This is a genomic window from Streptomyces sp. NPDC051738 (assembly GCF_044453205.1).
Taxonomy (GTDB): Bacteria; Actinomycetota; Actinomycetes; order Streptomycetales; family Streptomycetaceae; genus Streptomyces.
Genome location: NZ_JBITCM010000009.1, coordinates 54508 through 282865 on the forward strand (window position 1 = coordinate 54508; position 228358 = coordinate 282865).

199 protein-coding genes, 1 tRNA gene and 3 pseudogenes (2 of these 203 running past the window's edge) are annotated in these 228358 nt (G+C 70.9%); 89 read left to right on the plus strand and 114 right to left on the minus strand.

Annotated features, from left to right (window positions below; genetic code table 11):
- The 7 genes and pseudogenes from argJ to ACIA8X_RS22080 form a co-directional block, all read right to left on the minus strand.
- Positions 1-1024 carry the 5' portion of a bifunctional glutamate N-acetyltransferase/amino-acid acetyltransferase ArgJ gene (gene argJ / locus ACIA8X_RS22050; protein WP_393461326.1) on the minus strand. It extends 128 nt beyond the left edge of the window, so 1024 of the gene's 1152 nt are visible here — the first part of the coding sequence; the start codon lies at positions 1022-1024; the stop codon falls past the left edge of the window.
- The gene (gene argC, locus ACIA8X_RS22055) at positions 1021-2049 is read right to left on the minus strand and encodes an N-acetyl-gamma-glutamyl-phosphate reductase (RefSeq protein WP_393461324.1); all 1029 of its coding nucleotides are present in this window, start codon (positions 2047-2049) and stop codon (positions 1021-1023) included. The genes argJ and argC overlap by 4 nt, the downstream gene beginning before the upstream one ends.
- 93 nt (positions 2050-2142) lie before the next feature.
- Entirely contained in the window at positions 2143-2841 is a 699-nt protein-coding gene (locus tag ACIA8X_RS22060) for a LuxR C-terminal-related transcriptional regulator (RefSeq protein WP_393461322.1), read from the minus strand.
- A 111-nt stretch (positions 2842-2952) separates the two neighbouring features.
- Positions 2953-3099 (minus strand): annotated as a pseudogene (locus ACIA8X_RS22065) (response regulator transcription factor); the annotation flags it as partial.
- Positions 3054-3878 (minus strand): ABC transporter permease, encoded by an 825-nt coding sequence (locus ACIA8X_RS22070; RefSeq protein WP_393461320.1) that lies wholly within the window; start codon positions 3876-3878, stop codon positions 3054-3056. The gene ACIA8X_RS22070 and the pseudogene ACIA8X_RS22065, both read right to left, overlap by 46 nt.
- Positions 3878-4806, minus strand: a pseudogene (locus ACIA8X_RS22075) (ABC transporter ATP-binding protein). The gene ACIA8X_RS22070 and the pseudogene ACIA8X_RS22075 overlap by 1 nt, the downstream one beginning before the upstream one ends.
- 193 nt (positions 4807-4999) lie before the next feature.
- Positions 5000-7477 (minus strand): alpha-L-arabinofuranosidase C-terminal domain-containing protein, encoded by a 2478-nt coding sequence (locus ACIA8X_RS22080; protein ID WP_399458923.1) that lies wholly within the window; start codon positions 7475-7477, stop codon positions 5000-5002.
- Between the two features lie 137 nt (positions 7478-7614).
- Between ACIA8X_RS22080 and ACIA8X_RS22085 the strand changes: the two genes are divergently transcribed.
- Positions 7615-8058, plus strand: coding sequence for a DUF6314 family protein (locus tag ACIA8X_RS22085; protein ID WP_393461316.1), 444 nt, complete (start codon positions 7615-7617; stop codon positions 8056-8058).
- Here the strand turns inward: ACIA8X_RS22085 and ACIA8X_RS22090 are convergent.
- Positions 8040-8633, minus strand: coding sequence for a histidine phosphatase family protein (locus ACIA8X_RS22090; RefSeq protein ID WP_393461314.1), 594 nt, complete (start codon positions 8631-8633; stop codon positions 8040-8042). The two genes, ACIA8X_RS22085 and ACIA8X_RS22090, sit on opposite strands and share 19 nt — an antisense overlap.
- Positions 8634-8805: 172 nt before the next feature.
- Positions 8806-9240 carry a GNAT family N-acetyltransferase gene (locus ACIA8X_RS22095; RefSeq protein ID WP_393461312.1) on the minus strand — a complete coding sequence of 145 codons (435 nt, stop codon included), beginning with the start codon at positions 9238-9240 and terminating at the stop codon, positions 8806-8808.
- Between the two features lie 90 nt (positions 9241-9330).
- Here ACIA8X_RS22095 and ACIA8X_RS22100 point away from each other — a divergent pair, with 90 nt between their 5' ends.
- A complete protein-coding gene (locus tag ACIA8X_RS22100) occupies positions 9331-9951 on the plus strand; it encodes a DUF6461 domain-containing protein (RefSeq protein WP_399458924.1) in 621 nt (206 codons plus the stop codon).
- On the opposite strand, the gene ACIA8X_RS22105 is transcribed toward ACIA8X_RS22100, so the two are convergent.
- On the minus strand, positions 9948-11390 hold the full coding sequence (locus tag ACIA8X_RS22105; RefSeq protein ID WP_399458925.1) for a PLP-dependent aminotransferase family protein: 1443 nt from the start codon (positions 11388-11390) through the stop codon (positions 9948-9950). The genes ACIA8X_RS22100 and ACIA8X_RS22105 overlap by 4 nt on opposite strands.
- On the opposite strand from ACIA8X_RS22105, the gene ACIA8X_RS22110 reads away from it, so the two are divergent.
- Positions 11389-12360: a DMT family transporter gene (locus ACIA8X_RS22110; protein ID WP_399458926.1), complete on the plus strand. Its 972-nt coding sequence runs from the start codon at positions 11389-11391 to the stop codon at positions 12358-12360. The genes ACIA8X_RS22105 and ACIA8X_RS22110 overlap by 2 nt on opposite strands.
- Positions 12361-12454: 94 nt before the next feature.
- Positions 12455-12649 carry a DUF1918 domain-containing protein gene (locus ACIA8X_RS22115; protein ID WP_393461304.1) on the plus strand — a complete coding sequence of 65 codons (195 nt, stop codon included), beginning with the start codon at positions 12455-12457 and terminating at the stop codon, positions 12647-12649.
- Positions 12650-12662: 13 nt separating this feature from the next.
- On the opposite strand, the gene ACIA8X_RS22120 is transcribed toward ACIA8X_RS22115, so the two are convergent.
- Entirely contained in the window at positions 12663-13925 is a 1263-nt protein-coding gene (locus ACIA8X_RS22120) for a glycoside hydrolase family 10 protein (protein ID WP_393461302.1), read from the minus strand.
- Positions 13926-14120: 195 nt separating this feature from the next.
- Here ACIA8X_RS22120 and ACIA8X_RS22125 point away from each other — a divergent pair, with 195 nt between their 5' ends.
- Together ACIA8X_RS22125 and ACIA8X_RS22130 are read left to right on the plus strand one after the other, a co-directional pair.
- Complete coding sequence (locus ACIA8X_RS22125; protein WP_393461300.1) at positions 14121-14993, plus strand: 3-hydroxybutyryl-CoA dehydrogenase; 873 nt, start codon at positions 14121-14123, stop codon at positions 14991-14993.
- Between the two features lie 193 nt (positions 14994-15186).
- The gene (locus ACIA8X_RS22130; protein ID WP_093909010.1) at positions 15187-15444 is read left to right on the plus strand and encodes a hypothetical protein; all 258 of its coding nucleotides are present in this window, start codon (positions 15187-15189) and stop codon (positions 15442-15444) included.
- Positions 15445-15459: 15 nt separating this feature from the next.
- On the opposite strand, the gene ACIA8X_RS22135 is transcribed toward ACIA8X_RS22130, so the two are convergent.
- The 10 genes and pseudogenes from ACIA8X_RS22135 to infC all read right to left on the minus strand — a co-directional run bounded on the left by ACIA8X_RS22135 (position 15460) and on the right by infC (position 26445).
- Positions 15460-16005 carry an NUDIX hydrolase gene (locus ACIA8X_RS22135; protein ID WP_393461298.1) on the minus strand — a complete coding sequence of 182 codons (546 nt, stop codon included), beginning with the start codon at positions 16003-16005 and terminating at the stop codon, positions 15460-15462.
- An 86-nt stretch (positions 16006-16091) separates the two neighbouring features.
- Entirely contained in the window at positions 16092-17432 is a 1341-nt protein-coding gene (locus tag ACIA8X_RS22140) for a transcriptional regulator (protein WP_393461296.1), read from the minus strand.
- 292 nt (positions 17433-17724) lie between these two features.
- Positions 17725-18798, minus strand: coding sequence for a PP2C family protein-serine/threonine phosphatase (locus ACIA8X_RS22145; protein WP_393461295.1), 1074 nt, complete (start codon positions 18796-18798; stop codon positions 17725-17727).
- 225 nt (positions 18799-19023) lie between these two features.
- Positions 19024-21537 (minus strand): phenylalanine--tRNA ligase subunit beta, encoded by a 2514-nt coding sequence (gene pheT / locus ACIA8X_RS22150; protein WP_393461293.1) that lies wholly within the window; start codon positions 21535-21537, stop codon positions 19024-19026.
- A complete protein-coding gene (gene pheS, locus ACIA8X_RS22155; protein WP_393461291.1) occupies positions 21537-22658 on the minus strand; it encodes a phenylalanine--tRNA ligase subunit alpha in 1122 nt (373 codons plus the stop codon). Before pheS ends, pheT begins: the two co-directional genes overlap by 1 nt.
- A gap of 147 nt (positions 22659-22805) precedes the next feature.
- On the minus strand, positions 22806-23951 hold the full coding sequence (locus tag ACIA8X_RS22160) for an ATP-binding protein (protein WP_393461289.1): 1146 nt from the start codon (positions 23949-23951) through the stop codon (positions 22806-22808).
- 53 nt (positions 23952-24004) lie between these two features.
- Complete coding sequence (locus ACIA8X_RS22165; RefSeq protein WP_399458927.1) at positions 24005-24853, minus strand: TrmH family RNA methyltransferase; 849 nt, start codon at positions 24851-24853, stop codon at positions 24005-24007.
- A gap of 103 nt (positions 24854-24956) precedes the next feature.
- Positions 24957-25340 carry a 50S ribosomal protein L20 gene (rplT, locus tag ACIA8X_RS22170; protein ID WP_020938960.1) on the minus strand — a complete coding sequence of 128 codons (384 nt, stop codon included), beginning with the start codon at positions 25338-25340 and terminating at the stop codon, positions 24957-24959.
- A 100-nt stretch (positions 25341-25440) separates the two neighbouring features.
- Positions 25441-25635, minus strand: a complete 195-nt coding sequence (rpmI, locus tag ACIA8X_RS22175) for a 50S ribosomal protein L35 (protein ID WP_003977225.1) — start codon at positions 25633-25635, stop codon at positions 25441-25443.
- A gap of 110 nt (positions 25636-25745) precedes the next feature.
- Positions 25746-26445, minus strand: a pseudogene (gene infC / locus ACIA8X_RS22180) (translation initiation factor IF-3).
- 338 nt (positions 26446-26783) lie between these two features.
- On the opposite strand from infC, the gene ACIA8X_RS22185 reads away from it, so the two are divergent.
- The gene (locus ACIA8X_RS22185; RefSeq protein WP_393461285.1) at positions 26784-27161 is read left to right on the plus strand and encodes a DUF1844 domain-containing protein; all 378 of its coding nucleotides are present in this window, start codon (positions 26784-26786) and stop codon (positions 27159-27161) included.
- A gap of 39 nt (positions 27162-27200) precedes the next feature.
- Here ACIA8X_RS22185 and ACIA8X_RS22190 read toward each other — a convergent pair whose 3' ends face one another.
- Positions 27201-27932: an SseB family protein gene (locus ACIA8X_RS22190; protein WP_399458928.1), complete on the minus strand. Its 732-nt coding sequence runs from the start codon at positions 27930-27932 to the stop codon at positions 27201-27203.
- A 149-nt stretch (positions 27933-28081) separates the two neighbouring features.
- Between ACIA8X_RS22190 and ACIA8X_RS22195 the strand changes: the two genes are divergently transcribed.
- Positions 28082-29113: a serine hydrolase gene (locus tag ACIA8X_RS22195; protein WP_399458929.1), complete on the plus strand. Its 1032-nt coding sequence runs from the start codon at positions 28082-28084 to the stop codon at positions 29111-29113.
- 26 nt (positions 29114-29139) lie between these two features.
- Here ACIA8X_RS22195 and mycP read toward each other — a convergent pair whose 3' ends face one another.
- Together mycP and ACIA8X_RS22205 are read right to left on the minus strand one after the other, a co-directional pair.
- A complete protein-coding gene (gene mycP, locus ACIA8X_RS22200; RefSeq protein ID WP_393461279.1) occupies positions 29140-30366 on the minus strand; it encodes a type VII secretion-associated serine protease mycosin in 1227 nt (408 codons plus the stop codon).
- On the minus strand, positions 30363-31175 hold the full coding sequence (locus ACIA8X_RS22205; RefSeq protein WP_393461392.1) for a hypothetical protein: 813 nt from the start codon (positions 31173-31175) through the stop codon (positions 30363-30365). Before ACIA8X_RS22205 ends, mycP begins: the two co-directional genes overlap by 4 nt.
- A 1614-nt stretch (positions 31176-32789) precedes the next feature.
- Between ACIA8X_RS22205 and ACIA8X_RS22210 the strand changes: the two genes are divergently transcribed.
- The gene (locus ACIA8X_RS22210; RefSeq protein WP_399458930.1) at positions 32790-33992 is read left to right on the plus strand and encodes an amino acid deaminase/aldolase; all 1203 of its coding nucleotides are present in this window, start codon (positions 32790-32792) and stop codon (positions 33990-33992) included.
- 47 nt (positions 33993-34039) lie between these two features.
- Here ACIA8X_RS22210 and ACIA8X_RS22215 read toward each other — a convergent pair whose 3' ends face one another.
- From ACIA8X_RS22215 to ACIA8X_RS22225, 3 genes are read right to left on the minus strand one after another with little or no spacing between them, the layout of a single operon-like run.
- A complete protein-coding gene (locus ACIA8X_RS22215) occupies positions 34040-34822 on the minus strand; it encodes a 3-oxoacyl-ACP reductase (protein ID WP_393461275.1) in 783 nt (260 codons plus the stop codon).
- Positions 34819-36192: an aldehyde dehydrogenase family protein gene (locus ACIA8X_RS22220; RefSeq protein ID WP_393461274.1), complete on the minus strand. Its 1374-nt coding sequence runs from the start codon at positions 36190-36192 to the stop codon at positions 34819-34821. The genes ACIA8X_RS22215 and ACIA8X_RS22220 overlap by 4 nt, the downstream gene beginning before the upstream one ends.
- 8 nt (positions 36193-36200) lie before the next feature.
- A complete protein-coding gene (locus ACIA8X_RS22225) occupies positions 36201-37571 on the minus strand; it encodes a glutamine synthetase family protein (protein ID WP_393461272.1) in 1371 nt (456 codons plus the stop codon).
- A gap of 87 nt (positions 37572-37658) precedes the next feature.
- Between ACIA8X_RS22225 and ACIA8X_RS22230 the strand changes: the two genes are divergently transcribed.
- The 3 genes from ACIA8X_RS22230 (at position 37659) to ACIA8X_RS22240 (ending at position 40748) form a co-directional block, all read left to right on the plus strand.
- A complete protein-coding gene (locus tag ACIA8X_RS22230; RefSeq protein WP_393461270.1) occupies positions 37659-38408 on the plus strand; it encodes a FadR/GntR family transcriptional regulator in 750 nt (249 codons plus the stop codon).
- A 171-nt stretch (positions 38409-38579) separates the two neighbouring features.
- Complete coding sequence (gene eat, locus ACIA8X_RS22235; RefSeq protein ID WP_399458931.1) at positions 38580-40031, plus strand: ethanolamine permease; 1452 nt, start codon at positions 38580-38582, stop codon at positions 40029-40031.
- A 42-nt stretch (positions 40032-40073) separates the two neighbouring features.
- Positions 40074-40748, plus strand: coding sequence for a gamma-glutamyl-gamma-aminobutyrate hydrolase family protein (locus ACIA8X_RS22240; RefSeq protein WP_399459020.1), 675 nt, complete (start codon positions 40074-40076; stop codon positions 40746-40748).
- A 199-nt stretch (positions 40749-40947) separates the two neighbouring features.
- Here ACIA8X_RS22240 and ACIA8X_RS22245 read toward each other — a convergent pair whose 3' ends face one another.
- Positions 40948-41871, minus strand: coding sequence for a LysR family transcriptional regulator (locus ACIA8X_RS22245; RefSeq protein WP_393461266.1), 924 nt, complete (start codon positions 41869-41871; stop codon positions 40948-40950).
- A 70-nt stretch (positions 41872-41941) separates the two neighbouring features.
- On the opposite strand from ACIA8X_RS22245, the gene ACIA8X_RS22250 reads away from it, so the two are divergent.
- Positions 41942-43066: a TDT family transporter gene (locus ACIA8X_RS22250; RefSeq protein WP_399458932.1), complete on the plus strand. Its 1125-nt coding sequence runs from the start codon at positions 41942-41944 to the stop codon at positions 43064-43066.
- Here ACIA8X_RS22250 and ACIA8X_RS22255 read toward each other — a convergent pair.
- The 5 genes from ACIA8X_RS22255 to ACIA8X_RS22275 form a co-directional block, all read right to left on the minus strand.
- Complete coding sequence (locus ACIA8X_RS22255) at positions 42978-43178, minus strand: helical backbone metal receptor (protein WP_399458933.1); 201 nt, start codon at positions 43176-43178, stop codon at positions 42978-42980. The two genes, ACIA8X_RS22250 and ACIA8X_RS22255, sit on opposite strands and share 89 nt — an antisense overlap.
- 21 nt (positions 43179-43199) lie before the next feature.
- Positions 43200-43919 (minus strand): helical backbone metal receptor, encoded by a 720-nt coding sequence (locus ACIA8X_RS22260; RefSeq protein WP_393461264.1) that lies wholly within the window; start codon positions 43917-43919, stop codon positions 43200-43202.
- Complete coding sequence (locus tag ACIA8X_RS22265; RefSeq protein WP_393461262.1) at positions 43919-44488, minus strand: helix-turn-helix domain-containing protein; 570 nt, start codon at positions 44486-44488, stop codon at positions 43919-43921. Before ACIA8X_RS22265 ends, ACIA8X_RS22260 begins: the two co-directional genes overlap by 1 nt.
- A gap of 727 nt (positions 44489-45215) precedes the next feature.
- The gene (locus ACIA8X_RS22270) at positions 45216-47030 is read right to left on the minus strand and encodes an ABC transporter permease/substrate binding protein (protein ID WP_399458934.1); all 1815 of its coding nucleotides are present in this window, start codon (positions 47028-47030) and stop codon (positions 45216-45218) included.
- Positions 47023-48099, minus strand: coding sequence for a glycine betaine/L-proline ABC transporter ATP-binding protein (locus ACIA8X_RS22275; RefSeq protein ID WP_399458935.1), 1077 nt, complete (start codon positions 48097-48099; stop codon positions 47023-47025). The genes ACIA8X_RS22270 and ACIA8X_RS22275 overlap by 8 nt, the downstream gene beginning before the upstream one ends.
- Before the next feature lie 236 nt (positions 48100-48335).
- On the opposite strand from ACIA8X_RS22275, the gene ACIA8X_RS22280 reads away from it, so the two are divergent.
- From ACIA8X_RS22280 to ACIA8X_RS22295, 4 genes are all read left to right on the plus strand, one after another.
- Positions 48336-49265 carry a 5'-3' exonuclease H3TH domain-containing protein gene (locus tag ACIA8X_RS22280; RefSeq protein ID WP_393461384.1) on the plus strand — a complete coding sequence of 310 codons (930 nt, stop codon included), beginning with the start codon at positions 48336-48338 and terminating at the stop codon, positions 49263-49265.
- 149 nt (positions 49266-49414) lie between these two features.
- On the plus strand, positions 49415-50260 hold the full coding sequence (locus ACIA8X_RS22285; RefSeq protein WP_399458936.1) for a siderophore-interacting protein: 846 nt from the start codon (positions 49415-49417) through the stop codon (positions 50258-50260).
- A 260-nt stretch (positions 50261-50520) separates the two neighbouring features.
- The gene (locus ACIA8X_RS22290) at positions 50521-52083 is read left to right on the plus strand and encodes an amino acid permease (protein ID WP_399458937.1); all 1563 of its coding nucleotides are present in this window, start codon (positions 50521-50523) and stop codon (positions 52081-52083) included.
- Positions 52084-52234: 151 nt separating this feature from the next.
- Complete coding sequence (locus tag ACIA8X_RS22295) at positions 52235-53212, plus strand: RluA family pseudouridine synthase (protein ID WP_399458938.1); 978 nt, start codon at positions 52235-52237, stop codon at positions 53210-53212.
- Between the two features lie 560 nt (positions 53213-53772).
- Here the strand turns inward: ACIA8X_RS22295 and ACIA8X_RS22300 are convergent.
- From ACIA8X_RS22300 to ACIA8X_RS22325, 6 genes are all read right to left on the minus strand, one after another.
- The gene (locus ACIA8X_RS22300) at positions 53773-55263 is read right to left on the minus strand and encodes a cytochrome P450 (protein ID WP_399458939.1); all 1491 of its coding nucleotides are present in this window, start codon (positions 55261-55263) and stop codon (positions 53773-53775) included.
- 102 nt (positions 55264-55365) lie between these two features.
- A complete protein-coding gene (locus tag ACIA8X_RS22305) occupies positions 55366-55986 on the minus strand; it encodes an ATP/GTP-binding protein (protein ID WP_393461250.1) in 621 nt (206 codons plus the stop codon).
- On the minus strand, positions 55967-56365 hold the full coding sequence (locus ACIA8X_RS22310; protein ID WP_393461248.1) for a DUF742 domain-containing protein: 399 nt from the start codon (positions 56363-56365) through the stop codon (positions 55967-55969). The genes ACIA8X_RS22305 and ACIA8X_RS22310 overlap by 20 nt, the downstream gene beginning before the upstream one ends.
- On the minus strand, positions 56362-56769 hold the full coding sequence (locus ACIA8X_RS22315; RefSeq protein WP_031486688.1) for a roadblock/LC7 domain-containing protein: 408 nt from the start codon (positions 56767-56769) through the stop codon (positions 56362-56364). Before ACIA8X_RS22315 ends, ACIA8X_RS22310 begins: the two co-directional genes overlap by 4 nt.
- Entirely contained in the window at positions 56766-58361 is a 1596-nt protein-coding gene (locus ACIA8X_RS22320) for a sensor histidine kinase (RefSeq protein ID WP_393461246.1), read from the minus strand. Before ACIA8X_RS22320 ends, ACIA8X_RS22315 begins: the two co-directional genes overlap by 4 nt.
- 338 nt (positions 58362-58699) lie before the next feature.
- On the minus strand, positions 58700-59335 hold the full coding sequence (locus ACIA8X_RS22325) for a TetR/AcrR family transcriptional regulator (RefSeq protein WP_399458940.1): 636 nt from the start codon (positions 59333-59335) through the stop codon (positions 58700-58702).
- A 282-nt stretch (positions 59336-59617) separates the two neighbouring features.
- On the opposite strand from ACIA8X_RS22325, the gene ACIA8X_RS22330 reads away from it, so the two are divergent.
- The 5 genes from ACIA8X_RS22330 (at position 59618) to helR (ending at position 68774) form a co-directional block, all read left to right on the plus strand.
- Positions 59618-60442: an urea amidolyase associated protein UAAP1 gene (locus tag ACIA8X_RS22330; protein ID WP_399458941.1), complete on the plus strand. Its 825-nt coding sequence runs from the start codon at positions 59618-59620 to the stop codon at positions 60440-60442.
- On the plus strand, positions 60439-61068 hold the full coding sequence (locus ACIA8X_RS22335; RefSeq protein WP_393461240.1) for an urea amidolyase associated protein UAAP2: 630 nt from the start codon (positions 60439-60441) through the stop codon (positions 61066-61068). The genes ACIA8X_RS22330 and ACIA8X_RS22335 overlap by 4 nt, the downstream gene beginning before the upstream one ends.
- Positions 61065-64577 (plus strand): 5-oxoprolinase/urea amidolyase family protein, encoded by a 3513-nt coding sequence (locus ACIA8X_RS22340; protein ID WP_399458942.1) that lies wholly within the window; start codon positions 61065-61067, stop codon positions 64575-64577. The genes ACIA8X_RS22335 and ACIA8X_RS22340 overlap by 4 nt, the downstream gene beginning before the upstream one ends.
- 19 nt (positions 64578-64596) lie before the next feature.
- A complete protein-coding gene (gene atzF, locus ACIA8X_RS22345) occupies positions 64597-66285 on the plus strand; it encodes an allophanate hydrolase (protein WP_399458943.1) in 1689 nt (562 codons plus the stop codon).
- A gap of 296 nt (positions 66286-66581) precedes the next feature.
- On the plus strand, positions 66582-68774 hold the full coding sequence (helR, locus tag ACIA8X_RS22350; protein ID WP_399458944.1) for an RNA polymerase recycling motor ATPase HelR: 2193 nt from the start codon (positions 66582-66584) through the stop codon (positions 68772-68774).
- 107 nt (positions 68775-68881) lie between these two features.
- Here the strand turns inward: helR and ACIA8X_RS22355 are convergent, their stop codons facing one another.
- From ACIA8X_RS22355 to ACIA8X_RS22405, 11 genes are all read right to left on the minus strand, one after another.
- Entirely contained in the window at positions 68882-71734 is a 2853-nt protein-coding gene (locus ACIA8X_RS22355) for a DEAD/DEAH box helicase (protein ID WP_399458945.1), read from the minus strand.
- A gap of 115 nt (positions 71735-71849) precedes the next feature.
- Complete coding sequence (tatC, locus tag ACIA8X_RS22360; protein WP_399458946.1) at positions 71850-72800, minus strand: twin-arginine translocase subunit TatC; 951 nt, start codon at positions 72798-72800, stop codon at positions 71850-71852.
- 47 nt (positions 72801-72847) lie between these two features.
- Entirely contained in the window at positions 72848-73144 is a 297-nt protein-coding gene (tatA, locus tag ACIA8X_RS22365; protein ID WP_393461228.1) for a Sec-independent protein translocase subunit TatA, read from the minus strand.
- A 259-nt stretch (positions 73145-73403) separates the two neighbouring features.
- Positions 73404-73598, minus strand: coding sequence for a hypothetical protein (locus tag ACIA8X_RS22370; protein WP_093909055.1), 195 nt, complete (start codon positions 73596-73598; stop codon positions 73404-73406).
- 20 nt (positions 73599-73618) lie between these two features.
- Positions 73619-73912 (minus strand): hypothetical protein, encoded by a 294-nt coding sequence (locus tag ACIA8X_RS22375; protein ID WP_393461226.1) that lies wholly within the window; start codon positions 73910-73912, stop codon positions 73619-73621.
- Between the two features lie 32 nt (positions 73913-73944).
- Entirely contained in the window at positions 73945-74973 is a 1029-nt protein-coding gene (locus ACIA8X_RS22380; protein ID WP_393461224.1) for a helix-turn-helix transcriptional regulator, read from the minus strand.
- Between the two features lie 19 nt (positions 74974-74992).
- Positions 74993-75946 carry a helix-turn-helix transcriptional regulator gene (locus ACIA8X_RS22385; RefSeq protein WP_393461222.1) on the minus strand — a complete coding sequence of 318 codons (954 nt, stop codon included), beginning with the start codon at positions 75944-75946 and terminating at the stop codon, positions 74993-74995.
- 168 nt (positions 75947-76114) lie between these two features.
- Complete coding sequence (locus ACIA8X_RS22390) at positions 76115-76486, minus strand: FKBP-type peptidyl-prolyl cis-trans isomerase (RefSeq protein WP_393461220.1); 372 nt, start codon at positions 76484-76486, stop codon at positions 76115-76117.
- A gap of 64 nt (positions 76487-76550) precedes the next feature.
- Positions 76551-77549 (minus strand): FKBP-type peptidyl-prolyl cis-trans isomerase, encoded by a 999-nt coding sequence (locus ACIA8X_RS22395; RefSeq protein ID WP_393461218.1) that lies wholly within the window; start codon positions 77547-77549, stop codon positions 76551-76553.
- A 130-nt stretch (positions 77550-77679) separates the two neighbouring features.
- Positions 77680-79041: a Pup--protein ligase gene (gene pafA / locus ACIA8X_RS22400; RefSeq protein WP_217550317.1), complete on the minus strand. Its 1362-nt coding sequence runs from the start codon at positions 79039-79041 to the stop codon at positions 77680-77682.
- Between the two features lie 9 nt (positions 79042-79050).
- Positions 79051-80310: an MFS transporter gene (locus ACIA8X_RS22405; protein WP_399458947.1), complete on the minus strand. Its 1260-nt coding sequence runs from the start codon at positions 80308-80310 to the stop codon at positions 79051-79053.
- Between the two features lie 98 nt (positions 80311-80408).
- Here ACIA8X_RS22405 and ACIA8X_RS22410 point away from each other — a divergent pair, with 98 nt between their 5' ends.
- Complete coding sequence (locus ACIA8X_RS22410; protein WP_399458948.1) at positions 80409-81425, plus strand: LacI family DNA-binding transcriptional regulator; 1017 nt, start codon at positions 80409-80411, stop codon at positions 81423-81425.
- A gap of 110 nt (positions 81426-81535) precedes the next feature.
- Here the strand turns inward: ACIA8X_RS22410 and prcA are convergent, their stop codons facing one another.
- From prcA to arc, 6 genes are all read right to left on the minus strand, one after another.
- The gene (gene prcA, locus ACIA8X_RS22415) at positions 81536-82306 is read right to left on the minus strand and encodes a proteasome subunit alpha (RefSeq protein ID WP_393461211.1); all 771 of its coding nucleotides are present in this window, start codon (positions 82304-82306) and stop codon (positions 81536-81538) included.
- Between the two features lie 60 nt (positions 82307-82366).
- Complete coding sequence (gene prcB / locus ACIA8X_RS22420) at positions 82367-83212, minus strand: proteasome subunit beta (protein ID WP_393461209.1); 846 nt, start codon at positions 83210-83212, stop codon at positions 82367-82369.
- The gene (locus ACIA8X_RS22425; protein WP_393461207.1) at positions 83164-83676 is read right to left on the minus strand and encodes an endonuclease VII domain-containing protein; all 513 of its coding nucleotides are present in this window, start codon (positions 83674-83676) and stop codon (positions 83164-83166) included. The genes prcB and ACIA8X_RS22425 overlap by 49 nt, the downstream gene beginning before the upstream one ends.
- Before the next feature lie 124 nt (positions 83677-83800).
- Positions 83801-84019: a ubiquitin-like protein Pup gene (locus tag ACIA8X_RS22430; RefSeq protein ID WP_019757212.1), complete on the minus strand. Its 219-nt coding sequence runs from the start codon at positions 84017-84019 to the stop codon at positions 83801-83803.
- Between the two features lie 188 nt (positions 84020-84207).
- Positions 84208-85719: a depupylase/deamidase Dop gene (dop, locus tag ACIA8X_RS22435; RefSeq protein ID WP_393461205.1), complete on the minus strand. Its 1512-nt coding sequence runs from the start codon at positions 85717-85719 to the stop codon at positions 84208-84210.
- A 245-nt stretch (positions 85720-85964) separates the two neighbouring features.
- Positions 85965-87731: a proteasome ATPase gene (gene arc / locus ACIA8X_RS22440; RefSeq protein WP_393461203.1), complete on the minus strand. Its 1767-nt coding sequence runs from the start codon at positions 87729-87731 to the stop codon at positions 85965-85967.
- A gap of 247 nt (positions 87732-87978) precedes the next feature.
- Here arc and ACIA8X_RS22445 point away from each other — a divergent pair, with 247 nt between their 5' ends.
- The gene (locus ACIA8X_RS22445; RefSeq protein WP_393461201.1) at positions 87979-88284 is read left to right on the plus strand and encodes a ferredoxin; all 306 of its coding nucleotides are present in this window, start codon (positions 87979-87981) and stop codon (positions 88282-88284) included.
- Between the two features lie 58 nt (positions 88285-88342).
- Here ACIA8X_RS22445 and ACIA8X_RS22450 read toward each other — a convergent pair whose 3' ends face one another.
- The 3 genes from ACIA8X_RS22450 to ACIA8X_RS22460 form a co-directional block, all read right to left on the minus strand.
- On the minus strand, positions 88343-88921 hold the full coding sequence (locus ACIA8X_RS22450; RefSeq protein ID WP_393461199.1) for a hypothetical protein: 579 nt from the start codon (positions 88919-88921) through the stop codon (positions 88343-88345).
- 257 nt (positions 88922-89178) lie between these two features.
- Positions 89179-90081, minus strand: a complete 903-nt coding sequence (locus tag ACIA8X_RS22455; RefSeq protein ID WP_093909072.1) for a tRNA (adenine-N1)-methyltransferase — start codon at positions 90079-90081, stop codon at positions 89179-89181.
- Between the two features lie 59 nt (positions 90082-90140).
- Complete coding sequence (locus tag ACIA8X_RS22460) at positions 90141-91772, minus strand: site-2 protease family protein (protein WP_393457663.1); 1632 nt, start codon at positions 91770-91772, stop codon at positions 90141-90143.
- 174 nt (positions 91773-91946) lie between these two features.
- Between ACIA8X_RS22460 and ACIA8X_RS22465 the strand changes: the two genes are divergently transcribed.
- On the plus strand, positions 91947-92960 hold the full coding sequence (locus ACIA8X_RS22465) for a RecB family exonuclease (protein WP_393457666.1): 1014 nt from the start codon (positions 91947-91949) through the stop codon (positions 92958-92960).
- Positions 92961-92974: 14 nt separating this feature from the next.
- Positions 92975-93646, plus strand: a complete 672-nt coding sequence (locus ACIA8X_RS22470) for a response regulator transcription factor (RefSeq protein WP_093909075.1) — start codon at positions 92975-92977, stop codon at positions 93644-93646.
- Between the two features lie 83 nt (positions 93647-93729).
- Here the strand turns inward: ACIA8X_RS22470 and ACIA8X_RS22475 are convergent, their stop codons facing one another.
- The 4 genes from ACIA8X_RS22475 to metH form a co-directional block, all read right to left on the minus strand.
- Complete coding sequence (locus tag ACIA8X_RS22475) at positions 93730-95310, minus strand: ABC transporter substrate-binding protein (protein WP_393457669.1); 1581 nt, start codon at positions 95308-95310, stop codon at positions 93730-93732.
- 98 nt (positions 95311-95408) lie between these two features.
- Positions 95409-97010, minus strand: coding sequence for an ABC transporter substrate-binding protein (locus ACIA8X_RS22480; protein WP_393457672.1), 1602 nt, complete (start codon positions 97008-97010; stop codon positions 95409-95411).
- A gap of 422 nt (positions 97011-97432) precedes the next feature.
- Entirely contained in the window at positions 97433-98128 is a 696-nt protein-coding gene (locus ACIA8X_RS22485) for an HAD family hydrolase (RefSeq protein WP_393457675.1), read from the minus strand.
- A gap of 216 nt (positions 98129-98344) precedes the next feature.
- Positions 98345-101860 (minus strand): methionine synthase, encoded by a 3516-nt coding sequence (gene metH, locus ACIA8X_RS22490; protein ID WP_393457678.1) that lies wholly within the window; start codon positions 101858-101860, stop codon positions 98345-98347.
- 304 nt (positions 101861-102164) lie between these two features.
- On the opposite strand from metH, the gene ACIA8X_RS22495 reads away from it, so the two are divergent.
- From ACIA8X_RS22495 to ACIA8X_RS22510, 4 genes are all read left to right on the plus strand, one after another.
- Positions 102165-102929, plus strand: coding sequence for an IclR family transcriptional regulator (locus ACIA8X_RS22495; protein ID WP_093911086.1), 765 nt, complete (start codon positions 102165-102167; stop codon positions 102927-102929).
- Positions 102930-103248: 319 nt separating this feature from the next.
- The gene (locus ACIA8X_RS22500; RefSeq protein ID WP_093911085.1) at positions 103249-104043 is read left to right on the plus strand and encodes an MIP/aquaporin family protein; all 795 of its coding nucleotides are present in this window, start codon (positions 103249-103251) and stop codon (positions 104041-104043) included.
- Positions 104044-104139: 96 nt separating this feature from the next.
- Positions 104140-105681, plus strand: coding sequence for a glycerol kinase GlpK (gene glpK, locus ACIA8X_RS22505; protein WP_393457683.1), 1542 nt, complete (start codon positions 104140-104142; stop codon positions 105679-105681).
- Positions 105682-105730: 49 nt separating this feature from the next.
- On the plus strand, positions 105731-107347 hold the full coding sequence (locus ACIA8X_RS22510) for an FAD-dependent oxidoreductase (RefSeq protein WP_393457686.1): 1617 nt from the start codon (positions 105731-105733) through the stop codon (positions 107345-107347).
- A 258-nt stretch (positions 107348-107605) separates the two neighbouring features.
- Here the strand turns inward: ACIA8X_RS22510 and mtnK are convergent, their stop codons facing one another.
- Genes mtnK through ACIA8X_RS22530 form a run of 4 tightly spaced genes read right to left on the minus strand, consistent with a single transcriptional unit; the run spans position 107606 to position 112509 of the window.
- The gene (gene mtnK / locus ACIA8X_RS22515) at positions 107606-108775 is read right to left on the minus strand and encodes an S-methyl-5-thioribose kinase (protein WP_399458949.1); all 1170 of its coding nucleotides are present in this window, start codon (positions 108773-108775) and stop codon (positions 107606-107608) included.
- A gap of 21 nt (positions 108776-108796) precedes the next feature.
- Positions 108797-109843, minus strand: coding sequence for an ABC transporter permease (locus tag ACIA8X_RS22520; protein WP_393457692.1), 1047 nt, complete (start codon positions 109841-109843; stop codon positions 108797-108799).
- A gap of 37 nt (positions 109844-109880) precedes the next feature.
- Positions 109881-111425 (minus strand): sugar ABC transporter ATP-binding protein, encoded by a 1545-nt coding sequence (locus ACIA8X_RS22525; RefSeq protein ID WP_399458950.1) that lies wholly within the window; start codon positions 111423-111425, stop codon positions 109881-109883.
- Positions 111412-112509 carry a substrate-binding domain-containing protein gene (locus ACIA8X_RS22530; protein ID WP_393457698.1) on the minus strand — a complete coding sequence of 366 codons (1098 nt, stop codon included), beginning with the start codon at positions 112507-112509 and terminating at the stop codon, positions 111412-111414. Before ACIA8X_RS22530 ends, ACIA8X_RS22525 begins: the two co-directional genes overlap by 14 nt.
- 566 nt (positions 112510-113075) lie before the next feature.
- On the opposite strand from ACIA8X_RS22530, the gene ACIA8X_RS22535 reads away from it, so the two are divergent.
- Genes ACIA8X_RS22535 through mtnB form a run of 3 tightly spaced genes read left to right on the plus strand, consistent with a single transcriptional unit; the run spans position 113076 to position 115011 of the window.
- A complete protein-coding gene (locus ACIA8X_RS22535) occupies positions 113076-113675 on the plus strand; it encodes an acireductone dioxygenase (protein ID WP_393457701.1) in 600 nt (199 codons plus the stop codon).
- Complete coding sequence (gene mtnC / locus ACIA8X_RS22540; RefSeq protein WP_399458951.1) at positions 113672-114406, plus strand: acireductone synthase; 735 nt, start codon at positions 113672-113674, stop codon at positions 114404-114406. The genes ACIA8X_RS22535 and mtnC overlap by 4 nt, the downstream gene beginning before the upstream one ends.
- Positions 114403-115011 (plus strand): methylthioribulose 1-phosphate dehydratase, encoded by a 609-nt coding sequence (gene mtnB / locus ACIA8X_RS22545; protein ID WP_093911077.1) that lies wholly within the window; start codon positions 114403-114405, stop codon positions 115009-115011. Before mtnC ends, mtnB begins: the two co-directional genes overlap by 4 nt.
- Before the next feature lie 139 nt (positions 115012-115150).
- On the opposite strand, the gene ACIA8X_RS22550 is transcribed toward mtnB, so the two are convergent.
- The 3 genes from ACIA8X_RS22550 to mtnA all read right to left on the minus strand — a co-directional run bounded on the left by ACIA8X_RS22550 (position 115151) and on the right by mtnA (position 117557).
- Positions 115151-116038, minus strand: a complete 888-nt coding sequence (locus ACIA8X_RS22550; protein ID WP_399458952.1) for a TIGR03620 family F420-dependent LLM class oxidoreductase — start codon at positions 116036-116038, stop codon at positions 115151-115153.
- An 84-nt stretch (positions 116039-116122) separates the two neighbouring features.
- The gene (locus tag ACIA8X_RS22555) at positions 116123-116455 is read right to left on the minus strand and encodes an ArsR/SmtB family transcription factor (protein ID WP_393457710.1); all 333 of its coding nucleotides are present in this window, start codon (positions 116453-116455) and stop codon (positions 116123-116125) included.
- A 70-nt stretch (positions 116456-116525) separates the two neighbouring features.
- Positions 116526-117557 (minus strand): S-methyl-5-thioribose-1-phosphate isomerase, encoded by a 1032-nt coding sequence (gene mtnA / locus ACIA8X_RS22560; RefSeq protein WP_393457713.1) that lies wholly within the window; start codon positions 117555-117557, stop codon positions 116526-116528.
- 319 nt (positions 117558-117876) lie between these two features.
- On the opposite strand from mtnA, the gene ACIA8X_RS22565 reads away from it, so the two are divergent.
- The 8 genes from ACIA8X_RS22565 to ACIA8X_RS22600 all read left to right on the plus strand — a co-directional run bounded on the left by ACIA8X_RS22565 (position 117877) and on the right by ACIA8X_RS22600 (position 126259).
- Positions 117877-118929, plus strand: coding sequence for a BMP family ABC transporter substrate-binding protein (locus ACIA8X_RS22565; RefSeq protein ID WP_393457716.1), 1053 nt, complete (start codon positions 117877-117879; stop codon positions 118927-118929).
- Positions 118910-120481, plus strand: coding sequence for an ABC transporter ATP-binding protein (locus ACIA8X_RS22570; RefSeq protein ID WP_393457719.1), 1572 nt, complete (start codon positions 118910-118912; stop codon positions 120479-120481). The genes ACIA8X_RS22565 and ACIA8X_RS22570 overlap by 20 nt, the downstream gene beginning before the upstream one ends.
- Position 120482: 1 nt before the next feature.
- A complete protein-coding gene (locus ACIA8X_RS22575) occupies positions 120483-121526 on the plus strand; it encodes an ABC transporter permease (protein ID WP_399458953.1) in 1044 nt (347 codons plus the stop codon).
- Positions 121526-122395 (plus strand): ABC transporter permease, encoded by an 870-nt coding sequence (locus ACIA8X_RS22580; protein ID WP_393457725.1) that lies wholly within the window; start codon positions 121526-121528, stop codon positions 122393-122395. The genes ACIA8X_RS22575 and ACIA8X_RS22580 overlap by 1 nt, the downstream gene beginning before the upstream one ends.
- Positions 122392-123144, plus strand: coding sequence for a nucleoside phosphorylase (locus ACIA8X_RS22585; protein WP_393457728.1), 753 nt, complete (start codon positions 122392-122394; stop codon positions 123142-123144). Before ACIA8X_RS22580 ends, ACIA8X_RS22585 begins: the two co-directional genes overlap by 4 nt.
- Positions 123141-124436 carry an amidohydrolase gene (locus ACIA8X_RS22590; protein WP_399458955.1) on the plus strand — a complete coding sequence of 432 codons (1296 nt, stop codon included), beginning with the start codon at positions 123141-123143 and terminating at the stop codon, positions 124434-124436. Before ACIA8X_RS22585 ends, ACIA8X_RS22590 begins: the two co-directional genes overlap by 4 nt.
- Before the next feature lie 69 nt (positions 124437-124505).
- Positions 124506-125177: a FadR/GntR family transcriptional regulator gene (locus tag ACIA8X_RS22595; protein ID WP_393457734.1), complete on the plus strand. Its 672-nt coding sequence runs from the start codon at positions 124506-124508 to the stop codon at positions 125175-125177.
- Between the two features lie 155 nt (positions 125178-125332).
- Positions 125333-126259 carry a PAC2 family protein gene (locus ACIA8X_RS22600; RefSeq protein ID WP_393457737.1) on the plus strand — a complete coding sequence of 309 codons (927 nt, stop codon included), beginning with the start codon at positions 125333-125335 and terminating at the stop codon, positions 126257-126259.
- Between the two features lie 75 nt (positions 126260-126334).
- Here ACIA8X_RS22600 and ACIA8X_RS22605 read toward each other — a convergent pair whose 3' ends face one another.
- Entirely contained in the window at positions 126335-127309 is a 975-nt protein-coding gene (locus tag ACIA8X_RS22605) for an SMP-30/gluconolactonase/LRE family protein (protein ID WP_399458956.1), read from the minus strand.
- Positions 127310-127620: 311 nt separating this feature from the next.
- Here ACIA8X_RS22605 and ACIA8X_RS22610 point away from each other — a divergent pair, with 311 nt between their 5' ends.
- Together ACIA8X_RS22610 and ACIA8X_RS22615 are read left to right on the plus strand one after the other, a co-directional pair.
- Positions 127621-129357, plus strand: coding sequence for a S8 family peptidase (locus tag ACIA8X_RS22610; protein WP_393457743.1), 1737 nt, complete (start codon positions 127621-127623; stop codon positions 129355-129357).
- Positions 129358-129392: 35 nt separating this feature from the next.
- Positions 129393-129995 carry a hypothetical protein gene (locus ACIA8X_RS22615; protein ID WP_393457746.1) on the plus strand — a complete coding sequence of 201 codons (603 nt, stop codon included), beginning with the start codon at positions 129393-129395 and terminating at the stop codon, positions 129993-129995.
- 69 nt (positions 129996-130064) lie between these two features.
- On the opposite strand, the gene mshC is transcribed toward ACIA8X_RS22615, so the two are convergent.
- From mshC to ACIA8X_RS22635, 4 genes are all read right to left on the minus strand, one after another.
- A complete protein-coding gene (mshC, locus tag ACIA8X_RS22620) occupies positions 130065-131294 on the minus strand; it encodes a cysteine--1-D-myo-inosityl 2-amino-2-deoxy-alpha-D-glucopyranoside ligase (RefSeq protein ID WP_399458957.1) in 1230 nt (409 codons plus the stop codon).
- 111 nt (positions 131295-131405) lie between these two features.
- A complete protein-coding gene (locus ACIA8X_RS22625; protein WP_393457752.1) occupies positions 131406-132224 on the minus strand; it encodes an SCO1664 family protein in 819 nt (272 codons plus the stop codon).
- Positions 132188-132778 carry a DUF3090 domain-containing protein gene (locus tag ACIA8X_RS22630; protein ID WP_393457755.1) on the minus strand — a complete coding sequence of 197 codons (591 nt, stop codon included), beginning with the start codon at positions 132776-132778 and terminating at the stop codon, positions 132188-132190. Before ACIA8X_RS22630 ends, ACIA8X_RS22625 begins: the two co-directional genes overlap by 37 nt.
- Before the next feature lie 96 nt (positions 132779-132874).
- Positions 132875-133561 (minus strand): histidine phosphatase family protein, encoded by a 687-nt coding sequence (locus ACIA8X_RS22635; protein WP_399458959.1) that lies wholly within the window; start codon positions 133559-133561, stop codon positions 132875-132877.
- A gap of 62 nt (positions 133562-133623) precedes the next feature.
- On the opposite strand from ACIA8X_RS22635, the gene corA reads away from it, so the two are divergent.
- On the plus strand, positions 133624-134622 hold the full coding sequence (corA, locus tag ACIA8X_RS22640; RefSeq protein WP_393457761.1) for a magnesium/cobalt transporter CorA: 999 nt from the start codon (positions 133624-133626) through the stop codon (positions 134620-134622).
- A 31-nt stretch (positions 134623-134653) separates the two neighbouring features.
- Here corA and ACIA8X_RS22645 read toward each other — a convergent pair whose 3' ends face one another.
- Together ACIA8X_RS22645 and ACIA8X_RS22650 are read right to left on the minus strand one after the other, a co-directional pair.
- Entirely contained in the window at positions 134654-135442 is a 789-nt protein-coding gene (locus tag ACIA8X_RS22645; RefSeq protein WP_393457764.1) for a ferritin-like domain-containing protein, read from the minus strand.
- Between the two features lie 258 nt (positions 135443-135700).
- A complete protein-coding gene (locus ACIA8X_RS22650) occupies positions 135701-136756 on the minus strand; it encodes an LLM class F420-dependent oxidoreductase (protein ID WP_399458960.1) in 1056 nt (351 codons plus the stop codon).
- Positions 136757-136942: 186 nt separating this feature from the next.
- On the opposite strand from ACIA8X_RS22650, the gene ACIA8X_RS22655 reads away from it, so the two are divergent.
- Both ACIA8X_RS22655 and ACIA8X_RS22660 read left to right on the plus strand, forming a co-directional pair.
- Positions 136943-137926, plus strand: a complete 984-nt coding sequence (locus tag ACIA8X_RS22655) for an aldo/keto reductase (protein ID WP_393457770.1) — start codon at positions 136943-136945, stop codon at positions 137924-137926.
- Positions 137923-140172 (plus strand): helix-hairpin-helix domain-containing protein, encoded by a 2250-nt coding sequence (locus ACIA8X_RS22660; protein ID WP_393457773.1) that lies wholly within the window; start codon positions 137923-137925, stop codon positions 140170-140172. Before ACIA8X_RS22655 ends, ACIA8X_RS22660 begins: the two co-directional genes overlap by 4 nt.
- Positions 140173-140365: 193 nt before the next feature.
- On the opposite strand, the gene ACIA8X_RS22665 is transcribed toward ACIA8X_RS22660, so the two are convergent.
- Positions 140366-141088: a hypothetical protein gene (locus ACIA8X_RS22665; protein WP_393457776.1), complete on the minus strand. Its 723-nt coding sequence runs from the start codon at positions 141086-141088 to the stop codon at positions 140366-140368.
- A 47-nt stretch (positions 141089-141135) separates the two neighbouring features.
- On the opposite strand from ACIA8X_RS22665, the gene ACIA8X_RS22670 reads away from it, so the two are divergent.
- On the plus strand, positions 141136-141324 hold the full coding sequence (locus ACIA8X_RS22670) for a DUF5703 family protein (RefSeq protein WP_005485166.1): 189 nt from the start codon (positions 141136-141138) through the stop codon (positions 141322-141324).
- A gap of 74 nt (positions 141325-141398) precedes the next feature.
- Here ACIA8X_RS22670 and ACIA8X_RS22675 read toward each other — a convergent pair whose 3' ends face one another.
- From ACIA8X_RS22675 to ACIA8X_RS22685, 3 genes are all read right to left on the minus strand, one after another.
- Complete coding sequence (locus ACIA8X_RS22675) at positions 141399-142214, minus strand: chaplin (RefSeq protein ID WP_399458961.1); 816 nt, start codon at positions 142212-142214, stop codon at positions 141399-141401.
- A 144-nt stretch (positions 142215-142358) separates the two neighbouring features.
- Positions 142359-142592 (minus strand): chaplin ChpH, encoded by a 234-nt coding sequence (gene chpH, locus ACIA8X_RS22680; protein WP_393457782.1) that lies wholly within the window; start codon positions 142590-142592, stop codon positions 142359-142361.
- Positions 142593-142760: 168 nt separating this feature from the next.
- On the minus strand, positions 142761-144086 hold the full coding sequence (locus ACIA8X_RS22685) for a M20/M25/M40 family metallo-hydrolase (protein ID WP_399458962.1): 1326 nt from the start codon (positions 144084-144086) through the stop codon (positions 142761-142763).
- A 188-nt stretch (positions 144087-144274) separates the two neighbouring features.
- Here ACIA8X_RS22685 and ACIA8X_RS22690 point away from each other — a divergent pair.
- The 4 genes from ACIA8X_RS22690 (at position 144275) to ACIA8X_RS22705 (ending at position 150327) form a co-directional block, all read left to right on the plus strand.
- Positions 144275-144359: transfer RNA gene (locus tag ACIA8X_RS22690), tRNA-Leu, on the plus strand.
- Positions 144360-144627: 268 nt separating this feature from the next.
- On the plus strand, positions 144628-148494 hold the full coding sequence (locus tag ACIA8X_RS22695; RefSeq protein WP_399458963.1) for a Pls/PosA family non-ribosomal peptide synthetase: 3867 nt from the start codon (positions 144628-144630) through the stop codon (positions 148492-148494).
- A gap of 77 nt (positions 148495-148571) precedes the next feature.
- Positions 148572-149915, plus strand: a complete 1344-nt coding sequence (locus ACIA8X_RS22700) for a M1 family metallopeptidase (RefSeq protein ID WP_393457791.1) — start codon at positions 148572-148574, stop codon at positions 149913-149915.
- A gap of 31 nt (positions 149916-149946) precedes the next feature.
- Positions 149947-150327, plus strand: coding sequence for a YchJ family protein (locus tag ACIA8X_RS22705; RefSeq protein ID WP_393457794.1), 381 nt, complete (start codon positions 149947-149949; stop codon positions 150325-150327).
- Positions 150328-150347: 20 nt separating this feature from the next.
- Here the strand turns inward: ACIA8X_RS22705 and ACIA8X_RS22710 are convergent, their stop codons facing one another.
- A complete protein-coding gene (locus ACIA8X_RS22710; RefSeq protein WP_393457797.1) occupies positions 150348-151049 on the minus strand; it encodes a FadR/GntR family transcriptional regulator in 702 nt (233 codons plus the stop codon).
- A gap of 146 nt (positions 151050-151195) precedes the next feature.
- Here ACIA8X_RS22710 and ACIA8X_RS22715 point away from each other — a divergent pair, with 146 nt between their 5' ends.
- The 5 genes from ACIA8X_RS22715 to ACIA8X_RS22735 all read left to right on the plus strand — a co-directional run bounded on the left by ACIA8X_RS22715 (position 151196) and on the right by ACIA8X_RS22735 (position 156450).
- Positions 151196-151714 carry a gluconokinase gene (locus ACIA8X_RS22715; protein ID WP_393457799.1) on the plus strand — a complete coding sequence of 173 codons (519 nt, stop codon included), beginning with the start codon at positions 151196-151198 and terminating at the stop codon, positions 151712-151714.
- Positions 151715-151775: 61 nt separating this feature from the next.
- Entirely contained in the window at positions 151776-153173 is a 1398-nt protein-coding gene (locus ACIA8X_RS22720; protein ID WP_393457802.1) for a GntP family permease, read from the plus strand.
- Between the two features lie 26 nt (positions 153174-153199).
- Positions 153200-153976, plus strand: a complete 777-nt coding sequence (locus ACIA8X_RS22725; RefSeq protein ID WP_399458964.1) for an SDR family oxidoreductase — start codon at positions 153200-153202, stop codon at positions 153974-153976.
- 14 nt (positions 153977-153990) lie between these two features.
- Complete coding sequence (locus ACIA8X_RS22730) at positions 153991-155025, plus strand: L-idonate 5-dehydrogenase (RefSeq protein WP_393457808.1); 1035 nt, start codon at positions 153991-153993, stop codon at positions 155023-155025.
- Positions 155026-155196: 171 nt separating this feature from the next.
- Positions 155197-156450 (plus strand): hypothetical protein, encoded by a 1254-nt coding sequence (locus ACIA8X_RS22735; RefSeq protein ID WP_399458965.1) that lies wholly within the window; start codon positions 155197-155199, stop codon positions 156448-156450.
- On the opposite strand, the gene ACIA8X_RS22740 is transcribed toward ACIA8X_RS22735, so the two are convergent.
- The 4 genes from ACIA8X_RS22740 to ACIA8X_RS22755 all read right to left on the minus strand — a co-directional run bounded on the left by ACIA8X_RS22740 (position 156361) and on the right by ACIA8X_RS22755 (position 160617).
- Entirely contained in the window at positions 156361-156984 is a 624-nt protein-coding gene (locus tag ACIA8X_RS22740; RefSeq protein WP_393457814.1) for a cytochrome b/b6 domain-containing protein, read from the minus strand. The genes ACIA8X_RS22735 and ACIA8X_RS22740 overlap by 90 nt on opposite strands.
- Positions 156968-157717 carry a molybdopterin-dependent oxidoreductase gene (locus ACIA8X_RS22745; RefSeq protein ID WP_399458966.1) on the minus strand — a complete coding sequence of 250 codons (750 nt, stop codon included), beginning with the start codon at positions 157715-157717 and terminating at the stop codon, positions 156968-156970. The genes ACIA8X_RS22740 and ACIA8X_RS22745 overlap by 17 nt, the downstream gene beginning before the upstream one ends.
- A gap of 139 nt (positions 157718-157856) precedes the next feature.
- Positions 157857-159404, minus strand: a complete 1548-nt coding sequence (locus ACIA8X_RS22750; RefSeq protein ID WP_393457820.1) for an APC family permease — start codon at positions 159402-159404, stop codon at positions 157857-157859.
- Between the two features lie 262 nt (positions 159405-159666).
- A complete protein-coding gene (locus ACIA8X_RS22755) occupies positions 159667-160617 on the minus strand; it encodes a hypothetical protein (protein ID WP_399458967.1) in 951 nt (316 codons plus the stop codon).
- 306 nt (positions 160618-160923) lie between these two features.
- Here ACIA8X_RS22755 and ACIA8X_RS22760 point away from each other — a divergent pair, with 306 nt between their 5' ends.
- The 4 genes from ACIA8X_RS22760 to ACIA8X_RS22775 all read left to right on the plus strand — a co-directional run bounded on the left by ACIA8X_RS22760 (position 160924) and on the right by ACIA8X_RS22775 (position 163183).
- Entirely contained in the window at positions 160924-161820 is an 897-nt protein-coding gene (locus ACIA8X_RS22760; protein WP_399458968.1) for a DMT family transporter, read from the plus strand.
- A 62-nt stretch (positions 161821-161882) separates the two neighbouring features.
- On the plus strand, positions 161883-162398 hold the full coding sequence (locus ACIA8X_RS22765) for an NUDIX hydrolase (RefSeq protein WP_399458969.1): 516 nt from the start codon (positions 161883-161885) through the stop codon (positions 162396-162398).
- Positions 162399-162464: 66 nt separating this feature from the next.
- Positions 162465-162857, plus strand: a complete 393-nt coding sequence (locus ACIA8X_RS22770) for a YidH family protein (RefSeq protein ID WP_093911039.1) — start codon at positions 162465-162467, stop codon at positions 162855-162857.
- On the plus strand, positions 162854-163183 hold the full coding sequence (locus ACIA8X_RS22775) for a DUF202 domain-containing protein (protein ID WP_393457832.1): 330 nt from the start codon (positions 162854-162856) through the stop codon (positions 163181-163183). Before ACIA8X_RS22770 ends, ACIA8X_RS22775 begins: the two co-directional genes overlap by 4 nt.
- A 74-nt stretch (positions 163184-163257) precedes the next feature.
- On the opposite strand, the gene ACIA8X_RS22780 is transcribed toward ACIA8X_RS22775, so the two are convergent.
- On the minus strand, positions 163258-164238 hold the full coding sequence (locus ACIA8X_RS22780; RefSeq protein ID WP_399458970.1) for an NADP-dependent oxidoreductase: 981 nt from the start codon (positions 164236-164238) through the stop codon (positions 163258-163260).
- A 112-nt stretch (positions 164239-164350) separates the two neighbouring features.
- Here ACIA8X_RS22780 and ACIA8X_RS22785 point away from each other — a divergent pair, with 112 nt between their 5' ends.
- From ACIA8X_RS22785 to ACIA8X_RS22795, 3 genes are all read left to right on the plus strand, one after another.
- Positions 164351-164647: a hypothetical protein gene (locus ACIA8X_RS22785; RefSeq protein ID WP_393457838.1), complete on the plus strand. Its 297-nt coding sequence runs from the start codon at positions 164351-164353 to the stop codon at positions 164645-164647.
- Between the two features lie 209 nt (positions 164648-164856).
- Positions 164857-165891 carry a phosphotransferase family protein gene (locus ACIA8X_RS22790; protein ID WP_399458971.1) on the plus strand — a complete coding sequence of 345 codons (1035 nt, stop codon included), beginning with the start codon at positions 164857-164859 and terminating at the stop codon, positions 165889-165891.
- Between the two features lie 5 nt (positions 165892-165896).
- Positions 165897-167111 (plus strand): acyl-CoA dehydrogenase family protein, encoded by a 1215-nt coding sequence (locus ACIA8X_RS22795; RefSeq protein ID WP_393457844.1) that lies wholly within the window; start codon positions 165897-165899, stop codon positions 167109-167111.
- Between the two features lie 79 nt (positions 167112-167190).
- Here ACIA8X_RS22795 and ACIA8X_RS22800 read toward each other — a convergent pair whose 3' ends face one another.
- The 3 genes from ACIA8X_RS22800 to ACIA8X_RS22810 are packed head-to-tail and all read right to left on the minus strand — an operon-like array spanning position 167191 to position 170262.
- Positions 167191-167784: a TetR/AcrR family transcriptional regulator gene (locus ACIA8X_RS22800; RefSeq protein ID WP_393457847.1), complete on the minus strand. Its 594-nt coding sequence runs from the start codon at positions 167782-167784 to the stop codon at positions 167191-167193.
- A gap of 40 nt (positions 167785-167824) precedes the next feature.
- Positions 167825-169492, minus strand: a complete 1668-nt coding sequence (locus tag ACIA8X_RS22805) for a class I adenylate-forming enzyme family protein (protein ID WP_393457850.1) — start codon at positions 169490-169492, stop codon at positions 167825-167827.
- Positions 169489-170262: an SDR family oxidoreductase gene (locus tag ACIA8X_RS22810; RefSeq protein WP_393457853.1), complete on the minus strand. Its 774-nt coding sequence runs from the start codon at positions 170260-170262 to the stop codon at positions 169489-169491. Before ACIA8X_RS22810 ends, ACIA8X_RS22805 begins: the two co-directional genes overlap by 4 nt.
- A 164-nt stretch (positions 170263-170426) precedes the next feature.
- Here ACIA8X_RS22810 and ACIA8X_RS22815 point away from each other — a divergent pair, with 164 nt between their 5' ends.
- Together ACIA8X_RS22815 and ACIA8X_RS22820 are read left to right on the plus strand one after the other, a co-directional pair.
- Complete coding sequence (locus ACIA8X_RS22815) at positions 170427-171659, plus strand: exo-beta-N-acetylmuramidase NamZ domain-containing protein (protein ID WP_399458972.1); 1233 nt, start codon at positions 170427-170429, stop codon at positions 171657-171659.
- A gap of 96 nt (positions 171660-171755) precedes the next feature.
- Entirely contained in the window at positions 171756-173108 is a 1353-nt protein-coding gene (locus ACIA8X_RS22820; protein ID WP_399458973.1) for a serine-threonine protein kinase, read from the plus strand.
- A gap of 55 nt (positions 173109-173163) precedes the next feature.
- On the opposite strand, the gene ACIA8X_RS22825 is transcribed toward ACIA8X_RS22820, so the two are convergent.
- Entirely contained in the window at positions 173164-175959 is a 2796-nt protein-coding gene (locus tag ACIA8X_RS22825) for a penicillin acylase family protein (RefSeq protein WP_399458974.1), read from the minus strand.
- Between the two features lie 232 nt (positions 175960-176191).
- Here ACIA8X_RS22825 and ACIA8X_RS22830 point away from each other — a divergent pair, with 232 nt between their 5' ends.
- Both ACIA8X_RS22830 and ACIA8X_RS22835 read left to right on the plus strand, forming a co-directional pair.
- On the plus strand, positions 176192-176797 hold the full coding sequence (locus ACIA8X_RS22830) for a hypothetical protein (RefSeq protein ID WP_399458975.1): 606 nt from the start codon (positions 176192-176194) through the stop codon (positions 176795-176797).
- 124 nt (positions 176798-176921) lie between these two features.
- Positions 176922-177659 (plus strand): 3-keto-5-aminohexanoate cleavage protein, encoded by a 738-nt coding sequence (locus tag ACIA8X_RS22835; protein WP_393457868.1) that lies wholly within the window; start codon positions 176922-176924, stop codon positions 177657-177659.
- Here ACIA8X_RS22835 and ACIA8X_RS22840 read toward each other — a convergent pair.
- Complete coding sequence (locus ACIA8X_RS22840; protein WP_399458976.1) at positions 177605-178339, minus strand: hypothetical protein; 735 nt, start codon at positions 178337-178339, stop codon at positions 177605-177607. The two genes, ACIA8X_RS22835 and ACIA8X_RS22840, sit on opposite strands and share 55 nt — an antisense overlap.
- A gap of 151 nt (positions 178340-178490) precedes the next feature.
- On the opposite strand from ACIA8X_RS22840, the gene ACIA8X_RS22845 reads away from it, so the two are divergent.
- On the plus strand, positions 178491-179558 hold the full coding sequence (locus tag ACIA8X_RS22845; RefSeq protein ID WP_393457874.1) for an RNA ligase (ATP): 1068 nt from the start codon (positions 178491-178493) through the stop codon (positions 179556-179558).
- A gap of 358 nt (positions 179559-179916) precedes the next feature.
- Here ACIA8X_RS22845 and soxR read toward each other — a convergent pair whose 3' ends face one another.
- Positions 179917-180414 (minus strand): redox-sensitive transcriptional activator SoxR, encoded by a 498-nt coding sequence (soxR, locus tag ACIA8X_RS22850; RefSeq protein ID WP_399458977.1) that lies wholly within the window; start codon positions 180412-180414, stop codon positions 179917-179919.
- Positions 180415-180522: 108 nt separating this feature from the next.
- Between soxR and ACIA8X_RS22855 the strand changes: the two genes are divergently transcribed.
- Positions 180523-180984, plus strand: coding sequence for a MaoC family dehydratase (locus ACIA8X_RS22855; RefSeq protein ID WP_393457880.1), 462 nt, complete (start codon positions 180523-180525; stop codon positions 180982-180984).
- Positions 180985-180997: 13 nt separating this feature from the next.
- Here ACIA8X_RS22855 and ACIA8X_RS22860 read toward each other — a convergent pair whose 3' ends face one another.
- From ACIA8X_RS22860 to ACIA8X_RS22870, 3 genes are all read right to left on the minus strand, one after another.
- On the minus strand, positions 180998-181621 hold the full coding sequence (locus ACIA8X_RS22860) for a TetR/AcrR family transcriptional regulator (RefSeq protein WP_393457883.1): 624 nt from the start codon (positions 181619-181621) through the stop codon (positions 180998-181000).
- A 60-nt stretch (positions 181622-181681) separates the two neighbouring features.
- Positions 181682-182002 carry a YiaA/YiaB family inner membrane protein gene (locus tag ACIA8X_RS22865; protein WP_393457886.1) on the minus strand — a complete coding sequence of 107 codons (321 nt, stop codon included), beginning with the start codon at positions 182000-182002 and terminating at the stop codon, positions 181682-181684.
- Positions 182003-182091: 89 nt separating this feature from the next.
- Positions 182092-183243: an acyl-CoA dehydrogenase family protein gene (locus ACIA8X_RS22870; protein WP_393457889.1), complete on the minus strand. Its 1152-nt coding sequence runs from the start codon at positions 183241-183243 to the stop codon at positions 182092-182094.
- Between the two features lie 135 nt (positions 183244-183378).
- Here ACIA8X_RS22870 and ACIA8X_RS22875 point away from each other — a divergent pair, with 135 nt between their 5' ends.
- From ACIA8X_RS22875 to ACIA8X_RS22885, 3 genes are all read left to right on the plus strand, one after another.
- On the plus strand, positions 183379-184020 hold the full coding sequence (locus ACIA8X_RS22875; RefSeq protein WP_399458978.1) for a TetR/AcrR family transcriptional regulator: 642 nt from the start codon (positions 183379-183381) through the stop codon (positions 184018-184020).
- An 80-nt stretch (positions 184021-184100) separates the two neighbouring features.
- Complete coding sequence (locus ACIA8X_RS22880; RefSeq protein ID WP_399458979.1) at positions 184101-184811, plus strand: ArsR/SmtB family transcription factor; 711 nt, start codon at positions 184101-184103, stop codon at positions 184809-184811.
- A gap of 184 nt (positions 184812-184995) precedes the next feature.
- Entirely contained in the window at positions 184996-185940 is a 945-nt protein-coding gene (locus ACIA8X_RS22885; RefSeq protein WP_399458980.1) for a DMT family transporter, read from the plus strand.
- A gap of 1 nt (position 185941) precedes the next feature.
- On the opposite strand, the gene ACIA8X_RS22890 is transcribed toward ACIA8X_RS22885, so the two are convergent.
- From ACIA8X_RS22890 to ACIA8X_RS22945, 12 genes are all read right to left on the minus strand, one after another.
- Positions 185942-187264: an MFS transporter gene (locus ACIA8X_RS22890; RefSeq protein WP_399458981.1), complete on the minus strand. Its 1323-nt coding sequence runs from the start codon at positions 187262-187264 to the stop codon at positions 185942-185944.
- Positions 187265-187500: 236 nt separating this feature from the next.
- Positions 187501-188580 carry a Zn-dependent alcohol dehydrogenase gene (locus tag ACIA8X_RS22895; protein ID WP_399458982.1) on the minus strand — a complete coding sequence of 360 codons (1080 nt, stop codon included), beginning with the start codon at positions 188578-188580 and terminating at the stop codon, positions 187501-187503.
- An 11-nt stretch (positions 188581-188591) separates the two neighbouring features.
- Entirely contained in the window at positions 188592-189980 is a 1389-nt protein-coding gene (locus ACIA8X_RS22900; RefSeq protein WP_393457904.1) for an aldehyde dehydrogenase family protein, read from the minus strand.
- A 120-nt stretch (positions 189981-190100) separates the two neighbouring features.
- Positions 190101-190571: a DUF3574 domain-containing protein gene (locus ACIA8X_RS22905; RefSeq protein ID WP_393457907.1), complete on the minus strand. Its 471-nt coding sequence runs from the start codon at positions 190569-190571 to the stop codon at positions 190101-190103.
- Between the two features lie 30 nt (positions 190572-190601).
- Positions 190602-191948 carry an ABC transporter ATP-binding protein gene (locus tag ACIA8X_RS22910; protein ID WP_399458983.1) on the minus strand — a complete coding sequence of 449 codons (1347 nt, stop codon included), beginning with the start codon at positions 191946-191948 and terminating at the stop codon, positions 190602-190604.
- 166 nt (positions 191949-192114) lie between these two features.
- Positions 192115-192768, minus strand: coding sequence for a class F sortase (locus ACIA8X_RS22915; RefSeq protein WP_393457913.1), 654 nt, complete (start codon positions 192766-192768; stop codon positions 192115-192117).
- On the minus strand, positions 192755-193474 hold the full coding sequence (locus ACIA8X_RS22920) for a hypothetical protein (protein WP_393457916.1): 720 nt from the start codon (positions 193472-193474) through the stop codon (positions 192755-192757). Before ACIA8X_RS22920 ends, ACIA8X_RS22915 begins: the two co-directional genes overlap by 14 nt.
- Positions 193475-193573: 99 nt before the next feature.
- Positions 193574-194809 (minus strand): MFS transporter, encoded by a 1236-nt coding sequence (locus ACIA8X_RS22925; RefSeq protein ID WP_393458184.1) that lies wholly within the window; start codon positions 194807-194809, stop codon positions 193574-193576.
- Between the two features lie 31 nt (positions 194810-194840).
- A complete protein-coding gene (locus tag ACIA8X_RS22930) occupies positions 194841-196274 on the minus strand; it encodes a CitMHS family transporter (protein WP_399458984.1) in 1434 nt (477 codons plus the stop codon).
- A 134-nt stretch (positions 196275-196408) separates the two neighbouring features.
- On the minus strand, positions 196409-198661 hold the full coding sequence (locus ACIA8X_RS22935; protein WP_393457922.1) for a molybdopterin oxidoreductase family protein: 2253 nt from the start codon (positions 198659-198661) through the stop codon (positions 196409-196411).
- Positions 198662-198773: 112 nt separating this feature from the next.
- Positions 198774-199388: a TetR family transcriptional regulator gene (locus tag ACIA8X_RS22940; protein WP_393458187.1), complete on the minus strand. Its 615-nt coding sequence runs from the start codon at positions 199386-199388 to the stop codon at positions 198774-198776.
- The gene (locus tag ACIA8X_RS22945) at positions 199385-200077 is read right to left on the minus strand and encodes a hypothetical protein (RefSeq protein ID WP_399458985.1); all 693 of its coding nucleotides are present in this window, start codon (positions 200075-200077) and stop codon (positions 199385-199387) included. Before ACIA8X_RS22945 ends, ACIA8X_RS22940 begins: the two co-directional genes overlap by 4 nt.
- Positions 200078-200238: 161 nt before the next feature.
- On the opposite strand from ACIA8X_RS22945, the gene hmgA reads away from it, so the two are divergent.
- The 3 genes from hmgA to ACIA8X_RS22960 are packed head-to-tail and all read left to right on the plus strand — an operon-like array spanning position 200239 to position 203508.
- A complete protein-coding gene (hmgA, locus tag ACIA8X_RS22950) occupies positions 200239-201555 on the plus strand; it encodes a homogentisate 1,2-dioxygenase (RefSeq protein WP_393457928.1) in 1317 nt (438 codons plus the stop codon).
- A 28-nt stretch (positions 201556-201583) separates the two neighbouring features.
- Complete coding sequence (locus ACIA8X_RS22955) at positions 201584-202333, plus strand: GntR family transcriptional regulator (protein ID WP_393457931.1); 750 nt, start codon at positions 201584-201586, stop codon at positions 202331-202333.
- Between the two features lie 26 nt (positions 202334-202359).
- Positions 202360-203508 carry a type ISP restriction/modification enzyme gene (locus tag ACIA8X_RS22960; protein ID WP_399458986.1) on the plus strand — a complete coding sequence of 383 codons (1149 nt, stop codon included), beginning with the start codon at positions 202360-202362 and terminating at the stop codon, positions 203506-203508.
- An 89-nt stretch (positions 203509-203597) separates the two neighbouring features.
- Here ACIA8X_RS22960 and ACIA8X_RS22965 read toward each other — a convergent pair whose 3' ends face one another.
- Positions 203598-204311 carry a TetR/AcrR family transcriptional regulator gene (locus ACIA8X_RS22965; RefSeq protein WP_393457937.1) on the minus strand — a complete coding sequence of 238 codons (714 nt, stop codon included), beginning with the start codon at positions 204309-204311 and terminating at the stop codon, positions 203598-203600.
- 63 nt (positions 204312-204374) lie between these two features.
- Between ACIA8X_RS22965 and ACIA8X_RS22970 the strand changes: the two genes are divergently transcribed.
- Complete coding sequence (locus tag ACIA8X_RS22970) at positions 204375-205373, plus strand: ATP-binding cassette domain-containing protein (RefSeq protein WP_399458987.1); 999 nt, start codon at positions 204375-204377, stop codon at positions 205371-205373.
- Positions 205370-206152, plus strand: coding sequence for an ABC transporter permease (locus ACIA8X_RS22975; protein ID WP_393457943.1), 783 nt, complete (start codon positions 205370-205372; stop codon positions 206150-206152). The genes ACIA8X_RS22970 and ACIA8X_RS22975 overlap by 4 nt, the downstream gene beginning before the upstream one ends.
- 233 nt (positions 206153-206385) lie before the next feature.
- Here ACIA8X_RS22975 and ACIA8X_RS22980 read toward each other — a convergent pair whose 3' ends face one another.
- The 3 genes from ACIA8X_RS22980 to ACIA8X_RS22990 all read right to left on the minus strand — a co-directional run bounded on the left by ACIA8X_RS22980 (position 206386) and on the right by ACIA8X_RS22990 (position 208163).
- A complete protein-coding gene (locus ACIA8X_RS22980; protein ID WP_393457946.1) occupies positions 206386-206655 on the minus strand; it encodes a hypothetical protein in 270 nt (89 codons plus the stop codon).
- 126 nt (positions 206656-206781) lie between these two features.
- Complete coding sequence (locus ACIA8X_RS22985; protein ID WP_399458988.1) at positions 206782-207624, minus strand: anti-sigma factor domain-containing protein; 843 nt, start codon at positions 207622-207624, stop codon at positions 206782-206784.
- Positions 207621-208163: a sigma-70 family RNA polymerase sigma factor gene (locus ACIA8X_RS22990; RefSeq protein WP_393457952.1), complete on the minus strand. Its 543-nt coding sequence runs from the start codon at positions 208161-208163 to the stop codon at positions 207621-207623. The genes ACIA8X_RS22985 and ACIA8X_RS22990 overlap by 4 nt, the downstream gene beginning before the upstream one ends.
- Before the next feature lie 229 nt (positions 208164-208392).
- Between ACIA8X_RS22990 and ACIA8X_RS22995 the strand changes: the two genes are divergently transcribed.
- From ACIA8X_RS22995 to ACIA8X_RS23010, 4 genes are all read left to right on the plus strand, one after another.
- Positions 208393-209931 carry a DUF4331 domain-containing protein gene (locus ACIA8X_RS22995; protein WP_399458990.1) on the plus strand — a complete coding sequence of 513 codons (1539 nt, stop codon included), beginning with the start codon at positions 208393-208395 and terminating at the stop codon, positions 209929-209931.
- Positions 209932-210129: 198 nt separating this feature from the next.
- The gene (locus ACIA8X_RS23000) at positions 210130-211701 is read left to right on the plus strand and encodes a tetratricopeptide repeat protein (RefSeq protein ID WP_399458991.1); all 1572 of its coding nucleotides are present in this window, start codon (positions 210130-210132) and stop codon (positions 211699-211701) included.
- Complete coding sequence (locus ACIA8X_RS23005; protein ID WP_399458992.1) at positions 211698-213410, plus strand: nickel transporter; 1713 nt, start codon at positions 211698-211700, stop codon at positions 213408-213410. The genes ACIA8X_RS23000 and ACIA8X_RS23005 overlap by 4 nt, the downstream gene beginning before the upstream one ends.
- 63 nt (positions 213411-213473) lie before the next feature.
- On the plus strand, positions 213474-215105 hold the full coding sequence (locus ACIA8X_RS23010) for a serine/threonine-protein kinase (protein ID WP_399458993.1): 1632 nt from the start codon (positions 213474-213476) through the stop codon (positions 215103-215105).
- A 4-nt stretch (positions 215106-215109) separates the two neighbouring features.
- On the opposite strand, the gene ACIA8X_RS23015 is transcribed toward ACIA8X_RS23010, so the two are convergent.
- Positions 215110-215919 carry an SGNH/GDSL hydrolase family protein gene (locus tag ACIA8X_RS23015; RefSeq protein ID WP_399458994.1) on the minus strand — a complete coding sequence of 270 codons (810 nt, stop codon included), beginning with the start codon at positions 215917-215919 and terminating at the stop codon, positions 215110-215112.
- A 318-nt stretch (positions 215920-216237) separates the two neighbouring features.
- On the opposite strand from ACIA8X_RS23015, the gene ACIA8X_RS23020 reads away from it, so the two are divergent.
- From ACIA8X_RS23020 to ACIA8X_RS23050, 7 genes are all read left to right on the plus strand, one after another.
- Complete coding sequence (locus ACIA8X_RS23020) at positions 216238-217446, plus strand: S8 family peptidase (protein WP_399458995.1); 1209 nt, start codon at positions 216238-216240, stop codon at positions 217444-217446.
- A gap of 250 nt (positions 217447-217696) precedes the next feature.
- On the plus strand, positions 217697-218017 hold the full coding sequence (locus ACIA8X_RS23025) for a hypothetical protein (RefSeq protein WP_393457973.1): 321 nt from the start codon (positions 217697-217699) through the stop codon (positions 218015-218017).
- Between the two features lies 1 nt (position 218018).
- Complete coding sequence (locus tag ACIA8X_RS23030) at positions 218019-219116, plus strand: GNAT family N-acetyltransferase (RefSeq protein ID WP_399458996.1); 1098 nt, start codon at positions 218019-218021, stop codon at positions 219114-219116.
- 374 nt (positions 219117-219490) lie between these two features.
- Positions 219491-220354 carry a glycosyltransferase family 2 protein gene (locus ACIA8X_RS23035; protein WP_393457979.1) on the plus strand — a complete coding sequence of 288 codons (864 nt, stop codon included), beginning with the start codon at positions 219491-219493 and terminating at the stop codon, positions 220352-220354.
- The gene (locus ACIA8X_RS23040; protein ID WP_399458998.1) at positions 220351-221385 is read left to right on the plus strand and encodes a glycosyltransferase family 2 protein; all 1035 of its coding nucleotides are present in this window, start codon (positions 220351-220353) and stop codon (positions 221383-221385) included. Before ACIA8X_RS23035 ends, ACIA8X_RS23040 begins: the two co-directional genes overlap by 4 nt.
- The gene (locus ACIA8X_RS23045) at positions 221382-222182 is read left to right on the plus strand and encodes a polysaccharide deacetylase family protein (RefSeq protein WP_393457984.1); all 801 of its coding nucleotides are present in this window, start codon (positions 221382-221384) and stop codon (positions 222180-222182) included. The genes ACIA8X_RS23040 and ACIA8X_RS23045 overlap by 4 nt, the downstream gene beginning before the upstream one ends.
- On the plus strand, positions 222175-226047 hold the full coding sequence (locus tag ACIA8X_RS23050; RefSeq protein ID WP_393457986.1) for a lipopolysaccharide biosynthesis protein: 3873 nt from the start codon (positions 222175-222177) through the stop codon (positions 226045-226047). The genes ACIA8X_RS23045 and ACIA8X_RS23050 overlap by 8 nt, the downstream gene beginning before the upstream one ends.
- Positions 226048-226086: 39 nt before the next feature.
- Here the strand turns inward: ACIA8X_RS23050 and ACIA8X_RS23055 are convergent, their stop codons facing one another.
- Positions 226087-227499, minus strand: a complete 1413-nt coding sequence (locus ACIA8X_RS23055; RefSeq protein WP_399458999.1) for a xylan 1,4-beta-xylosidase — start codon at positions 227497-227499, stop codon at positions 226087-226089.
- A gap of 214 nt (positions 227500-227713) precedes the next feature.
- On the opposite strand from ACIA8X_RS23055, the gene ACIA8X_RS23060 reads away from it, so the two are divergent.
- Positions 227714-228358, plus strand: the 5' portion of a protein-coding gene (locus tag ACIA8X_RS23060; RefSeq protein ID WP_393457992.1) for a DUF5925 domain-containing protein. 450 nt of this gene lie beyond the right edge of the window; 645 of the gene's 1095 nt are visible here — the first part of the coding sequence; the start codon lies at positions 227714-227716; the stop codon falls past the right edge of the window.

Below are 228358 nucleotides of genomic sequence, written 5' to 3' on the forward strand. Positions count from 1 at the left end.
TCTCGCGGTCCTCGCCGACACCGCCGTTCTTGCACACCCAGACGCCGTTGATGGCGACGTTCAGCTGGTCCGGCTCGAAGGCGGCCTTGGTCGTGCCGATCGCGGACAGGACACGGCCCCAGTTGGGGTCCTCGCCGTGGATCGCGCACTTGAGGAGGTTGTTGCGGGCGATGGAGCGGCCCACCTCGACGGCGTCGTCCTCGGTCGCTGCGTTGATCACCTCGACCTTGATGTCCTTGCTGGCGCCCTCGGCGTCGCGGATGAGCTGCTGCCCGAGGTCGTCGCAGACCTGCCGTACGGCTTCGGCGAACTCCGCGTGTTCCGGGGTGACTTCGGACGCGCCCGAGGCGAGCAGCAGAACCGTGTCGTTGGTGGACATGCAGCCGTCCGAGTCCACGCGGTCGAAGGTGGTGCGCGTGGCCGCCCGGAGAGCCTGGTCCAGTACGTCGTCGTCGAGGGCGGCGTCGGTGGTGAGGACGACGAGCATGGTGGCGAGGCCGGGCGCGAGCATGCCGGCGCCCTTCGCCATCCCGCCGACGGTCCAGCCGCCCTTCGTCACCACGGACGTCTTGTGGACGGTGTCGGTGGTCTTGATGGCGATGGCGGCCTTCTCGCCGCCGTGCTCGGAGAGCTGCGCGGCGGCGGTCTCGACGCCGGGGAGCAGCTTGTCCATGGGGAGCAGCAGACCGATCAGACCGGTCGAGCAGACGGCCACCTCGATGGCACCTCGCCCGAGCACCTCGGCGACCTTCTCGGCGGTGGCGTGGGCGTCCTGGAAGCCCTTCGGTCCCGTACAGGCGTTGGCGCCACCGGAGTTGAGGACGACCGCGGAGACCTCGCCGCTCTTCAGGACCTGCTCGGACCACAGGACCGGGGCGGCCTTGACGCGGTTGGAGGTGAAGACGCCCGCGGCGGATCGGCGGGGCCCGTTGTTGACCACGAGGGCCAGGTCCGGGTTGCCGTTCTCCTTGATCCCGGCGGCGATGCCGGCCGCCGTGAATCCCTTGGCTGCCGTGACACTCACGGTGCGACTCCGATCGTGGAAAGCCCGGTGTTCTCGTGGAACCCGAGGGCGATGTTCATGCTCTGGACGGCACCACCGGCCGTGCCCTTGGTCAGGTTGTCGATGGCGCTGATCGCGATGATGCGGTTCGCGGCGGCGTCGAAAGCGACCTGCACCTGAACGGCGTTCGAACCGTAGACGGACGCCGTGGCGGGCCACTGCCCCTCGGGGAGCAGGTGGACGAAGGGCTCGTCGGCGAAGGCCTTCTCGTAGGCGGCGCGCACGGACTCGGCGGTGACACCGTCCTTCGCCTTCGCGCTGCACGTGGCGAGGATGCCGCGGGCCATCGGGGCGAGGGTCGGCGTGAAGGAGACGGAGACCCGCTCCCCCGCCGCCGCACTGAAGTTCTGGATCATCTCGGGGGTGTGCCGGTGGCCGCCGCCGACGCCGTACGGCGACATGGAGCCCATGACCTCGCTGCCCAGCAGATGGGGCTTGGGCGACTTGCCCGCGCCGGAGGTGCCGGAGGCGGCGACGATCACGGCCTCGGGCTCGGCGAGCGAGGCGGCGTAGGCCGGGAAGAGGGCGAGCGAGGCGGCGGTCGGGTAGCAGCCGGGTACCGCGATGCGCCTGGCCCCCTCCAGTGCGGCGCGGCCACCCGGCAGTTCGGGGAGGCCGTACGGCCAGGTGCCGGCGTGCGGGGAGCCGTAGAACGTCTCCCAGTCGCCCGCGTCCTTCAGCCGGAAGTCGGCGCCCATGTCGACGACCAGCACATCGGGGCCGAGCTGTTCGGCGACGGCGGCGGACTGGCCGTGCGGCAGGGCGAGGAACACGACGTCATGCCCGGCCAGCACCTCGGCTGTGGTCTCCTGAAGGACGCGGTCGGCGAGCGGCAGCAGATGCGGTTGCAGCGCACCGAGCCTCTGTCCCGCGTTCGAGTTGCCCGTCAGGGCTCCTATCTCGACCTCGGGGTGCGCCAGGAGCAGACGCAGCAGTTCCCCGCCCGCGTATCCGCTCGCTCCGGCCACTGCCGCACGTACCGCCATGGAATCCTCCTCCTAGACGGCATGACTATACGTTTCAGCGCACGTTTATGCAATCTCCGATCGGCGGCCGGGTGACGTCGACGGATACGACGGTCAGGCCGCCGGCCGGACGAGGCCCGACTCGTAGGCGAAGGTCACCGCCTGCACGCGGGCGCGGGCGCCGATCTTGGTGAGGAGGTTGCTGACGTGGGTCTTGACGGTGGTCGGCGCGATGGACAGCCGCTCGGCGATCTCGGCGTTGGACCAGCCCGAGGCGACGGCGACGAGGACATCGCGTTCGCGGCCGGTGAGGACGTCGAGCCCTGCGTTCCCGTGGAGGGTGCGGGCGGTGCGCTGTCGGCGGACGGCGTCGATGAGCGCGCGGGTCAGCCCGGGGGTGATGACGGCGTCCCCGGCGGCGACGATGCGGACGGCCGCGGTCAGCTCGTCCGGGGCGGCGTCGTTGAGGAGGAAGCCGCCGGCTCCGGCGCGCAGGGCGGCGTAGGCGTATCCCTCCTGGCCGGACGGGGTCAGCACCAGGACACGGGGCGGGCGCGCCAGGGTGTGGGCGGGTTCGGGGGCGCCGGGGACCCGTGCGGGCCGGGCGATGCGGCGGATGGTGTCGAGACTGTCAGGGCGGGACAGATGGGCGTCGATGAGAACGATGTCGGGGCGCAGATCGACAGCCATACGGACCGCGCCCTCCCCGTCGACGGCCTCGCCGACGACCGTCAAGTCGGGCTCGGCGGCCAGGAGCATGCGCAGGGCGAGGCGTTGGAGGGATTGGTCGTTGACGACGAGTACGGAGACCATGCCTGTCTTCTCCCTGCTGGAGCCGGGGCCACCCGTGCTGAACGAAACGGTTTCGTACATCAGATTAGCGCTGCTTTTGTAAAGCCGGAGTCAGCCGGAGTCATGAAAGGTCTAGGACTTCGCGCGGACCAGCCCGGCGTCGTACGCCATGATCACGGCCTGGATGCGGTCGCGTGCCCCGATCTTGGCGAGGACCCGTCCGACGTGCTTCTTCACGGTGGACTCGGTGAGGACGAGCCGTTCGGCGATCTCCTGCCGGCGAAGACCGCGAGCCCTGCCCCGGGTGACAGGGCGTCCGAGGACTCGTGCAGGGCGTAGACGGCCGACCCGGCGTTGCTGGGGAAGTAGGGGGTCAGCGTGTCGTACCAGGAGTCGGGCAGCAGCGAGGCCAGGCCGGGCAGGATCAGCAGGACGCCGACCAGGGCCGCGATGGCCCCGGCGGAGGAGCGGATCAGGACTCCCAGGGCGACGCCGAACACGGCCACCAGGGCGAGGTAGACACCGGCTCCGGCCAGACTGCGCAGGACGCCGTCGTCGCTCAGGGAGAGCGCGATCCGCTCGCCGTCCAGGCCCGGGGTGCCCAACTGGAACGCGGCGAGCGCGCCTATCGTGGCGAGGACCAGGGCGATGGGCCCGATCACGAGGGCCGTGGACCACAGCACCGGCAGCCGGCGCGGTACGGCGGCGAGGGTGGAGCGGATCATGCCGGTGCTGTACTCGCCGGCGGAAGCCAATACCCCGAGGACGCCGATGGCCAGGGACGCGAAGGTCACACCGGTCAGGGCCAGACTGACCGCGTCACTGTCGCCGCCGGAGCCCCCTGGGCCGGGCGGCCCGCCGGTCGCGGCGGCGTCCGGACTGTAGGTGTAGGCCGCCACCGCCCCGAAGAGGACCAGCAGGAACACGGCGACGCCCAGGGTGATCCAACTGGAGCGCAGCGACCAGAACTTGGCCCACTCCGAGCGAAGGACCCGCAGGGCGGTCACCTTGTAGGTCGTCGTGCGAGCGGGGACGGGAGCAAGGCTGGTGACGGTCATCAGGCGGCCTTTCGCTCGGTGCCGGCCGGAGCACTCTGGTACTCGACGACATCGCGGGTGAGTTCCATGAACGCCGCCTCCAGGGAGACGGCCTGCGGAGTGAGTTCGTACAGCGGCACCCCGTGCTGCGCGGCGACCGCCCCGATCTCGCGGGCGTCGCGGCCTGTGACCAGCAGTTCCTCGGCGGAGGAGGAGCTGATCGTGACGTCCGGGCCGGCCAGCAGCGAGCGCAGCCGCATGGCCTCGGTGGTGGCGACCTTCACGCCGCCACCGCCGGCCTCGCGGGTGAAGTCGTCGACCGTGGTGTCGGCCAGCAGACTGCCCCGCCCGATGATCACCAGGTGGTCGGCGATCAGCGCGGTCTCGCTCATCAGGTGCGAGGAGAGCATCACGGCCCGCCCCTCGTCGGCCAGGGAGCGCAGCAGGTTGCGCACCCACAACACGCCCTCGGGGTCGAGGCCGTTGACCGGTTCGTCGAGCATGACGATCGCCGGGTCGCCGAGCAGGGCGGAGGCGATGCCGAGCCGCTGGCCCATGCCGAGCGAGAAGGCGCCGACCCTCTTGCCGGCCACGCTGGTCAGCCCGGCCAGCTCGATGACCTCGTCGACCCGGCGCCGCGAGATGCCGTGGGTGTACGCGAGCGCCATCAGGTGGTTGAACGCGCTGCGCCCCGGATGGACGGACTTGGCCTCCAGCAGCGTGCCGATCTACTGCAAGGGCGCCGCGTGCCTGGCGTACGACTTGCCGCCCACGGTGACCGAGCCCTTGGTGGGCGCGTCCAGGCCGAGGATCATGCGCATGGTCGTGGACTTGCCCGCACCATTGGGGCCGAGAAAGCCGGTGACCTCACCGGGCCGGACGGTGAAGCTCAGGTGGTCGACGACCGTCTTGTCGCCGTACCGCCCGTCAGCTCACGCGCTTCGATCATGGGAGTGGCCTTTCCTGCCTGGGGCTGGACTTCGAATCTATGAGCGCGGCAGGTCGACGCTCTGGGACCGGAGGGGAATCTTCGGCGCCTCGGTGGTACCGCGGTACCACCGCGATCGCCCGGCCCTGAAGACGTGAGAGACGGCTCCGGTACGTCGGTACCGGAGCCGTCTCTCAGTGGAACCCCGCGCGAACTACCGCTGCTTGATCCGCAGGAAGGTGATCGAGTTCGCCGGGAACGTGTACGAGAACGAGTCGTCGACCCCTGAGAAGGTGGACGTCACCGGCGCGACCGGCGTCGCCGTCTCGGAGTTCACCGCGTTCGGGTCGGCCGTCAGCGTCGTCACCCGGGCCTTGGAGGCGACCTTCGCGCCGCCGAGGTCGATGGCCGTACGTGCCGCCGTGGACTGGGCGTTGACGACCTTGACGATCAGGTCACCGGTCTTCTTGTCCTTGGTGACGACCTGGCGGAACGGCTCGGCCGGCTTGTCGTCCTTGAAGCTGCCCCACTCCTGGCCGTCCAGGTAGAGGGTGACCTGCCGGCCCCGCACCTTGACCTGGATGTCGTAGGTACGGCCCGTCTCGATCGACCCGGCCTTGGAGATCAGCGTCCCCTTGCCGCCGTCCACGGCCTGTTCGACGGCGGACTGGGTGTTGTTCCAGCCGCCCAGGTTCCACCAGTAGTAGTTGCCGGTGTCCTTGACGCCGAAGGCGACGAGGAATCCCTCCTTGCCGGACTTCTTGGTGGCCTTCACCTTCAGGTCGTAGTCGTGCCAGGTCGGGTCGCCGGCCGAGACCAGGGTGTTCTCGGCGGCCACGTCGCTCTGCACGTACTGCCCGTCCTGGATGCTCCAGCTGCCGGCGCCCGTGTGCTTCCACTGAGCGGCGTCACCGCTGAAGTCGTCGTTGAGCAGCGTCTTGCCGTCCGCGTCGGTGACCGAGACATCGTCGTACGCCGCCGTGGTCGCCCACGTCGACAGGCCGACCGCGCCGGTGATCGGACCCTGCAGCGACGGAGTTCCGGTGGCCGTCGAGGGCACCACCCGGTCGCCGACGTTGGTCATGAACAGCTTCTGGACCTCGTAGTTGGCGGAGTTCCAGGAGGCGTGGTTGTTGAACCACACCAGGTCCGGGCGCCACTGCACATAGTCCTCGTTGGCGAACAGCGGGGCGTACGAGGCGAGTTTGACGACGTCCGCGTTGCGCTCCAGGCCGGTCATGAACGCGGCTTCGGCGAGGCCGTTCTTGAAGGCGTTGCCCTGGGAGGCGTACTCACCGAGGAAGACCTTCGGGCCGCCGCGGTCGTAGGAGTCGTAGCGGTCGTTGTTCTGGAGGAACCACTGCGGGCTGTTGTAGTAGTGCTCGTCGACCATGGCGACCTTCTCCTGGCGGTTGAGCTGCCAGGCCGTGTCGAAGGTCTGACCGGCGTCGTCCGGGCCGGAGTTGGAGACGACGGTGATGTCCGGGTACTTGGCCTCGATCGCGGCGCGGAACTGCTTGAACCGGGCCATGAACTCGACCGGCAGGTTCTCCTCGTTGCCGACCCCGATGTGCGTGAGGTGGAAGGGCTTGGGGTGGCCCATCTGCGCGCGCTTCTTGCCCCAGGTCGACGTCACCGGTCCGCCTGCGAACTCGATGAGGTCGAGGGCGTCCTGGATGTGCCGCTTGAGCAGGGCGTCGTCGTCGGTGGCCTTGTTCTGGCCGCAGCCGGTCACCAGGGCCGGGACGACGGGCAGCGGCATGGCGCCGATGTCCTCGGCGAAGCGGAAGTACTCGTAGTAGCCGAGGCCGTAGGACTGGTTGTAGCCCCAGAAGTTGGAGTTGGTCGCGCGCTCCTCGACCGGGCCGATGGTGTCCTTCCACTGGTAGGAGCGCTTGCGCTGCCAGTTGGAGGCCTCGCTGTAGTCCTCCATGGAGCCGGTGTTGACCAGGCAGCCGCCGGGGAAGCGCAGGAAGCCGGGGTGCAGGGCCGCGACCTTCTCGGCGAGGTCCTTGCGCAGACCGTTGGCCTGGTGCTTGTAGGTGTCGCGCGGGAAGAGGGACACCATGTCGAGGGCCGCCGCGGCAGCGGAGGCGACGGTGAGGCGGCCGTCGCTGCTGGTGCGGGTCGCGGTGAAGGTGGCGCGGTACTTGGCCCAGCCGCTCTTCTTCACGGCCACCTCGCGGGCGGTGGCGAGGGTGCCGTCGGCGTCCTGGAGAGTGACGGTGAGGGCGGTGCCGCCCTCGGCGCGCGCCCACACCGAGAAGTCGTACTTCTTGCCCGCCTCGACGTGGATGCCGGTGTTGTAGCCGCCGTTCGTGACGGCCGAACCGGCGCCCAGGGACAGGTAGTTGCGGTTGCGCTCGCCCAGCCGGCCGGCGTCGTTCACCACCTGTCCGGTGCCGTCGACCGTCCAGGAGGTGAGGGGCGTGTACGACCGGTTGTCGTCCGTCGAGTACTCGAAGGACCGGTTCTGCACGAGCTCGGCGTACAGACCGCCGTCCGCGGCCCGGTTGATGTCCTCGAAGAAGACGCCGTACATCGTGTCGTCGATCTTCGCGCCCTTGGCGGCGGGGTCGACGGTGATCGCGTAGTCGGCGACGTCCTCGGCGTGGGCGGGGGCGGGGATGAGGCCGGCCGCCACCAGGAAGGCGGTGGCGGCGATGCCGTATCTCCAGCGCGTGCGTGACATGAACACTCCGCGGCTCGATGTTCGAAATATCAGACAATGATCAGCACTTCGAACGGCAAGATAGGGAGGGGGCTTCGAGAGCGTCAACAGGTCGGTCGGTATCGAAAGTGTCGGAAGCGGTCGGAGGTGAGGGACGGATGGGCGAGTTCTGGCCGGTTCCGGATGTGCTGACGTATCTGGCCGGGAGCTGGCGCGTCGAGCGGTCGGTGCGGGATCTCGCGAGCGGGGACGAAGGGGCGTTCTCCGGTACGACGGTTTTCGGCCGCCTCGCTGAAGGCGGACTGCTGCACGAGGAGTCCGGCACTTTCGTCTGGCAGGGCGTCGGACGTCCCGCCGAGCGGACGCTGCGCTTCCTGCCGGGCGCGACACCGGGCACCGCGGACGTGCGCTTCGCCGACGGACGGCCCTTCCACGACCTGGACCTGGCCTCCGGGCGGCACATCGCCGACCACCCCTGCTCGGCCGACCTCTACCGGGGCGAGTTCACCGTCCTGGACGAGGACCGCTGGCGGTCGGTGTGGCGGGTGCGCGGCCCGGCCAAGGACCTCGTCCTCACGACCGACTACGCGCGCGAGGGCTGAGCCGGCGCCCCGTCGAAGCGGAGGTTCCAGCGGCCCGCCCGGCCGGTCACGGTGGTCGTCGACAGGGGGCGTACGTCGAGGTTCCAGTACGTGGCGGGCGGCGCCTTCAGCACGTACACCAGGGCGGCCCGGATCACGGACGGTTCGGCCACGGCGACGATCCGGCCGCCGTCCTCCACGGGCCGGGTGTCCAGCCAGCCGCCGACCCGGGAGATGAACGCCAGCAACGACTCCCCGCCGTGCGGTGTGCCGCGCGGGTCGGCCAGCCAGGCGTCCACCGCCTCCGGCTCCCGGGCCATCGCCTCACCCAGGGTCAGCCCGCGCCAGCGGCCCATGTCACAGTCGCGCAGGGCGAGTTGCACCAGCGGGGCATACCCGAGGGCGTCGCCGGTGGCGCGGCTGCGCGGGGTCGGCGAGCAGTAGCGCAGCTCGGCGGCGGCCAGCGGCAGCAGGTCGCGCGCGACGCCCTGCACCTCGTCCCAGCCGGCCTGGTCCAGCGGCCGGTCGTCCTCGAAGCGCTCGGCGAGCAGCGGTGAGCTGCGCGCGGCGGCGACGAACGTGACCCGAAGTGGCATGCGGCGATGGTGTGACGCGAAAGTGCGCAGGTCAAGAGGTGTTGTGGAGGAGTCACCGAGGGTGGACGAATCCTTACTGCGGGGTCAGGATCAGGCGGACAAGTCGCCAGAAAACAGAGCTGTTGGAAGTTCAAGCAGTGCCGCCGGAAGGATAGTTCCGCCGGCGACTCCGCTAGAAGTACAGCGCCATCCATTGGTCCGGCCGCTCCAGCGGCGCGAACCCGAGCTTCTCGTAGACCCCGTGCGCGTCGTGCGTGGCGAGCAGCATGCGCTTGATGCCGTACGGCCGCAGGTGCTCGCGTACGCCCCCGACGAGCGCCGTCCCGATGCCCTTGCCGCGCACCGACGGGGCGACGTACACATCGCACAGCCACGCGAAGGTAGCCCGGTCGGTGACGACCCGGGCATACGCCACCTGCTCCCCCGAAACCGTCTCGTACACCCCGAAGTTCAGCGACCCCTCGATCGCCCGGTCCTGCTTGTCGCGCGCCCGCCCGATCGCCCAGTACGCGTCGGTGGACAGCCACCTGTGCACACGCTCCGCGTCGACGCGGTCGGGGTCGGTCGAGATCTCGTAGCCCTCGGCGAGGGGCGGGGTGTCGGTCATGCGGCGAGACTCGCAGGACGGCGGCGCCGGCGTCGAGCGGATTTCCCCGGTGGGCGGGGCGTTGTCAGTGGTGGGTGCGATGCTGCGGGCATGACTGGGACGACGACTGCCGCGGACTACGCGTGGCTGGAGGAGCAGTACGAGAACCTGACGCAGGCGTACTGCGTCACGCTGGTCCGCGGACTGACTCCCGAGGAACTGCTCCGCGAACTGGCTGCCGAGCCAGGGCCACGGATCACCGGCGTGGACGGCCTGTGCGAGCCCTCGTACGACGATCGCGGGGCGTACCGCCTGTTCGTCGGGGCGACCCCGGTCGGCGGCTGGTCCCTCATGGTCGAGTTCAACGGCTACCTCGGCGTCACGAACGAAGCCATGATCCCCCTCTCACGCGGCCGCACGGTGGTCTCCCACTTCCTCAACGTCAACGCGGTGGACCACTTCTGCTGGTACGAGGACGGCGAGCTGCGCCTGCACTTCGAGCCGCTCTTCGCCTACTACCGCGACGGCACCCATCCCGACGAACTTCTGGAGGAAATGCGGGAGTCGGGCTTCGACCTGATCGAGCACGACGAGGACGACGAGCGGGACTACGAGGGACTGACCGGCGCCTCCTTCGCCCTCGCCCACCGCATCACCGGCATACGCCTGACCCCGGAGCTGTTCGCGTCGGCCGAGTTCAGCTGCGGTGTCGCCCCGGTACCCCACGGCTAGAGCACCTCGTCACAGGCGGCCCGCAGCCGCCGTACCCCCTCCGTGATCTCCCCCACCCCCGCCACCGCCGCGAAGCTCAACCGCACATGCCCGGCCGGAGGCTCCGCGCTGAAGTACGGGCGGCCCGGGGTGATGGCGACGCCCGCGCGCAGGGCGGCGGCGTTCAGGGCCGATTCGTCGGCGCCGTCGGGAAGGCGGAGCCACAGGTGGTAGCCGCCGGACGGGATGTGCGGGAGGGCGAGTTCGGGGAGGTCGAGGCGCAGGGCGGCTGTCATCGCGTCGCGGCGGGTCTTCAACTCGGCGGAGATCGCCCGCAGATGGCGCGGCCAGGCGGGCGAGCCGACGAGTTCGAGCGCGGCCTCCTGCAAGGGCCGGGGCACGAAGAAGGTGTCGACGACCTGGATGGCGCGCAGCCGCTCCAGCACCGGGCCCCGGGCGGCGAGCGCGCTCACCCGGAAGCTCGGCGAGGTCGCCTTGGTCAGCGAGCAGACGTGGACGACGACGCCGTCGGGGTCGTCGGCGGCCAGCGGACGCGGCAGGGGCCCGGCGTCCTCGTGCACCAGCCGTCGTACGAAGTCGTCCTCGACGACGAAGGCACCGGCCTGCCGCGCGATGCGCAGCACCTCGCCGCGGCGCTCGGGGGCGAGCATCGCGCCGGTCGGGTTCTGGAACAGTGGCTGGCAGACGAACACGCGGGCGCCGGTCGCGCGGAAGGCGTCGGCGAGCAGGGACGGCCGTACACCGTCCGGGTCGACCGGGACCGGGATCGGGCGCAGGCCGGCCGCGCGGGCGATCGCCAGCATGCCGGGATACGTCGGCGACTCGACCAGCACCGGCGCACCCGGCGGTGCGAGCGCCCGCAGTGCGATCGTCAGCGCCGACTGGCCGCCGGCGGTGATCAGCACCTCGGCCGCCGTGACGGCGCCGCCCGGCCCGCCGATGCTGCGCGCGAACCATTCCCGCAGCTCCGGCAGCCCCTCCATGGGCGGCCTCCCCCACGCCCCGGGCCGGCGTCCGGCTCGCGACAGCGCGGCGGCCATCGCCCGCTCCGGCTGCAACGACTGGTGCAGATAGCCGCCGTTGAACTCGATCACGCCGGGCGGCGGGGCGGTGAGCGAGGCCAGCACCCCCGAGGCGTCCACCGAGCGCGGTACGAGCTCCGCGGCGGCGTCCGCGCTGAGCGTGACCTCCTGCCAGGAGGTGTCCCCGACCGGGGCGGCCTGCGGACGGGGTTCGGCGCGGAACGCTCCGGCGCCGGGCCGGGTGACGACCAGCCCCTCGGCGGCCAGTTGCCCGAGGGCACGGGAGACGGTCACCGGGCTCACCCGGAACCGCTCGACGAGGGCCCGACTTGACGGGAGCTTTCCACCTGGAGAGTAGCGGTCCAGTTCCCGTCGTAGCTGATCCGCCAGTTCACCGACACTGCTACGCTCTTGCATGAGAGCAGAGAATAGCGCTACCGCCACGACGTCGATAGCAGTCACCACTCCGGCCGTCTCGGCAGCGCCGGCCACCCCGAGCACGCCGACAGCCCAGGCCGCCCCCGCCAGGACCACCGTCCGCGGCACGCTCCAAGCCGCCCTCGGTGTCGCGGCCTTCTCCCTCACGTTTCCCGCCACCGCCTGGGGCCTGGAGGGATTCGGACCCTGGTCCCTGGTCGGCGTACGCTCCGTACTGGCCGCGCTGATCGCGGGCGGCTGTCTGCTCGCCCTGAGGGTGCCGCTCCCCGCCCGCCGCCACTGGGCGGGCCTCGCGGTGGTCGCCGCCGGAGTGGTCCTCGGCTTCCCGCTCTTCAGCACGCTCGCGCTCCAGACGTCCACCACGGCGCACGCCGCCGTCGTGGTCGGGCTGCTCCCGCTGACCACCGCGCTGTTCTCCGCCCTGCGCGTCGGCACCCGCCCCTCGCGCACCTTCTGGACGGCGGCGCTCGTGGGCGCGGGCGCCGTGGTCGCCTTCACCGTGCAGCAGAGCGGCGGCGCCCTGACCACGGCCGACCTGTACCTGTTCGTGGCGCTGCTGGTGTGCGCGGCCGGCTACACCGAGGGCGGCCGGCTGGCCCGGGTCATGCCGGGCTGGCAGGTGGTCGGCTGGGCCCTGGTGCTGGCCCTGCCGCTCACCGTTCCGGCCGCCGCCGTGGCGCTGTCGTACGAGCCCGTGGACCTGAACTGGCACGGCGTGGCCGGACTGCTGTGGGTCGCGGCGGGATCGCAGTTCCTCGGCCTGGTCGTCTGGTACCGGGGCATGGCCGCCATCGGCATCCCGAAGGCCAGCCAGTTGCAGTTGGCGCAGCCCCTGCTCACACTGGTGTGGTCGGTGCTGCTGCTGGGCGAGCACCTGACAGTGGCCGCCCCGTTGACGGCCGCGGCGGTGCTCGTGTGCATCGCCGTGACCCAGCGGGCGCGTGGCTGAGCGGACCCGTACGACCCACCGCCAACCACCGCTCCACGCCGTAGACTCAAGGCCACGGACCGCTGCTCCCGCTCCTGGTGAGGAGGACCGACAGATGCGTGCAACCGTGGGCGACCAGCTTGTCCAGCACGGCAGGGTGGTCGGGCAACACGACAAGGTCGGCGAGATCGTCGAAATCCTGGGCCAGGAGGGCAACCCTCCGTACCGCGTCCGTTTCCAGGACGGGCACGAGGGCCTGTGCTCCCCCGGCCCCGACACCGAGATCCGTCACAAGGACATGACGAAGTAGCTCGACGAGCAGATCAGCGCGGGGTCCTCGCCGGCTGCCCATAGTGGTCGGCGACTACCCGCGCCATGGCCCCGATCCGGTCCGTGGCCACGTCCTTCGCGGCGAAGAAGACGTGCCCGTGCGCCTCCGGGTGCTCCTTGGCCAGCGTGAGGTGCCGCGACAGCTCGGCCGGGTCCTGCCAGGCCGCGGGCTGCGCCGGATCACCGGCCTTGTACAGCGCCTCGCCGAGGTACAGCCGCGTCCTGCTGCCCCGCGCCACCTCCGCCCACCAGGACACGAGCTTGGCGTAGTCGGCGGCGGCGAAGCCGATGTTCCAGTACAGCTGCGGGCAGATGTAGTCGATCCAGCCCTCGCGGACCCACTTGCGGGTGTCCGCGTACAGGTCGTCGTACGTCTGCACCCCCGCCCGTGAGTCGGAGCCGAGCGGGTCGGTGGCGGCGTTGCGCCACACGCCGAACGGGCTGATGCCGAACTGTGTGGTGGGCCGGATCCGCCGGATGCCGGCCGCCATCTCGACGACCAGCTTGTCGATGTTGTCCCGCCGCCAGGCGGCCCGCGTCGCGAAGCCGCCGCCGTAGCGGTCGTAGGCGTCGGTGTCGTCGAAGGTCTGGCCCGCCACGGGATAGGGGTAGAAGTAGTCGTCGAAGTGAACCCCGTCGACCTGGTACTTCTCCACCGCGTCGAGCATCGCCTGCTGCACGAAGGTGCGGACCTCGGGCAGCCCCGGGTTGTAGTAGAGCTTGCCGCCGTACGTGACCACCCACTCCGGGTTCTGGCGGGCGGGGTGGGACTTGGCGAGCTTGCTCGGATCCGTGTGGTTGGCGATGCGGTACGGGTTGAACCAGGCATGCAGCTGCAGACCACGGTCGTGGGCCTCCGCGACGGCCGTGCGCAGCGGGTCCCAGCCGGGGTCCTTGCCCTGCGTACCGGTGAGGACCTGCGACCACGGCTCGTACGGCGAGGGCCACAGGGCGTCGGCCGTGGGCCGCACCTGGAGGACCACCGTGTTGAGGCCGTTGTCCACCGCCGTGTCCAGGTGGGCGAGCAACTCGTCGCGCTGCTCGTCCGCGGTCAGCCCCGGCTTGGAGGGCCAGTCCCGGTTCGTCACGGTGGCCACCCACACGCCGCGCATCTCCCGGACCGCCCGTCGCCGACCCGGGTCCGACCCGCGCGCCAGGGCGGAACTCGCCGCCACCGCGCCGCCTCCCGCCACGAGTGCAGACAAGGCGGTCACCGTGAACGCCCGTCGTGACAGCCGTGACTTCCGGTGCAGCATCTCTTCGTACCTCCGTGTGCCGTGGTCAAGGGCCCACCCCGCAGCAGATCCGTACGTTCCGGATCGCGCCCGCGCCAGCTTTTCATGAGGCACCCGAACGATCGATCAAACTTCGCCGAAGGTAACGTGCAGGTTTGGAGCAGGCGCCGAACAACGGCGGACCTGTCGCAGTCGTGGATCAGCGAAGGGGACGATGTGACCGGCATCTCCGGAGATATTGCACGCGTCGGTGTGGTGGGCTGTGGCCAGATGGGAGCGGGCATCGCCGAGGTGTGCGCCCGCGCCGGCCTGGACGTGAAGGTCGCCGAGACCACCGGCGAGGCCCTGGAGATCGGCCGCACCCGGCTGTTCAACTCCCTGGCCAAAGCTGCCGAGCGCGGCAAGATCAGCGAGGAGGAGCGGGACGCCACGCTGGCACGGCTGTCGTTCACCACGGACCTCGGCGAACTCGCCGACCGCGATCTGGTGATCGAGGCCGTCGTCGAGAACGAGCAGGTGAAGACCGAGATCTTCCAGGTGCTCGACCAGGTCATGACCCGCCCGGACGCCATCCTCGCCTCCAACACCTCCTCGATCCCGCTGGTGAAGCTGGCGGTCGCCACCTCGCGCCCCGACCAGGTCATCGGCATCCACTTCTTCAACCCGGCCCCGGTGCAGAAGCTCGTCGAGCTGATCCCGGCCCTCACCACCTCCGAGGGCACGATCGCCCGCGCCCAGTCCTTCGCCGAGAAGCTGCTCGGCAAGCACGCGATCCGCGCCCAGGACCGCTCCGGCTTCGTGGTCAACGCACTGCTGATCCCCTACCTCCTCTCCGCGATCCGGATGTTCGAGTCGGGCATCGCCAGCCGCGAGGACATCGACAACGGCATGGAGCTGGGCTGCGCCCACCCGATGGGCCCGCTGAGGCTGTCCGACCTGATCGGCCTGGACACCGTCGCCTCGGTGGCGCAGAGCATGTACGACGAGTTCAAGGAGCCCCTGTACGCCGCTCCCCCGCTGCTGCTGCGCATGGTCGACGCGGGCCGGCTGGGCCGCAAGACCAACTCCGGCTTCTACACCTACGGCTGATTACAGACGGTCAGATTCCGGCCAAGTACACGGGCCCGGCACCGAGAAGGTGCCGGGCCCGCGCCATTCACACACCGTGTGCACTCCGGGCTCGCATATGCCCCTCGCACACTCTCCCCATGCGTCCACCAGGCGAGTTCACTTTCCCTGCGCATGCAAGGGATGACAGATGACTACGGAAAGGAGCGGACACGTGACCGCCGATCCCGAGCATCCAGTCGTATCTGGAGAACTCGCAGAGTTACGACGTCGACTCGACGTCGCCTACGCCCGCGTGGAGGGCGGGCTGGCTCTGCTGTCGCACCGCACCGAGGAGACCGCCAAGGAGATCGACGAGCTGAACACCCGGATCCACACACTGGAACACGCGCGCTGGCCGCTGCCCGCGGTCGCCGCCCTCACCGCCGTGGGTGCTCTCGTCGTGGCGATCTGGCAGGCCGTCGGGCACTAGCGCGGGGACGTCCGCTCAGCGCAGGACGTCCTGCCCCAGCCTGAGATGGTGCAGCATCAGTAAGGCGGCCGCCATGTTGGCGGCCGGGACCTCCCCACGGGCGACCATGTCGGGGACGAGCTTGAGCGGAACCCATTCCCGGCGGTCCGACTCGAAGTCGTCCACGGGATGTCCGACGTACTCGCCCTCGTCGGCCCAGTAGATGTGGTGCCGGGCGTCGGTGAGCCCGTTGGAGGGCTCCACGCTCATGAGGTGGTGCAGGGGTCCCGGCCGCCAGCCGGTCTCCTCCTCCAGCTCCCTGGCGGCCGCGCGGGCGATGTCCTCGCCGTCCTCGACGACGCCCGCCGCGAGTTCCCACCCCCAGCTGTCGGTGATGAAACGGTGGCGCCACAGGAGGAGGACTTCATTGGCCTCGTTGACCACCGTGGCCACGGCGACCGGCCGCATCCGTATGAGGAAGTGGTCCAGGTGCCGGCCGTCGGGCAGCTCCACGTCTGCCAGGTTGACGGTGAACCAGCGGTTTTCATACACAGTTTGTTCGTTCTGTTTCGTCCACTGCACGGTTCTGCCACCTTCCGTCGAGTAAGTGGCAATATCGCAGCAGGGACTATGAGGTGTCGGCGTTCGAGTGCCGGCCTGACACCGGCCTAGAGCGGTACGCGCAGTGCTCCGTCGATGAGTTCGGCGGCCTCTGCCGTGCCCGCGCCGCCGCTGCGCACCAGGTGTTCGCGTACCGCCCGGAGTCTGTCGCGCAGGCGCTGGGACTCCATTCCCCGCGCCTGCTCGGCCATCTGCACCGCCATGGCCACCGCCTTGTCGGCGTTGCCCCGGCGCAGCTCGATGGTGCTGAGCATGCCCAGCCGGTGCACCCGGCCCCGGTCGTGGGCGGGATTGTCTACGGCGGCCGCGGCGTGCTCCCCCGCGGCCGCCAGCTCCCCGAGACTCAGCAGCGCCTCCGCCACCTGGACGTTGACGAGTCCGGGCTGGACATAGCCCGTCTCATCGGGTTCGTACCCGCGGTGGATGCGATCGGCGGCCTGCTCGGCACGCCGGATGCAGGACAGGGCGCTCGTGCCGTCGCCGAGGTGGGCGTACGCCTTCGCCTGCATCGCGTACAGATCGGAGGCGAGCGCCGGGGTGATGTGCTTGCCGGCCGCCCGCAGCGCGGCCTCCGCGAAGGCGACGGCCTGCCGGAACTCCCGCATGAACAGCGCCTGGTTGACCAGCAGCGCGATCACATAGGCTCCCAACCCCCGGTCCCCACTGGCCTTGGCGAGCCGCAGCGCCTGATGGAAGTAGCGCTGGGCGAGCCCGTGCGCGTCGGAGTCGTACGCGCAGATACCCGCGACCGCCACCAACCCCCCGGTGGCACGGTGCAGTTGACGGCCCGTGGCATCGGTGTAGCTGCCGCGCAACAGCGGGGCGGCCTCCGCGTTCAGGAACCCGACGATCCGGGTGCGGGTCGCTATGCCGCCCGCCTTGCGGTACATCTGCTCGTAGTGGGTGCGGGCGGCACGCAGCATCTCGATGTCGCCCGGGGTGACCCGATGCCGCCCCCCGCGCGAGACATCGACATCCTCGGGCGGGTTCTCCCACTCCCACACGGGCATCACGGCGGGCGTGCCGGTGACCGCGGGCGCACCCAGGATGTGGGGCCGCTGCTGCTCGTCGGAGCGCCACAACGCGGTGGCCCGCTCGACGAAGCCGGACAGCGAGGTGGCGTGCGCGGTGGCCGGTTCGCCGGGTACGCCGAGGCCGATGTCGTCGAGCGTGACGGGACGGTGCAGCCGTGCGGCGAGCACCTCGCAGATCAGGTCGGGCACCTGGCCGCGCGGCCGCTGGCCCTTCAACCACCGTGCGACGGCGGTGTGTTCGTATCTCAGCGCGATCCCGCGCGCCCGCCCCGCCTGGTTCACGTGCGCTGCCAGCCCCGCGTGCGAGACCCCGGCCTCGTCCAGGATCGCGTCGAGCAGAGTGTTGGGCTGCATGTATGCCCCCCGGGTGGCCTCGGTGCGGACAGAGTAGTGCGAACCGCTTCACACGGGGTGTGAAGCGAGTGCTCGAATCCGTAGGGTGCGCGCGCTGTTGCGGAGAGTTCCCATCCAGTTGACTGAAATGCCTCGCAAGAGGCCGGCCGGGCCGCCGGCTCCCCCTCGTACAGTGCGGCGGCCCGCCTCCGCGCCGTCCGCCCAGCTGCCTGCCCGACACTCCGTGGCGGGGCGGACGGCGTCGCCGCGCCGACGCTGCGCTGGCAACGCCGGGTGACTAAACGTCGTTGCGCTAACGGTGATTTGTCGGCTGCGGGTTCGTTGTGGCTGGTCGCGCAGTTCCCCGCGCCCCTAGGGCGTCGCACTGGACCCTCGCTCGGTCGTTCCGTAGTACCAGTAGCGCTACGTCGTCTGCCGGTCGTCCTCTTGTGTGGCGGAGGAGGGCCGCGAAGAGTGTGCGCAGTATCGATTGAGGTGTGATGGGTTGGCCGTGTGCGACGCCGACGAGCGCCGCCTGCAGGGAAAAGAACCGGCCTCTCGCGTCCCTCGCGTCCTCGACGCCGTCCGTGTACAGGACCAGCGAGTCGCCTGGCTGAAGGGCCCCGCAGGGCAACGGCGTCAGTTCGGCGGGGAGGGGGAACGGGCCGAGGGGCGGGAGGGGATCGGCGCCGGCGAGAGGGCCTACGCCTCCGTCCGTCAGCAGATAAGGCCAGGGATGACCGCAGTTGAGGGTGGTCATCTCGCCGTCCCCTCCGATCTCCAGCAGCAGGAGGGTCACGAACTCCTCGGCGACCGGGGTGTCGGGCTCCAGGCCGGAGGCGGGGTGCTCGTCCCGTGCCCGCTCGCGCAGGTGCCGGGCCAGGGCCCGCTCCAGTCTGCGCAGCACCTCGCCCAGGTCGGGTTCGTCGTGGACGGCCTCGCGGAAGCTGCCGAGGAGGGCGGCCACCGTGCCGATGGCGGCGATGCCATGGCCGCGTACGTCGCCCATCACCGCCCGTACGCCGTGCTCCGTGGCGACGACCTCGTACAGGTCACCGCCGACACACGCGTCACGGTCCGCGGAGAGCTGCGCGGCGGCGACGTTCAGCCCGTCGATGCGCGCGGGCAACGGCCGCAGCAACGCGTTCTGCGCGGCACCGGCGACCTTGCGGACCTGCCTGAGCTCACGCAGCAGTGCCTGCCGGACATGCAGGATCAGTCCGGTCCCCACGGCGAAGAAGACGGCACTGGTGACGACGCGAGCCTCAAGGCTGTCCTCCTGAGCGAGCGGACAGGCCAACTTGTACGTGATCGCCATCGCACCCCAGGCGGTGGGCAGCCCCATCGCCAACACCTTCCGGGGAACCCGAGCCTTGATGCGGAACATGCCTATGGCCCCCCAATAGGCCCTGACAACGCAGACGGACCGACCCCGAAAGGCCGGTCCGATTCTGTCGAGAGATGGCCCGGAAGTACCAGATCACCAGGAGAAGTCACCCTATTGAGTGAGGTGACTGCAACGCGCCCCTTCAGGGGCGCGGGGAACTGCGCGACCAGCCACGACGAACCCGCAGCCGCCGAACAAACAGCAGTCCCCCGCCCCTTGGGCGCACTAACCCCGCAGAACAGCCCCCGTACGCTCGCCCGCGAGGGCAACCGCCGCGTCCCTCGCAGCCGACGCCTCATCAACCGTCAGCGTCCGGTCCCCCGCGCGGAAGCGCAACGCATACGCCAGCGACTTCTTCCCGTCACCGAGCTGCTCGTCATTGACGTACACGTCGAACAGCCGGATCCCCTCAAGAAGTTCACCCGCCCCCGCACGCAACGCCGCCTCGACCTCCGCCGCCGGCACCGGCTTGTCCACCACGAGGGCGACATCCTGCGTGGCCACCGGGAACGTGGAGATGCTCGGCGCCTGCGGCGTACCGTCCCCGACCTGCTCCAGCGCGTCCAGGTCCAGCTCCATCGCACAGGTACGCGCGGGCAGACCCAGCCTCTTCAGCACACCCGGGTGCAGCTCACCGGCGTACCCGATGACCCGCTCGGCGCCCTCCACGGTGATCGCCAGCGCGGCGCACCGGCCGGGGTGCCACGGGCCGTACTGCCCGCTCCCCACGATCAGTTCGGCCCCGGCCTCACGGGCCACGAGCCGCGCCGCCTCCACCGCGTCGGCCCAGTCGGCCGGACGGCCCTTGCCCCACCAGCCGGCCTGCTCCCGCGCACCGGCGAGGACGACGGCCACATGCCGCGGCTGCTCGGGCAGCACGGCGTTCAGCGCGGCGATCTCCTCGTCGGTCGGACGCCGGTCGACGGACAGGTGCCCGGCGACGCTGAGCTCCTCTCGCGGCTGGAAGACCAGGCCCGTCTCGAACAGGGCCAGATCGTGCGAGCCCCGCCCGTCGTTGCGCCGCAGCGCACCGAGCAGACCCGGCAGCAGCGACGTACGGAGCGCGGGCTCCTCGTCGTTGAGCGGGTTGGTCAGCTTGACGACGCGGCGGGCCGGGTCGTCGGCCGCCAGGCCGAGCTGGTCGAAGACCTGCTCGCTGACGAAGGGGTAGTTCGGCGCCTCGACGAAGCCCGCCCCGGCCAGCGCGCGGCCGACCCGGCGGTGCAGTCGCTGACGGTGGGTCAGGCCACGGCCGGACGGCGGCTTGGGCAGCGTGGAGGGCAGGTTCTCGTAGCCCTCCAGGCGGATGACCTCTTCGGCCAGGTCGTTCGGCTCCAGGAGGTCGGGCCGCCAGGACGGCACGGTGACGATCAGCTCGTCCTGCCCGTACACGTCGCAGCCGATCTGCTGGAGTCGTCGCACGACGGTCTCGCGGCCGTACTCGACGCCCGCGACCTTGTCCGGGTGGTCGGCCGGGCTGGTGATGGTGTGCGGCCCGGACGGCGTGACGACCTCGGTGACGCCCGCCTCGGCGGTACCGCCCGCGAGCAGCACCAGCAGGTCCACCGTGCGCTGGGCGGCCGCGGCGGCCGCGGCCGGGTCCACACCGCGCTCGAAGCGGCGGGACGCCTCCGAGGACAGCTTGTGACGGCGGGCCGTGCGCGCGATGGCGACCTGGTCGAAGTGGGCGGCCTCGATGACGACGTCGGTCGAGGCGTTCTCCACGTCGTCGTGGTCGGCGATCTCCGTGTTGGCGCCGCCCATGACGCCCGCGAGGCCGATGGGCCCGCGCTCATCGGTGATGACCAGGTCCTCGGCGTGCAGCTTGCGCTCGACGCCGTCGAGGGTGACGAGCTTCTCGCCCTCCTCGGCCCGGCGCACACCGATGGTGCCCTGGACCAGGCCCCGGTCGTAGGCGTGCAGCGGCTGGCCGAGCTCCATCATCACGTAGTTGGTGACGTCGACGGCGAGCGAGATCGGGCGCATGCCGACCTTCTGCAGACGGCGCTGGAGCCAGATCGGGGAGCGCGCCTCGGGGCTCAGGCCGGTCACCGTGCGGGCGGTGAAGCGGTCGCAGCCGATCGGGTCCGAGACCCGCACCGGGTAGCCGAAGGCGTTCGGGCCGGGCACGTCGAGCAGGGCCGGGTCGCGCAGCGGGATGCCGTAGCCGATGGCGGTCTCGCGGGCGACGCCGCGGATGGACAGGCAGTCGCCGCGGTTGGCGGTGACGGCGATGTCCAGGACCTCGTCGACCAGTTCGAGCAGCTCGATGGCGTCCTTGCCGACCTCGGTCTCCGGCGGCAGCACGATGATGCCGTGGGTGCCGTCGTCGCCCATGCCCAGCTCGCTGGTGGAGCAGATCATGCCGTGCGAGACACGGCCGTACGTCTTGCGCGCGGCGATCTCGAAGCCGCCGGGCAGCACGGCGCCGGGGAGGACGACGACGACCTTGTCGCCGACCTGGAAGTTGCGGGCGCCGCAGATGAGTTCCTGGGGCTCGCCCGTGCCGTTGGCCTGGCCGACGTCGACGGTGCAGAAGCGGATCGGCTTCTTGAACTCCGTCAGCTCCTCGATGGTCAGCACCTGGCCGACGACGAGCGGGCCCTTGAGGCCGTCGCCGAGCTGCTCGACGGACTCCACCTCGAGACCGGCCGAAATGAGCTTGGCCTGGACGTCACGGCCGGTTTCGGTCGCCGGCAGGTCGACGTACTCCCGCAGCCAAGAAAGCGGGACCCGCATCAGATCTCCATCCCGAACGGCCGGGTGAACCGGACGTCACCCTCGACCATGTCTCGCATGTCTTCGACGTTGTGGCGGAACATCAGCATCCGCTCGATACCGAACCCGAAGGCGAAGCCGCTGTACTTCTCCGGGTCCACGCCGCAGGCGGTCAGCACCTTGGGGTTGACCATCCCGCAGCCGCCCAGCTCGATCCAGCCCTCGGAGGAGCAGGTACGGCAGGGGCGGTCGGGGTTGCCGACGGACTCGCCGCGGCAGACGTAGCACACCATGTCCATCTCGGCGGACGGCTCGGTGAACGGGAAGAAGTTGGGCCGCAGCCGGGTCTTCATGCCCTCGCCGAACAGGGACTGGACCATGTGGTCCAGGGTGCCCTTGAGGTCGGCCATGGTCAGGCCCTCGTCGACGGCGAGCAGCTCGACCTGGTGGAAGACCGGGGTGTGCGTGGCGTCCAGCTCGTCGGTGCGGTACACGCGGCCGGGACAGATCACGTAGACCGGCAGCTCACGGTCGAGCAGCGAGCGGATCTGCACGGGCGAGGTGTGGGTGCGCAGCACGACGCCGGACTCGGTGCCGCCGTCCGGGCCCTCGATGAAGAAGGTGTCGGCCTCGCCGCGGGCCGGGTGGTCCGGGCCGATGTTCAGCGCGTCGAAGTTGAACCACTCGGCCTCGACCTGCGGGCCCTCGGCCACCTCGTAGCCCATGGCCACGAAGATGTCCTCGATGCGCTCGGACAGGGTGGTGAGCGGGTGGCGGGCGCCGGACGGTACGCGGTCGTAGGGCAGCGTGACGTCCACGGCCTCCTCGACCAGCACCCGCTGGTCCCGCTCGGCCTCCAGTTCGGTCTGGCGGGCCGCGAGGCCCTTGTTGACCGCGCCGCGGGCCTGGCCGACGAGCTTTCCGGCGGCGGCCTTGGCATGCGGGGGCAGCGCGCCGATCTCGCGGTTGGCGAGGGCCAGCGGGGAGGTCCCGCCGGTGTGGGCGACCTTGGCCTCCTGGAGCGCGTCGAGGGAGTCCGCGGCGGCGAAGGCGGCGAGCGCCTCGTCCCGCATGCGCTCGATCTCTTCCGGTTTCAAGGCCTCGACCTCTACAGGGTCGTACGACTTATTCGGTGCCGACATCTCTTCCCGTGCTTCCGATTGGCTGGCTGAAGGTCCCCGTACCGACTCGTGGACAGATCGTCACGGTTTTTGGGACACAAAGGTGCCAAAGGCCGAGTCTAACGGGGTTGAGGAATGCGAATGCGCCCGTGGGGCCGAGGCCGGCTCTCAGGTGAGATACGCCGGTGCCGCCACGGGCAACGTAAATCGGAACTGTGCGCCGCCGCCGGGGGCGCGGCCGACCTCGATGGCGCCGCCGTGCACCTCGACGATGCCCTTGACGATGTAGAGCCCGAGGCCCGTGCCGCCGCGCTTGCTGCCCCGCCAGAAGCGGGTGAAGACGCGGTTCATGGACTCCTCCGGGATACCGGGCCCCTCGTCGCTCACCGTGACCGACGTGGCTGTGTTTTCGCCGTCTTCCCCCTCGCGCGGGGACGTCGTGGCCGTGACGTCAATGGTGACTGTTCCGTCTCCGTGCCGCACGGCATTTTCGATGAGGTTGCTGAGCACCTGGTCGATCTTGTCGGGGTCGGCCCACAGGTCGGGCAGCGGCTGCTCGACGCGCAGCAGGAACCGGTCGGCGGGCTGGCCGGCGGCGACGTACGCCTGGATGTGCCGTCCCACGGCCGCGCCCATGTCGACGGGCTGGCGGCGCACCTCCAGCCTCCCGCTGTCGATCCGCGAGATGTCGAGCAGCTCGGCGATGAGCCGGGTGACCCGGTCGGCGTCGGCGTCGACGGTCTCCAGCATGAGCCGCTTCTGGTCGTCGGTGAAGCGTGCCCACTTGGCGAGGAGCGTGGCGGTGAAGCCCTTGACGGAGGTGAGCGGCGAGCGCAGCTCGTGGGCGACGGTGGCGATCAGCTCGGCGTGACTGCGCTCGGTGCGGCGGCGGGCCTCGGTGTCGCGGAGCGAGACGACGACGCGGCGGACGGGGCCGGTCGGCTCGGCACGGACGTACCGCACCGAGACGAGCACCTCACGACCGCCGGGGAGCAGGAGGTTCCGCTCGGGCTGCCGGCGCCGAATGGCGAGCCCGCCGTACGGATCGGTCAGCTGCCACCAGCGGCGCCCCTCCAGGTCCTCTAACGGCAGGGCCTTCTCCAGCCGCTGCCCAAGGGCGTCGGCGGCGGGTACCGCGGTGATGCGCTCGGCGGCGGCGTTGAAGCAGATGACGTGCCCGTGCTCGTCGGCGACGACCAGGCCGTCGGGCAGGTCGTCGGGATCGATGCCGAGCTCGGCGGAATCACCGGATCGGGCCGTGGACGGCCCCCGCACCTCTCGTGCCCCCGGCGCGCTGCTCGTGCCGACACTCATCCCCGTACCCCACCTCTCACAACGGCTGAGGGGCCCCCGAGCTGGTCACCCTACTAGCCTTCGGTTACGGTCCGGCACCCTCCGGAGCCGCGCTGTGCACGGGCCGACGCATAGAGACATACGGCGGCGGCGGTGGCGAGGTTCAGGCTCTCGGCCTTCCCGTGGATCGGGACGCGCACGACGGCGTCGGCCAGCGCGCGGGTCTCCTCCGGGAGCCCCCATGCCTCGTTGCCGAACACCCAGGCGGTCGGCCCGCCCATGGTCCCCTTGTCGAGCTCGTCGTCGAGATCGTCCGTCCCCGCCCCGTCGGCGGCGAGGATGCGCACGCCGGCCTCCTTGAGCCCCGCCACGGCCCGCTCGACGGGCACCCCGACCGCGACGGGAAGGTGGAACAGCGATCCGACCGAGGCCCGTACGGCCTTGGGGTTGTAGAGATCCACGGACGCGTCGGTCAGTACGACGGCCTCGGCACCGGCGGCGTCGGCGCACCGCAGCACGGTCCCGGCGTTCCCGGGGTCCCGCACGTGGGCGAGCACGGCGACGAGTTTCGGCCGGGCGGCGAGGATCTCCTCGAAGGGGGTGTCGATGAACCGGCAGATCCCGACGAGGCCCTGCGGCGTCACGGTGGTCGAGATGTCGGCGATCACCTGCTCGTCGGCGAGGTGCACGCGGGCGCCCGCGTCGCGGGCCTCGCCGACGATGTCGGCGTACCGATCCGCGGCCTCGACGGTCGTGAACAGCTCGACGAGCGTGGACCCGTACGCCGCCGCCTCCCGCACGGCCTGCGGCCCCTCGGCGAGAAACAGCTGCTCCTTGCCCCGGAAGTTCCGCTTGGCGAGCCGACGGGCGGCGGAGACGCGGGGGGAACGGGGGGAGATCAGCTCGGGGCTGACGGGGGGCATGGGGTTCACCTTGGTGTTTCGAAGTTCACGGACACAACAGGACCCGCAAGCCTTCTCGGCCTGCGGGTCCCTTCAGTCACGTCGGCCAGGAGCCGCTGGAGCGTCAGGCCGCCTTCGGGGCGTTGACGTCCGACGGCAGCGCCTTCTGCGCGACCTCGACGAGCGCGGCGAACGCGTTCGCGTCGTTGACGGCCAGCTCGGCCAGGATCTTGCGGTCGACCTCGACGTTCGCGGCCTTCAGACCCTGGATGAAGCGGTTGTACGTGATGCCGTTCGCGCGGGCAGCGGCGTTGATGCGCTGGATCCACAGCTGGCGGAAGTCACCCTTGCGCTTCTTGCGGTCGTTGTAGTTGTAGACCAGCGAGTGGGTGACCTGCTCCTTGGCCTTGCGGTACAGACGCGAACGCTGACCGCGGTAGCCGGAAGCGGCCTCGAGGATCGCCCGGCGCTTCTTGTGGGCGTTGACTGCCCGCTTGACGCGTGCCACTTTTTACTCCTTGTAGCGGGGCCGTGGTTGGACTCACACGGCCCGGAATCGATTGGGTCCCGGTCCAGACGTACGGCGCTCGGTAGGGGCGCCGCTCACGTCACTTGCCGAGAAGCTTCTTGATCTTCGCGGCGTCGCCCGGGGCCATCTCGGCGTTGCCGGTGAGGCGACGCGTCACACGGGACGACTTGTGCTCGAGCAGGTGGCGCTTGCCGGCGCGCTCACGGAGCACCTTGCCGGAGCCGGTGATCTTGAAGCGCTTGCTGGCACCGCTGTGCGACTTGTTCTTCGGCATAGCGCCGTTCTCTCCTCGTCGGTGGCGTTCCGGTGCCCGGTCGTGAAACCGGGCACGGTGGAACGTCGCTGTTGTATCGGTTACGTCCTGGGGACTCGCGTCCCCCGGGATCACGCCTCGGCGGAAGCCTCGGCAGGAGCCTCGGTCTCCACGGCGTCCTCGGACTCCGCGGCACCCTCGGACTCCGCGACGTTCTGCGACTTGCCGGGGTTGGCCTTCGCATCGGCCTTGCGGGCTTCCTGCGCCTGGCGGGCCTCGGCCATCGCCTCGGTCTTCTTCTTGTGCGGACCGAGAACCATGATCATGTTTCGGCCGTCCTGCTTCGGGTTCGACTCCACGAACCCGAGGTCCTCGACGTCCGTCGCGAGACGCTGCAGCAGTCGGTAGCCCAGCTCGGGCCGGGACTGCTCGCGACCACGGAACATGATCGTGATCTTGACCTTGTCGCCCTGCTTGAGGAACCGGACGACGTGACCCTTCTTGGTGTCATAGTCGTGCGGGTCGATCTTCGGCCGGAGCTTCATCTCCTTGATGACCGTGTGCGCCTGGTTCTTGCGCGCCTCACGGGCCTTCATGGCCGACTCGTACTTGAACTTCCCGTAGTCCATGAGCTTGCACACGGGCGGACGGGCGTTCGCCGCGACCTCGACCAGGTCCAGGTCGTACTCCTGCGCAAGCTCCAGTGCCTTAGCGAGCGGGACAATGCCCACCTGCTCGCCACTGGGACCGACAAGTCGCACCTCGGGAACGCGAATCCGGTCGTTGATGCGGGGCTCGGCGCTGATGGATCCTCCTCGGTTAGCACCACACGGCGGTCTGGCGGACAGCCGCGTATGTCTCGTTCGTAAGACCTAACCGCGCCGAAGCACAAAAAATGCCCCGGACGATCACAGGCGGGGCTCCAAAGCACTACCGGAGCACCGCCGCGAATGATCGCGGGGCGCAATTTCGGGCGACTCCATCGTCCGTACGGAACGATGGTGGCCGCCTGACCGGGGTGACCCGCCGTCCCGGGGGACGGTCAGGTGGGAGATCGGAGCCTCCACTTGTGGGCTTGACACATAGGCGTCAGGCCGGTCGTTACACAAGGTTAGCAGCATCCCGGGGGTGGCGCGAACCGGCTTGCACCGGGGCCTATCGTGTGAACCATGAGTGACACCTCCGCCTCGGGCACCCCCGAGACCCCCGGCCCGGCCGACTTCGACGCCATGACCCGCGACATCGCCGAGGTCCCGGCGGTCGAGGTGATCGTGACGGTGGCCGTCAACCTGATGAGCGCCGCCGCCGTGAAGCTCGGTCTGACCGAGGAGGGCGACAAGCACAAGGACCTGGACGAGGCGCGCAAGCTGGTACACGCCCTCGCCGGTCTGCTGGACGCGAGCACGACCGAGATCAGCTCGTTCCACGCGGCACCGCTGCGCGACGGCCTGAAGTCGCTGCAGCTGGCGTTCCGCGAGGCGTCGATCGTGCCGGACGAGCCGGGTCAGGGGCCGGGCGAGAAGTACACCGGCCCGGTCTACGGCTAGTTCACCGTCGTACGGCTGATTCATCGCCGTACGACCGGCTCATCCTCGTACGTAAAGGGGCTCGCCCGGAGGCGTCGTCCCGGCCGGCAGCAGTGCCAGGTCGAGACCGCGCACCAGGCGGGCCCTCAGTGTTGCGTCGGCGGCGAGCCGCTCGGCGACCGCGCGGGCGGCCTGGGCGGGTTCGGCGCCCTCGTCCAGGACGAGGGCGAGGGTGCCGTCGGCCTGTCCGGGGCCGAGGTGGGCGCGGAGCACGGCCGGCTCGGCGGCCACACTGGCGCGCACCGCCTCCCGCACGGCCGGGTCGGCCAGCGGATCCGTCGTCGTACGTCCCTCGGCGAGCGCGAGCAGCGCGCGCCCCGTCAGCTCGTACGGCACCGGACCGGCCATGTCCAGCACGATCGTGTCCGCCTTCTCGTGCACGGCGGCCTGCAGGGCCTGGTGGAGGGGGACGGCGACGGGGCGGGCCGCCGGGTCCCAGCGGGCGAGGGAGTCGCTGGAGGTGAAGGCGGGCAGGGCGGTGCGGTCGCCGGCCTTCAGGGTCGGTACGGCCATGTCGCTGCTCTTCTCGCGGCGCAGCCCGTTCTCGTCCTCCTCGACCTCGCCGAGCACGGCCACGACGGGGACGAGCAGCCGGGCGTCCTTGAGCGCGGCCAGGACGGGTCCCTCGGCGGTGCGGTCCTCGGCCCAGGCGGCGAGCGCGGCGCTCAGCCGGGGGTCGGCGGTGCCGTCGTCGTCGGAGAAGGGAGAGTCGGGAATGTTCTTGTTCGCCACGGTCACCGACCCTATCGGGGGGATGCTGCTGCGCTTGTGCGGCCCCGGAAACCGTGCCGTGACACGCCTTCGCGCAATCTCCGTTTCTCTGACACAGATCTAACCTCCGTCTAACGGCACGCAAAGACGACGCCCCCACGATCGCGGGCATGGAGTCCTCCAGAGCCCGCCGCAGCCGCCGCGCTCACCCCTCCCGGCGCCGTCTGCTGTACGGCGCCCTCGCCGCCGTCACCGTCCTCGGCGCCACCGCCGCGGGAACCGTGTACGTGAAGGCGCAGGCGCACTCCGGGGGGAGCGCCGTATCGTCGGCGGCATCGCCGTCGGCCTCGCCCTCGGCGTCGGCGTCGGCAGCGGGCTCAGTGAGCGGGGAGGCTTCGGTGGAACCTGTGGCGCAGCCGACGGTGGACCACGACGCGTTGCTGGCGACGGCCGTGGAGGCGGTGGACGTCCCGGACGGGGTCGAGGTGTCGGTGGCGGTGCTGGACCTGGAGTCCGGTGAGAGCGCCTCGTACGGGGACGGCGGCTTCGACACGGCGAGCATCGTCAAGGTCGACATCCTGGCGGCGCTGCTGTTGCGGGCGCAGGACGAGGGGCGGGAGCTGACGGCCGCGGAGAAGTCGTACGCGGCCGCGATGATCGAGAGCAGCGACAACGCCTCCGCGTCGGAGCTGTGGCGGACGATCGGGCGGGCGGAGGGGCTCGACGCCGCGAACGAGCGCTTCGGGCTCATCGGGACCGAGGGCGGCGACGGGATGCTGTGGGGGCTGACGCAGACCACGGCCGCCGATCAACTCCGGCTGTTGCGGCAGGTGTTCGGGGAGGACTCGGAGCTGAGCGAGGCCTCGCGGACGTATCTGCGCGGGCTGATGGGGCAGATCGCCGTGGGCCAGCGGTGGGGGGTGTCGGCGGCGGCCGACGGTTCCGGGTGGGCGCTGAAGAACGGCTGGCTGCCGCGTACGGCGACGGGGCTGTGGGACATCAACACCGTCGGGCGGGTGACGGTCGACGGCCACGACTACCTGCTGGCCGTGTTGTCGGACGGCAACGTGACACAGGCGGAGGGGATTTCGCTGGTCGAGGCGGCGGCCGTGGCGGCGGTGGCGGTGTTCGCCGGGGACGGCTCCACCGCGTCCGCGTCCACATCCGCTTCCGCGTCGGTGCCGGCCACAGCGTCGTCGTAGCCGCTCCGGCGTGGTTCTGGCGCGTCTCAGAAGTAGTAGCGTCCGCGGCGGCCCCGCAGCACCGCGACCGCCGCGATCAGCAGGAGGCCGCCGATGCTGCCCGCGAGCGCGGCGGTCCAAGTCGTCGCGTCGTCGTCGGACTTGGCGGCGTCGGGGCCCGGGCCGAAGTACTCCTCGCCGTATGCCGCCGCCTGGAGGCCCTTCGGCTTGAGGGTCTTGGCCTTCTTGATGGCGGCCGCCGGGTCGATGAAGCCGTAGCCGCGGGAGTCGTCGCGGCCGTCGGCGGGGGCGTCGCGGGCCGTGTCCTCCAGGAGCTTCTTGATCTGGGCCGGGGTCAGGCCGGGGTGTGCGGCCTTGATCAGGGCCACCGCTCCGGAGACGAAGGCGGCGGCGGCGCTGGTGCCCCAGCCCTCGTAGTACTTGTGGTCGGGGTCGGCGATGACGACGTCGTCGCCGGGGGCGCTGACCGTGGCGTACCAGCGGCGGGTGGAGAACGAGGCCCGGGTGCCGTAGCGGTCGACGGCGGTGGCGGCGATGACGCCCGGGTAGGCGGCCGGGTAGGAGATGTGGTCGCCCTTCTCGCCGCCGTTGCCCGCGGAGGCGACGACGACGACGCCCTTCTTCAGGGCGTACTGGACGGCCTCGTCCTCGCCGGCCTCCGGGTGGGCGGACTTGGAGTCGTCGCCGAGGGAGAGGTTGATGACGTCGGCGCCGTGGTCGGCGGCCCAGCGGATGCCTTCGGCGAGGGCGTTGCCGCGGGTGCTGCGGGCCTTGGAGCGGGCGGGGTCGCCGTCCTCCAGGATGACGCGCACGGGGAGGATCTTGGCCTCGGGGGCGATGCCCATGACGCCGTCGCCGTTGCCGGCGCCATGTCCGTGACCGGCGATGATGCCGGCCATCGCGGTGCCGTGCCGGGCCCAGGCGCGGTCGCCGCGGCCGGCGCCGAAGCCGACCATGTCCTTGCCTTCGAGGACGTTGCCGGCCAGGTCCTGGTGGTCGGACTCGACGCCGGTGTCGAGGACGGCGACGGTGACGCCCGCGCCCTTGGTCGTCCGCCAGGCCTGCTCGGTGTGCATGGCGTCCAGGGCCCACTGCCGGGCGCGGATCGAGTCCGCGTGCGCGGTGGTGGACGGCAGGAGGGCGAGGCCGGCGGCGAGGAGGACGGCGAGGGGGCCGGTCCGTCGGGTCACGGAGGTCTTCCTGGCGCTGGTTCGGGGCGCTGTGGTCACCCCGCTGCGGGTACCGGTCCTCATGACGACTGCTCCGTGGACGGGCCGACGTTCTTGCGCAGGGCGCGTTCGACGCGGTCGGCGAGGCCCTTCGCCTCGTGGCCGAGGCCGGACTGGGCGACGGACGTGGTGGTGCCGGACTGCATGGCCTCTTCGGCGGGCTCGGGCTCGTCGACGGTGCGGTCGTCGGCCCAGCCGGAGACGGCGTAGACCACGACGGGGGCGTCGGTGAGGACGGAGATGGTCCAGGAGGCGCGCTGCTCGTCGCCGAATCCGGCGGCCAGGGTGCCCTTGACGGCGTAGGCGCGGGGCATGAGGTCGGTGCGGCGGTCCAGGCCCTCCTTGGCGAACCGGCTGTCGAGCGAGCGCATGCCGGTCGCGTCCGCCTTGGTGAAGAGCAGGCCGACGGTGGTGACGTAGCTCTGGGTGGCGTCGATGTAGGTGGCGCGCAGGAGGCGTTCGCAGCCGACGGGGGCGAGGGCCTTGCGCAGCAGCGGGTCGAAGGCGTTCGCGCAGCCGCTGTCCGGGGCGACGGCGATCCGCGTCCAGGTCCGGTCGGCGCCGCCGGGTCCGGCCCCCTTGCCGATCACCGTGCGCGGGAACAGCTGGTCGACGGGGACGCTGTGCCACAGGCTCCCGGCCGCGGCGAAGGTGTCCTGCGCACCGCCGTCGCCGGGCTCCCCGACCAGCCAACTCCCGGTCACAGCACCGCCGATGAGGCCGATCCCGAGCACGACACAGGCGGCGGCCACGGCGACCCTGGGCCGGATCCGCATCCCGAGGGGCCGCGGTCGCGCCTGCTCGTCGTACCCCTCGGGCTCCCCGAACGACACGACGGGACGCCCGGCGCCCGGGGTCGCGCCCGGCGCCATGGGAGCGCTCCAGGAGAGGGACGGGTCCGGGGCGAAGTGGGCGGAGTTGTGGCCGTTCGCGGAGTGCCCCGTGGTGGGGGGCGGCGCGACGGGGGCGGGTCCGGGGGGTGCGGAGGCCCCGTATCCGTTGCCCGCCGCCATGTGCCCGGCCGACGGCGCCTGCTCGGGAGGGAGAGGGACCGAAACGCCGGGCTGCGGGGGTGGAGGTGCGGAGCCGGAGTGGCGCGGAGGGGCTACGGGTGCTGAGCCGGGACGGCGTGTGGGGTCGGCGGGTGCGGAGCCGGGAGGGGTGGCCGGCGGCAGGGGCATGGCGGCGGAGCGCTGCGTGGGTCCGCTGCCCGGCTGGGAAGGCATGCCGGTCGCGCCCTGCGCTGGACCGCCACCCGGTCGAGAAGGCGCACTGGCCGAGCCCTGCGCGGGCGCGGTGCCCGCCTGGGCTGGCATACCGCCCGAACCTTGCGCGGGAGCGCCGCCCGGCCGGGAAGGCATGCCACCCGAACCCTGCGCCGGACCGCCACCCTGCCGGGAAGCCGCACCGGCCGAGCCCTGCATGGGCGCGGTGCCCGACTGAGGAGGAACCCCGGCGGAACCCCGCGCGGGTGCGCCGGGCGCTCGGGAGGTCGGGCCGTTGCCGGATTCGGGCGACGGGGCCGCGGGGATCGGCCGGAGCCGGAAGGTGGTCTCCGCTGCGGTCTCGGCGGGGGCGCTCGTACGGCGCGGCGGCGAGGGGTGCTCGGGCCGGCGGGGCGGTATGCCGCCCGGCGCGGTCTGCCCGCCGCCCTCCTGGCGCAACGATCCGCCGCTCTCCGGATGTCCGGCCGTGGGCGGCGCGTCCGGGAAGCGGGCCGAGGCTCGGGGCGGGGGCGGGGCCATGGAGTCGGCGTCTGCGTCTGCGGGAGTCGCGGCGCGCACGTGGGGGATCTGGGGCGACGTACCTGACATTCCGGACGTACTCGATGGATCGGATGCACTGGAGGTGCCGGACATGGGGTGGGCGGGGCCCGCCGGGGATCCCGGCATCGCGGAGGCTTCGCCACGCACAGGCGCGGGACCGGCCGAGCCCTGCACGCCGGCCGCACCGCCAGGCGCCGTTCCCTCCGTTCGCGGAGCCTCGCCCGGTGCCCGTGTGGGCTGCGCGCCCGGGGCGACCGGGTTGCCGGCCGGCCGCTCGCCCTGTGAGTCGCCCGCCGTCGGCGGGGCCGCGGGTCTCGGCGGTGTCGTCGGGAGGGGCGGGACGGCAGGCGGTGGGGGCGTCGTGGGGCGCGGGGGGACGGGGGCGCGGCGCGCTTCCGTGCTCATGCACCCCCCGTTTCCTCATGTCCGGGCCCGGTCTCGCACATGGGCCGTCATTCCGTGTTCCGCCCTGCCCGGCGCGGACTCGTCCGACCAGGCACGCATACCCGCACGGGCGGACCGTCATCCCGGCACGCCCGAGCAGCCGTGGGCGATCCACACATGCGTGCGCGTCACTCTACGGGTTGATGCAGGGCGAACGGGAACCAGTCCACGACCCCGCGTAAATCTGCCCGGAACGTCCCCCTACCCTGCGGTAATCCAGTCTGGCAGGCTGCGTTCATGACTGCGCGCGCCGCCGACCGGGCCCGTTACGACCGGGCCACCGCCCATCTCGACGCCCCTCTCGCGATCGTGGACCTGGACGCCTTCGACGCCAACGCGGACGATCTGGTCCGCCGCGCCGGCGGGAAACCGATCCGCGTCGCCAGCAAGTCCGTACGCTGCCGGGCCCTGCTGGAGCGGGTGCTCGCCAAGGACGGGTTCGCGGGGATCATGTCCTTCACGCTGGCCGAGTCCCTGTGGCTGGCGCGTTCCGGGTTCGACGACGTCCTGCTCGCCTACCCGTCCGCCGACCGCGCCTCCTTCGCCGAGCTGACCGGCGATCCCAAGCTCGCCTCCGCCGTCACCGTGATGATCGACGATCCGGCACAGCTCCGGTTCATCGACGACGCCCGGGACGGTGGCCGGGAAGTGGTGCGGGTCTGCCTGGAGTTGGACACCTCGCTGAAGCTGCTCGGCGGGCGCGTGCGCGTCGGCGCCCGGCGGTCGCCGCTGCACTCCCCCGCCCAGGTCGCCGACATGGCCCGTACCGTCGCCCGGAAGCCGGGGTTCGAGCTGGTCGGGATCATGGCGTACGAGGGGCACATCGCCGGGGTCGGCGACGCGGTGGCGGGGCGGCCACTGCGGTCGCGTGCCATACGGCTGATGCAGGGCGCCGCGCGCCGGGAGCTCGCCGAGCGGCGGGCCGAGGTGGTGCGGGCCGTGCGGGCGGTCGTGCCGGGGCTGGAGTTCGTCAACGGCGGCGGGACCGGCAGTGTGCAGCACACCGCCGCCGAGGACTGCGTCACCGAGATCGGCGCCGGGTCGGGGCTGTACGTCCCTCGGCTGTTCGACAACTACACGTCCTTCAGCGGGCGTCCGGCCGCGCTGTTCGCCCAGCCCGTCGTGCGCCGGCCGGGGGTCGGGGTGGTGACCGTCCTCGGCGGCGGCTACCCGGCCTCGGGTGCGCCCGGACCGGACCGGCTGCCGGTGCCGTATCTGCCCGAGGGGCTGCGCTACGACCCCCAGGAGGGGCCCGGCGAGGTGCAGACACCGCTGCTCGGCTCCCCCGCCGACGATCTCCTGATCGGCGACAAGGTGTGGTTCCGGCACGCCAAGGCCGGTGAGCTGTGCGAGCGGTTCGATTCGCTGCACCTCGTCGAGGGCGACTCGGTGACGGCGACCGTGCCTACGTATCGCGGGGAGGGCCATACGTTCCTGTAGCTCGGTCGACGCCCCGGGCGCCCTCGACGAGGGCTGGCGCAGGTCGCCTACAGCGGCGTGACGTACGCCCCCGAGATACCGCCGTCGACCAGGAAGTCGGTGGCGTTCACGAAGGAGGAGTCGTCGCTGGCCAGGAAGGCGACGGCGGCGGCGATCTCCTCGGCCTCGGCGAAGCGGCCGACCGGGATGTGGACGAGACGGCGTGCGGCGCGCTCGGGGTCCTTGGCGAACAGTTCCTGGAGGAGCGGGGTGTTGACCGGTCCCGGGCACAGGGCGTTGACCCGGATGCCGTCGCGGGCGAACTGGACGCCCAGTTCGCGGGACATGGCCAGGACGCCGCCCTTGGAGGCCGTGTACGAGATCTGGGACGTGGCGGCGCCCATCCTCGCCACGAAGGACGCCGTGTTGATGATGGAGCCCTTGCCCTGCTGCCGCATGTAGGGGATGGCGGCCTTGCAGCACAGGTAGACGGAGGTGAGGTTGACCTCCTGGACGCGCTTCCATGCCTCCAGACCGGTCTCCAGGATGGAGTCGTCGTCGGGCGGCGAGATACCGGCGTTGTTGAAGGCGATGTCGACGCTGCCGTAGGTGTCGTACGCGGTCTTGAACAGCGCCTCGACCTGCTCTTGGTCGGTCACGTCGACCTTCACGAAGATCCCGCCGACCTCCTCGGCCGCCGCCTTGCCGCGCTGCTCGTCGACGTCGCCGCAGACGATGTGGGCGCCCTCGGAGGCGAGCCGGCGGGCGGTGGCGAGGCCGATGCCGCTGCCGGCGCCGGTGATGACGGCCGTACGGCCGACAAGTCGCCTGCAAATGTTCTCTGCGCTCACTGTGCGGGGCCCTCCGTGCTGATGAAGACGTTCTTGGTTTCGGTGAAGGCGGCCAGGGCGTCCGGGCCCAGCTCGCGGCCGATGCCGGACTGCTTGAAGCCGCCGAAGGGGGTCCAGTAGCGGACGCTGGAGTGGGAGTTGACGGACAGGTTGCCGGCCCGGACCGCCTGGGAAACGCGTAGGGCGCGGCCGACGTCACGGGTCCAGATGGAGCCGGAGAGGCCGTACTCGGTGGCGTTGGCCAGCCGGATCGCCTCCGCCTCGTCCTCGAAGGGGAGGACTACGGCTACCGGGCCGAAGACCTCCTCGACGGCCACGCGCGCGTGCGGGTCGACGCCGGTGAGGACGGTCGGCGGGAACCAGAAGCCGGGGCCCTCGGGGGCCTTGCCGCGGATGCCGTCGGCTCCCTGGTCGACGTACGAACGCACGCGCTCCAGTTGCACCTTGGAGATCAGCGGGCCCATCTGCGTCTGCTCGTCGGACGGGTCGCCGACCGTGACCGCCTCGATGGCGGGGCTCAGCAGCTCCAGGAAGCGGTCGTAGACGGAGCGCTGGACGAGGATGCGGGTGCGGGCGCAGCAGTCCTGGCCGGAGTTGTCGAGGAAGGACATGGGGGTGGCGGCCACGGCGGCTTCGAGGTCGGCGTCGGCGAAGACGATGTTGGGGCTCTTGCCGCCGAGTTCGAGGGTGACGCGCTTGAGGAGCGCCGAGCCCTTGGCCAGGACCTGTTTGCCCACGGCCGTCGACCCGGTGAAGACGATCTTCGCGACGCCCGGGTGCTCGACCAGGGCGTTGCCCGCGACGGGGCCATGGCCGGGCAGGACCTGGAACAGGCCCTCCGGGAGGCCCGCCGCCAGGGCCAGCTCCGCCAGTCGCAGAGCCGTCAGCGGGGTCGTCTCGGCGGGCTTGAGGAGGACCGCGTTGCCCGCCGCGAGCGCCGGGGCCGTGCCCCAGGCCGCGATCGGCATCGGGAAGTTCCAGGGCGCGATGACGCCGACGACGCCGAGCGGTTCGAGGATCGTGACGTCCAGGCCGCCGGGGACCGGGATCTGACGGCCGGTCAGCCGTTCCACTCCCCCGGCCGCGTAGTCGAGCAGATCGCGGACGTTGCCCGCCTCCCAGCGGGCGTTGCCGATGGTGTGCCCGGCCTCGCGGACCTCCAACTGGGCGAGTTCTTCGAGGTGTTCGTCCACGGCGACCGCGAAGCGGCGTAGCAGCCGGGCGCGTTCGCCGGGTGCGAGGGCGGCCCACGCGGACTGCGCCAACGCGCCGCGTACGACGGCGGCGTCCACGTCGGCCGCGGTGGCGGCGGGGACGGTGGCGACGACCTCTTCGGTGGCCGGGTTGAGTACCTGGAGCTGGTCGGACAAGAAGGGCCTCACATACGTTCGAAGGAGCGGCGCAGCTCCCAGTCGGTCACCGCGGCGTCGAAGGCTTCCAGCTCGACGCGCGCCATGTTGCGGTAGTGGGCGACGACCTCGTCACCGAAGGCGGCCTTGGCGATCGGGCTGTTCTCCCAGAGCTCGGCGGCCTCGCGCAGCGTCGTGGGGACGTGCTCGAAGTCGGCGGCGTAGGCGTTGCCGGGGCAGGGCTCGGGCAGCTCCAGCTTCTGCTCGATGCCGTACAGGCCAGCCGCGACCAGTCCGGCGACGGCGAGGTGCGGGTTGACGTCACCGCCGGGGAGCCGGTTCTCGAAGCGCATCGAGCGGCCGTGGCCGACGACGCGCAGGGAACAGGTGCGGTTGTCGTAGCCCCAGGCGACGGCGGTCGGCGCGAAGGAGCCCGGCTGGAACCGCTTGTAGGAGTTGATGTTGGGGGCGTAGAGGAGGGAGAAGTCACGCAGGGCGGCGAGCTGTCCGGCGAGGAAGTGGCGCATGACGTCCGACATGCCGCCGGGGTCTTCCGAGGAGCCCGCCATGACGTTGTTGCCGGCGGCGTCCGCGAGCGAGAGGTGGATGTGGCAGGAGTTGCCCTCGCGCTCGTTGAACTTGGCCATGAAGGTGATCGAGACGCCCTCCTGGGCGGCGATCTCCTTGGCGCCGGTCTTGTAGATCGCGTGCTGGTCGCAGGTGACCACGGCCTCGTCGTACTTGAAGGCGATCTCGTGCTGGCCGGGGTTGCACTCGCCCTTGGCGGACTCGACGGTGAGGCCGGCGCCCGCCATTTCGTTGCGGATGCGGCGCAGCAGCGGCTCGATCCGCCCGGTGCCGAGCACCGAGTAGTCGATGTTGTACTGGTTGGCCGGCGTCAGCCCTCTGTAGTTCGCGTCCCAGGCCTGCTCGTAGGTGTCCTTGAAGACGATGAACTCCAGCTCGGTGCCGACGTTCGCCGTGTACCCGAGCTCGGCGAGCCGCTCCAGCTGGCGGCGCAGGATCTGGCGCGGGGCGGCCACCACCGGGGAGCCGTCGTTCCAGGCGAGGTCGGCGATCAGCATGGCCGTACCGGCGTTCCACGGGACGCGGCGGAGGGTGGCCAGGTCGGGGTGCATGGCGAAGTCGCCGTAGCCGCGGTCCCAGGAGGACATGGCGTAGCCCTCGACGGTGTTCATCTCGGTGTCCACGGCGAGGAGGTAGTTGCAGCCCTCGGTGCCGTGGTGGAGGACCTCGTCGAGGAAGAAGCGGGCGGCGAACCGCTTGCCCTGGAGACGCCCTTGCATATCGGGGAAGGCCAGGACGACAGTGTCGATCTCACCACCGGCCACGAGGGCGTGCAGCTCCTCGACGCTCAGCGGGGGTGTGCGGTCTGCCACGGGAGAGCCTCCATTCGGCTTCTTTCGGTCAGCCGGGAGCCATAAGGTATTGCGCAGGACCATTGATTGGGAAGGGGGTCCGGCCACATGTCGCAGGCGGACACGGAGCACGGGGCGCCCGGGACCGACGACGACCGGCTGACGTCGGTGCTGCGGCCGGTGCGGGCCGGCAACGGCTTCGAGGAGGCCCTGGAGCAGATCCTCCAGGTCGTCCGGCTCGGTCTGGTGCCGGGTGGCGAACGGCTGCCCGCCGAGCGCGAGTTGGCGGACCGGCTGGGGATCAGCCGGGTGACGCTGCGCGAGGTGCTGAAGGTGCTCCAGGACCAGGGCCTGGTCGAGTCGCGGCGCGGGCGCTACGGCGGAACGTTCGTCCTGCCGCGCTCCGTGACGCCCGGCGAGGAGGAGCTGCGCCGCCGCCTGAAGGACGTCGACGTCGAGGACACGCTGCGCTTCCGTGAGGTGCTGGAGGTGGGCGCGGCCGGGCTGTGCGCGGCGCACGGTCTCGAGGAGGAGCAGGCCGACCGGCTGCGCGAGGCCCTGGCCCGCACGCACGACGCCCCGCTCGCCGAGTACCGGCGCCTGGACACCCTGCTGCACCTGACGCTGGCCGAGCTGTCCGGCTCCCCCACGCTCACGGCCCAGTACGCGGCCGTCCGGGCCACCGTCAACGACCTCCTCGACTGCATCCCGCTCCTCGTGCGCAACCTGGAGCACTCCCAGCGCCAGCACGCCGCCCTGGTGGAGGCCGTGATCGAGGGCAACGCCGAGTGCGCGCGGGAGATCATGCGCGAGCACTGCGGGGGTACGGCGGCGCTGTTGCGGGGCTTCCTGGGCTGAGCCGGATCACCTCCGGGTGAGCCAAGGATTTACGGGCGATTAACGCACGGGTATTGCCTTCCCCTGGTGGACACCGCAAAGGTGTGGATCCATTCCATTGAGCCGGAGCTCGGTCGACCCCACCGTGCCCGGAAATTGCCCGGTGTCCACCGCACGTGGGGAGTTGGCCCGATGTCCACGGAATCCACGGAATCCACAAGCACACCCGCCGCGGAGGCGGACGACTATCTGGAGCGCAGAACGCTGCGCCGCGGCAGCGCCGGCTGGGTGCTGCTGACCGGACTCGGAGTCGCGTACGTCGTCTCCGGCGACTACTCGGGCTGGAACTTCGGCCTGGCCGAGGGCGGCTTCGGCGGCCTGGCGATCGCCATGGTCCTGATGGGCGCGATGTACGCCTGCATGGTCTTCGCCCTCGCCGAGCTGTCGTCGATCCTGCCGACGGCGGGCGGCGGCTACGGCTTCGCACGCCGGGCCCTGGGCCCGTGGGGCGGGTTCCTCACCGGTACGGCGATCCTCATCGAGTACGTCCTCGCGCCCGCCGCCATCGTCATCTTCATCGGCGACTACGTCGAGTCGCTGGGCCTGTTCGGCCTGGAGTCCGGCTGGCCGATGTACCTGGTCTGCTTCGCGATCTTCCTCGGCATCCACCTCTGGGGTGTGGGCGAGGCACTGCGCTTCAGCTTCGTCGTCACCGGCATCGCGGTGGTGGCCCTGGTCGTGTTCGCGCTGGCGGCGCTGCCGGACTTCTCCTTCGGGTCGCTGGACGACATCCCTGTCGATGCGTCGGCGGCGGGGTCGAGCTCCTGGCTGCCCTTCGGTCTGCTCGGCATCTGGGCGGCGTTCCCGTTCGGGATGTGGTTCTTCCTGGGCGTCGAGGGGGTGCCGCTGGCCGCGGAGGAGACGAAAGAGCCCGCCCGTACGCTGCCGAAGGCGATCCGCTGGTCGATGGCCATCCTCGTGGTGCTGGCCGTGGTGACCTTCTTCGCGGCGGCGGGTGCGCGGGGCTCGGCGGCGATCCAGGAGGCGGGCAACCCGCTGGTGGAGGCCCTTCAGCCGGACGGCGAGGCGACGACGCTGAGCCGGATCGTGAACTACGCGGGCCTGGCGGGCCTGGTGGCGTCGTTCTTCTCGCTGATCTACGCGGGCTCGCGCCAGCTGTTCGCCCTGTCCCGCGCGGGCTACCTGCCCCGCTTCCTGTCCCTGACCAGCAGCCGCAAGGCGCCGTACCTCGGCCTTCTGGTCCCTGGCACGATCGGCTTCCTGCTGGCGGCGCTGACGGGCGACGGCGCCCGGATGCTGAACATCGCGGTCTTCGGCGCGACGATCTCCTACGCGCTGATGTCCTTGTCGCACATCGTGCTGCGCCGCAGGGAGCCGGAGCTCGCGCGGCCGTATCGCACGCCGGGCGGAGTGGTGACGTCGTCGGTCGCGCTGGTGCTGGCGTGCGCGGCGCTGGTGGCGACGTTCCTGGTGGACGTGACGGCGGCGGTCATCGCACTCCTGGTGTACGTCGTGGCCGTCGCCTACTTCGGCCTGTACAGCCGTAAGCGCCTGGTGGCGAAGGCGCCGGAGGAGGAGTTCGCGGCGCTGGCCGCGGCCGAGGCAGAGTTGGCACGGGACTGAACCGTCGCCTGTGAGTGTGAGGGAGTCGCTGTGGCCAGGCCGCTGATCGGGGTCAGCACCTATCTGGAGTCCGGTGCGCGCTGGGGCGTGTGGGAGCTGGAGGCGGCGCTGCTGCCGGCCGGCTATCCGCGGCTGGTGCAGCGGGCGGGTGGCCTGGCCGCGATGCTCCCGCCGGACGACCCGTCGCTCGCGGAGGCCGCCGTGGCCCGGCTGGACGGGCTGGTCATCGCGGGCGGTCCTGACGTGGAGCCGGTCCGGTACGGGGCGGAGCGCGAGCCGCGTACCGGGCCGCCCGCGCGGGAGCGGGACGCGTGGGAGCTGGCCCTGATCGACGCGGCGCTGGCGTCCGGCGTTCCGCTGCTGGGGATCTGCCGGGGCATGCAGCTGCTGAACGTCGCCCTCGGCGGGACGCTCGTGCAGCACATCGACGGTCACGCGGAGGTCGTGGGCGTCTTCGGCAGCCACACCGTCAAGCCGGTGCCGGGGAGTCTGTACGGCGGTGTCGTGCCGGAGGAGACGTCGGTGCCGACGTATCACCATCAGGCCGTGGACCGGCTGGGCGAGGGGCTTGTCGCGTCGGCGTACGCGGCGGACGGGACGGTGGAGGCGGTGGAACTGCCGTCGGCTGCGGGGTGGGTGCTGGGGGTGCAGTGGCATCCGGAGATGGGGGAGGATCTGCGGGTTGTGCGGGGGTTGGTGGGGGCGGCGGGTGGTTGACGGGGATGGATTTCGCCCCCGCCGCCCCTACCCGTCCCGTACCTGGGGGCTGCCGCCCCCAGACCCCCGCTTCGGCCCTTAAGGGGCCTCGTCCTCAAACGCCGGACGGGCTGAATCCAGCCCCTCCGGCGTTTGAGGAGCGGGGTCTGGGGCGGAGCCCCAGAAGGACGGGACGGGTAGGGGCGGCGGGGGCGAGAAACTATCCTCGCGTCAGCGACAGCAGGTCCCGCGCCGGGCCCACCGGCCGATGGCCCACCGGCCAGACCGCCCGAAGGTCCCGGGCCAGGGACACGTCGGCCAGCGGAATGCTCACCAGACGCCGCATCGACAGTTCCTCCCCGACGGCCAGCTCGCTCAGCACCGCCGGCCCCGCCCCACTCACCGCGGCCGCCTTCACCGCCGTAGTGGACGACAGCTCGATCAGAGGCCGGGCCAGCCCACCCAGCGCCGCGTCGAGAACCTGCCGCGTCCCCGACCCCTCCTCCCGCAGAATCAACGGCGTGGCCGCCAACTCCGACGCCTCCAGCGCCCGCCGCCGACGCGACCAGACGTGCCCCGGCGCCGTGACCACGATGAGGTTGTCGTGGGCGATGACGACCGAATCCAGCCCCGTCGGCACCGTCAGCCCCTCCACGAACCCCAGGTCCGCCTCGTCCGCCAGCAGCCGCTCCGCCACGGCAGCCGAGTTGCCCGCGAGCAGCGACACCGCCGTGTCCGGCCGCTGGGCGCGCAGCGCGAGCAGCCAGCCCGGCAGCAGATACTCCGCGATCGTCATGCTCGCCGCCACCCGCAGCCGCGAGTCCCGCCGGTCCCGCAACGCCTGCGCCCCCACGTCGAAGGCCTCCGCCGCCTCCACGATCCGCCGCGCCCAGTCCGTCACCAGCGCCCCGGCGTCCGTGAGCCGCGAGCCCCTCGGTGACCGGTCCACCAGCGCGACCCCGAGCAGCCGTTCCATCGACCGGATCCGGCTGCTCGCCGCCGGCTGGGTGATCCCCAGCTCACGCGCCGCCCCGCCGAGACTGCCAAGCCGCGCCACCGCCAACAACAGCTCCAGCGCGCCGAGCTCCGGGACACGATGTGCCAGGGATCCCGCGCGAAACTGCCCCTCCGCCGCCTCTGTCATAAGGCCAGTTTATGTGCCCATAGAGGCAAACTCCCTGGTGGACGGCGAAGGCCGGCGCGACGCTGACACCATGGTCACCGCCGTCCGTCACCTCGGACCCAACTGGTACGCCTCCGTCATGGGCACCGCCGCCGTCGCCACCGCCGGAGCCGCGCTGCCGCTTCAGCTTCCCGGCCTGCGCACGACCTGCGCAGCCGTCTGGATGCTCTCGCTCGTCCTGCTTCTCGCCCTGCTCACCGCCCGCGCCCTCCACTGGACCCACCACCGCGACCAGGCCCGCGCCCACCTCCTCGACCCGGCCACGGCACCCTTCTACGGCTGCCTGGCGATGGCCCTGCTCGCCGTCGGCGGCGGTGCCGTCACCGTCGGCCGGGACTGGATCGGGACCGGGGCGGCGGTCGCGCTCGACGCCGTGCTGTTCAGTGCCGGTACGGTCGTCGCGCTGGCGGCCGCCGTCGCCGTCCCGTACCTCATGGCCGTACGCCATCGCATCGAGCCGTCACAGGCCACGCCTGTATGGCTGCTCCCCCTCGTCGCGCCCATGGTGTCCGCCGCGCTCGGGCCGCTGCTCGTGCCGCATCTGCCGCCCGGGCAGGCCCGGGAGACCCTGCTCCTCGCCTGCTTCGCGATGTTCGGGCTCAGCCTGCTCGGCACCCTGCTGATGCTGCCGCTGGTGTTCGCCCGGCTGATCACCGGCGGTCCGCTGCCCCTGGCCCTCACGCCGACCCTGTTCCTGGTGCTGGGGCCGCTCGGGCAGTCCACCACCGCCGTCGGCAGTTTCGCGGACGTCGCCCCGGGCGTCGTACCGGCCCCGTACAGCGGGGGTTTCGGCGTGCTCGCGGTTCTCTACGGCGTACCCGTCATGGGCTTCGCGCTCCTGTGGTTCGGGCTCGCCACCGCGCATGTCGTGCGAGCCCGGCGGCACGGCATGGGGTTCGCGATGACCTGGTGGGCGTTCACCTTCCCGGTGGGTACGTGTGTGACCGGCGCCGCGGCGCTGGGCCGGCACACCGGGCTCGTGGTCTACGACGGGCTCGCCGTCGGGCTGTACGTCGTGCTGGTCGGCACATGGGCCGTCGCCGCCGTGTGCACCGCGCGCGGTCTGCTCAGCGGTGCGCTGCTCGCAGCGCCCCGGACAGCACGCGTGGTGCTTCGGCCAACGACGGGCCGTACCACGTCAGGTGCCGCCCGCTGACCAGCGCGCAGGGCAGTCCGGGGAAGGCCTCCGGGCCGTCGTCGGCCGTGAAACCGTACGGCTCATCCAGGAAGACGACGACGTCCCCGGCCGCCAACCGCAATTCGCCCAATGTGCACCGCGCACGGCCCGCTCAGCGGTGCGCTGCTCGCAGCGCCTCCGACAGCACGCGTGGTGCTTCGGCCAACGACGGGCCGTACCACGTCAGGTGCCGCCCGCTGACCAGCGCGCAGGGCAGTCCGGGGAAGGCCTCCGGGCCGTCGTCGGCCGTGAAACGGTACGGCTCGTCGGGGAGGACGACGACGTCCGGGGCCGCCGCTCGTAGGTCGTCCAACGGGATGCGCGGGTAGCGGTCCTCGTGCGTCGCGTACAGGTGGTCGACGCCGAGGCGGGCCAGGACGTCGCCCGCGAAGGTGTCGCGGCCCAGTACCATCCAGGGGCGCCGCCAGATCGGGACCACGGCCGTCGTACGGCACTCCGGGGGCCGGAGGGACGACCACGCCTCCTCCGCCTCGTCCAGCCAGCGCGGGCGTGCCGCCACCCCGCAGGCGTCCAGCACGCGCGCCAGTTCCCGGAAGGCGCCCGGCACGTCCCGGACCTCGGTCACCAGGACCTCGACGCCGGCCGCGCGGAGGGCGGCGAGGTCGGGCTCGCGGTTCTCCTCCTCGTTGGCGATCACCAGGTCGGGGGCGAGGGCGACGATGCGGTCGGCCTTGGGGCTTTTGGTGCCGCCGACGCGAGGGACGTCCAGGTCGGCCGGGTGGCTGCACCAGTCCGTGGCGCCGGCAAGGACGCCGGGGACCGAGACGGCCACGGCCTCCGTCAGGGACGGCACCAGGGAGACGACGCGCATCAGCGCCCCGGCCGGTCCCGGACCGCCTCGATGTGCTCCGCCACCGCCACGACGACCACGCGCGTGTCCGGCACGGTCGCCCGCCAGCGGTGGCGCACCCCGCCGGTGAGGTACAGGGTGTCGCCCCGGCCCAGGCGATAGGCGCGGCCCTCCGCCTCGATCTCCACGCCGCCGTCGGCGACGTACATCAACTGGTCGTTGCGGTACTGGAATTCACGGCCCGCGTCATGGTCGCCGGTGAACTCCGAGGCATGCATCTGGTGGTGACCGCGCACCAGGGACCGCGTCCGTGGTTCCGGCGCCAGTTCGGTGGTGTCGGCCCGGACCACGTCGACGCTGCACGCCGGGTCGGCGGCGGCGAGGAGCTCGACGGCGGTCGTACGCAACGCGTCGGCGACCTTTTCGAGGGAGCTTCTGCTGGGGCGGGCCCGGTCGTTCTCGACCTGGCTCAGGAAGGGCACCGACAGGCCGCTGCGCTCGGCCACGACGGCGAGGGTGAGGTCCAGCGCGCGGCGTCGCCGACGCACGGCCGCGCCCACCCGAAGGGGCTGTTCTTTGTGGTCGCCCATCGCTCCGGCTCCCTCCTTCGCTCGTCGGTCCACTGTCCTCGCGCCCGCCTTGCGGCGCACCCCTTCTGTTGAGTTCCTTGCACCCTACGCATGTTCGGCAAACCGTTTCATGCGCCCGTCACATCGACGGCACGTCGTGGGGAGTACGACCCATCGGTTCACGCCAGCGGATCGGCTCCCGCGAACCTCCCGGCGCCCGCGTGCGGCCCCTGACTTCCGTTCAGCGCGGAAGAGCTGTTGTTCTGTTCAATGCTCCGGAGGCCGTCCGTGTTCCCCGCCTCCCACAGTGGGAGCACCTGGTCATCGCGTCAACCGGGGCCACCCGCCGGATCGTTGGGGCGGTGTCGGCGGTGGGAAGTCGGCACGGCCGGGCTCAGGTGGTGGGGTAGCGCTGCGTGGTTGGCCGGATCCTTCTCGTAGGCATGCCGTACGACTATGCGGACATGCCGCGAGGGGTGGGCCCGCCGTACGTGAGGGGAAAACGTACGGCGTGACCCACCCCTCGGGCGGCGGTCCGGGCCCGTCAGGTCACCCGGCCGCCCCAGGGCGTGTCTTCTGGATCATGCCGGCGTCGCGGGCCCTGGCACGCACATCTGCCGCGTTGTCGTCGGTCGCCGACGCTCCGCGTCGACTCCCTCCTCCGCCTTGCAGCTGCACGCACCAGACCCCGCTCGGGTCGGCTGGAAGGCGCCGTCTCTCTCAGCCGACCTGACCCAGAAGACACCCCCTAGCTCTTCTGCTCCGACCCGGCGACCGGAGCCCACTTGTCCACCAGGCCGGGGTTCCGCTTCAGCCAGGTGCGGACGGCGTCCTGCTCCTTGCCCTTGCCGGCCTTGGTGATCTGCGACTCCAGGCCGGTGAGCTGCTGCTCGGTCATGGAGAAGTCCTTCAGCCACTGGCCGACCTCGGGGTTGTCCTCGGCGAAGCCCTTGCGCGCCAGGGTGTGCACGCCGTCGCCCTTGCCCCAGGCGCCCTTGGGGTCCTTGAGCTTGGTCAGGTCGTAGTCGCTGTACGCCCAGTGCGGCGACCAGAGCGTGACGACGACCGGCTCCTTCTTGGCGTACGCGCGCTTGAGCTCGGCCAGCATCGCGGGCGTCGAGCCGTCCACGACGTCGTACTCACCCTCCAGGCCGTACTCCTTGAGGACCTTGTCCTTGAGCATGCCCATCATTCCGGCGCTCGGCTCGATGCCGATGATCTTGCCCTTGAACTTGGCGGCGTTGCCCTTGAGGTCCTCCAGGGAGTCGACGCCCTTGACGTACGACGGGACGCTGAGCTCCAGCGAGGTGGGGCCGTACCAGGAGCCGAGGTCGTCGAGCCGGCTGCCGTACTTCTTCCAGTACTCGGCGTGGGTGGTGGGCAGCCAGGAGTCCGTCTGGAAGTCGATCTGGCCGGTGGCCACGCCGGTGTAGAGGGGGCCGGCGGCGTACTGGGTGGTGCTGACCTCGAAGCCGCGCTGCTCCAGGAGCTCCTGCCACAGGTACGTCGAGGCGATGCCCTCGTCCCACGGGATGTAGCCGAGCTTGATCTCCTTGCCCTTGCCGACGTTGGTGGCGGAGGCCTCGGCGGTGCCGGAGGTGGGGCCGAAGACGCCCATGCCGCCCGCGACGAGGGCCAGGGCGGCCACGCCGGCGACCGCGACGACGGGGCGGGGGCGGTGGTTCCAGACCTTGGTGCCGCCTGCGGCGCGGGCCTTGGCGGCGGCACGGCGGCCGAGTGGGGAGATCTGCGCACCGAGCGCGCCGGTGATGCGGTCCAGGTAGATGGCGAGGACGACGATGCCGACGCCCGCCTCGAAGCCGAAGCCGATGTCGAGCTGGCCGATGGCCTCGTTGACCGCGCCGCCGAGGCCGCCGGTGCCGACCATGCCGGCGATGACGACCATCGACAGGCTCAGCATGATGACCTGGTTGACGCCCGCCATGATCGTCGGCAGGGCGAGCGGCAGCTGGAGGCGCAGCAGGGTGTCGCGAGGTGTCGTGCCGAACGCCTCTGCGGCCTCGACCAGCTCGGCGTCGACCTGGCGGATGCCCAGCTCGGTCATGCGGACGCCGGGGGCGAGCGCGAAGATCAGGGTGGCGATGACGCCGGCGGCGGTGCCCAGGCCGAAGAAGAGGATGGCCGGGATCAGCAGCACCATCGACGGCATCGTCTGGAGCAGGTCCAGGACGGGCCGTACGACCGCGCTGACCGTCCTGGAGCGGGCCGCCCAGATGCCCAGCGGGATCGACATCACCAGCGCGATGACGGTGGCCACGAGCACCAGGGCCAGCGTCGACATGGCCTGCTCCCACAGGTCCAACGAGTCGACGAGCGCGAACCCGGCGAAGGCGATGACGCCCGCGACCAGCCCGCGCAGCCACCAGGCGAGCACGGCGAGGATGCCCGCGAGGAGCAGGGGCTCGGGTGCGGTCAGGACGGCGTTGACACCGTCGTACATGCCCTCCACGACCGCCTTGATCGCGTCGAAGAGCCAGCCCATGTGGGCGACGAGCCAGTCCACACCGGAGTCGACCCAGTCACCGAGACGCAGCCTAGGCATGGGCGATCACCTTCCCGTCGGGGGTGTCGCAGGGCGTGGGATCGCCACTCTCGTCGCCGAGGAAACCGACCAGCCGCTGCCGCGGTACGACGCCGACGACCCTGTTCTCGTCGTCCACGACCGAGACGCGGTGGGACAGCCGGGCGCTGATCGCGCACAGGTCCGCGAACGACGTCTCGCGCGTCGCGGTCTCGCAGGCGCACACCGGGGCGTCGGCGGTGACGGAGGTGTCCATGAGCGCGCCCGCGGTCAGCACGCGGGAGCGGTCGACGTCCTGGATGAAGGAGGCGACGTAGTCGTCGGCCGGGCGCAGGAGGATGTCCTCCGCGGTGCCGTTCTGGACGATACGGCCGTCGCGCATGACGGCGATACGGTCGCCGAGGCGCATGGCCTCGTTGAGGTCGTGGGTGATGAAGACGATCGTCTTCTTCAGGGTGCGCTGCAGTTCGAGCAGCTGGTCCTGCATGTCGCGGCGGATCAGCGGGTCGAGCGCGCTGAAGGACTCGTCCATGAGGAGCAGATCGGCGTCGGTGGCCAGCGCGCGGGCGAGGCCCACACGCTGCTGCATACCGCCGGACAGCTCGTCGGGCCAGGACTTCTCCCACCCGGCGAGACCGCACAGGGCCAGCGCCTCGCCGGCGCGCTGCTCGCGCTCGGCGCGGGGCACGCCCTGCACGGCCAGGCCGTAGGCGGCGTTCTCCAGCACGCTGCGGTGCGGGAAGAGCGCGAAGTGCTGGAAGACCATGCTGATCTTCTTCGCACGGACCTCGCGCAGCTCGCGGTCGCCGATCGCGGTCAGGTCCTGGCCGTCGAAGCGGACGTGACCCGCGGTCGGCTCCAGGAGCCCGTTGAGCATGCGCAGCAGGGTGGACTTGCCGGATCCGGACAGGCCCATGACGACGAAGATCTCGCCCGGCTCCACGGTGAAGGAGGCGTCGATCACGGCGGCGGTGGTGCCGTCGGCGCGCAACTCCTCGCGGTCGGCCCCTTGGCGGAGCCGTTCGACGGAATCTTTCGGTCGTCTCCCGAACACCTTGTACAGATGTTCGGCCTCAAGCCTGGATGACACAGGTACCTCTTGTCTCGACGGCAAAGGAAGGGAGCGACGGGGGCGCACCGGTTGCCTGCGCGAGTGTCGTCGCTCCGGGGCCGCGCCTGCCCCTGATCACCGGGCACAAACGCACAAGTGGTCCAGGCCACAGAAATGGCGTCCAGCGCAACTCGTTGCGCACCGAAGGACACGGAGCGGCGCCGAAGGGTCGCCGTCGGTGCCGTGCGGCATGACTGTCAGTGGCTTACGGCATGATGCGGGGCGTGACCGGACGACTGATGCTCCTCGACACCGCCTCGCTCTACTTCCGCGCCTATTTCGGCGTCCCGGACTCCGTGAAGGCCCCGGACGGCACGCCGGTGAACGCCGTGCGCGGCCTCCTCGACTTCATCGACCGCCTGGTCAGGGACCACCGCCCGGACGCGCTGGTGGCCTGCATGGACGCCGACTGGCGGCCCCAGTGGCGGGTCGACCTGATCCCGTCCTACAAGGCGCACCGCGTCGCCGAGGAGCGCGAGGCGGGGCCCGACGAGGAGGAGGTGCCCGACACCCTGTCGCCGCAGGTGCCGGTCATCGAGTCCGTCCTCGACGCGCTCGGCATCGCGCGCGTGGGGGTCGAGGGGTACGAGGCCGACGACGTGATCGGCACGTTCACCGCGCGGGCGCGGGGCCCGGTCGACATCGTCACGGGCGACCGCGACCTGTACCAGCTGGTGGACGACGCGCGTGGGGTGCGGGTGCTGTACCCGCTCAAGGGTGTCGGCACCCTCCAGCTCACCGACGAGGAGTGGCTGCGCGAGAAGTACGGCGTCGACGGCCGGGGGTACGCGGATCTGGCGACGCTGCGCGGCGACCCGAGCGACGGCCTGCCGGGCGTGCCCGGGATCGGCGAGAAGACGGCCGCGAAGCTGCTGGCCGAGTTCGGCGACCTGGCCGGGATCATGGCCGCGGTCGACGACCCCAAGGCGAAGCTCACGCCCTCGCAGCGCAAGCGGCTGGACGAGTCGCGGCCGTACGTCGCCGTCGCGCCGACGGTCGTGCGCGTCGCGGACGACGTACCGCTGCCGGACGTCGACACGGCGCTGCCGCGGGCGCCCCGGGATTCGGCCGCACTGGACGAGCTGGCGGTGCGATGGGGGCTGGGCGGGTCGCTGCAGCGGCTGCTGGTGACGCTGGGGGCGTGAAGGGAGCGATCGGGTGCATGGGGTTCGCGGTGCGGGGAATTCGGTTCTCGCGAGCACGACATGCACCGATTCATGAACGTTCATAGCGGCATTCGCCGGGGGAGGTGCTAACTTAGGTAAACCTAAGCTTGGAACGAGGGAGGCCAGTGATGGCGCTACGCCCTGCCCGCAAGCCGCGGAAGCCCCACGCCGCGCAGGTCATCCGTACCGAACGGCTGACCCCGCACATGCAGCGTGTGGTGCTGGGCGGCGAGGGGCTCGACGAGTTCGCGGCGGACACCTGCACGGACCATTACGTGAAGATGCTGTTCGCCCCCGAGGGCGTGAGCTACCCCGAGCCCTTCGACCTGGAGCGCATCCGCGAGGAGCTGCCGCGCGAGCAGTGGCCGGTGACGCGGACGTACACCGTGCGGGCCTGGGACCCGGAGCACCGTGAGCTGACGCTGGACTTCGTACTGCACGGCGACGAGGGCCTGGCCGGCCCCTGGGCGATGCGCGCCCAGCCGGGCGAGACCGTGCGGCTCATGGGTCCCGGCGGCGCCTACGCACCCGACCCGGATGCCGACTGGCATCTGCTCGTCGGCGACGAGAGCGCGTTGCCCGCCATCGCCCGCTCCCTGGAGTCGCTGCCCGACGGCGCCACGGTGTATGCCTTCGTGGAGATCGCCGGCCCCGAGGAGGAGCAGAAGATCGACTCCGATGTGGAGGTCATCTGGCTGCACCGCGGCTCCCGTCCCGTGGGCGAGGCGCTGGTCGAGGCCGTGCGCGCGCTGGACTTCCCCGACGGCCGGGTGCACGCGTTCGTGCACGGCGAGGCGCACTTCGTGAAGGAGCTGCGCCAACTGCTGCGGGTCGAGCGCGGCATGCCCCGCGAGGACCTGTCGATCTCCGGCTACTGGCGACTCGGCCACAACGAGGACGGCTGGCAGGCCTCCAAGCGGGACTGGAACGCACGGATCGAGGCGGAGCAGGAGGGGGCGGCACCGGCCGCGTGAGACTCCTCGAAAGGGGCGGCACTCCCAGAGTGCCGCCCCTTCGTCGTACCCGGGATGCTCAGGAGCATCCCCAGCGCGTTGGACCACCCCGAAGGGTCCCCGCAAGGGCGCGCCGGCACCCCGAAGGGCCCGCCCGCGTCCGCCGTGAGCACATAGGATCGGCTCGGACATGAGCACGTCATGCGTTCGAAACAGCCCCTCCCTAATTTCTGTCGCCCGACAGGAATTCTTGCGCCGCTGTGCGAAAGCAGGTTGCCGCCATGACGAGCACCGCCCCCGCCGCCCCACGCCCCGACCCGCCGCTGAACGCCGACGAGCGCTCCCTCGCCGAGTTCGGGTACCGCCAGGAACTGCACCGCAGCCTCGGCCGGTACGCGTCCTTCGCGGCCGGTTTCTCCTTCATCTCCGTCCTGACGACCGTCTTCCAGTTCTTCGCCTTCGGGTACGCGTTCGGCGGCCCCGTCTTCTTCTGGGCCTGGCCCGCGGTGCTCGTCGGGCAGTTGCTGGTGGCCGCGTGCTTCGCGGAACTCGCCGCGCGCTACCCGATCTCGGGCGCGATCTACCAGTGGTCCTCGCGGCTGTCGAACCTCACCTTCGGCTGGTTCGCCGGCTGGATCATGGTGATCGGGCAGATCGTGGTGGTCGCGGCGGCCGCGCTGGCGCTGCAGATGGTGCTGCCCGCGATCTGGTCCGGCTTCCAGCTGATCGGCACCGACCCCGCGCCGACCTCGGCGGACGGCGCGGCCAACGCGGCGCTGCTCGGCGTGCTCCTGCTGGCCCTCACCACGGTCGTGAACCTCCTGGACAACCGGGTGCTGTCGCTGGTGAACCGGGTAGGCGTGACCGCCGAGATCATCGGCGCGGTACTGATCATCGTGCTGTTGCTGACCCACTCCGAGCGCTCCCCCGGCATCACCTTCCACACCGAAGGCGCCGCCCAGTCAGGCCTGTTGGGCGCGCTGCTGGTGGGCTCGTTCACGGCGGCGTACGTGATGATCGGCTTCGACAGCGCGGGCGAGATGAGCGAGGAGACTCTCCACCCGCGCCGCACCGCGCCCCGCACGATCCTCACCGCGCTGGGCGCCGCGGGCCTGCTCGGTGGACTGCTCGTGCTCGGCGGGCTGCTCGCCGCGCCCAGCCTCACCGACGGCCGGCTGGCGGTCGACGGCCTGAGCTACGTCCTCACCAGCAGCCTGGGCGACGGCGTGGGCCGAGTTCTGCTGGCCGACGTGGTGGTGGCGATCACGGTGGCGACCCTCGCCATCCAGACGGCCGCCTGCCGGATGCTGTTCTCGATGGCCCGCGACGGCCAATTCCCGTTCTCCCGCCGCCTCGCGAAGGTCAACCCACGCACCGGCATGCCCGGCGCGCCCGCCCTGGTCGTCGGCGTCCTCGCGGCGGCCCTGCTGCTGCTCAACTTCGCCTCACCTGAGGCGTTCCTCGCCATCGGCACGACCTGCATCGTGATGCTGTACCTGGCCTACGCGATGGTCACCGGCCCCCTCCTGGTCGCCCGCCTGCGCGGCCGCTTCCCCGCCGCCGGCACCGACGAGACGGGCGCCCGCCAGTTCTCCCTCGGCCGCTGGGGCGTCCCGCTCAACGCCCTCGCCCTCCTGTACGGCCTCGTCATGACCGTCAACCTCGCCTGGCCACGGGCGGCGGTGTACGACCCGGCGGGTGGGCACTGGTACTTCCAGTACTTCACCGTCCTGTTCCTCGGCGTGACACTGCTCGCGGGCGTCGGCTTCCGCGCGTACCGCAGGCGGACGGCGCCCGCGACCACCACCCCGGAGACGACGGCGCCGCCCGAGGCCGCTGTCTAGGCCGACGGTCGGGGCGGATTCAGCCTCGGCGTCGGGGCCGGCGTCGGCGTCCGCGTCCCGGACGTGCCACTGATGTATCTCCGGGTCCTGGAAGGCCGCGTGCATCCGGCGCCGCACTCTCAGCATTTCCGGAGCCGTACGCTTGATCGTGATGAGACGCCGTAGCCCGCTCCCGCCCTCTCCCCTGCCGCAGCGCGACGGGATCGACGCGGTGCGGGTGCGGCTGCCCTTCGAGGGGCCGTGGGCCAGCGTGCGGGAGTATCTGGTGGAACGGCTCTCGGGGGCGGCGCCCGGGGTCGTCGCCGGGATGTTCGACGCGGGGCTGGTCGTCGGGGCGGACGGCAAGGCGGTGGCGGCGGACGCGGCGTATGTGCCGGGGATGTTCGTGTGGTTCCACCGGGAGCTGCCCCCGGAGGTGCCGGTGCCGTTCGCGGTGGACGTCGTGTACCGCGACGAGCACATCGTCGTCGCCGACAAGCCGCACTTCCTGGCCACCACCCCGCGCGGCGGCCATGTCACCGAGACCGTGCTGGCGCGGCTGCGCCGGGAGCTGGGCATCCCGGCGCTGAGCACCGCGCACCGGCTCGACCGGCTCACCGCCGGGCTGGTCCTGTGCACGCTGCGGCCCGAGGAGCGCGGCGCGTATCAGACGCTGTTCAGCGACAAGCGGGTGCGCAAGGAGTACGAGGCGGTGGCGCCGTACGATCCTGAGCTCGCCCTGCCCCGGACCGTGCGCAGCCGCATCCTGAAGGAGCGCGGGGTGCTCGCCGCCCGGCAGGTCGAGGGCGAGCCGAACGCCGTCACGCGCGTCGAGGTCGTCGACCACCGGGCCGGGCTCGCCCGCTACCGGCTCACACCCACCACCGGTCAGACCCATCAGCTACGGGTCCACATGAACGCGCTGGGCGTCCCGCTCCTCGGCGACCCGCTGTACCCCGAGGTCACCGCCCCCGTACCGGCCGGCGACTTCCGGCGCCCGCTCCAACTGCTGGCACGGGCACTGGAGTTCACCGATCCGGTGACGGGGGTGGCACACCGGTTCCGGAGTACGCGGGCCCTTGAGGCCTGGGCGTCGTATGCCGGGTGGGCGGCGGAGCAGCCGTACGGCGAGGGTGCACCGAATCAGTGACGGGTGGCGTCCGGCGCCGACCGATGGCGGGGCGGGGCCCGCCAGGTCGGCGGCGATCGCCGGGAGCAAACGGCGATCGCCTGGCGGGCGCGACCACCGGGCAGGCGCTTCCGCCAGGCAGACTCGACCGCCAGGAGCACACTGCAACTGCCGAGCAGGCACGACCACCGGGGGCACACTGGAACCGCCGAGCAGGCACGACCACCGGGGACACGGCAACCACCGCGTGGCGACCGCCGGGTAAGCAGCGACCGCCGGAACCACCCGGCAACCCCCAGGCAGACGCGGCCGCCGGAGACACGGCGACCACCAGATGGCGACCACCGAGCAGGCACCACCGCCAGAACCACCCGGCAACCCCCAGGCGGACGCGGCCGCCAGAGACACGGCGACCACCAGATGGCGACCACCGAGCAGGCACCACCGCCAGAACCACCCGGCAACCCCCAGGCGGACGCAACCCCCGGGCAGGCGGCGAGCCGCCAGGAACGCACACCGACCACCCGACAGACGGCGACCCCGCAGGCCGACGACAACCGCGGGACGCCGCCACCGGCCCCTCAGTTACCCCGCCACCACCGCAGGAACCGCCGCAGGACCCCCTTCGGCCGCACCGGCTCAGCAGCCGCCGGATCCGGTGCCTGCGTCGGCGCGGGCGGCTGCGCGGACGTCGGCTGGGAAGCCGGCGCGGGTGCCTGCCCGGGCTGCGGCGTGCCGACCTGCCAGGTGGCGCGCTGGGGCGGGACCGGGGCCTGGCCCGGCTTCCGCAGGACGTCCTGCGGCGGCTTCGGCGCGAAGCGGACCGGCAGTTCCACGAGGTGGGCCGAGGCGATCGAGTGCCGCCACTCCAACTCCTCCTCGGGGCATTCGAGTTCCACGTCCGGCAACCGCATCAGCAGGGCGTCGACACCGACTTCGGCGATCGCACGGCCGATGTCCGCGCCGGGGCACTCGTGCGGTCCGCCACCGAAGGCGAGATGGGAACGGTTGCCCATCATGTTGGCGGAGAGGTCGGGACGCACCCGCGGATCGACGTTGCCCGGAGCGGGAGCGAACAGCAGCCCGTCCCCCTTGCGGATGTGCTGACCGCCCAACTCCGTGTCCTGCTTGGCGAAGTAGGCGAACACGGTGCTGAACGGCGGCTCGTCCCACAGGGACTGCTCGACCGCCTCGGGCACCGTCATCTGGCCGCCGCTGAGCTGGGCGCGGAAGCGCGGGTCGGTGAGGACCACCCGGATCACGTTGGCGAGGAGGTTCGCGGTGGCCTCGTAGGCGGCGATGAGCACGACCCGCAGGTGCTGGCCGATCTCGTCGTCGGTCAGCCGGGCCGGGTGGTTGATCAGATGGGTGGCGAAGTCCTCCTCCGGCCGGGCCCGCCGCTTGGCGGTGAGCCGCATCAGCGCGTCCATGATGTACGCGTTGCTGGCGATCGCCGTCTCGGTGCCCTTGAGCATGTCGCGGGCGGCCTCGACGATACGGTCGTTGTACTCGTCGGGCATGCCGAGGATCTCGCACATCACGGCCATCGGCAGATGCTCGGAGAACTGCGCGACCAGGTCGGCGCTGCCCTCCTCGCAGAACCGGTTGACGAGGCGCTGCGTGGAGCGGTTGATGTAGCGGCGCATACCGCGGTGGTCGATCGTGGACATGGCGCCGGTGACCGCACCGCGCAGCCGCAGGTGTTCGTCGCCCTCGGCGTGGGAGCAGATCGGCTGCCAGGCGATGTGCGGCATCAGCGGGTGGTCGGGCTTGACCATGCCCTCGAGGAGCGGGTTCCAGATACGGCTGTCCCGGCAGAACTGCGAGGGCGTACGAACCATGTGCAGGTTCTCGGTGTGGCCGAGGACCACCCACATCGGCACGTCGTCGTGGAGCAGTACGGGCGCCACCTGGCCATGCTGCTCGCGGAGTTGCTCGTACAGCTCCCCCAGGTCCTCCGCCTCGTGGAGCCGGTGCAGGCTTCCGGGGCCGAGCCCATGGGCCGGGCAGCCGGGCGGCGGCGCGGGAAAGGCGTCGTGCGTACCGGTCGGGGAATGGAATTCAGGCGTCACAGTGGTCGCTCCGAAGTGGATCCGGTTTCTGGGGAGTCACAGCGCGAATTTCTGGGGGTGCACAGCGCGAACGAACGCGGACGCGCCCTACCTGAGCGCGCTTTACCTGAGCGCGCCCGACATGGCGAGCGAGTGCAGGAAGTGCATCAGTGTCATCAGGACGTCACGGCTGGAGGCCCGGCGGCGGACGTCGCACTCCACGATCGGGATCTCCGGGTCGAGGTCGAGCGCCGCGCGCAGGTCGTCGACGGCGTAACGGGGCGCGTCGGGGAAGGAGTTGACGGCGACCACGAACGGTACGCCGCGCTCCTCCAGTCGCCCTATCACGTCGAAGCTGACTTCGAGCCGACGGGTGTCGATCAGCACGACCGCGCCCAGCGCGCCCTCGAACAGCCCGTTCCACAGGAACCAGAAGCGCTCCTGGCCGGGCGTGCCGAAGAGGTACAGCACGAGCTGGTCGGTGATGCTGATGCGGCCGAAGTCCATGGCGACGGTGGTGGCCGTCTTGGTGTCCGAGCCGAAGTTGTCGTCGACACCGATGCCAGCCTGCGTCATGGTCTCTTCGGTGGTCAGCGGCCTGATCTCGCTGACCGAGCCGACCATGGTCGTCTTGCCGACCCCGAAGCCGCCCACGATCACGATCTTGACCGCGGCCTCGGCCGTGGGCGGCAACTGCTCGTCGGTCCGTGGACCGGGGATGGTGTCAGAGCCTTTGAAGTCCATGCATCACCGCTTCGAGAAGGGACCGGTCGGCGACGGCCTGACGCACGAGCGGGGCGCGGGCCGTCACCAGGTCGGCCGTCAGCAAGTCGGTGAGCAGGACCGTCATCGCGCTGAACGGCAGACTGAGATAGGCCGAGAGCTCGGCCACGGACAGGGGGGTAGTGCAGAGCCGGAGCAGCGCCGTCTGCTCGGGCGCGGCGGAGGGCGGTGGGTCGGCGCTCGCCACGATTAAGGTGACGAGGTCGAGTTCGGCGCGCTCGGCGCCGTCCTTCCCGGCCACCACGAAGAGCCGTTCCGGGTTCTTCTTCTGCCTCGGCGGGGGCGGTGGTGGGGGCGCTTGCCCTTGGGGGTATCGCCGCTGGCGTTGCGGAGGAGTCATACGGTCTGCCCGTTGCGCCTCGACGGGCTCGTGAGATGGGCGCCGATGCGGCCGACGAGGTCGGACATGCGGTTGCTCATCAGCCCGGGCTCGGCGAACGTGTCGGAGAGCACGGCGAGATAGGCGTTGGCGCCGGCGGCCATCAGATAGAAGTAGCCGCCGTTGATCTCGATGAGGACCATCTTCATCTTGCCGTCGCTGTTCGGGATCTCCGTGGCGACCGCGCTCGCCAGGCTCTGCAGACCGGCGCAGGCCGCGGCGACGCGGTCGGCGGTGTCCGGGTCGCCGCCGTAGCGGGCGATGCGCAGGCCGTCGGCGGAGAGCACCACGATCATCTCGATGCCCGGTACGCCGTCGTGGAGCTCCTTGAGCATCCAGTCGAAGTTGGCGCGCTGCTGGATCACTTGGGGTCCCCCTCGTCGTCGGCCTCGCGGCGGGCCGGTTGGGTTCGCGGCTGGAGTGTGTAGGGGTCGGGCTTGTTCTTGAGTCCGTTCCAGAACGCCTCGACCCACGCACCGGGGGCGGGCTCGTCCGCCACGGGCTCGGGCAGGGGCGCGGGTTCGGGCTTCGGCGTCGACCAGACGGTCGGCCGGCCCTCCCGTTCGGCCCGCTCGATGGCCGCCTGCTCGGCGAGCCGCTTGCTGAGCGGGGTCTTGACCCGGCTGCGGCGCTGGGGCAGCCCGCCCGCGGTCCATTCGGTGACCACGGGGACGTCGTCCTCCATGGAGACAGCGGCGGGAATCTTCGGGCTGGTGGGGCGCCGCTTCTTGGGCGTGCGCTTGGGCCCTTCGAGCGCACCGGGGCCGAGCTTGGGCGCCGCTACGGCACCGATGCCGTGCGCGTATCCGGGCGCGGCGTCGGTGGTGAGCATCTCGCGCGGGATCACGAGGACGGCGCGGACACCGCCGTACGCGGAGGTGCGCAGGGAGACCTGCATGTTGAACGCCGTGCACAGGCGGCCCACGACGGCCAGGCCCAGTCGCGGGGACTCGCCGAGTTCCTGGAGGTCTCCGCCGACCTTGGCGCGCTCCAGCATGCCCTCGACCCGGGTCCGGGCCTCCTCGCTGAGGCTGACGCCCGCGTCCTCGATCTCGATCGCGATGCCGGTCTGCACCTCGGTGGCGGTGACATGCACCTCGGTCTGCGGCGGCGAGTAGCGCGTGGCGTTGTCGAGGAGTTCGGCCGCCGCGTGGATGACCGGCTCGACGGAGATACCGCGGACGTTGACCTGGGCGATGGAGTCCAGCTTGATGCGCCGGTACTCCAGGATGCGGGACATGGCACCGCGCAGCACGCTGTACAGCTGGACGGGGTTGGGCCACTGACGGCCGGGGCGACCGCCGCCGAGCACGGAGATGGAGTCGGCGAGGCGGCCGATCAGCATGGTGCCGTGGTCGATGCGCAGCAGGTCGTCGAAAACCTCGGGGTTGCGCCCGTGGTCCTCCTCCATCTCGCCCAGTTCCACGGCCTGTTGGTGGACGATCGCCTGGACGCGGCGGGCGATGTTGACGAAGGAGCGCTGGGCGGAGTCACGCAGGGCTTCCTCGTGGTCGAGGATGTCGAGCATCGACTTCACCAACGCGAGCTGCGCCGGGGAGAGTTGGGCGTAGGTCGGGTCGATCTCGGCAAGGTCGCGCATCACCTCATGGGGTGAATTGCCGCACCGCAGCCGGTAGATGGCGGCAGGCGTGACCTCCGTGGCGAGGCGGGTCATCTCCTCGTCGTGGGCGGCGACACGCCGTTCCAGATACGCGGTGTGACGGGCGCGCTCGGCCCGCTCGTCCCGCAGGGTGCGGCCGCGGCGCACCGTTTCGGCCGCGGATGCCAGCACGAGCAACAGGGCCACGGCACCGCACACGCCGACGGCCGTCCGGGCCGGTTCCGCCACCACGGCGACGGCGGCGCCGGTTGCCGCGGCCATCACTATGGCGGGCAGCAACAGGACGCGCGCATACGGGAGTTCACGGCGACGGGGCGGGGATTGAACGCTCACCATGTGGGCCCTCTGAAACTAATCGGGTGGGTGTAGGGGGAGCTTGCAGCGGGGTACGTCATGGGTATGTCGGAATCTTCTGCGCGTTTGGGAACAAGCGCACGAATACGCCTCAACTCGGTGCGCTGCGGGCGAGCTTAGTCCGACCGGATCATCGCTGTGTCATATTCAGCAAGCACCTGAAATGAGGCGTGCGACAGGAGTACCCTCGGCCCCATTTATACGCTCAGCTCACAATCGCACACCGTACGTTACGGCGTACGAGCGTACGAAAATCACTCACCGTGACGGGTGAAGGGCCGGGATTCAGAAGGGGATTCAGACCCCGTTCGGCCGGATGTTCAGATCCCCGCGATGCGCAGCGCGGCGTCCGCCGTCGCCTCGGCGAACACCGACACCGGGCGCTCCGGGTCGGAGCGGTGCACGAGGATGACGCCCTCGATCAGACCGAAGAGCAGATCCGTACGCAGGTCCAGCTCGCTCTTGGCGAGCGCGCCGCCGGCGGCCGTGGCGACGAGCAACTGGCGGTAGGCGTCCTTGAGTTCGGCGCGCACGGCGTGGAAGCCGGCGAAGCGTTCGGTGCGCACCTCGGGCAGCAGGTACAGCCCGCCCAGGTTGTGCGGGCCGCCGCAGAGCAGCTCCACGTCCGCGCGGCACAGCCGCCACAGCCGGTCCCCGGCCAGGGTCGCGTCGTCGGCGAGGAGTTCACGGGCGTACGCGAGCGAGGGCGTGACCGTGGACTCCAGGAGCTCGGCGAGGAGTTCCTCCTTGCCGGAGACGTAGTGGTACATGGACGCCTGCCGCATCCCCGCGCGCTCGGCGACGGCGCGGGTGGTGGTGGCGGCGTAGCCCCGGGTGGTGAACAACTCGGCGGCGGCCGCGAGGAGTTCGGCACGCGGCTCAAGCCCGCTGTCCGGCCGCTGAGCGGCCCGCGGCCTGCCCACCCGCCGACCTGCCTGCCCACCTGACGTACCCATGGGTTCGATCCTCGCACATCGGGGCGTAAGGCGATCTCCGAGCGGGCGTCGGCGAGCGCCGCGCGCACTTCGGGCCGGCTCCGCACGGGCGTCGGCGGCGCGGGTCCGCCGCCGTACCGCTTCTGCGGCTTGCGTGAAGGCGGTGGGGTCCGGGTATGCAGCGGGCGCCGCGGTTACCGCACGGCAACACCCCCGCAATCCCGTCGACCCACCCCGCCCCTAATTTCTGTCGGGCGACAGAAAAGAGCCCGCAGGCCGACACCCGAGCCGGAGGTCCCGCGCATGGCGACCAAGACCACGTACGGAGCCCGTGACCACGCCCGCGCCCAGGAGGGGACCCGCGCCGAGGCCATGCCCGTCGTGCCGGCCCGGGACTGGCCGGCGCCGCCCTGCGAGGCGGGACACCTCGTGTGGGCCGAGACGGTGGCGGGCGGCGGCTACACGCACAAGGTGCTGGCCCGCGGCACGGAGCTGCGGCTGACCGATCTGCGCGGCGACGCCTGCGCGCATCTGCTGCTGTACGTGGCCGACCGCCCCTGGGAGCGGCTGAACGTCGCCGACACGGTGAAGGTGCAGTGGAACGCCTACCTCCGCGAGGGCCGCCTGCTGCTCTCCGACCAGGGCCGCGTGCTGGCGAGCGTCGTCGCCGACACCTCCGGGCGCCACGACGCCCTGTGCGGCACGTCCACCCTCGTCCGCAACACCGAGCGCTACGGCGACGGCACCCCGCAGTCCCCCTCCCCCGCCGGCCGTGAACTGTTCAAGCTGGCGGCGGCGAAGAACGGCCTGGAGCCCCGGGACCTGCCCCCGTCGCTGTCCTTCTTCCAGAGCGTCGAGGTCCGCGAGGACGGCACCCTCGACTTCACCGGCTCGGCCGGACCCGGCGCCGACGTGACCCTGCGCGCCGAGCAGGACCTGACCGTGCTGATCGCCAACGTGCCGCATCCGGCCGACCCGCGCCCCGAGTACGTCAGCACCTCGCTGGAGGTGCTCGCCTGGCGCGCGGCACCGACCGCCCCGGGCGACCCGCTCTGGGACGCCACCCCCGAGGGCCGCCGCGCCTTCCTCAACACCGCCGAATTCCTTGCCGCGAGGGGGCTCGCATGAGCACGAGCACGACCGTCGTTCCCGCCCGCGCCGCCTGGTCGTCCGTCGTCCGCGAGGGCGGGACGCTGACCATCACCGACCTGCACGGCAACCAGGCCGTCGACTTCCTCGTGTACGACGCCCACGACACATCGGTCCGCTACAGCGCGCCCGACACCATCCACGCGCAGGGCGGCATCTTCCTGACGACGGGCAGCGTGCTGATGTCGAACGAGCACACGCCGCTGATGACGGTCGTCGACGACGAGGTGGGCCGCCACGACACGGTCGGCGGCGCCTGCTCGAAGGAGTCCAACACCCTGCGCTACGGCCACCACACCTGGTCGCAGCACGCGTGCGTGGACAACTTCCTCGCCGAGGGGGCGAAGTACGGCCTCGGCAAGCGTGATCTGGTCTCCAACGTCAACTGGTACATGAACGTGCCGGTCGAGAAGGACGGCACCCTCGGCATCGTCGACGGCATCTCGGCCCCGGGGCTGTCCCTGACCCTGCGCGCCGAGCGCGACGTCCTCGTCCTCGTCTCCAACTGCCCCCAGATCAACAACCCCTGCAACGGCTTCGACCCGACGGCCGTGGAGATGACGATCACGGACGCGGGCGAGGCACCGGGGGCGGGCGGCGCATGAGCTTCGACACGCTGCTCGTCGCCAACCGGGGCGAGATAGCCGTCCGCATCATCCGCACGGCCCGCGAGCTGGGCCTGCGCACGATCGCCGTGTTCTCCGACCCGGACCGCGCGGCGCCCCACGTCCGCCTCGCCGACAAGGCCGTACGCCTCGGACCGGCGCCCGCCAAGGAGTCGTACCTCGACGCCGACCTGGTGCTGAAGGCGGCCAAGGACTGCGGGGCCGGGGCGATCCACCCCGGCTACGGCTTCCTGTCCGAGGACGCGGCGTTCGCGCGGCGCTGCGAGGACGCGGGGATCGTGTTCGTGGGCCCGACCCCCGAGCAGCTGGAGCTGTTCGGCGCCAAGCACACCGCTCGGGCGGCGGCCGAGGCGGCGGGCGTACCGCTGGCGCCGGGGACGGGGCTGCTGGGGTCACTCGCCGAGGCCCTCGACGAGGCCCGGGTCATCGGCTATCCCGTCATGCTCAAGGCGACCGGCGGTGGGGGCGGTATCGGCATGTCGGCATGTCGATCCGTCGCCGAACTGACCGAGGCCTGGGAGCGGGTGCAGCGGGTCGCCGCCGCCTCCTTCTCCTCCGCCGGCGTCTTCCTGGAGCGGCTCGTCGAGCACGCCCGCCATGTCGAGGTGCAGGTCTTCGGCGACGGCGAGGGCAGGGTGGTCACCTTCGGCGACCGGGACTGCACGCTGCAACGGCGCAATCAGAAGGTCGTGGAGGAGGCCCCGGCACCAGGACTCCCCCCGCACATCCGCGCGCAACTCGCCATCTCCGCCCGCGACTTGTGCGCCTCCGTCGGCTACCGCTCCGCCGGAACCGTCGAGTTCGTGTACGACGCCGCCCGCGAGGAGGCCTGGTTCCTGGAGGTCAACACCCGCCTCCAGGTCGAGCACCCGGTCACCGAGGAGATCTACGGCGTCGACCTGGTCGCCTGGATGCTGCGCCTGGCCCGCGGCGAACGGGACGTCGTCCGCGCCCCAGGCGCACCGCGCGGCCACGCCGTCGAGGCCCGCCTCTACGCCGAGGACCCCTCGCGCGAACACCGGCCCAGCGCGGGCCTGTTGACGCGGGTCGAGTTCCCGAGCGGGGTGCGGGTCGACGGCTGGGTCGAGACGGGCACCGAGGTGACGACGTCGTACGACCCGATGCTCGCGAAGATCATCGCGTACGGCCCCGACCGCGCCCACGCGCTGGAACGGCTGGACGAGGCGCTGGCCCGCACCCGCGTGGACGGCATCGAGACGAACCTCGGCCTGCTGCGGGCCGCCCTCGCCGCCCGGGACTTCCGCGGGGCCGCCCACTCGACGGCGACCCTCACGGCCGTCACCGACCCGACGCCCCGCATCGAGGTCGTCTCCGGCGGCACCCTCACCACCGTGCAGGACTGGCCGGGCCGCACCGGCCACTGGCAGGTCGGCGTGCCGCCCTGCGGCCCGATGGACGACATGTCCTTCCGGCTCGGCAACCGGGCGCTGGGCAACCACGAGGGCGCACCGGGGCTCGAATGCACGCTCCAGGGACCGACGTTGAGGTTCACCCACCCCACCACCGTGTGCGTGACCGGCGCCCCGGCCCCGGTCACCGTCGACGGTACGGCGGTGCCGCAGTGGGAACCGGTGACGGTGCCGACAGGGGCCGTACTGGAGATCGGAGCCCCCACCGAGCACGGCCTGCGGACGTACATCCTGTTCGCCGGCGGTCTCGACGTCCCCGCCTTCCTGGGCAGCGCGAGCACCTTCACGCTGGGCCGGTTCGGCGGGCACGGTGGGCGGGCGCTGCGCACGAGCGACGTGCTGCACGGCGGAACGGTCGTGGACGGATCGCCGCTTCCCGCGCCCGACCGCCCGTCCTTCGGGGCCGTATGGCACATCGCGGCCGTCGAAGGGCCACACGCCGCACCGGAGTTCTTCACCGAGGACGACATCCGCGACTTCTACGCCGCCGACTGGAAGGTCCACTTCAACTCGGCGCGGACCGGCATCCGGCTCGTCGGCCCCCGGCCGCGCTGGGCCCGCGCCGACGGCGGTGAGGCGGGCCTGCACCCGTCCAACATCCACGACACGCCGTACTCCGTCGGCGCCGTCGACTACACCGGTGACATGCCGGTGCTGCTCGGCCCGGACGGCCCGTCGCTCGGCGGGTTCGTGTGCCCGGCGACGGTGATCAGCGGTGAGCGCTGGAAGCTGGGGCAACTGCGGCCGGGCGACACGGTGCGGTTCGTGCCGGTGGACGTGACGGGCCGGGAACGCCCCGCGATCGTCGACGGCGGCGTCCTGGCACGGGACGGCGATGTGACGTACCGCCGCAGCGGTGACGACAACCTGCTGGTCGAGTTCGGGCCGATGCAGTTGGACCTGGCCTTGCGCATGCGCGTCCACGCGCTGATGGAGGCGGTCACCGCGACCGACCGGGATGGAATCACCGACCTGACCCCGGGCATCCGCTCCCTGCAGATCCAGACGGACCCGAGCAGACTGCCGCAGCACGAACTCCTCGCTGACATAAGGGAGTTGGCCGCGTCCCTGCCGCCCACCGACGAGCTCGTCGTCCCGTCCCGCACCGTCCACCTCCCCCTCTCCTGGGACGACCCGGCCACCCGCGAGGCCATCGCCCGCTACGTGGCGGGCGTACGCGACGACGCGCCCTGGTGCCCCTGGAACATCGAGTTCATCCGCCGCGTCAACGGCCTGGAGTCGGTCGAGGACGTGTACCGCACGGTCTTCGACGCGGAGTACCTGGTCCTGGGGCTGGGCGATGTGTACCTGGGCGCCCCGGTGGCGACCCCGCTGGATCCGCGGCACCGCCTGGTGACCACCAAGTACAACCCGGCGCGCACCTGGACGGCCGAGAACTCGGTCGGCATCGGCGGCGCCTACCTGTGCGTCTACGGCATGGAGGGGCCCGGCGGCTACCAGTTCGTGGGCCGTACGACCCAGGTGTGGTCGGGCTGGCAGCAGCGCGGGGCGTTCGAGCCGGGGTCGCCCTGGCTGCTGCGGTTCTTCGACCGGATCCGGTGGTACCCGGTGGGCGCCGAGGAGCTGCTGGAGCTGCGGGCGGACATCACGTCCGGGCGGTTCGTGCCGCGCATCGAGGAGGGCACCTTCTCGCTCGCCGGATACCGGGCCTTCCTGGACGAGAACGCCGAGTCGATCGCGGAGTTCCGGGGCCGGCAGCGGGCCGCCTTCGCGGCGGAGCGGGACGCGTGGGAGGCGGCCGGAGAGTTCGCGCGGGTGGACGAGGCGACGGCGCCGGCCGCGCCCGCGGTCGAGGTGACCGTCCCGGCCGGCGGGCGGCTCGTCGAGGCCGAGTTCGCGGCGTCCGTGTGGCAGCTCGGCGTCCGGCCGGGTGACGAGGTGACGGCAGGACAGCCGCTGCTCGCCCTGGAGGCGATGAAGATGGAGTCCAGGGTGCACGCGCCGATGGCCGGCGTGGTCGTGGAGGTCCTGGTCGGACCCGGGGATCTGGTGGAGGCGGGGACGGCGTTGGTCGTCCTCGCCCCCGCCACGAGCTGAATCGCGAGGAGAACAAAGAATGTCGAGCGCTCTGTCCCGCGTCCGCGCCGCCTACGCCCGGATCGAAGCCGTGGACCGCCCCGAGATCTGGATCGATCTGCGCCCGCGGGCAGCGGTCGAGGACGAGGCCCGGATCATCGACGAACGCGTGGCCGCGGGCGAGCAACTCCCGCTCGCGGGCCGCCTGTTCGCCGCCAAGGGCAACATCGACGTCCAGGGCCTGCCCACGACAGCGGGGTGCCCTTCGTACGCCTACGAACCCGAGGCCGACGCACCCGTGGTCGCCCGGCTCCGTGCCGCCGGCGCGCTGGTCCTCGGCACGACGAACCTCGACCAGTTCGCGACGGGCCTGGTCGGCACCCGCTCCCCCTACGGCACGGTGCGGGGCGCCCATGACCCGGCCAGGATCAGCGGCGGCTCCAGCGCGGGCTCGGCCGTCGCGGTGGCACTCGGCATCGTCGACTTCGCGCTCGGCACGGACACGGCCGGCTCGGGCCGGGTCCCGGCCGCCTTCAACGGCATCGTCGGCCTCAAACCGACCCGGGGTCTCGTCCCGACGGAGGGCGTCGTCCCGGCCTGCGCCTCGATCGACTGCGTGACGGTGTTCGCGCGGACACTGCCGGAGGCCGAGCAGGCGCTGTCCTTCATGGCGTCCCCGCCCGCCCGCGCCCTGCCCCCGCTCCCCCAGCGCGCACCGGGGCCCTGGCGGATCGCGGTCCCGCCCGTGGAGCAGCTCGGCAAGCTGGACCCAGGCTGGGCCGAGGCGTACGAGGCGGCGGTACGGCAGCTCAGCGCGGCCGGCGCCGAGATCCGCACCGTCGACCTCGCCCCCTTCACTGAAGCCGCCGCCATGCTCTACGAGGGGGCCTTCGTCGCCGAGCGCTACACGGCCGTGGGGAGCTTTGTCGACAAGGCGCTGGCAGCGGGCGACGGCACCCTCGACCCCACCGTCACCGGCATCATCACCCGCGCCCGCGACATCCCGGCCCACCGGCTCTTCGCCGACCAGGACCGGCTCGCCGCCCTGCGCTCCCGCGCGGAAGCCGAACTCGCCGACGTGGACGCCTTGTTGCTCCCGACAGCGCCCGGCCATCCCACCCTCGCCGAGGTGGCCGCCGACCCGCTGGGGGCCAACGCCCGCCTGGGCCGCTTCACCAACTCCACGAACCTGTTCGACCTGGCCGCGGTCGCCGTCCCGGCCGGTGAGGTGAGCGGCCTCCCCTTCGGCGTGATGCTGATCGGCCCGGCGTTCACGGACGAACGGCTGGCCCGGATCGCCGCCCTGCTCCGCCCGGAGGTCCGCCTCGCCGTGGTCGGGGCCCACCTCTGCGACCAGCCCCTCAACCCTCAACTCGTGGCCCTGGGCGCCCGGTTCGACCGTACGACCGCCACGGCACCGGTATACCGCCTGCACGCCCTGTCCACGACCCCGCCCAAGCCGGGCCTGGTCCACGTCGGCGCCGGCGCGGGCGGCGCCTCCATCGAGGCCGAGGTGTGGCGGCTCCCGGCGGAGGGGCTCGGCCGGCTCCTCGCCGAGTTGCCGCGCCCTATGGCGCTGGGGAGCGTGGAACTGGAGGATGGCAGCCGCGTACCGGGGTTCCTGTGCGAGCCTGGGGCCCTCACGGACGCTGAGGACATCACGTCGTACGGGGGCTGGCGAGCGTATCTGAGGGGCGGCCGCTCGTCTCTCAGGGACGGCCGCCGCTGAAAAGACCGCTGAAAAGACAAAGGCAAGGAGGTCACTCCCTCCTTGCCACTCTCAACTTATAGCGCACTGGGGGGCTTGCGGCAAGGCCCCCCTCCTCCCGCAGAATCGTCGGCCTAGGCACCAGGACCTGCGGAAATGGGGGATCACACAGTGCGTGTGCTGTTGATGACGTAGGGCAACCCGTGTTCGCGTGAACCCCGCGGCGCCGTCGAGCCGGCACCCGGAACACCGCCCTCCACACACCTTGCCGCCCGCGAACGGTCGTCAGCGACGACCTCAGATCGGAGCCCTTCGCAGTGACCCCCCTGACCACCGGCACGTTCGACCTGCCCGCCCGCCTCTCCGCCAAGGCCGACCCCACTCTGATCGCCGGCGACGAGCGGTACTTCGCGGCTCTCGCTCAGTGCCTGGAGGAGTCGATCGCCGAGGTGTCCGACCGACTCGACGCCGAGCGCAGGGCGCCCGGCGGCCTGGGCCGGGAGGCGATGGACCGGGACGCGGAGATCCACCGGCTGACCTCCCGTCTGCGCACCCTGCGCCGCTTCGGCCTGGACCTGTGCCTCGGGCACATGGTCGGCTCGGACGACTCCGAGCCGACGTACATCGGACGACTCGGCCTCACCGACAGCCAGGGCCGCCGACTGCTGGTCGACTGGCGCTCCCCCGCCGCCGAGCCGTTCTTCGGAGCCACCCACGCCAACCCGATGGGTCTGGCGAGCCGCCGCAGGTACCGCTGGACCGGCGGCCGGATCAGCGACTACTGGGACGAGGTGTTCACCCCGGACGGACTCGAACGGCACGCCGCACTCGACGACCAGTCCGCCTTCATCGCCAGTCTGGGCACCAACCGATCGCCCCGGATGCGGGACGTGCTCGGCACCATCCAGGCCGACCAGGACGCCATCATCCGCGCGGGATCACGCGGCGCACTCGTCGTCGACGGCGGTCCGGGCACCGGGAAGACGGTCGTCGCCCTGCACCGCTCCGCCTACCTGCTCCACTCCGACCCCCGCCTCGGTCACCGTCGGGGCGGCGTCCTGTTCGTCGGTCCGCACCGGCCGTATCTGGCGTACGTCGCCGATGTCCTCCCCAGCCTCGGCGAGGAGGGCGTGCAGACCTGCATCCTGCGGGACCTCGTCGCCGAGGGGGCCGCGGCGGGGGTCGAGGCCGATCCGGAGGTGGCCCGGCTGAAGTCGTCCGCGGACCTGGTGAAGGCGATCGAGAAGGCCGTCAGGTTCTACGAGGAGCCGCCCGCCAAGGGCATGACGGTCGCCACCCACTGGTCCGACATCCGGCTGAGCGCCACCGACTGGGCCACGGCGTTCGAGGCGGCGGAACCCGGTACCCCGCACAACGAGGCGCGCGAGCAGGTCTGGGAGGAGCTGCTGACGATCCTGGTCGACAAGCACGACGACGAGGCCTCGGCCGAGGACGGCACGGTCTCGCCCCAGCTGCTGCGCAGGTCGCTGGCGCAGAACCGGGAGCTGCTCACGGCCTTCAACCGCGCCTGGCCGCTGCTCGAAGCGTCGGACCTGGTCGGCGACCTGTGGACGGTGCCGGCGTACCTGCGGATGTGCGCGCCCTGGCTCGACCGCGACGAGGTGCACAGCCTCCAGCGCACGGACCCCCAGGCCTGGACGGTGTCCGACCTGCCGCTGTTGGACGCGGCACGGCAGCGCCTGGGCGACCCCGAGACGGCCCGGCAGAAGCGCCGGCACAAGGCCATCCTCGCCGCCCAGCGCGAGCGCATGACGCAGGTCGTCGACAATCTGATCGAGGCCGTGTCCAACTCCGGCGCCGACGGTGACGACGGCATAGGCCTGGTGACGATGCTGCGCGGCGAGGACGCCCAGGTCAGCCTGGTCGACCAGGCCGAACTGTCCACCATCGACCCCGACCTGCTGGCCGGCCCGTTCGCGCACATCGTCGTGGACGAGGCCCAGGAGCTCACCGACGCCGAGTGGCAGATGCTCCTGCTCCGCTGCCCGTCCCGGAGCTTCACCATCGTCGGAGACCGCGCCCAGGCCAGGCACGGCTTCACCGAGTCCTGGCAGGAACGCCTCAAGCGCATCGGCCTCGACCGGATCGACCTGGCGTCCCTGAGCATCAACTACCGGACGCCGGAAGAGATCATGACGGAGGCCGAGCCGGTCATCCGCACCGCGCTCCCGGACGCCAACGTGCCGACGTCCATCCGCAGCAGCGGCGTCCCGGTCACCCACGGACCGCTCTCAGACCTCGACTCGATCCTGACCGACTGGCTCACCGCACACATCGAAGGCACCGCCTGCGTCATCGGCGCCCCCACACTCCGCCCGACGGACCGCGTCCAGTCACTGACGCCGGAACTGTCGAAGGGATTGGAGTTCGACCTGGTGGTGCTCGTCGACCCGGAGGAGTTCGGCGAGGGCATCGAGGGAGCAGTGGACCGCTATGTGGCGATGACGCGGGCGACGCAGCAGTTGGTGATCCTCACCAGCACGTCTTGAGAGAGGACGACTGCAACGCCGAGAAGGGGCGCGGGGCTGCATCCATATGCGGCTCCGCCGCGCGGGCGCGACAAGCCACAACTCACCCGCGCCCGCCCGCGAAACAATCACCCCACCGACGAGTAGGCGACAACCCCCCGCAGCAACCCGTCCACAGCCTTACGCGCATTCTTGGCCACAGTCGACCCCTCCACAGGAGAAGCCGCCGAAATCTGCCCGAGCACATCGATCACCTGCTTGCACCACCGCACGAAGTCCCCGGCCGGCATCTCCGCCTCCCGAAGCACCTCATCCAGCCCGGACCCACTCGCCCACATATACGCGGCCCACGCAAAGCCGAGATCGGGTTCACGCTGCCCAACCCCCTCGCTCTGGGTGATCCGGAAATCCTCCTCCAGGGCATCCAGCCGCCCCCAGATCCGCACCATCTCACCGAGCGCGGCCTTGGCCTTGCCGGACGGCAGCTTCGGCGCCATCGCATCGTCCCCGACCCGCGCCTCGTACACCAACGCCGAGACGCACGCGGCCAGTTCGGCCGGCCCGAGCCCTTCCCACACCCGCTCGCGCAGGCACTCGCTGGCCAGCAGGTCGAGTTCGCCGTAGAGCCGCGCGAGCCGCTTGCCGTGCTCGGTGACCTCGTCGCCGCGCAGATAGTCCAGCTCGGTCAGCAGCGCGACGATCCGGTCGAAGGTGCGCGCGATCGTGTTCGTGCGACCCTCGATACGGCGCTCCAGCTGCGAGGTGTCCCGCAGCAGCCGGTGGTAGCGCTCGGCCCACCGGGCGTGGTCCTCGCGGTCGCTGCAGCCATGGCAGGGGTGCGCGCGCAGCGCGGCGCGCAGCCGGTCGATCTCCCGGTCGTCCGCCGCCTGGGAGCGCCGCTTGCGGTGCCGCTCCGGCGCGATGTGCCCGGCCTTGGTGCGCAGCGCGGAGGCGAGGTCCCGGCGGGACTGCGGGGAGCGCGGGTTGAAGGACTTCGGGATCCGCATCCGCTCCAACGCCTCGACGGGCACCGGGAAGTCCATGGACGCCAGCCGCTTGACCTGCCGCTCGGCGGTCAGGACGAGCGGGCGCGGGCCGTCGTGGTGCTCGAACCCACGATGCCCGTTGGACCGCCCGGCGGGCAGTCCGGGATCCAGCACCAGCGCGAGACCGGCGTACTTGCCCGTCGGCACATGGATGACGTCGCCCGGCTTGAGCTTCTCCAGCGCGACCGCGGCTTCCGCGCGCCGCTCCACGGCACCCTGCCGGGCCAACTCGTTCTCGCGGTCCTTGAGTTCACGGCGCAGTCGCGCGTACTCCTCGAAGTCCCCGAGGTGGCAGGTCATGGACTCCTTGTAGCCTTCGAGCCCTTCCTCGTTGCGCTGCACCTGCCGCGAGATCCCGACGACCGACTTGTCGGCCTGGAACTGCGCGAAGGACGTCTCCAGCAGCTCGCGCGAGCGGTGCCGGCCGAACTGCTCGACGAGGTTGACCGCCATGTTGTACGACGGCTTGAAGCTGGAGCGCAGCGGATACGTACGCGTGCCGGCGAGTCCCGCGAGGTGCTCCGGGCTTATGCCGCGCTGCCACAGCACCACGGCATGACCCTCGACGTCGATGCCACGCCGTCCCGCACGCCCCGTCAACTGGGTGTACTCACCGGGCGTGATGTCGGCATGCTGCTCGCCGTTCCACTTGACGAGTTTCTCCAACACCACCGAGCGTGCGGGCATGTTGATGCCCAGCGCGAGCGTCTCCGTGGCGAACACGGCCTTCACCAGGCCGCGGACGAACAACTCCTCGACGACCTCCTTGAAGGTCGGCAGCATGCCCGCGTGGTGTGCGGCTATGCCGCGCTCCAGGCCCTCCAACCACTCGTAGTAGCCGAGGACATGGAGGTCCTCGGTCGGGATGGAGGCGGTGCGCTCCTCGACGAGGGCACGCACCTTTTCCCGCGCCTCCTCGTCGTTCAGCCGCAGTCCCGCGTGCAGGCACTGCTGTACGGCGGCCTCGCAGGCGGCGCGGCTGAAGATGAAGGTGATGGCGGGCAGCAGCCCCTCGGCGTCGAGCCGTTCGATGACTTCGGGCCGCCCCGGCGTCCACACCCGTGAGCGCTGTCTGCGCTCGCGCTCCCGGTCGGCCTCGCGCATGGCGCGGCCGCGTCTGCGGTCCTGGTAGGAGGGCCGGGTCGCCTCCATGCGGGCCAGCCGCGTGAGGTCGGGGTTGACGGCCTTCTTGTGGCCCTCGCCCTCCTCGAACAGGTCGTACATCCGCCGCCCGGCGAGCACGTGCTGGAACAGCGGCACGGGCCGGTGCTCGGAGACGATCACCTCGGTGTCGCCGCGGACGGTGTCGAGCCAGTCGCCGAACTCCTCGGCGTTGGACACGGTCGCCGACAGGGAGACGAGGGTGACCGACTCGGGAAGGTGAATGATCACTTCCTCCCATACGGCGCCGCGGAACCGGTCGGAGAGGTAGTGCACCTCGTCCATGACCACGTAGCCGAGGCCGAGGAGGGTCTGCGACCCGGCGTACAGCATGTTCCGCAGCACCTCGGTGGTCATCACGACCACGGCGGCGTCGGGGTTGACGCTGTTGTCACCGGTGAGCAGACCGACCATGCCGTTGCCGTAACGGCGGCACAGGTCGGCGTACTTCTGGTTCGACAGCGCCTTGATGGGTGTCGTGTAGAAGCACTTCTTGCCCTGCATCAGGGCGAGGTGGACGGCGAACTCGCCGACGATCGTCTTGCCGGAGCCGGTGGGCGCGGCCACCAGCACGCCCTTCCCCCCTTCGAGCGCCTGGCAGGCCTCGATCTGGAAGGGGTCGAGGCCGAAGTCGTACATCTCGCGGAAGGAGGCGAGCGCGGTGGCCTGCTCGGCAGCACGCCTGCGCGCTGCCGCGTACCGCTCGGCCGGAGAGAGGTCCTCTGTCATCGTGCTTTCGAGCGTACCGGGCGCCACTGACAACAGGACGATCATTATCCGGATCCGCGCTCGGCAAACCCGGGATCTCCGCAGCTCACGGCCGCGCAACGGAAGCGGCCGGGTGCGCCCCGTAGGCGCCCCGGCCGCAATTCTTCGGCAACCGCCGCGATCAGGTCACGTCGTCGTATCCGTTGACCCGGTCGCCGCTGGCCTGCTCGGGCAGCGCCCGGCTCGCGGAGACGGTCTCGACCCCGCCGATGTCGTCGGGGGTCAGGTCCAGGTCGGAGGCCTCGTCGTCGGCGGGGCCCATGGCCTCGCGGCGGCTCCTGCGGCGGTCGTTGACCAGGGAGACGGCGACCGCGCCGAAGTACAGGACCCAGATCGGTCCGGCGAGGGCCATCATCGTCAGCGGGTCGGTGCTCGGCGTCGCGATCGCCGCGAACACCGTGATGCCCATGATCATGCCGCGCCACCAGCCGAGCATGCGCTTGCCGGTGATGGCGCCCGTGAAGTTGAGCATCACCAGCAGCAGGGGCAGCTCGAAGGAGAGGCCGAAGACGATCACCATGCGCGTGACGAGATCGAGCAGATCGTCGAGCGGCAGCAGGTTGTCGACGCCGAACGGAGTGAACTCGATCAGGACGTCGGCGGTCTTGGGCAGCACCTTGTAGGCGAAGTAGGCGCCGGCGAGGAAGAGCGGGAAGCCCGTGGCGACGAACGCGTAGGCGTACTTCCGCTCGTGCTTGTGCAGGCCGGGGGCGACGAAGGCCCACAGCTGGTACAACCAGACCGGTGCGGCCAGAACGACACCGGCCATCAGGGACACCTTCAGGGCCAGCGTGAACGGAGCGAGCAGACCGTTGATCGTGATCTGCGCGCACGGGTTCTGATCGCGCGCCGTCTTGGCCAGTTCCTCGAACGACTTCGGGCAGCCGACCGACTCCAGGACCGGCTTGGTGAAGAAGTTGATGATGTCCTGATAGAAGAAGGCGGCGACGACGGTGATGACGACGATCGCGAGCAGCGCTTTCGCGAGCCGGTTGCGGAGCTCACGAAGGTGCTCCGCGAGGGGCATCCGCCCCTCGGGATCCTTCTCCTCATTGCGGGCAGACTTCAGCAACCCACGTTCCCATCTCGTGCGGCGGGCCGGCGGTCACCGGCCCTGCGTCAGCGCTTGGTGGTGTCCGTCGGCTCGTTGACCGGGCGCGAGCTGGTCACGTCGCCGGGGGCGGACTGGATGATGCGCTGAGCCGGGGGCTGCTGGTCGTCGCCGGTGGTGTTGTTCGGCGGGTCGGCCGGGGCGGCGGACTTGCCGTCGTCCTTCATCGCCTTCGCCTCGCTCTTCAGGATGCGCGCGGACTTGCCCAGCGAGCGCGCCATGTCCGGAAGCTTCTTCGCGCCGAACAGCAGGATGATGACGACGAGGATGAGAATGATCTCGGGGGCTCCGAGCCTTCCGAACATAAGTCTTTACCTTCTCACCGAGGCGGCTGGGATGGGTGCTGTCCGACCGGTCGGACAAGTGTCCGAACAGCCGTGATGCCAGCGATCGTAACGCTCGGGGGTAAACGTGAGGCAATCCCCGTGCGTACTCCCTGTCTGCGGACCGGGCCTCGTTCTCCGTGCCGCGACCTGCAGCGTACCTGCCCGGGCCGTCAGGGTGACAGGGCGAAGTGGCCCAAAACGCATGCGGCGCAGGACTCACACCCAATACTTGAGGCGCCTACAGCGAGTCCACAGCCCTGGCCGCGCTCACCGTCGCCCGCTCCAGATCCTCGGCCGCTCTGCTGATGCGCCCCGCCGACTCCGTGACCTGCCTGCCAAGGCGCTGCGCCTCCAGAAAGACCCGCACGGCGAGCACACCGAGCACGACGAGACCCAGAAAACCCACGGCTACCGCGAACATCGGCCAGAACATGCCGCCGAGCCTAGACGGTCCTAGAGCGTGGAGTGCAGCCGCAGGGTGCTGACCCCGCCGCCGGTGAGCAGCTCGACGATCCGCTCGCCGGCCGGCTTGCGAACGGAGACACCGCACTCGGGGCAGGTGAAGGAGTAGAAGGTCGTACGGCTGGTCGCGCCGATGGCGAGGCGCAGCGCGCTCGCGGCGAGTTCGAAGCTGCCCCGGCAGTCCGGGCAGCCCGCCCGGAACACCACCGGAGCCACGCTTCTCATCCCGGCGAAAGCGGACGCCACCGTCATCCCCGGCACTGCAGACGTCGCCGACTCACTCAAAGCCCCTGCTCCTGCCTGTCGAACTGCCTGTCCTACTGTCCGTCGCGAACCGGGTGCGCCCCTTGAGCGCCCTGCGCCTCGACCCCGTCGTAAGCCGCCAGCGCCTCGCGGGCCGCCTGCCGGGCGCTGTCCGCCAGTTCGGGCGGCGACACGATGTGGCCGTCGCGGCCGAGCCGAAGCGCCAGGCGTCGCAGCGACGCCGGGTCGGGGGTGCGCAGAGTGATACGCAGCCCGCCGTCCGCCAGCTCATCCGCGCTGTCGTGCGGGTAGTACTCGGCGACCCAGCGCCCACCCGGCCCGACCTCGACGACGACCTCCGGGTCCTCCGCGGCGGGCTGCACGAGCCCCTCCGACAGATCCCGCGGCTCGATCTCGGGCGGCGCCGACGGCTCGTCCAGGATCTTGATCTCGGCGACCCGGTCGAGCCGGAAGGTGCGGCGCGCCTCGGAGCGCCGGCACCAGGCCTCGACATAGGTGTGGCCCACGCTGACCAGACGGATCGGGTCGATCTCGCGCTCGGTCAGCTCGTCGCGGGCCGGCGAGTAGTAGCGGATCCACAGCCGGCGCCGCTCGGAGATCGCACGGTCGACGTCGGCGAAGACCCCGCCCTCGGACTCGAACGTCACCGAAAGCCGGGAGCTGGCGCCGGCCGCCTCCCCTGCCGCGGTCTCCACCTTGGCGGTCGCCCGCAGCAGCGCCTGCCGGTCGCCCTCGCGCAGCCCCGGCAGTGTGGCCACAGCACGGGCGGCCACCAGCAGCGCGGTCGCCTCGTCGGCGGCGAGCCGCAGCGGCTCGGCCGCGTCCGCCCCGAGGGCGGCGGGGTTGTGCCACCAGATGCGCTCGCCGTCGGTGTCGATGTCGAGCAGATCGCCACCGCGGAAGCTGGTGCCGCACATGGGCAGCACATCGAGGTCGGAGACCAGCTCGTCCTCGGAGATGCCGAAGGCGCGCGCGACATCCTCCAGGCGCGCACCGGGCCGCTCCCTCAGATACGTCACCAGGGAGAGCATCCGCCGGGTCTGGTCGATGGCACTCGCGGGCCTGACCGGTTTACCTGCCACTGTCTCGCTCCGCTCCCCCTCAGCCCTTGGCCACGGCACGCAGCCGGTCCACCACGTCGGCCCGCAGCTCCGCCGGCTCCAGGACCACCACATCCGGCCCGAACTCCACCAGCCAGGCATCCAGCCCGTGACCGTACGGAATCTCCAACTCGTCCCAGCCGTCCCCGAGTTCCCTGACCGAGGTGGCCTTCGCCCGAAGGGGGTATCCCGCGTCCGTGCGCAGCCGGATCAGCGCGGAGCGGTCGGCGGTCTCCCCCGCCCAGCTCGCGACCGTCTCCCGCACGGTGACGACATCGGGGACCTCGGCGGTGAAACGCCCGCTGCGGCTGCGTACCTTGCCGGTGATCCGGGACAGCCGGAAGACGCGCTCGGCACCCCGGTCCCGGTCCCAGCCCGCCAGGTACCAGTGGCCGCGCCAGCACTCCAGCGCCCACGGCTCCACATGCCGGGGTTCGGGCCGGGCGGCGGTGGCCTTGCGGTAGTCGAAGGCGACCGGACGGCGGTCCCGGCAGGCCAGCATCAGCGGCTCGAACGCGGCCTCGTGCACCGGGATACGGGGCTCCAGCGCGCCGTGCGCCTCGTACGGATCGACGTCCTCGGGCAGCCCTGCCGCGCGCAGCTTCTGCAGTGCTCCGCTGGCCGCGCCCGCGAGCCGGGCCTGCTGCCACACCTTGGCGGCAAGCCCCAGGGCGGCCGCCTCCTCGGCGTCGAGGGTGATGGGCGGCAGCCGGTTGCTGTCACGGCGGGCGAGATAGCCGACCTCGCCGTCGAGGTTCTCCACCGTCTCGATGACCAGGCCGAGCTCGCGCAGATCGTCCTTGTCGCGCTCGAACATCCGGTTGAAGGAGTCGTCGCTGCCCGCTTCGAGATAGGCCTCGATGGACTCACGCAGCTCGCGCTTGCTCAGTGGCCGCCGCGTCCCGAGCAGACACAGCGCCAGGTTCATGAGCCGCTCGGCCTTGGCAATGGCCATCGATGCCCTTCGCCTTCCCTATGGTGCTTACGACGGATGACCGTACCGCCCCGAAGTGGCGCGGCAAAAGCCGAGGGCCCATGCCCGGACAGGCATGGGCCCCAGGTAGTCGGGTCCGGTCGTCCGCCGATCAGACGCGAGATCGGATACGACGGCCGGATACGACGATCAGACGCCGATCAGGTCCACCACGAAGATCAGCGTCTCACCGGGCTTGATCGCCGGGGTCGGGCTCTGGTTGCCGTAGGCGAGGTGCGCCGGGATGGTCAGCTGACGGCGGCCGCCGACCTTCATGCCCTGCACGCCCTGGTCCCAGCCCTTGATGACGCGGCCGCCACCCAGCGGGAAGCGGAACGGCGTGCCGCGGTTCCAGCTGGCGTCGAACTCCTCGCCCGTGCTGAAGGCGACACCCACGTAGTGGACGGTGACGGTCTGGCCCGCCTGCGCAACCGCGCCGTCGCCCTCCCAGATGTCCTTGATCTCGAGGTCCGCCGGGGGCTCGCCACCCGGGAAGTCGATCTCGGGCTTGTCGATGCTCACGTCTTACGCTCCATGCTTGTTGTGGAAAGGCAACGGCCCCAGTCTTTCATCACCTCGGGCGGCGTCACATCTTCGCCAGGATGTCCACGGTGAAGACGAGAGTGGCGCCCTTCTCGATGCCACTGTCCGGCTGGGGGTCGTCGCCGTAGCCCAGGTCCGGCGGGATCACGGTCAGCACCCGGCTGCCGACCTTCTTGCCGGCCAGCCCCTGCGTCCAGCCCTTGACGACCTGCTGGAGCGAGAACGACGCCAGCTGCTTCTTGGCGTACGTCGAGTCGAACTCCTTGCCGTTGGACCACTGCACGCCCTTGTACTGCACGAGCACCGTGCTCTCGGCGGTGAGCTCGTCGCCGTCGCCCTCGATGATGTAGTTCGCCACCAGCTTCTTCGGCGGGTCCGTCTTGGGGATCTCCAGGGAGGGCGCCTTGCCGTCGGTGTTGGTGCCGACCTTGGGCAGGTCCACGTTGTCCTGCGCGACCACCTTGCCCTTGGCGGAGCTCTTGGCGTTGAAGGTGTCCTCGATGTCGACCACGAACACCAGCGTGTCGGTGCCCTTGATCCCGGCCTGTGCGTTGCCCTCCGTGCCGTATCCCCAGGTCGGAGGGACCGCCATCTCCACGCGGCTGCCGACCTTCTTGCCGGCCAGACCGAACCGCCAGCCTTCGAAGATCTGGCCCTGGACGAGCGGGACGAGCGCCGCCGTCTTGGCATCGTAGGAGTTGGCGAAGACCTTCGCGGTGTCCCAGATCTGGCCGAGGTAGTGGGCCTGGATGTAGTCGTTCTCGGCCACCACCTTGCCGCCGCCCGCGATGACCGTCTTCACCGCGAGGTCCTTCGACGGATCGCCGCTGCCCTTGCCGACCGTCGGCTTCTCCCCGAACTTCGTGCCCGCGGTGATCGCCGGCAGCGGACCGTCCACGATCTTCGGCGCCGGAGCGGCCGACCCCGAGGCCGAGGGAGACGGGCTGTCGGTCGCCTTGCTCGAATCGTCCTTGTCGTCGCCGCATGCGGCGAGCGTGACCATTCCTGCGGGTACGGCGATGAGAATTGAACGTCGGCGCACGGTGGGGGCCTCGTAATCGGTTGATCTTGTGGATGGCGTGCGCGCAACTCTACGGCGTGAGAAGGGCGCCGTACGGGAAACGTACGGCGCCCGTGTTGCGTTCCGGACGACCGGCCCGGAATGCGACGGCTCACATACCGGCGATCAGTTTCTCCACCCGGTCGTCCACCGAACGGAACGGGTCCTTGCACAACACCGTGCGCTGAGCCTGGTCGTTGAGCTTGAGGTGGACCCAGTCGACGGTGAAGTCCCGGCGCTGTTCCTGGGCCCTGCGGATGAAGTCGCCGCGCAGTCGGGCCCTAGTGGTCTGCGGCGGAACGGACTTGCCTTCGAAGATCTTCAAGTCGTTGCAGATACGCGCTGCTTGACCCCTCTTCTCCAGCAGGTAGTACAGGCCGCGGCGGCGGTGGATGTCGTGATAGGCGAGGTCTATCTGCGCGACCCGCGGATGCGACATGGTCATGTTGTGCTTGGCCCGGTACCGCTCGATGAGCTTGTACTTCATGACCCAGTCGATCTCGGTGCCGATCCGGTCGAGGTCCTCGGCCTCGATCGCGTCCAGCGTGCGGCCCCACAGCTCCAGGACCTGCTCGACCGTGCCCGTACGGATGCCGCGGCGCTCGCAGAAGTCCACGGCCTTCTCGTAGTACTCGCGCTGCACCTCGAGCGCCGAGGCCTCCCGGCCGCTGGCCAGGCGCACCTTGCGGCGGCCCGTGATGTCGTGGCTGACCTCGCGGATCGCCCGGATCGGGTTCTCCAGGGTCAGGTCCCGCATCACCGTGCCCGCCTCGATCATGCGCAGCACCAGGTCGGTCGCGCCGACCTTGAGCAGCATGGTCGTCTCGGACATGTTCGAGTCGCCCACGATGACGTGCAGACGCCGGTAGCGCTCGGCGTCCGCGTGCGGCTCGTCGCGGGTGTTGATGATCGGCCGGGAACGGGTCGTCGCCGAGGAGACGCCCTCCCAGATGTGCTCCGCGCGCTGGCTGACGCAGTACACGGCCCCGCGCGGGGTCTGGAGCACCTTGCCCGCGCCGCACAGCAGCTGACGCGTGACGAGGAACGGGATGAGGATGTCCGCGAGCCGGGAGAACTCCCCGTGACGCGCGACGAGATAGTTCTCGTGGCAGCCGTAGGAGTTGCCCGCCGAGTCGGTGTTGTTCTTGAAGAGGTAGACGTCGCCCGCGATTCCTTCCTCATGCAGGCGTCGTTCGGCGTCCACCAGGAGTCCTTCGAGAATGCGCTCGCCTGCTTTGTCGTGGGTGACCAGTTCGGTCACGTTGTCACATTCGGGTGTCGCGTATTCCGGATGTGAACCCACGTCGAGATAGAGGCGGGCGCCGTTTCGCAGAAAGACATTGCTGCTGCGGCCCCATGACACGACACGGCGGAAGAGGTACCGCGCCACCTCGTCAGGCGACAGGCGGCGCTGTCCCCTGAACGTGCACGTGACGCCGTACTCGTTCTCCAGCCCGAAAATGCGGCGGTCCATGACTGAACATTACGCCCGATCCCCTGTGCTGAAACGGGGTTCGACAGCACGGTTTGGATCATTTTCCGATGAAGCCGCAACCACCGCACCCCTGGCGGGAGCTGCGAGGACCCGCCCTGTGCCCAGCAGGACCAGCAACGAAACCGCTCCCGCGGCACCCGGTACGACGAACCCCCACACGGCCCCACCGGCCTCCACGACCGGCCCCGCCAGACCCGTTCCGACCGACGCCCCCACGGTGAACGTCGTCACCAGCCAGGAGAACGCCTCGGTGACCGTCCCACGCGGCGCGTGCAGGTCGACCAGGACGAACGCGCAGGCGATGCACGGCGCGAGGAACACGCCCGCGAGCACGGCCAGCAGGGTCATGGCGACCACTCCCGGCATCAGCATCAGCGGCAGGTAACACACCGCCAGAAGCCCCACCAGCACCCGCAGTCGCCGCGCCGGATCCCCGCCCCACTGCCGCGCCCCGTAGGCCAGGCCACCGATCAGCGCACCCAGCCCCAGGCCGGCCATCAGCCAGCCGTACACCGCGTCACCGCCATGGTCGTCCGCGTAGGACACGGCCGCCACCGCGATCGACCCCATCGCCATCCCGACGAACAGGAAGGCGGATAGCAGCGCCACCAGCCCGGCCGAGCGCAGCGCCCCCAGCCAGTGCGCCTCACGCGGTGCCGAACGCCACGCGCGCGAGGGCGCCGACACGACCACCGAGAGCGCGCCCAGCACCCCGACGACGTTCAGGACGAGCAGCGCCACCTGCGCCGACCACAGCGACGTACACAACGTCAGCAACAACGGTCCGATGGTGAACATGACTTCCTGGGCCACCGCGTCCATGGCATACGCCGTGTGCACCTGGCCCTCCTTGTGCAGCACCGACGACCACAGCGCCCGCAGGCCGCCCTCCAGCGGCGGCGTGAACAGCCCGGAGGCCGCTACGGCCGCATAGGCGAGCGGCAGCGTGCCGATGCCCACGAAGGCGAACGCGCCCATCGCGAGCGCCGAGGCGACCGCGGCGGGCAGCTGCACCCGCGGCTGGCCGTACAGGTCCACCAGCCGCCCCAGCGACGGCTGCCCGACGGCGTTGGCGACGCCGTACACGGCCGCCAGCCCCCCGGCCAGGCTGTAGGAACCACCCTCCGCACGCACGAACAGCATGATGGCGAGCGCCGCGACGGCGTTCGGCAACCGGCCCACAAGCGTGCCGACGAGCAGCCGCGCGGCATGCCTCGCCCTGAGGATCTCCACGTATGCGCCGGTCATCGGCCGCGCCGCCCTCCGCTCAAGTTTTACGTATAACGTCCTTCGTCATACGTACCATGTGCGCTGTTCAGTAGTCCAGACGAAGGAGCAGGTGCACGGTGGCACACGGCAGCACCCGCCCCACCAGCCGGGACGTCGCCCAGGCAGCGGGCGTGTCCCAGGCCGCGGTCTCCCTCGTCCTGGGCGACAAATGGCGCGGCCGCGTCTCCGAGGCCACGGCGGAACGCGTACGCCAGGCAGCCCGCGAACTCGGCTACCGACCCAACCTCGCGGCCCGCAACCTCCGCCTCGGCCACACCCGAACCGTACTGCTGGTGGTCCCCGCCCTCACCACCGAATTCTTCGCGGGCGTCTACACCGGCGCCGCCCGCGTCGCAGCCCAGCACGGCTTCGGCGTCGTCCTGTACCCCTCCCCCGAAGGCATCGGCCCCGCCCGCGACCCCTTCGCCTCCGCCCAGGCCGCCCTCGACGGCGTCATCGCCTCCTCCATGGCCGCCGACGCCCTCACCGCCATCCGCGGCGACCAACTGCCCCTGGTCATGCTCGACAGCGACCCGGAGGGCAGCCTCGGCGCAGCGACCGTCAACCTCGACATCGCGGACGGTGTCCGCCAGGTCGCCGCACACCTGCTGGGCCTCGGCCACCGCCGCATCCTGCACCTCGCGGCCGACATCGCGTCCTGGACCTTCGACGTACGCGCGCGTGAGCTGGCCGCACACGTCGGCAAGGTGCCCGGCACCTCGCTGCGCACGGTCCACGCCCCCATCTCCATCGACGGCGCCCTCGCCGCCACCGCCACCGCACTCACCGCCGAGGGACCCCGCCCCACGGCCATCGTCTGCGACGACGACAAACTCGCCGCCGGCGCCTACAAGGCCGTACGCCGGCTCGGCCTGCGCATCCCCGACGACATCTCCGTCACCGGCCTGGACGACCTCGCCCTCGCCACCGCCCTCGACCCCGAACTGACCACCGTCCGACTCGACGCCGAGCTCTTCGGTGAACGGGGCATGCAGGCCCTCCTGGCCGTCCTGGAAGGCCGCGAGCCCGATGGGGGCGATATCCGGGTCGAACTCGTCGTACGAGGCTCCACAGCGCCGCCCAGCGCACACTGAGCCCCATAGCCCCGGGCCCCGCACAGCCCTGGTCCCCGCCAGGAAAGCCCTGTGCCCCGGCCGAGCGGGCGGCCAGGGCACAGAACGGGCGAGTGAAAGGGTTACGCGGACTACTCCTCGGAACTGCCGGAATCCTCGGAATCCTCCGCGCCGTCGGCACTCTCGGCCTCCGTGGCCGCGCCGCCGACCTCCAACAGCCGGTCGAGCTGACGACCGACGATGCGCTTGAACTTGCGCGACTGCGGACGCGTACGGTCCAGCACCGCGACCTCCAGCCGCTCGGCCGGGATCTCCCGCTGCGTGCCGTTCGACTCGCGGGACAGCGCCTGCACCGCCAGCTTGAGGGCCTCCGCGAGGGTCATGCCGTCCTGATGACGCTGGTCCAGATAGTTGCTGATCAGCTCGGCATTACCACCGACAGCGACCGAGCCGTGCTCGTCCACGATCGACCCGTCGTGCGGCAACCGATAGATCTGGTCACCCTCGGGCGTCGCACCCACCTCGGCGACGACCAACTCCACCTCGTACGGCTTCTCGGCCGCGGAGGAGAAGATCGTGCCCAGCGTCTGGGCATAGACGTTGGCAAGACCACGGGCCGTCACGTCATCACGGTCATAGGTGTAACCGCGAAGATCGGCATAGCGCACACCGCCGATCCGCAGATTCTCGTACTCGTTGTACTTACCGGCCGCCGCGAAGCCGATCCGGTCATAGATCTCGCTGAACTTGTGCAGCGCGCGGGACGGGTTCTCGCCGACGAACACGATGCCGTCGGCATACTGCAGCACGACCAGGCTGCGACCACGCGCGATGCCCTTGCGGGCGTACTCCGCCCGGTCGGCCATGGCCTGCTGAGGTGAGACATAGAACGGCGTCGACACCGGTTATCCGTCCCTTTCTGTCGAAGTCACAGGATCACCTTGATAAGACCGAGCCGCCGCCTACAGCAGTGCGGCACGCGGGCCGTCGGGCTGCTCCAGACGCCGCTCCAGGATGGAACGGGCGATCTCGGAGGACTCGTCATCGCTGAGCCGGCGGAAGCCGTCCTCGGTGATCACGGTGACGATCGGGTAGATCCGGCGGGCGACATCGGGACCACCGGTCGCCGAGTCGTCGTCAGCCGCGTCGTACAGGGCCTGCACCACGAGTGTCGTGGCCTCGGCCTCGCTCAGGTCGGCACGGAAGAGCTTCTTCATGGCGCCACGCGCGAAGATCGACCCCGAGCCGGTGGCGGCGTAGCCCTGCTCCTCGGAACGACCACCGGTCACGTCGTACGAGAAGATCCGCCCCTTCTCCCGGTCGACGTCGTACCCCGCGAAGAGCGGCACCACGGCCAGCCCCTGCATCGCCATGCCCAGGTTCGACCGAATCATCGTCGACAGCCGGTTCGCCTTGCCCTCGAGCGACAGCTGAGCACCCTCGACCTTCTCGAAGTGCTCCAGCTCCAACTGGAAGAGCTTGACCATCTCGACGGCCAGACCGGCCGTACCCGCGATACCGACAGCCGAGTACTCGTCGGCGGGGAACACCTTCTCGATGTCGCGCTGCGCGATCACATTCCCCATGGTCGCTCGCCGGTCACCGGCGAGCACGACACCCCCGGGGAACGACGCGGCCACGATCGTGGTGCCGTGCGGCGCCTCGATCACGCCCTGCGTGGGCGGGAGTTGACGCTTGCCGGGCAGCATCTCCGGCTGATGATCGGAGAGAAAGTCCATGAACGAGGACGACCCAGGCGTCAGGAAGGCAGCTGGTAGACGCCCGGTGCTACGAGTGTTGGCTTCCACGCGATTCCTTCCACGTAAGCAGCAGCCCGCCTTATCACGTCGGGCCGATCCTTGAACTGCCCCAGTGCAGCGTTGCAGCTGAAGCACAGTACGCCACGGACCCTACCCGTCTCGTGGCAGTGATCCACATGCTCCGCCGGGGCGGCAAGGCATATACAGCAGATGCCTTGCTGTTCTGCAACCAGCGCGTCTAACTCCGCGGTTGTGAGGCCGTACTTGCGCTTGAAGTAGCTGACCCGGTTCCGCTCCGCCCGGCAGGCACGGCAGTAGCTCGACCAGCCGTCCGACGTGGACCTGTTGCGCTCCCATTCAGAGTGCGACTTCACCTGTTCACACTGCGGACAGCGCTTGTGCCCTGGCGGGACCGAAACCTTCTCCCGGACCTTCTTCCCCTTGGCCTCCTGACGCTGCCGGTAGTACTCAGCGGCGCACTCCCGGCAGTACGCCTGGAGGCCATCGGGCATCGACTTGTTGCTTGCAAACGCCGCACGCGGCAAGTGCTGCTTGCACCGCGAACAGCGTCTCGATGACTCTTCGTTCACCCCGAGCTTCTCCCAGCCTTCACCTTTGAATCGAAGGCGAAATGGCCTACTGGCCACCTTTCTGAACGAAGGACCTCACGAAATCCTCGGCATTCTCCTCGAGTACGTCATCGATTTCGTCGAGAACCGAGTCAACGTCGTCGCTCAGCTTCTCTTGCCGCTCCTTGAGGTCCTCAGAAGCCTGGGTCTCGGCCGCCTGCTCCTCGACCTCCTCAGTAGAGCGCGTGGCCTTCTGCTGTCCGCCGCCGGTGTCCTTGGTTGCCATATCCCTCACCCCGCTCAGTTCGCCCGACATGGTCGACAGGTCGGCTTTCCTGCCGATCGGTGATGATCAGACCCTACAAGCCGGGTCCGACATCGGCCCCGCAGTTTCTCCAACGTACGGGGGCCACCTCGATGATTCCCGGCGGCCGGGGTTTCCACCCTGTCCCGCCGAGATCGCCCGAGTCTCCCTCAGCTGCCCGACAGGACCCTGACCAGGTCTTCTGCGGTACGGCAGCGATCCAGGAGCTCCTTGACGTGATTTCGCGTTCCGCGAAGCGGTTCGAGGGTTGGAACGCGCTGGAGAGAGTCCCGACCGGGCAGGTCGAAGATCACGGAGTCCCAGGAGGCCGCGGCGACGTCGTCGGCGTACTGCTCCAGGCAGCGTCCGCGGAAGTACGCGCGCGTGTCCTCCGGTGGCTTCGCCTTCGCCCGTTCGACGGTTTCCTCGTCCATGAGGCGCTTCATGCGGCCACGGGCCACGAGACGGTTGTAGAGGCCCTTCTCGGGGCGTACGTCGGCGTACTGGAGGTCGACGAGGTGGAGCCTGGCGGCGTCCCAGTCGAGGTTGTCGCGGCGGCGGTAGCCCTCCATGAGCTCCCGCTTGGCGACCCAGTCCAGTTCGCCGGCGAGGCTCATGGGGTCGCGTTCGAGGCGGTTCAGGGTGTCCTCCCAACGGGAGAGGACGTCCTTGGTCTGTTCGTCCGCGTCCGCGCCGAAGCGCTCCTCCACGTACTTGCGCGACAGCTCGTAGTACTCCATCTGGAGCTGGACGGCGGTGAGTGTGCGCCCGCTGCGGAGGGTGACGAGGCGCTTGAGGGAGGGGTCGTGGGAGACCTGGTGGAGGGTGCGTACGGGCTGGTCGACGGCCAGATCGACCGCGATGAAGCCGTCCTCGATCATCGACAGGACCAGGGCCGTGGTGCCCAGCTTGAGGTAGGTCGAGATCTCGGAGAGGTTCGCGTCGCCGATGATCACGTGCAGCCGGCGGTACTTCTCCGCGTCCGCGTGCGGCTCGTCGCGGGTGTTGATGATCGGGCGCTTCAGCGTCGTCTCCAGGCCGACCTCGACCTCGAAGTAGTCCGCGCGCTGGCTGAGCTGGAAGCCGTGTTCGTGGCCGTCCTGGCCGATGCCGACGCGGCCTGCTCCGGCGAAGACCTGGCGGGAGACGAAGAAGGGCGTGAGGTGGCGCACGATGTCGGAGAAGGGGGTTTCCCGCTTCATCAGGTAGTTCTCGTGCGTGCCGTAGGAGGCACCCTTGTTGTCGGTGTTGTTCTTGTAGAGGTGGATGGGCTGGGCGCCGGGCAGCTGTGCGGCTCGTTCGGCGGCCTCGGCCATGATGCGTTCGCCGGCCTTGTCCCAGAGGACGGCGTCCATCGGGTTGGTGACCTCGGGGGCGCTGTATTCGGGGTGGGCGTGGTCGACGTAGAGTCGCGCGCCGTTGGTGAGGATGACGTTGGCGAGGCCGATGTCCTCGTCGGTGAGCTGGCTGGAGTCGGCGGCCTCGCGGGCGAGGTCGAAGCCTCGCGCGTCCCGCAGCGGGTTCTCCTCCTCGAAGTCCCAGCGGGCCCGTCGGGCCCGGTGCATCGCCGCCGCGTAAGCGTTGACGATCTGGGATGAGGTGAGCATGGCATTGGCGTTGGGGTGGCCGGGGACGGAGATCCCGTACTCCGTCTCGATGCCCATTACTCGCCGTACGGTCATGCGGCCCTCCTTGCCCGGCGGCACCCTCGGTCGTGGGCGCCGCACAGATACCGCTGGCGCTCGGTTGCGTGTGCGGTGCCCGTCCCCGCACTGCGCGACTTGGCGGTACGGAAGAGCCTAGAACGCCTCTGCGCTGGTGGGGAGATCATTTGCGTCATTGCCTTGCACGCCTTGTGTTCCGGTGGTGGCCGGAAAAACAGTGGGCTGCGGGTACCCGGTGAGGGCACCCGCAGCCGCCCTGTCTTTTACAGGTACTGACCGGTGTTGGCCACCGTGTCGATGGAGCGTCCGGTGTCGGCGCCCTGCTTTCCGGTGATGAGGGTGCGGATGTAGACGATCCGTTCGCCCTTCTTTCCGGAGATGCGGGCCCAGTCGTCCGGGTTGGTGGTGTTGGGCAGGTCCTCGTTCTCCTTGAACTCGTCCACGCAGGCCTGGAGGAGGTGGGAGACGCGGAGGCCCTTGGCGTTGTGGTCGAGGAAGTCCTTGATCGCCATCTTCTTGGCGCGGCCGACGATGTTCTCGATCATGGCGCCGGAGTTGAAGTCCTTGAAGTAGAGGACTTCCTTGTCACCGTTGGCGTAGGTGACCTCCAGGAAGCGGTTCTCCTCGGATTCGGCGTACATGTGCTCGACGGCCGTCTGGATCATGCTCTCGACGGTGGTCGTCTTGCTGCCGCCGTGCTCGCCGACGTCGTCGGCGTGCAGCGGGAGGCGCTCTGTGAGGTACTTGCCGAAGATGTCCTTCGCGGCCTCGGCGTCGGGACGCTCGATCTTGATCTTCACGTCCAGGCGGCCGGGGCGCAGGATGGCCGGGTCGATCATGTCCTCGCGGTTGGAGGCACCGATCACGACCACGTTCTGCAGGCCCTCGACACCGTCGATCTCGGCGAGCAGCTGGGGGACGATGGTGTTCTCCACGTCCGAGCTGACGCCGGAGCCACGGGTGCGGAACAGGGACTCCATCTCGTCGAAGAAGACGATGACGGGCGTGCCCTCGCTCGCCTTCTCGCGTGCCCGCTGGAAGACGAGGCGGATCTGCCGCTCGGTCTCACCGACGTACTTGTTCAGGAGCTCGGGGCCCTTGATGTTGAGGAAGAAGCTCTTGCCCTGGGCCTGCCCGGTGACCTCGGCGACCTTTTTGGCCAGCGAGTTGGCGACGGCCTTGGCGATGAGCGTCTTTCCGCATCCGGGGGGCCCGTAGAGCAGGACGCCCTTGGGCGGACGCAGTTCGTGCTCCTTGAACAGGTCCGGGTAGAGGTACGGCAGCTCGACCGCGTCGCGGATGGCCTCGATCTGGCCGCCGAGGCCGCCGATCTGCTCGTAGCCGATGTCGGGGACCTCTTCGAGGACGAGTTCCTCGACCTCGCTCTTGGGAACGATCTCGTAGACATAGCCGGAACGGGGTTCGAGCAGCAGGGCGTCGCCGGGGCGGATGTTCACGCCCAGCAGGGGCTCGGCGAGTCGTACCACCCGTTCTTCGTCGGTGTGCCCGAGCACCAGGGCGCGCTCGCCGTCCTCAAGGATCTCCTTGAGGGTGACGATGTCCCCGACGCGCTCGAATTCCATGGCTTCGACCACGTTGAGTGCTTCGTTGAGCATCAGTTCCTGGCCGCGCCGGAGGTCGTCGAGTTCGACGCTCGGGCTGACGTTCACGCGGAGTTTGCGGCCTCCGGTGAAGATGTCGGCGGTGCCGTCCTCGTTCGCCGTGAGGAAGACTCCGAAGCCGGCCGGCGGCTGTGCGAGCCGGTCGACTTCTTCCTTGAGGGCCACGATCTGGTCTCGGGCCTCACGGAGCGTGTTCGCGAGTCGCTCGTTCTGGGCGGACACGCCGGCCAGGTTTGTCTGCAGCTCGACGATCCGCTCTTCGAGAATCCTCGTGTGTCGCGGAGAGTCGGCGAGCTTGCGTCGCAGGACGGCGATCTCCTGCTCAAGGTAGGCAATCTGCCCGGCCGGGTCGTCGGACCCCCGTCCCGGGCGGATGCCGCGGTTCATGTCGTCGTCGTGGGCTGCCACGGTCCTCACCTCCTCCAAGGGGAGCTGGACGCTTCCAGACCCTACCTGGGTGGGTGTCGATTGAAACCCCTAGATCACAAAGACGGTCGGGGTGTGTCCGATCTTCACCCTTGCGCTCTCCCTCACGCCAGGGGAATACCCACCGGACATGATTGGAACCCAGGCGAAGGTAGGGTCAAAGCGTTCAACACCCGTCAGAGCTGGCCGGATTCCCGTACGGCTCGGGGCAAGGAAGACGGCAGGAGAGATGAGCGTGGAGCAGGCGGCCGGGGTCGAGGATGAGGCGCTGGAGGTCTGGATCGACCAGGATCTCTGTACTGGTGACGGTATCTGCGCCCAGTACGCGCCCGAGGTGTTCGAGCTGGACATCGACGGTCTGGCCTATGTGAAGAGCGCCGAGGACGAGCTTTTGCAGGCCAAGGGGGCCACAACGCCCGTGCCGTTGCCGCTTCTCACGGATGTGGTGGATTCGGCGAAGGAGTGCCCGGGCGAGTGCATCCATGTGCGTCGGGTTTCGGACAAGGTCGAGGTGCACGGTCCGGACGCCGAGTAACCTTGCCTGTACGGGCTGTTACGACTGTCTGATTTCTCACACGCGTTGATGGCGTGGTTCAGACGCTGTGGGCGCCGGCGGGTGTCGAGCGGACGAACGCGCCGTTCTTCCACTGCCACTTCGCGCTGTTCTTCACGTCGGGGCAGCAGCGCGGTACGTCCTCGGTCGAGTAGCCGAGCAGGTCGCCGATGATGGCTCCGTCAATGACGGCGATGTCACTGACGGTGATGCTGTCCTTGGGGTTGACGAGGGTCGCGACGACGCGCGGCGCGGCCTTTTCGGCGGACGCGGTGAGGACGTAGACGCCGTCGGGCGGGGTTCCCATGGGTGAGTCGCAGTGCACGACGGCCACGGTCTCGGGGCTGCCGTCGCCGTCCAGGTCCCCGGTGGCCTTCTTCACCACAACCGCCTTCACCGGCCCGCATTGGAGCGGGAAGTCGACGCCGGCGGGGTTGGGGGGCGCGATGGCCGCAGGGGCCTTCCTCGCTTCCGGGCCGGCTGTCTGGGCCGCTGTCGCCGAGTTGGGCTGCAGGACCGAGGAGAAGGCCACGACCCCGGCGACCGCTGTGGCGGTGGCGAGCCAGTGGATCGGGCGGGTGTGGGTGTGTGCCAGTTCCGGGACGGCGGATTGCTGCACTAGGAGCGTCTCCTGTGAGGGCTGTGCCGGTGGGGTGCCCAGCATCGTGCCACACGTCACAGTGCTGTGGAACGGCGGGGGTGTGGAGTTCCGGTGCCGGATGTCGGGCGCACGGGAGTGCGGCGGGATGTCGTATGACTGTCGGAGTGGTCGTCCGGTGGTCTCGCGTCAACAGAAAGGCGCTGTGGTCGAGTTCCCGGAGTCGTTCCGGGAACTCGACCACAGCGCTTGTGCGTTGAATGCGGCACGGGGCCGCCTCAGCGGCCGGAGCCTCCGTCGGCGTTCGGGCCTTCGTAGTCCTCGCCGTAGGCGCCCTTGGCGGGGCGGCGGCGGCGCATGGGCGGCTCGACTCCGTCGGCGAGGCGGCGGGCGGTGAGGAGGAAGCCGGTGTGGCCGATCATGCGGTGGTCGGGGCGGACGGCCAGGCCCTCGATGTGCCAGTTGCGGATCATCGTCTCCCAGGCGGTCGGCTCGTTGAAGCAGCCGATCTCGCGGATGGACTCGACGGTCCGGGCGAGCTGGGTGGTGGTCGCGACGTAGCAGCAGACGATGCCGCCGGGGACGAGCGCCTTGGAGACGGCCTCCAGGCACTCCCAGGGGGCGAGCATGTCGAGGATGACGCGGTCGACGTCGGTGTCGCTCAGGTTGTCCTGGAGGTCGCCGACGGTGAGCTGCCAGGCGGGGTGGGGGCCGCCGAAGTAGCGCTCCACGTTCTGCCGGGCGATGTCGGCGAAGTCCTCGCGGCGCTCGTAGGAGTGCAGCATGCCCTGGTCGCCGATGGCGCGCAGCAGGAAGCTGCTGAGCGAGCCGGAGCCGACGCCGGCCTCGACGACGCGTGCGCCGGGGAAGATGTCGGCGAAGGCGAGGATCTGCCCCGCGTCCTTGGGGTAGACGACGGCTGCCCCGCGGGGCATGGACAGGACGTAGTCGGGGAGCAGGGGGCGCAGCGCGAGGTAGGCGACGTTCCCGGTGGTGCGGACAACGCTGCCCTCGGGAGCACCGATCAGTTCGTCGTGCGGGAAGGAACCCTTGTGGGTGTGGAAGTTCTTCCCGGCCTCGAGCGTGAACGTGTAGTGGCGGCCCTTGGGGTCGGTCAGCTGTACCTGGTCCCCGACCTTGAAGGGCCCGCGCCTGCGGGCGGCACCGGTCGGTTCGGACATGTGAACAGCCTACCGGCGTTTCGGGGGGTCGCCGACCACGCGCGCGTGCCGCGGGCTGCTCAGCTGGGGCGGGCCATGGCCTTCACGAAGGCACGCTCCACGTCCGCCGCGGACAGGACGCCGTAGATCTCGCCGGTCTCCTCGACGACCAGGTATTCGGTCGCCGGGGTCGCGCGGAGGGTTTCGAGGAGCTCCTCCCCCGCGAGCTCGGCCGAGACGCGCATGCCGTCCGTCAGGTCCTGGGCGAGGCCGCTGACGGCGACCCAGGGGCGGCGGTGTTCCGGTACGCCGACGATGGCGGCCTCACGGACGAGGGAGAGGGGGTTGCCGTCGGCGTCGACGACGACCAGGGCGCGGGCGCCTGCGGCGTTGGCGCGGCGCAGGGCCTCGGAGAGGGGGGTGTCGGTCTCGACCGGGACGGCGCGGCGGGTGAGCGCGCGGGCGCGCAGTTCGGGGAGGTGTTCGCGCAGGCGGGCCATGCGCAGGCTGTTGCCGGCGCCGGTCCAGATGATCGCGGCGAGGATGGCGGCGAGCAGGGCGTCCATGACGGTGTCCATGCCGACGTTGTCGACGGCGTCGGAGCCGAGGGCGCCGGACTGGGTGAGCAGCGGGAGCCCGATGAGGACGCAGACGGCGAGGGCGCGGCCGACCCAGGCGGCGGCGATGGTGCCGTGCATCGGCTTGCCGGTGATCTTCCAGACGACCGCGCGGAGCATGCGGCCGCCGTCGAGGGGCAGGCCGGGGAGCAGGTTGAAGGCGGCCACGATGAGGTTGGAGACCATCAGGCCGGCCAGGAGGACGCCGGGTACGGTGCCGGGTTCGACGATCTGCAGGGCGGCGTAGAAGACGCCGGCGAGCACGAGGGAGAGGAGCGGGCCGACGAAGGCGAGGACGAACTCCCGTCCCGGTGTCTCGGCTTCCTTCTCGATCTCGGAGACGCCGCCGAAGAACTGCAGTTGGATGCGGCGGACGGGCAGCTTGAAGCGGAGGGCCGCGACGGTGTGGGCCAGTTCGTGGACGAGGACGGAGGCGTAGAAGGCGACCGCGAAGAAGAGGGAGACCAGATAGCGGGCGGCTCCGAGCTCGGGCAGTACGCGGTCGAGTTGTCCGCCGAACACCCAGGTGATGAGGGCGGCGACGAGGAACCAGCTGGGGGCGACGTAGACGGGAACCCCGAAGGGGCGTCCCATGAGCAGCCCGCCCCGCGGTTCCGGCGCCCGGGGCGGTTGTCCCTTGACGCCGGCGTGGGCGAGGGGGCGGTGGGTGTCCTGCGAGGGGCTCTTCGTCCAGGGGTCGGTGTGGCGCTGGGCGGCGCTGTCCTGGCCGGTCTCGTTGCCGTCGGTGTCACGGCCCCGCAGGTCCGCCGGCTCGGCCTCCTGGCCGTCGGCGTCGGCCCCGTGCGCGTGCTCCCCCTGCGCTTCGTCGCCCTTCGCTGCCTGTCCCTTCGTCGCGGGTCCCTCTCCCCCGTGCTCCTCCGGCGCGTCCTCGGCGTTGTCGTCGTGGGAACGGTCCAACCGTCGTACCACCATGGTCGGTTCGTCGGCCGGCGGTGTCGGGGGCTTGGCGGTGCCCGTGGCGGGTCGGGGGGTGCCGGGGCGTGTGGGGCCCGTGGCCGGGGTCGCAGGTGGTGCGTGGCGCTCGGTCGACTCCTCGTCGCCGGACCGCGGCTGCCCGCTGCCGCTCTCGTCCACGGTGTCCCCTCGTTCGAAGCGTCTTCCGCGCCTGGCGGCGGAAGGGTCTCAGGTCGATGGTATGCGGCCGTGGTGGCGCGTTTCTCCCCGGCACCCCCTCTGTTTTCCCGGCTGTCGCAGCCGTGACGGGCGCGGCTGGGTCACTGTCAGTGGTGGGCCGTAAGGTCTGTGGTCATGGAGACGAGCACGGAGGGTGCCGCGGCGGGCTGCGGCAGTGACGTCGCGCCGGTGACGGGTCCGGTGACGGACGGGAACCCGGCGGGGGCGGACAGTACGGTGGCGGCGGTCGAGGCGGGCGCGGCTGCGGTCACGGCCGTGGACGGCGCTGCCCGCGCGGCCATACGGCCTGCGTCGTTGTCGCCCTCGCGTGCCAGTGACTTCATGCAGTGCCCGCTGCTGTACCGGTTCCGGGTGATCGACCGGCTGCCCGAGAAGCCGAGCGCGGCGGCGACCAAGGGCACGCTGGTGCACGCGGTGCTGGAGCGGCTCTTCGACGCCCCGGCCGCCGAGCGGACGGCTCCGCGTGCCAGGTCCCTCGTTCCCGGTCAGTGGGAGCGGCTGCGGGAGAGCAGGCCGGAGGTCGTGGAGCTGTTCGCGGACGATCCCGAGGGCGAGCGGCTGGCTTCGTGGCTCGGGGAGGCGGAGCAGCTCGTCGAGCGGTGGTTCGGTCTTGAGGATCCGACGCGGCTGGAGCCCGCCGAGCGTGAGCTGTTCGTCGAGGCCGAGCTGGACTCGGGGCTGCGGCTGCGCGGCATCATCGACCGCGTCGACGTGGCGGCCACGGGCGAGGTGCGGATCGTCGACTACAAGACGGGCAAGGCGCCCCGGCCCGAGTACGCCGAGGGCGCGCTGTTCCAGATGAAGTTCTACGCCCTGGTGGTCTGGCGGCTGAAGGGGATCGTCCCCCGGCGGCTCCAGCTCGTCTATCTCGGCAGTGGTGACGTGCTGACGTACGACCCCGTCCTCGCGGACCTGGAGCGGGTCGAGCGCAAGCTGCTCGCGCTGTGGGAGGCGATCCGGCTGGCGACGGATACGGGCGAGTGGCGTCCTCGGCCGACCAAGCTGTGCGGCTGGTGCGACCACCAGGCACATTGCCCGGAATTCGGCGGCACTCCCCCGCCCTATCCGCTGCCGGTGAGGGCGGCCGAGTCCGGTGGCGTCCCGCAGGGCAGAATGGGGCCGGACTAGCGAAGGAGACTTACGTGGCCATCCGCGTCCTACTGGTCGACGACCAGCCCCTGCTGCGCACCGGCTTCCGGATGATCCTGGAAGCCGAGCAGGACCTCGCGGTCGTCGGCGAGGCCGGTGACGGTCTTCAGGCTCTCGACCAGGTGCGGGCCCTGCAGCCCGATGTGGTCCTGATGGACATCCGTATGCCCCGGATGGACGGGGTGGAGGCTACTCGGCAGATCACCGGGCCCGGGCGGGACGGCCCGGCGAAGGTGCTGGTGCTGACCACTTTCGATCTCGACGAGTATGTGGTGGAGGCGCTGAAGGCGGGGGCCAGCGGCTTCCTGCTGAAGGACGCCCCGGCCAACGAGCTGGTGCAGGCGATCCGTGTGGTGGCCGCCGGTGAGGCGATGCTCGCGCCGAGCATCACGCGCCGGCTGCTCGACAAGTACGCCACGCATCTGCCCTCGGGCGACGAGCCGGTTCCGGACACCCTGCACACGCTCACGGAGCGCGAGGTGGAGGTGCTGAAGCTGGTGGCGCGGGGCCTGTCGAACGCGGAGATCGCCGCCGATCTGTTCGTCAGCGAGACCACCGTGAAGACGCATGTCGGCCATGTGCTCACCAAGCTGGGTCTGCGGGACCGGGTGCAGGCCGCGGTGTACGCCTACGAGAGCGGGCTGGTGCGGCCGGGCGCGCAGTAGGAGCCTGCTGACGGCGAACAGAACAGGGCGCCCCTTCCGAGAAGGGGCGCCCTGCGCGTTTGTGGGGCGTGTACGACCGTCCGTCAGCCCTTGTTGAGCTCCCAGAAGCGGAACACGGTGGAGGCGTCGAGGCAGTACTCCAGGCCGTAGACGTTCTCGTGGGTGACGGCGTACTGCTTGGCCTGCCAGACCGGGAGGACGGGCAGGTCCTTGGCCACGATGTCCTGGAGCTGGCCGAACTCGTCGTCCGTCGCGGAGCGGTCGCTCTCGGCTGCGGTGCGCGGGATGAGCTTGCCGGTGATCGAGCTGTTGTCGTAGTTGTTGCTCAGCACGTTGCCCTTGCCGAAGAAGGGGGCGGTGAAGTTGTCGGCGTCCGGGTAGTCCGGGATCCAGCCCTTCACGTAGACGCCGTACTTGCCGTCGGCGATGTCCTTCTCGTACTGGTCGAACGCGACGGACTGCACGTCGGCGTCGAAGAGGCCGCTGTCGTTGAGCTGCTGGGCGATCGCCTTCAACTCGTCGTCGGTGGCGGGGCCGTAGCGCGACGGGGTGGACCACAGGGTCAGTTTGACCTTGCCGGTGAGGCCCTCGTCCTGCAGCGCGGCGGCGGCCTTGGCCTTGGAGGGGCGGGCGCCGTAGGTGTCGAAGTAGGCCGTGTTGTGGCCGCCGATACCGGCCGGGATGATCGAGTACAGCGGGGTCGCAGTGCCCTGGTAGACGTCCTTGATGAGGGCGTCGCGGTCGATGAGGTAGGCGATGGCCTTGCGGACGCCGAGTTGTCCGGCGACCGGGTCGTCCATGTTGAAGACCAGGTGCTGGACCTCGGCGCTGCTGCCCTCGACGACCTCGACACCGGACTTGTCGCCCGACTTCTCGACGTCGGCGATGTCGCCCGCGGTGAGGCCGCGGTAGGCGATGTCGACCTGGTTGTCGAGCAGTGCCTTCTTCAGGCCGTCCTGGTCGTCGTGGAAGAACTTCAGCGTCACGCCGTCGTTCTGCACGTCGGCCGTGCCCTTGTAGTTCTCGTTGACGGAGAAGACGGCCTCGTCGTCGTCGAACTTGTCCAGCTTGTACGGGCCGGAGCCGACGGCCTTGCCGTCCTTGCGCAGGCCCTCGGCGTCGTACTGGTCCTCGTCGACGATGGAGCCGGCGCCGGAGGCTATCTTGCTGGGGAAGGTGGCGTCGGGGGTGTTGAGCCGGAAGACGACCGTCTTGTCGTCCGGCGTCTGGACCTTTTCGAGCGTCGGGAACATGACGGCGGGGCCGTCGGGATCGTTGATCTTCAGCAGGCGGTCGAAGGAGAACTTGACGTCCGCCGAGGTGAGTTCGTCACCGTTGCTGAACGTCAGGCCGTCCTTGAGGGTGCACTTGTAGACCGTGGCCCTGGTGTCGGAGAAGGCGCACTGTTCGGCGGCTTCGGGCTGCGGTTCGGTGGCGCCCTTGGGGAAGCTGAGCAGCGACTGGAAGACGTTGTTGAACAACAGCCATGAGCCGGGGTCGTAGCCGGAAGCCGGGTCGGTGGCCAGGACGTCGTCCGCCATCCCCATGACCACCGAGGTGCCGGTCCCCCCGGTGTCCCCCGTCTCCGTTCCGCAGCCGGTCAGCAGGCCGGAGGCCAGCCCTGCCACGACGGGCAGGACTGGCCACTGGTTGCGCATGTTCACGTACGAGTGCCTTGTCGTCGGTTGTGAGAAGCCCGGGCCGCATCCTGGTTCCCGGGCCGACCCGGCGCCCTGGTCCAGGCGCCGGGCACGGAGAGACGTCAGCCGCTCACGCCACGGCCGAGCTCCCACAGCTGAAGGGTGGAGGAGGAGTTGAGCGCATACGCCGTACCCGTGACGTCGTCGCCCGCGGCGACGTACTGCTTGCCCTGCCACAGCGGGATCACGGGCACGTCGCCCGCGACGATGTCCTGGATCTCCGTCACGCTGGCGACTGCGGCCAGCCGGTCGGCCGCGCGGCGGGACTCCGGGATGAGGGTGTTGCGAATCGTGCTGTTGGCGTACGGCGAGCCGAGGAAGTTGTCCTTGTCGAGGAACGGCGCGAGGTAGTTGTCGGCGTCCGGGAAGTCCGGGAACCAGCCCATGCCGTAGACCTCGTACTCGCCCTTCTGCTCGGCGGGGCGGAACGTCGCCCAGGGGGTGCCCTCGATCTTGACGTCGAACAGGCCGCTGTCGTTGAGCTGCTTCTGCAGCAGCTCGAACTCCTTCTTCGTGGCCGGACCGTAGTGGTCGGTGGTGTAGTGCAGCGTCAGCTTCACCGGGGTGGTGATGCCGGCCTTCTCCAGCAGGGACTTGGCCTTGCCGGCGCTCGGGTCGCCGTACTTGTTGAAGAACGAGTTGGAGTGGCCCGTGATGCTGGCCGGGACCAGCGAGTACAGCGGTTCGGCCTGGGAGCCGTAGACCTTGGAGACGAGTTCGCCGCGGTCGATGACCTGCGCCATCGCCTGGCGGACGGCCTTGGTGCGGACGGACGAGTCGTTGGTGTTGAAGGCCAGGTAGCGGATCTCCAGGCCGGCCATGTCGACGAGGTCGACGGTGTCGTCGGAGTCGGCCGACAGCTTCTGGATCTGTTCCGGCGACATGGTGCGGGTCATCAGGTCGATGTCGCCCTTGGTGAGGGCGGTGCCCATGTCGTCGGCGTCCGCGAAGTTGCGCAGTTCCACCTTGTCGTTGTTCACCGTCAGACTCCCCTTGTAGTCGGGGTTCTTGGTGAACACGGCGGAGACCAGCTCGTCGCTCTTGACCTCGGCCTGGAGGGTGTACGGGCCGGAGCCGTCGACCTCGAAGCCGTCGCGCAGCTTGTCCTTGGCGTAGGTGTCCGGGTCGACGATTCCGGCGACCGGGGTGGACAGCTTGAAGGGGAAGGTGGCGTCGGCGGTCCTGAGGTGGAAGATGACCTCGCGGTCGCCCTGCGTCTCGACGGTGTCGATGGTGGACAGCAGCGCGAAGACGCCGCTGTCGGCCTTGAGGGAGCGGGCGCGGTCGATGGAGTACTTCACGTCCTCGGCGGTGACGGCGTCGCCGTTCGCGAACTTCAGACCCTCGCGCAGGGTGCAGGCGTAGCGTTCGTTGCCACTGTCGGTGAAGCCGCAGCTCTCGGCGGCCTCGGGGACCGGGTCGCCCTCGCCGCGCGGCTGGATCATCAGGGTCTGCACGGTCTGGCGCAGGATGTTCCAGGTGCCGACGTCGTAGGCGAAGGCCGGGTCGAGCGGTGCGGGAGCGTCCTTCGAGGCAGTGAACGTGTCCGTGGTGCCGACAACGATCGCGTCGCCGCTGCCGCCGCTGTCGGTTCCGCCACAGGCGGCGAGAACCGGCGCGAGCAGGCCGATGACGGCCGGCAGCACCAAAGTCTTGCGGTTCATGCTCGGGTTTCTCCAGCTGTCGACTCCGTGTACCCGGCATGCAGGGGTGTCGCAGCGGATCACGGGGTAAGTGCGATGTTCTCGCGTCGAGATTAGTCCGCGCCCGCAGGACGGTTCACCGCCACCGGAGTTAAGGATCCGTCACAGAGCGGAACGGGGTGCGAACACAACGGAGAACTGACAGGGGAAGGATTCGTGCACCGTCCCATCAATCGGGACACAAGGGAGCGCTCAAAGCCCTCCGTTGAGGGCGGGCGGCACGACGCGGGACACCCGTAGACCCCTGGCAAAGTGTTGAACGTCACAAACTGAACGGTCTTGGCGTGTGCCGGAATTCAGCCTTCCAGCACATTCGAATTTCCTTGCGGAATTCCCCGCTATCGATGCTGCACGCTGCGTGAACGGCATGCGCATTTCCGTTGTCACGCCACCATCAGACCGCGCAGAAATGCCAGATCGACCTCTTCAAGCGACGTCACCACGGTGCGCCGGGCGGCCGGGGCGATCGGTGCCACCGAGGGCACGGCCACCACATGGCAGCCCGCCGCCTCGGCCGCGGCGACGCCGGTCGCCGTGTCCTCGACGACCGCGCAGCGGGCCGGGTCGGCGCCGAGTCCCGCCGCGGCCAACAGGTACGGGTCCGGGTGCGGCTTGGTGCGCACCACCTCGTCACCGGCGACGGTCAGCGCGAAGTGCTGGGGGCCGAGCGCGGTGAGCACACGGTCGATGATGCGCCGGTGCGAGGCGGAGACCAGGGCCGTGGGGATCTCGTACTCGGCCAGCTCGGCCAGCAGCCGGGCGGCTCCCGGCATCAGCGGCAGGGCGCGGTCGATGCGGTCCTCGAAGCCCTCGTTCAGCAGCACCGTGAGCTCGGCGAGGGTGATGTCGGCGCCGGTGGCCTCGATCAGGAACCCCGCGCTGCGGCTCATGGGGCCGCCGACCACGACATGGCGCCAGGTCTCGTCGAGGGTACGACCGAGGCCGGCGAAGACCTCGACCTCGACGTCCCACCAGAAGCCCTCGGTGTCCACCAGGGTTCCGTCCATGTCGAGGAGGACGGCTTGCAGGGCTGAGCCTTCGGCCGTACGGGTTGCTCGCGCGGGGACCGTGCTGGTCATCCACGTACCTCCTTGAAGGGGCGATCAGGCCGGTTCCCAGCAAGGGAACCGGCCTGCGGTGGACCGACCAGTGTACGTCCGTCCCGGCCGAAGTGCCTCGTTTATTCGGCGTGGCCCCGGGCACACCCTGAATTCCGCCAGGGGACGCTCTGACGTGCGCCGATGGGCATGCGCCGAACGGCCTAACACGGCCCCGGGCGGATTCTTCAGCGGGTGTCAGCGGGCGTTGAAGTACTTCGCCTCGGGGTGGTGGATCACGATGGCGTCCGTGGACTGCTCGGGGTGCAGCTGGAACTCCTCGGAGAGGTGGACGCCGATGCGCTCCGGCTGGAGCAGGTCGGCGATCTTGGCACGGTCCTCCAGGTTCGGGCAGGCACCGTAGCCGAGGGAGAAGCGGGCGCCCCGGTACTTCAGCGAGAACATGTCCTCGATGTCGGCAGGATCCTCACCGGCGAAGCCCAGCTCACTGCGCACGCGCGCGTGCCAGTACTCGGCGAGGGCCTCGGCCAGCTGGACGGACAGGCCGTGCAGTTCGAGGTAGTCGCGGTAGGCGTTGGCCTCGAACATGCGGGCCGTCTCCTCCCCGATCCGCGAGCCCACGGTGACGACCTGGAGGCCGACGACGTCGGTCTCGCCCGACTCCTGCGGGCGGAAGAAGTCCGCGAGGCACAGGCGGCGTCCGCGGCGCTGGCGCGGGAAGGTGAAGCGGGTGCGTTCGTTGCCGTGTTCGTCCAGCAGGATCAGGTCGTCGTCCTTGGAGACGCACGGGAAGTAGCCGTAGACCACGGCCGCCTCCAGGAGGTTGTCCGTCTGGAGCTTGTCGAGCAGACCGCGCAGCCGCGGGCGGCCCTCGGTCTCGACGAGTTCCTGGTACGACGGACCGTCTCCGGCGCGGCTCTCCTTCAGGCCCCACTGGCCCTTGAAGAGGGCACCCTCGTCGAGCCAGGAGGCGTACTCCTTGAGCTGGATGCCCTTGATGACGCGGGTGCCGCGGAACGGCGGCTCGGGGACCGGGTTGTCGGTGGCGACGTCGGAGCGGACGTGGCCCTCCTCGGGGCGTTCCTCCACCGCGACGGCGGAAGTCGCGCGCACCCGGCGCTGCTTGAGGTCGGGCAGCTTCACACCCGGCACACCGCGCTTGACGCCGATCAGCGCGTCCATCAGGCGCAGGCCCTCGAACGCGTCCCGCGCGTAGCGGACTTCGCCCTCGTACAGCTCGTGCAGGTCCTGCTCGACATAGGCGCGGGTGAGGGCCGCGCCGCCGAGGATGACCGGGTAGTTCGCCGCCAGGCCGCGCTGGTTGAGCTCCTCCAGGTTCTCCTTCATGATCACCGTGGACTTCACCAGCAGCCCGGACATGCCGATCACATCCGCCCGGTGCTCCTCGGCGGCCTCCAGGATCGCCGAGACCGGCTGCTTGATGCCCAGATTGACCACGTTGTAGCCGTTGTTGGACAGGATGATGTCGACGAGGTTCTTGCCGATGTCGTGCACGTCCCCGCGCACCGTGGCCAGCACGATGGTGCCCTTGCCGTCCGCGTCCGTCTTCTCCATGTGCGGTTCGAGGTAGGCGACGGCCGTCTTCATGACCTCGGCGGACTGCAGCACGAACGGCAGCTGCATCTGGCCGGAACCGAACAGCTCACCGACGACCTTCATGCCGTCCAGCAGCGTCTCGTTGACGATGTCCAGTGCCGAACGGGTCTGCAGGGCGTCGTCGAGGTCGGTCTCCAGGCCGTTCTTCTCCCCGTCGATGATCCGCCGCTTGAGGCGCTCCTCCAGCGGGAGGGCGGCGAGTTCCTCGGCCTTGCCCGCCTTCAGCGACTTCGCCGTGGCGCCCTCGAACAGCGCCATCAGCTTCTGCAGCGGGTCATAGCCCTCACTGCGGCGGTCGTAGATCAGATCCAGGGCCGTGGTGACCTGCTCCTCGTCGAAGCGCGCGATCGGCAGGATCTTCGACGCGTGCACGATCGCCGAGTCCAGACCCGCCTTCACACACTCGTCCAGGAACACCGAGTTGAGCAGGATGCGGGCGGCCGGGTTCAGGCCGAAGGAGATGTTCGACAGGCCGAGGGTGGTCTGGACGTCGGGGCGGCGGCGCTTGAGTTCGCGGATCGCCTCGATGGTGGCGATGCCGTCGCCCCGGGATTCCTCCTGGCCGGTGCAGATGGTGAAGGTCAGGGTGTCGATGAGGATGTCCGACTCGTGGATGCCCCAGTTGCCGGTGAGGTCGTCGATGAGCCGTTCGGCGATCTCGACCTTCTTCTGCGGGCTGCGGGCCTGGCCCTCCTCGTCGATGGTCAGCGCGATCAGCGCGGCGCCGTGTTCCTGGGCGAGCTTGGTGACCTTCGCGAACCGCGACTCGGGGCCGTCGCCGTCCTCGTAGTTGACGGAGTTGATGACCGCGCGGCCGCCGAGCTTTTCCAGGCCGGCCTGGATGACGTCTACCTCGGTGGAGTCCAGCACGATCGGCAGGGTCGAGGCGGTGGCGAAGCGGCCCGCGAGCTCCTCCATGTCCGCCACACCGTCGCGGCCGACGTAGTCCACGCACAGGTCCAGCATGTGCGCGCCCTCGCGGATCTGGTCGCGGGCCATCTCCACACAGTCGTCCCAGCGGGCCTCCAGCATCGCCTCACGGAACTTCTTCGACCCGTTCGCGTTCGTCCGCTCACCGATCGCCATGTACGCGGTGTCCTGACGGAACGGGACCGTCTGGTACAGCGAGGCGGCGCCGGGCTCGGGGCGCGGGTCGCGCTCGGAGGGCGTGAGGTCGCGGACGCGGTCGACGACCTGGCGCAGGTGCTCGGGGGTCGTGCCGCAGCAGCCGCCGATCAGGGAGAGGCCGTAGTCGCGGACGAAGTTCTCCTGCGCGTCGGCCAGCTCCGGTGCGGTCAGCGGGTAGTGCGCGCCGTCCTTGGTCAGCACCGGCAGGCCCGCGTTGGGCATGCAGGACAGCTGGATGCGGGAGTGCCGGGCGAGGTAGCGCAGGTGCTCGCTCATCTCGGCCGGGCCGGTCGCGCAGTTGAGGCCGATCATGTCGATGCCGAGCGGCTCCAGCGCGGTCAGCGCGGCGCCGATCTCGGAGCCGAGCAGCATCGTGCCGGTCGTCTCCACGGTCACCGACACGATCAGCGGGACGTCGTACCCGGCCGTCTCCATCGCCCGGCGGGCGGCGAGGACGGACGCCTTGGTCTGCAGCAGGTCCTGGGTGGTCTCCACCAGGAGCGCGTCGGCGCCGCCGGCCAGCAGGCCCTCGGCGTTCTGCTGGTAGGCGTCGCGGATGGCGCCGAAGGTCGTGTGACCGAGCGTGGGCAGCTTGGTGCCCGGGCCGATCGAGCCGAGCACCCAGCGCTGCCGCCCGTCGCGGGCGGCGTACTCGTCGGCCGTCTCGCGGGCGATACGGGCGCCGGACTCGGACAGCTCGACGATGCGCTCGGGGATGTCGTACTCGCCCAGCGCGGTGAGATTCGCGCCGAAGGTGTTCGTCTCGACGCAGTCGACACCCGCGTCGAAATACTCGGAGTGCACCGAGCGGACGATGTCCGGGCGGGTCACGTTCAGGACCTCGTTGCAGCCCTCGAGCTGCTGGAAGTCCTCCAGTGTGGGCTCCTGTGCCTGGAGCATGGTGCCCATCGCTCCGTCGGCGACCACCACACGGGTGGCGAGCGCCTCGCGGAGGGCGGACGCACGGGTCCGGCTGTCGGCGGAAGGGGTCGTTGGCAACGAGGCCATGTAAGGGCTCCCTGGAGTGCGACGGCTGTCGGCTTTGCGCCCTCGTGGGACTTTTCCACAGCGGGCGCACGCCGTCAGCGTAGCCGGGACCGCTCTCGGATGGTCAGGGGCGTCCACGGGGCGGGACGGGAGGGACGAGGATGTCCGGTAGGCCGACTGCCGAATACGGGTGACACAACAGCAGCGGACGGATACCGACGGACCATTAGCGGGAGGTCGGCATCGACCGGTAGTGTTCGACATTGCCGAACGGCGGCAGCGACGTCGCGGGTCGACGGTCGAAGGGGACGGAGGCAGCACGGCGATGGCACGGAACATCCAGTCGCTCGAACGGGCGGCCGCGATGCTGCGGCTCCTCGCGGGCGGCGAGCGACGCCTCGGCCTGTCGGACATCGCCTCCTCGCTGGGCCTCGCCAAGGGCACGGCCCACGGGATTCTGCGCACCCTCCAGCAGGAGGGCTTCGTCGAGCAGGACGACGCCTCCGGGCGCTACCAGCTGGGCGCCGAGCTGCTGCGCCTGGGCACCACCTATCTGGACGTGCACGAGCTGCGGGCGCGCGCCCTGGTGTGGACGGACGACCTGGCCCGCTCCAGCGGGGAGAGCGTCTACCTGGGCGTCCTGCACCAACAGGGCGTGCTGATCGTCCACCACGTCTTCCGCCCCGACGACAGCCGGCAGGTGCTGGAGATCGGGGCCATGCAGCCGCTGCACTCCACGGCCCTGGGCAAGGTGCTGTCGGCGTACGACCCGGTCGCGCACAGCGAGGCGATCGAGGCCGACCGCAAGGCCTTCACGGACCGCACCGTGTGCGAGCTGGACGCCTTCGAGCACATCCTCGACATGACACGCGCGCGTGGCTACGCCGCCGACGTCGAGGAGACCTGGGAGGGCGTCGCCTCGGTCGCCGCCCCCATCCACGACCGGCGCCGTATGCCCGTGGGCGCGGTCGGCATCACCGGCGCCGTGGAGCGGCTGGGCCGGGACGGCGAGCTGCGTCATGAGCTGATCGCGGCGGTACGGGACTGTGCCCGCGCGGTGTCGCGGGATCTGGGCGCCGGACGGTTCTGAGGGCCCTCACGGGACGAAAGCGGTTGCCGGGACGTCGTGGACGTTCCGGCCTTCTCCATGAGTCGGCAACGCCATGGCCATGTCGATAAATCAACACAACCAACAACGATCGCGCATTCAACGACACGACTCTTGACGCACACGTGACGCCGGAGCAAGACTCCCGTCCATCGGTCGGCATTGTCGAACAGCTACCGGCAATACACGCTAGAGTGTGACAACGCCAAGGACCGTCATCGCCCTCACCCCCGAGGGCAACGCGAACCACCGGTGGGACCCGGGGTTCGGCTTCCCTGGACGAAGGACAAAGGAGTCGCGGGTGTCCAGCTCCGACATCTTCATCGGCGAGACCATCGGTACCGCCATACTCATCCTGCTCGGCGGCGGCGTCTGCGCGGCCGTCACGCTGAAGGCCTCCAAGGCCCGCAACGCCGGCTGGCTCGCCATCACCTTCGGGTGGGGCTTCGCAGTGCTCACGGCGGTCTACACCTCGGCACCGCTGTCCGGTGCCCACCTGAACCCGGCCGTGACGGTCGCGCTCGCGATCAAGGACAACGACTGGAGCAACGTTCCGACGTACTTCGCCGGACAGTTCCTCGGCGCCATGATCGGTGCCGCTCTGGTCTGGGTCGCCTACTACGGCCAGTTCCACGCGCACCTCACCGACAAGGAGATCGTCGGCGGCCCGGGCGCGCAGGCCACCGCGGCCAAGGCGGTCGAGGCACAGGAGAAGGGCGCCGGCCCGGTCCTGGGCATCTTCTCCACCGGTCCCGAGATCCGGAACGTGGTGCAGAACCTCGCCACGGAGATCATCGGCACCGTCGTGCTGGTCCTCGCGGTCCTCACCCAGGGCCTGAACGACAGCGGCAAGGGCCTGGGCACCCTGGGCGCCCTGATCACCGCACTCGTCGTCGTCTCGATCGGTCTGTCCCTCGGCGGCCCGACCGGCTACGCGATCAACCCGGCCCGTGACCTCGGCCCGCGTATCGTGCACGCTCTTCTGCCCCTGCCCAACAAGGGCGGCTCCGACTGGGGCTACGCCTGGATCCCGGTGGTCGGTCCGCTGATCGGCGGCGCCATCGCTGCAGGCATCTACAACGTCGCTTTTGCTTAGGAGTACGAGCTTCACCCGTTCGAGTGAGAAGCACCGAAACTCTCAGCACGCGCCGTACGTAAAGCCCCATAACCACGGAACTTCCAGGAGCACACAGTGACCGACGCGCACACCGCCGGCCCCTTCATCGCCGCCATCGACCAGGGCACCACCTCCAGCCGCTGCATCGTCTTCGACCGGGACGGCCGTATCGTCTCCGTCGACCAGAAGGAGCACGAGCAGATCTTCCCGAAGCCGGGCTGGGTCGAGCACAACGCCACCGAGATCTGGACCAACGTCCAGGAGGTCGTCGCCGGAGCGATCGCCAAGGCCGGCATCACGCGTGACGACATCAAGGCCATCGGCATCACCAACCAGCGCGAGACCACCGTGCTGTGGGACAAGAACACCGGTGAGCCCGTCCACAACGCCATCGTCTGGCAGGACACCCGCACCGACGCGCTCTGCAAGGAGCTCGGCCGCAACGTCGGCCAGGACCGCTTCCGCCGCGAGACCGGCCTTCCCCTCGCCTCCTACTTCGCCGGTCCGAAGGCCCGCTGGCTGCTGGACAACGTCGAGGGCCTCAAGGAGCGCGCCGAGGCCGGTGACATCCTCTTCGGCACCATGGACACCTGGGTCATCTGGAACCTGACCGGCGGTGTCAACGGCGGCAAGCACGTCACCGACGTCACCAACGCCTCCCGCACCATGCTGATGAACCTCCACACCATGGAGTGGGACGACAAGATCGCCGAGTCGATCGGCGTGCCGCTGCAGATCCTGCCGGAGATCCGCTCCTCCGCCGAGGTCTACGGCGAGGTCACCGGCGGCAAGCTGGGCGACCTGCTCGGCGGCATCCCGGTCGCCTCGGCGCTCGGCGACCAGCAGGCGGCCCTGTTCGGCCAGACCTGTTTCTCCGAGGGCGAGGTCAAGTCGACGTACGGCACCGGCACCTTCATGGTGATGAACACCGGTGACAAGATCATCAACTCGTACGCGGGCCTGCTGACCACGGTCGGCTACAAGATCGGCGACCAGCCGACGGTGTACGCCCTCGAGGGTTCGATCGCCGTCACCGGCTCGCTGGTGCAGTGGATGCGCGACCAGATGGGCCTGATCTCCACCGCCGCCGAGATCGAGACGCTCGCGCTCTCGGTCGAGGACAACGGCGGCGCCTACTTCGTACCGGCCTTCTCCGGCCTGTTCGCCCCGCACTGGCGCTCCGACGCCCGCGGTGTGATCGCCGGCCTGACCCGGTACGTCACCAAGGCGCACCTCGCGCGTGCCGTCCTGGAGGCGACCGCGTGGCAGACGCGGGAGATCGCCGACGCCATGGTCAAGGACTCCGGCGACGAGCTGGTGGCCCTGAAGGTCGACGGCGGCATGACCTCCAACAACCTGCTGATGCAGACCCTCTCGGACGTCCTGGACGCACCCGTGGTGCGCCCGATGGTCGCCGAGACCACCTGCCTCGGCGCCGCCTACGCCGCCGGTCTCGCCGTCGGCTTCTGGTCCGGTACCGACGAACTGCGCTCCAACTGGCGCCGGGCCGCCGAGTGGACCCCCCACATGGACGCGGAGACCCGCGACCGTGAGTACAAGAACTGGCTCAAGGCCGTCGAGCGGACCATGGGCTGGATCGAGGACGACGAGAGCTGACCACAGCCCTCGCCAGCTCTCGAACTCTGATGAGGAGTAAGAACCCGAAATGACCAGTCAGACCACCCTGCAGTCCGTGCCTGCCCTCGGTACGCGCCCGGCCTCCGGCTCCAACCCGAGCCGCGCCGAGACCCGGGAGCAGCTCGCCAAGGCGTCGTACGACCTTCTCGTGATCGGCGGCGGCATCCTGGGCATCTCCACCGCCTGGCACGCCGCGCAGTCCGGCCTCAGGGTGGCTCTGGTCGACGCCGGTGACTTCGCCGGCGCCACCTCCTCCGCCTCCTCCAAGCTGCTCCACGGCGGTCTGCGCTACCTGCAGACCGGCGCGGTGAAGCTGGTGGCGGAGAACCACTTCGAGCGCCGTGCGGTCTCCCGCCAGGTGGCCCCCCACCTGGCGAACCCGCTCACGTTCTACCTCCCCGTGTACAAGGGCGGTCCGCACGGCGCCGCGAAGCTCGGGGCGGGCGTCTTCGCCTACTCCGCGCTGTCCGCCTTCGGCGACGGCGTCGGTCACCTCCTGTCCCCCGCCAAGGCGGCACAGGACGTGCCGGAGCTGCGCACCGACAACCTCAAGGCCGTGGCCGTCTACGGCGACGACCAGATGAACGACGCGCGCATGGCGCTGATGACGGTCCGCGGGGCCGTCGAGGCGGGCGCGGTCGTGCTCAACCACGCCGAGGTCACCGGCCTGCGCTTCACCAAGGGCCGGGTGACCGGCGCGGACCTCAAGGACCGCCTGTCCGGTGACGAGTTCGGGGTCAACGCCCGTCTCGTGCTCAACGCGACCGGCCCCTGGGTCGACCACCTGCGCAAGATGGAGGACCCGAACGCGGCGCCCTCGATCCGGCTGTCGAAGGGCGCGCACCTGGTCCTGAAGCGGACCGCGCCCTGGAAGGCCGCGCTCGCGACCCCGATCGACAAGTACCGCATCACCTTCGCCCTGCCCTGGGAGGACATGCTCCTGCTGGGCACCACGGACGAGGAGTTCGAGGGCGACCCGGCGGACGTCGCGGTCACCGAGAAGGACACGGCCCAGATACTCGACGAGGCCGCGTTCTCCATCCGGGACCAGCAGCTCGACCGGGACCTCATCACGTACGCCTTCGCGGGTCTGCGTGTGCTGCCCGGCGGCCCCGGCGACACCGCGAAGGCCAAGCGCGAGACGGTCGTGACCGAGGGCACCGGCGGCATGCTGTCCGTCGCGGGCGGCAAGTGGACGACCTTCCGGCACATCGGCCGCACGATCATGAAGAAGCTGGAGGCGCTGCCGGGCCACCCGCTGGGCGACGACTTCGAGCCGATCGCCTCGCTGCCGAAGAAGCTGCCGCTGCCGGGCATCGCCAACCCGCGCGCGGTCGCGCACCGTCTGCTGACCGACCGCCCGGCGCCGGGCCCGCGCATGGCGGCGGACACGGCGAAGCACCTGGCGACCCACTACGGCTCCCTGGCCTTCGACATCGCCCGCCTCGCCAACGAGAACCCGGAGCTGGGCGAGCGCGTCCACCCGGACGCCCCGGAGATCTGGGCCCAGGTCGTCTACGCCCGGGACAACGAGTGGGCCGAGACGCAGGACGACGTGCTGCGCCGCCGTACGACGTTGACGATCCGGGGTCTGGCCTCGGACGACGTGCGGGCGAAGGTGCAGGACCTGCTCGACAAGAAGTGACCTCGGTCGCGCCGAGGGAGGGTTTCGCCGGATGAGCCTCCCTCGGCGCAGGGTTCGGCCACTCCCCTGACCGGGCCGGACCGCACGAGGGCGGCCCCGTTTCTTCCGCACCGGGGCCGGCCACCACCGGAAGGGGCGGCTCCATGCCGACGGAGCCGCCCCTTTCGTATGCCGGTGCGTTGTGTTTCGTCTGCGGGTCGGTGGGGGCTGGTCGCGCCCACGCGGCGGAGCCGCAAATTGATACAGCCCCGCGCCCCTTCAGGTTGGCTGCACTACCGCCCGTACAGCGTTCGGGTTGCCCAACTCATCGCGGCGGACGATCAGTTCGCGCCCGATCACCAGGGCCCTGCGGGACGCCGGCACCGGGTCCGGCAGCGTCGTCAGGTCCGTCAGGTGGGCGAAGCCGATGATGCGGCGGATGATCTCCGTGCCGGCGAAACCGAGGGACTCCGTCCACACGCGGCGCAGGAAGCGGTCGAGGTAGGCGTCGTCGAAGAACGTGTCGACGCGGGTCGGCCACAGGCGCCGGAACTCCGTCTCGAATGCCTCCCAGGACAGGCGGAGTTGGTCCGCGTGGTCGGACGATGCGCCGAGGGCACGCGCGCGCTCCTCCGACACCAGCGCGTTGGCCCAGTACAGGCCGAGGTCGTAGCCGATCGGGCCGACGAAGGAGAACTCCGGGTCGAAGACCCGTACCACGTACGCGCCTTCACGCTGGCCGACCATGATGCTGCCCGTGTGCAGGTCGCCGTGGAGGAGGGCCTGGGCGCTGGTCATGAAGGTGTGACGGAGGTCGGCGACCTCGGTGCGCAGGCGGGCGTCGGCGCGGAGCTCCGCCGCCAGGTCGTCCAGGCCCTCGTGCCAGTGGTTGTGCTCGTGCTCGATGTACGGCTCGGACAGGACCACGTCCTCGGTGATCTTGCACAGCTCAGGGCTGACGGAGGCGGCGATCAGGGCCTTGCGGTCGGCCGACGGCATGCCGAAGTCGCTGGTGGCGAAGGAGAGCTGGGCAACGAACTCGCCGATCCTCGCCGAGATGTGGGGGCCGTACGACGCGCCGTCGTTCAGCAGGGTCCGCAGCACCTCCAGGTCGGACATGTCCTCCATGACGAGGGCGTAGTTCTCGGGGTCGTAGCCGTGGATCGCCGGGATCTTGTCCGGGGCGACCTTGGCGACCTGCTCGTACGCCCGTGCCTCCGCGTCGGCGCGGTCGGGGTTCATCGGCCAGGACGGCCCGGCGACGCGGACCCACGGCAGGGCCTGCTTGAGGGCGAGGCTGCGGGTGCCGTCGGCGGACGACGCGAGGAAGACGCGGTTCATGTTGCCGTCCGACACCTCGCGCACCCGGATGTCGTCCAGGTCCGCCCAGTGGCCCCGCTCGTGCAGGTAGCCGGGGATGTCGTCGGTCTCCAGGATGCGGTAGCCCATCGCAGAACTCCTCGAACTTCCTTATGCGCTACGGCGCTTGGACAGGGTGAAGCTGAAGACCAGGGCGAGGATGAGGACCGCGCCCTCGACGACGTCCTGGGTGTAGTACGGCAGGCCCTTGATGGTCAGGCCGGTGGTGATGATGCCGATCAGCACGGCGCCGAGGGCCGTGCCCCAGACGTTCGGGCGTCCTCGGCCGAGGACGGAGGTGCCGACAAGGGCCACCGCGACCGCCTCCAGCAGCTGCGAGGTGCCTGCGGACACGTCGCCCTGGCCGATGCGGGACGCCAGGATCAGGCCGCCGATGGAGGCGAGGACGCCGGAGAGGACGTAGGCGAGGGCCCGGTAGGCGCCGACGCGGATGCCGGCCAGGCGGGCGGCCTCGGGGTTGGCGCCGATGGCGTACAGGACGCGGCCCCAGCGGGTGCGGGCGAGGAAGACCCAGGCGACGATCGTCAGCGCGCCAAAGATCAGGACGGAGATGGGGATGCCCAGGACCGTGCCGCGGTCGATCTTCAAGAAGCCGTCGGTGAACTTGCCGGGCGCGGTGGTGCCGTCGGACCGGGTCATGCCGGGGGTGATGGACTGGCCGTCGACCAGGATGAGCTTGGTGCCCTGGATGACGAACATGGTGCCGAGGGTGGCCAGCATGTCGGGGATCTTCAGGACCACGATGAGCAGGGCGTTCAGCAGGCCGGCCAGCGCGCCCGCCGCGATCACCGCGAGGATCGCGACCGTGCCGACCTGGTTGAGGACGACCATCGTGTGGGCGGCGACCGAGACACCCAGTCCGGCCACCGCGCCGACCGACATGTCCATTCCGCCGACGGCCATGGTGAGGGTGACGCCGAGGCCGAGGATGGCGGCGACGGAGACGTAGCGGAGGGTGTCGAGGAGGGTCGCCGACTCGCGGAACGAGCCCTCGCTCAGCGCGAAGTACAGGAAGAGCGCGACCGTGACGAAGATGAACCCGTACTTGATGACGGCGTTCTGGACGCGCACGGCGGTGGAGGTCGCGGGCGGGATCGCCGCCTTGGTGGGGACCTCGGTGCTCTGGGTGATGGTCATGGGGTGCTTCCCTGGACTTCGTGGGGGCGGGCCGGCGTCAGACGGACGCCGAGATGGTCTGGATGACGCGGTCGCGTTCCGCGTCTTCGCCGTACGCGTCGAGGTGGACCTCACCGGCGGCCAGCACGACGACCCGGTCGGCGACCTCCAGCACCTCGTCGACGTCGGCGGACAGGACGAGGACGGCGGCCCCCTCGGCGGCCAGCGCCCGGGCGCGGCGGCCGATGTCGCGGCGGGCGCCGATGTCCACCCCCCGGAAGGGCTCGTCCAGGATGAGGACGCGAGGCTTCTGCGCGAGCCAGCGGCCGACGACCACCTTCTGCTGGTTGCCGCCGGACAGCTCCTCCACGGTGCTGTGCTCGTCGCGCGCGACGACGCCGAGGGCGTCGATGGTGTCGCGGCCGTGGCTGTCCTCCTTCGCCGTGTTGACGAGCCCGAGCCGGGACAGCGACTTCAGGAACGGCAGCGAGATGTTCTGGGCCAGCGACCAGCCGGGGACGAGGGCGTCGGCGTGCCGGTCCTCGGGGACCAGGTGCACGCCGGCCCGGATGGCGTCGGCGGGGCGACGGGGCTCGTAGGGCTTGCCGTCCAGCTCGACGGCGCCCGCGGTGAAGGGCTCGGCGCCGAACAGGCCGCGGGCCAGCTCGGTCTTGCCCGCGCCCAGCAGGCCGACGACGCCGGTGACTTCACCGGCGCGCAGGTCGAGGTCCAGGGGCGCCCGGCCCTCGAAGAGCCGCACGCCGCGCAGCGACAGGGCGACGTCCTCCGGCGCTTCGCCTCGCTCGCCCTCCCGGACCGGACGTGCCGTCGTCGCCTCCTGCGCCTGGGCGAGCATCGCGCGCAGGGCGGTGTCCCAGTCGAAGGGCTTGGCCTGGTCCTCGGTGAGACGCCCGTCCCGCAGGACGACCAGGCGGTCGGCGAGGGCGTCGATCTCGCCGAGGCGGTGGGAGACGTAGAGCACCGCGATGCCGTCGTCCCGCATCCGCTCGACGAGCGCGAAGAGCCGCTCCGCCTCGGCCGCCGACAGCGCCGACGTGGGCTCGTCGAGGATCAGCAGCCGGGGGCGGGTGGCCAGGGCGCGGGCCAGGATGAGCAACTGGCGGTCGGACACGCCGAGTTCGGTGACGTCACCGCGCAGCACCGCGTCACTCCAGTCGAGGCCGAGGGCAGCCTGGATCTCGCGGGCGCGGGCGAGCACGCGGCGTCCGCCCAGGAAGGGGTTGCCGCGCTGCTGTGCCAGTTCCTCGAAGACGAGGTTCTCGGCGACCGTGAGGCCGGGGACGATGCCCTCGCCGATGCGCTGGTGCACCGTCTGGATGCCCAGCTGGCGGGCGGCGAGCGGGGACTGGAGAGCCGCGGGCTCCCCGGCGACCCGCACTTCCCCGCTGTGGTCGGTGTGCACGCCCGACAGGATCTTGATCAGCGTGGACTTGCCGGCCCCGTTCGCGCCGAGCAGCGCGACCACGCTGCCCGGGGCGATGTCGAGGGAGACGGAGGCGAGGACCGTCTTGCCGCCGAAGGACTTGCCGACGTCCCGCAGGCTGACGGCCGCCTGAGCTTTACCGACGTCAGTGGGCGACATTCGCGATCCAGTCGGCGGTGCTGACACTGGCCAGGTTCAGCGCGGGCAGCGCCTTGCGCAGCTGGTCCATGTTCTCGATCTTCTTCTCGCGCAGGAAGTCCTGGGTGATGGCGACGGCCGGGAACTCGACGGAGGTCTTGTTCAGCTGACCGGCCAGCTCCAGGGCGGTCGTACGGACGACGGCGGCGCCGACGGCGGACGGGTCGGTGCCGGCCGTGGCGACCCACGGGCTGTCGGCGGCGGTCATGTTCTGGATGTCGGCGTTAGAGACGTCCGCGCCGAAGACCTTCACCTTGTCCTGGAGCTTCTTGTTCTGGACGGCCAGGACGGTGCCCTTGGCAAGCTCGTCGTAGGGCGCGAAGACGCCAACCACGTCGGAGTGCTGGGTGAGCGCGGCGGACACCAGCGGCACGTTGTCCGTCGCCGTGGAGTCGGTCACCTTGCCGACCTTGAACTCCTGCTTCCAGCCCTGGGCGTCGACCGTCGACTTCCAGACGCTGTCGCGCTTGTCGAGGGCGGCGTATCCGGCGACGTTGACGTAGCCGACCTTGGCGTCCTTGCCGACCTGCTTCGCCATCACGTCGAGGACGGCCTGCGCCATGCTCGCGTCGTTCTGCTTGGTGCTGACGACGCCCTTGGTGGAGGTCTCGACGTCATAGACGACGACCTTGATGCCCTTCTTCACGGCCTTGTCGATCTCCGGCTGGATGGTGGCCGGAAATCCGTGGTCGATGATGATGGCCTGCGCACCGGAGTTGATGGCCGAGGACAGGTCGGTGGCCTGCTTGGCGTTGTCGGCCTGGGCGTCGTACACGGTCAGGTCGATCCCGAGGGCCTTGGCCTGCGCCTTGGCGCCGTTGCCCCATTGCTCGAAGTAGTCGCCGGCGCCACTCTGCCGGACCAGGGCCACCTTGACGTCGCCCTTGCTGAAGGGGGCGGGCTTCTCTCCGGTGGCGGCCGCGGCCGAGGCGGCGGTGTTGCCCGAGTCCTTGGAGGCGTCCGTGGACTGGGAGCAGCCCGCGAGGAGGAGGCCGGAGACGGAGGCCAGGCTGAGCGCGGCAAGGGGCAGGCGGACACGGGACATGACGGGGCTCCAGGTGCGAGGAAAGGGCGGGGAGTTGCTCGACCCGGAGCGAGGGACACCGACGCGCGACCGGCCTGGGCGGCCGGGCGGGGCCCGTGCCGAGGCACGGCCGGTGGCGGGCGGCCCGCGAAACGCGGGCGCGTGAGGCTCCGGATGAGGTCAGCGACAGCTGGTTGTGGTCGACCGGAGCAAGTCCACGTACAGCCGCCGCACGAGCAGCAGCGTCTTCATACGGAGATCATGGGAACGATTTCAGCCATGCGTCAAAGCCATGGAAGCGGTTTCTCACCACGTGAGACAACGACTTCGTCACACCCGGTCGGCACGGCGACGGCGTCTCGACGGAGTTACGATCACGGGACCGGCACCCCGAACCGGCACAGTGAGGCCCTGATGACGACACCCCGCGCGACAGCGATGTGCATGCCCCGCATGCGGTGCTGTCCCGGCGCGCGGTGTCGTGGCTGACCGGCGCTGATCAGCCTTCCGCCGCTGCGCCCTTCCCGCCTCCCCCTCCGGGTGCTTGTCTCGGTACCCGGTCCCCTTCCAGCTCCAGGAGTTGCCCCATGACCCTGCTGACGACCTGGCCCGAGTCCGGGCCGGAGACCGTGACCCGCCGCACCTCGGACCCCGCCGAGATCGCCGAGGCCCTGAAGCCGCTGGGCGTGCGCTACGAGCAGTGGCCGGTCCGCGAGGACGTGCCGTTCGACGCCGACAGCGACACCGTGTTCGCCGCGTACGGCCCGGAGATCGACCGGCTCAACGCCGAGGAGGGCTTCACCACCGTCGACGTCCTGGGCCTGCACCCCAGCGACGACCCGGAGTTCCCGGCGAAGGCGAAGGCGGCCCGCGAGAAGTTCCTCCAGGAGCACACGCACGACGACGATGACGAGGTCCGCTTCTTCGTCTCCGGCTCCGGCATCTTCTACCTCCACGTGAACGGCGAGGTGCACGCGGTCTTCTGCGAGAAGGGCGACCTGCTGGGCGTGCCGCGCGGCACGACGCACTGGTTCGACATGGGCACGAAGCCGTCCTTCACCGCGATCCGCTTCTTCCACGAGGAGGACGGCTGGATCGGCAACTTCACCGGTTCCACCATCGCCACGAGCTTCCCGGACTACGACACGATCGCGGCCGGCTACGAGGCCGACAGGGCCGCCGCGTGAGCGTGCGGGACCTGACGTACGACGTGGACGCCGTGGTGCTCGACATCGAGGGCACCACGAGCGCCACCGGGTTCGTCGTCGACGTGCTGTACCCGTACTCGCGCTCACGGTTCGGCGCGCTGCTGGCCGAGCGGGGCGATGACCCGGAGGTGGCGCGGGCACTCGCCCAGGTGCGGGAGCTGACGGGCGATCCGCAGGCCGACGCGGAGGCGGTGGAGAAGACCCTGGGCGTCTGGCTGGACGAGGACCGCAAGGCGACACCGCTGAAGACCCTCCAGGGCATCATCTGGTCCGAGGGCTTCGCTCGCGGCGACCTCGTGTCGCACTTCTACGACGACGTCCTGCCGCGTCTGCGGGCGTGGCACACGGCGGGAGCACGGCTGTACGTCTACTCGTCGGGGTCGGTGGCGGCCCAGCGGGCATGGTTCACCAACAGCCCGGAGGGCGATCTGACGTCGCTCGTCTCGGGTCTGTACGACACCGAGAACGCGGGCCCCAAGCAGGAGCCGGAGTCGTACCGCCGTATCGCGGAGTCGACCGGCATCGCGCCCGCCCGTCTCCTCTTCCTCTCCGACCGCCCCGGCGAGCTGGACGCGGCCCGTGCGGCGGGCTGGCGTACGGTCGGCGTCCGGCGGCCCGGGGAGCCGTACTACGAGCAGGGCGTCGGCGACCACGCGCAGGCGGGGACGTTCGACGAGATCACCATCACCACCTCCGGGAGCAGCACGTGACCGCCGAGATCAGCCAAGTCGACCTGGAGAAGGCGGGTGCGGTGCTGGCCGCCGAGTCCGCCCGGTTCGCTTCCTTCGGGTGGATGCGGGGCACCTCCGGCAACCTGTCCGTGGTGCTGTCCCGCGACCCGCTGCGGCTCGCGGTCACGGCCAGCGGCCACGACAAGGGCGAACTGACGCCCGCGGACGTCGTACTGGTCGACGACCTGGGCGCCGCGGTGCACGGCGGCAAGCCGTCCGCCGAGGCGGAACTGCACGCGCGCGTGGCCGCGTTGACCGGTGCCGGGGCCGTGGTCCACGTGCACACGGTCGCGTCCGTGGCGATGGGGCGCCGTGAGCCCGGCGGCATCGTGTTCAAGGACGTGGAGATGCTCAAGGGCGTCGGCCAGCCCGCCCACGACGTGGAGGTGACCCTGCCGGTCATCGCCAACAGCCAGGACATGAAGGTCCTCGGCGACCGCCTGGAGGCCGCGCGCGACCCCCGTATGCCCGCGGTGGTCGTGGCCGGACACGGCCTGTACGTCTGGGGCGCCGACCCTCGCCAGGCCCGGCACCACACCGAAGTGGTGGAGTGGCTGCTGGAGTTGGAGCTGGCTCAGCGCTAGGCGCTCCGCTGGCTGTGTCGATATGCGGCTCCGCCGCGGGGCCGCGATATGCCGTCGATCGGCTGCGGCGCCATCGTGGCTGGGCGCGCAGTTCCCCGCGCCCCTTCAGGGGCGCGGCCGAACCGCAGCCAGTTTTGCTCTACGCGTCCGCGTCCCCCCGCCCGAGCAGCGCCTCCCCCAGCCGCCGCCAGTGCGGCATCGCGGAACCGCCCGGCTCCGTGCCGATGACCTGTACGGCGACGTGGTCGGCGCCCGCCTCGACGTGGGCGCGTAGCTTGTCCGCCACCGTGTCCACGTCCCCCCAGAACACGAGGTCGTCCACTAGCCGGTCGCTGCCGCCGTGCTCGATCTCGTCGTCCGAGTAGCCGAGGCGGCGGAACTTGGCGATGTTGTACGGGGTGTTGAGGTACGGGTCCAGGTGCTCGCGTGCCGTGGCGCGGGCCTTGTCGGGGTCCGGCTCGAAGAGCACCGGGTGCTCGACTCCGAGGAACACGTCGGGGCCGAGGATCTCCCTCGCCTGGGCGGTGTGGGCCGTGTTGACGTGGTAGGTGTGGGCGCCGGCGGAGCGGTCCCGGGCCAGGGCGAGCATCTTGGGGCCGTACGCGGCCAGGAGGCGGCGGAGCGGGGTCTGTGGCGCCGGGTTGGGTGACTCCTTCGTGAGCGTGTCCAGCTCGTCGAGGTACCCGGCCATTGCGGCCAGGGGCTTGACTCCCGGGCGTCGTACGCCGCCGAATCCCAGGCCCAGGACATGCCGTCCCGGGTAGGCGTCGGCCAGCAGAACGCTCGCGGCGTGGGTCGCGCTCGCCTCCCGCTGCCAGATCTGCGCGATGCCGTTGAGGACGTGCAGCCGCTCGGTGCAGGAGAGCAGATAGCCGGCCTGGGTGAGCGCCTCGCGCCCGCCGACCTCGGGGAACCACACCGCCCGCCATCCCTGTTGCTCCAGCTCCTGTACGGAGTCACGCACCTGCGCGGCCGGCTGGTGCTCGAAGTCGAAGGTGTAGATGCCGAAGGTGCCCAGTTTCCGCATGCCCGGATTCTCCATGCATCGAAATATCGCAGATTCTCGATATGAAACGCAACAGGCCAACCGTGTGAGCACATGCTCCAACCGCTAGAGCGTCCGCCCGAGTTGGGCCACCAGCTCGGCGATGCGCGCCTCGTCCCGCCTGTAGTGGGTCCACTTGCCCACCCGCGTCGCCCGCACCAGCCCCGCCCGGTGCAGCTCCGCCATGTACGCCGACACCGTCGACTGGGCCAGCCCGGCCTTGGCCTGGATGTGGCTCACACAGACGCCCACCTCGACGGGGTCCGCGATCGCCTCGTACTGGGAGAAGTGCCGCTCCGGCTCGCGCAGCCACACCAGCAGCTGCAACCGGACGGGGTTGGCCAGCGCCTTCAGGGCGCCGACCAGATCCGCATCCGGTGAGATCGCTGCGTCGGCCATGAGGTCGGAGTATAGGTCGGTGCCATGGCCCGCGGACTTCGGCACGGCCCCGGCAGCTCCCCCACGGATGTCAGCGCAGCCGCTCCCCCGGCAGCTCCCCCGCCGACACCTGAAGCACCCCGCGCTCGGTCACGAGCCCCGTGACCAGCCGCCCCGGCGTGACGTCGAACGCCGGGTTGTGGCCGCGCGACATGGCCGGGGCCGTGCGGACGCCGCCCCACTCCAGGACCTCGTCCTCGCCCCGGAGTTCGATGTGGATGTCGTCGCCGGTCTTCGTGGCCAGGTCGACGGTCGTCGTGGGTGCCGCCACCAGGAACGGGATACCGGCGTCCGCGCAGGCCAGGGCGACGCCCACGGTGCCGACCTTGTTCGCGGTGTCGCCGTTCGCGGCGATGCGGTCGGCGCCGACGATCGCCGCGTCGACCTCGCCGCGCAGGATGGTGCCGGCCGCCGCGCCGTCGGCCTGGACGTAGTGCGGGATGCCCTCCTGGGCCAGCTCCCAGGCGGTCAGGCGGGACCCCTGGAGCAGCGGGCGCGTCTCGTCGGCGTACACGACCTCCAGGCGGCCCCGCGCGTGCAGTTCCCGGATGACGCCGAGTGCCGTGCCCCATCCGGCGGTGGCGAGCGCGCCGGTGTTGCAGTGGGTGAGGATGCGCAACGGCCGCTCGACGCCGACGCGTTCGAGCAGCCAGTCGGCGCCGTACGCGCCCATGGCGCGGTTCGCCTCTATGTCCTCGCGCTGTACGGCGGCGGACTCGTCCAGGACGGCGTCGAGGCCCTCGTCGAAGCGGGTCATGACGCGGTCCACGCACACCATGAGGTTGACCGCGGTGGGCCGGGCCTCTCGGACCCGGGCCACGGCCGCGCGCACCTGGTCGGCCGACCAGCCCTCGCGCTCGCCCTGGAGCAGCGCGAGCGCGACGCCGTACGCGCCCGCCGCGCCGATCGCCGGAGCGCCCCGCACGACGAGGCGCTGGATCGCGTCGACCAGAGTGTCCACATCGCGGACATCCATCGTCTCGGTGCGCTGCGGAAGCAGGGTCTGGTCGATCAGCGCAAGGCTGTTTCCGGTCCAGTGGACGGCACGCAACTCCTGGGACATAAAGGACACTCCTGCTGCTCCTGTGGGTCTCGTCACGGTACATGACCTTGAAGAACCACAGTTCGAGACAGTCGGGCGGGTGTCCGAATGCTGGGTGTAAAGTCCACCCACCCGCAGCCGCCAGTCGAGACGAGGGAGGACGAGTGCTGCTCACCAGGCGCCGCTTCCTTGACTTCGGCCGGTGCGCCGGCGACGGCTGTCGACCCTGACTCGCCCCTGAGCCGCCGAGCCGCCCCCACCTCGGCCCCGGCCCCGTCGCCCACCTCACCGCACACGCTCACCGTCGAGCGCTCCTTGCCGCACCCCCGGAAGGTCCCCGATGCCCTCGAGATTCCGCCGTTCCCTGCAACTCGCCGCCACCACCGCGCTCGTGGTCACCGCGGCCACCGCCTGCAACGCCGCCGCGAAGAAGGACACCGCCGACAGCGCGAGCGGCGGCAGCGGGAAGTCCTTCACGCTCGTCACCCCCGACGCCGTCGGCCAGAACGAGTTCCTGAAGCTCGCCGTCAGCGGCGTCAAGGACGCGGCGAAGCAGCACGACGGGTCGCAGAAGGTGTACGAGTCCACGGACACCGCCTCCCAGCAGCAGAACGTCCAGGCCGCGGTGGACGCCAAGCCGGACGTCATCGTGCTGGTCGGCTTCGAGTTCGCCGACCTCGTCGCCCAGCAGGCCGAGAAGAACCCGAAGCAGCAGTTCCTGATCGTCGACGCGTGCACCACGAAGACGTATCAGAACGTCAGCTGCGCGGTCTTCCGCGAGCACGAGGGCGTCTACCTCGCGGGCGCCGAGGCGGGCCTGCTCAGCAAGTCGGGCAAGGTCGGCGCGGTCGACGTCCTCGACACGCCCCAGTTCCGCCGCTACAGCGACCCGTTCGCGGCCGGCGCCAAGAAGGTCGCCGCCAAGACGGAGACGTCCACGCGCTTCGTCGGCGGCCAGTCCCCCTTCGACGACTCGGCCCGCGCCAAGGAGCAGGCGAACTCCCTGCTCGCCAAGGGCTACGACCAGATCATGGCGGCCGCCGCGGCCGGAAACTACGGCGTCTTCGAGGCGGCGAAGGCCAAGGGCGCGTTCGCGTACGGCGTCGACGTCAACCAGTGCGTCTCGGCTCCCGGCACGGTCGTCGACAACGTGATCAAGCGCACGGACGTCGCCGTGGAGAAGGGCATCGAGTCGGTGCTCGCCGGAAAGACGGGCACGACCGTCTCGTACGGCCTGAAGGAGGGCGGCATCAGCCTCACCGGCCTGGAGGACGGCGTGGACTCGTCGAAGTGCGTGATCGCCGACCACAAGGACGTCCTGAAGCAGGTCGAGGCGCTGCGCGACCAGATCGTGGCCGGGAAGCTGACGGTCGATGACCCCGCCGCGAGCTGAGGTCGAGGGCGCCGGGGTCGTCAAGGGCTCCGACGGCGTCGCGGTCGAGCTCCGGGGAATCACCAAGCGGTTCCCCGGCACGCTCGCCAACGACGCCGTCGACCTCACCGTCCGGCGCGGTGAGATCCACGCGCTGATGGGCGAGAACGGTGCGGGCAAGTCCACGCTGATGTCGGTGCTGTACGGCATGGAGCGCGCCGACGCCGGTTCGATCCAGGTCGACGAGCAGGCCGTCACATCCGGCTTCGCCAGCCCCTCCGAGGCCATGGCCGCCGGGCTCGGCATGGTGCACCAGAGCTTCAAGCTGTTCGACTCCCTCAGCGTCGCCGAGAACGTCGTCTACGCCGCCGAGCCGCGCCGCTTCGGCCTGGTGGACCGGGCCGCCGCCCGCCGCCGGGTGCGTGAACTCGCCGAGGAGCACGGGCTGTCCGTCGACCCGGACGCGCGGGTCGGGGACCTGCCGGTGGGCCTGCGCCAGCGCGTGGAGATCCTCAAGCTGCTGCACCGCGGCGCCCGCACCCTCATCCTCGACGAGCCGACCGCCGTGCTCACGCCGGCCGAGGCGGACGCCCTGTTCGCGGTGCTCAAGTCGCTGGCCGCCGAGGGCCGTACGGTGATCCTTGTCACCCACAAGCTGCGCGAGGTCCTCGAAGGCAGCGACCGGGTGACCGTGCTGCGGGACGGCCGGGTGGTCGCCCGCCTGGTCACCGCGGAGACCTCCGCCGACGAGATCGCCGCCGCGATGACCGGCCGCACGGTCGAGCTGGACCGCATCCACGCGCCGGGCACCCCGGGCGAGGTGGTCCTCGACGTGGCCGGTCTGGCCACCGACGCCGTGCGCGACGTCGACCTGACCGTGCGCGCCGGGGAGATCGTCGGCATCGCGGGCGTGGCGGGCAACGGGCAGAGCGAGCTGGTCGAGGCGCTGGCCGGGCTGCGGCAGACCGGCGCCGGGCGGGTCACGCTCCAGGGCGCGGACATCACCCACGCCTCGGCGACCGAGCGCCGCGCCAAGGGGCTGGCGTACGTCCCGGAGGACCGCCACGCGGTCGGTACGGCGCCCGCGGCCTCGGTCGCGGACAACCTCGCGATGGGCCACCACCGTACGTCCCTGTCCTCCCGAGGACTGCTGCCGCCGACGGCCGTCCGGGCGCACGCGAAGAGGCTGGTCGAGCGGTTCGGCATCAAGACGTCGACCCCTGAGGTGCCCGCCTCCGCACTGTCCGGCGGCAATCTGCAGAAGCTCCTGATCGGCCGCGAACTCGCCCATGACGCACCGCTGCTGCTCGTCGAGCAGCCCACGCGCGGTGTCGACATCGGCGCCATCCAGAACATCCACGACCAGCTGATCGCCTACCGCGACGCCGGTCACGCCGTCCTGCTCGTCTCGGCCGAGCTGAGCGAGATCCGGGGGCTCGCGGACCGGGTGCTGGTGATGTACGAGGGCCGGGTCGCGGCGTCGTACACCAAGGACGAGGCGGACGAGCGGACGCTGGGGCTCGCGATGGCGGGCGGCGGCGACACCCGCGCGCAAGTGAAGGCCGCTGACTGACATGAGACTTGATCACATAGCGGGAGCCCTGCGCTCCCCCATCACCTTCTCCGTGCTCGCGGGCGTCGTCATCGGCGCGCTCTTCCTCGTCGGCACCGGCGCGGACCCGATCACGGCCTACGAGGCGGTCCTGACCGGCGCGCTCGGCGCCGACGGCATCGGCTCCACCCTGACCACCGCCACCAGCGTGCTCGGCATGGCGCTCGCGCTGGCGATCCCGCTGCGCGCCGGGCTCATCAACCTCGGCGGCGACGGCCAGTTGGTGCTGGGCGGCATCACCGCGGCCGTGACCGGCCTGTACTCGCCGCTGCCCGCGCCGCTCACCGTCGTACTGGCGCTGCTCGCGGGCATGGCGGCGGGCGCCGCGTACGCCGTGCTGGCCGCCCTGTGCGAGAACCACCTCGGTGTCCCGCTGCTGGTCAGCAGCCTGCTGCTGAGCTACCCGGCGGTGTCGCTCGCCTCCTACCTGGCGCGCTACCCGCTCAAGGAGCCCGGCTCCAGCCTCCCGCAGACACGGGCCCTGCCGGACGGCGTGGCGCTGCCCGCGTTCGGGGAGTCCACGGTGACCGTCGGTCTCGTGCTCGTCGTGCTCGCGGCGGCGGCGTACTGGTTCACGGATCGGCGCACCGCGATCGGGTACGAGATACGGATGACGGGTCTCAACGCGCGCTTCTCCGCCTACGCGGGCGTCGAACGCAAGGCCCTCACCCTGAAGTTGATGTCCGTCTCCGGCGCGCTCGCCGGACTGGTGGGCGCGATCGGGGTGTTGAGCTTCCCGTACCGCTTCGTCGACGGCTCGCTGACCGCGCCCGCCTACACCTGGACGGGTCTGACGGCCGCGCTGCTGGCGGCCGCGGCTCCGCTCGGCACGCTGATCGCCTCGTTCTTCTTCGCGGTCCTCCAGGTCGGCGGGCTCGCGATGGAGCGGACGACGGAGGTGCCGCGCGAGCTGACGCAGGTGCTCCAGGCGATCGTGATCGTGTTCCTGGCGGCCCGGCTGCGTTTCCCCGGTCGCTGGTTCAACCGTCGTAAGGAGGCGGTGTGATGTTCTTCGACTCCGATCTCCTGATGTCGGCGCTGCGCGCGCTGACCCCGATCCTGCTGGCCGCGCTGGGCGGTGCCCTGTGCGAGCGGGCGGGCGTGTTCAACATCGGCCTCGAAGGCATGATGCTGATGGGCTGCTTCACGGCCGTGGCGACGAGCTGGTTCACCGGCAGCCCCTGGCTGGGCGTGCTGGCGGCGGCGCTCGCGGCGGCGGCGTACTCGCTGATCCTGGCGGTGGGCGCGGTGACCCTGCGCGGGGACGCGGTGGTGCTGGGCATCGCCATGAACCTGCTGGCCGTCGGCCTCACCAGCTTCCTGCTCCGTACGGTCTTCGGCGTCCAGGGCACCTTCGACGACCCGGCCCTGGCCGGGCTGCCGCTGGTCGGCGGCTTCACGCCGCTCGCGTATCTGGCGTGGGCGACGGTCGGGGTGGCGGCTCTGCTGCTGTCGCGGCATGTGTGGGGGCTCAGGCTGCGCGGGGTCGGCGAGGCGCCGGACGCGGCGGCCACGCTCGGGGTGAACCCGGCGAAGTACAAGTACGCGGCCGTCCTGGTCTCGGGTGTGCTGTGCGGTCTCGCCGGAGCCCAACTCGCCCTCGGCAACGTCACGTTGTTCTCCGAGAACATGACGGCCGGCCGGGGCTGGATCGCGGTCGTCGCGGTCATGCTCGGCCGCGCCCTGCCGCTCGGCGTGCTGCTCGCCGCCCTGCTGTTCGGCCTCGCCGAGGCGGCCGGCTTCCGTCTCCAGGGCCTCGGCCTGCCGCAGCAGGCGACCGACGCCGCGCCGTACGTCGTCACGCTCGGCGCCCTCTTCCTCACGACGGCCCGCCGCCGTCGCACCCGTCCCCGTCCCTCCGGAGCCGCCTCATGACCCAGGACCTGCTGCCCGTCACCCGCATACCCCGCACGGGACTCCCGCCGCACGCGATCGTCGTCGGCGACCCGGCCCGCGCGGCGGCCGTCGCCGCGCTGCTTGACGGCGCCGAAGAGGTGTCGTACCACCGCGAATACCGTGCCTTCAGCGGGAGTTGGAAGGGCGTGCCGGTCACCGTCGCCTCGCACGGGGTGGGCGGGCCGGGCGCGATCCTGCTGTTCCAGGAGCTGGCGGATGCGGGCGTACAGGTGATTCTGCGGTTCGGTACGGCGGGTGCGATGCGGCCGGGCATCGGCGACGGCGACCTCGTGATCGCGGAGGCGGCCGTACGGGACGACGGGGTCACGCAGCAGCTGCTGCCGCCCGAGTACCCGGCGATCTCCGCGCCCGAGGCGGTGCTGGCGCTCCAGCGGGCGGCCCGCGAGGCGGGGGCGCCGCACCACCGCGGCATCGTGTGGACCCGCGCGGCCTTCCAGCCGGGGCTCATCCCGCTCTTCTCCTACGACGGTGCCGGGCTCGCGGCGATCGAGATGGAGCTTTCGGCGCTGCTGGTGACGGCGTCGCTGCGGGGACTGGTCGCGGGCGGCGTGCTCGTCATCGACGGGGCGAACGCGGACGAGCTGGTGGACGAGGCGGGCGCCAGCGCCTACGACCCGCACCGTGAGGTCGTCGCGGCGGGTGTGGAGCGGGGCGCCGTCGTGTCGCTGGAGGCGTTGCGGCTGCTGGCGGAGGGGAACGCGCTGTGAGCGTCGACCTGCTGGTGCACGGCGGTGACGTCCTGACGGTGGACGAGTCCGGAACCGTCGTACGGGGCGGGGCGGTCGCGGTCGACGAGGGCGAGATCGTCGCCGTCGGTCCCGCCGAGGAGCTGTGTACGCGGTTCACGGCGCGGGAGTCCATCGACGCGGCGGGTTGCCTGGTCCTCCCCGGCCTGATCAACACCCACACCCACCTGGCGATGACGTTGCTGCGCGGCCGCGCCGACGACGTCACGCTCCAGGGCTTCCTGGAGCGGGTGCTGCGGTGGGAGGCCGAGCTGCTGACGCCGAAGAACGTGGCGGCGGCGGTGCGGCTGGCGGTGGCCGAGAGCGTACGGGCCGGGGTGACCTCGGCGCTGGACATGTACTGGTTCCACGAGGCGGCCGAGCGGGCGGCCCGCGAGTCGGGCTGGCGGCTGCTGACCGGGCCGACCTTCATGGACGTCCCCGAGCCTCCGGACAAGCTCGCCTTCGAGGACCGGATGGAGTGGGCCCGCCGGGACCTGGAGGCGCGCGGCCCGGCACGGCACGGTCGCCGTCCCGTCGTCTTCGCGCACTCCGCGTACACCCTCTCCCCCGACCAGCTCACCGAGATCGCCGCCCTGGCACGGGAGTTCGGGGCGCTGCTGCACATCCACGCCGCCGAGAACGGGACCGAGGTCGCCACCGTCGAGGTGCGCTGGGGCAAGCGCCCGGTCGAGCTGCTCGACTCCCTCGGGCTGCTCGGCCCCGACCTGCTGCTCGCGCACGCCGTGGAGCTCACCGGACCGGAGATCGCGGCGCTGGCCCGCACCGGCACGGCCGTCGCCCACTGCCCCGTGTCGAACCTGAAGCTGGGCTGCGGCATCGCGCCGGTGCCGCGGCTGCTGAGCGCCGGGGTGACCGTCGGGCTCGGCACCGACGGGGCCGTCAGCTCCAACACCCTGGACGTGCTGGGGGCGGTGCGGCAGGCGGCGCTGGTGCACAAGGCGGGCGGCGATCCCACGGCGGTCGGCGCCGAGCGGGCCGTACGCATGGCGACGGCCGAGGGCGCGCGGGCGCTGGGGCTCGCGGAGCAGCTGGGCTCGCTGGAGGCGGGCAAGCGGGCCGACCTGATCGTGCTCGACCTGAACGCACCACACCTGCGCCCGCTGCACGACCCGTGGTCCACGCTCGCCTACGCGGCGCACTCGGCGGACGTGCGGGACACGGTGGTCGAGGGGCGGATTCTGATGCGGGACCGGGTGCTGACGACGCTGGACGAGGAGGCGGTGATCGCCGACTTGGAGGCGCTGCTCTGAACAGGCACCATAATGAGGCTGAGACGTCGGATGACTTGCGTGACGTCCCGAACGACAGGGAGGCGGGCCATGGCTGTCACCGACGAGGCGATCGAGAAGATCAAGGGCATGATCGTCTCCGGCGCGCTGCGCCCCGGCGACCGGCTCCCCAAGGAGAGTGAGCTGGCCGCCGAGCTGGGGCTGTCCCGCAACTCCCTGCGGGAGGCCGTGCGGGCCCTGTCGCTGATCCGGATCCTGGACGTACGGCAGGGCGACGGCACCTACGTCACCAGCCTCGACCCACAGCTGCTGCTGGAGGCGCTGAGCTTCGTCGTCGACTTCCACCGCGACGACACGGTGCTGGAGTTCCTCGCCGTGCGCCGCATCCTGGAGCCGGCCGCCACGGCGATGGCCGCGTCCCGGATCAGCGAGCAGCAACTGAACGCGCTGGCCAACCAGTTGGACAAGCTCGGCACCGAACCGTCGGTGGAGGAACTCGTCGCCTGCGACCTGGAGTTCCACCGGGGCATCGTGCAGAGCTCCGGGAACTCCGTACTGTGCTCACTCCTCGACGGGCTCTCGGGGCCGACGACGCGGGCGCGGATCTGGCGGGGGCTGACCCAGGAGGACGCGGTCAGCCGGACCCTGCACGAGCACCGGGCGATCCTGGAGGCGTTGCGGGACCGGGACGCGGAGGCGGCGCGGTCCTGGGCGACGGTGCATATCGCGAGCGTGGAGCAGTGGTTGCGGTCGACGCTGTGAGTGCCCCGATACAGGTCGGATGACTGTCGGGTGTTCCGGGGTGGCGATCGGGGCAGTGATCCGTTCACTCCCCCGTGCAAGGGGGCTGCGGGCGCCCCCGCCGCACGCCGTAAGGTTGGGTGGTCAAGCGAGGGCACGTCGGAAGGAGGCACTGGGTGATCGAGCTCGAGGGGGTTCCCGAGCTGATCGACCCGGTCATGGTGGCCGCGTTCGAGGGCTGGAACGACGCCGGCGACGCCGCCTCCACCGCGGTCGCGCATCTGGACAGGGAGTGGAAGGGCGAGGTGTTCGCGGCGCTCGACGCCGAGGACTACTACGACTTCCAGGTGAACCGCCCCACGGTGTGGATGGACGACGGAGTCCGCAAGATCACATGGCCGACGACAAGGTTGTCGGTCGTCCGGGTCGGCGGCGAGAAGCCGCGCGATCTCGTTCTCGTCCGGGGTATTGAACCGTCCATGCGGTGGCGCTCGTTCTGCAACGAGCTGCTCGGCTTCGCGCACGAACTGGGCGTGGAGCTGGTGGTCATCCTGGGCGCCCTGCTCGGCGACACCCCGCACACGCGTCCGGTCCCGATCAGCGGGACCACGTCCGACCCGGACCTGGCCCGCCGTATGGACCTGGAGGAGACCAAGTACGAGGGCCCGACGGGCATCGTCGGCGTCCTCCAGGAGGCGTGCACGCACGCCGGCGTCCCGGCGGTGTCGCTGTGGGCGGCCGTACCGCACTACGTCTCGCAGCCGCCGAACCCGAAGGCGACGCTGTCCCTCCTCAACCGTCTGGAGGACCTGATCGACGTGCGCATCCCGCTGGGCGAGCTGCCCGAGGACGCGCGCGCCTGGCAGGTCGGCGTGGACCAGCTGGCCGCCGAGGACAGCGAGGTCGCGGAGTACGTGCAGACGCTGGAGGAGGCCCGGGACACCGCGGAGCTGCCGGAGGCGTCGGGCGAGGCGATCGCCCGCGAGTTCGAGCGGTATCTGCGGCGCCGGGACGGCGGCCCGACGGCCGACGACCGTACGCGCCCGCCGATGCCGCCGAAGCCGGGCGCCAAGGACGAGGACGAGGACTCGTCGGAGGACTGAGGCCCTGAGGGGCGAGCAGAGGGCGGTGGGCCGAGCTGCGCACCGCCCTCTGCTGTCCCAGGCGTCACCCGGGTGTCAGGCGGGCACCGAGATCACGTCGTACGTCGTCTCCGGCGTCGGTGTCGTCGTGAAGCGCGCGTTGGGCAGGTAGAGGCGGCCCTTGTGCGCGGCCACCGTGGTCGGCACGTCGAAGAGCGGGTCGGTGATCCGGCGCTGGAAGACGCCGCTGCGGCCGTCGGCGGCGAGCTTGAACACGTCGATCGCGTTCTGCCGGTTCTGGACGACGTACAGCGTCCGCCCGCTCAGCAGCAGGCCGTCGCCGTTGGTGAGCGGGGCCGCGTCACCGAGGTCGACGAGCTGGGTGACGCCGGTGCGCGGGTCCACGCGGTGCAGGCCGCCGACCCCGGACTGCACGACGAGGAGCGCCGAGCCGTCGGGGGCGGCCGTGATGCCGTTGGCGTTCACGACCTCGCCGGCGACCTGGCTCCAGTCGCCGCTCAGCGTGATCTTCACGATGTCGTCCGGGTCCGGCAGTTCGCCGTGCCGGCCCAGCGGCAGGGCGTACAGCGCGGGCTGGAAGGAGTCCGTGAACCAGGCCGCGCGCGGGGTCAGGAACACGTCGTTGGCGAAGGTCGGGGTCGCCGTGGTGAGGACGTACGAGGCGAGGACCTTGCCCGTGCGGGCGTCCACGACGCGGGCGCCCTGGCCGCGTCCGGCGACGAACAGGCGTCCCCGGTGGTCGAGTTTGAGGCCGACCGAGGGCGTGCCCGGGCCCGTCGAGATGATCGAGCCCTCGCCGGTGCGCAGGTCGGCACGGTAGATCGAACCGTCGCCGAGGGAGCCGAGGTAGGCGTACGGCCCGCCGCCGATGGCGATGCCCTCCGGGCGGAAGCCGTTCGGCAGGTGGATCACGGCGGGCCGGGTCTTTTCGGCCGCCGCGGCGGAGGTGCCGACGGATCCGGCGAGCGCGGCGCCGGCGGTGGCGGCGCCGGCCGCGAGAAGTCTCCGGCGAGTGAGATGAGGTGCGAAGGAGCGGTGTTCGGGGGCCACTGTGCGTCCTTCCGCGGACGGGGACCGGCCGTCGGCTGGTCCAACGGTCAACTGTCTCCTCCACCCCATCACACGCCGACCGCCTCCGCAGCAGGAGCCAGCCTCTCGACAGCGACTGGACAGGATCTGGCCCGATTGTGGCGTGACATCTGTTTCAGGACGGATTGCACACGGTACCCAATTCAACCTATCTAAAACTGAGTTGGCGAAATATGCCTGGACGGACCGGGCCGCGCGTGCTTGGTTGTCCCACGAAGGCGCGCCGCACCACCCGCACTTGGTACCCACAGGACCGAAGGGAGCGGCAGACGATGACCGACCAGGCAGATCCGGCGCAGGGCCCGGGAGCGTCCGGGCCGGGGCCCGACGGAGCGGGATTCACCTATCGAGGAGCCGAGCGGGAACTGATCGTCGTCGCCCGTCCCGAGGCCCGGCTGCGTGCCCAGGCCGAGGGCGTGCGGTCGGTGGCGGGCTCGGACGTCTCGGCCCTCAACATGTTCCTCAGTGATGAACAACTCGTGCTGGAGCCGCTGTTCGGCAGCGAGGAGCGACTCCAGCAGTCCGCACTCCAGCAGACCGCCGGCACGGGCGACGCGCCCGACCTCGCGCTCTTCTACCGGGTGCGCGGCGGGGAACGCCGCGCCGAGGAGCTCAGGGCGCGCATCGCCGCGCTGCCGGGGATCGACTCGGCGTATGTGAAGCCGGGCGCGGTGCCGGCTGCGATCGGGCAGGTCGGCGAGGACGGGCGCCTGAAGGAGGGCGCGCCGGTCACACCCGACTACAGCGGCCGGCAGGGCTATTTGCGGCCCGCGCCCGAGGGCGTCGACGCGTACTGGGCCTGGCAGCGGCCCGGCGGCGCCGGTCAGGGCGTGACCGTGATCGACGTGGAGGGCTCCTGGCAGCTGGGCCACGAGGACCTGGCGGCCAAGCTGGCCGGCGTCGTCGTCGGCACCCCGCTGACCGACCTCGCCTGGCGCAACCACGGCACCGCCGTGATCGGCGTGATCGGCGGCGACCGGGGCGAGTTCGGCGTCACCGGCATCGTGCCGGAGACGGTGACCGCGGCCGCGTCGTTCCAGGGCATCGGTACGGCGGCCGCGATCCACGCGGCGGCGGACCGGCTAGGCCCCGGCGACATCCTGCTGATCGAACTCCACCGCCCGGGGCCCCGGTTCGAGTACGCCGAGCGCGACGACCAGCGCGGATACATCGCGCTGGAATGGTGGCCGGACGACCTCGCCGCCATCCGGTACGCCACCGCCAAGGGCGTCCTCGTGGTGGCGGCGGCGGGCAACGGCGCCGAGTCGCTCGACGACGCCGTCTACGAGCGGCGCCCGGACGGGTACCCCGAGTCGTGGCGCAACCCGTTCAACCCGTCCAACCCGTCCTCCGGCGCCGTCCTGGTCGGCGCGGGCGCCCCGCCGCCCGGCACGCACGGCCGCGACCACGGCCCGGACCGCTCACGGCTCGCGTTCTCCAACTACGGCGCCCGCGTGGACGCCCAGGGCTGGGGGCGTGAGGTGACGACCACCGGCGGCTTCTGGGACAAGCCCGGCGATCTGCAGGGCGGGCCCGAGGAGATCGCCTGGTACACCGACACATTCTCGGGGACCTCCTCCGCCTCCCCGGTGGTGGTCGGCGCGCTGGCCGCGCTGCAGGGCATGCTCAAGGCGGCCGGTCAGCAGCCGATGTCCCCCGAGCGTGCGCGTGCGGTGCTGCGGGCGACAGGCTCGCCGCAGCAGGACGCGCCCGGCCGGCCCGCCTCCCAGCGGGTCGGCAACCGGCCCGACATCAAGGCGGCGGTCACCTATCTGCTGCCGCAGGCGGTCGGCTCGGGCAAGGCCGAGCGGTACTGGGACGAGTTGCTGCCGTATCCGCGTGAACTTCCGCCCAGGCTCCGGCTGTTCGTGGCCGGCGACTGGCGGAACCTCAATCATCCGTCCCCCGAGATCCGCCAGGCGGTCCATACCGCCTTCGCGGGGGGACGGCCCGATGTCCGAGTGTGGTTCTCGGACGACGAGATCGTCGGCCTGGTCATCACCGGCTGACGCAGCCCATCACATCAAGGGAAGGTGACACCCGCATGAGCACCACCCCGCAGATGAGTCACATGGGACAACAGCAGGGCCAGCAGTTCCCGAGCACGTCGCCGTATCAGCAGCAGCCGTTCGGCCAGCAGCAGGGCTTCGGCCAACAGCAGGGCGGCTACGGCCAGCAGCAGCCGTACGGCATGAGCGGCTCCCTGGAGCAGCTCCAGCAGCTCGGCCAGCAGCAGCCGTTCCAGCAGCTGCTGCAGCAGCTCGGGCAGCAGGGCGTCCAGGGACTCCAGGGTCTCGGCCAGCAGGGCTACGGCGCACCGCAGCAGGTCGACCAGCAGCAACAGCAGGCCGAGCAGCAGGTGCTGCAACTGGTGCAGCAGCTCACGCAGGCCTCCGTCCAGCAGGCGCCTCAGGCGGCCCCGCAGGCCGGTATCGCCAACGGCTACATCGACATCGTGCAGCCGCTGCCGGGCCAGCCGTCGCAGATCTTCCTGCGCATCAACAACGTGTTCCGGGTCTTCAACAACCCGAACGCGCAGACCCACGACCAGGTCCAGGAGGCCTTCGCGTTCGGCCACCAGGTCATCGGCGTGTGGGACACGAGCCAGCCGCTGGTCCTGCGGAGCATCCAGATCCGCAAGCTCTGACCGGCATGTGAACCAAAAGGGGCGCTTCCTCCCGCGGGGAGGAAGCGCCCCTCTCCAGGTCCGAGGCCCCTACAGGGCCACGCCCAGCAGCGCGTCCACCGCGCGCGACACCACACCGGGGGCGCCCGAGTCCGTACCGCCCCGCTCCTCCTGTACGGCTGCCCAGCGGTCGACGGCGGCGAGTGCGGCCGGGGCGTCGAGGTCGTGTCCGAGGGCGTCGCGGATCTCCTCGACCAGCGCCTCGGCGGGCGGACCGTCGGGCCGGGACACCGCGGCACGCCAGCGGTCGAGGCGGGCGAGGGCATCCTGGAGCACCTGGTCGGTCCACTCCCAGTCGGCCCGGTAGTGGTGGGCGAGGAGGGCGAGCCGGATGGCGACGGGGTCGACGCCCTCGCGTCGCAAATGCGACACGAAGACCAGGTTCCCCTTGGACTTGGACATCTTCTCGCCGTGCAGGGCGACCATGCCGGCGTGCACATAGGCCTTGGCCATGGGGAACTCGCCGGTCAGCACCTGGGCGTGCGAGGCGCCCATCTCGTGGTGCGGGAAGGCGAGGTCGGAGCCGCCGCCCTGGACGTCGAAGCCCATGCCGAGGTGGTCGAGGGCGATCGCGACGCACTCGATGTGCCAGCCGGGCCGGCCGCGCCCGAGCGAACCGCCGTCCCAGCTGGGCTCTCCGGGCCGTGCGGCCATCCACAGCATCGGGTCGAGCGGGTTCTTCTTGCCCTGACGGTCGGGGTCGCCGCCGCGCTCGGCGGACAGCAGCCGCATGGCGGCGGCGTCGAGGTTCGACACCTTGCCGAAGTTCGGGTCGGACTCGACGGAGAAGTAGATGTCCCCGTCGAGTTCGTACGCGGCGCCGGCGTCCCTCAGGCGCTCCACCAGCGGCACGATGCCGGGTATGGCCTCCACCGCGCCGATGTAGTGCTTCGGGGGCAGCATGCGCAGGGCGGTCATGTCCTCGCGGAAGAGCGCGGTCTCCTTCTCGGCGAGGGCGACCCAGTCGATGTCGTCGCGCTCTGCCCGCGCCAGGAGCGGATCGTCGACGTCGGTCACGTTCTGGACGTAGTGAACCTGCCGCTTGGTGTCGAGCCACACGCGCTGAACGAGGTCGAACGCGTTGTAGGTCGCCGCGTGACCCATATGGGTCGCGTCGTACGGCGTGATGCCGCAGACGTAGATACGGGCGACGGGACCGGGGTCAAGGGTGACCAGACCGCCGGTCGCGGTGTCGTGGATCCTCAGGCCGCGGCCCTGACCAGGCAGGGCGGGGACCTCAGAAGCGGGCCAGGCATACATGTCATGAGCGTAACCGGACGGATGTTCCGTACACGAACCGGACCAGGCCGGATGGCCGGTAAGGCCTTCTTGCGCGATACCGGCCATTGTGCTGCGGGACGAGAGAGGCCGCTAGACGGGCGGCCACGGAATGGCCGGCCACTCTCCGCTCGGTTCCGGGTGCTTACCGGACGCCAGAAGCGCCTCGACACGCGCGCGCGTGGCATCCACCTCCGCGGCGGTGATCAGTCCGGCCAGGCGTACGGCGAGCTCACCGCCCTCCTTCAGCCCCTCCCGCAGGGCGCAGAGCGCCTCGACCGCCTCCGCCGTCAGCGGCTGGCCCGCCCAGCCCCACAGCAGCGTCCGGAGCTTGTTGTCGACGTTGAAGGTGACGCCGTGGTCGATGCCGTACAGCAGGCCGGCCTCGGTGGGCAGCAGGTGCCCGCCCTTGCGGTCGGCGTTGTTGATCACGGCGTCCAGGACGGCGAGCCGCCGCAGCCGCTCGTCGTCGGCGTGCACCAGCAGGGCGGTCTTCCCCTCGCCGACCTCGGCGAGACCGATCGCCTTCCAGCCGGGCTCGGGCTCCTCGCCGTCCACCAGGGCGAGCAGCTCGGCCTCCGGCGCCGCCTCGATCCACAGCTGGACCATGCCCTCGCCGTACGGCCCGTCCCGCAGCACGGTGGGCGGTACGAGCCCCCAGCCGGTCGCCTCGGAGACCTCGTACGCGGCGACCTCGCGCTGCGCGAGCGTCCCGTCGGGAAAGTCCCACAGCGGCCGCTCACCGGCGACCGGCTTGTACACGCAGGACGCCTCCCGCCCCTCGTACGCGACCGTGCAGAACAGCGCGGCGTTGGACGCCTCACGGATGCGGCCGCGCACGGTCAGCTCGCCCTCGGCAAGCAGCTCCACCGAGGTCACGCTCCGCGGCGGTATCCGTTCTGGCGCGGACATACATGTCCTTCCGGGTCGAGCGGGAGACTGCACAGCGGACACGGCGGCCGCCCCGCGTTGACGACATCCAGGGCGCGCTTGGCGAAGGCCCTCGCCTGCGCGCCGGTGAGCCGGACCCGCAGCATCGGGGGGCCGTTCTCCTCGTCCTGCAGCAGCCGCTCCTCGGCCTCGGCGAGGTCCTCCTCGGAGTCCGCGTCGAGCTCCACGAGGGCCTGCGCCTCGACGATCATGCGCTGCTCGTCACCGTCCCAGGCGAGGGCCATGGTGCCGACGCGGAACTCCTCCTCGACGGGGGTGTCCAGCGGTTCGGTGTCGGAAATCTCGGTGGGCGCCACGGCGGGGACGGCGGCGCTGCCGCCACTGCGCCGGACGACCTCGTCGAGCAGTTCGTCCATGCGCTCGGCGAGGGCGGCGACCTGGGTCTTCTCCAGGGCCACGCTGGTCACCCGGGAGCCTGCGGTGGCCTGGAGGAAGAACGTACGGCGTCCGGGCAGTCCGACCGTACCGGCCACGAAACGTTCCGGGGGGTCGTAGAGGAACACCTGACGGGACACGTCCTGTCTCCATTGGAATCGTGAGTACGGCGAAATCGACGGCGAAATCGTGGGTGCGGCGCTACTTCGACCGCTTCACCCTACTGCGCTCGACGATCACGGTGCGCCCGCGCCGCCGCCGACCGTCGCGTCACCGGCCGGCGGCTCCTCGCGCGGGGCGAGGGACGCGAAATCACCGGTGTCCCCGAGGCGTACGAGGAACGGCCTCAGGCGTGTGTAGCGGATCGCGGTGATGGAACACGGTTCTACGGAAATCCTCTGGAAGAGGTCGAGATGAAGACCCAGTGCGTCCGCCACGAGGGACTTGATGATGTCGCCGTGCGAGCACATCAGGTAGACGGCGTCCGCACCGTGATCGCGCTCCACGCGCGCGTTCCATTCGCGTACGGCCTCGGCGGCCCGGGTCTGCATGGCCCGCATCGACTCCCCGCCGGGGAACGCGGCGGCCGACGGATGGGCCTGGACGACCTCCATCAGCGGCTCGTCCCCCAGCTCGGCGAGCTTGCGGCCGGACCAGTCGCCGTAGTGGCACTCCCCGATCCGCTCGTCGGTGTGCGCGGTGAGTGCGGGCCGGGCGTCGAGCAGCGGCCGGATCGTCTCCTGGCAGCGCTGCAAGGGACTCGCGACGACCTCGGAGATCGGCAGAGCGGCGAGCCTGCCGGGCAGTGCGGCGGCCTGTGCGGCCCCGCGCTCGTCGAGGGCGACGCCGGGCGTCCACCCGGCGAGCAGTCCCTCGGTGTTGGCGGTGGAACGTCCGTGCCGGACCAGGATCAGCGTGGGCATGCGGCCCAGCGTAGGCGCACGACGGGGTGCGCTCGGGGCCGGGCGGCGGGAGAATACGCTCCGTGATCGTCGACTGCGGCATCTACCGGGACGGGCGGCGCACGGAGGGGCCGGACGACTTCTCCGACGCCCTGGATCTGTGCCGTCTCCAGGACGACGCGTTCGTCTGGATCGGCCTGTACGAGCCCACGGAGAAGGAGTTCGACCGGGTAACCGAGGAGTTCGGGCTGCACCCGCTGGCCGTGGAGGACGCCCTGAAGGCGCACCAGCGGCCCAAGCTGGAGGTGTACGACGACTCGCTCTTCATGGTCCTCAAGCCGGTCGGATACGAGCCGAAGAGCGACATCGTCTCCTCCGGCGAGGTCATGGTCTTCGTCGGCGACTCGTTCGTGGTGACCGTCCGGCACGGCGAGGAGGCGCCGCTCGGGGCGGTACGGCGCCGGCTGGAGCACGAGCCCGAGATGCTCCGGCACGGCCCCACGGCGGTGCTGTACACGATCGCCGACGCCGTGGTCGACCACTACGTGGACGTGGCCGACGAACTGGGCACCGACCTGGAGGAGCTGGAGGCGGAGGTGTTCTCGCCGACCGGCGGCAGCTCCCGGCACACGGCGTCCCGCATCTACGCCTTCAAACGGCAGATCCTGGAATTCAGGAGGTCCACCGGCCCGCTGGCCCAGCCGCTGACCCGGCTCGCGGGCACGGGCCTGTTCGGGGTGCGCGTGCCCTTCGTGCACGAGAAGGCGCAGCCCTTCTTCCGTGATGTGAGCGACCACCTCACGCGCGTGAACGAGGCGGTGGAGGGCCTGGACCGGCTGGTCTCCGACATCCTCGCGGCGCATCTCGCGCAGATGAGCGTCCGGCAGAACGACGACGTGCGGAAGATCTCGGCGTGGGCGGCCATGGCCGCGATCCCCACGATGATCGCGGGGATCTACGGGATGAACTTCGAGCACATGCCGGAGCTGCGCTGGACCTGGTCCTATCCGCTGCTGATCGCGGGCATGGCCGCCGTCGAGGTGCTGCTGTACCGGTTGTTCAAGAGCCGGGGCTGGTTGTAGGGACCGGTTGCCGGGGCCGGTTGCGGCGTCGTCAGGCGAACTCGGGCGCCGAGGTGGCGGGTCCGCCCAGCGCGTCGCGGCGTTCCGGCATCTTCAGGGACACCATGCGCCGCCAGCCCGCGAACCGCTCCCAGGCGTACACGGCGTGGATCCCCGCGGCGAGCACCGCGGCTTTCGGCCGGGGCCAGCCGAGGATGCGGCCCATGTGGTCCATGACCGCGAGGCTGACGTCCCGGTAGATCCGGATCTCGGCGAGCGCGCACTCGCGCAGCGTCCGCTGGATGGCCCGGCCGTGCCCCTGGGCCGCGAAGCGCAGGAGTTCCTCGTGGCAGTAGGCGAGGTGGTTGTCCTCGTCGCCCGAGATCATCTTGACCGCGCGGCCGAGCTCGGGGTGGTCGGCGAAGTGCTTGCGCAGCAGGTCCATCTGCTCTGCGGCGCGCTGTTCGGTGACCCTGCTGTGCGACAGGTAGGTGACGATGTCCTGGACGGTGAGCTGTTCGTCGCTCTTGAGCTTGTCGTGGGCGAGGCCGATGCCGTGGTTCTCCAGCAGCATCGTGTAGTCGGTCTCGGGCGGGACGGGGACGGGTTCGAGACCGCGCTTCTTCAGCAGGGCGTTGAAGATCCGCCCGTGCTTGTCCTCGTCCGCGCCGTGCCGGGTGATCTTGGGTGCGAGAGCGCGCTCGCTCTCCGGGACGAGCGCGGCGATGCGGGCGTTCTCCCAGCCGCCCTGGGACTCGCCACTGGCCGCGATCGAGCAGAACAGGCGGAAGGACTCGTCGTTGTCGAGGATCTCCTGGAACAGGCTCTTGGCCGAAAGCATCGTTGGCACCTCTCTGCAGGACGCAGGACTACGCACTCCGCTGGACTCCGCAGGATTCCGCAAAGAACGAGTCAAATGCGCTGAGACAGGTGCTGCAACAGTTGTGTCGGACAACTCCGCCAAAAGAATGACCATCGGGGTCACGACGGGGGCGTAACCGCGTGGGCACGCGCGCGTTGTTCTGCATGACGGCCGTGGCGGGGAAGACCCCCGAGCCCCCACCACGGCCGCAGGAACTTCCGTGAACCGCCCCCCGTGCTACGCCAGTCCGGCGCGCTCCAGGGCCTCGGTGCCGGCGCGGAGCGAGGCGAGCCGCTCGTCGAGCGTGAAGCCCGCGGGGGCGAGGCTGAGGGTGGTGACCCCGGCCGCCGCGTACTCCTTCATCCGGTCCGCGATGCGGTCCACGGAACCCAGCAGCGTCGTCTGGTCGATCAGCTCGTGCGGGATGGCGGCCGCGGCTCCTTGCTTGTCGCCGGACAGGTACTTCTCCTGGACCTCGGCTGCCGCGGCCTCGAACCCCATGCGCTGCGCCAGCTGGTTGTAGAAGTTCTGCTTGGCGCTGCCCATGCCGCCGACGTACAGCGCGGTGTAGGGACGGAAGGTGTCGGCGAGCGTCGTCACATCCTTGTCCTCGCCTACGGCCAGCGGGAGCGTGGGGCAGACGTCGAACCCGTCGAGGGTCTTGCCGGCCTTCTCACGCCCCGCGCGCAGGTGCCGGATCGTGGTCTCCTCCAGGTGCGCGGCGGAGGGGAAGATCACCAGGGCGCCGTCGGCGATCTCACCGGTCTGCTCAAGGTTCTTCGGGCCGATCGCGGCGATGTACAGCGGGATGTGCTCGCGCTCCGGGTGCACGGTCAGCTTGATCGGCTTGCCGGGGCCGCCGGGCAGGGGCAGCGTCCAGTGCTGACCCTCGTACGACAGCCGCTCGCGCGTCATGGCCTTGCGGACGATCTCGACGTACTCACGCGTGCGTGCCAGCGGCTTGTCGAACTTGACGCCGTACCAGCCCTCGGAGACCTGCGGCCCGGAGACGCCGAGGCCGAGCCGGAAGCGGCCGCCGGACAACGAGTCGAGGGTCGCGGCCGTCATCGCGGTCATCGCCGGCTGGCGGGCCGGGATCTGGAAGATGGCGGAGCCGACGTCGATGCGCTCGGTCTGGGCGGCGACCCAGGTGAGCACCGTGGCCGCGTCCGAGCCGTACGCCTCGGCGGCCCAGCACACGGCGTATCCCAGCCGGTCGGCCTCCTGCGCGACGGCGAGGTTGTCCGCGTCCATTCCGGCACCCCAGTAGCCGAGGTTGATCCCGAGCTGCATGGCCGATTCCCCTTACCGATCAGTAACGTCCCTTGTAGGCCCGACCATAGCGCGGGGGACCTCCCACGGGGAGGGCGATGTGGCGGGCGTCGCGCGACCGGCCGACGGCATCCCCGGTAACCGTCCCGGAAACTGGTCATCCACAGGCCCCCACATGGCAGGTTCTGGCCAGTAATCTCGGCGTTCATGGAGCAGAGGCATCTCGGCCGCACCGGCCTGCGCGTGTCCCGGATCGGGCTCGGCACCCTCACCTGGGGAAGGGACACCGACGAGCACGACGCCGCGGACCTCCTGAAGACGTTCTGGGAGGCGGGCGGCACCCTCGTCGACACGGCCGACGTGTACGGCGACGGGGAGGCCGAGTATCTGCTCGGCCGGCTCATAGAAGGGCTGGTCCCGCGCCGGGACCTGGTGATCTCGACGAAGGCGGGCAGCGTGCCCGACCCGGACCGCCGCTTCGACGGTTCGCGCGGCCATCTGCTCGCCGCACTGGACGCCTCGCTGGCCCGGCTCGGCACGGACTACGTCGACGTCTGGCACATCCACGCCTACGACCCGTACACCCCGCTGGAGGAGACCCTCCAGGCCCTCGACCTGGCGGTCAGCAGCGGACGCGCCCGCTATGCCGGCGTCTCCAACTTCTGCGGCTGGCAGCTCGCCAAGGCGGCGACGTGGCAGCTCGCGGCGCCGGGCATACGGACCCGGCTTGCGAGCACGCAGCTGGAGTACTCGCTGCTGCAGCGGGGCATCGAGCGGGAGGTGCTGCCCGCCGCGCTGGACCTGGGCATCGGCCTGCTGCCGTCCTCACCACTCGGCCGGGGCGTACTGACGGGCAAGTACCGGAGCGCGACACCACCGGACTCCCGCGGCGCCTCCGAACACCTCGCCCCCTTCGTCGCGCCGTACCTCGACGACACGGCGAGCCGCATCGTGGACGCCGTGCAGACTGCGGCCGACGGCCTGGCCGTGACCCCCCTCCAGGTCGCCCTGGCCTGGGTCCGCGACCGGCCCGGCGTGGCCGCACCGGTCATAGGCGCACGCAACTCACAGCAGCTCACGGCGGCATTGTCAGTGGAGGCCCTTAGTCTTCCTGACGAGATCTGCCGGGCGCTCGACGACGTGTCAGCGCCCGTGCACCGCTATCCCGATCACGACTGGAGCACGCTGTGAGCACGGAGCCGCCGGAGACCACGGAGGAAACCGAGCCGGGGACCCCGGGGGCCACGCCGGAGGGCGGGGCGCCGGAGGGCGGGGTTTCGCGGTCGGACGGCGAAAGCCTGGACGGCCAGGCCGGGGACGACGAGAGCGCGGCCCCTGGGGCCGAGTCGGTCGACGGCGATGCCGACGGCGCGACCGCGCCCGGGACGTCCGCGGCCGGCGACGGCGACACCGCGTCCCAGATGTCCGAGGCCGAGGCCGAGCTGGCCGCTCAGCGGATCGAGCGGGAGCGCATCGAGCGACGGAAGGCCGAGAGGGCCGGGACCGTGCAGAGCGGGGCCAAGCTCAGCGGGAAGGCCGCCGATCTGCTCGCGGCCGTACGGGCCGTGGAGGGCGGCGCGAAGCCCGCTGCCACCGTCTTCAGCGAGCCGGAGCCACAGCCCCGCCCCGCCCAGGAGCCGGTCCGCCGGCCACAGCCCGTGGTGACGTCCGACGCCCCCGCCGCCTCCGCACCGGAGACCGTCGAGTCCGTACGGCGCGTGCTGACCGAGGGCGGCGCACCGGAGGCTCTCGCCCCGCAGGTCGCCGCAGCGCTCGGCGAGGGCGCTGACGACCAACTGCGCGCGGACCCTTGGCAGTTGCTGCGCGTCGGCGGCGTACGGCCGGAACAGGCCGACGGCTTCGCGCGGGCCCTGCTCGGCGCGGAGTGCGGACCGGACGACGAGCGGCGCGGCCGGGCGGTCACCGTCTGGCTCCTGGAGCAGGCGGCCCTGGCCGGGCACACGGCCCTGGAGATGCCGACGCTCACCGCGGCCCTGGCCCAGCGGGGCGTGCCGGACGCCGATACGGCCGTACAGCACACGCTGACCGAGGGCGAGGCCCTCGCCTTCCAGGACGCCCTGGACGAGCCCGGCGCCCCGGCCAAGCGGGACGACGAGGAGGGGCAGGACGAGGAGCGGCCGGTCCGTGTCCTCGTCGGCCTGGAGCGGTACGCCCTCGCGGAGGAGAGCCTCGCCGACGGACTGGCCCGCCTGATCAACTCGGCGCCGAAGCAGGACGGTTCGGCCGAGGAGTGGGAGCGGGCGGCGACCGCCGCGGGCTCCGCCGCCGACCTGATCCGCGCGGTCGCGGCACACGGCCTGGTCCTCCACACCGGCGGCGAGGCGTCGCTGGCCGAACCGGCGGCACTGCTGCACGCGGCGCGGGCTCTCGGCCTTCGCGCCTGGGCGGCGACTCACAGCCCACAGGGGCGAGGCCGCTTCTCGGCACTGCTGAGCGCGGGTGATGACCGGCAGGAGTTGCCCGGCGTGGTCACCGTGGCCGGTCTGCTCTCCGGCGCCGAAGGGCCCGGGCGGGACGTGGAAGGTGCGCTGGACCTCGATCTGCTCGTCGTGCTGGACGCGCCCCAGCTGGACGTCGAGACGGCGGCGCTGCTCACGGAGTCGCTTCCGGACGGGGCCCGGCTGGTGCTGGCCGGGGATCCGGCGGTGCTCTGGTCGGCGGGGCCCGGGCGGGTTTTCGCCGATCTGCTGGCCGCGCGGATCTGCCCGCAGCTCGCCTCGCGGCGGCCGGATCCCGGCCCGCTGGGCGAGCTGGTGTCCGGTGTCGGCATCGGCGAACTGAACCAGGTCGAGGCCCCCGGCAAGGAGGTCGTGATCGTGCCCGTGCGGGACGCGGGCGAGGCCGTGCACCGCACCGTGCAGCTCGTCGCTGACTCGGTGCCGCGCGCGATCGGCGTCCCCACCGAGCAGACCCAGGTGATCACGCCGGGCCACGGCGGAGCGGCAGGCACCCGCGCCCTGAACGCCGCGCTCAAGGAGCGGCTCAACCCCGGCCCCGGCCGCTTCGGCGGCTTCGACCCCGGTGACCGCGTCGCCTACTCCCCCGCACCGGGCCGTACGGTGCCGGGCCAGGTGGTGACGGCCGACGCCGAGGGACTGCACCTGTCCTGCGCGGGCGAGCCCGTGGTCGTACCGAAGGAACGGGTGGAACAGTCCGTGCGCCACGGCTGGGCCCTGACCGCACACCAGGCGGTGGGCGCCCGATGGCCGGCGGTGGTCGTCGTCCTCCCCGGCGACGCGGCCCAGTCCCTCAGCCGCCCCTGGGTCTACACAGCCTTCAGCCGCGCCGACCGCCACCTCTCGGTAGTCCACGGCGCGGAACAGGCCCTCCCCCGAGCGGTCACCGAAGTCCCGGCAAAGCCCCGCACGACCCGCCTCCCGACCCTGCTCAAGCCACAGGTGCCATCGGCGGACTAACCGATCCGCTGGAGGAACCAGCAGGACGGCCCACCTAAAGGGGCGCGGGGAACTGCGCGACCAGCCACACACGGACCCGCAGCCGCACACTCACCGAAGCCCCACGGCGAGACCGCACCACACAGCACGTCGGCGGCGGTCACGGATGATCTCCGTGACCGCCGCCGACGTAACAGCCCTCGCAGCCCCGCGGCTAGCGGTCCGCGTCCAACGGCTCCAGATCCTCGTCCTCGTCCAGCTCCCCGTCGACGTCGTCCTCAAGATCGTCCCGGTCGTCGCGGTCGCCCCGCCCACCGAGACCGTCCCCGATCTCGTCGTCCTCGTCGTCGAACACCGCACTGACGTCGAACCGGCACACCACCCGCTGCGGATCGACCCCCTCGAAGGGCATCTCCAGCCACTCCCCCGGCTCGGCCGACTCGTCCGCGGCGGTCACCCAGAGCGTGGAGTCGCCCTCCTCCAGGCCGAACTCCTTGTGCCGGGAGGCGATCTCGTCCGGCTCGAACTCGCCGAACAGCACGCCCAGCGCCCCATGCACCGTGCCGGAGGCCTCCGCGCCCTCGTCGTCCGCCGCCTCGATCCGCTCGGCCTGCGCCAGCAACCGCTGCGGCTCCGCCACGGAGTAGTCGCGGCGGATCAGCACGCTCAGCGCGTTCGGTTCCTCGGGGCCCGTGTACGGCGGCAGCGCGTCCTCCGTACCGGGGATCTCGAAGGGAGTGACCTCGTCGTAGCGGTCGTAGAGCAGCTCGTCGTAGACCTCGGCGGCCGCTGCCAACTGGTTGAACGCCTCGTAGACGGCAGGGTCGTCCTCACCCGACCGGCGTTCGACCGCGTCCAGGTGGCGGTCGAGCGCGGTCTTGACCGCCTCGGCGGCGGCGCGTACCTCGGCAGCGGTGGGCTGCACAGCATCAGACATAGTGCAGACGCTATCCGTACCAAGCCCCAGCCCGCACAATAGATGCGATGCCGGAATACGAATTTGTCGACGTGTACGTACCGCGCGGGGTCTCCCGCAAGGACGCGACACGCCTGCTGACGGACCATGCCGAGTACGGACACTGGGAGTTGGACCGCCTGAGCCTGCTGCGCGACGGCAGCCGCCGGGTGCGGCTGCGCCGCAGGATCATCCGCCAGGTGCGGGCCACGTGGTGAGCTGAGGCGAAACACACAACGGAGCGGGCCCCGCCGAGGCGGGGCCCGCTCCGTTCGCGCCGGACGGCCGGGACCTACACCGAGGCCCGCGCCTTGCGGTACAGCACCGCACCCGCGAGCAGCGCCCCCGCACCGACCGGCACGGTGAGACCGAGCGGCAGGTCACTGCCGGTCTGCGCGAGTTCCGCCTTGCCCTGGGGCTGGGTGACGGTCTGGGTGCCCGTGTCGTTGCCGTTCGAGGAGCCGCCACCGGGCGGGGTGCTCGGCGTGCCGGGGTGGTTCGGCTCTTCCGGGTTCTGCGGGCTCCCGGGGTTGCCCGGCTGCTCGGGGTTGCCCGGGTTACCCGGCTCCTCGGGGTTTCCGGGGTTACCCGGGTTACCGGGATTGCCCGGCTGCTCCGGCGACCCGGGCGGGTTCTCGTGGCCGCCGCCCGGCGGGGTGTGGCCGCCGCCACCGCCGTTGTTGCCGCAGTCGTTGTCCTCGGTGGAGTTGCCGATGCCGATGACGTCGACACTGTTGCCGCACACGTTGACCGGTACGTGGATCGGCGCCTCGACGTGGTTGCCGGAGCCGACACCGGACGAGTCACTGGCGTGCCCGTCGGCCGACGCCCCTCCGCCGCCGTGCGAGCCGCCGTGGCCGCCGCCCTGGTTGGTACAGCTGTTACCGATCGCCGGGTTGAACAGCCCGACGACGTTGACCGTGTTGCCGCAGACGTTGACCGGCGCGTGCACCGGCGCCTGCACCGTGTTGCCCGACAGCACGCCGGGTGAGTTGTGGGCGGCGCCGTTCGCGCCCGCGCCGGTGGCGTGGGCGGTGCCGCCCGCGGCGGCGATGACGCCGGTCGCGGCCGCCACGGTCATCAGGCCCTTGCGGGTGACCTGTCGCATTTGCTGATTCCTGCCTTCGACCTTGTTCCGAAGAAACGGCACCGGAATGGCCCGACGCCGCCGAAAGGCCGGTCGGCCCCGGAGCGCATGGCATGCGCTCCGGGGCCGACGGGCTCAGCCCCTTTCACGGGGCGAGACACAACGTCACTTGTTGATGCAGGTGTTGCCGAAGGCGGGGTTCAGCAGCCCGACCACCGAGATCGTGTTGCCGCAGACGTTCACGGGGACGCTAATCGGCGCCTGAACGACGTTGCCGGACAGGATGCCCGGGGAGTGCACCGCGGCACCCTGGGCACCGGAGTCGGCAACGGCGAGGCCCGCGCCCGCGAGAACCAGGCCACCAGTGGCAGCCGCAGCGGCGACGACCTTCTTGATCATTATTCCTCCTTGTTGGCAATGCGATCACAAGTAGCTGATCGCATCACCTGTAACGAGGAGGAACTAATAGGGCTACGACCTGATGAGCGCATTCACTCTCGCCGGTCACGTCCAGTACGCCTGGTCGAATACCGCGGTGTCACTGAAGTGTCGTTTCAGTGGGCCAATTCAGGACGCATCGATGAACCTGTCGAGCACGCGCACCCCGAATTGCAGCCCGTCCACCGGTACCCGCTCGTCGACGCCGTGGAACATGCCCGCGAAGTCCAGCTCCGGCGGCAGCTTCAGCGGCGCGAAGCCGAAGCCCCGGATGCCCAGGTCGTCGAAGGACTTGGCGTCCGTTCCGCCGGAGAGCATGTAGGGGATCGCCTTGGCCGCCGGGTCCTCGGCCACCAGCGCGGACTGCATCGCCGCCACGAGCGCCCCGTCGAAGCCCGTCTCGACGGCCTTGTCGGCGTGCACGTCCTCGCGCTTGACCTTGGGTCCGAGGATCTTGTCGAGGTCGGCGAGGAACTCCTCCTCGAAGCCGGGCAGGAACCGGCCGTCGACGTGCGCCGTGGCCTCGCCCGGGATGACGTTGACCTTGTAGCCCGCGCCGAGCTGGGTGGGGTTGGCCGTGTTGCTCAGGGTCGCGCCGATGAGCTTGGCGATGCCGCCGAGCTTGGCGAGGGTCCCCTCCATGTTCTCCGGGTCGAGCTCGGTGCCGAGCGCGTCGCCGAGTTCGTCGAGGAAGGCCCGGGTGGTCTTGGTGACCCGCACCGGGAACTTGTGCCGGCCCAGCCGTGCGACGGCCTCCGACAGCTCGGTGATCGCGTTGTCGCGGTGGATCATCGACCCGTGCCCGGCCGTACCGGCCACGGTCAGCTTCATCCAGTGAATGCCCTTCTCGGCCGTCTGGATCAGATAGAGCCGCCGCTGCTCGCTCACCGTGAACGAGAACCCTCCGACCTCACTGATCGCCTCGGTGACGCCCTCGAAGAGGTCCGGGTGCTTGTCGACGAGGAACCGGGCGCCGAACTTGCCGCCCGCCTCCTCGTCGGCGAGGAACGCGAGCACGATGTCGCGCGGCGGCCTGCGCCCGCTGCGCAGCCGGTCGCGTACGACCGCCAGCGTCATCGCGTCCATGTCCTTCATGTCGACGGCCCCGCGCCCCCACACACACCCGTCCGCGACCTCGCCGGAGAAGGGGTGATGGGTCCAGTCGTCCGCGTTGGCCGGTACGACGTCGGTGTGCCCGTGGATGAGCAGCGCGGGCCGGGACGGGTCCTCCCCCTCGATCCGCGCCACGGTGGAGGCGCGCCCCGGGTGCGACTCGAAGATCTTCGGGTCGAGGCCCACCTCGGCGAGCTTCTCGGCGACGTACTCGGCCGCCTTGCGCTCACCGGGACCCGAGTGGTCGCCGTAGTTGCTGGTGTCGATCTGGATCAGCTCGCGGCAGAGGTCCACGACCTCGTCCTCGCCGGTGACGCCCCTGGCCGTGTCCGTCTCGCTCACGCTGCTTCCTCCCGCGCTGTCACTGCTGGTGGTTCCCCTCATCCTCCCTCTCCGCACGGCCCCGCCCAAGACCGGCCGCGCCCCGTCACACACCGTTCACGCCACAGCGGGGGTGATCGGGGCACCCTCCGAAGCCTGGTAATGTTTTCTCTGTCGCCGCGGGGGAAACCCCGCACGACAGACACCTTGTCCGGGTGGCGGAATGGCAGACGCGCTAGCTTGAGGTGCTAGTGCCCTTTATCGGGCGTGGGGGTTCAAGTCCCCCCTCGGACACGCGAAATATCGCAGGCCGTGACCACGAGGTCACGGCCTGCGGCCGTTATGTGGGCGAAGTCTCGTTCGACGAAGATCACCAGGTCAGCGCCCGTCTGCCGACTTCCGTACGGCCCCGAACAGCTGCTCCGAGTGGCGTATCGAAGGGGCCGAACCTAGCGTCGTACTAAAATTTCCGGCTTGTTACGGAGTCGGGTCGGACAACCCCAGGCATACCTGCGGGCCCGCCGGCGCCCCGGAGCTTCCGGGATCGAGACGCGAGGACCGGATGGCAGCCATACACGAGAGCAGTGCTCTCGGCCTGCTCGACGAAGAGCTGAGCGCGGAGATCCACCAGCAGTTCGGTGACAGGGCACGTTTCTCCGGGGGCCCCGCGGCCTCCCCGCGCACTCTCGTCGACGTCTTCGAGGCGTCCGTACGGTCGTACCCCGACGAGCCCGCGTTGGACGACGGCACGACGTGCCTGACCTACCGTGCGCTGGCCGTCGAGGTGGAGCGGCTGCGGCGGGCGCTCGCCGCGGCGGGCGTCGGGCTCGGCGACCGGGTCGGCGTCCGGGTTCCGTCCGGTACCAATGACCTCTACGTCGCGATCCTGGCCGTGCTCGCGGCCGGTGCCGCCTATGTTCCCGTCGACGCCGAGGACCCGGACGAGCGGGCCGAGCTGGTGTTCGGGGAGGCGGATGTCCGGGCCGTCGTGGGGGCCGGGCACGAGCTGGCCGTCACCGGCCGCAGCGAGGTTCCCGCCGCTCGGCCCGGCGTCGAGCACGACGCGTGGATCATCTTCACCTCCGGCTCCACCGGGAAGCCGAAGGGCGTCGCCGTCTCGCACCGCAGTGCCGCCGCGTTCGTGGACGCCGAGGCCGCGCTGTTCCTCACCGAGGAGCCGATCGGGCCCGGGGACCGGGTCATGGCGGGTCTTTCGGTCGCGTTCGACGCGTCCTGCGAGGAGATGTGGCTGGCCTGGCGGTACGGCGCCTGTCTGGTGCCGGTGCCGCGTTCGCAGGTCAGGAGCGGGGCCGATCTCGGGCCCTGGCTGGTCGAGCAGGAGATCACGGTCGTGTCGACCGTGCCGACGCTCGCCTCGCTCTGGGAGCCCGAGACCCTCAACGACGTACGTCTGCTGATCTTCGGCGGTGAGGCCTGCCCGCCCGAACTGGTGCAGCGGCTGGTGACCGAGGGGCGCGAGGTCTGGAACACGTACGGGCCGACCGAGGCGACCGTCGTGGCCTGTGCGTCGCTGATGAGCGGCGAGGAGCCGATCCGGATCGGGCTGCCGCTGGACGGCTGGGAGCTGGCCGTCGTCGACGAGGCCGGGGAGCCCGTGCCGATGGGCGACAGCGGGCAGCTCGTCATCGGCGGGGTGGGGCTCGCACGGTATCTCGACGCCGAGAAGGACGCGGAGAAGTACGCGCCGCTGGAGTCCCTGGGCTGGGAGCAGGCGTACCGCAGTGGTGACCTGGTCAAGGCGGAGCCCGAGGGGCTGGTCTTTCTCGGGCGGGCCGACGAGCAGATCAAGCTCGGTGGGCGGCGGATCGAGCTCGGTGAGGTGGATGCCGCGTTGCAGGCGCTGCCCGGTGTGGCCGGTGCGGCTGCCGCCGTGCGGACCGCTCGCAGCGGCAATCAGCTGCTCGTCGGGTACGTCGTCACGCAGGACGGCTGGGATCACGCCGTCGCGGTGGAGAAGCTGCGGGCCGAGCTGCCCGCCGCGCTCGTGCCGCTGCTCGCGCCGGTCGAGGAGCTGCCGACCCGGACGTCGGGCAAGGTGGACCGCAACGCGCTGCCCTGGCCGCTGAAGGGGCTGGAGAGCGGCGGGCCGGTCGAGCAGCTCTACGGTACCGAGGCGTGGCTCGCCGAGCAGTGGACCGAGGTGCTCGGGATCCCCGTCACCAGCGCCTCCGACGAGTTCTTCGCGATCGGCGGCGGCAGTCTGGCCGCCGCGCAGCTGACGACGCGGCTGCGGACCCGCTATCCGAGCGCGGCCGTGCTGGACATCTACCAGCAGCCGGTGCTGCGGAAGCTGGCCCGGCTGCTGGAGAAGTCCGCGCAGGACGACTCGGCGGATCGGATCGTCGCGCCGGTGCCCCGGCGCGCGCAGCTGATTCAGTTGCTGCTCCTCGTTCCGCTGTTCACGCTGCTCGGCCTGCGCTGGACGGTCGCGCTGGCCGTGCTCGGGAATCTGCTGCCCGCCTACGCGTGGCTGCCGACCGCCCCTTGGTGGCTCCTCGCGGTCGGGGCTCTCGTGCTGTTCAGCCCGCCCGGGCGGCTCGCGCTGGCCGCCGGTGGGGCGCGGCTGCTGCTGAAGGGCGTGAAGCCCGGGCGGTACGCGCGCGGGGGCAGCGTGCATCTGCGGCTGTGGACGGCCGAGCGGCTCGCCGACTTCAGCGGGGCGAACTCGCTGACCGGCGCATGGCTGGAGCGGTACGCCCGGGCGCTGGGCGCCAAGGTGGGTGCGGACGTCGATCTGCACTCGCTGCCGCCGGTCACCGGTCTGCTGAAGCTGGGCCGGGGCGCTGCCGTCGAGTCCGAGGTCGACCTGTCCGGGTACTGGCTGGACGGGGACCGGCTGGAGATCGGCGCGGTGAAGGTGGGCGCGCATGCCACCGTCGGTACGCGCAGCATGCTCTTCCCGGGCGCCCGGGTCGGCAAGCGGGCCGAAGTGGCGCCCGGCTCGGCGGTCACCGGGCAGATCCCGACCGGCCAGCGCTGGGCGGGTGCGCCCGCCGTCAAGCTCGGCAAGGCCAAGCGCAACTGGCCCAAGGAGCGGCCGCGCCGTGGGACGTACTGGCGTGTGATGTACGGCCTGACCGGCTTCGCGCTGACCGCGCTTCCCGTGCTGGCGGGCGCCGCGGCGTTCCTGGTGGCCCGGGTGTTCTACACGCCGGACGCGCCCCTGATGGGCGCCGCGCTGGCCCTCGTACCGGCGACGCTCGCCTTCGGGCTGGCGTACGCCGTGCTGCTCCTGATCGCCGTACGGCTGCTGAGCCTCCGCCTGCGCGAGGGTACGCACCCGACGCACAGCCGCGTCGGCTGGCAGGCCTGGACCGTCACGCAGCTGATGGACCGCTCGCGCGAGACGCTGTTCCCGCTGTACGCCGGGCTGGTCACGCCGGTGTGGCTGCGGCTGCTCGGGATGCGGATCGGCAAGGGTGCCGAGGTGTCGACCGTGCTGGCGCTGCCCAGCCTGACCACGGTCGGCGAGGGCGCGTTCCTGGCCGACGACACGCTGACCGCGCCGTACGAGCTCGGCGGTGGCTGGATGCGGATCGGGCGGGCGGAGATCGGGCGGCGGGCCTTCCTCGGGAACTCGGGGATGACCGCGCCCGGGCGGTCCGTGCCTGACGGCGGGCTGGTGGGTGTGCTGTCGGCGACGCCGAAGAAGGCGAAGAAGGGCACCTCGTATCTGGGGCTGCCGCCGATGAAGCTGCCGCGCGCCGCGGCCGACGGCGACCAGAGCCTGACGTACGATCCGCCGGCCCGGCTGCTGTGGGCGCGCGGGCTGGTGGAGCTGTGCCGGATCGTGCCGGTGTTCTGCTCGGCGGGGCTCGCGGTGCTGACCGTGGCGGCGCTGTGTGTGCTGGGGGTGTGGGCGCCGGTGCTGTCCGGGCTGGTGCTGCTCGGCGCGGGGGCCGTGGCGGGGCTTGTGTCGATGCTGGCCAAGTGGCTGCTCGTGGGCCGGCACCACAGCGGGGAGCATCCGCTGTGGTCCTCCTTCGTGTGGCGCAACGAGCTGGCCGACACCTTCGTCGAGGTGCTCGCCGTGCCGTGGTTGGCGGGCTCGGTGCCCGGTACGCCGGTGATGACGGCGTGGCTGCGAGGGCTGGGCGCGCGGATCGGCAAGGGCGTGTGGGTCGAGAGCTACTGGCTGCCGGAGACCGATCTGGTCACACTGGAAGACGCGGCCACCGTGAACCGGGGCTGTGTGCTCCAGACGCACCTCTTCCACGACCGGATCTTGCGGACGGATACTGTGGTTCTCCGTGAGGGCGCGACGCTGGGTCCTGGCGGGATCGTTCTGCCCGGCAGCGCGATCGGGGCCCGTACGACACTGGGTCCCGCGTCGCTCGTCATGGCGGCGGAGTCCGTCCCCGACGACACCCGTTGGCTCGGCAATCCGATCGAAGCATGGCGTCCCTGAGCACGGCCCACTCAGGGCCGGAGAGCGGTGGACCGGCACGGAGTGACAGCAGTACGGCGCAGGGAGCACAGACAGCAGTGGCAGTTCAGCAGGCGGCGGGCGCGGACCCGTACTTCCCGGAGCACGGCGACCCCCGGTACCGGGTGCACCGGTATGAGCTCGCGCTGGACTACCGCCCGGGCCCGAACCGGCTGTCGGGGGCGGCCCGGATCAACGCGATCGCGGGGCGCTCGCCGCTCACCGAGTTCGTGCTGAACCTGGGCGACTTCAAGATCGGCCGGGTCCGGGTCGACGGACGGCAGGCGCACTACACCCACCGCGGTGGGCGGCTGCGCGTCCGCCCCGCCAAGCCGGTCCGCGCCGGGGCGGCCTGCACGGTCGAGGTGCACTGGTCGGGCAACCCGAAGCCGGTGAACAGCCCGTGGGGCGGGCTCGGTTGGGAGGAGCTGGAGGACGGGGCGCTGGTGGCGAGCCAGCCGATCGGGGCGCCGTCCTGGTACCCGTGCAACGACCGGCCCGCCGACAAGGCGTCGTACCAGATCTCGATCACCACACCGTCGGCGTACGCGGTGGTGGCGGGCGGGCGCCTGCTGACCCGGACGACGAAGGCGTCCACGACCACCTGGGTGTACGAGCAGTCGGCGCCGACGTCCAGCTATCTGGTCGGGCTGTCGATCGGCAAGTACCAGACGGTGCTGCTGGGCGACCCGGGTCTGGGCGGCGTGCCGCAGCACGGGCACATCCCGGCGGATCTGCTGCCCCGGTTCTCGCGGGACTTCGCGCGCCAGCCGCAGATGATGGAACTGTTCCAGGAGCTGTTCGGGCCCTACCCGTTCGACGAGTACGCGGTCGTGGTGACCGAGGAGGAACTCGATGTCCCCGTCGAGGCACAGGGGTTGTCGCTGTTCGGCGCCAACCACGTGGACGGGGCGCGGGGTTCGGAGCGGCTGGTCGCGCACGAGCTGGCGCATCAGTGGTTCGGCAACAGCGTGTCCATCGCGGACTGGCGGCACATCTGGCTGAACGAGGGGTTCGCGAAGTACGCGGAGTGGCTGTGGTCGGAGCGGTCGGGCGGGCGTACGGCTCAGCAACACGCGGCTGTCGCACACCGGTTGCTGTCGTCGCGGCCGCAGGATCTGCGGCTGGCGGATCCGGGGCGCAAGTTGATGTTCGACGACCGGCTGTACGAGCGTGGCGGGTTGGTCCTGCACGCGGTGCGCTGCGCGCTGGGCGACATCGCCTTCTTCCGCATGCTGCGCGGCTGGGCACCGCTGCACCGCAACGGCACGGTGACGACCAAGGCCTTCGCCGCACACGTAGCCCGCTTCACGAGCGAGCCGGTGGACCAGCTGTTCGAGGCGTGGGTGTACGGGGCGGCGCTGCCGCCGCTGCCCGGGGCCGAGACGCGGGCGGCGGGCTAGGGCCTGTCGTCCCTACAGCACAATGGCGGGCATGACCTCGCGTTCCTGCCCCTGCGGGCTGCCCAAGGCGTACGACGACTGCTGCGGCCGTTACCACTCGCGTGCGGGGGCCGCCGCGCCCACCGCCGAGGCGCTGATGCGGTCGCGGTACAGCGCCTTCGTCAAGGGCGATGTGGCGTACCTGCTGCGGACCTGGCATCCGCGGACGCGGCCCGCGCGGCTGGAGCTCGATGCGGGGATGCGGTGGGCCGGGCTGGAGATCCTGGACACGAACGACGGGTCCGCTTTTCACTCCACGGGGACCGTGACCTTCCGGGCTTCCTACCGGGGCGGCTCGCTGCATGAGCGAAGCCGGTTCGAGCGGGTCGACGGGGCTTGGGTGTACGTCGACGGGGAGTTCCTCGACCAGTAGGCAGTAGCTCTACGGCATGTCTACGGCGCCAAGATGTCCAGCTCCTGAAGGGCCCCGACCGTGATCTCCCGGGTCAGGTGCTCCGCGCGCACCGCGTCGCCCGCGCGGACCGCCTCCGCGACCTGGACGTGCAGCGTCACGGCGGCCGGGTCGGGGTCCTCGAACATGACCTCGTGATGGGTACGGCCCGCGAGGACCTCGGCGACGACGTCTCCCAGGCGGGCGAACATCTCGTTGCCGGAGGCGTTCAGGATGGCGCGGTGGAAGGCGATGTCGTGGATCAGGTAGCCCTCCAGCTGGTGGCCGCGTGAGTGGGCGACCATGCCGAGGGCGCACTCGGTGAGCTCGGCGCACTGGTCGGCGGTGGCGTGCTTCGCCGCGAGGCCCGCGGCGGCCGGCTCGATCGCCGAGCGCAGGACCGTGAGTGAGCGCAGCTGCTGGGGGCGGTCGGCGCCGGCCAGGCGCCAGCGGATGACCTGGGGGTCGTAGACGTTCCACTCGGACTTGGGGCGGACCGTCACGCCCACGCGGCGGCGGGACTCGACCAGGTGCATGGACTCCAGGACGCGGACCGCCTCGCGCATCACCGAGCGGGACACCTCGAAGCGCTGCGCCAGCTCGTCCGTCCGCAGGACGCTGCCCGGCGGGTACTCACCCGCCGTGATCGCGGGGCCGAGGGTTTCCAGTACTTGGCCGTGCAGACCCCGGCCCGGAGTGGTCATGTACTCAGCGTACGGGGTGGATCACGGTCTCAAAAAGTCAGACTTATTCATCACAGGCTCTTGAATTCGTCGTACCTAATAGGTTTCAGTTGCGTCGGCGTCTTCGGGCGCACGTGTCGAAGAGGACAGCAGACAGTGAGGCAGCGATGAGTACCCCCCATGTCGTCGTGGTCATGGGCGTCGCGGGCACCGGCAAGACCACCATCGGTCCCCAGCTCGCGACCCGGCTCGGCGTTCCCTACGCCGAGGGCGACGACTTCCACCCGCCGGCCAACATCGCCAAGATGTCGGCCGGTACCCCGCTCGACGACGCGGACAGGTGGCCCTGGCTCGATGCCATCGGCGCCTGGGCGCACGGGCGGGCCGGGCTCGGCGGGGTGGTCAGCTGCTCGGCGCTGAAGCGGTCGTACCGCGACCGGCTGCGGGCCGCCGCGCCTGACCTGGTGTTCGTGCACCTGGCGGGCGACCGCTCGCTCATCGAGGACCGGATGTCGCACCGGCAGGGGCACTTCATGCCCACGGCACTCCTCGACTCCCAGTTCGCCACGCTCCAGCCGCTCCAGGCGGACGAGGCCGGAGTCGTCGTGGACGTGTCGGGCAGCCCCGAGGAGATCACCGAACGGGCCACGTCGGCCCTGACCGCGCTCCCTGAGCCGACCCCGTAACCACTGCCTGCCCCTCCGCACTCCTTCCCCACCCCCGTATCTGCAAGGGAAACCCACCCCCGTGACCAGACTCAGCGTCGAGATGCTGGCAGCGGACGCCGTCGAGCCCATCACCTCGGCCGGCCACGCCCAGCTGGGCATCGCCGTCCTGGCGGGCATCGCCGTCATCGTCCTGCTCATCACGAAGTTCAAGCTCCACGCGTTCCTGTCGCTGACCATCGGGTCGCTGGCGCTCGGCGCGTTCGCCGGGGCGCCGCTCGACAAGGCCATCGTCAGCTTCACCACCGGACTCGGCACCACGGTGGCCGGCGTGGGCGTGCTGATCGCGCTCGGCGCGATCCTCGGCAAGATGCTCGCCGACTCCGGCGGCGCCGACCAGATCGTCGACACGATCCTCGCCAAGGCGAGCGGACGGTCGATGCCGTGGGCGATGGTGCTGATCGCCTCGGTGATCGGGCTGCCGCTGTTCTTCGAGGTCGGCGTGGTGCTGCTGATCCCGGTCGTGCTGATGGTCGCCAAGCGCGGCAACTACTCGCTGATGCGCATCGGCATCCCCGCCCTCGCGGGTCTGTCCGTGATGCACGGCCTGGTCCCGCCGCACCCCGGTCCGCTGGTCGCGATCGACGCGATCGGCGCCAACCTCGGTGTCACGCTGGCGCTCGGCGTCCTCGTCGCCATACCGACGGTGATCATCGCCGGTCCGCTGTTCTCGAAGTACGCCGCCCGCTGGGTGGACGTCCCGGCCCCGGACCGGATGATCCCGCAGCGCGTCTCGGAGGACCTTCAGAAGCGTCCCGGCTTCGGCGCCACGCTGGCCACCATCCTGCTGCCGGTCGTCCTGATGCTCTCCAAGGCGCTGGTCGACATCGTGATCGACGACCCCGAGAACACGGTGCAGCGCGTGTTCGACGTCATCGGCTCGCCGCTGATCGCGCTGCTCGTCTCCGTGCTCGTGGGCATCTTCACGCTGCTCAGGCCCGCCGGGTTCAGCAAGGAGCGCGTCTCGCCGCTCGTCGAGAAGAGCCTCGCCCCCATCGCCGGCATCCTGCTGATCGTGGGTGCGGGCGGCGGCTTCAAGCAGACGCTGATCGACACCGGCGTGGGGCAGATGGTCCTGGAGATCTCCAAGGACTGGTCGATCCCGGCGCTGCTGCTGGCCTGGCTGATCGCGGTGGCGATCCGGCTCGCCACGGGTTCGGCGACGGTGGCCACGGTCTCGGCGGCCGGTCTGGTCGCCCCGCTCGCGGCCGACATGTCGACCACCCACGCGGCCCTGCTCGTCCTCGCCATCGGCGCCGGCTCGCTGTTCTTCAGCCATGTCAACGACGCCGGGTTCTGGCTGGTCAAGGAGTACTTCGGCCTGAACGTCGGCCAGACCATCAAGACCTGGTCGGTGATGGAGACGATCATCTCGGTGGTCGCCGGCGGTCTGGTCCTGCTGTTGTCCCTGGTGATCTAGCACGCCCTGACGGGAGTTGTACGACGATGACGGCTCACTCTCTCTTCGACATCAGCGGCCGCACGACACTGGTGACCGGCTCCAGCCGGGGCATCGGCCTCGCCCTCGCCCGCGGACTGGCCGAGGCCGGCTGCACGGTCGTCCTCAACGGACGCGACGGCGAACGGCTCACCAAGGCCGCCGCCGAACTGAACGCCGCCGAACTGCCCGGCGAGGTCCACACGGCCGTGTTCGACGTGACCGACGGTCCCTCGGTGGCCGCCGGGATCGCGGATGTCGAGGAGCGGGTGGGCCCGCTCGACGTCCTGGTCAACAACGCGGGCATGCAACTGCGCGCCCCGCTGCTGGAGTTCACCGACTCCGACTGGCACCGCATCCTGAACACCAACCTCACCAGCGCGTTCCTGGTCGGCCGCGAAGCCGCCCGGCGGATGACGGAGCGCGGCCACGGGAAGATCGTCAACATCTGCTCGCTGCAGAGCGAGGTGGTCCGCCCGGGCATAGCGCCCTACGCCGCCACCAAGGGCGCGCTGAAGATGCTCACCAAGGGCATGTGCGCCGACTGGGGCCCGTACGGCGTCCAGGTCAACGGCCTCGGCCCCGGCTACATCGAGACCGAGCTGACCCAACCCCTCGTCCAGGACGAGGAGTTCAGCGCGTGGGTGCGGCGACGCACCCCGGCCGGGCGGTGGGGCCGTACGGAGGACCTGGTGGGCGGGGTGCTGTTCCTCGCCTCGCCGGCCGCGGACTTCGTGAGCGGACAGGTGCTGTACGTCGACGGCGGCATGACGAGCGTGCTGTGAAGGAGGCTGCGGAGATGCTTGGTTGTGTGATCCACGGTCAGGGCGACCTGCGGGTCGACGAGCTCGCGGTACCGGCACCCGGCCCCGGGCAGGCCCTGGTGGCCGTGCGGTACGGCGGGGTCTGCGGCTCCGACCTGCACTACTGGCGGCACGGCGGGGTCGGGGACTTCCGGCTCAAGGAACCGATGGTGCTCGGGCACGAGGTCGTCGGAACGGTCGTCGCCTACGGCTCCCCCGCCGACGAGGCGTCAGGACCGGCTCCCGGTACGGCTGTCGCCGTGCACCCGGCCACGCCCTGCGGGGTGTGCCCCGAGTGCGCGGACGGACGGCGCAACGTCTGCCGCGACACCCGCTACCTCGGCAGCGCCGCCCGCTTCCCGCATGTGCAGGGCGGGTTCGCGGCCCAAGTGATCGTCCCCGTTGACCAGTTGAGGGCTCTTCCGTCCGGGCTCGAACTGCGGCGGGCGGCGCTCGCCGAGCCGCTGTCCGTCGCGCTGCACGCGGTGCGGCGGGCCGGGGAGGTGGCCGGGAAGCACGTCCTGGTCACCGGTGCCGGGCCCATCGGGTGTCTGGTGGTCGCGGCGGCCAAGGCGGCCGGCGCGACGCGCGTGACGGTGACGGACCTGCTGCCCGCGGCCCTGGAGTACGGGCGGATCGCCGGCGCCGACACCCTCGTACGGGCCGACGATCCGGACGATGCCGGGTGGCCTGCCGAGGTGGACGTGGCGATCGAGGCGTCGGGGGTCGCGGCGGGGCTGGACACGTGTCTGCGGCTCGTGCGGCGCGGGGGTGTCGTGGTGCAGCTCGGGATGCTGCCGCCGGGGCAGAGTCCGTTCGCCGGGAACCTCGTCGTGAGCCGGGAGATCGAGCTGCGCGGGGCGTTCCGCTTCGACACGGAGTTCGACGACGCGCTGGAACTGCTCGCCGCCGAGGCGTCGTTCGACGGGCTGGTCAGCGCGGTGGTTCCGGTGCGGGAGGCCGAGTCGGCGTTCGCACTCGCGGCGGATCGGAGCACGTCCTGCAAGGTCCTGCTGGACTTCGGAGGCTGAACGGCCGCTGGTCCACTGGGATTCCGGTTCGGCGGGGTCGGGATTCCGTGTGCCCGAACTCGCACCGCCGATCACAGGAAGCGGCTTCCCCGAGGGGACCGCGAGCCCGATGATGAGGGGGTCCCCGGAGGCTGCCGCTGCCGCCCGGGGGCCGGAGCATCGGGGGGCGTCATGGCGGTTTCCCTCGGGATGCGTGTCTCGGGGCTGCTCGTCGTAGGGGCGGTTGCGGTGGCAGCCGCGGCCTTCACCAGTGACGGGGGTGGCCCGGCGGACGGCAGGGGCGGCGGGGGCACCGTCGTCACGGCAGGGCCCTCCGACGGCGTCCGGAGCCTCCTCCCCGGACCGTCGGCCGGCTCCGCTCCTCCGGTCCGGCCGTCACCCGACGGCCACATCGGCGCACCCGCGTTCACCGGCACACCCCGCGCGCCCCAGAGCGAAACGCCGAGCGAGAGCCCCACCCCCTCCTCCCCCAGCCCCACCACGAGCCAGAAGCTCCTCGAAGTCCCCGCCTGGCTCCCGCCCGGCCCCGACTCACCGAACACCGACGGCACTCCCGACCCGTCAAGCGTGTACGACCTCCTCCGCACCCCCACCGAGTGCCGGAACGCCCTGAACGCGATCCCCTCGACGCCCGCCGACGCGGAGTGGACACTCCTGCGCGGGCTGGCCACCGCCTGTCTGGCCGCGCAGGGCGAGGGCGGCGGCAGCTGGGAGCAGGCGGTCCGGGACCATGCCGCACTCGCGGGCCGGGCCGACACCTGCAAGGGGCGCGCCGCGTACGCCGTCCTGAGCGGGCTGCTCGACTTCCATCGCCGGCATCCAGGCGCCACGGTGCGCCTGAAGCCGACGTCGAACGGCACTCCCGCCGCCTGCGGTTACCGGATCGCGGGGGTGGACACGGGCGGTGACGGCGAGGCGCGCCCCGGCGAGACGATCGGAATCGAGCTGACGGATGTGTACTTCGACCCCGCCGAGCTACATCAGGACGTCAGTGTGCTCATCGGTGGGCAGCAGGTACCCGTACTGATTGACCGTCGTCCGGTGCTGTCCGCCGTCGTACCGGTCATCGAGCCGGGCCCCGTCGACGTGACGGTCCGGCACGCCAACACCGAGATCCGTATGCCGACCGCGTTCACGGTCACCGCGCCGGATGTGGTGCAGCAGCCGAGCACAAGCGCTGCGCCAAACGTCCCCGACGAACTCATCTGCGGTTCGACAACGCCCTTAAGGGGCGCGGGGCTGTCATCGATGTGCGGCTACCGCCGCGCGGGCGCGACCAGCCACAACGAACCCGCAGCAGCCAGTCAACCAATCGCCGCACCCACGGAACGCTCATCACGGCCGCCAAACGGAGTGCTCCCGCTCGGCCCACTCCCGGCTCACCACCCCGCTCCGCATCCCCCGCCGGGCCTCCGGATCCCCTAGCGCCATGCCGATGTGCCCGGCGAGGACGATGCCGATGGTCAGCGCCAGCCAGTCGTGGACGAAGGTCGCGCTGGTGCGCCACACCAGGGGCGTGAGATGGGTGAACCACATGATGAGGCCGGTGCCGAGCATCACCAGCGTCGCACCGGCGATCCAGGCCGCGTAGACCTTCTGCCCGGCGTTGAACTTGCCCGCCGGACGCGACGAGCGCCGCTTGTCCCGGCGCCGGGCGGCACGCAGCCAGACGCGGTCGTGCGGGCCGAAGCGGTTGAGGAAACCCAGGTCGGCGCGGAACGCGCGGGAGACGAGCCCGGCCAGCACGGGCACCGGCAGGGCGAGGCCGGCCCACTCGTGGATACGGACCACCAGCTCGCGGCGACCGACGAGTTCGGCGAGCTGCGGGATGTAAAGGCAGGCCGCCGTCACCACGCACACGCCCATCAGCGCCGCCGTCGTACGGTGCACCCAGCGCGTGGCCCGGCCGAAGCGCCGCACGTCGGCGGCCGAGCGGGGGGCGTCAACTCGTAGGCTCATCGTCGCGTCCGTTCGAGCGGCCGACCCAGGCGTCGACGTCGTAGCCCCGTTCCTCCCAGTAGCCGGGCCGCACGTCCTCGGTGACGGTGATGCCGGAGAGCCACTTGGCGGACTTGTAGAAGTACATGGGGGCCACATAGAGGCGGACGGGTCCGCCGTGGGCGTGGTTCAGGTCCTTGTCCTGCATGCGCAGGGCGACCAGGACGTCCGCGCGGCGGGCCTGGTCGAGGGTGAGGCTCTCGGTGTAGGTGCCGTCGAAGCAGCTGAAGCGCACCGCGCCGGCCTCCTGGCGCACCCCCGCGGCGTCGAGGAGCCGGGACAGGCGCACGCCTTCGAAGGGCGTGTCCGGAACCCGCCAGCCGGTGACGCACTGGACGTCCCGCACCAGGCGGGTCTGCGGCAGGGCGCGTAGGTCGGCCAGGGTGTAGGTCCGGGGGTGGTCGACCAGGCCGTCGATCTTTAGGTGGTAGGTGGTGGCGTTCTTGCGGGGTACGGAGGAGGCGACCGAGTAGTAGCGGAAGCCGCCGCCGTTGGGCAACAGGTCGGTCAGGCCGGTGGGGTCCTTGTCGGAGGCGCTCGCGAGGAAGGACTCCATGCCGCGTTGCAGGGTGGGCGCGGTGACCACGCCGAGGGCGCCGAGGCCGAGGGTGCCGAGGAGGACACGGCGGCCGATGGGTTTGCCCTTCGCCTCGGGCTGCTCCTCGCCCCGGGCTTCGGGCTGTTCCTGGTTCACCTTTTCATTCGAACACCCGCGACCCGGGCGGGACCAGGGATCGCGGGTGCTCGTCAGGGTTCCGTAATCACTTCTTACGCGGCTCTCAGAAACGGCCACTGGGGTGGCTTCAGGAGTGGCTACAGGTAGTTCTCTTCCGCTACGGCGCCTCCGTCGCCGCCTTCTCCAACTGGAACGCCTCGTTGCCGAGCCCGATGCGGGCGTGCCGCTCTGGGGCGCGGGAGCGCAGGAGCAGGCCCTGCGCCAGGCCGACGGCGAGGGCGAGGGCGATGACGGCGGGCAGCGCCCAGCTCAGGGAGGAGTCCGGGCCCGCCCCGATCAGGACGTCGAAGTCCTTGACGGTGTAGACGACGATGAAGAGCAGTGCGACGACGGAGAGCGCGGAGGCGGCCAGCCGCCAGAACTGGGCGGCGACGGCCCCCCGGCGGACGAAGAAGACGATGACCGAGACCGCGGCGGCGGCCATCAGCGCGGCGACGCCGAGCGCGCCGAGGCTGCCCATCCAGGTGAACAGGTGCAGGACCGGTGCGGTCGGGTCGCCGGTCGGCTTGTCGTCGGCGAGCGCGAAGGCGGCGACGACCACGAGCGAGATCACGGTCTGCAGCAGCGAACCCGTGCCGGGGGCGCCGCTCGCGCCGCTGGTGCGGCCGAAGGCGCCGGGCAGCAGGCCCTCGCGTCCCATGGCGAAGGCGTAGCGGGCGACGACGTTGTGGAAGCTGAGCATCGCCGCGAACATGCCGGTCACGAACAGCACGTGCAGGACGTCGGTGAAGCCGGTGCCGAGCAGGTCCTCGGTGAGGAAGAACAACAGCCCGGCGCTCTGCTCCTGCGATGTGCCGACGATCGCCGAGGGGCCGGCGGCGACGGTGTACGCCCAGCAGCTGATCGTGAGGAAGACGGCGATGCCACCGATGGCCAGGTACATCACGCGGGGCACGAGCACATGCGGGCGGCTGGTCTCCTCGGCGTAGACGGGGGCCTGCTCGAAGCCGAGGAAGGCGGCGACGCAGAAGCACAGGGCGGTGCCGATCCCCGCGCCGGTCAGGGTGTCCGGGTTGAAGGCGTGCAGGGACAGCCCCTCCTTGCCGGGGTCGGCGATCGCGGCGACGTCGAAGATGACCACGAGGGCGACCTCGATGATCAGCAGAACGCCGAGCACGCGCGCGTTGAGGTCGATCTTCAGCCAGCCGAGGGCACCGACGGCGAGCACGGCCACCAGCGCCGGTATCCACCAGGCGAGCTCTGTGTCGAGGTACGTGGCGAACAGGCCGGAGACCTCGAAGCCGAAGATGCCGTAGATGCCGACCTGGAGCGCGTTGTAGGCGACGAGCGCGACCATCGCGGCGCCGGCGCCGGCCGTGCCGCCGAGGCCGCGGGCGATGTACGCGTAGAAGGCTCCGGCATTGTGGACGTGCCGGCTCATCTCGGCGTACCCGACGCTGAAGAGGGCGAGGACGAGGCCGAGGATCACGAAGAGCAGCGGCTGCCCGAGGACACCCATCACCCCGAAGGTCGTGGGCATGACACCTGCGACGACCATCAGAGGTGCGGTCGCGGCGAGCACGGACAGCAGCAGACCGGTCGTGCCCAGCCGGTCGGCGCGCAGGGCGCGGTCCTGTCCCTTGAAGGTACTGATGCCGCCGCCGTCCGCGGTGGCTCTGCTCGTACTGGAACTGCCCGTCGTCATCGAGAGACCGTCCTTCGTCGGGGTGGGGTGCTGGTGGGGTGCTGGGGTGCGCTGGGGGTGGGGGTCGGGTCGGTGCTGTTGCGTCGAGTCGGTGCCGTTACGTCGATGCCGTCACGTCGGGTCGGCGGCGTTACGTCGATGCCGTCACGTCGGGTCGGCGGCGTTACGTCGATGCCGTCCCGTCGCACCGGCGGCGTTACGTCGATGCCGTCCCGTCGCACCGGCGGCGTTACGTCGATGCCGTCCCGTCGAGTCGGTGCCGTCACGTCGTGCCGAGTGCGGTGTCGCGGGCCGCGCGGAAGGCGGGGTACGGGTCCTGGTCCGCGTACGACCAGGGCGACGGGGTGGCGTGTTCGCCGATGCGGTGGAACAGGGCCGCCGCCTCGGCGCCGCGCCCTTCGCAGACCTTGGCGTGGGCGAGGAAGTTCAGGTCGATCAGGCGGCGCGGGTGGCCTTCCTGCTCCCACTCCAGCCACCAGTCGAAAGCGGCCCGCATCACCTGCCGGGCCCGGCGGCCGGTCCAGTGCCCGGAGGAGACCGCCTCGCGGGGCTGCTGCCCGGCCGCCGCGAGGACGCGATAGCGCTCGGCATGGGCGATGACCGGGAGGACGGCGAGCGGGGAGTCGGCGGGGGCGCGTTCGGCGGCATCGTTGGCGAAGTCGTAGACCTCGTGGAGCGGGTCGGGACCGGCACCGGGGTGGCGCTCGGCGAGCCGGGCGACCATCAGGTGGTGGGCATGGTGGTGGTCGGCGTGCCGGGCGTGGACCTCGGCGAAGACGCGGCGCACCTCCTCCTCGGCGCCCAGGGCGCTCTCCAGCATGAGCAGGCCGAGCCAGGGGGTGGGGTCGGCGGGCGCGAGCGCGGCGGCGGTGTGGCAGGACTCGCGGGCACGGACCGGCTTCTCCTTGCCGCGCAGGGCGCGCTGGACCTGGGCGAGGGCGAGGAGGACGGCGGCGTCGACGGCGTCGGGTTCGGCGAGCAGCCAGTCACGGGTCCAGGGGGCGCAGTACGGCTCCTGGGAGAGGACGGTGACACGGTGCCCTCGGCGGTCCCAGTCGTCGCCGGTCCGGGCGAGCAGCGAGCGGGCCGCCTGCCACCTGCCCTGGGCGAGAGCGGTGCGGGCCGCGGCGAGCTCAGCGTCGTCGAGGGCCGCGTCGAAGGCGTGAGCTGCGCGCTTTCGACCGCGGCCGAGGGGTGGCGGAGGTGGGGACACCGTTTTGGGTTCTGTCGGGGGAAGTATGTGGACTGTCATCGCGTGATCACGCACAGCAAACCCGCAGCCAATGGTTCGCGTCAAGGGCCGTCACGGCGTTACACGCGTCAACTCCCGTTATTGGTGTGACAGTTGAGGCAATTGATCGGACCGAAATGTCAGAATTGTTCAGAGTGTGTGGCGTACGTCATGGCGCTGCCGCGGCAGGCGTCGCACGATTGCGGGACTGCGCACGCCGGGCTAGGGGCCGCTACAGTCGGCCCTTACGCACCCCGTCCCCCCGGCAGGATGATCGAGGTACGCAGCGTGTCGCTTCAGATTCTGATATTCGCCGTCACCGCTGCATGCTGCCTGGGCTTCGGCTTCGTACTGCAGCAGAACGCGGCACAGAAGGCGCCACTCAGCGACTTCCTCTCCCCCCGGATCCTCCTCGACCTGATGAAGGTGCCGCGCTGGCTGGGCGGTATCGGTCTGATGGTGGTCGGCATGGCGCTGGGCGCGATGGCGCTGGGCCAGGGCGAGATCTCCCTGGTGGAACCGCTGCTGGCGACGAACCTGCTGTTCGCGCTCATGCTCTCCCGCCGCCAGACCAAGCAGCCGCTGGGCCGCCAGGGCTGGACCGGCCTCGCGCTGCTCGCGGGCGGCGTGACGGCGTTCATCGTCGCCGGACAGCCGCAGGGCGGAACGGCGACCGACGACCCCCTGCGCCGCTGGCTGATCATCGGCGTCATGGTCGCACTGGCCCTGCTGCTCACGACGTACGCCAAGCGCTCACGGCTCAGCTCGGGCCCTGCGCTGCTGGCGACCGCCGCCGGTCTCCTCTACGGCGTGCAGGACGCCCTGACGCGCATGACCGGGCAGCGTTTCGCCGAGGGCGGCCTCACGGAGGTCCTGACCAGCTGGCAGCCGTACGCCGTGGTGGCGCTCGGCCTCACCGGGCTGATCCTGGTCCAGAGCGCGTTCGAGACCGCGTCCCTGCGCATGTCCCTGCCCGCCCTGACCGCGGCCCAGCCCCTGGCCGGCATCCTCTGCGGCGTGGGCTTCCTCGGCGACCGGCTCCGCACCGACGCGGGGGCGCTGGCGTGGGAGGCGGCCGGGCTCGCCGGCATCGTGGTGGGCATCATCATGCTCGGGACGCATGCGGCCATGCCGTGCGGCGCGACGCAGCCCCGGCGGGTGGCGGCGGCACTGCAGACGCCCTGACCGGTACGGGCGTGCAGACGCCGCCCTGACCGGCACGGCGCCGTCCTGCTTGGATGGACCCCATGAGCGCTGCTGACGAAATCCTCGACATCGTCGACGAGCAGGACCGGGTCACCGGCCACTCCCCGCGGGGCGAGGCCTACGCCAAGGGGCTGCGCCATCGCTGCGTCTTCATCGAGGCCCGGGATGCGCAGGGCCGCCTCTTCGTGCATCGCCGCACGCCCACCAAGCTGGTGTTCCCCTCGCGGTACGACATGTTCGTCGGCGGAGTCGTCGGCGCGGGCGAGTCCTACGACGACGCCGCTCTGCGTGAGGCCGAGGAGGAACTCGGGGTGAGCGGGCTGCCCCGCCCGTCGTACCTCTTCAAGTTCCTGTACGACGACGGCGCCGGGCAGACCTGGTGGTCGGCGGTGTACGAGGTGCGCTGCGAGCTGCCGGTGAGCCCGCAGGTGGAGGAGGTCGCCTGGTACGACTTCCTGCCCGAGGCCGAGGTGGAGCGGCGGCTGACGGAGTGGGCGTGGGTGCCGGACGGGCTCGCGGCGTACGAGCGGCTCAGGGCGTACCGGGCGGCCGGCTGACCTGCCTGCTGCAGCGGGCGGGCACTGACAGCGCCCCCTGACGGCCGTCCGGATAGGGTCGTTCATGTGATCGAGTTCGTACGAAACGTCCGGCTGTGGTTCGAACCCCAGCAGATCCGGCAGGAGGGCGGCACCCCCGACTACCGGTTCTCGCTGGCGAACGAGCGCACCTTCCTGGCCTGGCTGCGTACCGCGCTCGCCCTCATCGGCGGCGGCTTCGCGGTGGACCAGTTCCTGCCGGACCTGCGTTGGGGCTGGCGCGTCGGGCTGGCGCTCGCGCTGCTGGCGGCGGGCGTGCTGTGCTCGTTGCGCGCGGTCAATCACTGGGTGCGCTGCGAGCGGGCGATGCGCCGGGGCGAGGATCTGCCGGTGTCGCGGTTCCCGGCGGTACTGAGTCTGGTGGTCGCGGTCGTGGCCGTCGCGATGGTCGTCGTCGTGCTCGTCGGGTGGGAGGGATGAGCGCCGGGTCGGCCGCGGAGCCGGTGCGGGATCCGGGGCTGCAGCCCGAGCGGACGCGTCTGGCGTGGCGCCGTACGACACTGTCCGGCACCGTTGCCGCCGTACTCGCCATGAAGACCGCGCTGCACGGCGGGGTCTCGGTGCCCGGGATGGTCGTCTGCGCCCTGTGCTTCGGGCTGTGGCTGGCCTTCCTGACCCTGGCCCACCGCCGCATCCACGCCCTCGCCGCAGCGACCGAGCCCCCGGCACTCGCCCCCCGCCAGGCCACGACCACGACCCTGGTCACGGTCGCCCTGGCCGTGTGCGGCGTCGCCCTCCTCTTCTGAGAACGACCGCCCCCTCAGCCCGCCCCCAAAGGGTCCGCCATCTAAGCCCGCACCCACCCCAAGCCCCCTGCCCCCTACACCACCCCCTGCCACAACCCCTCCGGCGCCACCGCCTCCTCCTCCGTCTCCCAGTCCACCGTCACCACGATCTTGCCCCGGGTGCGGCCCTCCTGGTTGAGGCGGTGGGCGTCCGCCGTCCGTTCCAGGGGGAACGTTTCCGAAACATGCACGGACACGACCCCCTCCTCCGCCAGCTCGGTCAGCCGCAGCAGGTCCGCGGCGTCGGGGCGGACGAAGTAGTAGCGGCCGCCGTAGTCGAAGACGTCCGGGTCGGCGATCGACGCCAGGCGGCCCTCGGGGGCCAGGAGGTTGGCCGAGGACTTCAGCGCCTCGCCGCCGACCGTGTCGAACGCCGCGTCCACGCCCTCGGGGGCCAGGCCGCGCACCCGGTCAACCAGGCCGTCGCCGTACTCGACCGGCTCCCCGCCTAGGCCGCGCACGAAGTCGTGGTTGTGTGCGCTCGCCGTGCCGATGACCCGGGCGCCCAGATGCCGGGCGAGCTGGACGGCGATCGAGCCCACCCCGCCGGCCGCGGCGTGCACGAGGACGGTCTCGTCGCGCTTGACCTGGAGCACCTTGGTCAGGACCTGGTACGCCGTCAGCCCCACCAGTGGCAGACCCGCCGCCTCCTCCCAGGTGAGGTTGCGGGGCTTGCGCGCGAGGGTGCGGACGGGGGCCGCGACGTACTCGGCGAAGGTGCCGCGGGAGAGGAAGTCCTCGCGTACGTAGCCGATGACCTCGTCGCCGACCCCGAACTCCGTGACGGACACGCCCGGTTGGACCACGACGCCGGAGACGTCCCAGCCTGGGACCACCGGGAAGACCGGCTCCAGCAGCCGGTCCATGTAGCCCTCGCGGCACTTCCAGTCGACCGGGTTGACCGCGGCCGCCCGTACCTTGACCAGCACCGAGTCGGGGCCGACCCGTGGGTCGCGCACGTCCCCGTATGCGAGCTCATCGGGGCCGCCGTAGCGTGAGTAGCTGATGCCCTTCATGGGTTCGACCCTCCGGGCTGGCAGGACGCCACGCAAGCCCGAATGACCTGATATGCGCCGTTCGCGTGGCAGCCTGTCGACGTCACAACCCGCACCTTCGAAGGTGAGCACCATGACCACCCTGCACGTGGAACACCCCGCCCACTCGCACGCCCACGGCCCCGACTGCGGGCACACCGCGGTGCCGCACGGCGACCACACCGACTTCGCGCACGACGGCCACCTCCACCGTGAGCACGCGGGCCACTGGGACGAGTGCGAGACGGACGGGCACGTCGCACACGAAGGCCACTCCCATCGGCACGGAGCCGACTGCGGGCACGAGAGCGTCCTGCACGGCGACCACGTCGACTACGTCCACGACGGCCACCGGCACGCCGCGCACGACGGCCACTGGGACGACCACTGAGCTCGCACCCGTCCCGTACTGGCCGACATCGAGCCTTACTGGCCGAGAAGACACCACCGACAGCTCCCCGACGCATCGCGCGGGGAGCTGTCGGCCTATCGTGGCCCCGATCACGTTCGGCTCCCCCACTGGACTACATACCGACTGGTCGGCATCATGAGTCAGGTCTCGTTCACCTGCCTTCGTTCACCTGTCGTTAGGAGCGATGTATGAGCCCCGACCATCCGCCCGGTCTCGATCTCGACCGGCTGCGCGGCCTGCTCGAGCGCGAGCGGCCCGGTCTGGCGCACGGTCCGCTGACCGGCCGGCTGATCGAGGGCGGACGGTCGAACCTCACCTACGCGGTCTCCGACGGCACATCGAAGTGGGTCGTACGGCGGCCCCCGCTCGGCCATGTCCTGGCCACGGCGCACGACATGAAGCGCGAACACCGGGTGATCAGCGCGCTCCATCCGACGAACGTCCCCGTGCCGCGGCCGGTGCTGCTGTGCGAGGACGAGGAGGTGCTGGGGTCGCCGTTCTACGTCATGGAGTACGTCGAGGGCACCCCGTACCGCACCGCCGACCAGCTCGCCCCGCTCGGCCCGGCGCGCACCCGGGACGCGGTGCTGTCGCTGGTGGACACGCTCGTCGAGCTGCACGCGGTGGATCCCGCGGAGGTGGGGCTCGCGGACTTCGGCCGCCCCGAGGGCTTCCTGGACCGGCAACTGCGCCGCTGGGGCAAGCAGTTGGACGCCTCCCGCAACCGTGAGCTGGCCGGCATCGACGAGCTGCACGCGACGCTCGGACGGCGGCTGCCCGCCTCCCCCGCCGCGGCCGTCGTGCACGGCGACTACCGGCTGGACAACGTCCTGATCGGTGACGACGACCAGATCAAGGCGATCCTCGACTGGGAGATGTCGACCCTCGGCGACCCGCTCACCGACCTGGGCCTGCTGGTGATGTACAGCATGCCGCTGGGCATGGCGGACTCCCCGGTCTCCACGACCGCAGAGGCGGCCGGGCACCCCGCCCCCACCGAACTGATCGAGCGATACGCAGCCCGCTCGGGGCGCGACGTGTCCGCGGTCTCCTGGTACACGGCGTTCGCGTGGTTCAAGCTCGCCGTGATCCTGGAGGGCATCCACTACCGCTACACGCTTGGCCAGACGGTCGGCCGCGGCTTCGACCGCATCGGCGACCTGGTACCGGTCTTCATCGAGCACGGCCTGACCACTCTTCAAGACGGCATCCAGGAAGGCTGACGCACATGGACTTCGCGTTCGACGCACGCACCGAGGAGCTGCGTGGCAGGCTGCTGGCCTTCATGGACGAGTACGTCTATCCGGCCGAGCCGGTCGCGGAGGAGCAGCGGGCCGCGCTGGCGTCTCCGTGGGACACGCCGGCCGTGGTCGGGGAGCTCAAGGCCGAGGCGCGCAGGCAGGGCCTGTGGAACCTCTTCCTCCCCGACGCCGAGCACGGCGCCGGGCTCACCAACCTCCAGTACGCCCCGCTGGCCGAGATCACCGGCCGCTCCCCGCACTTGGCACCGACGGCGACGAACTGCGCGGCGCCCGACACGGGGAACATGGAGGTGCTGGCCCAGTTCGCCGACGAGCAGCAGAAGAAGCAGTGGCTGGAGCCGCTGCTGGCCGGTGAGATCCGCTCGGCGTTCGCGATGACCGAGCCGGATGTGGCCTCTTCCGACGCCACGAACATCACCACGCACATCGAGCGGGACGGCGACGAGTACGTCATCACGGGCCGCAAGTGGTACATCTCCGGGGCGATGAACCCGGACTGCAAGATCTTCATCGTGATGGGCAAGACGGACCCGGACGACGAGGACATCCGGCGTCAGCAGTCCATGGTGCTGGTGCCTCGTGACACCCCGGGCGTGACCGTCAAGCGCGCCATGCAGGTGTTCGGCTACGAGGACCACTCGCACGGCGGCCACGCCGAGGTGATCTTCGACCACGCGCGTGTGCCGGTGTCGAACCTGATCGGTGAGGAGGGCGGCGGCTTCGCCATCGCCCAGGCGCGGCTCGGTCCCGGCCGGATCCACCACTGTATGCGGCTGATCGGCATGGCCGAGCGGGCGATCGAGCTGATGTGCCGCCGGGCCGTGTCCCGTACGGCGTTCGGCAAGGCGCTGGCCCAGCAGGGCGTGGTGCACAACTGGATCGCCGACGCGCGGGTGACCGTCGAGCAGCTGCGGCTGCTGGTGCTGAAGACGGCCTGGCTGATGGACACCGTCGGCAACAAGGGCGCCCACACGGAGATCCAGTCCATCAAGATCGCCACGCCGCGTGCCGTCGTCGACATCATCGACCGGGCGATCCAGCTGCACGGCGCGGGCGGCGTCAGCCAGGACTTCCCGCTGGCGGAGCTGTACGCGAGCGCACGGACGCTGATGATCGCCGACGGGCCGGACGAGGTGCACCAGCGGTCGCTGGCGCGGCGGGAGTTGAAGAAGTACCTGTAACGGGACGTGTGTAAGGGGCGGCCGCATGAGCGGCCGCCCCTTACACATGTCCGGTTACACATGCTCCGGCATACGGTGGTTACGGCCGCAGCGCTCGCAACAGCAGGTCCGCCAGCTGGTCGGCGACCTCCTGGGGGCTCATCGGGCCGTCGGGCCGGTACCAGGTCGACAGATGGTGGACGGACCCGAAGTGGTAGTCCACCACCAGGTCGGCCGGGGTCGCCTTGGAGAAGACGCCCGACTCCTGGCCCTCCTCGATGAGCGCGCGGAAGCGTTCGTGGTAGCGCCGGCGCTCGGCGCGCACCTGCTTGTTCTTCTCCGGGCTCAGGTGGTGCATGGAGCGGAAGAAGATCATCGCGTCGTCGAGGTTCGCGATGGTCGTCACCACGACGTCCGCCGCCGCGCCCCGCAACCGCTTCTCGATGGGCTCGTCGGCGTCCGCGTAGGCGTCCAGCCGCTCCTGCTGAACGCGCAGCACGCGCGCGTACACCTCGTGCAGAAGGTCGTCCTTGGAGCCGAAGTAGTGGTACAGCGCCCCCTTGGTGACGCCTGCCGCCTCCACGATCTCCTGCACCGAGGTGCGATCGTAGCCCTGCTCGGCGAAGAGCCGGGTGGCGGCGGCGAGCAGCCGCTGGGGGACGGGCGTACCGTCTCCGTCCGTCGTCCTGGCCACTGTTGCCGCCACCTGCCCTTCCGAGATGTCTGCCTGTTGTCTAGACGTCGTTCACGCGGGAACGAAGCTCCCGACGGAGGATCTTCCCACTGGCCGTCTTGGGCAAGTCGGGCAGGATCTCCACCTGCCGGGGATATTTGTAGGCGGCCAGTCTCTCCTTGCAGTACGCGGCGAGTGCGTCGGGGTCCGTTTCCGCACCCGGACGGAGGCTGATGTACGCCTTGACGGTCTCCCCGCGGTACCCGTCGGGCACGCCGACGACGGCCGCCTCGCGCACCGCCGGGTGCGTGTAGAGCACGTCCTCGACCTCGCGCGGCCACACCTTGAAGCCGGACGCGTTGATCATGTCCTTCTTGCGGTCGACGACGTACAGCCAGCCCTCGGCGTCCATGAAGCCGATGTCGCCGGTACGCAGCTCGCCGTCGGGGAAGGTCTCGGCGGTGGCGTCGGGCCGCCGCCAGTAGCCAGGGATGACCTGCGGCCCTCGCACCAGGATCTCGCCCTGCTCGCCGAACGGCACCTCGGCGCCCTGGTCGTCGACGATCCGTACGACCGTCTCGGGCCCCGGGAGCCCCACGGCGAGCGTCCCGGAGACCGGGTCGACGGGGGCCTCCAGGCCGGGCGGGACGGAGGCGCAGGGGGCAGTGCACTCGGTGAGGCCGTAGCCGTTGCGGATGTACGGCCCGAGGCCGGCCCGGAACTTCTCCACCAGGGCGGGCGGCAGCGGGGCGCCGCCGGAGGAGATCATCCGGAAGGAGGCGAAGTGGTCGCGGGTGACGTCCGGGTGGGCGGCCAGCGCCATGAAGGCGGTCGACGGGCCGACGGTGTAGTGCGGCCCGTGCTCGGCGAACGCGTCCAGCACGACACCCGCCTCGAAGCGGTACGCCAGCACGAGCGTCCCCGCGCTGTCGAGGCAGGCACCGAGCTGGCAGACCATCCCGGTGATGTGGAAGAGCGGCGCCAGCGCGAAGTAGACGGGCGCCTCGGGCAGCTCAAGCCCGGTGCGCTGCCGCTCGGCGTTGTACATGATGTTGCCGTGCGTGTTGGTGGCACCCTTGGGCGCGCCACTGGTGCCCGAGGTGTAGCTGATCAGCGCGATGTCGGACGGGCCGAGGTCGCGCCCTTCCGGCGCCTTGTGCCCGCTGCGGGCGACCGCCGCAAGGTCGCCGGCGTCCTCGGCCTGCGGGAGCCGCTCGAAGGACAGCACGCGCGCGTCGTCGCGAGTCTGGAAATCCAACTCGCACCCGGTGAGCACGATCCGCACCGGCGAGTCGGCCGCCGTCTCGCGCAGATACGACGCCCAGGCCCGGTCGGAACAGATCAGCGCGGCCACCTCGCCGTCCCGCAGGACATGGGTGACCTCCCCCGACTTGTACATCGGGTTGACGGGCACGACGACCGCCCCCGCCTTCCAGGCGCCGAGCAGGGCGAGCACGAAGTGCGGGGAGTTCTGCAGCAGGATCGCCACCCGGTCGCCGCGCTCCAGACCGCGGGCGGCGAGGTGCCCGGCGACGGAGTCGCTGAGCTCGTCGACCTCGCGGTAGGTCAGGCGGCCGTCGAAGTAGGCGAGGAAGACGCTCTCCGGGGTCTCCGCGGCGACGCGGCGCAGGGCGTGCACGAGGGAGTCGTCGGGGGCTATCGGCGCGCGCTGGGCGTCGGTGAGCAGGGCCAGCCACGGCTTGGCGGAGTAGCGGGAGGTGTCGGTCACAGGCTTGCCTCCCACTTCTGCTGGAGGTGGTTCATGTTGCCCAGCCAGCGGTCGGGCTCGGCGGCCCGCGCCTGGTAGTACCCGGCGACCTCGGGATGCGGCAGGATCAGGAACCGGTCCTCCTCCATGCCCTTGAACAGGGCGTCCGCCACGTCCTCCGGCGCGATGGCGGTGGGCTTCAGCACCAGGTCCCCCGCGCTGCCGGTGGCGTCCAGCATGTCGGTGCGCACACCCTGCGGGCAGATGGCGTGGACCTTGAGGCCGCGGTGCCGGTACGTCAGCGACAGGTACTCGGCGAAGGCGTACGCGCCGTGCTTGGTGACGGCGTAGGGCGCGGCGCCGATCATGGTGAGCAGCCCGGCGGCGGAGACGGTGGAGACGAACCGCCCGCTGCCCCGCTCCAGCCACTGCGGGAGCAGCTCATGGGCGGCACGCACGTGTGCCATGACGTTGACGTCCCAGGACAGCGACCAGGCCTTGTCATCGGCGAGATCGGCGAGGTCCGGCCCGCCGAAGGCGACACCCGCGTTGGCGCAGTAGACATCGACGGAACCCCCGAGCGCGTCCCGGGCGTCGGCGACGACGGCGGACGCGTCACCGGGAACGGCGATGCCGCCGATCTCACCGGCGACCGCCTCGGCCTTCCCGGCATCCAGGTCATTGACGACGACCCGGGCCCCCTCAGCGGCAAAGCGCCGGGCAAGGGCCGCCCCGATGCCACCCCCAGCCCCGGTAACGACGACTCCGGCACCCTGAACGGCTTCCACCATCGGTCTCCTTCGACTGCGGCTCTCCTGCGAGGCCCAGACTAACCGGTCGGTATGTGACAGGGAAGGGCGACGGCAACGCCCCTAAGGGGCGCGGGGAACTGCGCGACAAGCCACAGACAACCCGCACCTTCCCCCCAACCTGCGGGAGCAATACCGTGCCCCCCATGCGCCTATCCAGACGAGCTCTCCTCGCAGCGACAACGGCAGCAGCAGCCGTCCCTTCGGCAGCGTCGGCATCCGAGCGCCACAGGCAATCGCGCACCGGCTTCGAGCGACTCGCAGCCGACGGTTACTCGATCCTCGAAGGCCAGAAGGTCGGAATCGTCACCAACCCCACCGGCGTGACCCGAGACGTCCGCCACATCGTAGACGTCATGCACACCGACGAAAGGGTGAACCTAGGGGCCGTCTTCGGCCCAGAACACGGCTTCCGGGGCACCGCCCAGGCCGGCGGCTCCGAAGGCCGCTACGACGACCCGGCGACCGGCCTGCCGGTCTACGACACGTACCTGAAGAGCGGCCGCCCCCTCGCGGACATCTTCACCACCTCCGGCGTCGACACCGTCGTCTTCGACATCCAGGACGTGGGCGCCCGCTTCTACACCTACATCTGGACCCTCTACGACTGCATGGAGGCGGCCCAGCTGGCGGGCAGACGCTTCGTGGTCCTGGACCGCCCGAACCCGGTGACCGGACGCGCGGCCCAAGGCCCCGTACTCCACAAGGAGTTCGCGACCTTCGTGGGCCGTCAGCCCATCTCGCAGGCGCACGGCATGACGGTCGCCGAGCTGGCGCGGCTGTTCAACGAGGAGTTCCTCACCACCCCGGTCGCCCTGGAGACCGTACGGATGACGGGCTGGCGGCGGTCCGACTTCTTCGACGCCTCGGGCCTGCCCTGGGTGCCGCCGAGCCCGAACATGCCGACTCCGGACACGGCGCTGGTGTACTCCGGCACCTGTCTCTTCGAGGGCACGAACCTCTCGGAGGGACGCGGCACCACCCGCCCCTTCGAACTGCTGGGCGCGGAGGGCATCGACGGACGCTGGGCGGCGACGGCGAACGAACTCGCCCTGCCCGGCGTGCACTTCAGGGAGGCGTACTTCGCGCCCACGTTCTCGAAGTTCCAGGGCAAGACCATCGGCGGCGTCCAGGTCCACGTCCACGATCGCGCCGCGTACGACCCCGTCCGTACCGGAATCGCCCTGCTGGTGACCGCCAAGAGGGCCTGGAGCGGCTTCGCCTGGCGCGCCGACAACTGGATCGACAAGCTCACCGGTTCCACCCAGGTGCGCACGATGATCGACGCGGGTGCGAGCGCCGACGAGGTGGTGGCGGGCTGGCAGCAGGAGCTGGCGGCGTTCCGGCGGATGCGCAGGGAGTACCTGCTGTACAAATAAGCGCCCCACTGATGGGTGACGATGTCTGGCCTTTCCCGCCCGGTAGCAGGACGATGCGCCCGTATCGCACCACTTCGGGGGACGAGGGGGCCTGTCATGGCGGATCCGGCAGTGAGCGTGACTCCCTACTGGGAGCTGACCTTCGACGCGGACGGGGATCCGGACGCCGGCAGGCGGGACCGGCTGCTGGCCGGCGTGGCGCGGCACGACGTCCGTGATCTGATCGTCTTCACACACGGCTGGAACAGCGACCGCTCGGGCGCGACCCGGCTCTATGACGGCTTCTTCGCCCCGATCCCTCGGCTCGCCCCGGCGGCGAAGATCGGGTACGTGGGCGTGGTCTGGCCGTCGATGCGGTTCTCGGACGAGCCGATCCCCAACTTTCCGCGGGCCGTGGCGGCCGAGATGCCCCGTCGGCCGGTGCTCGACAAGGACACGCGGCACGCCCTGCTGGAGACCTTCCCGGGGCGCGCGACCGTGATCGACCAGATCGCGCGGCTGTTGGACCAGCAGCCGCGTGAGGAGGCCGAGTTGGAGGAGTTCGGGCGGCTGGTGCGGATGCTGGTGGACGTCGTCCCGCCGGGTCCGCAGGCGCTGTTCGCGGCGGACACGCTGTGCGAAGGGGCGCCGCAGGACTCGCCGGACATGTTCTCGGGATCCGTCGCGGCGGTGTGCGAGGAGTTCGCGCGGGCGCTGACGCTTCTCGAAGCGCCCGAAGGGGCGCCGGACGGTGCCCCCGACGGAGCCCCGTCCGCAGAGGCCTCCTTCTCGTTGCCGAACCCTTGGGAGGGCGCGCACGAGCTGCTGCGGCAGGCGACGTACTACGCCATGAAGCGGCGCGCGGGGACGGTCGGTGAGCGCGGTCTCGGCCGGGTGATCGGGCAACTGGCCGCGCGGGAGCCCGAGGTGCGGGTGCATCTCGTCGGGCACAGCTTCGGCGCACGGCTGGTGTCGTTCGCGTTGCGCGGGCTGCCGAAGGGGGTGCGCACGGTGAAGTCGGTGACGCTGCTCCAAGGCGCCTTCTCGCACTATGCGTTCGCGTCCCGGCTGCCGCACGACGCCCGCGCCGGCGGGGTGCTTGAGGGCCAGCACAACCGTATCGACGGACCGCTGGTGTGCTGTTACTCGCGGCACGACTCGGCCCTGTCCACGATGTATCCGCTGGCCTCCCGCATGGCAGGGGACGCGCGCGGGATCGCGGCCCTGGACGTCGGCCGGATGCTGGGCGACAAGTGGGGTGCGATGGGGCACGACGGGGTGCAGGCGGTGCCGGGGACGAAGTCACTGAAGCTGGCCGACGCACTGAAAGGGAAGCTGCCCACCTCGGGATGCGTGAACATCGACGCGGCGGCGGTCGTCAAGCGGGGCGGGGCGCCGGCGGGGGCGCACAGCGACATCGTGCACCGGGAGCTGGCGCAGGTGGTGCTGGCGGCGGGCCGCATCAAGTGACCCGCCGCCAGCAACCAGTTCAACCCTATTTGTCCTGCATACTCCGTCTATCCCGTCAGCGATGTGACGTGAACTCCACGACCTGCTGATACGTCGGCCGGTTCTGCCAGCTGATCTTGCCGTGCTTGATGCCGCCCAGGGTGCGCTGGGCGATCGAGTCGGCGCACCACTGGTCGCCTGCCGAGCACTGGTCGTCGCCGGGGTAGACCTGGGCGGCGGTCTTGCCCGCCGCCTCCTTCAAGGTGCTGATCAGGATGTCCCGGCAGGCGCTGAGGCTGCCGCCGCCGCAGTACTCGCGGTCGAGCGGGCCCTGCACGGACTCGCCGAGCACGGACCGGATGTCCTTGTCGACATAGCTCCACCAGCCGTACTGGAAGGAGCTTCCGGCGTGCGAGCCGGTCGGGCCGTGCCCGGCGAACGGGGACTCGTCGATGGGCAGGTTGTCCGTCATCGCGGCGTACAGCTCACTGCCGAGGCCCGGTTCGAACTCCGCCTTGACCAGCAGCGGCCACCACGCGTCCAGGATGCGGATCGCGTCGGCGTTGGCGTACGTCTTCGAACCGGCGGACGTCTCGGTGCGCTTGGCGCCCGCCGACAGCCACGTCTGGAGCTTGCTCACCGCCGCCGCGGCCGTCGAGTCGGTCACCGTGGAGCTGCCCACGACCTTGAGCAGGTCCGGCACCACGTCCTCGGCCCGCAGGTCGGCCAGGCCCGCGTCGGCCATCGCCTTCACCAGCGAGGCCCGGGTCACGCCGCCCGCGGCGACCAGCTTCTTCACCCGGTTCTCCAGCAGGTTGCCGCGGTGGACCGAGCCGTCGCCCCAGGGGGCGGTCGTGTAGTCCTTGGCCTGCTTGTTGTTCCAGGAGATGTAGTAGTCCTGGTCGATGGAGTTGGGGTGCTCGGACGGCGGGGTGTACTGCGCGGTGTTCGTCGCCGGGTCCCAGCCCCGCCACTCGTACGCCGACTGCGCCCAGACCGGGAACTCCGCGTCGACGCCGGTCGCCCGGACCGGGTTGTCGCCGCTGTTGTAGTAGGCGGTGTGCTCGGAGTCGACGTAGAACCAGTTGAACGTGTAGTTGATGTGCTGCACCGCCTTCTGGAAGTCCGCCGGGCCCTTGACGTAGTCCGGGTCGTTCAGCATCTGGAAGCCGATGATCGAGTCGGCCTCGTGCATGAAGGACGAGCGCAGGGTGGTGTAGGCGACCTTCTTGCCGCCGACGGTCGCGCGGTGGGTGACGGGGCCGTACTTCGTGCGCCAGACCCGCATCGTGTACGAGCCCTCGGGGGTGCTGTCGGCGGTGGTCGGCTTCCAGGCGTTCTTCTGCTCGATCTTCTCCATCGCGGTGCAGGTGCCGCGGTAGAGGTAGTGGTAGTCGTCCTGGCACAGCTCGACGGCGTAGGTGTCGATGATGTCCTGGCCGGAGGTCGTGGCGCTCCACGAGTAGTCCTGGCCCCGGCCGAGCTCGACGTACATGCTCAGGCCGGCGAAGGAGGCGCCGCGCGCGCTGATGCCCGGGCCCTGGATCTCCTGGAGCAGGAGGAGCTGGGGCGCGAAGTAGCCGGTCTGCGGGCCGAAGACGGCGACCGGGTGGCCGCTCGCGGTGTGCTCGCCGCTCACCACAAGGGCGTTGGACATGCCCCGCTTGGCCGAGCTCGTGGCGGTTCGTGCCGCCGTGGTGGAAGCGCTGGTCGCGGCGGAGCCGGCCGCGCTGCCCGTACGGTCGTGGACGAGCTGTTCCTCGGTCACCGAGCCGGCGTCGGGCAGGGCCTCGCCCTGCGGGTCGGCGGGCTTGCCGGCGTACGGGAAGCTCTTGTCGTGGACGGTGACGACCGCTTCGGGGTCGTTGCGTTCGCGGAACGACTCCCACAGCCTCGTGCCCTCGGCCACGCCGTACTTCTCCTGGGCGGCCAGCAGGGAGATCGCGTTGTTGACCTCGCCGCCGCCTCCGGAGCCGAACAGGGCGCCGATGACGGAGCCCAGCGCGACCATGTCGGTGATCTTGAAGTGTTCGATCGTGCCGGCGTTGGTGACGGAGTCCTTGTGGCCGGTCAGGACGTACTCGCCGGGGAAGTAGCGGCCGCTGTCGGAGGCGTCGATGTAGGCGTTGATGCCGTCGAGGTAGGCCGTGGCGTCGGCGAGGGCCAGTTGCCCGCGTTCGCCGTTGTTGGCGACCGCGTTGTCGATCTGGGCCTGCAGATCGGCCTCGGTGTACGGGGCGTGGCGCCAGAACTGCTGCTCCAGGCCCTGGTTGGAGGCCGCGCCGCCCGCGAACGAGGTCAGCTGTCCGCGTCCGACGTGCCGGAAGACGTCCATGAGCCACAGCCGGTCCTGGGCGGCCGCATAGCCGGCGCCGAACTCCGTGCCGTACCTGGTGGTACCGGTGATGTGCGGCACACCCGTCTTCTTGTCACGGACGATCGTCACGTCGCTGCGTCCGGCGGGGTTCACGGTGGAGGCGACTTGGTCGGAGGGAACGCCGAACGAGGCGTCGTTGAAGAAGGTGTTGATCGTCGCGTTGGTGAGGCCGGTGTGACCGGTGGCCAGGTTGGCGTAGGGGCCCAGCTGGTCGGAGGCATGCTCCGGCATGGTTCCGAAGGCCTGGTTGACCAGGATCTGGGCGAGGGTGGCGTTGCCGTTCTGGCCCGGCGGCAGGATGTCGGAGCACTGGTTCCCGCAGTAGTCGTTCGCGGCCGTGACCTCGGCCGCCGCCTCGGGCGCGGCCACCGCTTGGGAAAGAGGTGACAAAAGACCGGCAATCAGCGCGCATACGGATGCGGTCTTCAGGAACCCGGGGAATCCGCCGGGAGTTCTCAGTCTGGACAAGGCGTTTCGGGGGATACGCCGTGGCATGGCAGCTCCTACCGACGAGGGTGGGCCGAGAGTGTTACCGGCGGTATCCCCGGGATTGAAGATGAACATGCGTCACTTTTTGGAGTCACCAGGGCTCGCTATGGAGGTCATCGGAAATCGGATGGAGCCGAATCGCTTGTCGATACGTCTATTCGTCAACGTCGCGCGAAGTCCGTGCGGCGACGCCGAAGTGACCGAAGTACAGGTGCAGGTGTGACGGAGGTGCAGGGCGATGGCCGGTTTCCGGAGTCTGGCGAGACAGGTGCGAGATACGCGGTGCGATCTGGCGCTACGGCGCTACTCGCTGCGTAAGTGCCTGGAGCGGTTCGCTCCTTACGGGCACAGGGCGACCTGGGACCACTTGTGCTCCCAGGCGGGATTCGGTCCGGAGGACCGGTCCCCCGATCCAGCGCGGCTCGTGGCCGCGTTGGACGAGCTGGAAGAGGCGCGTTCGGTCTGGCTGGCCTATGAGGTCGAGTTCGCCGAGCGGCGCAAGAGGGAAAAGCACGACGGACTGCGCAGGCCGGGCAGTGTGGACGACTGGCACCGGCTGACCTGGGGCGGTTTCGGAGTCGCCTGGTGCGACGACCCACGGGTCCACCCGAACGAACCGATGGCCGAGGTGCTGCGCCGACTGATCTCCGCGCTGGAGCGCGATCCGGGTTCGGAGTGCCCGGCGTGCGGCGGGGAGCGGCTGATCTGGAAGTACGACCTGGCCCATGAACCGTCGTCGGGCCCGGTCTGCACGGACTGCGGCATCGTGGTGCCGCGTCCGGTCCTCACGCCCGAAGCGCTGGCTGCATCACGGCGCGAACGGCGGCTGCTCATGTCCGCCTAGTACGACGGGGGTGCGCCGGGGATGCCGCACCCCCTCCTGCCGACCATGTGTTGCCGACCATGTCCGACGCGGGGTTCGAGGCTTCTCATCCGCCGTTGTCAGTGGTGACTGGCACCATCGAGACATGATCCAGGTGTGTCTGAACGGGCCCCGAGGGGCGGGCGACGGTGCGGCGGTGCCGCTGTCGCCGCAGGCCATGGCCGAGTCCGCCGCCGCCGCGGTCGCGGCGGGCGCCACGGACATCCATGTCCACCCGAAGACCCCTTGCGGGCAGGACAGTCTGTCGCCGCGCGTGCTCGCGCCGGTGCTCGACGCGATACGGGCCCGGGTGTCGGTGCCGGTCGGTGTGACCACGGGCGCCTGGGCGGAACCGGAGACGGCGGCCCGGGTCGAACGCATACGAAGCTGGTCGGCGCTCCCGGCCCTCCCCGACCACGCCTCCGTCAACTGGCAGGAGCCGGGCGCCGAGCAGGTGGCTGCCGCGCTGCTGGAGCGGGGCGTGGGCGTGGAGGCGGGCATCTGGTCAGGCACGGACGGCGCGGCGCGGTTCGCCGCCTCACCGCTCGGGCCGAGGGTGCTGCGCGTGCTGGCGGAGGTGACGGACACCTCGGCGGATACGGCCGAGGAGACCGCGCGTGCTCTCCTGGCCGGCCTGGGCTCGGCGTTCGGCCGTCCGGTGCTGCTGCACGGGGAGGACGGGGGTGCGTGGCCGGTGCTGCGGCTGGCGGGGCGGTTGGGGTTGGCGACGCGCATCGGCCTGGAGGACGCGCTGGTCCTGCCGGACGGTGAACGGGCCCGGTCCAACGCTCAGTTGGTGGCCGAGGGGCTGGTCCAGTACGGGTGGGCCCAGCGTTCGTCGTGAGAGAGGGCGAGGAGTTCGGAGCGAGTCGCGAGGTCGTACTCGCCCGCGACGTGCAGGCGTGCGGCGCCGGGGCCGGAGAGCCAGGCGCGCAGCTCTGCGACGCCGGCGTCCATGGTGTCGTGGTACCACCAGGAGAAGGGTGAGAAGTCGGACACCAGGTCGTAGAGCCAGACATCCGCGCAGTGGGCGAGGTGCACGTCTGCGACCGGGCCGAGGGCCCACCCCTCCAGGAACGGGGTCACCGTCCTGGCGATGGTGACACAGGTGTCGAAGATGTCGTCGATGCCGTACGGCGGCTCGGGGGTCGCAAGGGCGTCCTGCCACCAGGCGTGCAGGAACGCCTGGATCGCGGTGGCCTGCTCGGCCGGCCACGAGCGCCAGTCCACCCGGGACAGCCCGTGCGCCCCATAGGCGATCGAACCCAGGGTGCCGTCGGCCATCGCCCGTGCGGCCTGCGGCAGCAGGCGCCGCATCACAGCCGCGTGGTCGTTGAAGTGGTCGGGCACCTCGAAGAGGTAGTACCGCACCACGTCCACGGGTATCCGCACGTTCGGCGTGCGCAGATACGCGGTCTCCTCGGATGCGTGGCAGTAGCCGCAGCCGGTCTCGTCGGGGCTCGTGAAACCGTCGAAGGCGGTGTCGACACCGGCGAGGGCTGCGTCAAGGGCGGCTGAGGACATGGAGTTCGTCCCGTCAGGACTCCGTGCGCGGCGGCGGACCGCCGACCGAAGATCGCGACGATACCAGCCGCTAATCCGCTCGCTCCAGCCCTTTCCCGCCCGGACAGTTGAGGGCGATGAAACGCCATCCGAGCCCTTGAAGGAGCCCCCCATGTCGACGCTGCGCGTCACAGCCGAAGTGCTGACCGTCCACGAGCATCCGAACGCCGACGCCCTCGAACTGGCCCAGGTGGGCCTGTACCGGGCCGTCGTCGCCAAGGGCGCGTACCGCACCGGTGAGAGCGCCGTGTACATCCCCGAGCAGTCCGTGCTGCCGACCGGGCTGATCGAGGAGCTGGGGCTGACCGGGCGGCTCGCGGGGAGCAAGGCCGACCGGGTCAAGGCGGTGCGGCTGCGGGGTGAGCTGTCGCAGGGGATCGTGTGCCGACCGAAGGCGCTGGCCGACGTGGATCTGGCGCGGGCGGCCCTGGAGGGCACCGACTTCGCCGAGGCGCTCGGGATCACGAAGTGGGTGCCGCCGATCCCGCCCACCATGTCGGGTGAGGTGGAGTCCGCGCCGGACCTGCTGCCGTGGGTCGACATCGAGAACATCCAGCGGTACCCGGACATCTTCACACCGGGTGAGCCGGTGGTGCTGACCGAGAAGCTGCACGGATCGGCGTGCCTGCTGACGTATGTCGCCGACGGGGAGCGTGTGTACGTCTCCTCCAAGGGCTTCGGGGCGAAGTCGCTGGCGCTGAAGGAGGACCCGCGGAATCTGTACTGGCGCGCGGTGCGGGGGCACGGTGTCGCCGAGGCGGCGGCCCGCATCGCCGAGCGGCTCGGGGCGCGACGGGTCGGCATCTTCGGGGAGGTCTTCGGGGCAGGCGTGCAGGACCTGAACTACGGGGCCGACGGGCGACGGGAGACGTTGGGGTACGCCGCTTTCGACGTGTCCGCGGAGATCGACGGGCAGGTGCGGTGGCTGGACGCGGCCGAGGTGCTGGAGAGGGAACTGCCCTTGGTGCCGCGGCTGTTCGAGGGGGCGTTCGACATCGAGCGGGTGCTGGAGGTCGCCACGGGGCGGGAGACGGTCTCGGGGCGGGAGCTGCATCTGCGGGAGGGCGTGGTGATACGGCCGACCGTGGAGCGGTACAGCGCGGTGACCGGGGGGCGGGCGATCGCGAAAGCGGTGAGTCCGGCTTATCTGACGCGGAAGGGCGGCACTGAGTACGAGTGACGCGGGGCCGCTGGCTTGGAGTGGGTGCTGTCGGTTGATCAGACGGCCGGCGGTGGGGCTGAGGTCGGGTTGGGTCGCTCGCCCGCGCTGGCGGGGTGCCGCTCTCCTAGGTCCTGTCGTCAAATTCCCGTCGTCGCCCGAAGGGCGGCCGTGCGGCGTCCGGTGCGTGCTCTCGGCGTGCCGGCCGGGAGCCCGCGTACTGGACGTACTTGGGCTTGCGGCCGGTGCGGCGAGAGCGCGTGCCGGGCGTCGCACGGCAGACGGGAATTTGACGACAGGGCCTAGGGACGGGTGCCGCCCCAGCGGCACGACTGCCCGCAGCTGTGTCGGCATGAGCACCTGCAGGCTGTGCCCCTTGCTAGCCCCCGGCCTGGCCCCGCCTCTCCTTCTGCCGGCCTCCCCCTGGTTCCACCATCAGACGCGACCCCGCCTGGCGTTCGCCGAAGGCGTCGTCCGGGTTGGAGAGGACGCAGGTGTCGAGGGAGAGGCAGCCGCAGCCGATGCAGTCGGTCAAGTGGTCGCGGAGGCGGTTCAGTTGCTTGATGCGTTCGTCGAGTTCCGAGCGCCACGCCTCGGACAGGTGCGCCCAGTCCTCATGCGTGGGGGTGCGTTCCTCGGGGAGTTCGGCGAGGGCCTCGCGGATCGTGGCCAGGGGGATGCCGACGCGTTGCGCTGCCCGGACGAAGGCGACCCGGCGAAGGGTGTCACGGGTGTAGCGGCGCTGGTTGCCGGATGTGCGGCGGCTGGTGATCAGGCCCTTGGACTCGTAGAAGTGCAGGGCGGACACGGCGGCGCCGCTCCGGGCGGCGAGCTGGCCGACCGTGAGCTCGTGGATCTTCTCGGGGATCTGGGGCACCCCCCAAACCTACCTACCCCGTCACAGCCCCGTTCCGTTGACAGGGGCCGCACGCTTTAGCATGCTAAGCAGTTGCTTAGACATGACAGCGACGCGAGAGGCCCAGACATGGCAGAGCCGAGGATCTTCACGTCCGCCGACGACCTGAAGGCGGCGGTGGGCGAGCAGCTGGGGTACACGGACTGGCTGGAGGTCGACCAGAAGCGGGTCGACCTGTTCGCGGAGGCCACCGGCGATCACCAGTGGATCCACGTCGATCCCGAGAAGGCCGCCGCGGGCCCCTTCGGGACCACCATCGCCCACGGCTACCTCACCCTGTCGCTGCTCCCGCTCTTCGGGCCTCAGCTCATCGCGGTCGAAGGCGTGAAGATGGGCGTCAACTACGGGACGAACAAGGTACGTTTCCCCGCCCCGGTCCCGGTCGGCTCACGACTGCGCGCCACCGCCACGATCAGCGGCGTCGAGGACGTCACGGGCGGCGTGCAGGTGAGCGTCGCCTTCACCGTGGAGCGTGAGGGCGGCGACAAGCCGGTGTGCGTCGCCGAGTCGGTGTCCCGCTACTACCTCTGAGCGGGGCGGCGGGCTACTTCGCCCCCACCATCCGCAGCACGAGGTCGGCGTACAGTGCGCCGACCTCGTCCGGCGTCCAGGGGCCGTCGACGCTGAACCAGCGGGCCACGTCGATGCAGAGCGACAGGACGGCGAGGGTCGTGCCCTTCACGTCCAGCACGTCGAAGTCACCGGCGGACACACCGTCCTCGATGATCCCGCGCACCTCGGCATCGCACTGCCGGCGCAGCGCGAGGATCTCGGCGCGGGCGTCCGGACCGAGCGAGTCCAGCTCGTACTGCACGACCCGCGCGGTCGTACGCCCCCCGGCGTGCCAGCGGACGAAGGAGCTCACCGCGTCGGCGAGCCGCTCGGCCGGGGTGCCCTCGCGGTGGGCCGCGGTCCGCAGGATGTCGAGGGCCTTCTCGTGGCCGATCCTGCTGATGCGGTGGAGGAGCTCTTCCTTGGTCTTGTAGTGGATGTAGAGCGCGGCCGGGCTCATGCCGGCGCGGCCCGCGATGTCACGGGTCGTCGTGGCGTGATAGCCACGCTCGGCGAAGGCCTCCACGGCGGCGATCAGCAGCCTCCGGGCCGCGTCGGGCGTGACCTCACCCCACGCCGACGTCTCGTCGCCGGCCGTCTCCTCCGCCGCACTCATCGCTCACTCGCCCCTCTCGCTGACAGAACCTCCACCATACCGCCGATGCTGAGCGAGCGCTTAGCGAGTCGGGCCGGAGGCGGGCGGACGAGGTGAGGGCTTCTCATAGGGGTCGTGCTCGGCGAGCAGCTTCTCCAGTCGCACCTGGTCGACCCGGCTGACGATCTGGCCGGCCTCCTGACGGTCCCGGATGACCTTGGCGAGGGTGAACGCCGAGGTCACCAGGTACAGAACGGCGATCGCGAGGAAGCCGCGCACCCAGGCGTCGGCGTTCAGCTGGTAGACGCCGATGGCGGTGGCGGCCATGGCGACCGCGAAGGAGGCCACGGCCTGCCCGTAGAACGCCGCCGTACTCTGCTGCTTGACCGGTGTGTCACTCATGGGGAACAGGGTCGGTGATGGTGGCGCGAGCCACATCCGCCGAAGTACTCAGACGCGTACTCAGCCGCTCGGCCTGCCGAGGCCGGCTCTCAGAACGCCGAAACGCCCGTCAGCGCCCGCCCGATGACCAGCTTCTGGATCTGGCTCGTGCCCTCGTAGAGGGTCATCACGCGGGCGTCGCGCAGCAGCTTGCCCGCCGGGTACTCGTCGATGTAGCCGTAACCGCCGAAGACCTGGAGGGCGTTGTTGGCGGCGCGCACGGCGGCCTCCGAGGCGAAGAGCTTGGCCTTGGAGGACTCGACGGCGAACGGCAGCCCGCGGTCGATCAGGTCGGCGACCCGCCAGGTCAGCAACCGGGCCGCGTCCACGTCGACGGCGATGTCGCTGATCAGCTCCTGGACCAGCTGGTGCTGGGCGATCGGCTTGCCGAACTGCTCGCGTTCACCGGCGTATCGGACGGCGACGTCCAGGGCGGCCTGGGCTATCCCGACGCATCCTGCCGCCACCGACATCCGCCCCTTGGCCAGGGCCGACATCGCGACCGAGAAGCCCTTGCCCTCCTCCCCCAGCATGGCCGACGCGGGCACACGTACGTCCTGAAGGACCAGCTCCGCGGTGGCCTGGCCGCGCAGGCCGAGCTTGCCGTGGATGGTGCGGCGGGTCAGGCCGGGGGCGCTGGTGGGGACGAGGAAGGCGGAGACGCCCTTGTGGCCGGGCGCGTCGGTGGAGCGGGCGAAGAGCAGGACGACGTCGGCCCAGGTGCCGTTCGTGATGAACATCTTGGTGCCGTTGATGACGTAGTCGTCGCCGTCGCGCACCGCACGCGTGGCGAGGTTGCCCGCGTCGGAGCCGGTGCCGGGCTCGGTGAGGCCGAAGCAGCCGACCAGCTCGCCCGCGGTGAGTCCCGGCAGCCAGCGCCGCCTTTGCTCCTCGCTCCCCCACGCGGCGATCGTCTTGGCGACCAGGCCGAGGGAGACCGACACGATGCCGCGCACCGAGGAGTCACCTCGGCCCAGCTCCTCCGTGACCAGGCAGTACGCGAGATGGTCGCCGCCCGAGCCGCCGTACTCCTCGTCGATGGTCAGGCCCAGGAAGCCGACCTCGCCGAGCTTCTTGACGATCGCGCGGTCGACCTCCTCGGCGCGGTCCCACTCGACGACGTGCGGGGCGATCTCGCGGTCCACGAAGTCCCGGGCGAGCCGTCGGACGGCGGTCTGCTCCTCGCTGAGCTCCAGGTTCATGCCGAGTCACCCCACAGACGGTGGCCACCCGCACGGACGGGCCGCGGGGAGCCGTACACGGAAAGCCGTACATTGAAAGCCGTACATTTAAATTAGCACTGCTAGTTTCCATCCGGCAGCCCTACTATGTGCGCCATGGCCCGACCGCGCAAGCCCCTCCTCAGCTACGACCGGATCGTCGAGACGGCTCGTGAACTCGTGGACGCGGAGGGCCTGTCGGCGGTCTCCACGCGCCGCCTCGCCGCCGAACTGGGCGTGAGCGGGCCGTCCCTCTACAACCACTTCCGCACCAAGGACGAGATCCTGGAGGCGGTCGCCGACTCGGTGAGCGCGCAGGTCGACCTGTCGATGTTCGAGGACGACCGGGACTGGCGGACCGCGCTGCACGACTGGGCGGTCTCCTATCGGGCGGCCCTGCGCGACCACCCGAACATCGTCCCCGTGCTCGCCCAGGGTCCCGGCCGCCGCCCCGCCGGTCTGCGCCTCGCCGACGCCGTCTACGGCGCGATGGTCGCGGCGGGCTGGCCGCCGGCCCAGGCAACGTCCATCGGCGCGCTGATGCGGTACTTCATCATGGGCTCGGCGCTCGGCTCGTTCGCCGGGGGCTTCGTGGACGACGCGAGCGCGTACGACCCCGCCGACTACCCGCACCTCGGGCAGGCCCACCTCCTCGCCGAGCAGCAGGAGAAGATCGACGAGCGGGCCTTCGAGACCGGGCTGACGGCGCTGCTGGACGGGCTGGCGCGGCAGTACGAACAGGTCGGGCGGGCCGGCTAGGCAGCGGCTGGGCACGAGCTCGATATCGGCCGGGAATCCTTCGGCGGGCGCCGAAGTGTCCGTGCCGCATGCTGGGTCGCATGGCCTCCAAGGATCCCCAGGCACCGCAGCTCGCCCGCCTCGCCGCGCTCATCGCCGACGAGACGCGGGCCGCCTGTCTGCTGGCGCTGCTCGACGGGCGGGCGTGGACCGCCGGTGAGCTGGCGCGGCATGCCGGGGTCGCCGCGTCGACGCTGAGCGAGCACCTGGGCAAGCTCGTCGCGGGCGGGCTGCTCGCCGAGGAGCGGCAGGGGCGGCACCGGTACGTGCGGCTGGCCGACGCGCGGGTCGCCCAGCTGGTGGAGGACCTGGCCGCGCAGGTCGCCCCCGGGACGGCCCGCCGGCCCCGGAATCTGCGGGAGTCAAGCGCGGGGTCCGCCATGGCGCGCGGGCGCACCTGCTACGACCATCTCGCCGGGCGGCTCGGTATCGCGGTCACCGACGCGTTGACCGTGCGGGGGCTGTTGCGGCAGGACACGGGGTTTGCGCTCACTGATGCGGGGGTTGGCTGGTTCGGCGCCGTGGGTATCCGTCTCGATCGCAGCGGGCGTCGGCCGCTGGCCCGGGCCTGCCTCGACTGGACTGAACGTCGGCCCCATCTCGCGGGGGTCGCGGGGGCGGCTCTTTGCCGGCATGTGCTGGAAGTGGAGTGGTGTGTGCGGATCGGGTCGGAGCGGGCGGTGAAGGTGACTCCGTCGGGTGAGAGGGCGTTGGGGGAGCTGCTCGGTCTGGATGTGGGGGCGCTGCGGTGAGGTGGGCGGCCATGGGGGTGGTGTGTAGAGGTGTGTGCCGGGTGCGGGTGGGTGGGGGCTTGTCGCGCAGTTCCCCGCGCCCCTGAGTTGGCTGCAGCAGGCGCCGCTCAGCATGTGCCGCACCCCATCATCCCGTCCGAAATCCGCGAGCCCTTGCCCACCCTCCCCTCCTAGCCTCTGGAGCATGATGAACGCCTCCCCCGCCCACCCCACCCACCGTCCCGACCTCCTCGCCGCCGGTGCCGCCACCGTCACCGTCGTGCTGTGGGCCTCCGCCTTCGTGTCGATCCGCAGTGCGGGCGAGGAGTACTCCGCGGGTGCGCTCGCGCTGGGGCGGCTGCTCGTCGGCGCGCTGGTGCTGGGGGTCATCTGTCTGCTCCGGCGCGAGGGGCTGCCCCCTCGGGCCGCCTGGCCCGGGATCGCGATATCGGGGCTGTTGTGGTTCGGGTTCTACAGCGTCGTGCTGAACTGGGGCGAGCAGCAGGTGGACGCCGGTACGGCGGCTCTCGTGGTGAACATCGGGCCCATCCTGATGGCGCTGCTGGCCGCCCGGGTGCTGGGTGATCCGATGCCGCCGCGGCTGCTGGCCGGGATGGCGGTGTCGTTCGCCGGTGCGGTGACCGTGGGGCTGTCGATGTCGGGCGGGGGCGGGTCCTCGGTGCTCGGCGTGGTGCTGTGCCTGCTTGCCGCGGTCGGGTACGCGGGCGGTGCCGTGGCGCAGAAGCCGGCGCTCGGCCACGCGAGCGCGCTCCAGGTGACGACGTTCGGGTGCCTGGTCGGCGCGGTCCTCTGCCTGCCCTTCTCCGGGCAGCTGATCGGCGAGGTGGCCGACGCCTCGCTGTCCGCCACGCTCAACATGGTCTACCTGGGCGTTTTTTCGCTGGCGCTGGCCTTCACGACCTGGGCGTACGCCCTGGCCCGGACGACCGCCGGCCGGATGGGCGCGACCACGTACGCGGTGCCCGCGCTGGTCGTGCTGATGTCCTGGGTGGCGCTGGGCGAGGTGCCGGGGCCGGTCACGCTGGCGGGTGGTGTGGTGTGCCTGGCGGGGGTCGCCGTGTCGCGGTCGCGGGCCGCCCGGGTCGTGGCGGCGACGCCGCAACCCGAGCAGACCCGCGAATCAGCGTGAGTCAGCGTGAACGCGCCCTGTTCGCAAGGACCTTGATGGACAGCAGGGCGATCACCGAGAGGCCGATGATGTAGCCCGAGACCGCCATCGAGGTGCCCGTGGCCTCCAGCAGCAGCACCATGACGAACGGGGCGAGGCCACCGCCCAGCACGGCCGCGATCTGGTAGCCGAGGGAGGCGCCCGTGTAGCGCATCTCGGGCGTGAACAGCTCGGCGAACAGGGCCGCCTGGGGGCCGTACATGATGCTGAGGAAACAGCTGGCGACGAACGTGCCGACGGCCAGCCACAGCAGGGAGCCGGTGTCGATCAGCAGGAACAGCGGGACGGCCCACAGAGCGATGCCGGCCGCGCCGATCGCGTAGATACGGATGCGGCCGACCTTGTCGGAGAGCGCGGCGGCGGCCGGGATCAGCACCAGCTGGGTGAGGCTGATGCAGAGCGAGACGGTGAGGACGGCGCTCTTCTTCATGCCGAGTTCGCGGGTCGTGTAGTCGAGCACGCCGGTGATGATGATGTAGAAGGTCGCCGTGTTCACGGCGAAGGAACCGCCGGCGAGGAGCACCGTACCGAGGTGGTCGCGCAGGATCGTCCGCAGCGGAGAGGACTGCTCGGACTTCTCCTCCTCGGCCAGCTTCTTCTCCGCCTCCCGGAATTCGGGGGTCTCCTCGACGCGCGTGTGGATGTACCAGGCGAGCACGAGGACGAAGAGGCCGACGAGGAACGGCACACGCCAGGCCCACGCCGCGAACTCGGCGTCGGTCGTGAACGCGCCGGCCAGCAGGAAGACGGTGTTGGCGGTCACCACGCCGATGGGGACGCCGAGTTGGACGAAGCTGCCGTAGATACCGCGCTTGCCCTCGGGGGCGTACTCGGTGGCCATCAGCATCGCGCCGCCCCACTGGGCGCCGACGGCGATGCCCTGCAGCACGCGGAAGACGACCAGCAGGATCGGGGCCGCGACGCCGATCGTGTCGTAGGTCGGGAGCAGGCCGATGCCGGTGGTGGCGAGGCCCATGAGGGTGAGCGCCAGGACCAGCATCGGCTTGCGGCCACGCTTGTCGCCGAGCTGGCCCGCGACGATGCCGCCGAGGGGTCGGGCCAGGAAGCCGACGGCGAAGGTGGCGAAGGAGGCGAGTACCCCGGCGGTGGGGCTGCCGGCGGGGAAGTACAGGTCGCCGAGGACCAGTGCCGCGGCGATACCGAAGACGAAGTAGTCGTACCACTCCACGGCTGACGCGAGAGCGGCGGCGGTGGCGACACGGCGGCGGTTGCCGACGGCGGGAGCGGTAGGGGTGAGCGGCTGGGCGGAAGGTGCCGTGTCCATGCGTGCACACTCCGGTGGGTGCGGGGACGGAACGGGGGGTGGCTCGGGTTCCGGGAACGTACTGACCGGACGGTATGGACGTCAACGGGTTGCACAGCAGGAGTTTTGCCTGTACGTGGCACGGATGGCGGGATCCGGGCATGCCTGAAGCCCCGGCCTCGCATGGAGACCGGGGCGTATGGCGGGCAGGGCCGGGGTCTGCCGGAGAATTCCCGCCTGCGTCGCTGCGTCCGGCCCTAGAACACCACCAGCGCCCGGCCGCCCTTGCCCGCCAGCATGTTCTCGAAGGCCGCCGGGATGCCCTCCAGGCCGATCTGCTCCGTCACCAGTGCGCCCAGGTCCAGGCGGCCCGCCCGCACGTGTTCGGCCAGGACGGGCAGGTCGCGGGCCGGGTCGGAGTTGCCGTAGACGCAGCCGGAGAGGGTGCGGCCCCAGTGGAAGATCTCCAGGGCGTTGAAGGTGACCTGCTGGTCCTTGCCGCCGATGCCGACGACCGTGGTGCGGCCGCCGCGGCGGGTGGAGTCCCAGGCCGTGCGGATGGTGGTCGCGCGGCCCACGCACTCGACGGCCACGTCGACGCCCTGCTTGCCGGTGAGGGCTCGGATCTCGCGGGCGGTGTTCTCGGAGGCGACGACGTAGTCCGTGGCGCCGGCCGCCCGGGCCAGCTCCTCCTTCTCCGGGGAGACGTCGACGGCGACGATCTTCGCGGCGCCCGCGATCCGGGCCGACTGGAGGGCGGCCAGGCCCACGCCGCCGACGCCGAACACCGCGACCGTCTCGCCCGACCGGACCCGCGCCGAGTGGTGCACGGCGCCGTAGCCGGTCAGGACGGCGCAGCCGAGCAGGGCGGCGTCGGTGAGCGGGATGCCGTCCGGGAGGGGCAGGACGCAGCCCGTCAACACGACCGTCTCCTCGGCGAACGCGGCGACGTTGAGGCCGGGGTGGAGGTCGGTGCCGGCCGCGGTGCGGGCGTAGACGTCCGCGGCGCCGTTCAGCGCGTTGGCGCACAGCCAGACCTCGCCGAGCCCGCAGGCATGGCAACTTCCGCAGGACGGGGCCCAGTTGAGGACGACATCATCGCCGGGCGAGACATGGGTGACGCCCTCCCCTACGGCCACCACCGTGCCGGCGCCCTCATGGCCGAGGACCGCGGGGACCGGCACCCGCATGGTGCCGTTGGACAGGGACAGGTCGGAGTGGCACACCCCGGCGGCGGCGAGACGGACGCGGACCTGGCCGGGGCCGGGGTCGGGAAGCTCGATGTCCGTGATCTCCAGGGGGGCGCCCACTTCGGGCAGGACGGCGGCGCGAACCACGGATACGCTCCTCAGAATTGCAGGGACTTGGTCTGGAGGTACTCGGTCAGGCCGTGCGCTCCGAGTTCGCGCCCGACGCCCGACTGCTTGTACCCGCCGAAGGGGGCGAGCGGGTTGAAGCGGCCGCCGTTGATGTCGACCTGCCCGGTGTCCATACGGCGCGCGAAGGCCACCGCCTCCGCCTCCTCCCCCGCCCAGACGGCGCCCGCGAGGCCGTAGACCGTGCCGTTGGCGATCCGCAGGGCGTCGGCCTCGTCCTCGTACTTCAGGATCGACAGGACCGGGCCGAAGATCTCCTCCTGCGCGATGGTCATCTCGGGCGTCACGTCGGCGAAGACGGTCGGGCTGACGAAGTAGCCCTGCTCGCGCGGCGCTTCGGGCCCGCCCGCGACGAGGCGCGCACCCTCCGCGACGCCCTTCTCGATGTAGCCGCGCACCCGCGCCCGCTGCTTGGCGTTCACCACCGGTCCGATGCGCTCGCCATACTTCGCGGCGGCGGCCCCGGCCAGCTCCACCGCCTCGTCGTACTGGTCCCGGTGCACCAGCATCCGCGTCCAGGCGCTGCATGTCTGCCCGGAGTTGGACATGACGTTGGCGACGCCGACGTTGACCGCCTTGGCCAGATCGGCGCTCGGCAGGATGACGTTGGCGGACTTGCCGCCCAGCTCCAGCGCGACCTTCTTGATCGCCGCGCCGGCCACGGCGGCGATCTGCCGGCCGACGGCGGTGGAGCCGGTGAAGGAGACCAGGTCGACGCCCGGGTGCTCGGCGAGCGCCTGCCCCGCGACCGGGCCGAGGCCGGTGACCAGGTTGAAGACGCCCGCGGGAACGCCGGCCTCGTGCACCGCCTCGGCGAAGAGCTGGGCGACCAGCGGCGTGTCCTCGGCCGGCTTCAGTACGACCGTGCAGCCTGCCGCCAGCGCCGGGGCGGCCTTGGCGACGATCTGGTGGAGCGGGTAGTTCCAGGGCGTGATCGCACCGACCACGCCGATGGGCTCGTGGTGGACGACCGAGGTGCCGACCTTCTCCTCGAAGGCGTAGGTCGCCGCCAGCTCGGCGTACGAGCCCGCGACCGCGATCGGCACGCCCGCGTGGACCGACTGGGAGAGCTTCAGCGGCGAGCCGAGTTCGGCGGTGACGGTCTCGGCGATCTCGTCCCCCCGGGCCACCAGGATGTCCCGCAGGGCGGCCAGCCGCGCGGCCCGTTCGGCGGGCGGGGTCGCGGCCCAGCCCGGGAGGGCGGCGCGGGCGGCCCGTACGGCGGTGTCGACGTCGGCGGCGGTGCCGGCCGGGACCCGGCCGATGACCTGCTCGTCGGCCGGGTTCACCACCTCGATCACAGCCCCGCCGGCCGCGGGGCGCCAGGCGCCGTCGATGTACATGCCGTCGTGTGCCTTCATCGCGCTTCCTCCCGGGCGGGCCGCTCGTCGACCGGCCGCCGTGTTCGTGTCCGGCTCACAAACTAGCGGCGATAGTTTTAGCGCGCCAGACACCCATGGGCCCGGCCGGCCCCCATGACATCAGAAGTCGACGCGCGCCTCGTCGTCCACCCTCCCCACGGCCTCCTGCCCGAAGGCCTTCTCGTAGGCGCGGCGGATCTCCTCGATCTTGCGGTCACTGGCCTGCGCCTGCCCCTGCGGGTAGAGCAGGATCAGCTCGTACGACCGCTCCTTCTCGATCGTCCCGCTCGCGTCCCGCCACTGTCCGCGCCCCGCCTGGACCGTGAGCCCGTCCGGGAAGTCCGGGGTGACCTCCTTGTCGACGAACGCCATGAACTGCTTGTCGGTGACGGCCGGGCCGCCGTCCGGGCGCGCGGTGCCGAAGAACAACTGGGTCTCGATGTACGGCTCTCCCCGTGCGGGGGCCGAGGAGGCGGCCGGCGCCGCGGAGGTGTCGTCGTCGAGGGTGGCGTACGCGGTCGGCGCGCCGACGGCCAGGAGGAGGCCGACGGCGGTGAGGACGGCCCGGGTTCGGGTGAAGTGCACGTTCATGGCCCCATAGTTAGCCATATCAGGCGGACTTCACTCCTCAAGATCGGGCAGTCGGGCCGGGGCCGGGCAGATGCGGTCGCCGTGCTGGTCGAAGACGAACAGGTGGGCGAGGTCGACGAGGAGCGGGACGTGCATACCGTGCCGGAGCTCGAAGTCGGGGGTGGTGCGGACGATGAGGTCGCCGGGGAGGCGCCCCTCGGGCGGTGCCTGATCGGGCCCGGCGTCGGCCGGTTCGTCGAGCGCCACCACCGGGCCGGCGCGCAGGGCGCCCGCGCGTTCCCTGAGGCGTTCCAGGACCGTGCCGTCCCGGCGGCTCCCCCGGCGGCTCCGCGACGGGCGGACCGCCGGACGCGGCGCTTCGAGGTCGGGCACGACGGCGGAACGGGAGCCGGTGTTGAAGTGGACGAGGACCTCGTGGCCCTGGAACTCCACATGCTCGACCAGGCCGGTGATGTGCACCTCGCCGGGGCGGGCCGCGCTGCGCTCGGCGATCCGGACCGCCTCCGAGCGCAGCCCCACGATGACCTCGCGGCCCTGCTGCACGCGGAGCAACTGGTGGTCCAGGCACAGGGGTTCGGGCAGCCGCAGGTACTGCTTGCCGAGGCTGATGGTCATCGCGCCGTCCAGCGGGGCGCGTACGACGCCGCGCAGGAGGTTGATGCGCGGAGTGCCGATGAAGGCGGCGACGAAGATGTTGCGGGGCAGGGCGTACACCGAGCGCGGGGTGCCGACCTGCTGGAGGACACCGCCGCGCAGGACGGCGACCCGGTCGCCGAGCGACATCGCCTCGGCCTGGTCGTGGGTGACGTACAACGTGGTCACCCCCAACTTCCGCGTGAGGCCGGAGATTTCGGCGCGCAGGTGGTTGCGGAGCTTGGCGTCGAGGTTGGACAGCGGCTCGTCCATCAGGAACGCGGAGGGGTGCCGGGCGATGGCCCGGCCCATGGCGACGCGCTGGCGTTCGCCGCCGGAGAGCTGCGCCGGGAAGCGGTCGAGGAGGTCCTCGATGCCCAGCATGCGGGCGGTGGCGTCCACCCGGGGGCGCGGGTCCGCGCCGGGCGACTCGATGCGCAGCGGGAAACCGATGTTGTCGCGGCCGGTCATGCTCGGATAGAGGGCGAAGTTCTGGAAGACCATCGCCATCTGACGATCGGCGGGCAGCAGGTCGTTGGCCCACTCGCCGTCCAGCAACAGCTCGCCCTCGTCGATCTCCTCAAGGCCGGCGATCATTCTGAGCACGGTGGATTTGCCACAGCCCGACGGCCCGAGGAGGACGAGGAACTCGCCGGGCTCGATGTCCAGCGAGAGCCGGTCCACGACGGGCACACCTCGCGTGTAGGACTTGCTGACGTCGTGCAAGGAGATGGCGCGTGTCATGACTGCTGCCCCCGGGGGCTGTTCGGAGCGCCGCTGCTCCGTGTCTCGAGGGCCCCGCGCGGGTCGTACGGGGCCTGTGAGTCACGGAAGTTAACGGAATGTGCCCGGCCGGGGAAGGGGTCGGTCAGTTCGTCTCGGTCATCGGTCACTTCCTGGCGGTCATCGGTCACTTCGTCGCGGTCAGATGGGCGAAGACCACCACGTTGCTGGTGTAGCCGGTCTGCCGGTCGAAGAGGCCGCCACAGGTGAGCACGCGCAGTTCCGGGCGCCGGCTCGGGCCGTACACCTCCTTGTCGGGGAAGCTCGCCTTGTCGTACACCTTCACCCGGTCCACCGTGTAGACGGCGGTACGGCCGTCCTCGCGCCGCGCCTCGATCTTCTTGCCGCGCTTCACCGAGGCGAGCCCGGCGAAGACCGCGGAGCCGGTCGTGGTGTCGCGGTGGCCCACCGCGATCGCGACGCCCGGCTCACCGGGTGTGGGACCGCCCCGGTACCAGCCGATGAGCTTCGGGTCGTCGACCGGCGGCGTCTCCAACTCCCGGGCCGCGGTGAGCCCGAGGCCCATGACCGGGGCGTCGATGCCCAGGGACGGGATACGGACGGACGTCGGCCGGGACCTCGGCAGCGGGCGGGGCGGGGGTGTGGGCTCGGCCGCCGCCACGGCGTGCCGGCCGTCGGGGCCTGTCGGCGCGGTCGCGTCACCGTGCCCCTCGCACTGGACCACCACCGTCACCAGGACGGCCGTCAGAGCGGCCGTCCTCGCCAGGCGGTAGGCGCGGGTCCGGTACCAGGGCCTTCTCTTGCGTCTACGCGGCACCATGGGGCTGCCGGCGGGTCCTGCGGACGTACACGGTGCCGCCGACGGCTACCAGGCCCACCAGACCGGCGCCCGCCACCGGCGCGTACGCGGCCACGGTGTCGCCGAGCCCGCCACCGCCCGCGTGCACTCCGCCTCGCGGGCCGTCGTCGTCGCCACGGCCCCATCCTTCTTCACCGCGGTCGCCGCGATCGCCGCGGTCGCCGCCTTCGCCGCCCCGCTCGTTGTCCTCGATCTGCCCGCGCGGGCCGCCGTCCCCATCGCCCCTGCCGCCTTCCCGCCGGTCGTCGTCATTGCACCTGACCCGGAAGACCTTCTCCTTCGGAGGGATGCCCGTCACGACCCAGGTGAGGGTGTACTGCCCGTCCGCCAGCCCCAGCACCTCGGTGTGACCGGCGCCGCCTGCCAGTTGGATGGCGCCGGTGACGGTGGCGCCGGCGGGTAGCGGAGGCCGCGGCGTGATGGTGTACCCGATCGACGCGAGGATGTCGAAGTTGACGGCGTCGAGGTAGAACCGGCAGACCACCGGGTCGTCCTTCGGAACCCCGTAGGGCACGCCCTCGCGGTGGATCCTGATGTCGCCGTTCTCCCCCTGGGCCGACGCGGTCGGTGCCGCCACCCACGACACACCCGCCACGGCGAGGGCGGTGAGGACGACTGTGGCGCCCGCACGGGCGCGGAGGGTACGTGAGGGTGTCAGGGTGGGCATACACGCTCCTCGGATTCAGACGATTTTCATACAAATCGTTCTTTCGCCTGACTCTCCTTCACGTGCACCACGACGCGCCGCACGACATCCGGCGCGTCGTCAAATATCGCTCGTCCGGCGCAGTCCCGAGCCCTTCGGCCGCTCCCGCTTGGCCGAACCGGGCCCTTCCGGCCGCTTCGGCGTGCGCACCGCCACCCCCGCCGACAGCAGCAACAACGCCGCGAGCATCACGAACGGCGCAGCCACCCCCGCCACGCCCGCGACCAGTCCCGCCGACGCGGGAGCCGCGACCTGGCCGAGACGGTTGCCGGTCAGCCGCAGGGCGAGGGCGGTGGAGCGGGCGCCCTCGGGGGCCGCCTGGACGACCGTCGTCATGGACAGCGGCTGGCCGACGCCGAGGCAGAAGCCGAGCACCGCCAGCATCAGGGCCAGCGCCCACACCGGCACCGGCAGCGCGATCCCGGCACACAGCAGGGCCGCCAGCAGACACGTCACGGTCAGCAGCAGGGTGCGGCCGAGCAGCCGCAGCAACGGCGTCAGGACCAGTCGGCAGGCGATGGTGGCCGCCGCGCGCAGGCTCAGCAGGAGGCCGATGACGGACGGCGCGATGCCCCGGTGCTCGCCGACCACCGGGAGGTAGGCGGTGAGGATGTCGGTCGCGGACAGCACGGCGAGGCTGATGAAGATGCCGGCCGGCACGCCCCGGGCACGCAGGATGCTCCGCACCGGGGCCCGTTCACCTTGTTCCTCGCGGGACTTGGCCGTCGTAGGGCGCTCTATGCGCCACAGCGAGGTGAGCGCGACCGCGCCGCCCGCACCCGCCACCAGCAGGGCGAGAGCGCTGGTCCCCGCCATGTCCCGGCCGCCGATCAGCGCACCCGCGGCGATCGGGCCGACCAGCTGGCCGAGGGAGGCGCCGATGGTGAAGTGGCCGAAGTTGCGGTCCTGTTCGTGCGGGGCGGACTGGCGAGCGACGAGCGACTGGGCGCCGATGACGAAGCAGAGGTGGCCGAGGCCCATCACCCCGCTCCAGACGGCCATCGCCCAGAGGGAGTCCGCGATGCCGCTCATGGCGCAGCCGCCGGAGATGAGGACGACTCCGACGGGCAGCAGCGGTGCGCACCGGCCATGGTCGGTACGCCGGCCCAGCGGGACGGCGGCGAACAGCGGGAGCAGGGCGTACACCCCCGCGATCACGCCGATCGCCCGCTCGTCCGCCCCCAACGCGAGCGCCCGGTAGGAGACGGCGGGCCGGGCCATCGACACGGCCCCCTGCGCGAAGCTGAAGGCGATGACGAGGCGGAGCAGCCAGCCGCGGTTCCCACCGGGCGCTATCAACGGGTCCTCCTGGAGCGGTACTTGACGATCAGATGATGCCGAACAGCATCCCCGCCGCGAGGATGATGAGGCAGGTGAGCGCCGCCCACTTCACCACGAACTTGGTGTGGTCGCCGAACTCGACCTTGGCCATGCCGACCAGGACGTACACGGCCGGGACGAGCGGGCTCGACATGTGCAGCGGCTGGCCGACCAGGGAGGCACGGGCCATCTCCAGCGGGGTGACGCCGTGCGCGGCGCCCGCCTCGGCGAGGACGGGGAGGACACCGAAGTAGAAGCCGTCGTTCGACATGAAGTAGGTGAGCGGGAGGCTCAGGATGCCGGTGACCAGGGCCATGTGCGGGCCCATGCCCTCAGGGATGACGTCCACCATCCACCTGGCCATGTGGTCCACCATGCCGGTGCCCTGCAGGACGCCGGTGAAGACGGCGGCGGCGAAGACCATGCCGGAGACGTTGAGGACGTTGTCGGCGTGGGCGGCGAGGCGGGCCTTCTGGTCCGGGATGTGCGGGAAGTTCACGGTGAGGGCGAGCGCGGCACCGAGCAGGAACAGCACCGGGATCGGCAGCCACTCCATGATCATGCAGGTGAGCAGGGTGACCGTGAGCAGGGCGTTGAACCAGTAGAGCTTGGGGCGCAGGGTGGCGCGGTTCGGGTCGAGGACCTGGAAGTGCTCCTCGTCCTCGTCCTCGTCCTCCGCGTCGGTGCCGGAGCCGGCGCCGCCGGTGGCCTTGTCCGTGCCGGACGCGCCGGACGCACCGGACGCACCGGAACCGGCGCCGACCAGAACCGTCTCGGACTCCTTCTCCTCGACCTTCTCCTCGGCCAGGACCTCGCCCAGCGTCAGCACGCCCAGGCGCTTGCGCTCGCGCAGACCCAGGAAGTACGAGAGGACGAAGACGCCCAGCAGGCCGACGAGCAGGGCCGGGATCATCGGGACGAAGATGTCGCTGGCGTCGAGCTTGAGCGCGGTGGCGGCGCGGGCGGTCGGGCCGCCCCACGGCAGGGTGTTCATCACGCCGTTGGCCATGGCGGCCACACCGGTCATCACGACCAGGCTCATCTTCAGGCGCTTGTACAGCGGGTACATCGCCGAGACCGTGATCATGAAGGTGGTCGAGCCGTCGCCGTCGAGCGAGACGATCGCGGCGAGGATCGCCGTGCCGACGACGATCCGCATCGGGTCGGCCTTGGCGAACTTCAGGATCCCGCGCACGATCGGGTCGAAGAGACCGACATCGATCATCACACCGAAGTAGACGATCGCGAACATCAGCATCGCCGCCGTGGGGGCGAGACTGGTGACACCTTCGATGACGTAGTCACCGAGCTTGGCGCCCTTCCCGACGAACACGCAGAACAGTGCCGGGATCAGCACGAGCGCCGCGATCGGCGACATCTTTTTCATCATGATCAGGACCAGGAAGGTCGCGATCATGGCGAAGCCAAGGATGGTCAGCATGAGTGGATACCTAACGTTCGCCCTTGAACGACCCACCAGGGCCGGCGGTGGGATGACGTTAGGTCCCGTCGAGCAGCGTTAACAAGACGTTGACATGCGAGCAATAAGCGCAAAACTCCAGGTCAGCGCTTTGCTCAGGTCAGAGCCGTGATCTTTTCGGCCACTGGGACCACCTCGACGGGCACCCCGTTGAGTACCGCGTTGCCCGACAGCGGGTCGAGGAGGCTGCCGTCGAGGAGCTGGTTGACGTTGACACCGGGGTCGGCGGCGGCGTGGCCGAGACGGGTGCCGGGGCGGTCGTGCCCCCAGCCGTGCGGCAGGCTCACCACGCCGGGGCGCACGCCGTCGGTGACCTCGGCGGGTGCGGTCACTTCGCCCCCAGCGCCCTTCAGGCGTACAGCCGCCCCGTCCCGTACGCCGAGCCGTTCGGCGTCGTCGGGGTGGATGTGCAGGGTGCAGCGGTTGGTGCCGCCGGTGAGGGCGGGGACGTTGTGCATCCAGCTGTTGTTGGAGCGCAGATGGCGGCGGCCGACGAGGACGAGCCCTTCGGGGCGCTCGTGCAGGGCCTGCCTGAGCCGGGGAAGATCGTCCGCGATCGGCGGCGGCAGCAGCTCGACCTTGCCACTGGCCGTCTTCAGCGGCTGCGGCAGCCGGGAGCGGAGCGGGCCGAGGTCGATGCCGTGCGGATGCGCCAGCAGCTTCTCCAGGCCCAGACCGTCCGGCCGTACGCCGAAGCCGTCGCCGTAGGGGCCGAGGCGCAGCATCATGTCGAGCCGGCGCTCGGGGCCGGTGTCGCCGGTGAGCTGTGCGGCGAGTTCCTTGGGGTCACGACCGCACACCGGGGAGTGCGCTTCCTTCACCGCCTTGCCGAGGGTCTGCCCGATGACCAGGTCGTCGACGGCCGACGGATCGGCGCCGTGCATGCCGGTCGCGGCGAGGATCAGCCGGGCCAGGATCTCGGTCTCGGCCATGCGGCCGGGCTCCAGCGGGACGGCGGGCCTGTTGTAGCGGACCTGGTTGCGGACGGCGAGGGTGTTGAAGGCGAAGTCGTGGTGCGGGCTCTGCGAGGGCGGGGGCGGCGGCAGCACGACGTGGGCGTGGCGCGAGGTCTCGTTGAGGTACGGGTCGACGCTGACCATGAAGTCGAGCGAGTCGAGGGCCTTGTCGAGCCGGTCGCCGTCGGGCACGGACAGGACGGGGTTGGCGGCGACGGCGATGACGGCCCGGATCGGCTCGCCCTCCTCGGTCGCGGTGTCGATCTCCTCGGCGAGCGCGGAGATGGGCAGCTCGCCCTTGGCCTCGGGGTGCCGGCTGACCCTGGAGTGCCAGCGCCCGAGCGCGAAGCCGTGGCCGGGCCCCGCGGGCCGGGGTGTCCTGTCGGTGGCCGCCTGCGGGAAGAGGGCGCCGCCGGGACGGTCGAGGTTGCCGGTCAGGATGTTGAGTACGTCGACCAGCCAGCTGGCGAGGGTGCCGTGCGGGACGGTGCAGCTGCCGATGCGGGCGTAGACGGCGGCGGTCGGCGCGGCGGCGAGTTCGCGGGCGAGGGTGCGGATCAGGTCGGCCTCGATGTCACAGGCCTCGGCGACCGCCTCGGGGGTGAAGTCCCGTACCGCGTCCGGGAGTTCGTCCAGGCCCTGGAGATGCTCGGTCAGCTCGCCCGGCTCCACGAGGCCTTCCTCGAAGAGGACGTACGCCATCGCGGCCAGCAGCAGCGCGTCGGTGCCGGGGCGGATCGCGAGGTGCCGGTCGGCGAGCTTGGCGGTGCGGGTGCGGCGCGGGTCGATGACGGTGAGGGTGCCGCCGCGGGCCTTCAGCGCCTTGAGCTTGCCCGGGAAGTCGGGCGCGGTGCACAGGCTGCCGTTGGACTCCAGCGGGTTGGCGCCGATCAGCAGCAGGTGGTCCGTGTGGTCGAGGTCGGGGACGGGGATCGCGTTGGCGTCGCCGTAGAGCAGTCCGCTGGAGACGTGCTTGGGCATCTGGTCGACGGTGGACGCGGTGAAGAGGCTGCGGGTGCGCAGCCCGGCGAGCAGGACCGTCGGGTAGAGGGCGCCGGCCATGGTGTGCACGTTCGGATTGCCGAGCACGATGCCCACCGAGTTCGGCCCGTACCGCTCGACCACCGGGCGGATACCGGCGGCCACCGCGTCGAAGGCCTCCTCCCAGGTGGCCTCGCGCAGCTCGCCGTCCTTGCGCACCAGGGGCGAGCGCAGCCGGTCGGGATCGCCGTCGACGGCACCGAAGGATGCGCCCTTGGGGCAGATGAACCCCTTGCTGAACACGTCGTCACGGTCGCCGCGGGCGCCGGTGACCTCGGTTCCCTCAATGGTGAGGGTCAGGCCACAGGTGGCCTCGCACAGGGGGCAGATACGCAGTGCGGTGCGGGACACGGGTCCTCCCGGGGTGGCGGCAGCGATGACGCGCGGACTCCCGACCGAGCATACCGACCGGTATGCACGGAGGGGAGGCCCCGGAGGGGTGAGGTCGGAAATTCGCCTGCGGTCAGTCCAGCACCCGCGCCAGATACGCCCGCAGCATCTCCCGCGCTTCCTCGATGATCCGCTCGTCACCCTCCGGCGCCATCCGGAAGGCGAGGTGCACCAGGGTGTCGGCGGTCTCGACGGCGATGAGGAAAGTGCGCCGCAGATCGCCGTCCGGCTCGCGGCCGAGGTAGCCGGAGAGCAGTTCGGTGAGGCGGTCGGCGACACGGTGGTTGGGTTCGCTGCGGGTGCCGACCGGGATCTGGTTGCCGAAGTCGACCAGGGAGAAGCCGGGCGCGGTGCGCTTCATGGCGAGGTACTCGTCGAGTACGACGTCCATGGCCGCGCGCCAGCCGCCGTCGCCGGTCCCCTTGAGGCACTCGGTGACACGGGCGGTGTAGCGCTCGAGGTTGCGCTGGGCGAGGGCGTCGGCCATCTGCCGCTTGTTGCCGAAGAAGCGGTAGACCGAGCCGATGGGGACGCCGGCACGCTGGGCGACGGCCCGGGTGCTCAGGTCGTCGTAGCCGACCTCGTCGAGGAGGTCGGCGCAGGCGTCGAGGATCCGGGTGAGCCGTTCGGCACTGCGCCGCTGCACGGGCGCCCGGCGAAGCGATGCGGGGTGGGGCACGGGGTTCATGATGCCCCTCCGGCTCGATCCGGTGAACCTCGCCCCCCGGTACGGGTGTGAGCGCCCGGCGCACTCAGTGCCGCATCGGACGGTTTCGACGTCGATGTCGGCATCGATGTCGGCGTCGCTGTCGATGTCGGCATCGATGTCGGCGTCGATGTCGGCGTCGCGGTCACCTCCGCCTCCGATGCCGTCAGGGCTGCCGTGCGCTCGACGGGGTCGCCGTCCACCGCCCACGCCGTGCCGTCGTCGGCGTACAACCGGACGGTGACCTGGTGCGTGCCGCGCGGGACGAGGTCGGAGGCGAGGCGGTACCCGGGGGTGCGCAGCCTGGTGACGAGCCGGCCGTCCACGAAGAGGTACGCCAGCCCGCGGCCGGCCACCGCCCGCGTCTGCGCCCCCGCGGGCGAGAGGCGGAAGTCGCGCAGGGTCAGCCGTACGTCCCAGCCGCCGTCGGCGTGCGGGTCCGGCTGCACCTCTATGCCGACATCGGGGGCGTCACCCTCGGCCACCTCGCGTAAGTGCCGCCCCTCGTCGTCGGTGTCGTCGAGGACCTTGCCCACCGGGGAGGGCGACACCCCGTTCGCCTCCCCGTTCTCCCCCTGTTCCCGCGCAGCACCGGAGCCGCAGCCCACGGTCCCGGTCAGCAGCAGGACACAGACCGCGAGCGGGGCGAGAAGGGTCCGCATCCACGACATGCCCGGGAGACTAGAACACCCTTCCGACAGCCGGATCCCCCTTGAGTCTGGTTGGCATCCGGATCAGGTCGTACCTCCAGAGGAGGACGGCCCGGCCTCTTGCGCCGGCGAAACCGCAATCCTACGGTGATGCATAGGAATCAGATCTCTAGGGAGCGATCATGAGCGGGGACGCGCGGAAGACCGCGGAAGGGCTGACCTACCTCTCCGGTTTCGGCAACGAGCACAGCTCGGAGGCGGTGCCCGGCGCCCTTCCCGAGGGCCGCAACTCACCCCAGCGCGCCCCGCTGGGCCTGTACGCGGAGCAGCTGAGCGGTACGGCGTTCACCGAGCCCCGGGCGCACAACCGCCGCTCGTGGCTGTACCGCATCCGCCCGTCGGCCGCCCACCCGGCGTTCACGCGCACGGACAACGGCGCGATCCGTACGGCCCCCTTCACGGAGTCGGTACCCGACCCGAACCGCCTGCGCTGGAACCCCCGGCCCGAGCCCGCACCCGGCACCGACTTCCTCACCGGCCTGTGGACCCTGGGCGGCAACGGAGACGCGACCCAGCGCACCGGTATGGCCGTGCACCTGTACCACGCCAACTCCTCGATGGACCGCGTCTTCAGCGACGCCGACGGCGAGCTGCTGATCGTGCCGGAGCACGGCGGACTGCTGCTGCGCACGGAATTCGGGCTGCTGCATGTGGAGCCGGGACATGTGGCACTGGTCCCGCGTGGGGTGCGCTTCCGTGTGGAGCTGCTGGATGCCTCTGCCCGGGGTTATGTGTGCGAGAACTATGGGGCGCCCTTCCATCTCCCCGACCTCGGCCCGATCGGCGCCAACGGCCTTGCGAACGCCCGGGACTTCATGGCGCCGGTGGCGGCGTACGAGGAGGTCGAGGGCCCGGTGGAGGTGGTGAACAAGTTCTGCGGCAACCTCTGGACGGCCACCTACGACCACTCACCGCTCGATGTGGTCGCCTGGCACGGCAACCATGTGCCGTACGTCTACGACCTGCGCCGTTTCAATGTGATCGGCACCATCTCCTACGACCACCCCGACCCGTCGATCTTCACGGTGCTGACGTCCCCGTCGGACACCCCGGGCCTCGCGGGCGTCGACTTCGTCGTGTTCGCCCCGCGCTGGCTGGTGGGCGAGGACACCTTCCGGCCGCCGTACTTCCACCGGAACGTGATGAGCGAGTACATGGGCCTGATCGAGGGCGCGTACGACGCCAAGGCGGAGGGCTTTGTGCCGGGCGGCGGCTCGCTGCACAACATGATGTCGGCGCACGGCCCGGACCGCGAGACGTTCGACCGGGCGAGCGCCGCCGAGCTGAAGCCGCAGCGGATCGACGACGGGCTTGCGTTCATGTTCGAGACGCGCTGGCCGGTGACGCTCACACCACAGGCGGCGCAGGCCGACCACCTGCAGCAGCGCTACGACGACGTGTGGCAGGGCCTGGAGCGGCACTTCCGCCCCTTGCAGTAAAGATCCCCCTACCGGTACGGATGGCCCCGTGACCTCCTTCGCCCCGGACTCGATCGTCCTGAACCGCAAGCTGCCGCTCTGGTACCAGGTGTCGCAGTCGCTGCGCGCCTCGATACTGGGCCGCCGCCCGCAGGACCCGCTGCGGCTGCCCACCGAGGAGCGGCTGGCCGAGCACTACGGCGTGAGCGTGCTGACCATGCGGCAGGCGCTGAAGGAGCTGGAGGACGAAGGGCTGATCACACGCCATCGAAGGCGCGGCACGTTCATCGAGCCGGACGCCCTCCGGGGCGCCCCCGTGCGGCTGCTCGGCTCGGTGGACGCGATCGTGGCCCAGCAGTCCGGCATGGCGACCGAGCTGCTGGACCACGGCAAGGGGCAGGTGCCGGGCGAACTCGCCGAGTACTTCCCGGACATCGACGAGGTGGCGACGTACCACCGCCTGCGCAGCGACGAGAAGACCGGCGAGCCCACCAACCACGCCCGCAACTACGTCCGCCCCGAACTGGCCGCGCGCATCGACCTGGACGACCTCGTCCGCTGGCCGATGACCAAGGTGCTGCGGGACGCCGTCGGGGCGGACATCAGCCGCATCACGGACACCGTGGAAGCGCGGCTGGCCGACCCGGAGACGGCGAGGCTGCTCCAAGTCCCGCTGCTGAGCCCGATCCTGCACTACACGGGCGTGACGTACGACGGACAGGGGCGCGTGCTGGACGCGGCGGTCATCCACTACCGGGGCGACCGCTTCTCCTTCACGGTGACCCTCGAAGCCACCTGACCCGTGTGTCGTAGACAGGTCGTACGATGCCCAGCGTGACGCACGACGACGCTCCGCTGCTGGCGGACCTCATGCCGTGGTCCGTCGCACCGCCGCGGCTCGGCCGGGGGTGGCCGACGGGCCCCGACGCGGCATCCCTGAAAGCCCGCTGGGACGCCTTCGTGAAGGCCGAGGGCCCGGACCGGGAGGCCCTGCTGGAGCCGACCCGCTCCCGCACCCTGCACTCGGCGGTCGGTCAGCTGCCCGGCCACTCCGCGGGCACGGAGAAGCTGCTGCGCGCCGCGGGCCCCTGCCCGGAGCCGGTACGCGTCCTGCGCGCCCCCTTCGACGAGCAGTGGCTGATCCCCGACCACCGTCTGATCGACGCGGCCAGGCCCGAACTGTGGCGGGTGGCGGACGAACACCAGATCTTCGTCGTGGAGGCCCCCGACTCCCCCCTGCTGGCGACCTCCCTGCTCCCCCTGCTCCGCCCGGGCCGCATCCGCCCCCTCCACCGCCGACCCGACGGCACGGAACCCAACCTGGCCCCGGGCCTGCTGAACCACCTGGCCTCCCGACTGGGCCACTCCCCCGCACCCGCGGACGTCGCCGCCTGGATCCTGGCAGCCGCCCGCCCCGACCTCACGGTCCCCCTCACGAGGGACCCCGAACTCTGGTCGCAGGGCGTCGAGTTGGGCCACCGTCTGCTCTGGCTGATGCGCCGCAACGGCGACCGCCCCAAACTGCCGGGCGGCCGCCGCCCCTATGTCCGGGCACCGCTCCCCTCCCGCCCCCTCAACCTCCACTACGACCGTGACGGGGAGACCCTGGAGCTGGACGAGGGCCGCATCTCCCCGGTGCCACCGGCGGCATGGGACTTCGAGGTGGCCGGAGTACGCGTCCTGGAACAGTGGTTCACGACCCGCACGACACCCCCCGAGCCGGGCACGCTGTCCGCGATCCGCCCGGCGACGTGGCCACAGGCGTGGACGTCGGAGCTGCTGGAGCTGATCACGGTGCTGGCGCTGATGGCGGAACTGGGGCCGCAGCAGAAGGAGTTGTCCGTGGCAGCGCCGATCACGGCGTCGGAGTTGAAGCAGGCAGGCGTCCTTCCCGTACTGGACGCGGCACGCCGCCCGGCATCGGTCTTGGACCACCACGAGGAAGGCCCAGAAGGCCAGTTCGCGCTGCTCTGACCAACCTAAGGGGCGCGGGGCTGTGTCGATATGCGGCTCCGCAGCGTGGGCGCGAGCGGCCCCCACCGGCCCGCAGCCGCAAACGCACCTCACCCCCGCGGCGAAAACGCATCCAGGATCCGACTGAGCATCAACTCGAACGCCCCCTCCAGATCAATCGGCCCCTGATCCTCCGCGAACGACGCGGCCAGCCGCGGATAGGCCCCCGTGGCCACCTGACTCCCGAGATAGGCGATCCGCACCGCGTTCTCCTCCTCCGCCGACCACGGCAACGACCGCGTCCGCTCCGCGCCGGCCAGCTCCGTCGCGACGTACGACGTCACACACCCGTTCAGCATCCCGACGAGCTGCATCTTCATGCCGTACGCCGCCTCCAACGGATCCAGGCACGCCAGACAGTGCTCCAGATACCGCAGGGCGTTCGGAGAGAAGCCGTAGACCGGTGACATCAGCCGCGTCAGCCACGGGTGCCGGTGCATCAGCGCCCGCGTCTGCTGAGCGACCCGCCGCATGTCCGCCCGCCAGTCCCCCGACGGCTCCCACACCTCGTGCTCCCCGCTGACGGCGTCCACCATCAGCTCGTACAGGTCCTCCTTGCGGGGGACGTAGTTGTACAGCGACATGGTCCCGCAGCCCAGCTCGCCGGCGACATGCCGCATGGAGACCGCCTCAAGGCCTCCGGCATCCGCCAGCCGCACGGCCACAGCCGCGATGTCGGCCCGGGTGAACGCCGGTTTCGGCCCGCGCCCCGTCCGTTCGGGTCGCGCCCAGATCACTCCGGGTTCGGCCGTCTTGCCCGCCATGGATCATCACCTCGGCCTCCATCCTAGTTACGTACACCGTACGTAGTGCGCTATGGTCTAGCCATGACTTCTACGTACGCTGTACTTAGTGAAGGCCTGGAGAAGCGGTTCGGTGAGGTCCACGCCCTGCGCGGGTTCGATCTGGCCGTCGCGCAGGGCACCGTCTGCGGCCTCCTCGGACCCAACGGCGCCGGCAAGACCACGGCCATACGGCTCCTCACCACGCTCCTGCGCCCGGACGCCGGCTCGGCCCGTGTCGCCGGGCACGACCTGCTCCGGGACCCGGCGGCCGTCCGCCGCCACATCGGCGTCACCGGCCAGTACGCCTCGGTCGACGGCGACCTCACCGGCCGCGAGAACCTCCGGCTGTTCGCCCGGCTGCACCGGGTGCGCGGGCCGGCCGAGCGGGCCGACGAGCTCCTGAAGCGCCTGGGACTGACCGAGGCGGCCGACCGGGCGGCGTCCACGTACTCGGGCGGGATGCGGCGCCGCCTCGACCTGGCGGCGAGTCTCGTCCGCCGCCCCGACGTGCTGTTCCTCGACGAGCCCACGACCGGCCTGGACCCCGCCAGCCGCAACCGGATCTGGGACGCCGTACGGGAGCTGACCGCCGACGGCACGACCGTGCTGCTGACCACGCAGTATCTGGAGGAGGCCGACCAACTCGCCGACGACATCGCCCTGATGGACCGGGGGCGGGTCGCGCACACGGGTTCGCCGGCCCAGTTCAAGGCCTTGATCGGCGCGCACGTCGAGGTCGTCGTCACCGACGCCGACGTCATGGTGAAGGCGGCGGGGGTGCTCGATCAACTCACCGGCGCGGAGCCGTCGTTCGACCACGAGCGGCGTGCCGTCGGCGCGATCACCCGGGACGGCACGCTCACGCTGCCCCACCTGGTGCGCGAACTGGACGCGGCGGGCGTGCCGTTGCTCGACGTGAGGATCGAACCACCCACTCTCGACGACGTGTTCCTGCGGCTCACCCAGGAAGCCCGGGAGACCCAGGAAGTCCAGGAAGCCCAGGAAGCCCAGGAAGCCCAGGAAGAGGAGCGTGCGGCATGAGCACCCTGGCCTACGACGGCGGCGCGATGCTGGGCCGGCAGCTGCGGCGGCTCCGGAACAACCCGGGGCTGCTGATCCTGACCCAGACGATGCCGATCTCCATGCTGCTGTTCTTCGGGTACGTCTTCGGCAGCGCGCTGGCGATGCCCGGCGCCGAGTACCGGTCCTTCCTGGTGCCCGGGCTGCTGGTGGCGACCGCCGCGGGCGGGGTCATGGCCGGCATGTTCCAGGCCGCCCAGGACACGCACCGGGGCGTGATGGACCGGTTCCGGACGCTGCCGATGAGCCGGGCCGCCGTACCGCTGGGGCAGGCGGCCGCCGACCTGGTCGTGACGGCCGCCGGGACGGTGCCGTTCCTGCTGGTCGGGCTCGCGGTGGGCTGGCGGATCGAGGGGTCCGCGCTCGAAGCGGTGGGCGCCGTGGGGCTGTTGCTGCTGTTCCGGTTCGCGGCGACGTGGGTCGGGATCTTCCTCGGGCTGCTCACCCGGAACGAGGAGGCCGCCGGCCAGCTCGGCGGGGCGACCTTCCTGCTGCCGCTGCTGTCCAACGCGTACATCCCGACCGAGGGCCTGCCGGGCTGGCTGCGCACCCTCGCCGAGTGGAATCCGATCAGCGCGGTCACCACGGCCCTGCGGGACCTCTTCGGCAACGCTCCCGTGCCGGACGGCGCCGCCTGGCCGGTCGCCCACCCGGTCGCCGGGTCGCTGGCCTGGTGTGCGGTACTGCTCGCGGTGTTCGCACCGCTCGCCGTACGCCGGTACGCGCGCGGCGAGCGCTGAGGGCCGCGCACGACAACGGCCCCGTCAACGTCCGTATACGGCAAGGCCGTTACGCACGGGACGGGGCCGATGAGCGGGGTGGGTGAAGTCGGGGGACGTGCCCGCGCCCGGGTGGCGCTCCGGGCTGCCGCCGCGTGCCGTGGGGATGACGGCGGCGACAGCGCGGTACAACGCCGGGAGGTGTGGTCTGCCGGACGCGGGCCTGGAAGTCGGTCGAGGAAGGTCGGTACCGGTCAGCGTCCGCCGAACAGCGAACGCCGGAGCCGGCGCAGCGGAGCGAAGAGCGAGACGCGGCGCACGCGCGCTCCCTGGTCACTGCGCACCTTCGTGGTGTCACGAGTGGTCAGTTCACGCATCAGCGAGGTCGCTTCGGCCGCCTCCGTCTGCGGCACGGCGGGACCTGCCAGCACCGAGAGATGGCGGTCGAGGCGCGAACTGGTCGCGCTGCTCCCGCAGGTGATCGCAGGGACCCTGGCCCTGCTGCGCATCGTTATCTGATCCATGTCACTCCCCACCCGTACGAGTCCACCCGGCCCGGGCAGGTTAACCCTATCGCCCCGGTGGGGCACGCGTGTATCGCGGTCACAGGATTCACCTTCCCCGTAAGGGTGTTGACGACTCGTCCATGATTACTCTCCGAATCCAACCGATTTCAGGGCGAGTTGGACAACTGGCTGGCTGGTGGGCTGCGGCGACCCTCCGTCCGGCTCGACGGTCACAGCCAGTGACGTCGCCGAGGTGCCGAGACCGGACGCGACCAAGGGCGTGTCGCCGTCGAAAAGCCCGAGGGAGCGGGGTTGCACATCAGGGCGCATCTCCCAGAGTTGGTGCACTCGGCCGCTCGGCAACTCGCCGTATCCGCTCAGAGTGACGACCGCACGCCCCTCCGATGCGGAGGCGACGACTCCGATCGTCCGTCCCTTCGCGTCCTCGCCGGCGGTCGCCCGGGCGTCGGATGCCCCGAGAACGTTAGCGATCTCACTCGCCTGCGCCCGCTGGGCGTCCAGCTGATCCTGTGTCCGGTCGGCCTGGACGGCGAAGAGGGAGGCGACGACGAGGGCGGCTGCGGCCGTGGCGGTGGCGAACGGCACGAGCAGGGGGCGCGTCCTTGGCACACGGGTGCGCGGCGGCGGCTGGGTGCCCCACACATGCGGCGGCAGCTGGGTGGCCCGCGCGTGTGCCGGTTCCCGCCCGGTCTCCCGTCCGGCTTCCCGCCCGGCGGACTCCTGCGGAGTCGTCCGTACGGCGGCCAGCACCCGGTCGCGCATCGCGGCCGGCGCCGGGGCGGCCGTCGACCAGGCGAGGCGGGCGGCGTCCTCGGACAGGACCCGCACCTCGACGGCACAGCTGTCACAGGTCTTCAGATGCTTCTCGAAGCGGAGCCGCTCACCGGGTTCCAGGGCGTCGAGGGCATAGGGCGCGGCGAGGGAGTGCAGGTCCTCGCGCCGCAGAAGGCGACCGACGAAGGTCACGCGACACCTCCCAGACATTTGCGCAGCTGGGTGAGCCCGTCGCGCATACGGGTCTTGACCGTGCCCAGCGGCAGGGAGAGCCGCTCGGCCACTTCACGGTAGGTGTAGCCCTCGTAGTAGGCGAGGGTGACGGACTGGCGCTGCAGCGCGGTGAGGCGCTCCAGGCAGCGGCGCACCCACTCGCGTTCGAGGCCGGCCTCGACCTCCTCGGCGACGTGGTCGAAGGCCGGGTGGTTCGCGCGCAGGGCCTCGCGCTGCTCGCGCTCGCCTGCCGCGCGGGCGCTGCGCACCCGGTCGACGGCGCGGCGGTGGGCGAGGGTGAGGATCCAGGACAGGGCGCTGCCCCGGCCGGGGTCGAACTTCGCGGCGGACCGCCACAGTTCGAGCAACACCTCCTGAGCCACCTCCTCGGACTGCGCGGGATCGCGCACCACGCGCCGCACCAGCCCGTACACCGGTCCGGAGACCAGCCCGTACAGCTCCTCGAACGCCTTCTGGTCACCGCCCGCAACGAGCACCAACAGCTCGTCCGCCTCCAACGCGTCTCCCCCTCCAGCCAGGCCGCAGCGCGGCCGTCCTGTCCCACGAGGCATTCGCAACGAACCCACCTCCGGATGGGTTTACGGATCAGCTCGCCGAAAACGCGGGTCCCCCTCGATGAAACAAGTTTTCAGTTCCGCCGTAAGAACGCTTGAGATTTGACCAATCCACCTCGGCGACGGCTCCGAATCGGGTTCGTCAGGCAAGTTGGCACGGAGGACGGACGGCATGACACCTATTTCCAGGAGCGGTGCGGGACGCAAGGGCCTCGCGACCCTCATATGTGGTGCGCTGGCCGCCGGAGGGCTCGCAGCCGCCGGCGTCGCCGCGCTGGCACCGGGGGCGGCCTTCGCCTCCAGCCACCGGGAGGCCCCGCTGATCTCGGGGACACCGCAGTACGACAACACGGACGTGTACGCGTTCGTCAGCCCGGACAAGCCGGACTCGACGACCATCATCGCGAACTGGATCCCCTTCGAGGAACCGGCCGGTGGACCGAACTTCTTCACGTTCGCCGAGGACGCGCAGTACGACATCCACATCGACAACAACGGTGACGCGCAGGGCGATCTGCTCTACCGCTTCACCTTCGCCACACACATCAAGAACAAGAAGACGTTCCTGTACAACACCGGTCCGGTCGAGAGTCTGGACGACAAGGACCTCAACATCACGCAGACGTACGACGTGGAGCTGATCAAGCTCAAGGACCAGTACCCGGTGTCGAAGACGAAGGTCGCCAACGACGTGCCGGTGGCCCCGTCGAACGTCGGCAAGGCGTCCATGCCGGACTACGCCAAGCTGCGCGAGCAGGCCGTGCACAAGCTCGCGGGCGACGCGACGTCGTTCGCCGGCCAGGCCGACGACCCGTTCTTCCTGGACCTGCGCGTCTTCGACCTGCTCTACGGCGGGAACCTCTCCGAGGTCGGCAACGACACGCTCAAGGGCTACAACGTCAACTCCATAGCCCTGCAGGTCCCGACCCACATGATCGCCGAGTCGGCGGACCAGCCGATCGTAGGCATCTGGTCGACCACGCAACGCAAGAACGCCAAGGGCTACTTCGAGCAGGTCTCGCGCCTGGGCAACCCGCTGGTGAACGAGGTCGTCAACCCGCTCAAGGACAAGGACAAGTTCAACGCGTCCGCGCCCTGGGACGACGCCCAGTTCCTGAAGAACGTCACCAACCCCGAGCTGCCGAAGCTCATCGAGGCGATCTACAAGATCCCGGCGCCCGACGAGCCGCGCAACGACCTGGTCGACGTCTTCCTCAAGGGCGTGAAGGACCTCAACCAGCCCCCGCACGTCACACCCTCGGAGATGCTGCGCCTCAACACCTCGATCGAGCCGGCCGCCGAACCCAAGCGGCTCGGTGTCCTGGACGGCGACAACGCGGGCTTCCCGAACGGCCGTCGCCTCACCGACGACGTGATCGACGCCTCGCTCCAGGTCGTCGAGGGTGAACTGCTGGGCGCCAAGAACGACTTGGGCGACGCGGTCGACAAGAACGACAAGGACTTCGAGAAGGCCTTCCCGTACGTCGCCCTGCCGACCGAGGGTTCACGTGGCCCGCTCGCCAAGGGAACGGACGGCGAAACGGACGTCCGCAGCCAGCTCGGCGACGCGCTCCAGCCGGCGGGTGCGGGTGCCTCCGGCATGGATGACACGACGCTGATCGCCGGTTCGGCGGGCGCCGGTGCGCTGGGGATCCTGCTGATCGGCGGGGCCCTGATGTGGTGGCGCCGGATGCGGGATCGGGCGTACTAGGCCGTCGGTCTTCTGCGGGCCCGCTGTGGCTGGTCGCGCCCACGCGGCTGAGCCGCATATCGAAACAGCCCCGCGCCCCTTAGGGGCGATGCCGAACGGCCCATCGACTGGCGCGGCCCGCGCAGTACTCATCCCCCACGGCGCGGGCCGCGCCGCCCCACGCGACAACGACCGCCCCTGGAAAGCCGAGGAGAGGGCATGGCCCCGCGTACGAACGACAGCGCACCGGAGAACGAGGAGCACAGTGAGGCCACCGGTGCCGCGAGGCGGCAGAAGCGGAGCGCATTCCAGCCCGTCCGGCGTTTGAGGACGAGGCCGTTCAGGCCGACGGGGGTCCAGGGGGCGGAGCCCCCTGGCGGGGTCGAAGGGGCAGAGCCTCTGGAGGATGGGACGGGTAGGGGCGGCGGGGGCGAGGAACACACGGTGCAGCACACCGCCGCCGCCCGCCGCAGCCGCGCCCTGCACCTCGCCGGCTGCGCCGCCCTGCTGGCCATCGCCCTCACCGCCGGCTCCATCGCCCTCGGCGCCGTACACGACGACGCGGCCACCGGCGTCGCCCCCGCCTCCGCCGCCGTCTCCCCCGGCCTCCTCGCAACCGGCGACCTGGACACCGGCATCGCCTCCCTCCAGGCCCACCTCCGCGACCAGCCGAGGGACGTCAGCGGCTGGGCCACCCTCGGCCTCGCCTACGTCGAGCAGGCCCGCACCAAGGGCGACCCCTCCCGCTACCCCCAGGCCGACCGTGCCTTCAAGCGCTCCCTCTCGCTGAACGGCGACAACGACCAGGCCCTGGCCGGCCGCGCCGCCCTCGCCGCAGCCCGCCACGACTTCGAGGACGCCCTCAAGTACGCCGACCAGGCCCTGAAGGTGAACCCGTACAGCGAACGCGCCCTGTGCACCCGCGTCGACGCCCTCGTCGAACTCGGCCGCTACGCCGACGCGGCCAAGGCCGCCGACACGGCCGACGACCGCCGCCCGGGCATCCCGGTCTTCACGCGCTACGCGTACGTACGCGAGCTGCGCGGCGACGTCCGCACGGCCCAACGCGTGCTGAACCAGGCACTCTCCTCCGCGGTCACCCCCGGCGACATCGCGTACGTCGCCACCCAGCTCGGCCAACTCGCCTGGAACCAGGGCGACTACGAGAGCGCCCTCACCCACTACGCCCGCGCGCTGGCCGCAGACGACAACTACGTCCCCGCCCTCGAAGGCCGCGCCCGCGCACAGGCGGCGAGCGGCGACCGGGACGCGGCGACGAAGGGGCTGGCGGACGTGGTCTCCCGGTACCCGCTCCCCGGCCCGCTCGTCGAGCTCGGCGAGCTGTACGAGTCGGCCGGCGACCAGGTCAAGGCCGACGACCAGTACGCCCTCGTCGACGCCTGGACGGCCCTCGCCCGCGCCAACGGCGTCAACGCCGACCTCGACACCGCCCTCGCGGCGGCCGACCACGGCGACAAGGCCTCCGCCCTGCGCGCCGCCCGCGCCGAGTGGGACCGCCGGCAGACCGTGCACACCGCGGACGCCCTCGCCTGGGCACTGCACGTCAACGGCCAGGACGACGAAGCCCTCCCGTACGCCCGCAAGGCCACGGCCACCGGCTACCGCAACGCCGCGTTCCTCTACCACCGAGGCGTCATCGAGCGCGCCACGGGCAACGCCGAGGACGCCCGCGAGCACCTGCGAGCCGCGCTGAAGCTGAACCCCGGCTTCTCGCCGCTGGGCGCCCGGGAAGCCCGTACGGCACTCAAGGACCTGGAGGCGGCCAAGTGACCCCTCGTCGACTGTTCGCCTCCGGCGCCGCCGTCCTCACGGCGGCCTGCGCGCTCGCGCTGTTCGCCTCCCCTCCCGCGAGCGCGCACCCCCTCGGCAACTTCACCGTCAACCGCTACGACGGCCTCGTCGCCGCCCCCGGCGAACTGCGCGTCCACCATGTCGAGGACCTCGCCGAGATCCCGGCTACGCAGGCCGAGCCGGACATCGAGAAGGCGGGCATGAGGGCGTGGGCCCGGCAGCGCTGCGAGCAGGCGGCGCAGGGCAGCGAGGTCACCGTGGACGGCCGTACGGTCGCGCTGACGCTGAACAGCAGCCACGCGCGCGTGCGGCCCGGTCAGGCGGGGCTCGACACGCTCCGGGTGGAGTGCCGCCTGACGGCACCGCTTCCCGAGGACGCCACCGTCGACCTCGGCTTCCGTGGCGCGGGCGCGGAGGCCGGCCCCGGCTGGCGGGAGATCACGGCACGCGGCGACCGTATGACGCTCGCCGCCTCGGACGTGCCCAAGGAGTCGATCTCCCGTGAACTGACCGAGTATCCCGAGGAGTTGCTCTCCTCCCCCGCCGACACCAAGGCCGCGTCCCTGCGCGTGCGCCCCGGCGGCCCCGCCCTCGCCGAGGCGGACCAGGACGCCCCCGGCTCGTCCGTCCTGCCGCGCGGCGCCGACCGCTGGACCCGGGCCCTGGACGGCCTGGTCTCCCGCCAGGACCTCACCGTCGGTTTCGCCGCCCTCGCCCTGGTGATCGCGATCTTCCTCGGCGCGATGCACGCGCTCGCCCCGGGCCACGGCAAGACCATCATGGCCGCGGTCGCGACGGCACGCGGCGGCCAGGCCCGTCTCAAGGACGTCATGCCCCTGGCCGCCTCGGTGACGGTGACTCACACCCTGGGCGTGGTGGCCCTGGGCCTCCTGGTCACGGCCGGCTCGGCGGCGGCACCGTCGGTGATCACCTGGCTGGGCGTCGCGAGCGGCGTCCTGGTGACGCTGGCCGGAGCGACGCTGGTACGCCGGGCCTGGCACATCCGCAACCATGCACACCCGCACCCACACAGTCACGATCACGACCACCCGCACGGGCACGACCACCCGCATGAGCACCCTCACGATCACCACGACCATGACCACGACCGCGAGCACTCACACGAACGCCAACCGGTCCTGGTCGCCGCAAACACGCGCGCCGCGACAGAGACGCACACGCCCGCACCAGGCCACACCCACGCGCACGACCACAGCCACCAGCACGACCAAGACCACCCCCACCCCCACACGCACACCTCCCCGCACCCCCACACCCACACCCCCACCCGAGGCCTCCTCACCCACACCCACGGCGGCTTCACCCACTCCCACCCCACCGCCCCCACCCTCCGCGGCACGATCCTTCTCGGCTTCGCCGGCGGGCTCGTGCCCAGTCCCTCCGCGGTCGTCGTGCTCGTCGGCGCGGCGGCGCTCGGGAAGGCGTGGTTCGGGCTGCTGCTCGTCGTCGCGTACGGCGTCGGGCTCGCGCTCACCCTCACCGCGGCCGGGTTCGCCGTAGTGAGGCTGGGTACCGGAGTGACGCGGCTGCTGGACAAGCAGCCCCGCTGGATGGCCCACCCCCTGACGGTCTTCGTCCGCCGGACCGCCCCACTGGGATCCGCGGTGCTCGTCGTACTGATCGGGGCCGGATTGGTGTTCCAGGGGGCGGCATCCGCCCTCGGCTGAGCTACTTTTGGGGAGAAATCACTCGGAGTGGAGATTTCGCTCGGATGCGAATGGGGGACGCCCGTGTCCGAAGAACCGGGCAGTGAACGTCTGATCGCGGGCCGCTACCGCCTCCTGTCCCCGCTCGGCGAGGGCGGCATGGGAACCGTGTGGCGGGCCCGCGACGAGCTGCTGCACCGCGAGGTCGCCGTCAAGGAGGTGCGCGCGCCGCACGGGCTGCCGGCCGCGGAGGTCGAGCGGATGTACGCCCGGCTGGAGCGCGAGGCGTGGGCGGCGGCGCGGGTCGCCAACCGCAATGTGGTCACGGTGTACGACGTGGCCACGCAGGACGGCCGGCCCTGGATCGTGATGGAGCTGGTGCGGGGCATCTCGCTGGCCGAGCAGCTGGACGCCGAGGGCCCGTTGAGCCCGCAGCGCGCCGCGCACATCGGTGCCGAGGTGCTGTCCGCGCTGCGGGCCGCGCACGAGGCCGGGGTGCTGCACCGGGACGTGAAACCGGCCAACGTGCTGCTGTCGAACGACGGCCGGGTCGTCCTGACCGACTTCGGTATCGCCATGGTGGAGGGCAGCTCCGCGCTGACGATGACCGGCGAGGTCATCGGCTCCCCCGAGTTCCTGGCCCCGGAGCGGGCGCTGGGCCGGACACCCGGCCCGGAGTCGGACCTCTGGTCGCTCGGCGTACTCCTCTACGCGGCCGTGGAGGGCAACTCCCCCTTCCGCCAGAACACCCCGCTCAGCACCCTGCGCGCAATCGTCGACGAGGAACTGCCCCCGCCGCACCGGGCCGGTCCGCTCACCCCGGTCATCGAGGGGCTGCTGCGCAAGGACCCGGCCGAGCGGCTGCCGGCCGAGCGGGCCGAGCAGGACCTGCGGATCATCGGAGCGGGCGGCACTCCCCGCGCGGACGCGGTGCAGGCGACCCCGTACACCCCGACCGTCGCGGCGTTCCCGGCGCCACCGCAGACCGCCCCGACGGCCCCGACGGCCCCCGTTCCGCCGCCCGCATCGACCCGGCCCGTCACCGGCACCCCCGCCTCCACCACGACCCCCGTCCGCCCCGACCGCAACCGCCGCGCCGCAATCGCCCTGATCGCCGGCGTCGCCGCCCTCGCACTGGCCGTGGCAGGACTGACGTATGCCCTGCTCAACCGCGGGGACGACGGGCGCAAGGCGGGCGGCGAGGGCACCACCAGCCAGACCGGCGGCGGGACTTCGCCTACGGAGACCGAGGACGAGAACGCCTCCGGCGGGGGCCAGAGCCCGACGCCGAGCCCGAGCGAGAGTGACACGCCTTCCGCGGCCCCGCAGTCCGTGAAGGTGACGCTGGCGGGCTCGAACCTGGAGTACTCCGGGTCCTGTCCGCCGCCTAACGGCGAGGCGCCCGCGTTCACGGCGACGTTCACGGTGGGGCGGTTGCCGGCGGAGGTCAGCTATCGCTGGGTGTCGCAGGACGGCGACGTCATGGACCAGGGCTGGAAGACCCTGTCGTTCCCGGAGGGCGGGGGGCGGAGCAAACAGGACCGGGCGTTCGTGACCACGTACGACGACAGCGGGACCTTCGAGAACGAGATCAGCGTCGAGGTCCGAGACCCGGCGGAGACGAAGTCCAACTCGGTGCCGTTCTCGGTGACTTGCGTGACGGAGACCCCGACGGACGGGGTCTCGCCAACGCCTACCGGGTCGCCGAGCCCTTAGAGGTTCAGGCCGCGGCGTCCATTACCGGCAGATAACCACCCGACTGGCCCGCGGCCGTCGGGTGGTAGGACTCCGAGATGTTGAGCCAGTTCACGGCGTGCATCCACGAGCTGCCGGAGCAGATCTCGTGCCCGGTGAAGGCCGGTCGCACGTCGGCGAAGGTGAAGCCGTGGTCCAGGGCGCGCTTCTCGGTAGCGGTGTCGATGTAGTCGGCCGCGTCGTTGAGCGCCCTTCGCTTGGTCTCGGACAGGCCGACGCACCCGGACGCGCCCAGCTTGTAGAAGCGGGGGTAGCCGAGTACGACCACATGGGCGGACGGGGCCTTGGCTCGGATGGCCGAGTAGACGGTGTCGAGCCGACCGGGCAGCGTCGAGTCGACGAACGCCTTCGCGGTGTTGATGCGTGAGACGCAGGCGCTGTCGCCCTGGAGCACACAGGTCTGCATGATGTTGGCGAAACCTGCGTCGTTGCCTCCGATCGTGATCGACACGAGTGCGGTGGTGGCGCTGAGCGGGCCGAGCTGACTGGCGGTCACATCACCCGTTTGAGCGCCCGAGCAGGCCGTGAAGTCGAACGTCGAGGGTGAGTTGGCGGCGGCCCACAGGTACGGGTACGCCCTGGTGCTGCGTGCGCAGTCGCCGCTGGAGGCGAGGTAGCTGCCCGCGCCGAGGCCGGAGGAGTAGGAGTCGCCGAGGGCCACGTAGCCGCCGGTGGCGGCGGTTTCGGCGGCCTGCGCGGCGCCGGCCCCGGTGAGGGCGGTGCCGACGGCGAGGAGGAGTGAGGCGACGTATGCGGAAAGTCGGGAACGTCTCATGGAACCTCCCTATAGCAGGATCTCTGCCATAACCGTCGTACCAACTACGCGTGTTGACAGGAAGTGTTCATGCCAAGAATTTTCAGGGCATCGCGACCTTTACCCTGTCGGTTTACTGTGGGTTTTGTTGCGTGTTCATGACAGAGTTGTTGACAACCCGTCAACTCCCTTGTCGGTCACACCGGGACCACAGATCCTTTACCTCGGCTTGGGAACGGGAACGCGACGTTCCGAGGTCGTGCACGCGATCACGCGCGCACCCCCCACAGACGCGCGCCCCACCAGGGCGCGCGCCGCCTAGAGGAGGACTCCCTCGTAATGGCACAACTGCGTAGCAACAAGGTCCGGTTCGCCGCGATAACCAGCCTGGCGACCGCCGCCCTCGTCGGTGGACTCACCGCCCTCCCCGCCCAGGCCGCCCCGGCCGAGGGCAAGGTCCTGGCCGCCGGCTCCGCCACGGCGATCAAGGACAGCTACATCGTCACGCTCAAGAAGAGCGCGGGCCTCAAGGCGGCCTCGGCCGCGGGCAAGGACGTCGTCGAGGAGTACGGCGGCACGGTGAAGAAGACCTTCACCAAGGCGCTGAACGGCTACTCCGCCACCCTCTCCGCGAGCGAGGCCAAGAGACTCGCGGCCGACCCGGCCGTCGCGTCCGTCGAGCAGAACCAGCGCGTCCAGCTGGCCGACACCACGCAGTCAAGCGCCCCCTGGGGCCTGGACCGCATCGACCAGGCCGCGCTTCCGCTGTCCGGCACCTACACCTACCCGGACAGCGCGGGCAGCGGTGTGACGGCGTACGTCATCGACACCGGCGTGCGCATCACGCACCAGCAGATCAGCGGTCGGGCCACCTACGGCTACGACGCCGTCGACGGCGACACCACCGCCTCCGACGGCAACGGCCACGGCACCCATGTGGCCACCACCATCGCGGGCTCGACCTACGGCGTCGCCAAGAAGGCGAAGATCGTGGCGGTGCGCGTGCTCGACAACGCGGGCTCCGGCACGACCGCGGGCGTCATCGCGGGCATCGACTGGGTGACCAACAACCACTCCGGTCCCTCGGTCGCCAACATGTCGCTCGGCGGCGGCGCCTCCACCTCGCTGGACACGGCGGTCGCCAACTCGATCGCCAGCGGTGTGACCTACGCGGTCGCGGCCGGCAACAGCAACGCCAACGCCTCCTCGTACTCCCCGGCCCGCGTCTCGACGGCGATCACGGTCGGCGCCACCACCAGCTCGGACGCCCGGGCCAGCTACTCCAACTACGGCTCGGTCCTGGACATCTTCGCGCCGGGCTCCTCGATCACGGCCGGCTGGTACACCAGCGACACCGCGACGAACACCATCTCCGGTACGTCGATGGCGACCCCGCACGTCGCGGGTGCGGCCGCGGTCTACCTGGCGAGCCACACCTCGGCCACCCCGGCCGCGGTCGCCTCGGCGCTGACCTCCGGTGCCACCACCAGCGTGGTCACCAGCCCGGGCAGCGGTTCCCCCAACAGGCTCCTGAAGCTCGTCCCGTAACAGCGCACCGCACGAAGTGATCCACCGTTCCCCCGGAGACGCCCGCCGTCTCCGGGGGAACGTCTTGACGGCCCCCACGGAGCTGAGCGACATTGAAGCCCGGCATCCGGCGCTTCGGGGGGCAAAGTCGCCAATGCAGACCTTACGTATCAAGACAGCTTCATCCAGAGCCGAGGCTCACGACACCGAGCGGGCGCGAGCAGGACCGGGGAGGGACCTGACGCCGCTGCTCGCGGGTGCCGCTACGGCTGTGGGGGGAATCGGCGCGGTCCTCGCGCTCGTCGACTCGGGCTCGCCGCTGCGCGGCCCCTTCACCCTGTTCTTCCTGCTCGCGGCACCGGCCGGGGCGATCGCCGCCGCGCTGCGCGGGCTGGAACCCTTCGGCCGTGCCGTCGCCTCGGTTGCGGGCGCGGTCGTCGTCAACATGCTGGTGACCCAGGGCATGCTGGCCGTGCACCGGTGGTCGGTACGCGGCGGGATCGTGGCCGTGACCGCGATCAGCACCCTCATGCTCCTGCTGGTTCTGGTGCGGCGGCTGCGCGGCCGTACGACGCGAAGGCGGACTGACTGACGTGGACATCAGCGTGTACCGCCCCGGCGAGCTCAGCTCCGCCGACCGGGCGGCGTGGACATCGATGCAGTCCAAGGCCCATCTCCAGGGTTCGCCCGAGCTGGGCAACCCGTTCCTCGCCCCCGAGTTCGCCCTCGCGATCGGCCGCTGCCGGCGCGGGGTGCGGATCGCGGTCGTACGGGAGGGCGGCGAGCCGGCCGCGTTCTTCCCGTTCCAGCGGACGGCGTCCGGCGTCGGCCGGGCCATCGGGCTCGGCGTCTCGGACGCCCAGGGGGTGGTGCACCGGCCCGGGTTCACCTGGGACGCCCGCGAACTGCTGAAGGCGTGCGGGCTCGCCGTCTGGGAGTTCGACCACCTGGTGCAGGGCCAGGCAGCGTTCGCGGCGGAGGCGTCCGGCAGCTACCCGTCCCCGGTCATGGACGTCGACCAGGGCTACGACGCGTATCTGACCCAACTCCGCGCACAGGCACCGAAGTTCACCAAGTCCACGCTCGCCAAGGAGCGCAAGCTGGGCCGGGACCACGACGGCGTGCGGTATGTGCACGACGAGCGCGATCCGGCCGCCCTGCGCACGCTGACGGCCTGGAAGTCCGCGCAGTACCGCAGGACCGGACGCAGCGACCGGTTCGCGCACGAGTGGATCACCCGGCTCGTGGACCATCTCTTCCACACCCGCTCCGAGCCGTTCGCGGGGATCCTGTCGGTGCTGTACGCGCACGACAAGCCGATCGCCGCGCACTTCGGGCTGCGCTCGGAGCGCGTGCTGGCCTGCTGGTTCCCGGCCTACGACCCGGCGTTCTCGAAGTACTCGCCGGGGCTGGTCCTGCACTTGCGCATGGCCGAGGCGGCAGCCGCCGACGGCATCGCCTATCTCGATCTCGGCCGGGGCCAGAAGGAGTACAAGGACTCCCTGAAGACACGTGAGCTGACGGTGTCGGAGGGGTGGGTGACCCGGCGTCACCCGGTCGCGTTCGCCCACCGGGCACGCCGTGCCCCGGTCCGGGCGCTGCGCAACACCGTGCAGGCACGGCCGGAGCTGTTCGAACCGGCGGACCGGCTCCTCAAGCGTATGGGGCAGATCCGCTCGGGACGTACGTAAGTACGGTCAAACCAACAAAAACGTGAGGGCTCGTTCCAGCTCTTGCCATACAGGCTCAATCATCAATACCGTCGTACATCTCACTCGCATCGGACTGTCGGCTAGCGGCTCTAGGGGAGGGCTCAAGTGCCGCGACGGTTCCGGCGCGGGGCGCGGTAGGGGGGTGCTCGGTGAAGGTGTTCGCACTTTTGACCGAGTCGTGCCGCGCGACCGGCTGCCGATTCCTCGACGGCCGGCCAGATATGCCAGCTCACCACACGTGCACGGAGAGTCGCTCGTCCGTGCCGTGAGTGAGAAGAACCCCCCTTTCGAACCGGACACAATGCCGGGCCGCCCAGGGGCGGGCGGTCCACCGGACGAGAGGGACCTGACTCATGAGTTCTGTTCTGCAGCCTGCGGTCGCGGGCCAAGATCCGTCACCGGTCGGCAAGTACCGGCCCGTCTCCACTCACCTGGCCATCGCGCCGCCGGTGAGCGTGGTGATCCCGGCCATGAACGAGGCCGAGAACCTTCCGTACGTCTTCAAGACACTGCCGGACTGGATACACGAAGTGGTCCTGGTGGACGGCAACTCCACCGACGACACCGTCGAAGTGGCCCGTGAGCTGTGGCCCGAGGTGAAGGTCGTGCGGCAGCGCGGCAAGGGCAAGGGGGATGCCCTGATCACCGGGTTCGAGGCGGCCACCGGCGACATCATCGTGATGGTCGACGCGGACGGCTCGGCCGACGGCAACGAGATCCTGTCGTATGTCTCCGCCCTGGTCTCGGGCGCGGACTTCGCCAAGGGGTCCCGCTTCGCCAACGGCGGCGGCACGGACGACATGACGCCGATCCGCAAGCTGGGCAACTGGGCGCTGTGCACGGCCGTCAACCGCAAGTTCGGCGCCCGCTACACCGATCTCTGCTACGGATACAACGCGTTCTGGCGGCACTGCCTGGACAAGATCGACCTCGACTGCACCGGATTCGAGGTGGAGACCCTGATGAACATCCGGGTCGTCAAGGCGGGCCTGAAGGTGCAGGAGATACCGAGCCACGAGTACCTCCGCATCCACGGCACGAGCAATCTGCGGGCCGTGCGGGACGGGCTGCGGGTGCTCAAGGTGATCCTCACGGAGCGCTCCAACCGGCGTGCTCTGCGCCGCCGCAGTGCCGCGGCGCACTCTCCGATGCTCGATTCGGTGCCGTCGGTCCGTTCGGTTCCGCCGGTTCCCTCGGTCCGGGGAGAGGCGTCTTGAGCGGTCCCGACATCTCCGTCGTGATCTGCGTGTACACCGAGGACCGCTGGGAGGACATCCTCGCGGCGGTCTCCTCGGTGCGGGCGCAGGCGTATCCGGCCCTGGAGACGTTGCTGGTCGTCGACCACAACGAGGCGCTCCTGGACCGGCTGACCAAGGAGTACAAGGAGCCCGAGGAAGGCGCGACCGAGGTGCGGGTGCTCGCCAACGCGGGCCCCCGCGGCCTGTCCGCCGGCCGCAACACCGGTATCGCCGCCTCGTACGGCGAGGTGATCGCGTTCCTCGACGACGACGCGGTGGCCGAGCGGGACTGGCTGAAGCACTTCGCGGCCGGGTACGCCGACCCGCGTGTGATGGCCGTCGGTGGGCGCACCGAGCCGATCTGGGCGTCGGGGCGCCGGCCGGACTGGTTCCCGGAGGAGTTCGACTGGGTCGTGGGCTGCACCTACCGGGGCCTGCCGCGCGGCCGGGTCCGGGTGCGCAACGTCCTCGGCGGCAACGCCTCCTTCCGGCGTACGGCGTTCGACTTCGCGGGCGGCTTCGCCACCGGCATCGGGCGCGACGGCGACCGGCTGCCGCTGGGCTGCGAGGAGACGGAGCTGTGCATCCGGCTGACGCGGGCGAGGCCGGACGCCGTTCTGCTGATCGACGACCGGGCGGTGATCCATCACCGGGTGCCCGGACCGCGTGAGCACTTCCGGTACTTCCGCACGCGCACGTACGCCGAGGGCCTGTCGAAGGCGCTGGTGGCCCGAAGTGTCGGCGCCGACAAGGGACTTGAGTCGGAACGCCGGTACACCACCCGCGTCCTGCCGGCCGGGGTGGCGCGCGGGCTGCGGGACGCCCTGCTGGCCCGGCCGGGCGGTGCGGGGCGGGCGGGCGCGATCGTCGCCGGGGTGTTCACCGCGGCCGGTGGCTACGTGGTCGGGAGTGTCCGGGCGCGCCGGGGCGGCGCCACGTACTCGGTGGCGGGGATCGACAGCGCACCGGGCAGCGAGGGGGCACCGGGCATCGAAGGGGGCGGCAGATGACCGACGCGCGCGTACCGATTCTCATGTACCACGCCGTCTCCACCTCCCCGAACGACGCCACCCGCGATCTGTCGGTGGCGCCGGAGGCGTTCGCGGAGCAGATGGCGCTGATCGGCGATCTGGGCCTGACGCCGGTCCGGACGGCGGACCTCGCGGCCCGCTGGCGCTCCGGCAAACCGCTGCCGGAACGCCCCGTGCTGATCACCTTCGACGACGGCTACGAGGGCGTGCACCGGCACGCGCTGCCCGTGCTCGCCAAGCACGGCTTCGCGGCCACGGTGTTCGTCTCCACGGGCTGGTTGAAGGGCCCGCACGACATGGGCGGCGGCCTGGACACCATGCTCGACTGGGACCAGGTCCGCGAACTGGCCGAGGCGGACGTCGAGATCGGCGGCCACAGCCACACGCATCCGCAGCTCGACCAGCTCCCGGACGACAGCCTGCGCTCCGAGCTGATCCTCTGCAAGGAGATCGTCTCGGACCAACTCGGCACCGTCCCGGCCTCGTTCGCCTATCCGTACGGCTACTCCAGCCGCCGGGTGCGCGAGACGGTGCGCGAGACGGGGTACGCCCAGGCGCTCGCCGTCAACAACGGCCTCGCGCGGCGCCGGCAGGGGCCGTACGCCCTCACCCGGCTGACCGTGCGCCGCACCACCGGCATCGAGGAGTTCGGGAGGATGGTCGAGGGCCGTGCCATCGCCCGCGCCTTCGCCAGGGACCGTGCCCTCACCAAGGGGTACGCCGTGGTCCGTAGAGCCCGCCAGGTCCGCCGGAAGGCCATCCGTTCCCGTGTCTGACACGACGACCACGACCGAGCCGGCATCGACCGACAAGGCGGCGCCCGAGCAGTCGGGGCGCCGGCTACGCCTGCCCGGCATGGGCGGGTCCTCCGGGGGAAGTCAGCTGTTTCGCAACGCCTACGCCCTGATGATCAACACGGGCATCTCCGCCGTGCTGGGGCTCGGTTTCTGGCTGGCCGCGGCCCGCTACTACTCCGAGGCCGCGGTCGGCCAGGGCTCCGCCGCGATCGCCGCGATGAAGTTCCTCGCGGGTCTGACCGCGGTGACGCTGACGGGCGCGCTGGCCCGGTTCATACCGGTGGCGGGGCACAACTGCGGCCGGCTGATCTTCCGGACCTACGCGGGCAGTTGTGTGGTGGTGGCGCTGGCCGCGGGCGCCTTCCTGCTGACGCTGGACCTGTGGGGGCCGTCGTACCGGTTCCTGAACGGGGCGGCGGGCGGGCTCTTCTTCGTCGTGGCCGTCATCGCCTGGAACCTGCTCACGCTCCAGGACGGCGTGCTGACCGGGCTGCGCAGCGCGGTGTGGGTGCCGGTCGGCAACACCGTGTTCTCCGCGGTGAAGCTGGGCCTGCTGGTGGCCTTCGCGGTGGCGATCCCCACCGCCGGTGTCTTCGTGTCGTGGGTCGCGGCGATCGCGGTGTCGGTGCTGCCGCTGGGCTGGCTGGTGTTCCGGCGCCTGGTGCCGCGCCATGTGAAGGCGACCGCGGACAACGGCAGGCCGCCGTCCCTGAGGGAGATCGGGAGGTTCCTGGCGGGCGACTACACCGGCTCGCTGTTCTCCCTCGCCGTGGTCTATCTGATCCCGGTGATCGTGGCCGCGCAGGTCTCCGCCGAGGACAACGCGTACTTCTACATCACGGCCACGATCGGCGGCACGGTCAATCTGCTCGCCATCAACATGGGCGCCTCCCTCACGGTCGAGGGCTCGCACGACCCGGGGCGGCTGGCCGCCAACACCCGGGCGGCGCTCAGGCGCATGGCGCGGATCATGGTGCCGGTCGCCGCGATCCTGTTCTTCGGGGCGCCCTGGATCCTGGGCGTCTTCGGCCAGGGCTACGCGGACGCGGCGACCCCGCTGCTGCGCTGGTTCACCGTCGGCGCACTGCTGCGGGTCGTCATGGAGACGTACTTCGCGGTGCTGCGCGCGCAGAGCCGTACCGCCGGACTGGCCTGGCTGCAGGGCCTGTTGTGCGCCCTGGTGCTCGGTCTGACGCTGCTGCTGCTCCCCCGCATGGGCCTGACCGGCGCGGGTGTCGCCGAGATCGCCTCCCTCGCGGTGATCGTCACGATCGCCGCGCCGAAGCTGTACCGGACGGCGCGTGCGACCTCGGCCGAGGTGCCCGAGGACGCGGCCCCCGACGGTGACCTCGCCGACCTGGGGGCGCGCGAGGCACCCGAGGGGGAGCGCAAGCGCATGCCGGGCTGGGCGCTCGACACCGACACCCTCACCCTCGGCGTCCACGTCGACTTCGACCACCTGGAACGCCGGCCGGACGTCCGCCCGGGCCCGGGGACGCCACCCACGGGCACGCCACCGGTACGCCCGGAACACCGGCCGACCTGGGCCCGCAAGCCGGAGGTCGGGCTGCCGGTGGAGGAGCGGGAGCCGGGCTCGGAGGCTTCGATGGGGCCCGCCGAGGTCGACGCGCCGTTCGAGGCGGACGCTCCGTTCGACACGGACTTCGACGCGGGCCGGGGCGAGGAGGCCGCACCGGAGGAGCCCGAGGAGGCTGCCGTACGGGAGGAGGCCGTCGTACGGCAGGAGACAGCCGTACGGGAAGAGCCGCCCATGCCCGAAGATCCCGTACGACAGCCTGCCGTGCCCTCGCTCACCTGGCGGGAGCGGCTGCTGCCCACCCGCCTCGGAGTGGTCCTCGGCTGTCTGCTGATCGCCGCGCTGCTGTTGTACTGGGTGCCCGCGCTGCGGCTGGGCGAGGCCGACCTGGACGGCATGGGCGGGCTCGGGCTGGTCTCCGTGCTGCCGATGCCGACGCTGGTCGGGGCCGCGCTGCTGGCGGTGGTGTTCGCCTCGCTGCTGTGGCTGGGGCGCGAGCACAAGGCGCTGCTGCTGATCACGCTGCTCGCGACGGTCGTGTCACTGCACGCCCTGCCCGCCCTGATCGAGACCGAGCCGAGGTTCGCGACGGCCTGGCAGCACCTCGGCTTCCTCGACTACATCGACCGCACCGGATCGGCCGTGCCCGACCTGGACGCGCGCTGGAGCTGGCCGGGCTTCTTCGCGGTGGCCGCGTTCGCCGCGAAGGCCTGCGGGGTCAGCGACTTCACCGAGGTCATCCGCTGGTGGCCGCTGGCCATGCAACTCCTCTACCTGGTGCCGATGTTCCTGCTGGTGCGCTCGATGCGGGCGAGCTGGCGCGCCAAGTGGACCGGCATCTGGGTCTTCGTGCTCAGCGGCTGGGTGGGCCAGGACTACTTCTCACCGCAGGGCTTCACCTATCTGCTGTACCTGGTCTTCGCGGCGATCCTGCTGGTCTGGTTCCGCGCGCCGCGGGTGATCTGGACGAAGCGGCGGCCCGGCGAGGTCGAGGTCGAGCCGACGGACCGACGGCAGCGGGCCGTGCTGCTGATGGTCGTGATCGGGCTGTTCGCCGCGAGCGTCCCGGCCCACCAGCTCACGCCGTTCGTGATGCTGGGTGTACTGACGGCCCTCGTCCTGATCGGCAGGTCCGAACTGCGCGGCCTGCCCATCCTGTTCGGCGTGATGGTGACGGTCTGGATCGGCTTCCTGGCCGAGCCCTACTGGTCGGGACACTTCGACGAACTCTTCGGCGGGGTCGGCGGCGTCGGCGGCAATGTCACGTCGTCCGTCTCCGGCCGTATCGAGGGCGGAAGTTCGACCCACAAACTCGTCCTCTACGCGCGCGTGCTGCTGGCCGGCGGCGTGATGGCCTTCGCCTGCTGGGGCTGGTGGCGCCGGCGCTTCCACCACTACCGGGAGCGCTCGCTGCTCGTCCTCACCTTCGTGCCGTTCCTGGGCTTCGGCATGCAGTCGTACGGCGGCGAGATGGCGCTGCGCGTCTTCATGTTCGCCCTGCCCGGCGCGGCCCTGCTGACCGGACTCGCCTTCTTCCCGCGCACCGGCGTCACCGCCAAGGAGCGCGACAAGGACCGGGTGAGCCTCGCCCCGCTGGCCGCGCTCATGGCCGGCCTGGTGCTCATGGGCGGCTTCCTGGTGGCCCGTTGGGGCAACGAGCCGTTCGAGCGGGTGCGGCCCGGCGAGGTCGCCGCCATGGAGTACGTGTACGCCCATGACGATCCGAGCCTCAGGCTGCTGTGGCTGAGCGACGACCCGGTCAGCGTCGTGACGCCGTCGATGCCGTGGGGCGCGCGGGACATGGAGAAGGTGGAGTACCTGCCCACGCTGGCGCCGGCCGACCCAGTGCTGGTGTCGGGGCTGGTGAAGGCGCTCAAGGACGCCGGCCCGAACTCGTATCTGATGATCAACCGCAGCCAGGTGACCTATCTCCGACTGGACGTCGGCTATTCGGCGACCTGGGAGTCGCGGCTGATCCAGAACCTGGACAAGCGGCAGGAGTTGAAGAAGGTCTTCGTCAACGCCGACGTGACGATGTACGCGCTGCGCAAGCAGCCGGCGGGCGAGATCCCGAAGGCCGACCCCGGTCCGATCGGACCGCAGGTGACCTGGACGCCGTGGTCGGTGGTCGGCGGGCTCGCGGCTCTGGCGCTGATCGTGCTGCTGATGGCGCGCGAGATCGTGCGGGTGGCGATGGCGCCGAGCGTGCGGCAACTGCGGTGGCTGCAGAGCAGCTTCTGGTTCTCACTGCCGCTGCTGGCGGTGCTGCTGGCCTCGTTGGTGCAGCGGTTCCTGACGATCAAGTAGGGCTCGGCCCGGCAGGGTGGGTGAGGTGGCTCGGCGTTCTCAGCGTTTGAGCCACTTCACCTCGTACGCCTGCAGCTCGACCTTCTCGCCGTCGATCTTCACGCTGGTCTGCCGGTCGAGGGTGTTCACGGCCAGGATCACCTTGTCCGTGGCCAGGACCCGCACGTCGGGCTTGTCCACGGACACCTTCGTGTACTCGGTCCCCGGCCGGAACTCCTTGCCGAACCGGGCGAGCAGGTCGTACATGGGCAGCTTCTCGCCGCCGCCCGCCCCGTAGGTCGGCGTCCACAGGCAGCCGGCGCATTCGGTGCCCTTCTCCTCCTCCGGGTTCCAGTAGAAGGCGGAGGAGGCACCGCCCTTGGCCAACGCCACCATCCCGGCGGCCTGGACGGCTACCCGGCGGGCCTCGGACCAGCCCTTGCGGTCGTCGTTGCCGTCGGCGGGTTCGACGTAGTACTCGGCCCACCACAGCGGCAGGTCGCCGGTCTGTTCGCGCACCCACCGGCTCACCGCCGTGAACTTGTCGGTGGCCGTGAACTCGTCGGGCAGCAGCTCGTCGTCCCGGGTGTAGCTGGAGCCGTCCACGACGACGAAGTCGGCGCCGGTCTTGTGCCGGTTCCAGTACTCGAAGGCGTCGATCGTGCGCTGGTCCATGGCGCCCCAGGGGCCCTTCAGCGCCGTCGAGGCCTCTTCCGCGCGCGGGTCGACGCTGTCCATCACGAGGTACGGCCCGCCGACCATGATCTCCGGGTTGACCTTCTTCAACGCCTTGCGGACGAGGTTGTAGAGCCGTGTGTAGCCCTCGTAGTCCCAGCGGCCCTCGGCATCGTTCCAGAAGCCCTTGAACTCGTTCCAGACGATGAAGTGGCGTACGTCCGGGTAGCGCTTGGCGACGGTGACGGCGAGCGCGGCGAAGTCGTCGAAGTGCTCGGGCTCGGGTGCCGTCTCCAGGGCGGCCTGGCTCCAGTTGGTGTTGTCGACGCCGGCCTTGCCGCCCTTCATCCAGTCGGGGGCGCAGCACAGGGTGACGACGGGGGTGCTGCCGGAAGCACGGACGAAGTCGATACGGCGGTCCATCGCCTCGAAGTCGTAACGCCCCTCGACCGGCTCGGGGTTGTCGGCGCCCCAGCCCATGATGTGCTGGATCTGCGGCAGTCCCCCGGCGTCCGCGATCCGCCCCTCGACGCCCTTCACGGCCGCCGCGGCGCCCTCGTCGGCGCTGTGCTGGGTGTGCGTGAACCCCCAGCCCACCTCCGGATCGGTCGCGTCCGGCGTGGCGGTCGGGTTGCCGTGCACCTTGTCGCCGTCCCGTGAGGTGCCGTCGGTGTTCACGCCGTTGCCCGGAAACGTGTTGAGGAGGGTCACCACCAGGGCCAGAGCCACCGCGCCCACCCCGAGCAGCGCGGTGAGCCGCCACCGCCGTGCCCCCGAATTCCACCCATGACGTCCCATCAAGGACAACGGTAACGGGGGTGCCGGTCGCTGGGGCAGGTTTCGGCGCTACACAGTCTCGTAACAGGACAGAGGGGATACGGCGGCGGGACGACAGGGAGACGGAGGGAATACGGGCGGAGGGAATACGACGGATGCGCCGGGCATGCACCGTTGGCGGGACGTGGCACGGAAACCGGGTGCACGGGGGCTCCGCGTGCCGGATCATGGCCGCATGTCTGCGAACCCACACGACGCTCTGCCGATCCGGCTCAACGTCGACGACAGCGACTCGCCGTCCGACGTCGTCGACGCGCTGTTCCTCGGCCGCTTCGCGACGGGCGAGCAGCCGTACTCGCACGCGGTGAACATCGACCGCGTACGGTCCGGGGCGACCCTCCTGCCGCCGGGCGCCCGCGTGCTGCGCGCCGCCCGCGACGACGACCGCAGCGCGACGCTGGCGGAGGGCGACGGCTGGACCCTGCTGATCTCCCGCTGGAACCGCGGCGCCGACGTCACGGTGACCGCGACCAGCGAGGAGCTGGCGGAGCGGGTGCTGGGCGAGGCGACGGACGGCGCGGCGGACGAGCCCGAGCCGCAGCCGGAGAACGTGACCATGGGGTTCTGGTACGTCTCCCCCCGGCGCGGCCCGCACCGCACGACCCGGCAGATCTCGGCGGGCACCTGGGACGAGGTGCGGGCCAACTACACGGCGCCGGTCGCGGACGCGATGGACCACCTGATGAAGACGACGCCGGAGGACATCGCGGGCCGCCTGCTCCTGCTGCACGGCCCGCCCGGCACCGGCAAGACGTCGGCGCTGCGGACGCTGGCCCGCTCCTGGCGGGACTGGTGCCAGGTGGACTGCGTACTGGACCCG

Bases quoted from the DNA above. Each gene is read 5' to 3' on its own strand.
- argC (WP_393461324.1), bottom strand. From the start codon at position 2,049: ATGGCGGTACGTGCGGCAGTGGCCGGAGCGAGCGGATACGCGGGCGGG.
- ACIA8X_RS22060 (WP_393461322.1), bottom strand. From the start codon at position 2,841: ATGGTCTCCGTACTCGTCGTCAACGACCAATCCCTCCAACGCCTCGCC.
- ACIA8X_RS22070 (WP_393461320.1), bottom strand. From the start codon at position 3,878: ATGACCGTCACCAGCCTTGCTCCCGTCCCCGCTCGCACGACGACCTAC.
- ACIA8X_RS22080 (WP_399458923.1), bottom strand. From the start codon at position 7,477: ATGTCACGCACGCGCTGGAGATACGGCATCGCCGCCACCGCCTTCCTG.
- ACIA8X_RS22085 (WP_393461316.1), top strand. From the start codon at position 7,615: ATGGGCGAGTTCTGGCCGGTTCCGGATGTGCTGACGTATCTGGCCGGG.
- ACIA8X_RS22090 (WP_393461314.1), bottom strand. From the start codon at position 8,633: ATGCCACTTCGGGTCACGTTCGTCGCCGCCGCGCGCAGCTCACCGCTG.
- ACIA8X_RS22095 (WP_393461312.1), bottom strand. From the start codon at position 9,240: ATGACCGACACCCCGCCCCTCGCCGAGGGCTACGAGATCTCGACCGAC.
- ACIA8X_RS22100 (WP_399458924.1), top strand. From the start codon at position 9,331: ATGACTGGGACGACGACTGCCGCGGACTACGCGTGGCTGGAGGAGCAG.
- ACIA8X_RS22110 (WP_399458926.1), top strand. From the start codon at position 11,389: ATGAGAGCAGAGAATAGCGCTACCGCCACGACGTCGATAGCAGTCACC.
- ACIA8X_RS22105 (WP_399458925.1), bottom strand. From the start codon at position 11,390: ATGCAAGAGCGTAGCAGTGTCGGTGAACTGGCGGATCAGCTACGACGG.
- ACIA8X_RS22115 (WP_393461304.1), top strand. From the start codon at position 12,455: ATGCGTGCAACCGTGGGCGACCAGCTTGTCCAGCACGGCAGGGTGGTC.
- ACIA8X_RS22120 (WP_393461302.1), bottom strand. From the start codon at position 13,925: ATGCTGCACCGGAAGTCACGGCTGTCACGACGGGCGTTCACGGTGACC.
- ACIA8X_RS22140 (WP_393461296.1), bottom strand. From the start codon at position 17,432: ATGCAGCCCAACACTCTGCTCGACGCGATCCTGGACGAGGCCGGGGTC.
- ACIA8X_RS22145 (WP_393461295.1), bottom strand. From the start codon at position 18,798: ATGTTCCGCATCAAGGCTCGGGTTCCCCGGAAGGTGTTGGCGATGGGG.
- pheT (WP_393461293.1), bottom strand. From the start codon at position 21,537: ATGCGGGTCCCGCTTTCTTGGCTGCGGGAGTACGTCGACCTGCCGGCG.
- pheS (WP_393461291.1), bottom strand. From the start codon at position 22,658: ATGTCGGCACCGAATAAGTCGTACGACCCTGTAGAGGTCGAGGCCTTG.
- ACIA8X_RS22160 (WP_393461289.1), bottom strand. From the start codon at position 23,951: ATGAGTGTCGGCACGAGCAGCGCGCCGGGGGCACGAGAGGTGCGGGGG.
- ACIA8X_RS22165 (WP_399458927.1), bottom strand. From the start codon at position 24,853: ATGCCCCCCGTCAGCCCCGAGCTGATCTCCCCCCGTTCCCCCCGCGTC.
- rpmI (WP_003977225.1), bottom strand. From the start codon at position 25,635: ATGCCGAAGAACAAGTCGCACAGCGGTGCCAGCAAGCGCTTCAAGATC.
- ACIA8X_RS22185 (WP_393461285.1), top strand. From the start codon at position 26,784: ATGAGTGACACCTCCGCCTCGGGCACCCCCGAGACCCCCGGCCCGGCC.
- ACIA8X_RS22195 (WP_399458929.1), top strand. From the start codon at position 28,082: ATGGAGTCCTCCAGAGCCCGCCGCAGCCGCCGCGCTCACCCCTCCCGG.
- mycP (WP_393461279.1), bottom strand. From the start codon at position 30,366: ATGAGGACCGGTACCCGCAGCGGGGTGACCACAGCGCCCCGAACCAGC.
- ACIA8X_RS22210 (WP_399458930.1), top strand. From the start codon at position 32,790: ATGACTGCGCGCGCCGCCGACCGGGCCCGTTACGACCGGGCCACCGCC.
- ACIA8X_RS22230 (WP_393461270.1), top strand. From the start codon at position 37,659: ATGTCGCAGGCGGACACGGAGCACGGGGCGCCCGGGACCGACGACGAC.
- eat (WP_399458931.1), top strand. From the start codon at position 38,580: ATGTCCACGGAATCCACGGAATCCACAAGCACACCCGCCGCGGAGGCG.
- ACIA8X_RS22245 (WP_393461266.1), bottom strand. From the start codon at position 41,871: ATGACAGAGGCGGCGGAGGGGCAGTTTCGCGCGGGATCCCTGGCACAT.
- ACIA8X_RS22250 (WP_399458932.1), top strand. From the start codon at position 41,942: ATGGTCACCGCCGTCCGTCACCTCGGACCCAACTGGTACGCCTCCGTC.
- ACIA8X_RS22260 (WP_393461264.1), bottom strand. From the start codon at position 43,919: ATGCGCGTCGTCTCCCTGGTGCCGTCCCTGACGGAGGCCGTGGCCGTC.
- ACIA8X_RS22265 (WP_393461262.1), bottom strand. From the start codon at position 44,488: ATGGGCGACCACAAAGAACAGCCCCTTCGGGTGGGCGCGGCCGTGCGT.
- ACIA8X_RS22270 (WP_399458934.1), bottom strand. From the start codon at position 47,030: ATGCCTAGGCTGCGTCTCGGTGACTGGGTCGACTCCGGTGTGGACTGG.
- ACIA8X_RS22280 (WP_393461384.1), top strand. From the start codon at position 48,336: ATGCGGGGCGTGACCGGACGACTGATGCTCCTCGACACCGCCTCGCTC.
- ACIA8X_RS22285 (WP_399458936.1), top strand. From the start codon at position 49,415: ATGGCGCTACGCCCTGCCCGCAAGCCGCGGAAGCCCCACGCCGCGCAG.
- ACIA8X_RS22290 (WP_399458937.1), top strand. From the start codon at position 50,521: ATGACGAGCACCGCCCCCGCCGCCCCACGCCCCGACCCGCCGCTGAAC.
- ACIA8X_RS22295 (WP_399458938.1), top strand. From the start codon at position 52,235: ATGAGACGCCGTAGCCCGCTCCCGCCCTCTCCCCTGCCGCAGCGCGAC.
- ACIA8X_RS22305 (WP_393461250.1), bottom strand. From the start codon at position 55,986: ATGGACTTCAAAGGCTCTGACACCATCCCCGGTCCACGGACCGACGAG.
- ACIA8X_RS22310 (WP_393461248.1), bottom strand. From the start codon at position 56,365: ATGACTCCTCCGCAACGCCAGCGGCGATACCCCCAAGGGCAAGCGCCC.
- ACIA8X_RS22320 (WP_393461246.1), bottom strand. From the start codon at position 58,361: ATGGTGAGCGTTCAATCCCCGCCCCGTCGCCGTGAACTCCCGTATGCG.
- ACIA8X_RS22325 (WP_399458940.1), bottom strand. From the start codon at position 59,335: ATGGGTACGTCAGGTGGGCAGGCAGGTCGGCGGGTGGGCAGGCCGCGG.
- ACIA8X_RS22330 (WP_399458941.1), top strand. From the start codon at position 59,618: ATGGCGACCAAGACCACGTACGGAGCCCGTGACCACGCCCGCGCCCAG.
- ACIA8X_RS22335 (WP_393461240.1), top strand. From the start codon at position 60,439: ATGAGCACGAGCACGACCGTCGTTCCCGCCCGCGCCGCCTGGTCGTCC.
- ACIA8X_RS22340 (WP_399458942.1), top strand. From the start codon at position 61,065: ATGAGCTTCGACACGCTGCTCGTCGCCAACCGGGGCGAGATAGCCGTC.
- atzF (WP_399458943.1), top strand. From the start codon at position 64,597: ATGTCGAGCGCTCTGTCCCGCGTCCGCGCCGCCTACGCCCGGATCGAA.
- ACIA8X_RS22355 (WP_399458945.1), bottom strand. From the start codon at position 71,734: ATGATCGTCCTGTTGTCAGTGGCGCCCGGTACGCTCGAAAGCACGATG.
- tatA (WP_393461228.1), bottom strand. From the start codon at position 73,144: ATGTTCGGAAGGCTCGGAGCCCCCGAGATCATTCTCATCCTCGTCGTC.
- ACIA8X_RS22370 (WP_093909055.1), bottom strand. From the start codon at position 73,598: ATGTTCTGGCCGATGTTCGCGGTAGCCGTGGGTTTTCTGGGTCTCGTC.
- ACIA8X_RS22385 (WP_393461222.1), bottom strand. From the start codon at position 75,946: ATGGCCATTGCCAAGGCCGAGCGGCTCATGAACCTGGCGCTGTGTCTG.
- pafA (WP_217550317.1), bottom strand. From the start codon at position 79,041: ATGGACCGCCGCATTTTCGGGCTGGAGAACGAGTACGGCGTCACGTGC.
- ACIA8X_RS22405 (WP_399458947.1), bottom strand. From the start codon at position 80,310: ATGACCGGCGCATACGTGGAGATCCTCAGGGCGAGGCATGCCGCGCGG.
- ACIA8X_RS22425 (WP_393461207.1), bottom strand. From the start codon at position 83,676: ATGCCCGATGGCCTCCAGGCGTACTGCCGGGAGTGCGCCGCTGAGTAC.
- ACIA8X_RS22430 (WP_019757212.1), bottom strand. From the start codon at position 84,019: ATGGCAACCAAGGACACCGGCGGCGGACAGCAGAAGGCCACGCGCTCT.
- dop (WP_393461205.1), bottom strand. From the start codon at position 85,719: ATGACCGTACGGCGAGTAATGGGCATCGAGACGGAGTACGGGATCTCC.
- ACIA8X_RS22445 (WP_393461201.1), top strand. From the start codon at position 87,979: ATGAGCGTGGAGCAGGCGGCCGGGGTCGAGGATGAGGCGCTGGAGGTC.
- ACIA8X_RS22455 (WP_093909072.1), bottom strand. From the start codon at position 90,081: ATGTCCGAACCGACCGGTGCCGCCCGCAGGCGCGGGCCCTTCAAGGTC.
- ACIA8X_RS22465 (WP_393457666.1), top strand. From the start codon at position 91,947: ATGGAGACGAGCACGGAGGGTGCCGCGGCGGGCTGCGGCAGTGACGTC.
- ACIA8X_RS22480 (WP_393457672.1), bottom strand. From the start codon at position 97,010: ATGAACCGCAAGACTTTGGTGCTGCCGGCCGTCATCGGCCTGCTCGCG.
- ACIA8X_RS22485 (WP_393457675.1), bottom strand. From the start codon at position 98,128: ATGACCAGCACGGTCCCCGCGCGAGCAACCCGTACGGCCGAAGGCTCA.
- metH (WP_393457678.1), bottom strand. From the start codon at position 101,860: ATGGCCTCGTTGCCAACGACCCCTTCCGCCGACAGCCGGACCCGTGCG.
- ACIA8X_RS22495 (WP_093911086.1), top strand. From the start codon at position 102,165: ATGGCACGGAACATCCAGTCGCTCGAACGGGCGGCCGCGATGCTGCGG.
- ACIA8X_RS22510 (WP_393457686.1), top strand. From the start codon at position 105,731: ATGACCAGTCAGACCACCCTGCAGTCCGTGCCTGCCCTCGGTACGCGC.
- mtnK (WP_399458949.1), bottom strand. From the start codon at position 108,775: ATGGGCTACCGCATCCTGGAGACCGACGACATCCCCGGCTACCTGCAC.
- ACIA8X_RS22520 (WP_393457692.1), bottom strand. From the start codon at position 109,843: ATGACCATCACCCAGAGCACCGAGGTCCCCACCAAGGCGGCGATCCCG.
- ACIA8X_RS22525 (WP_399458950.1), bottom strand. From the start codon at position 111,425: ATGTCGCCCACTGACGTCGGTAAAGCTCAGGCGGCCGTCAGCCTGCGG.
- ACIA8X_RS22530 (WP_393457698.1), bottom strand. From the start codon at position 112,509: ATGTCCCGTGTCCGCCTGCCCCTTGCCGCGCTCAGCCTGGCCTCCGTC.
- ACIA8X_RS22535 (WP_393457701.1), top strand. From the start codon at position 113,076: ATGACCCTGCTGACGACCTGGCCCGAGTCCGGGCCGGAGACCGTGACC.
- ACIA8X_RS22550 (WP_399458952.1), bottom strand. From the start codon at position 116,038: ATGCGGAAACTGGGCACCTTCGGCATCTACACCTTCGACTTCGAGCAC.
- ACIA8X_RS22555 (WP_393457710.1), bottom strand. From the start codon at position 116,455: ATGGCCGACGCAGCGATCTCACCGGATGCGGATCTGGTCGGCGCCCTG.
- mtnA (WP_393457713.1), bottom strand. From the start codon at position 117,557: ATGTCCCAGGAGTTGCGTGCCGTCCACTGGACCGGAAACAGCCTTGCG.
- ACIA8X_RS22565 (WP_393457716.1), top strand. From the start codon at position 117,877: ATGCCCTCGAGATTCCGCCGTTCCCTGCAACTCGCCGCCACCACCGCG.
- ACIA8X_RS22570 (WP_393457719.1), top strand. From the start codon at position 118,910: ATGACCCCGCCGCGAGCTGAGGTCGAGGGCGCCGGGGTCGTCAAGGGC.
- ACIA8X_RS22575 (WP_399458953.1), top strand. From the start codon at position 120,483: ATGAGACTTGATCACATAGCGGGAGCCCTGCGCTCCCCCATCACCTTC.
- ACIA8X_RS22580 (WP_393457725.1), top strand. From the start codon at position 121,526: ATGTTCTTCGACTCCGATCTCCTGATGTCGGCGCTGCGCGCGCTGACC.
- ACIA8X_RS22585 (WP_393457728.1), top strand. From the start codon at position 122,392: ATGACCCAGGACCTGCTGCCCGTCACCCGCATACCCCGCACGGGACTC.
- ACIA8X_RS22595 (WP_393457734.1), top strand. From the start codon at position 124,506: ATGGCTGTCACCGACGAGGCGATCGAGAAGATCAAGGGCATGATCGTC.
- ACIA8X_RS22610 (WP_393457743.1), top strand. From the start codon at position 127,621: ATGACCGACCAGGCAGATCCGGCGCAGGGCCCGGGAGCGTCCGGGCCG.
- ACIA8X_RS22615 (WP_393457746.1), top strand. From the start codon at position 129,393: ATGAGCACCACCCCGCAGATGAGTCACATGGGACAACAGCAGGGCCAG.
- mshC (WP_399458957.1), bottom strand. From the start codon at position 131,294: ATGTATGCCTGGCCCGCTTCTGAGGTCCCCGCCCTGCCTGGTCAGGGC.
- ACIA8X_RS22625 (WP_393457752.1), bottom strand. From the start codon at position 132,224: ATGTCCGCGCCAGAACGGATACCGCCGCGGAGCGTGACCTCGGTGGAG.
- ACIA8X_RS22635 (WP_399458959.1), bottom strand. From the start codon at position 133,561: ATGCCCACGCTGATCCTGGTCCGGCACGGACGTTCCACCGCCAACACC.
- ACIA8X_RS22645 (WP_393457764.1), bottom strand. From the start codon at position 135,442: ATGCTTTCGGCCAAGAGCCTGTTCCAGGAGATCCTCGACAACGACGAG.
- ACIA8X_RS22650 (WP_399458960.1), bottom strand. From the start codon at position 136,756: ATGCAGCTCGGGATCAACCTCGGCTACTGGGGTGCCGGAATGGACGCG.
- ACIA8X_RS22655 (WP_393457770.1), top strand. From the start codon at position 136,943: ATGGAGCAGAGGCATCTCGGCCGCACCGGCCTGCGCGTGTCCCGGATC.
- ACIA8X_RS22665 (WP_393457776.1), bottom strand. From the start codon at position 141,088: ATGTCTGATGCTGTGCAGCCCACCGCTGCCGAGGTACGCGCCGCCGCC.
- ACIA8X_RS22670 (WP_005485166.1), top strand. From the start codon at position 141,136: ATGCCGGAATACGAATTTGTCGACGTGTACGTACCGCGCGGGGTCTCC.
- ACIA8X_RS22675 (WP_399458961.1), bottom strand. From the start codon at position 142,214: ATGCGACAGGTCACCCGCAAGGGCCTGATGACCGTGGCGGCCGCGACC.
- chpH (WP_393457782.1), bottom strand. From the start codon at position 142,592: ATGATCAAGAAGGTCGTCGCCGCTGCGGCTGCCACTGGTGGCCTGGTT.
- ACIA8X_RS22695 (WP_399458963.1), top strand. From the start codon at position 144,628: ATGGCAGCCATACACGAGAGCAGTGCTCTCGGCCTGCTCGACGAAGAG.
- ACIA8X_RS22705 (WP_393457794.1), top strand. From the start codon at position 149,947: ATGACCTCGCGTTCCTGCCCCTGCGGGCTGCCCAAGGCGTACGACGAC.
- ACIA8X_RS22710 (WP_393457797.1), bottom strand. From the start codon at position 151,049: ATGACCACTCCGGGCCGGGGTCTGCACGGCCAAGTACTGGAAACCCTC.
- ACIA8X_RS22715 (WP_393457799.1), top strand. From the start codon at position 151,196: ATGAGTACCCCCCATGTCGTCGTGGTCATGGGCGTCGCGGGCACCGGC.
- ACIA8X_RS22725 (WP_399458964.1), top strand. From the start codon at position 153,200: ATGACGGCTCACTCTCTCTTCGACATCAGCGGCCGCACGACACTGGTG.
- ACIA8X_RS22730 (WP_393457808.1), top strand. From the start codon at position 153,991: ATGCTTGGTTGTGTGATCCACGGTCAGGGCGACCTGCGGGTCGACGAG.
- ACIA8X_RS22735 (WP_399458965.1), top strand. From the start codon at position 155,197: ATGGCGGTTTCCCTCGGGATGCGTGTCTCGGGGCTGCTCGTCGTAGGG.
- ACIA8X_RS22740 (WP_393457814.1), bottom strand. From the start codon at position 156,984: ATGAGCCTACGAGTTGACGCCCCCCGCTCGGCCGCCGACGTGCGGCGC.
- ACIA8X_RS22750 (WP_393457820.1), bottom strand. From the start codon at position 159,404: ATGACGACGGGCAGTTCCAGTACGAGCAGAGCCACCGCGGACGGCGGC.
- ACIA8X_RS22765 (WP_399458969.1), top strand. From the start codon at position 161,883: ATGAGCGCTGCTGACGAAATCCTCGACATCGTCGACGAGCAGGACCGG.
- ACIA8X_RS22775 (WP_393457832.1), top strand. From the start codon at position 162,854: ATGAGCGCCGGGTCGGCCGCGGAGCCGGTGCGGGATCCGGGGCTGCAG.
- ACIA8X_RS22780 (WP_399458970.1), bottom strand. From the start codon at position 164,238: ATGAAGGGCATCAGCTACTCACGCTACGGCGGCCCCGATGAGCTCGCA.
- ACIA8X_RS22785 (WP_393457838.1), top strand. From the start codon at position 164,351: ATGACCACCCTGCACGTGGAACACCCCGCCCACTCGCACGCCCACGGC.
- ACIA8X_RS22790 (WP_399458971.1), top strand. From the start codon at position 164,857: ATGAGCCCCGACCATCCGCCCGGTCTCGATCTCGACCGGCTGCGCGGC.
- ACIA8X_RS22795 (WP_393457844.1), top strand. From the start codon at position 165,897: ATGGACTTCGCGTTCGACGCACGCACCGAGGAGCTGCGTGGCAGGCTG.
- ACIA8X_RS22810 (WP_393457853.1), bottom strand. From the start codon at position 170,262: ATGGTGGAAGCCGTTCAGGGTGCCGGAGTCGTCGTTACCGGGGCTGGG.
- ACIA8X_RS22815 (WP_399458972.1), top strand. From the start codon at position 170,427: ATGCGCCTATCCAGACGAGCTCTCCTCGCAGCGACAACGGCAGCAGCA.
- ACIA8X_RS22820 (WP_399458973.1), top strand. From the start codon at position 171,756: ATGGCGGATCCGGCAGTGAGCGTGACTCCCTACTGGGAGCTGACCTTC.
- ACIA8X_RS22825 (WP_399458974.1), bottom strand. From the start codon at position 175,959: ATGCCACGGCGTATCCCCCGAAACGCCTTGTCCAGACTGAGAACTCCC.
- ACIA8X_RS22830 (WP_399458975.1), top strand. From the start codon at position 176,192: ATGGCCGGTTTCCGGAGTCTGGCGAGACAGGTGCGAGATACGCGGTGC.
- ACIA8X_RS22835 (WP_393457868.1), top strand. From the start codon at position 176,922: ATGATCCAGGTGTGTCTGAACGGGCCCCGAGGGGCGGGCGACGGTGCG.
- ACIA8X_RS22840 (WP_399458976.1), bottom strand. From the start codon at position 178,339: ATGTCCTCAGCCGCCCTTGACGCAGCCCTCGCCGGTGTCGACACCGCC.
- ACIA8X_RS22845 (WP_393457874.1), top strand. From the start codon at position 178,491: ATGTCGACGCTGCGCGTCACAGCCGAAGTGCTGACCGTCCACGAGCAT.
- ACIA8X_RS22855 (WP_393457880.1), top strand. From the start codon at position 180,523: ATGGCAGAGCCGAGGATCTTCACGTCCGCCGACGACCTGAAGGCGGCG.
- ACIA8X_RS22860 (WP_393457883.1), bottom strand. From the start codon at position 181,621: ATGAGTGCGGCGGAGGAGACGGCCGGCGACGAGACGTCGGCGTGGGGT.
- ACIA8X_RS22865 (WP_393457886.1), bottom strand. From the start codon at position 182,002: ATGAGTGACACACCGGTCAAGCAGCAGAGTACGGCGGCGTTCTACGGG.
- ACIA8X_RS22870 (WP_393457889.1), bottom strand. From the start codon at position 183,243: ATGAACCTGGAGCTCAGCGAGGAGCAGACCGCCGTCCGACGGCTCGCC.
- ACIA8X_RS22875 (WP_399458978.1), top strand. From the start codon at position 183,379: ATGGCCCGACCGCGCAAGCCCCTCCTCAGCTACGACCGGATCGTCGAG.
- ACIA8X_RS22880 (WP_399458979.1), top strand. From the start codon at position 184,101: ATGGCCTCCAAGGATCCCCAGGCACCGCAGCTCGCCCGCCTCGCCGCG.
- ACIA8X_RS22885 (WP_399458980.1), top strand. From the start codon at position 184,996: ATGATGAACGCCTCCCCCGCCCACCCCACCCACCGTCCCGACCTCCTC.
- ACIA8X_RS22890 (WP_399458981.1), bottom strand. From the start codon at position 187,264: ATGGACACGGCACCTTCCGCCCAGCCGCTCACCCCTACCGCTCCCGCC.
- ACIA8X_RS22900 (WP_393457904.1), bottom strand. From the start codon at position 189,980: ATGAAGGCACACGACGGCATGTACATCGACGGCGCCTGGCGCCCCGCG.
- ACIA8X_RS22905 (WP_393457907.1), bottom strand. From the start codon at position 190,571: ATGAACGTGCACTTCACCCGAACCCGGGCCGTCCTCACCGCCGTCGGC.
- ACIA8X_RS22910 (WP_399458983.1), bottom strand. From the start codon at position 191,948: ATGACACGCGCCATCTCCTTGCACGACGTCAGCAAGTCCTACACGCGA.
- ACIA8X_RS22915 (WP_393457913.1), bottom strand. From the start codon at position 192,768: ATGGTGCCGCGTAGACGCAAGAGAAGGCCCTGGTACCGGACCCGCGCC.
- ACIA8X_RS22920 (WP_393457916.1), bottom strand. From the start codon at position 193,474: ATGCCCACCCTGACACCCTCACGTACCCTCCGCGCCCGTGCGGGCGCC.
- ACIA8X_RS22930 (WP_399458984.1), bottom strand. From the start codon at position 196,274: ATGCTGACCATCCTTGGCTTCGCCATGATCGCGACCTTCCTGGTCCTG.
- ACIA8X_RS22940 (WP_393458187.1), bottom strand. From the start codon at position 199,388: ATGAACCCCGTGCCCCACCCCGCATCGCTTCGCCGGGCGCCCGTGCAG.
- ACIA8X_RS22945 (WP_399458985.1), bottom strand. From the start codon at position 200,077: ATGTCGTGGATGCGGACCCTTCTCGCCCCGCTCGCGGTCTGTGTCCTG.
- hmgA (WP_393457928.1), top strand. From the start codon at position 200,239: ATGAGCGGGGACGCGCGGAAGACCGCGGAAGGGCTGACCTACCTCTCC.
- ACIA8X_RS22960 (WP_399458986.1), top strand. From the start codon at position 202,360: ATGCCCAGCGTGACGCACGACGACGCTCCGCTGCTGGCGGACCTCATG.
- ACIA8X_RS22965 (WP_393457937.1), bottom strand. From the start codon at position 204,311: ATGGCGGGCAAGACGGCCGAACCCGGAGTGATCTGGGCGCGACCCGAA.
- ACIA8X_RS22970 (WP_399458987.1), top strand. From the start codon at position 204,375: ATGACTTCTACGTACGCTGTACTTAGTGAAGGCCTGGAGAAGCGGTTC.
- ACIA8X_RS22975 (WP_393457943.1), top strand. From the start codon at position 205,370: ATGAGCACCCTGGCCTACGACGGCGGCGCGATGCTGGGCCGGCAGCTG.
- ACIA8X_RS22980 (WP_393457946.1), bottom strand. From the start codon at position 206,655: ATGGATCAGATAACGATGCGCAGCAGGGCCAGGGTCCCTGCGATCACC.
- ACIA8X_RS22995 (WP_399458990.1), top strand. From the start codon at position 208,393: ATGACACCTATTTCCAGGAGCGGTGCGGGACGCAAGGGCCTCGCGACC.
- ACIA8X_RS23000 (WP_399458991.1), top strand. From the start codon at position 210,130: ATGGCCCCGCGTACGAACGACAGCGCACCGGAGAACGAGGAGCACAGT.
- ACIA8X_RS23015 (WP_399458994.1), bottom strand. From the start codon at position 215,919: ATGAGACGTTCCCGACTTTCCGCATACGTCGCCTCACTCCTCCTCGCC.
- ACIA8X_RS23020 (WP_399458995.1), top strand. From the start codon at position 216,238: ATGGCACAACTGCGTAGCAACAAGGTCCGGTTCGCCGCGATAACCAGC.
- ACIA8X_RS23035 (WP_393457979.1), top strand. From the start codon at position 219,491: ATGAGTTCTGTTCTGCAGCCTGCGGTCGCGGGCCAAGATCCGTCACCG.
- ACIA8X_RS23045 (WP_393457984.1), top strand. From the start codon at position 221,382: ATGACCGACGCGCGCGTACCGATTCTCATGTACCACGCCGTCTCCACC.
- ACIA8X_RS23055 (WP_399458999.1), bottom strand. From the start codon at position 227,499: ATGGGACGTCATGGGTGGAATTCGGGGGCACGGCGGTGGCGGCTCACC.